This window comes from Methyloceanibacter stevinii (assembly GCF_001723355.1).
In the GTDB taxonomy this organism is placed as follows: domain Bacteria; phylum Pseudomonadota; class Alphaproteobacteria; order Rhizobiales; family Methyloligellaceae; genus Methyloceanibacter; species Methyloceanibacter stevinii.
This window is the reverse complement of sequence record NZ_LPWE01000011.1, coordinates 1-230686: the sequence shown is the minus strand read 5'-3', so window position 1 is coordinate 230686 and position 230686 is coordinate 1. Positions and strand designations below refer to the sequence as shown.

Here is a 230686-nt window from a genome sequence, read left to right as displayed (position 1 = left end):
GGCAGTCATAACAGCGGTGGTGGGGCTGGCATATCTTGCCTACCGCCACCGCGAAGATCAGAAAACGGTCCGAGCACGGAGGGCCGCGTTCTTCACCGACTGCCGAACCGTACTAGACGACCCAAAGCTCGCCCTCGATGTGTTCGGATATCCTACGATCACCGGCACGTATGAGGGCGAGCCCATTCGGGCGGATGTGGTCGTCGACGGCATGGCGCTGCGCAAGCTGCCCTCATTGTGGCTGCGGGTTACACTGCAGGCGCCTGTCGCGACGGGCAGTGCCGTCGACATTATGATGCGGCCGTCGGGGGCCGAGTTCTTCTCGCCTTTCGACACGTTGTCCGAGCGGCTGGATACGCCGGCGAATTGGCCGGAACGTGCCGTGATCCGTTCCGACAACCCTGACAGGATTCCGCCACCGGAGGCGATCCAGCCCCATTTGGACATCCTCGATGAGGCCAAGGGGAAGGAGCTTCTGATCACGCCGAAGGGCGTGCGGATCGTTTGGCAAGCCGACGAGGCACAGCGGGGGGACTACCTCCTACTGCGTCAAGCACGTTTCGAGGTCGTTCGGTTCGACCGTGAGCGCTTTGTCGATCTCGTGCGGCGCTGCATCGCGGTGCGGCATGCGTTGGAGACCGGTGCAACCAAGGAGATCCCTCGTGAAGCCGCCGCCTGAAATTCTCGCGCGAGTCGGTTCTGACCGCCGGCCCGTAAACCCCTATATCGTCCTGGCTCTTGCCATCGTTTTACCCGGTGCGGGCCACGTCGCGGCCGGCATGCCGAGCCGCGGTCTGGTGTTCGTGTTTTTCATGCTTCTGTTCGGCTATATCACGGTGCAGCTCACCTCACCCGATCAGTCTCTCATGGGCCGATTTGCCGGCGGACTGTTTATCTACGCGCTCTCCATCACCGATGCCTACAAATGGGCGCGGCTGCGCCAGGAGGAATTCGCCAGGTCCCGGCAAGACGTATCAACCTTGGCCTGACGTTCGGAATTACTTGTCCGAGTGCAGATCTCACACGGGCGCGATCGGCCGTTCAGCGTTCGATGAGAAAGTTCCCGTGAGGCCCGTGCTGACCTGGGCCAAGCTTTCGGCCTCGTCCTTCAGCATCACCCCCGATAGCCCCCTGCGCCGCGCTTCGGTCATCAGGTAGTTGAGCTTGTGCGCCGCATGGGGATAGCTCAATCCGGCGGGCCGGACGTTGGAGATGCAGTTTCGCGACTCGTCGGTGAGGCCGGTCCGCGGGTTCAGCGTCATATAGATGCCCATGCTGTCGGGCGAGCTGAGTCCCGGCCTTTCGCCGATCAGAACGACAACTGTCTTTGCGCCGAGAAGCTCCGCGACCTCGTCGCCGATCGCCACCCGCGCCTCCTTCACGATGCAGAGTGGCGCGATGTGCCAGTCTTCCTTGGGGAGCGAGGGCAGCATGGCGTCGAGGAACTTCGCGGCGTTCTCCTCGATCGCGAGCGCAGATAGGCCGTCGCCGATCACGAACACCACGTCATAGGGCTCCTCCGGCCGGGGTAGGTTCTCGAGCACCATGACCGAGGCCTCGTCGAGGCGCCGCCCCATATCGGGTCGTTGCAGATAGGTGGCCCTGCTGTCGGCGCGGCTGCTCAAGAGGATCGAGGCAAGCCCTCGCGTCCGAAGGCTCTCCTCCAAGGCCGGAATGTCGAGCGCGTGATGGACCGCGTCGCGCGCCCGCGCATGAGCAAGCTGGAACTCCAGATGCGGCTTGGTCGGAAGGCTGGTACCGGAGTGCCCGAGCGCGATGCGCGCCGGCGTGTATTGACGCAGCTTGTTCCAGGGATCGTTGACGACGGCCGGGCGCTTGTCGTTGGACACGGGAGACCTCACTGCAAATGTTCGATGGCGTGCTGGAACGGCTTCGGCAGAGTCGTGGACAGACGAATATCGTCCTCGGCCGCGAAGATGCCCGTCTCTTTCAGCCAACTTTCGAATTCGGGCGCCGGGCGCAAACCGAGCACCTTGCGCACGTAGAGCGCGTCATGGAACGACGTAGTCTGATAGTTGAGCATGATGTCGTCGGAGCCGGGGATGCCCATGATGAAGCTTACGCCCGCGGCGCCCAGCAGCGTCAGCAGCACGTCCATGTCGTTCTGGTCCGCCTCGGCATGGTTCGTGTAGCAGATGTCGCAACCCATCGGCACGCCGAGCAACTTGCCGCAGAAATGGTCCTCCAGTCCGGCCCGCACGATCTGGCGTCCGTCGAAGAGGTATTCGGGACCGATGAAGCCGACCACCGTGTTCACGAGCAGCGGCTTGAACTTCCGCGCGACCGCATAGGCGCGCGCCTCGAGGGTCTGCTGGTCGACGCCATGGTGCGCGTTGGCCGAGAGCGCGCTTCCCTGCCCGGTCTCGAAATACATCACGTTGTCGCCGACCGTTCCGCGCTGAAGGCCAAGCGCCGCCTCGCGCCCTTCCCGCAGCACGGCCAGGTCCACGCCAAAGCTCTTGTTGGCCGCCTCCGTACCGGCGATCGATTGGAACACGAGGTCGAGCGGCGCGCCGCGGTTGATGGCCTCGATGCTGGTCGTCACATGCGTCAGGACGCAAGACTGGGTCGGGATGTCATACCGGCGGATGATTTCGTCGAGCATCTCCACCAGCGTAGTCACTGCGGCGATGCTGTCCGTGGCCGGATTGATTCCGATGACCGCGTCGCCGCAATTCCGCGCTTCTTCGGCGCTGTTTGGTGAGTGTCTGGAGAGAGCCGAAGAGCCCGCGACTAGGTGGCTGTGCTGGTAGTCAGCAGCGAACGTGTCTCCCGAATTCCCTGTTATTCCCTTTGTCGGACGCACCCACATTGGCTCGGCAAACACGCGCAAGTGCCCGGATCTCCGGCTGTTTCTGTCGTCGCCAGATGCCGTCCGCTCAGGGACTGCTCTTATTATCAGGGACTTTCGCAGAAACTCGTTGCCGTTATCCGGTTGTCAATTGCGCTTATCCGGGATCGCGTTGCCCATAAGCGGAGGCCGACTGCCGCTATGAGATTATCGAACATTCCTCATGCGGCTCGACAGTTGAACAATGCGGCCAGCGGATGATGAGAAGCGGTCGAGCATTGCCGGCACGCAGTCCCCTACTGCCCAAGCCGCAGGGTGAACCGCGAGACGGCACGAGACGCTCATCCTCATGTCGCTTCGGTCGCCTAGAAGTACAAGCTCACGAAATCGTGAACCGGCATTTTTGAAGGGTCTTTGAAGGCTTTTGAAGGCCCCTCCTCCGCGAGCCTCAAAAGGGCAGTTTTCGGTCTTTGAGAGCCATTAAAAAAGATCGCATTCAACACGATAGCCGGCATTCCCTTTCTCAACTGCTCAGAGCCCCACGTGGCCAAATACAACTTGCACAACAATTGCGATCGTCACTCACTTTAGGGGTAACCGTGCTGATTCGTGCATGTATTTGGAGTTGCGTAAGTGAGTGTTCCAACTGTTCAGATTGAGCGTAAACCTGTGTCGTCTCTCGCGCCCTATCCGGGCAACGCACGGCGACACTCAAGAAAACAAGTCCGCCAGATTGCCGAAAGCATCAAGCGCTTCGGCTTTACCAACCCGGTTCTGATCGGCGACGACGGGCAGATCATTGCTGGCCATGGACGTGTGGCCGCCGCCAAGGAACTTGGTCTCAAGGACGTTCCCACGTTGAGACTATCCCATCTGTCACCGGCAGAGAGACGAGCATACGTGCTCGCTGACAACAAGCTCGCGCTGAACGCAGGCTGGGACAAAGAGACGTTGGCAATTGAGCTTCAGGCTCTCGTCGATATGGAATTCGATGTCACGCTGACAGGCTTCTCGCTCGCTGAGATCGACCTCTCATTGGACCAAGCGCACGAAGCATCGGCGGCAATATCAGGGTCGGCTCTTGATGAGATACCCGAAGCTCCAACACGACCAACCACTCAAGCAGGCGATCTATGGCTTCTTGGGCGGCATCGCCTCTTGTGCGGTGACGCGCGTTCGAAGGACGACGTCACGCGCCTCATGGATGGGGAGCGTGCGGATCTTATCTTCACCGACCCACCCTACAACGTCGCCATTGACGGGCATGTCTGTGGCCTAGGGTCCGTCCGGCATCGCGAGTTTGCCTTCGCATCCGGCGAAATGACCGAAACCGAGTTCACGTCATTCCTCTGTACAACACTCGGCAATGCTGCCGCGGCCGCAAAGGACGGAGCAATTGCTTTCGTCTGCATGGACTGGCGCCATATGCGCGAAGTTCTCGATGCCGGAAGAGAGGCGTTTTCGGAGCTGAAGAACCTATGCGTTTGGAACAAGACGAACGGTGGCATGGGGACATTCTACCGCTCCAAGCATGAGCTGGTGTTCGTGTTCAAAGTCGGAACGGCGGAGCACACGAACAGCTTTGGTTTGGGAGACACAGGACGATACCGAACCAATGTCTGGGACTATGCGGGTATCAGCAGTCCGACGAAAGGTCGCCTGGATGACCTCGCCATGCATCCAACCGTCAAACCGGTTGCTCTGGTTGCTGATGCGATCCGCGACTGCTCTCGGCGTGGCGAAGTGGTCCTCGATGTCTTCGGAGGCTCTGGGAGCACTCTCATCGCTGCTGAAGCCTGCGGACGGTGTGCCCGGCTCATCGAATACGATCCGGCCTATTGCGATACCATTGTCACACGGTTCGAGGCTTTCACCGGGAAACCAGCAAGGCACGCCCCGATGCGACTAACGTTCGAAGAGGTAAGAGAACACAGGACGCTGGCCAACACTCTCGCAAGCGATGTGAGCGAGGCCAGCCAATGACTGGAAACGCTGCCAAGCCGCAAGCGCAAAGCACTTCAAAGTCGCTTTCTCAAGAGGTCGTCGATCAGGCCAAGAGGACTGCCCTCAACCCTTGTGGATACAAGAACCCCCCGATAGAGCACAGATTCCCAAAGGGCCGATCCGGCAACCCAAAAGGGCGTCCCAAGAAAGTGCCCAAGACCTCCGAATCTACGTCGACCAGTTCGATATTCCTCAAGCAGGTCGAACGGATCGTGACCGTACGGGAAGGAGAGACCATTCGGGAGGCTCCTGCTATTGAGGCTGTCATCCAGTCGCAAGTCGCCTCTGCCTGCAAAGGCAATGCGCTCGCCCAGAAAGACATCATCAACCGACACGAACGCGCTACAGACGAGAAGCGTCAGAGACTCCAAGCTGAGGTCGAAAGATGTGAACACTATATCTCAGGGGCACGCTCCGAGATGGCCGCTGCGGAGAGACTTGGGCAACAGGCGCCTCGCTTGTTCCCGCATCCTGATGACATCTACATCGATCGAGAAACTGGCGTCCGCTTCGTTGGTCCGTTCGATGAGGAGAGTCTCACCCAAGTCGAAGAGACATGTCGGGTTAGGGACATTCTCCTGATGCAGGATGCGCTGGATCAGCGCTCTTGGAACGACCTTGATAGTGATGATCCGCTCGACGGTCCAGGAACGGCATTGCTCTTTGCGCAGATTCTCAACGATGGCCTCCCTGATCGTTTCAAACTCGATGACCCGTCGTTCGTAGGGCGAATGATGCGGCTCGAGTGCATTCCGAAGCGCCAACTCCTCAAAGACGTCTATCGAGGATGGCAATCAATCGGCTTAAGCACTCGACGCGGGCGCCTATTCCCGCCACTGCGGTACGGTAAGACGCTAGTCGCGTTACTGCTTGAGCTGGTGCGGAGAGTCCGGAACGGCTACTTGGACGGCAGCGCCGCGCCCGAAGATATTGAAGCCGATCTTGCCGACCTCATCCTGGAGGGGCTGCACGGCGCACCATGAAGAACCGCAAAGCGCGTTCAGAGGCACTAACAACTCGGCCTCAATCGGGTGGATACACAACCGATTACCGTTGTGGCCAAGACTCAAATCGAAAAAGAAATCGTCCTTGCATTGAGAATTGACGGCTTCGGCGTCTAAACCGGACGCCGTCAACGCGCCCGCCACCGACAGCGTTGCCCTCGCTTTGGTCATAGCGAGCACAACGGTTTGAAACTCACCGACGCGAAGGCACGCAGCTTGTTGTGCAGGTGGAGGCGGAAGGCTGCCTTGGCCGTGCGAAATCTGAGTAGCCCCACCATACGCCGGAGCACCTGCTGCGCCTCGACTCAGCCGTGGGTCTTCAGAGCACAGTCGGGGCAACCCCAATCTGATCAGGCGAGAGCCGTTGGCCAGCTTTTGTCAAAAGCTCCAACATCTGGCCGTCGCTTGGTACACGTGACGGACAGAATGTAACCTTCTACTGCTCTGCCTGGACTTAATTTGGGGGTATGGAGACGGACCGAACAACGTCGCCAATAAGTATTTGGCACTTGATTTCCGCGATTCTTCAACCCGTCCCGTAGCACACAAACGGGCGGGATTGATCGCACTACGAAGTCAGTGCCGCGGCGTCCATGCGACCCTTTTCCTTTTGATTGAGCGGTATCCGAGCGGTTTGGTCTGTGGGGCCATCCAAGGGCTTTGGATCAGGCTTTCCGCGCTCATGGGCTTGGCAAATAGAAACCCCTGGATCAAGTCGAATCCCATCTCCCTCACGGCGTGGAAATCGCCCCACGTTTCGACACCCTCGGCAACCGTGCGCGCACCGTAGCAGTTGGCAAGTTTTACAATGTCGGCGCAAATCGATCTCTTCAAACCATCGTTGGCGCAGCCATCGACAAACTTCCGATCGACCTTGATCTCAACGAAAGGGAACTCCCGCAGGCCACAAAATGAGCCCCACTCTGCGCCGATATCGTCGATCGAGATTCCGATCTTGTGGGCACGAAACTGCTTGGCAAGGCCCCTGATGAAATCCAGGTTGCGTAGGATATCGACGCCATTGGATTCGACCAGAATTCCCTCGAAGGCCGTATGGCCAGGCAGTTTCCTGCAAAGATAGTCCAGTGAGCACGGCGCCTGGAAGAAGGGAACTGGAAGATTGATGGCGAGTTCGATGGCATAGCGCTCGCGAAAGAAGAAGTACCAATCATCGACCGCGCGACTGATGACTGTCTTGGAAACCAATTCCAAGCGGGGATCGCCGTCATCTGCGATGAAATAGGCTGGAGGAACGATCCCCCATTTAGGATGGCGTATGCGGAGAAGCGCCTCAGCACCATGCATTGCGAGAGTACGCACATCTATTTTTGGCTGGTACCACAACTCAAGCCAACCGAAGCGCAGAGCCTCCCGAATGTCCATTGTAGGACCGTCCGAAACCTCGGGCAGGAGCGCAGCAATTCTGCTCCGCAGACGCTCATCATTGAAAGGCATCACAAGTGGTGGCAGGAGACTCAAACCGAGTCCCTCCGCGATCGCCTGTACCTCGTCAATAACGGTGGAAGCGTGCCGAACCAGAGGCAGAACCTTGCCTGAAAAACCCCTGGCGGCGAGCGTCTCGAGCACATCGCCAAACGCCCCTCCGTCTTCCGCCAGTCCGAGCACGATTAGATCCGGAGCGTCTTTGTCCAAGACGGCTTGGAGTTCCAGCGTGTTAACGCACTCGAGAATGTTCAGTCCGAAGCCACTCAAAGCCTCTCTTAGGAACTTTCGGAGATTCGGCTGCCACTCAGCAATGCACACCCGTGGTCTAATGTTAAAAGCGGCTCTGTCATTCATGTCCCCCACTGTTGGAGGCGTTGACCTATTTTCGGTTTCATCAGTAGACATTGCAGGGCCCTAACGCCAAGTGACGAATTCTACCTGTCCAACGACCGGCTCGGAACGCCGTTAGTTGCAAATGATAAGACCTTGGTTCGGAGTCCGCCGTTGTTCGGAATTGAGTGCTATTTTGACAGCTATTATGCGGGCACTGAGCGTCTGCGAACATCACCCGAACAGGTGTCCGAGGCGTTATTGGTTAACTTTGTCTATCGTTCAGAGTGTCGTGCGCCGAACCCTATCCCCGACCACGCGGTAGCACCATCGAGAGTGCGAGACATAGCAGCAAAACACCATCTCGACACAGGAGACGATCGCTACTGTTGCAGACGTTCGCATTAGGGTCATACTGCGCCCACCGGCACGCCAGACGCGCCCGCCAATCCGACATCAAGAATTGCGCAGTTACTTCAGCATGGACGGCACGACGCCCGCACCCAGCCTTACCAGCGCACGCGGATGCCGGCGTCGCCTGTTAGGGCGTAGCTATCTCCGAAGTGATCCAGGCCCGTCTTGACTCCACCCTCGGCGTAAATGCTGAACCGCTCGCCGTCCCAGTTATAGGATCCGCCGAGGCCCAGGCCGCCCCACAGCCGGTCCTGCTCTTGGGACAGCGCCGCAACGCTTAGGCCTTGGACATCCGATACGAGCACTGTGGTGCCGCCCAGGAACTCGTATTCAAGATTCATCAGCCCATAGACATGGGTCCGCCGCAGGCTCCCATCGTCCGATTCCCAGGTCTTCTCCTGATCCAAGGCAACGCCAAGCCGGCCGATCAGACTATCCCCATCCTCCAAGCCAAACCGCGCCGTAAAGTCGTCGCGGTAATCACCGATGGAGAGGGTCGAATATACAAGCTGCGCCTGGGGTGTGAGCGAGACACCGGGCTTTGCCAGCGCGACCCGTTGTCCGCCTTCAAGCGACAACGCATAGCCCGCGTCGTGCTTGTCGGACGCAAGCCGCCCCAGCGCACCCGAGACAAGGTCGCTCTCGTACCAACTGTATTGAAACTGGCCGTCGAGATAGAAACCAGTCTGATCGTACCAGGTCAGCGTGGTGCCGACGCCATAGCCCTCCGTATCGATACTGTCTTCGCGCGGCTGCACGCTCTTCGACTTCGCATTGCCATTGGCATAGTGGCCCGTCACTCCCGCGATGAGCCTCGACCCGTTTTCCTGCGTGTAGACGGGTACATCGATGCCGCCCTGCATGCCCAGAATATCAATATCGCTTTCGATCACACCAGCCGTGCTGTAGCGCGGCTTCAGCTTTGAATCGCTGCCGACAATTCGGGCCCAGACGCCCTGCCCTTGCGCAAAGGAGGGCGACCCGGCAGGCCCGGGCTCATCCCCCACCGCGAACGGCATTTGCGACCCCGGCTGCGGCTGCGACACGCCACCGGCGCCCAGCCCTGACCAGTAACGGTTGCCCACGCGCTGTTGCAGCGTCGGCAAGCCGTTCATCGCCAGAAGCACTTGCGGGTAGTTCTCGTACACACTCGTCACCGGCGAGAAGCCCCCTTGCGCGCCATCCGGAACTTCCGGCATGACGCTTTGCGGTATCTCCACGTTCCGCAGGTACCAGTCGCCGCCAACTTGGTACAACCCATAGGCAAAGGCGCCCGCCACGACGGCCTCCTTACCGTCCCGCAGATGGTAGTCGCCATCGATCAGAACGAAGTCTCCATTCGAAGCTCCATCGACATCCACGATCTTGATGCCTTGCTTCGTCCGTATACCAGGGCCGTTTGTGTTGAAGACCCGCACAAAAGACGTGCCCGCGGCGGTGGAGCCCACGATCAACCGGTCTGTGGCCGAACTGTCGCCACCGAGAAACGTGTCGAAATTGACCTGACCGTCTTGACCGGCATATTCGCCCGAGATTGTGATGCGGTCGCCCGCCATAGGCCCGCCGCCGCCCGTCTGCCCATCGGCCATAGTTAGCAGGCCCGCATTCTCGAAGCGCTCGAGATTGTCGAACACCGCCTCTTCGACTCCGCCGCTGCCCGGCACCGTGGCAAGTGCGACCGTACCGGTATTGGTGAAGAGATCCGTGCCCCCGCCGAAATCCGACGTGGCCACGCCTATCGTGTCGCGCATGCCGTCGCCCGTCGTGTCGGCCCAGTTGCGGACGTTCCAGCGCCCCGAGTTGGCGAAGCTATCGTCACCACCGGCAAGATCGACAAAACCCGTCAAGATGCCAGCGGACGTAATGTCCGTCGGACTGTTGAAGCTTCCCAATATGGCCCGGTCGGAAAGAGCGCCAACGCTGCTGCTGCTGGCAATATTGACGGTTGATCCGGCAAAGCCGCGCGCTTCAATACCAGCCGCCGTGTCCCAGCCGCCAGAAACGAGCCCGGCAACACTGATCGCGGCAGTGCCGAGAGCCTCGGCACGAACGCCCGCGGAATTTTGGCCGCTCGCCTCAGCGGTGCCCGACGCCGCTTGCGTAATGCTGGCGTTCGCTGCCGATGCAGCCGCGTATAGGGCATGGGAATCCGCACCCGTCGTGCTGGTACTGCCTCCGGACTGGTTTGTTGTCGCGTTACCCAGTCCCGAAAAGGCGAGCAACCCATGGGAGGCCGCGTCACCCGCGGTCTGGATCGTGCCGTCCGATTGCTCAGCCCGTGCATCTCCACCGAGATTTGCTTGAGCAAGAACACCAGTTGACCCATCCCCGGTCGTCGTAACCTGACCGCCAGATAGAGTCGCTGTTGCATCACCCCCACCAAACGGCTGAACCAGCGCGACGAGGCCCTCGGAATCCTCACCGCCGGTCGTGACACTGCCCCCACTCATGGTGATGGTCGCAGCACCCGTTCCCCCGTTGATGAGCGCATACGCCCCTTCTGCACTATCTCCAGTCGTCTCGATCGAACCTTGAAGAAACTCGATATCGGCGTTGCCCGCATTGGCGCGCGACTGGATGCCATGAGCGTCGTCGCCTTGGGTCGAAATGCTCGCACCGGCCGTGTTCAACCGAACGAATGAGTCAAATGACAGCGAACCTGTCCCGCCAGCGGGGTCGATGAAGATCTTTGCGCCTCTGTCGGCAAGAAGGCCCTTTGCATCGGCGCCTGTAGTGACGATGCTAACTTGGCTGCCGTCGATGACAACGGTGGCACGCCGATCTGCGGCTATTCCATCGTCGACTGTGTTCGCCGTGAAATCATGTAAGGTGATAAGTGAGTTGGTAAAGACGCTCCGTATGCCGCGTCCGAGGGATGTAATGTCGATGAGACCGGTGCTGACCACTTGGCCGCCAACAGATCCGATACCGGCTTCCCCTGCCGGCGCTGTAAGGGTGACGCTCGGCTGCGTGAAGGTCAGTAGGGACCCCGGGTCATTGGAGAACGTAGCGTCGTCAGTGGCTGACGAGTAGTTCGAGAAACTTGCAGTACAATTCGACCCCCCCGTCGCAGAGGCCGTGCCGCCATTTACATCCGTGCAAGCAGCAAGTGCCGATTTGGGCACGATCAAAATGGAGAGCACCGCGTATCCCACTGCAAGACAGAACAGCGAGCATCTGCACCAACGGGCCGAAGGCACTCTAGATGTCCTGAGCGTTTTCCCCGAGTACCAGTCCACCGCCAGCTTTCTTAGACGACCAACAAAGCGTGATGTAGACGCAGCCCCGCAAGTCTCGTGGTGTCCCAAGGCCCCAATCATTCTCCCCCCCCTTCGCTGAGCAGGCCCTGCGTAAAGCTTCATGCCATCGCCTTTACGGACACTAGTCTTTATACTGACTAGTTAGGCATTTGCCCCGGGCAAACTCGAGTGACATCGCTTCTCAAACGCGACTCAAACGGCACGGCGTTCCTGAGAACGAATAGCTGCAACGTATGGTGGTTACCGAGGACGGTACATCACCAGAACAGGGGAAGTGCCGCTCCAACAACAGGTGGCAACAGAGGGCGGTGGAACGGGAGTCGCCGCACGCGACGGGCATGCGATCCTCAGACGCTCATATCGAAAAAGATGAAAAACTTATCGCTTGGAGGAAGCGGCAATCAGCCGTGTGTCATTCATCGTCGGGGCCGTCGATCTGACACGCCAAGCAAACAGGTGGAATTGTCGCAAGAACCTGCCTCACAAGAGCGGCACGGGAACCAACGCCAACCTTTTGATAGACAGCTCGAACCTGTGACTTGACTGTCTCAACAGAGACGTACCGAGCCCTAGCAATCCCAGAGAGCGTGAGGCCATCAATCAGCAGATTGCAGACCTCGGCCTCCGAAGCGGTCAATCCATACAACAGAGCTGTTGCACGACGGGATACGGGAGGGACACTTTCAGGATCCACGATCCAGATCATGGCACGAGTAAGCTCGTCGCCTGAGGTGGCCCTTGGCGTCGCTAATGGCAACGCCTCGATCAAGAATGGCGCCCCTCGTGAAGGACGTGCAACGCGAAAACATCTCAAGGAGGTCTGGCCCCTTGCTGATGGGCCGTGATCGTCAAAAATCGCCCAGAAAGCGTCGGGGGCGGAGCTGGAAGGCCCAATAACCAATCGTTCGTTTGTTCGCGTTAAGCCGTCATCGAGGGCGAAAATCCGACGTGCTTCTTCATTCTCGATGATGACGCGTCCGCTCGGATCAACGACGCAGATCCCAATAGCCATGTGATCCAAGGCAGCAAGGGAAACTCTGTACATTTCCTCTTGCAGGGGAGACAAGCGGCTATACTCAACGATACGGGCGAGCACGGGCAAGAGCACCGAACGGCAATGCATGCTCTTCGTTGGGGCCTCAAGAGTTTCATTTGAAAAATGGACAACGGCGATGTCCAACGAGGTTGGGTGGTCGTTCAAAATTGCGGCTGCTGACCGGACGTGCGCTGTCGCCGGACGCTGAGCCAAATAGCAGCTCCGACTTCCGACCGCTTCGAGACAGGGCCACACATCAACATCCGAAACGAACGTGAAACGTGGTTCCGTTGTCAGATCAAATCTGTGAGCGCTACGCTCCCTTTGGCTAGAGCCCGACTTATCCCAGGCGTCCCGTCGAGCCCGGGATTCCGCCACGACGCGAAGCACATCTCCTTGCTTGTTTGTGCTCAGAATGTATCCGGATACCCCACCAATAGACGTGATGGCCGCCGTTAATGCGTCGGAGATGGTTCCGCCATTTAGAATAATCCCATAGAGATCCGGAAGCGCGCTTTCGCTGCCACGGTCATTAGATCTGCCTCCCTGTGCCAATGAGCCGCCGTCCTTTGCCATCCCGCTAAACATCCAACAATGACAAATCGAACACCTGCTGAAATCAACTTTTAGTTTCAGGCTGCGGAGCCAGCGGATATTTGGCAATCCCCCATAGAGGCTACAAATCGACGAAGGCCGACAGCCCCGCTTGTTCAAGGCCAAATTCGGCGCGACTGCTCGACACTGCTCCCAAACGACTCGCCGAGCTGTTGCGAGTTTTAGCCTGTAGTTGGCGCCTCATGGGTCGAAAACTAGAAAGGCAACGGACTCGGGGCGATCGCCTCCAGCTACAGGGCCGTGGCGTACGTGAGGGGATATCCCGGGAGCGCGTGACCTGTAGTTGGCGCCTTATGGGTCAAAACCAGAAAGCCAATGGACGCGGGACGATAGCCTCCGGCTACAGGTCTGTGGCGTACCCGGGATGTCGTGTGGGGATGTCCCAGGAGCGCTTGAAAACGGAACTGTGTTATGTCCATGCGCGCCAGCTGTTCGAAGCAGTCCCTCTCCCGACGGCAATAAACGATTTCCAACAGACTCCGCTTTTCGAAGCTTTCGTTGATTGGCCCTAAACGCGTAGGTCTGGACCGTAAGCCTCGGCGACCAGGGCACTACTTTCTCTTCATCCCTGCAGAAACAATTGGCTCAAATGCTCATTGCCAACGCCGCCTGTCACCCTGAGGTTTGGCGTGTAATGGATCTATGGATTCTGTCGGCACGCCGCTAACCTTCCAAAAATAGTCAAATCAAGGGAGACGGGAGCCGTTTGGAAATTCGCGCCGAAGCACAAACCTAATCGGCGCATCCGCCAGACTGATCATCATGTTCCCAAAACGCCAAGACGTCCCGGTGAATGCGAAAGTGACCAATCCCCGGTCTAACGGAGTTCCGCCTACGCGGAAGCGGCACGAAGTCTTTCCGCATTGGGTCTCATAGCTCACCACCGTGCAGCAGTTTCGTTTGATAGTGGACCTACACCGTGAACCCGCATGACCGACTAGGACAAAGCATCCAAAACACTGACGACCAAGTGCGTACGGTCCTTTCGGCGATGGCTATGGAACTGAAGGAAGGGCGCGTCAGCATCCACGGCACAGCCGCTCGCCTTGGCGTTAGTCCCCGGACCTTACAGCGCCGTCTACAGAGCAATGGCCTGAACTATCGCAATCTTGTGGAATTGGTTCGCAGAAAGTACGCTTTTCTGCTGCTCCGCAGAACTAGCCTGACAATTACTGAGATCGCGATGGAGCTCGGCTACTCGGAACACGCAAACTTCGCACGCGCATTCCGACGTTGGACCGGGCATTCACCCAAGCTGTATCGGCAGCAGATCCAAGCTGTTGCACGAGGTGCGTCTCGCCCGATCACCAATGGCGTTGCTAGCGCTTCTCAAGCTACGGCTTGATGCCAGTGGCCGCGTTGGCGGACAAGGCGGACGACATCGGATCACGCGTCATCCTCCTCGTCGTGCTCGATTGCTACCTTGAGCGCAGCGATGAACCCGGGCCGGCATCGTGAGACTCAGAATTTTACCGCCGCTCGGAACTCGGTAGGCGATAGGCCCGTGATTTTGCGAAAGGCACGCGCGAAATGCGCTGGCGAGGAATAGCCTAGATCGGCCGCAATTTCAGTGACCGACAGCGTTGTCTCGGCAAGCAGATTGCGAGCACGTCGGAGCCGGACTGCTCCCGTAAGGTCGCGGAAGCTCGTCCCATCCCGGTTCAAATCGCGTTGCAGGCTCCTGACGCTCGTGTCCAATGTGAGAGCCACCCTTTCGATCGACACGCTCCCTGAGAACAACTGAAGACGAACCTGTTCCATAACGACGCCGAGCAAATCAGCAGAACTCAGCATTCCGCGCGATTGCGCGAGGTCGCAAACCGTAAGACGCCTCCCGCTGCTACTGTCCGTCTTGCGCGCGGACAGATGGTAGGTCTCTAGCCAGACCGCAGGCGAGGCGGCGTCGAATACGACCGGACATCCCAGAGTCTCCTCGTAGTGCCATGATCGGGCGGGCCGCGGAATGTCCAGTTCGATGCGTACTGGCGCCCATTGCCTCGTAAGGTAGGCGCGGCAGAAGCTCAAGAGGACGCCAAGTATCCCACAGGCCACATGCGAATATCCCGGCTTCCCTTTTGCGGCGCTTCGATAGGCGATCCTGGCCATCTCTCCCTCGACGCAAAACTCGAAACGATCGCCAATGCTGTGAAAGCGGAGACTCCGGACCACACGCTTCGCCGCAGCCTGCAGTGTGGTGGCGCCTAGGACATACTCGCCCCAACATCCGTAGTTCTCGATTGAGAGATGCGGTGCCAACAGAAGGCCATAGTCTGAATGACCGGTCTGCCGCTCGATCGACTCAGCAAACCGGCACATAACCGCATGGGGGATGAAGCTGTTGTGATCAGTTACTACATTCAGGTCGAGGAGCGCGTCGCGATTCGCCCTGTTCAGCACCCTGACTCCGAAGCTCTCGCGCACGAATTCGGGAATTCCTGCCACGGCCGTTGCTGAGACGACCGGATAGTGCCGGGACAAATCGACTCCCGGAGCGGGCTTCGGCACAAAACGGTTCTCGAGCACCATCAGTATCCAAATCCCTTTCGGAGCGTCATGTTCGTCTGAGGCGTCGCACTGTGCCTGTTTGGACTCAAATGGGCAACGTCAACGTGTATTGGGCGCCGATCTCTGGAACGAAACAGTCGGCGCGAATGCACGCTTCGAGCGCCTGCCACCACTCGGAGGATTGGCGTGAAATGGCTCTATGGATTCGTTGAGCCGACCGCTAACCTTTCGAAAACAATCAGTTTAAGCACGTCGGATTCCGTTGGGGAACCACGGCCGTGGCAGTGAGAGAACCTGCCCACCCGTTTGACCGGTAAAGCGCGAAGACGGCCCGTTGAATGCGAAGGCGACCTGTCAGATGAGGTTCTCCCGATGCGTATCGGCTCGCGAGCTTTCCCCGCTATGCGGCATGGTTCGCCGCAATCTCGTTTGATGAAGGAGGATTCGAAAGTGCCGAGAATGAAGAGAAACCGAGCCTTGGTAGGTCTCGGTTTGGCTGCATTGCTTCTGTCTACATCGGTGGCCGCACAAGAGTCTTTGCCATTTCCTCCGAGACCTTCGGGCAGCACGGCGGGTCCAACGATTGCGGAATCGACCTATAGTCCCCTGCCTCCGGAATCGCATCTGCCGGAGGACGCCCCCAACATCATCATCATCATGCTCGATGACGTCGGCCCGGCGCTGCCCGAAACGTTCGGTGGAGTGATCCATACGCCGACGTTGGACGCGCTTGTCGACAAGGGGATCGCCTACTCTCGCTTCCACAACGCCGCAATGTGCTCGCCGACTCGGGCGTCGCTTCTGACAGGACGCAACCATCACCGTGTCGGATACGGGCAGATCTCCGAGCTCGCGAATGATTGGGACGGCTATTCGGGGATGATCCCCCGGACCTCCGCCACGGTTGCCCGAGTGTTGGGAGACTATGGTTATGCGACAGCGGCTTTCGGCAAATGGCATAACACGCCAGCCAACGAAACGACGGCCGTCGGTCCTTATACCAACTGGCCAGTCGGCGAGGGCATTGGCTTTGATTACTTCTACGGGTTCCTGGCGGGCGAAACCTCTCAATGGGAACCGGCGGTGGTCGAAAACACCGTCCGTCTCGATCCCTCCCACGGGAAGGCCGACTATCACTTCACGGAAGACATGACGGACAAGGCCGTGACCTGGATGCGGCAGGTGCATGCGCTGCAGCCGGACAAGCCCTTCCTGCTGTATTGGGCACCGGGAGCGTCCCACGGCCCGCACCACATCTTCAAAGAGTGGGCGGACAAGTATGCCGGCAAATTCGACGCTGGATGGGACCAGATGCGAGATGAGATCTTCGCCAGGCAGAAGAAGCTCGGTTGGATTCCCGAGAACACCGACCTGACTCCGCGCCCCGATACGCTGGCCGCGTGGTCGGACGTGCCGGAGGACCAGCGCGCGTTCCAGCTACGTCTGATGGAGGTCTTCGCCGGCTACACCGAGCACGCAGACACACAGGCAGGCCGCCTTCTGGAAACGCTTGAGGACCTTGGCATACGCGAAAACACACTGATCTTCTACGTCTGGGGCGACAATGGTTCCAGCGCGGAAGGGCAAAACGGCACGATCAGCGAGCTCTTGGCACAGAATGGCATCGAGACCGAAATCAAGGACCACATTGAGACCATGAACGAGCTTGGCGGGCTGGACGTACTTGGCTCTCCGAAAGTCGACAACATGTACCACGCCGGTTGGGCTTGGGCAGGATCCACGCCTTACCGTTCAACCAAGCTAATCGCTGCGCACTTCGGGGGCACGCGCACACCGATGGTCGTATCGTGGCCAAACCACATCACGGCGGACAAGACGCCGCGCGCCCAGTTCCATCACGTCAACGATATCGTACCCACGATCTACGATGTCCTAGATATCACGCCTCCTACGACGGTTGATGGCATCAGCCAGGATCCCATGGACGGAATCAGTATGACGTATACGTTCGATTCGCCAACCGCCGAGGGTCGGAAACCGGGCCAGTATTTCGAGGTGATGGGTAGCCGCGCGTATTACAAAGAGGATTGGATCGCGTCGGTTTTCGGTCCCCGCGTTCCGTGGGTCCCGGGTGTCGATCCCGCGATATTCAACTGGTCTCCGGACGAGGACGTGTGGGAGCTCCACAACCTACGTGAGGACCATTCACAGGCCCACAACATCGCGGCAGACAACCCCGAAAAGGTCCATGAACTAAAGGAGGCGTTTGGAGTCGACGCGAAGGACAACAACGTCTGGCCGGTTGGCGGAGGGTTGTGGTCTGTCGTGTTCCACCCAGAGGACGCGCCCTCGAATCCAGCGACCGAGTTCGACTACACGCAGGACGTGGTCGCTGTCCCCGAGTTCACGGCTCCGAAGGTTGGCACACGCAATAACGTCGTCACCATAGAGGTGGACCTGCAAGAGGATTCCTCAGGCGTCCTCTACGCTCTAGGCGGCTTTTCCGCCGGGCTTGCGCTATGGGTCGATCAAGGCAAGCTGACCTACGAGTACAACCTGTTCGAAATTGAGCGCACGCGGATCACCACCACCGAGCCGTTTCCGACTGGCAAGGTCACGATCGAGATCGAAACCAAAAAGGCCGGCGACGGACGCGCTGCTCCGCTCAACGTCAGCATTCGCATTAACGGCACAAAGGTGGCCGAAGGCACCGTTCCTCGTTCCGCGACGCTCGGGTTTACTGCGAATGATGCATTTGATGTCGGACGGGACAGCTACTCGCCGGTCTCGGAGGCGTATTTCGACAGGAAGCCGTTTGCCTTCAATGGCGTGATTGACCGTTTGAACGTGAAGTACCTGCAGTAGGGAAACACTCGTCTTCGTACGGTTCAGCATGGCGGTGAGCGCCTGGCTGCCAGAGTTCTCCTGGTTGACAAACGACGGGGCCGGACTACCCGGCCGGCCCCAACCTATCTGGTGGATCCCTGCTGCCGTTCCCAAAGTCAGTAACGATTTGGTCGATCTCGACCGACTCGAAGGCAGTGATTGAGATGTCCAGATTCTCCTCGATCAGGAGATCGGTGAGTTCAGGGAACTCTGCGGCTAGCCGTTCGCGATCCCACCCCGCATTTTGTGCAATCTTGTTGTCGGCGATGAGAAGCGCGCGTTTCTTCGCGTCACTCAAACCGTCCAGAATGATTGCCGGCGCCTCCTGAGGCCGAGTATCTTGGCCGCCTCCAAGCGCCCATGGCCGGCAATGATCATCCCATTGTCATCGGTGAGAATAGGCATAACGAAGCCGAATGCCGCGATGCTGTCAGCAATTTCCCGGATTTGCTTCTTGGAATGGGTTCGCGCGTTGCGCGGATTGGGCTTGAACGTGCTCAGGGGCACAGATTGGATTGTCGGCATGATGTCCTCCATCACGCTTGGGCGAAGACGCACCAGTGACGTCGCCCCAAGCAGGGTTCAAAAATTCAGTTCTGAAGGATTCAGGCCTTAACTCTTGGCCGCTGAGCGCTCTGCGATCTCAGTGACCTTGCCGATCGCCTCTGACGATCAGGAATTCGCGGACGCTGGCTCTGCCTTGTCCGTGGCAGGCTCTGCCCACCCAGCCAAAGGCCGGTTCGGAGTGCAGCGGAACGTTGCTCTAGCTGCAGCCTGGGCTCCGCCCATTCGTACCGATTCGGCCTGCCAACTAGAATGATGTTCCCCTCGTTCAAGTCAAGAGGCCTCACTCTTCGGACGTCAGTGCCGGATTTCGCTGGACTTCTCTGCCAAAGAGAGCGTGCATGCAGGCAGCGAGTACCTCGCCTCCGTCGTCGTCGTCGTCCCCCGGCCTGCGGGCTGGGCTGTGGGCAGTGGAAGCACCGGCATCGGGCCGGTGCGCCATGATGGAGGCAACCCATGCCCAAACCCAAAACACAAAGTCCAAAGCTCAACGACACGCAGCTCGTGGTCTTGAGTGCCGCCGCACAACGCGAGGATCACGCGCTCTTGCCCTTCCCGCAAAGCCTACGTGTGAAAGGCTCCGCCCTCGACAAAGTCATCATGCCCCTACTCAAACGAAGTCTGATCGAAGAGCGCCGTGTTTCCGACGGCGCCCTTGAGTGGCGACGCGACGAGGACAGTCGCGCCTACGGCCTTTTCCTCGCGACAGCTGGGCTTGTTGCACTCGGAATTGATGAGACCGAGAAGAACCAACGCGCGACGGCGGGCGCCCCTGACAAAGGCAAAGCAGAGGCCGCATGCCCGCGTCGCAACGTGAAGAAGGCGTCATCGGCAGCGCTCAAGAAGCGCTCTGCGTCTCCACAAAGCAAACAGGCTCTCGTGATCACGATGCTACGCAGGAAGTCGGGCGCCACCATCGATGACATCGTCGCCGAGACTGGCTGGCAGCCGCATTCAGTGCGCGGTTTCCTTTCAGGCGTCGTGAAGAAAAAGCTCGGGCTGCCGCTCGTCTCCGAGGTCGGCAAGAATGGCGTGCGACGCTATCGCATCGCCGCGGCGAAATCCCATAAGGCTTAGAGCCATGTCGGGAACTACATCCGCTCGCCCGCGCCGAAAGCGGCGCGAGCCGGTATCCGTTGAAGTCGAGACGGATCTTGCCACTCGGGTTCGCGCCCTGCCGAACTCCCCGAGGACTGAACTCGAAGCGGAATGGCGTCGACTGTGGAGTCCCACGGTACCACGCCACGCCAACCGCGCCTTCCTCGTCCGCGCGGTGGCCTTCGGGCTCCAGGCGGAAGTCTATGGAGGACTCGATGCCGAGACGCTGAGACTGCTCAGGAACGTCGCACAAGCGAATGGCAAGCCGTCACGACCGCGAACTCGCCGCCAGCTCACAAAATGGTTTGGTAGGCTTGTCGAGAAGCAGAATCTTCGGCTCCATGGCCATCACGGTGGGAGGCAACACAGCTCAAAAAACCGACCATCCCGTCATGTCAGCCAGCATCGCCGCTGCCCGGGTTCCAGCCTCAGAATTTCCGTAGCCGTTCAGTCCCGGGGACCAAATTCCAATGGAGGCCTTACGGGGCGCTATCAAAAGGATGCCACCGCCGACACCACTTTTTCCGGGAAGCCCCACTTTGAAGGCAAATTCTCCCGAGGCGTCGTAGTGTCCGCAGGTCAACATCAGCGCGTTGGTGCGTCTTGCATGGGCCCGCGAAATGGTGGGCGGCGCGCATTTGAGATCTGCAAGCACGCGGCCCGACATCGCCAGTTGCTCCGTCGTCATCTCAATCGCGCATTGATGGAAATACGTCCCCAGCGTCAGGTCCGGGTCGTTCACCAGGTTTCCGTGAGATGCGAGATAGTGCGCCAGCGCCTTGTTGCGCTCCGCGGTTCGCTTTTCCGACTGCGCCACGCGGTCATTGATATAGATGTCGTCCGTTCCCGCCATCGTGCGGACCAGGCCGAGAATTTCGGCAAGCGCCTGCCGGGGTTCACGCCCGGCAAGAAGCGCGTCCGTCGTCACGATGGCGCCGGCATTGACAAATGGGTTCGAGGGCCGGCCGTGGTCGGTTTCCAACAGCATTATGGAGTCGAATGCGACTTTGGTCGGCTCGCGTCCCACGCGTGTCCAGAGCGCATCTCCAATGCGGCCCAATGTGGCCGTCAGGGCGAAAACCTTGGATATGCTTTGAATCGAGAACGGGCGTTGCGCCAATCCCGCTGAGTGGCATTGACCATCCGGGGTTACGGCGCTGATCGCGAACTGCTCTCGATCGACGCTCGCGAGTTCCGGGATGTATTGCGCCGGCAGGCCCCAGTCTGCCTCTTCATGAATTCGGTCGTGGATTTGATCCAAGATCTGGCCAAGTCGGCGCATTTCAACTCCCCATAAGGCTCCGCATCGGAAGACATAGGTACTGCGGGCCAAGAAGCGGCCCCTTGAGATTTGTGACTTTCCCAAGGGGCCCGAGGTTGGAGGAGGAAGAGCGGCTTTTTATGTCAGTAGACCGCTATTGCGTGGAAGATGAAGACCACGAAGAAGGCGGCGCCTAATGTGAGATAGGGCAGTATCCCGCAGCGTTTCTCGATGACGTCCCCTGCTTCACCGTGAGCAAGCATCATGTCCCGATACATCTGCTCCGGAAATTCGCCCTTATCCTGAATGTAATGGCGGTAACAGAAGACGGGGATGATGGCGGCGGCCACCAGTAGCCCGACCGTCAACGTGCCCGCGCCCCAGATGTTCGCTCCCATGCCCAGAAAGGCGAGGTTGACGAACCCGAGAACCGCGCCCGTCGCGAGCAGCCAATTCGGACAGCGGAAGGGGCGGTTCGCATTCGGGCTATCGAGACGATGCATCCAGCCCGACTGGAGATTGAGGAAGATGAAGACCATGTAGTTCACGTTGGCCAGCGCCAGCAGGAACACGTAGTCCGACATCATCAGCAGCAGCATGTTGAAGCAAAGGTCGGTCCACATCGCCGCGACTGGCGCGCCGTTGTGGTTGACCCGCGAGAGGTAGCGGGGCAGCCAACCATCGACCGAGCCTTGGTAGAGCGTGCGCGACGATCCGGCCATGGCCGACATGACGACAAGCAACAACGCCAGGATCAGCATGACTACGATGACGTTGCCGATCACCGCACCGCCGCCGACCATGCGGGCCATCACCGCCCCCACGCCGTCGCCGTTGTAGATGCCCGGCTCAAGCATACCGTCGAGCCCGAGGAAGCCCTGAAAGGCAATAGGAACAAGTGAAAACACGACCAGGCACAGAACACCCGCGTAGCCGATCGCACGCACGGTATCGTGCGCCGGGTTCTTGAACTCGCGCGTGTAGCAGACTGCCGTCTCGAAGGCGTATGTCGACCAGCCCGCGATGAACAACCCGCCGGCGAAAATAGTCCACCCCGCCATATTCCAAGAGCCGGGAATCGCATTTCCATCCGCGTCATACGCGAGGGGCACGAACGGCGTGAAGTGGTCCTTGGGCAGATCGCCGGAGATCAGCGGGGTCAATCCGATCAGCAGCAACGGGAAAAGCGCCACTATCGCGACGATCATCTGCGCGCGAGCGGCCCTGAGAATCCCGCGATGCTGAATCGAGAACACCGTCAGCACCAGGATGAAACCCAAGATGAAGGTCGAGTTGATGCGAAGGGAAAGGTCCTCCTTGATGAAATCGAGGTTCACCAAGGTGATCTGCCAAGTGTTGATGGCGGCATCCGCATCAAACAACAGATTGAGGATATAGCCGGCCGCCAGGCCCGTGCCGATGGCCAGCACTGGCGTCCAGGAGAACCAGTTCGACCAGACGGAAATGGGCCCGAGCAACTTGCCGTAGCGCACCCAGGCAATCGCGCCGTAGACCGAGGCGCGCCCGACTTGTGCGGAAAGAGCCCTGCGATTTCGGCATAAGTGAAGCATTGCAGGAAGCCGATGAAGGTCGAAATGATCCAGACCAACGGCGAAATGTTTCCCACCGTCGCTGCGATGGCCCCCACTGTGAACAGTACCAAGGCCGGCGTGCCGGCCGCGAACCAGAATGCGTGTTTCCAGTCAATGTCGCGCCTTAGGCTCTCCCCCGCAGCGCCTTCTTTCTCGACTGCTTGTTCCATTGATAGCGTCTCTCCCGGATTGGCTTTCTTGTCGTTTGGTCGCTTTTCGCCACCTTTCTTTGTCGTGTGATCACAGGGGACTAGAAATTTATTAATCTGTCAATTAATTAATGCCTGGAACGGGCTTGATGCGCGGTGTCTCGACAGGTTTCAGCCCGCGCAACCCTGAAGCCACGAGAGATTGGTGTGCTCCTTTGCCGTCTGCTGGGTCTGATCACCGGTCTGCACGGACGCCGCGGCATCCGGTTGCCATCACGGATGAAGCGACCGGCCGGAGGCATTGATCTGGACGTCAGGAGGACATTGGCGGTGCCGGAGGGCGGTGCGTGCCACCCCCGCACCTATTCTGACATGAGGTCGAAAATTGCATCATCGAGAAACGGCAGAAAGCCAGGGTCCGGCGCAGAAGGCGTCGCCGCACAATGCCCCCAATGCGAAAAGAACGGCCGGAATTCGGCGTTCGGTATCAAGCTCGCTTCCCGGCTGGCCTGGGTCTCCGCAAAGTACATGTCGGTTGTTGCCGGCATGACGATCATGCGCGCCTTTATGGCGTTGAGCGCGGTGGGCAAATCGCCGTGATACCGACCGTTGACGCTGATATCCGCGTGCTGCCACGTCCATACCTTGCACAGAAGATCGTTGGCATCCCAGCTCAGGTGATCGCGCTCCCAGTCCTGAAGCAAATCTTCGGAGGTCTCGAAACCCAATGGGCGGTAGAGCCGCCGGTTGAAGAATTCTCTGGAATAGGCCCAGCCGGCATAGGCTCGACCGAATGCGCGCAGCCCCCGGGCCGGCGGGGCCGAGTAGTTGCCGCCTGCCCAATCGCCATCGGCCGTCAGAGCGGCTTTCACCCCTTCAAGAAAGACATGGTTGTGAGTACTACACATGGCCGTGGCGCAGAACGGGAGTGCGCGGGCTACGAAATCGGGAAATTGTGCGGCCCATTCGAAGGCCTGACAGCCTCCCATCGACCAACCGATCACGAGCGCGACTCGTTCCACCTGGAAGAGCTTATCGACCAGGGCACGCTGCAGCCGCACGTTGTCGTGGATCGTGAAGTTCGGGAACGCGGCGCCCGCGTCCGGGCCGGTCGTGTTGCTCGGAGAGGACGAGTCCGAATTCCCAATCAGCGAAGGAACGAGGATGCAGTGAATGTTGGGATCCAGCGCGCGTCCCTGACCGAAGTATGGCTCATTGCACGATTGCCGCCCCGTAAAATAAGTCGGAAAGATCACAAGGTTGTCGCGCGCCGCGTTGAGCTCTCCATAGATGGCATAGGAAAGCCGGACCTCGTCGACGGTTCGTCCCGACTGGAGTCTTACATCGCGCTCTATATGAATTGGCATGCTATACCTCTCCATCCCCAGGGGGATCGGGAACAATCGATCGAAAAGCCCGAACCTCCAGCACCGCATCGCGCGGTTGCCATTCGTCTCGCTGGACTCGCACGGAACCAATCATCGAAAGATGCCTGGTTCTTGGTTCCTTTCCGTTGGCCGGCGGGATATGCCGTAGAAGCTCTCTGAACCTGGCGGACCAGTCGTTGGGCCTGGCTCGCGGGACCGGCCGTCTTTTCAGGAACTGACTTGGAATGGAAATTGGATCATGAGGAAAGTTGGCCGACCCCGGCAGCTTGGCGCGGCTCGCGACACGGCGGAAGCGTTGAAGAAAAGCGCACTCGATCTTCTGTCGCGCAACAGCTACCGATCCGTCACGATCAAGGATATCGGCCGTGAGGCCGGCCTGACGACGGCGATGATCTACTATCATTTCGAGGACAAGAACGACCTTCTGCGGGCAACGATCGAGTACGCGATCGAGACCGCCCTTACACGGTTCCAACGCGTCAGCGAAAATGTCGAGCATCCTGTAGCGCTTATTCATGAGTGGCTCTACATGCATGTCGGACTGCACTCGGAAATTGGGAAGGTCCTCAAACTGATCATCGACTACAACCACTCCGACGTGCAGACCGAGCGGATCGACGAGACCGTTCAGCGCTTCTACGGAACCGAGCGCGACGTGCTGATGGATTGCGTCCAACGGGGCCGCGACATGGGAATCTTCTCAGACGGAAAGCCTGAAGAGATCAGCGTTCTCGTTTCGACTTTTCTCGATGGTGCCGTCCTGCGAAGCCAGATCCTTGGCGAATACGATATCCAGGCATCTGTCGCAGTCTTTGAGCGGGTCCTATGGTCCGCTCTCGGATTTAGCGGCACCATCGAGTAGGTCGTGTTCGTAGCGGAGAGCTTACCGGGCTCTCTCCTGGAACAGGATCAATAGAACTCCATGTACCGCCGGATCTCCCAGTCCGACACGTGGTTCAGATAGCTCAGCCACTCCTCCCGTTTGAAGTCGAGCCAAGCATCGAACATCTTTTCTCCGAACACGTTGCGGCCCAATGGATCCGTTTCGAAAGCGTCCAAGGCTTCTTCCAGCGTGCGGGGAAGCGTCTTTACGCCCAGTTGCTCCAGTTCCTCGGGCGCCTTTTCGTACATGTTTTCCATGTGCGGCGCTCCGGGATCGAGTCCTTCGCGAATTCCTTCCAGGCCCGCGGCGATCGTCAACGCGGCTCCCAGATAGGGGTTACACATGGGATCCACCAGCCTGAGCTCCACGCGTCCGCCGCCGCCGGGAATTCTGACCGTGTTGGTGCGGTTGTTGTCGCCGTAGCACTGGAAAACCGGCGCCCAGGTGAAGCCCGAATTGCTACCCTTCAGGATGAGGCGCTTGTAGCTGTTGACGGTCGGCGCGGTCACCGCGCTGATCGCAGGAAGATGGCGCAACAGGCCGGCGACGTAGTGGTAGCCGATTTCCGACAGGTCGCACCCACGCGGATCGGCGCCATCGGGAACGCAAAGATTCTTCCCCGTCGCAGCGTCTGCGATCGACATGTTGAAATGCGCCCCGCTGCCCGCGTAGCTACCGAACGGCTTTGGCATGAAGGTCGCGAAACCACCATGCTTCCGCGCGATCGCATCGGCCATGCGCCGGAAGAATACGAAGCGGTCGGCCATGGTGAGTACATCGGCATAGGCGAAATCGATCTCGAACTGGCCGATGCCATCCTCATGGTCGAAGGAGTAAACGTCCCAACCGAGCGCGTTCATCGAGTCGACGAGTTCAGACAACCAGCCCATGTTCTCGAGAAGGCGCGGAACATCGTAGGCTGGCTTTTGCAGATTGTGGCGCTGGCTAACCGGGAGCACGTCACCTTCGTCGTTCTTACGGAACACGAAGAACTCCGCCTCCATTCCGAGGTTGATCGTGTAGCCCATGGATTTCGCTTCGGCGATCACGCGCTTGAGAATGTTGCGGCTGCAGGGCTCAAAGGGCTGCCCCTCGCACCAAAGGTCGCTGGCGAACCACGCCACATCGGGCTGCCACGGTTGCACAATGCAGGAGTTCGGATCCGGATACGCGGCGACCTCCTCGTCACTGATGATTTGCGGTACGCCGTCGAGCGCCGCGCCGGTGCAAAGCTCGGAACCCGACATCATCCGCTCCAGATGAGAAATGGGGACCGCCTTGGTCTTCGACGCGCCATGCATATCCACATAGCTGGGAAGCAGGTACTTCACGCCTTTTTCCTGAAGCTCTCTTTTGAGCGCCTGGTGATCACTCTGTGACGTCATCTCGTTCACCCTGGGTTCTCCCGTTGTGTTGTGTGTTATGATCCTCCATTAATTAATCAGTTGATTAATTTCTGTTGTCAACTACTTTGTCGCGTTGGGGGGCAGCCCCTTGGACGTGCCGCACCGGGTCTGAGACGCGGCGCGTCCGAGCTATTTTGAGAAAGTGTTGTGCCGCTTTGCAGCCGTGAAATCCGTGTCCCGCGTCGCCCTAGGAGCACCTCTTGCCACCCCGACGAATTGCCGGGCTCTTCCTTCAGTGTTAGGGCTTGGCAAAGGCAGATGTTATTGCTGAACGTTCCGTTGCCACGTGTCCAAGCGTTTGCCGACGGTCCTGTCGGCACTACGGCGTCGTTAGACTCTTGTCCTGGAGGCTGATCACCCGTCGCTCGGTCCGGTCGACCTGCGGCAAGGCTGACGCTTTGAACTCCCATGACAACTGTCTATGAGATTGAGCACCTCTACCAAGCGGACGGCTGGCTTTCGCCTGGCTACGTCGAAGTCGGCGGCGACGGAATTATCGTTCGCGTTTCAAGCGAATACACCGGTGACCACAACGCCGTCCGGCTGGCCGGCTTCGGCGTCCCCGGTTTGCAGAACCTCCACTCTCACGCTTTCCAGCGTGCACTCGTCGGTCGAACGGAGTTCGTCGGGCATGGTAGGGCCGAAGACAACCTATGGAACTGGCGCGAGGAGATGTACCGCTTGGTGGATCGCCTCACGCCCGACGACGTCGAAGCGATCGCGGCGCTCGTCTATCTGGAAATGCTGCAGTTCGGCACGACCACCCTCTGCGAGTTTCAATATCTCCACCATCAGCCCGGCGGAGGCTTCTATGAAAACCCCGCCGAAATGTCAGAACGTCTGATCGCGACCGCCGAGCGCATAGGTCTGCGGCTGACGCTGCTGCCCGTGCTCTACGGGCATGGAGGGATCGGCGTTCCGCCGCAAGGCGCGCAGTTACGATTTGTCCATTCGGTGGATGACTATCTAACGCTCGTCCAAACGCTACGCCTCAGGTGCAGCAGTCGTCCGTGGCTCCGCATCGGCCTCGCCCTACATTCGTTGCGAGCGGTCACACCGGACGAAGCGCTGACGGCCGTGGAGAGCATGAACACCATGGACGCGGACGCGAACATCCACATTCACGTCTCTGAGACAGTCAAGGAGGTCGCCGACGTCGAAAATGCCTTGGGCGCGCGCCCTGTGGAATGGCTGCTCGACAATGTCGATCTCAATCACAAATGGTGTCTGGTACACGCGACCCACCTCGATGCGTCCGAACTTGCAAAAGCCGCAAAAAGTGGCGCCGTCGTAGGCCTTTGCCCACTTACCGAAGCCATGCTCGGCGATGGCCTCTTCCAACTTGTGGAGTACCACGACGCGCATGGCAGCTGGGGCATCGGCACAGACAGCCAGTGCTCCACTTCCATCGCCGAGGAACTAAGGGTTCTCGAATGCGGCAAAAGGCTGGAACTCCGCCGCCGAAACGTGATCGCCCGGTCGGTTGATGGGCAGAAGGCGCACTCTGGACGCATCTTGTTCGACAGCGCTCTTGCCGGCGGCGCACGCGCTTCGGGTCAGGGCGCCGTCGCGTTGGCGCCGGGAGAGTTCGCCGACCTCGTTCTGCTCGACCCTCATTGCAACACCCTTCTGGGACACGGTCCGGAGACGGTGCTCGACGCGTGGATTTTAGGTGGCACGCACAATCCCGTACGGGACGTCATGGTCGCAGGCAGGTGGATCATCCACGATGGGCGGCATGCAGAAGAGGCCGCCATTCGTGCCAACTACCGGACAGTCATTGAACGCGTTGCGTGATCAGCCCGATTGCGGCCCCTCACCCACACAGTCTCTTTCCCGGCAGTGGGTCAGGACCAAGACATCGCGGCATGCCTTGCCCGCTTGGTCGAGCGGCGCTATCGGAGCCACGCTGTAAAAGACTCGGCGATCGTTAAGAAACACGGTGTCGAGCGGATCGGTGACCGTGAACTCTCCAAGCGGCCGGCCCTCGGGATCGAAGATTTGCATGATTCTACTCGTCACGTTGGTTCGATCGATCAGCATCACACAGACCCAATCGACGCCGTCGCGGTGTGCGCCTTCGGGCGTCCGCGCGCCCAACTCTTTCGACGTCGCCTCGATCCGGAACTGGTGCATCTCGATATGCCAGAACGATGCGGCGGCGTCCGCAGGCGACGCCCTATCGAATACCGCCGTGCAACAGCGAAGCAGGCCTTGCGCGACTACATTAGCGGTCACCGCATCGTCGACCGGCATGAGCCAACGCTCGATGCCACCGTTCAGCTGGTTGTAGTCGCGGCTCTGAACATGCGGCTGGTGCGCTTTGCGGGTGACGACATCGCCAGCGGCGAGGACGCCGAACCGCCTGCGGCGATAGCGGCCGCCACCCGCCATGTACAGATTGATCCCAAGATCGGCTCCCGCCACCGGCATCTAGGTGCCAAATTGCGGTGTTTGTTGAGGAACCGCCAAGAGGGAGCCGCCCATGAGCGAAATTACCACGATCGGAGTTGATCTCGCGAAGAACGTCTTTCAGGTCCATGGCATTGATGCATCGGGCCAGGTTGTCGTGCGCCGGCAGCTGAGACGAAGCCAAGTTGTGCCGTTCTTCGAGAAGCAAGCAGCATGCGTTGTAGGTTGGAGGCTTGCGCCACCGCGCATCACTGGGCGCGAGAGATTGCGAAGCTCGGGCACGCGCCCGGCTGATGCCAGCCAGATATGTGAAGCCCTACGTCAAGCGGAACAAGAACGATGCGGTGCACGCGGAGGCGATCTGCGAGGCGGTGACGCGGCCGACGATGCGCCTTGTTGCCGTCAAGACGGAAGAGCAGCAGGCGGTGCTGATGCTGCATCGCACCCGGCAGCTGTTCGTGCGTCAGCATACGACCCTGATCAATGCGATCCGAGCTCACATGGCCGAGTTTGGCATTGTCGCCGGTGTCGGCCGCAACGGCGTGGAGAGGCTCCTTCGGCTCATCGATGACGGGTCCGACGAGCGGGTGCCTCCTGTGGCGCGGGAATGCCTTCAAGCGTTGCGGGCCCAGCTCTTGCTGGTCAAACGGCAGATCCTGGAGGCTGACAGGCGCATCCTCGCCTGGCACCGCTCGAATGAACTGAGCCGTCGCCTGGAGACCATCCCCGGCGTTGGGCCGCTGATCGCGACGGCCCTGGTTGCCAGCATCCCCGATCCCCATGCCTTCGGCTCGGCACGCGATGTCCCGGCATGGATTGGGCTTGTGCCCAGACAAAACTCCACGGGCGGCAAGGAGCGGCTGGGAAGCATCTCCAAGGCAGGCAACCGCTATCTGCGCTCGTTGCTCGTGGTCGGGGCTTTATCGGTGATCCGACGGGCCAAGCAGATCGGCTACACGCGGCGGGTCTGGCTCGCCGAACTGATGGCGCGCCGGCCAGTCAAGGTTGCCGCGATTGCCTTGGCCAACAAGATCGCCCGCATTGCCTGGGCGCTGATGCTCAGCGGCACGCGCTACAGGGAGCCGTCCACACATGGCACCAAGCCGACGTGGCCAGAATTTTGCTGAGTTCTGGTTGCGTCGGAACAAGACGTCACGGGACGCGTAGAGCAGGCTGGTCCTCTCAAATCGAGAGGAGATTGGTCACTGCAAACCATCAAAAATCGTGTTCGTCTGCCGTTTCGTGGGCTAACTGTTCAACTCCGCTAGCCGCCAATATCCGCGTCAAGTGGGATAGCCAGCATCGCTCGGAGCGCCGATGCTGGTTTCACAAGGTCGCTCAGGGTGTACTCATCCAAAACATCTAGGAACGCCCTCCGCGCGCGTTCCAAAGCCCGCCGCAGGACGCAGCCTGGCGAAATCGCACAACCCGCGTCGACAGGCTCGAGGCACATGACGATCGCAAAGTCGGGCTCGGTGTAGCGAACGACGTCGCCAAGTCCGATTTCTGTGCTGGCCTTTGCGAGCCGCAAACCCCCATGACGCCCGCGGACCGTTTCGATGTAACCGCCGACGCCCAGCTGATGGGTGACTTTCATAAGGTGGTTCTTCGACACGCCATAGCTGTCGGCAACCTCTTCGATGGTCGTCAAGCCATCGCCCTTGAGCGCCAAGTACATCAAGAGCCGTAACGCATAGTCCGTGTAGACGGTCAGGCGCATGTGGTCTCCTTATCCAGTCCATAAAGATGCATTTAACGTATTGCTTTTCAGCATCGCTCGAGTAACATGCATACAAAATACATCTTTGAACGGATCTGGGTCAAATGGATAAGGCCGGAGGCATTGGCGGCGACGCTCGGAAACCCCGCGTAACAGCGGAGGAGGTTGCCCGCCTCGTGGACGGGTTCTACGCGAAGGTGCGCAGAGACCCTCAACTCGAATACGTCATCGACAGTGCGATCGTCGGCGATTGGGCCGGCCACCTGGCCAGAATGCGCGCCTTCTGGGCTGCCGCGATTTCGCCCCAAGGCGACAAGTACGAGACGCTCGTCGGGGCGCATCTGCGCTTCGACGGCATGGATCGGAGGTTGCTAACGCGTTGGATCGCGCTCTTCGATGAGACCTGCAGTGAGCTGTTCGACGAGCCGTTGGCCGCAGCGTTCAGCATGAAGGCGACGCGTATCGCCGAGAGGCTGAGAGGAGCGCTCGCTCAGGAGCGTGGCGGATCTCTGCCGCGGAGTATGCCATGACCTATGTCGTCACGGACAACTGCATCAGGTGTAAATACATGGACTGCGTGGAGGTGTGCCCGGTCGATTGCTTCTACGAAGGCGAAAACATGCTCGTCATTCATCCTGACGAATGCATCGATTGTGGAGTCTGCGAGCCAGAGTGTCCTGCCGAAGCCATCTTCCCCGACACGGGCGCGAATCTCGAAAGCTGGCTCGATCTGAACGCGAAGTACGCGGAACTGTGGCCGAACATCGCCGTGAAGCGCGAGCCGCCCGTCGACGCCGCCGCCTTCGACGGCGTTCCCAATAAGCTCGAGCCGTTTTTTTCGCCTAACCCGGGTCTGGGCGACCATGCTGACCACGAGGCGATAGAACAGGAACTACGAACGAATCCTAATGAACGTCGAGGGCATCCGTAAACAGCGCTCTCCCGCAGCGTCTTGTGGGAGCGTTGGAAGGGGAGGTTGCGGGCCAATGCGTCCACCCGCAATCTCCCTCCGAACGATAGATAGTATGAAGTGTGAAGAAGGAAGTGGTCGATGGCACAAACCGAAGCTCAACGTACCGCACATGACGATCGGCCGCATGGCTGGAGACGTTGGGCCTTCTCGACGAACCACAAAGACATCGGCACGATGTATCTAATCCTCGCGGTCGTCGGCGGTACGATTGGTGGCCTCATGTCGATGGCGATGCGCGCAGAGCTCATGTATCCAGGTCTGCAGATCTTCGTCAATCCGGACGCATTCAACGTCATTGTGACGGGCCATGGACTGATCATGATCTTCTTCGCCATCATGCCAGCGATGATCGGTGGCTTCGGCAACTGGATGGTTCCGTTGATGCTGGGCGCACCCGACATGGCGTTCCCGCGCATGAACAATATTTCGTTCTGGCTTCTCCCGGCCGCGTTCACGCTCCTGTTGGCATCGCTCTTCGTGCCCGGCGCACCCGGAACTGAAGGGGCGGGAACGGGGTGGACTGCGTACGCGCCACTATCCACGAAGGGAAGTCCAGGAATTGCGATGGACTTCGTAATCCTCTCGATTCACCTGGCGGGAATCTCCTCCATCCTCGGGGCGATCAACTTCATTACGACCATCTTCAACATGCGCGCACCAGGCATGACTTTCCACAAGATGCCGCTCTATGTCTGGTCAATCCTGGTGACGTCGTTCCTGCTATTGTTGTCGGTTCCGGTCTTGGCTGGCGGAATCACGATGCTTCTGACCGATCGCAATTTCGGCTCCGCCTTCTTCGACTCGTCCCATGGCGGCGATCCTCTGCTGTACCAACACCTGTTCTGGTTCTTCGGTCACCCGGAGGTCTACATCATGATCCTCGGTGGCTTCGGGATCGTCAGCCACGTCGTTTCGACGTTCTCACGGAAACCCATCTTCGGCTATCTCGGCATGGTCTATGCGTTGGTCGCCATTGGGACTGTCGGATTTGTCGTCTGGGCGCACCATATGTTCACATCCGGTCTAGGCCCAGACACGCAAGCCTATTTCGCCTTTGCTTCGATGGTCATCGCCGTGCCCACCGGCATCAAGATCTTCTCTTGGGTCGCGACCATGTGGGGTGGATCGATAACCTTGCGTACGCCGTTGCTCTGGGCCCTTGGTTTCATCTTCTTGTTTACGATCGGGGGTGTGACGGGCGTCGTGTTGGCCAATGCGGGCCTCGATCGTTCGCTTCACGACACCTATTATGTGGTCGCGCATTTCCACTACGTCTTGTCGGTCGGCGCTGTCTTCGCGATCTTTGCCGGCTGGTATTACTGGTGTCCCAAGATGACGGGGTACATGTATTCCGAAGCCCTGGGGAAGCTACACTTCTGGCTGATGTTCCTCGGCGCGAACATCGCGTTCTTCCCGATGCATTTCCTCGGCCTTGCCGGCATGCCCCGGCGCATCGCCGATTATCCGGACACGTTCGCCGGATGGAACTTCGTGGCGTCGATTGGCGCCTTCATGGCCTTCGCCGGCTTTCTCGTCTTCTTCGTGAGCGTCGCAAACACGTTCTGGGCACGCCGCCGAGCACCGGCCAATCCGTGGGGCGTCGGTGCCACGACCTTGGAATGGACCGTGCCGTCGCCGCCCCCGTTCCACACCTTCCAAACGTTGCCGCGTATCCGATAACAATGGATCAAAAGGCGAGCGCATTGGGCGCAGCACGGGCCTTCACGATCAAGGTCAAGCGGGCCTACGAACGCCGGCGGACAGCGATGGACAGCGGATCCTCGTTGACTGGGTCTGGCCGCACGGCCTCACTAAGGAGCAACTCCACCTACATCGCTGGGCGAAGGAACTGGCCCCCAGCGCGGCGCTGAGAAAATGGTTTGGCCACGATGCCGCACGCTGGGATGCATTCTGTGCGCGCTATCATCGCGAACTTGATGCGCATCCGGAAGCGGTGAAAGAACTTGTGGCCGAATGCCTCAACGGGCCGGTGACTCTGGTCTTCGGTGCAAGGGATGTCGATCACAATCGGGCTGTGGCGCTCGAACGGTATCTCCGATCCCGCCGTAAGCTGGTTCCGAAGCATCACGCGTTCCCTGCCGGTCTACTGCTTATGCGTACTCGTGCTTTGACGAGAGCTCCGTGATGAACGGTGCCCAACACCGTGGAGTGTTTGACACAATTTTCAGTCAGGGATTCAGGCCGCTTTTCTTCGGTGCAGGTCTCGGGGCAGCGATTGCCGTTGCGATCTGGCTCTCGATCCTTCGCGGAGACGCAACACTGACGACATCGTTCGCGCCGACCCGCTGGCATGCGCATGAGATGTTGTTCGGCGCTGCCGCCGCAGCCCTAGGTGGCTTCGTGTTGACTGCTATACCGAACTGGACAGGGCGCACGCCAGTGAGAGGTACGCCGCTCGTCGTTTTGGTTACAGCATGGTTGGTGGGCCGGATCGCCCTGGCGACATCGGCCATTGTCGGCAACCTGCAGGCTGCCGTCCTAGATCTCTCGTTTTTGGCGATCCTTTTTGCGCTGGTCGTACGCGAGATCGTCGCAGCCAGAATTTGGCGGCACGCGCCGGCCATCCGCCCAGCCCTCGCGACGTCATGACGGAGCGCATTTGCTTCGTCGTGCGAAATGAAAATCCGTCGCGCGCAATGTCCCGCGCGATCGCTAAGAGTGACTCCGCTGACGATGGGCACTTAGCCACCGCGTCCTGTCTAGCCGCACCGGCGTGCGAACCCTTATTGCCCATGTCGCGCACTTCTACCTGACCCCGACCTGAGGCGCACTCTCATACATCGGCCTGCTCCATATCACCAAGCCAAAGCCTATTCACCCTCTTGCGGAGACCGTGAGCGTCCGTGGCTCAGAATGGGCACGCGCGGCCTGGAGGATCCGGTGCCGACCGACACTCGATGAAACCGGATTCGGCCTGCCGTGTTCCGCCCCTCTTCCCAATCCCGGTCCGTCCAATAGGTGCCTTCGAGCACCGCAGGCCGGTGCCCTGGTGGGATGGTCAGGCATGCCGTACCGAGATGTCTCCGGCAAACAGCCGTGGTGTCCAAAACAAGGCTGTCAAACACGTAGAATAGGACGGGCCGGTTCGATGTCTTGTCCTGCCGAAGTGCGCAGACGACCGCCTCGGAGCATTTGCGCCCCTTTCGCGACATCAGCTGCATGCGCACACCCGAGACGCGTGTGTCGATTCGAGCTGTTCCGATCTTACTGTAGAGGCGGGCTTCCGCGTCGGCGGATGATCGCCGCGCCCGGACCGCATTGGAGCGCACCTCGACGAGGTAGTCTCCGTCGATGTCCAGAGCGAGCTGCCACAGCCCGAGAAGGCGACCAAGGATCGGAAGCCGCACCCTTCCGGCGACGAGTGACAGTGCCGCGCAAACAGCAAGAGCCTTGAGCGTCGTGCCGAGTTCGGGCTGCAGTTCCGCAAAGAGCAGCACGATGGCCAGCGCGACGACAAGAGACGTGGTGACTGCGCGCGCCGCACTGGAGAGGCGCTGGCGCCAGGTCAGTTCAAATCGCGCGCGGAATTGCCGAGGCCGTACCACGCTGCTCCTCCCGGGCCGGTGTTAGAGAGCCGCCACCCTCTCCCGCGCCACGTCAAACGCCTGTTCCAGATCCGCAAGAAGATCATCTGCCGCTTCGAGACCGATCGAAAGCCGGAGAAGTCTGTCAGTGATTCCCGCCGCGGCCCTTGCAGTTTCGCCCATCCCTACATGCGTCATGGTCGCCGGATGGGCGACGAGACTCTCTATCCCACCGAGAGATTCGGCCAATGTGAAAACGCTCAGAGATTCCACGAAGCGGCGCACGGCTCCCACGCCACCATCGAGTTCGAAACTCAGCATGGCGCCGAACCCGGCTTGTTGGCGGCCAGCAATGGCATGGCCCGGATGCGACGGAAGACCGGGATAGTGCACCGCTGCAACTTGAGGATGGGCGTCCAAGAACCGCGCGATACGTTCCGCATTCTCCTGCTGCCGCTCCATCCGTGGAAAAAGCGTCCGCAATCCGCGAAGGGTCAGATAGGAATCGAAAGGTGCGCCCGTGATGCCGGTAATGTTGGCCCAAGTCGCGAATGTCTCCACATCCGCGGCATCCGCGGCAACGATGGCGCCGCCCACGACATCGGAATGACCGTTGAGGTATTTTGTCGTGGAATGAATCACGAAGTCCGCGCCGAGCGAGATGGGCCGCTGAAGCGCAGGCGACAGGAATGTGTTGTCGACAGCGGTCTTCGCTCCGAACGACTTGGCACGTTCTGCGATCTGCGCGATGTCGACGACACGCATCAGCGGATTGCTAGGCGTTTCGATCAAGACCAGCGCGGGATACTGCTCGAAGGCCGCTTCCAACGCGGCGTCGTCTCCTTGGTCGACAAACACGACCGAGAAATGGCCCCGGTCCCGCCGCGCGGCCAGAAGCCGATAGGTTCCGCCGTAGCAATCATGCGGGGCAACGATGAGCGTGTCGGGCTCCAGTGTGGACAGGAGCAAGTCGACGGCCGACATGCCCGACGACGTTACGACTGCTCCCGCGCCGCCCTCGTCGCGCGATCGTATCCGCAAGAAGTGCGCGGCTAGGATTGGCGGTACGCGAGTAGTCGTAGGGCCGCTCTGCGCAAACCCCGGAAACACGAACGTGCTCGACAGATAGATCGGGGGCGTGACTGCCCCAAAGGATTCGTCCAACGCGATTCCGTTACCGGCAGCAATCGTTTCAGGATTCAGACTCTTCGACATGTGTCACCGTCCATATTGTCAGTCGGGCAAATCCACCATGCGCAAATAGGGCTTTAGTTCGCGCCAGCCTTGCGGGAAGTGTTCCTTGGCCTGCTGGTTCGTAAGTGCCGGCGAGATGATGACGGGTTCGCCCGGTTGCCAGTTGACGGGCGTCGCGACTTTGGCCCTGTCGCCGGTCTGCACGCTGTCGATAGCGCGCACGATCTCAGCGAAGTTTCGGCCCGCAGCCGGGGGATAGATCAGGATCAGACGGATGCGCTTCGTGGGATCGATCAGGAAGACGGCTCTGACCGTGACCGTCGGATCAGAATCCGGATGGATCATGTCGTAGAGGGTCGCCACGCGCTTGTCGGCGTCCGCGAGCAACGGAAAATTGAGGCCATGCCCCTGGGTCTCGGCGATATCTTTCGCCCATTCGGCGTGGCTCTCCAGCGGATCGACTGAGAGCCCGAGCGTCTTGACGTTGCGCTTCTCCCATTCCGGCTTCAGCCGTGCGACTTCGGCCAACTCCGTGGTGCAGACCGGCGTGAAGTTTTTGGGATGGCTGAAAAGCAGGCCCCACGACTTGCCCAACCACGCGTGGAAGTGGATCGGACCTTCAGTGCTTTCCTGCTCGAAGTCCGGCGCAATCTGGCCGAGTTGCAGAGACATCAACGTGCTCCTTTAGACTTTTTCTTGGACCGCGCTTGCGGACTGTTGTCTTGGGTGGGGCCGAGGTATCCGGCGCGGAGGACAAAATCGCCGAGATGCTCGCCCCGCTTCCGGTCGCGCGCGAAGTCCGCGAGGACACCGCCGAGCTTGTCGAGGATCGCCGCCTCACCGACATTCTCGAGGACCAGCTGGTTCAGCCTCTGACCGTGAAAGCCACCGCCGAGATAGAGATTGTATTTCCCGGGCGCACGCCCCGTGAGACCGATGTCGCAGATATACGGCCGGGCGCATCCGTTCGGGCATCCGGTCATGCGCATTGTGATCGGCTCGTCGTAGAGGCTATGGCGTTTCAGCATCTCCTCGATCTTGGTGATGAGGCTGGGCAGGTAGCGCTCGGACTCCGCCATGGCGAGGCCGCAAGTGGGCAACGCCACACAGGCTATCGCGTTCAGCCTCAGGCCGCTTCCTCGATTGAGTTCGGACAGACCGTGGACGCCGAGCAGGCCTTCGATTTGGCTTCGCTCCTGCTCGGTGAGGTTGGAGATCATGAGGTTCTGGTTGGGCGTGACGCGAAACTCGCCCGCGTTCATGTGCGCGATAGCCTGTATCCCATCGAGCAACCGGCGTTCGGGACCATTCCGTATCCGACCATTGTCGATGAATAGGGTGAAATGCTGGAGGCCGTCCTCGCCCTGTTGCCAGCCGAGCGTGTCGCCGTTCGAGGCGAAGTCGAACGCTTTCGCGGGCGCCAATTCGAATCCGAGCCGCACTTCGATCTCGGCCTTGACCCATTCAAGGCCCTTGTCGTCGATCGTATATTTGAACCGGGCGCGGGCGCGGTCCGATCGATCTCCGTAATCGCGCTGGACTTCCATGACGGCGTCGATCGTGGCCAGCAGATCGTCTACCGATACGAATCCGATTACGTCCGCCAGGCGCGGGTATGAGTTCGGGTTGCGGTCGATGCGCCCCATGCCGCCGCCGATCGCGATGTTGAATCCGATGAGCCTCTTCCGCTCGATGATGGCGATGAAGCCGAGGTCCTGCGCGTAGACGTCGATGTCGTTGATGGGCGGGACCACAAATCCGATCTTGAATTTGCGGGGCATGTAGGTGCGGCCGTAGAGGGGCTCTTCTGGTCCCGCGACAGCCACGCGCTCCTCCTCGTACCAGATCTCCTTGTACGCGCCGGTCTTCGGCACCGCATGATCGCTCGCGCGCTTCGCGAGCGCATAGACCTCAGCGTGCAGCGAGGACAGATGCGGATTGACCGAGCACATGACGCCGCGGCAATCGTCTCCGCATGCGGCCTTGGTATCGAGGAGGACGTCGCGCAAGCCTTGAAGAGTTGCGCGAAGGTTGTGCTTCAGCACACCGTGAAACTGAAAGGTCTGCCGTGTCGTAAGGCGGAGACTCCCGCCTCCGTAGTCGCGGGCCAGCGTATCGAGCTTGAGCCATTGTGATGGGCTGCACACGCCACCCGGCAATCGCACACGGGCCATGAAGCCATAGGCGGGCTCCAACTTCTGCCTGCGTCTTTCATCTCTCACGTCCCGATCGTCCTGGAGATAGAGCCCATGAAACTTCATGAGCTTCTGATCGTCCGGAGAGACGGCGCGGGTGATGGGGTCAGCCAGGCCGTCGACGATGCCGCCGCGCAGCTGATCGCTGTTCGCCTTCAGCGTCTCGTCGGGATGGAGCCTGTCCAAGGACTGCGAGACATCGCGACTCCGGTCGGCCGCCGGCGCGGCAGGACTTTCAATAGACATCGACTTGATACCGGCCTGTGGACTGCATCGTGCCGAGATATTCGGCCGCGGATACGTCGCTGAGCTTACCTTCCTGCTTCAAGGCATCGATCAGCGTCGCGTGGATGGCTGGTGCGAGTTCGCGCCCGCCGCAAACGTATAGCGAGGCGCCCTCCTCCAGCCATGCGTAGATGTCCTTTGCGTTTTCCTTCAGGCGATGCTGGACATAGGACTTCGTGCGCCCGTCGCGCGAAAAGGCCACCTGCATCCGCGTGAGCATTCCGTCCTTCAGCCATCGCTGCCATTCGGTCTGATAGAGGAAGTCCGTGTGGAAGTTGCGGTCGCCGAACACCAGCCACGACCGGCCGGACGCGCCGCGCGCCTCGCGTTCCTGCAGGAATGCGCGATAGGGAGCCACGCCCGTCCCCGCTCCGATCATGAGGATTGGAACGTCGTCGGCCGGCAGACGAAACCGTGGATTTGGCTGGATGTAGACTGGTACCGTGCCTGTCGGAGCAACCCGGTCTGCAAGGTAGCCCGTAGCAACGCCGGAACGCGGCTCTCCATTGAGCTCGAATCGAACGGCTCCAACGGTGAGGTGAACCTCATCAGGTACAAGAGATAAAGAAGACGCAACTGAGTAAAGCCGGGGCCGCATATTGCGCAGCCCCGCAATAAAAGCACTCGGACGAACGCCAGGCATCGGATAACGACGAACAACATCGATGATATGGTTGTGGAACAGAAACTCGCTTCTAGCGTCCACCTGTTCCTTGCCGCGTAGCGCGACAAGATCGTCGGCCCCGGTCAACTCTGCCCATTGGTTGACGAAGCGCGTGGATCCAACAGTGATTTCATACTCATCGGTCAGCGCCTGGCCCAGACCGACCGTTCTATCCCCAATAGACACTTCCTCATCCGAGGACAGACCGAGCGCATCCAGAAGTGCGCTCACCAGACTTGGGTCGTTCGACGGAATGACCCCCAGGGCGTCGCCGGGTTCAAACTTGAGACCGGATCCTTCTATCGACACTTCGATGTGACGGGTCTCTTTGGTCGACCCGCGGCCGCTCAGAACGATGTTGTCGATGACGCTTGCTCGGAAGGGGTGACGTTGGTCAACGATGCGCTTCGTGATCCTGGGTTGCAGAGCAATGTCCGGCGCGTGGTGACCTGTTGACGTTCTGTCACGTGACCTTTTGAGTTCCTGTGTAACAGCCCCTATCCATTCGGAAGCTGAGTCTTCGTAGTCGACGTCGCAGTCGACGCGCTCGACCAGGCGTATCGCACCGAGCTCGGTCAACCTTCTGTCGAGCCGTTTGCCGGCCTCGCAGTATTGATCGTACGTGGAGTCACCTAGCGCCAGCACGGCGTATCGCAGGTCATCCAAATGCGGTGCTCTTGCGCTCTCAAGGAACTCGAAGAAGTCCATGGCTGTCGCAGGAGGCTCCCCCTCCCCGTGCGTGCTTGTGATTATTAACAGATCACTCTCGCTTCTCAGCTGTCGGGGCTTGTAATCCGCCATATCCGCCACGACTGCTTCGAGACCTTCCCTGCCGACCGACTCTTGTAACGCCGATGCCACGTCTGCGCTGTTGCCAGTCTCGCTCCCGAACAGGATTGTGATAGTTCGCGTCTCAAGACTTCCGGTGGCCAGTTCGTGGACACGCCCATCGTGCGGACGCACATCGGTCGATGGCGAAAGCTCTCTCTTTCGATGATCAAGACCGGCGAAATACCCACTAAGCCACAGTGCCTGCTCGGTACTCAGTGTCCCGGCAAGTTCACTTATGTGCCGCCATTGCTCCTCTGTGAGGCCTGGGCCATGAAAATCGAAAACGGTCATCTCGTCTGTCTAAAGTCAGTGTGCAAGCGAATGCGACTGCGGCCCACCACTCTCGTGCCGCGCCGGGAATGTCTGGCGCAGCTTGGCGCCAGCAATTTGCGTCCGGCAAGTGAATTTAATTCGTACTTCAAAGCAAAAATATTGCTTTTTGTGCAGTGGTCATCGCCACTCCAATTACCGATTGAATTCGCGGACCCGACATTCCGTAACGATGAAGTCCATTGGAATGTCGTGTGACTGAGGGTGGATGGTCTCAAGGCGGGATTGCTCGTACCCCACGCCGACAATGCGCGGCCTGTTTGGGGCCGCAGCGAGGGTGCGATCGAAATAGCCGCCACCGTAGCCAAGCCGGTAGCCTGCGTTATCGAACCCGACAAGCGGCACGACGACGATATCGGGGTTAACCTCGATACATTTTTCTGGATGAGGAATGTTCCAAATGCCGCGTTCCATCGGAGCGCCAGGCCACCAAAGTCGAAACTGTAAAGGCGCGTGCTTTTTGGCGATCACCGGAAGAGCGACGTGACCGCATCTCAGCCTAACGGAACTCAGCCATGGTCGGAGGTCCGGCTCGCCGTTGCAAGGCCAATAGCCGCTCACGAGCAGTTTTGCGAGATCGGGGAGAAACTGATTGAGCTTCTCGGCTATCTGCCGCGCATAGAGGTCCCGAACAGCTAGGCTGACATCCAGCCGTTCGCCAATCAGCCGGTCGCGGTGGATCCTCCGCCAACGCTGTAGGTCCTCCGGCGCATGAGCCGGAACAACATTGTCTCCGATCACATCTGAGTAGCACGGGGACAAGGACAGTCTGCTGTGGAACATCATTTTGAACCGGTCGGCACCGGCCTCCCATTGTCGAACCACTTAATGACAATACTTTTTTCCGCAAGACAAACGAATATAATCGGTGCTTCGCTGCAGAAATATTGCTCAATTGGAGTTCCCTTCGACAATGGACATCGAACTGGCGAGAACGTTCCTTACGATTGTGAGGACTCAAAGCTTCATCCGCGCCGCCGAGCAGCTTAACGTCAGCCAGACAACAGTCAGCGCTCGCATCCGCTCACTCGAAGAGAAGCTCGGAAGGACACTCTTCGTCCGCAATAAGAGCGGAGCCTCACTCACGCCCGCCGGCGAGCAGTTTCTGCGTTATGCGCCCACTTTCGTTCAACTGTGGGAGCGTGCTCGTCATCAGGTCGCGGTTCCACCGGGACACCGCGCCGTACTCGCCGTTGGCGGAGAGTTGATCTTGTGGCACCCATGGATGCTGGAGTGGCTGCACTGGATGCGCAAAACGGCACCGGAAATTGCGCTTCGCGTACAGGTGGGTTTGCCGGAGTCGCTAATGGAACAGGTCACCAATGGCGTACTCGATCTCGCCATCTTGTACGCACCGCAAAACCGACCAGGTGTTCGTGTCGAACTCCTCCTGGAAGAAAAACTCGTTCTCGTAACGACAGATCCAGACATGACGGCTTTTCCGCCCGAGAACTATGTCTATGTCGACTGGGGCGCAGAGTTCGCGAGCCACCATGCCATGGCCTTCCCTGAAATCGGCAATCCCGGGCTGGTCATCGGTGGCGTCGGTCTTCTTGGGTTGAACTACATTCTCGAGGGAGGAGGCTGCGGGTATTTCCGCCAGCGGCTTGTGACGCCGCATCTCGAATCCGGAAAGCTCCACCTTGTTCCCGGAGCGCCCAGCATCTCCTATCCAGTCTACGCTGTCTGTTCGGCGCAAACCGAGGACGAACTGCTGCAGATCGCCCTTGAAGGACTGAGGAGTGTCGTCGCGGGGTAGCGGCTCTCGGCGGGCCGGGCCCAGTTGTGGCGCCAAGCCAACACTTCACTTACTTCAACTGGCGATTCGGTGCCCGTAGCATCGAAAGTGAAGTTCGATGACTAGGCCCGGGCGGCCTAAGACGTAGCGCTGCAGAGCGAGACCTTCGATCGGACCTAGAAGACTAACCACCACATCTTGGTGACAATCCGTTCCAGCACATGAGTGCCTACCAACCAGTGTCCCTCTCCATTCAAACTAGGGACCACACTGCGACCGAGGCGACTCCGGGCACTATCGGGCTCGACCTACGGCCCGTCCGCTGGCACCAAGATATTCCAGAACCCGCGCTCCATGCGTTTTGCGCCCTTCGTTCAATCAGGTGTTGTTGAGTCGACAAGCTGCCTTTTGAGTCTCTTGATCTCGGCAAACCGCTCAGAAACGTCACGGATGATAGCTGCCATACCAACAATCTTTCCCTCAGCACTCCGAAATGGGGTAATAGAGAACTCAATCGAAATACGCGCTCCGTCCTTCCTTATGGCAGGCACGGACAGCAATGCTCCCGCAGCGTAGCGCGTGACGCCGGTCCGCACTGTGTTTGAGTAGCCTTGCCGATGACGTGCCCGCAGGTTGGTGGGGATTATGATGTCGAGCGGCCGACCAACAGCTTCCCGCGCTGCGAAGCCAAACATGCGCTCGCAGCCACCGTTCCACAGCCGGATAACGCCATCTTGATCTGCATACAGAATGGCCTCGGATGTCTCCGACAATATCCTCTCTGCGATGTCCACTAGGTGCAAAATGACTAGTTCCCTTCAGTATTTGACTGCTCGCCCGTTCCCTTGTACGGCGCCGAGACGGAACGCACTCAGCAGGCGTTGTCGGCCAATGCCGCAGCCATCAGGCTGCTGCGCAGAACATGCATTGGGATCAAGCTGGACTGACGGCAAGGTGCTGCCGGAGAGAATCTGCAAAACCGCTCGAACTGATCGTCAGCTCGTCCAGCGTCCACTCATCGAGGACTCCCAGATACGCTCCCAGCGCATCACGCAGCGCAGTTTGTAGACGGCAAACCGGCGTGATGCAGCACGCGGTCGTCGTTCGGAAGCACTCCACAAGGTCGAAATCTTCCTCCGTCGCTCGAACAACTGCACCGATGGTGATTTTCTCGGGCGGCTGAGCCAGCCGAATGCCGCCGTTACGTCCCCGTAGCGTCTCGATAAGACCCAGCCGCGCGAGCCGTTGAACGACCTTCATGATGTGATGGTGCGAGATATTGTACGCAGCTGCGATCTGCTCGGCCGTCGCCAGTCGGTCGGGAAACGCTGCCAGGTACATCAGCACACGCAGTGAATAGTCGGAATGTCGGGTAAGTCTCATTGGCCGCTCCATTCATAGGAAAAGTTCCTCGTCAGAATGCGAAGTCAGACCCTCCAGAACGTCCTTGAATGCTTAGCACTAAAATAAGTATGATGGATACCTATTATTATCGCAGAGCAACTGCGGGGCGATCGAGAAGGGGAGGTATTCATGACACGCAAGGGCTACACGTTCGCGCTTGGACTTGTACTGGCAGCAAGCATGGCAAGCGCCGATGAAGAGCGAATTTCGTTTCCTAGGGACTACAAGACTCAGTTCGAGAACTATCTGAGTCTCGATCGGGTGCAGAACCCCGATCAAATCATTCGCCTGTTTGCGAACAATGTGGCGATTGAGGCCGCGAAGCAAGGGCGCGAGCTCCCCGCTGGGTCGGTCATTGTGGGCGAGGTATTTAAGGCCAAGAAGGACGATGACGGTAATGTCGTGACCAGCTCTCTCGGACGGCGTGTGCGTGACAAGTTGGCCGCCGTTGCAGTGATGGAGAAAGGCGAGGGATGGGGCGCCAAGTTTCCTGACGAGCTAAAGAACGGCGATTGGGACTTTGCGATATTTGCTCCCGATGGCGAACGCCTGAACAAAGATCTCAACACATGCCGGTCCTGTCATGCACCGCTGGCGAAGACCCAACACCTCTTTTCGCTAGAGCATTTGGCTCAGTAGCGACTGACGTGAATACGCAATGAGCGGTGTCGGTGGTGTTAGACAAGAGGCGGAACGGGCGGCCAAGACCAAAATCGACGCCTTGGTCGGCTTGCTGGGGGACTAGTTACAAACCCGGCGGTACGTCAGCACCAAGACATCGCGGAAGGTCTTCATTGTCGGATCGAGCGGCTCGATCGGGGTAACACCATGAAAGACACGACGGTCGTCCAGGAACACCGTGTCAAGCGGATTGGTCAACGTGAACTCTCCCAATGGTTTGCCAGACGGATCGTAGATCTGCGTTACGCCGCTGGCGACGTTGATCCGATCGATCAGCATAACGCTTACGAAATCCACACCGTCACGATGGGCCCCCTCCGGCGTTGGCGATCCCGTTTCGGTTGCAGTCGCCTCAATCCGAAACTGATGCATTTCGATATGCCAGCGGGGGCTCACGTCTTCCTGCCCGGCGCATACGTCAAACAGCATGGTGCAGCAGCCAAGCAGTCTCTGTGCAAAGTGGTTCTCAACAGTGGCAGTTTCGATCGGCAGGAACCAGCGTTCTACGCCGCCATTCACGGGGTTGTAGTCGCGACTCTGGTAGTGCGGCTGGTGGGTGGCGCGTTGGATAGACCCATCTTTGGCAGTGAATACGGCGAACCGCCTACGCCTATAGCGACCACCGTCAGCCATGTATGAATCCACACCGAGGTCATCCCAGCATGAGGTAAATGCCAACCACGCATTCAGGCTCCCGGGGCCCAATATCGAGCGCATCTCATTGCCGGTCCGGAATGAAACTCCGTCTCGCGCAAGTTCCTTCGCGATTGTCTCGCTCTTTCCATTCGCGGCCGATGAGTGTTCTTCAGATATCGCTCCGTCGGATATCGCACTGCGTTCTGAACAATTGCGGTCAATCACGTTTCCAACCTCGACGGCTCCCGCTTCAAGTCTCTATCCACATCTCCGCTCTCGGGCTTTGCACGACAAGCCCGCTTAGTGATTGGCGGTGAACCCGTTGCGGCTGCTGACACTACTTACATTGGGGCAGCTCAAAGTCTTCTCAAGCGCTTCAACCAGCTCTTCAGTACTCTCCGGAGAGAGATACAGACCCGCATTTTGTTCAGCCAAACACCGCGTCTGGACGATGCTTGCCTCTCCCGTCCAAGACAATCCCCTCACGCGCAAACTAATGACATGAACCGTCAGCTGCTCAGCATCAGCGTGGAGTGCCTTGCCCACGTCGCAGGGGGACCCGCCGCACGTATCTTCCCCATCCGTTAGCAGGAGGACGACGCCGGGATTGTTGCGATAATCGAGCAGGTCAGCGGCTTCCTCGACGGCTCGCGTCAATGGTGTGCCACCAGCGGGCACCAGGCCCCTGACAATTGTCAAAATTTGTTCGTCGGCATCTGCGGTCGGCGCCAAGCTCGCCTCTATGTTGTTGCACTGGTTTGGCAGCCCCGGAGTCCGTGTTGGCCCGTAGATCACCAGGCCCACGCGGCGGAAACGGGTGACATTCGGCAAGACTTTCTCGAGCGCAGACCTCACCCGATCTATGCGGCTAACCGTGTGAGCACTTTCGCTGCCGTATCCCCAGCCATTACCCGACATGGAACCAGAGGCATCGAACACAAGGACCGCGTCCTCGGTACACGGAACATGACGCTCGTCCCGTGCACACACTGTAGTCGTTTGGGACAGGATCGAAATCAGTATGACCAAGGCAAAGGCTGACATCTGTCGAAAGAATGCGACAGCCCCGTTCCTCTGCAGGCCGGCTGCTTCATGATGCATACTGCTGGTTCTCACCGAGTGGCACCTCTCAGTCGTACGACCTGCTGGCTAGCTCGTTGGCATTGGTACCAATCCTATCATTGCCGACGGTCCGGGCACCAACTAGCGCCCGGATGCCTTGCGGCACCGGGCGAGGGAGCCAGTTGTGCTCGACGCCTCGTGAACATCGAGCACGACTGGTGGAGACTCTACTCGTAGAGACGGAAGACGTTCAGCGTACCGCCCTGCGGGATATGCTGCAGGCCAGCGGCCTTGGTCATGGCCGTCGCACCGATGGCGCCGAACTTGTCGCTCAGGTCCAGACCAGCGGTGACCGGAAGACCGATCCAGCCGCCAATGCCGGAGTAGACGCCGACGTACTGCTTGCCACCAACCTTGTAGGTGATCGGGTTGGCGATGATGCCCGAACCCAGCTTGCGGCTCCAAAGAACCTTGCCGGAATTCCGGTCGACAGCGCGGAAGTCACCGCCCAGCGAACCGTAGAACATCAGACCACCGTCGGTGACCATCGTACCGGCCCAGTTCGGATACGGATCCGGGATCTCCCAGAGCGTCTTACCCGTCAGGACGTCGTACTTCTTGATCTTGCCGGTCACACCTTCCTTCTCAGGATACATGTACACGTTCGCGAACACGTAGACCGTGCCCTGGTTCGTGTGCGTGCGCTCCTGAGGCTCGAGCTCCATGCACCAGTTGTTGGTGGGCATGTAGAAGATGTTCGGCTCCTTTGGATCAACGGCACCCGGCTGGCGATCCTTGCCACCCATAGCAGACGGGCAAGTCGAGACGTTGCGGCCAACTTCGAGCGGCGAGTGGTCACGCACCTTGATCGGACGGCCTGTCTTCATATCGATCTTCTCGGCCCAGTCCGTCGTCACGTATTTCGTGGCGCGCAGAAGGGTACCGTCGGTACGATCCAAGACATAGGCAAAGCCGTTACGGTCGAAGTGGGTGAGAGCCTTCACCTTCTTACCGTCGATGTCCATGTCGGTAAGAATGTTCTCGTTGATGCCGTCATAGTCCCACTGGTCAAACGGAGTCATCTGGTAGGCCCAGACAGCGTCGCCGTTGTCGACCTTGCGAGCGAAGATCGTCATCGACCACTTGTTGTCGAACGCACCAGTGTTGCACTCCTCATGGGTCTTATCGGGGCAACGATAGGATGGGCTCCACAGGCCGGGGTTGCCGGTCGCGTAGTAGACCAGCTTCAGCTCGGGATCGTAGGAATACCAACCCCAAGCAGCACCACCACCAATCTTGTAGTCCTCACCGGGGAAGGTCTTGATACCAAGATCCTCACCAGCCTGACCGAATTGGGGGTTGGCCTTGTTGGTTTCAGGCGTCAGGCACACGCCCTTTTCGGAACCCGTGCTGTGGCACACCCAAGCCTCGGAACCGTCCGCAAGATTGAAGGCGGCAACGCGGCCACGAGCGGCGAACTCATCGCCACCAAAGCCCATAATAACCTTGTTATCGGCTATCAACGGAGGCGGCGTGATGGTCTCACCCTTCTCGGGATAGGCGTACTTGACGACCCAAACTTCCTTACCGGTCTGGCCGTCCAGGGCAATCACGAAACCATCGAGAGTGCCATAAACGAACTTGCCATCGGCATAGGAGCCGCCACGGTTGACGGTGTCGCAGCAAGCGCGCGGCACAGCCGACTCGTCACGGTCGGTCTTCTTGACATACGACCAAACCTGCTTCGGGTTGTCGGCATCCGTCAAATCGAGAGCCTGAACAACGTTACAGTTGGCCATGGACGGGCAACCAGAAACCATGAACAGCATGGTCTTGCCACCAACGTCCTTGATCACAAGCGGCTGACCCTCGTGACCACGAAGGGCGTTCGTGCCCTGGGCCCAAGACATCTGCAGCTTGTTGACGTTATCGGTCGTAATGTCTGAGAGCGTGCTGTGACGCGTCAGCTCAAAGTCGCGACCAGGGGCGGGCCACTGGTCGGGATCAGCCATGCGCTTTAGCTGCTCCTCGTCGGAGTTCATTGAAAAGGCCTGACCAGACATGCCCATCGTCACTGCGACGACGGTGCCGGCAAGCACACCGAAACTCATTCTCATAGATTTTCCTCCCTAGCGATTCGGTCCACGGAACCGAAAGCCACTCCAGTTGAATTGCCTGAGTGCCCCGGCTTGGCCGGGAACTTTTGGCATCAGGCTCTTCTTGATATCTCCAAACCGGCCTATCCTGCAGGTCCGGATTCGATATACTGTCTAGGCCGGTTCTTCATCTGATTCTCGGGCTTGGACTTCGCCTGCCACAAGAGATGCCTCAGCCGGCAACTCGTGCGGCAGCGGTCAGGTGGAACGGACGGCACCAATGGGCAAAGGCGCGACACTAGCGATCGAGGTGAAGCAAGAGGGACGCGAACCCATTTTTCTTGCACTCTCTCGTGCAATTATTGCCGAAATCGAGAGGGGGCGGCTCAAGCCCGGTGATCCCCTCCCCGGAACCCGCGCGCTGTCGAAGAGCCTGCTGCTCAACCGCAACACGGTCGATGCCGCTTATCACGAGCTCACCATGCAGGGCTGGCTTGTAACGGAGCCATCTCGCGGCACGTTCGTTGCGCACGACTTGCCGGACTTCGGTCGCGAGCGTTGTCTGGCAGACACCACTGCCACAGGTCGTCCCAACGCCACCAAGCAATGCAGCCGAGCCCTGAGCCTTTCCGATGGTTTGCCCGATCCCCGGATTGCCCCCACTACTGCACTAGGCAGAGCATTTCGCAGAACCTTGAAGTCACCGGTGTTCCTTGACGGCGCGTATGGCGACCCGCGCGGTAACGAGGCGCTCCGGACATCGCTTGCCCACTACTTGACAAACGAACGCGGTCTAACACTCCACTACGATGACGTACTGATCGCGCGGGGGAGCCAGATGGCCTTGTACCTCGCTGCTGCAGCTGTCGCTGAGCCCGGATCGAAGATTGCCGTCGAATCGCCAGGCTATCCGCTCGCCTGGGCCGCAATTCGTGCGGCAGGTGCACGCGTAGCGGCGGTTCCGGTGGACGATGGCGGCATCAACGTTGATCGACTAGAGCAGCTTGCTGCCCGAGAGCCTAGCCTCAAGGCCGTGTACGTAACTCCGCACCACCAATACCCCACGACAACTACCCTCGGCGCGGCGCGGCGACTGCGTCTCTTGCAACTAGCCCGACGGTATCGCTTGACCATAATCGAAGACGACTACGATCATGAATACCGCTTTGACGGACACCCTGTGTTGCCTCTGGCGGCTCACGCTGAACGTGATGCATCTGTGGTCTATGTAGGCTCGCTTTCGAAGATTCTCGCGCCCGGCATTCGGATCGGTTACGCGGTGGCACCGCCCAAAATTCTCAAACGTATGAGCGATAGGCGTGAGGCCATCGACAGGCAAGGAGATGTGTTTCTAGAACTCGCGCTCAGCGAGTTAATTTCGGATGGTACGCTCCGACGGCATGCTCGAAAGGCGCGCCGCGTCTATCACGCGCGCCGAGATTACTTGTATGGGTTGCTGAAGAGACACTTCTCAAAATGTGCCGAGTTTGTCCTTCCGGCGGGCGGGCTTGCGATTTGGTTGAGGCTTAACCCAGGCTTCCACGCTGAAACCTGGGCTCGGACGCCGCCGACCTTGGTCTCTCTGTTCTTCCGGGAGCTCATTTCACCCTGAAGCCGGCCGAGGCGCCCGAGGCCTTCCGACTCGGGTTTGCAACCCTCAGCGAAGATGAGATTTCAGAAGCGATTAAGCTGCTCGTGAAGGCAAATCCAGGTCGCTCCAAGCGAGTCTGAAGCCGTGCCGTCGACTTTTTAATCGACCTCGATGCACTAAAATGTCCGTCGCAGCCTTTCGCCTTACGCTGTCGGTCGCAGCAAGCCTGGCCACACGCCCCATGTCGCAACTCTGCTGGCAAGCGCAGCGATCCAGGATGCTAGAAATCCATAGGTCCCTTATCGGCGATTGCGGGACCGCACTGCCCGGCCTTCCCTGCCGCATCACCGACACGAGCATTGTCCAACCCGATCGTCGGCCAGCTTGCGCTGCGTCAACGTTCCGCCGGGCCGGGCTGGCGATAAAGGCGAGAACATGGCGTGTCCTTGCGGTTTGCGGCCTTCCCCCCAGCCGCCCGTCGGGACGGCCGACCAGCCTTGGACGCCAATGTAGGGTGAGTTAGGGCGCACCACGCCGTTATGGGGCGCCGCGAGCCAGACAGGGGATCCGAGAAAACGACACGCATCGGGACAGCCGACTGCGGCACAGGGGCGTTCGCGTCCATCGTGTGTCAAAACCGGGTACTCCCGAGCAGTTCGCAGGGAGTGCCGAGATGACCACGACGCGTTCGACGCCTGGGGCAAACCGGGCTCTTTGGCTTTCGACGGTTGCCTTCACGGTGTGCTTCGCCGTGTGGACGATTTTTGCCATCATCGGTGTACGTATCCAAGAAAATCTCGGTCTGAACGAGACCGAATTCGGCTTGCTTGTCGGGACGCCTATCCTGACCGGCTCGCTCAGCCGCATATTGCTCGGCATCTGGACGGACCAGTATGGCGGCCGTGTCGTCTATGTCCTGACCATGTTGTCGGCCGCTGCTGCCACCTTCCTCCTCTCCTTCGCCACCACCTATCCGTGGATGCTCGTCGCGGCTCTCGGCGTCGGGCTTGCAGGCGGCTCGTTCGCCGTCGGCATCGCCTATGTGTCCAAGTGGTTCCCGCCGGAGAAACAAGGAACGGCGCTCGGCATCTTCGGCGCCGGCAATGTCGGCGCGGCGGTCACGAAGTTCGTAGCCCCGTTCGTGCTCGTGGCCTTCGGCTGGCAGATGGTCGCCGTGGCTTGGGCGTCCGTCTTGGCCATCACCGCGATCGTCTTCTGGCTCGCCACCGACGACGACCCAGAGATCAAGGCCAGACGCGCCCGCAATGAGAAGCCGCGCTCGCTGCTGGCCCAATTGGAGCCGCTGCGGCATCAGCAGGTCTGGCGGTTCTCGCTGTACTACTTCTTCGTGTTCGGCGGGTTCGTGGCACTCGCATTGTGGCTGCCCCGCTACATGATCGGCGTTTACAAGCTCGACATCGAAACCGCGGGCATGCTCGCGGCATTATACTCGATCCCTGCAAGCCTCTTCCGTGCCTATGGCGGGCATCTATCCGACCGCTACGGGGCGCGGACGGTCATGTACTGGACCTTTGGGGTCTCGCTGGTTTGCCTGTTGATGCTGTCCTACCCGCAAACGGACTATGTAATCCACGGCATTAAGGGACCGATCTCCTTCTCGACGCAGATGAATCTGATTCCGTTTGTGGTCACGATTTTCGTTCTGGGCTTCTTCATGTCGCTCGGCAAGGCCGCGGTCTACAAATACATCCCCGTCTATTACGGCAATAATGTCGGTTCGGTCGGCGGATTGGTCGGCATGATCGGCGGCCTCGGAGGTTTCGTGCTGCCGCTGGCCTTCGGTGTCATGGCCGATCTGACCAGTATTTGGACGAGCTGCTTCATGCTGCTGTTCCTGATCGTCGCCGTCTCGCTCGCCTGGATGCACTTCTCCATTCGCCACATGGAGCAGCGCGCCGCCGGCGACGTGCTGGCCAAGTTGCCGCCCCTCGCCGAGCTCGAGCACGCGCACAGCCACGAGGAACATGGCCCGCACCATGGGCTGATCGAAGACTGGCGCCCTGAAGACGAGACGTTCTGGGAGACCACGGGGCGCCGTATCGCGCGGCGCAATCTATGGATCTCCGTGCCGGCGCTCCTGCTGGCTTTCGCGGTCTGGATGGTGTGGAGCGTGGTCGTGGCTAAACTCCCGGCGATCGGCTTCACCTATTCCACCGATCAGCTGTTCTGGCTGGCGGCATTGCCAGGCCTCTCCGGCGCGACGTTCCGCATTTTCTATTCGTTCATGGTGCCCATTTTCGGCGGCCGATTGTGGACGGCGTTGACAACCGCCTCACTGCTCATACCTGCCTTCGGCATCGGCTACGCCGTGCAGAATCCCGATACGCCCTATTTGCTGTTCCTTGTCCTCGCACTGTTGTGCGGCTTCGGCGGCGGTAACTTTGCTTCGTCCATGGCCAATATCAGTTTCTTCTTCCCCAAAAAGGAGAAGGGCAACGCGCTGGCGCTCAACGCCGGTCTCGGCAATCTCGGCGTGAGCGTCGTTCAGTTCGTCGTGCCCCTGGTGATTACCGCCGGCGTCTTCGGCGTGGTGGGGGGCGAGCCGCAGACCACGTCGGAAGGCACACGGCTGTGGTTGCAGAATGCCGGATTCATCTGGGTACCGTTCCTGCTCGTCACCACGGTCGCTGCCTGGATCGGCATGAACGATATCGCTTCGGCGAAAGCGTCGTTCAGCGAGCAGGCGGTGATCTTCCAGCGGAAGCACAACTGGATCATGTGCTGGCTGTATACGGGCACGTTCGGCTCATTCATCGGCTACTCGGCGGGCTTTCCCCTTCTCGCCAAGACCCAGTTCCCAGAAGTGAACTCGCTGCCCTTGGTCTTCCTGGGACCTCTGGTCGGCGCTCTGTCGCGCGCCGCGACGGGATGGATCGCCGACCGCTGGGGCGGCGGGCGCGTCACCATCTGGGTGTTCACGGTCATGATCGCCGCGGTCGCTGGTGTCCTCTTCTTCCTAGGTATCAAGGATCAGCCTGGTGCCTTCTGGGGCTTCTTCGCGATGTTCTTGATCTTGTTCTTCGCAACAGGCGTCGGCAACGCTTCGACCTTCCAAATGATCCCGGCGATCATGCGCAAGGAAGTCGGCCGCTTGATGCCCGGCTTGACCGCGGCCGAACAGACACGCCACGCCGACAAGGAATCCGCGGCGATCATCGGCTTTACCTCGGCCGTTGCGGCCTACGGCGCCTTCTTCATCCCCAAAGCCTACGGTAGCTCGATTGCGGCGACCGGCGGACCCGAACTCGCGCTGTGGGGCTTCTTGGGTTTCTACGCGACGTGTATCGCGGTCACGTGGTGGTTCTACACCCGCCGCGCCGGCCTGCTCCACGACATCGAACGCGGCGGCCCGTCGGACTCGGGCACGAGGCGCAAGACGGCAGAAGCCGGGAAGCCGCCGAGGTCGTTCCCGTGCCGGCGGGCGTCAGCAGGTGAAGGCGCCCTCGGATCATCGGCCGAGAGTACGGTATTTCGTGGCCGGACCATGCGTACTGCTTGCATCCGTCGTCGCGTTCGGCGCTACGGCGTTTGCCCAGGAGGCAACATACAATCCGCAACAAGGGGCGCCGACGCGCTACCAGCCGCCGCACGAGGGCTTTTTGAACGCTAGGTTCTGGACCGACACCCGGTATCGTTACGAGTATGTGGACCAGGGCAACAAGCCAAAGAACGCGCGCGCCTCGACAATCCGCAACAAGACCGGCATCGAGTCCGGCTTCTTCCATGGTTTCCGGGCGGGCGTCGAGGGAGAGTTCGTACTCGAGCTTGGACCCGACGATTTCAACAACACGATCAACGGCCGCACCCAGTATCCGGTCGTGGCGGACGTCGAGTCCGCGGAAGTCGATCAGGCTTATCTAGAGTCGTACAACATTCCGGGCGTGGTGCTGCTCGGCGGCCGCTATTTGGAGAACCTCGACAATCTCCGCTATGTCGGCTCGGTGGCTTGGCGTCAGAACGACCAGACCTTCGATGGTGCCAAGGCGACCATCACGGCGCTCCCCGGGGTGGAGCTGCTCTACGCCTATATCGGCAATGTCAACCGCATCTTCAGCGACCGTTCGCCGGCCGGAAACATCAATTCGAACGTGCATCTGATCCATGCCGAGAGCGAAGAGCTCTCAATCGGCAAGCTCACGGCCTACACGTATTTGATGGATCTCTACGACCTCGACCCGCTTTCCAACGCAAGCTTCGGCGGTTTTCTCAAGGGTAAGCAGGGGCTGACCGGAGGCATCGACTACCACTATCGCTTCGAGTATGCGCACCAGATCAGCTACGGGGATGCCCCGGTCGACTACAATGCGGACTATGTGCGCGTCGAGCAGGGTCTAAGCAAAGCCGGGTTCACCGGCACGCTCGTCTATGAGCTGCTGGGCAGCGACAATGGCGTCGCTGCGTTTCAGACGCCCCTTGCCACGGGACATATCTTCAACGGCTTCGCCGACGTCTTCCTGGTCATCCCGCCCACGGGCCTGCAGGACTTCTACGCGCAGGCGAAGTACAAGGTGCCGACGAACACCGGCGGCCCGTTCAGCTATTTTGGCGGGCTGCTGCTCCTGGCCCAATACCACGAGTTCCGCTCCGCGGTGCAGAACCTGGACTACGGCTCGGAGTTCGACTTCTACTCCTACCTGCCCTTGCGCGACGGTTTCTATGCGCAAGCCAAATATGCCAACTACCAAGCGGACGACTACTTCGTCGACACTCAGAAGGTCATCTTCGGACTTGGATATCAGTACTAGTGTCGAGCACGCGCGCCCTCAGCTGTCGAGTCTAGGGCAAGACCGGAAGAACGCGACATTGGGACAGAAATCCGCGGCCCTTCTTCCCCCGTCACCGAGCAGCCAGCGGCGGCATACCCCAGCATGCTGACAGTAGCGGCACTTGGCGCGTGCCTCGATAAAGGCAAGCCCGCCATCCACGCGTATCGCCGCAAGGACATCGACTCCTTGCGCCTCCATCATCTGATCCATCAAGGCGTACCGTTGACTTAGCTCCTCCTTGGTGGCCCACAACAACCTCGAGTTTGGCATCACGCACCTCCTTGTTCCGCATACGCGGCTATTGAGCGCGGTCCCTTAAAAGCAGCTCCGCCGCTCCGGGTCGTTGCTCCGCGACAAACTCGCGGCCGAAAGTTGTTGGCTCCCCGCCTAGCCGGCATGCTCCACACGCCGTCCGAGCAGCATTGGCCCATATTCGAGAACAAAGAGCATGAAGGCGGCGATCCAGGCTATACCCGCAGCCGTCACCAACGGCCCGTGGCTTCCGGAACGAGCCCGGCGCCGATGCGCAGCAGCGCCGCCGCCACGACGGCGCTATACATGAGGATCGTGAGGGCCGAAGCGCTAAGAGGCCGTCCAGTGTGACCACGCGATGCACGAGTCATGATGGCAAGGGTCATCAGTCCGATGGCGCCCACGGTCCATGCGTGAAGCGGTTCAGTGCCGGCAAAGCTGTTCGGGACGAGCACCGCGATCGCCCCTAGAAAAAAACCGAGCGGAACGAACGCGTAGCCGAGGTGGAGAACAAAGACGAGCGGCTCGCGCCAAGTCTGCAGGCCGGTCCAACGCCATAGGCGTACACAATGCAGGAGCGCGGCCCCCAGGAACAAGACGCCGGTCCCGGCGGCTCGCGGAACGACAATCCACGAGATGAGGGCGGCAGCCGAAGCGAGCAGTGTCACCACATCGAAACGGTCGAACGAGACCGGGAGGCGCTTGGCCTTGTTTCGCATCAACCAGGTGTGCGTAAAGCTGGGAACGACGCGCCCGCCGATCAGCATGATCAGTCCGATGAGGGCCGCAATCCCGACCCGGCTCCCATAGTTGGCGCTTCCTGCGGTCAAGACCTCTGCGTGAAACGCTATATCTGCCGCCGCGAGAAACGTGACAAGGATGAGCGGCTTGAGATTACGCCAATTGCGCCCGACAACAACCTCACGCGCCATCAACACCAAGAGACACGGCAAGAACAAGCTATCGAGCACGACGGCCGGGAGCGGGCCGATGGTCCCAGTTACAAGGAACGCTAGGCGCGCCACGCCCCACAGCGTGAATATCAGAGCCAACCGCCAGCCCGCGACCGGGAGACGGCCTGTCCAATTGGGGACAGCTGTCAGGAGAAATCCCGCAACGACCGCACCCGTATAGCCAAAGATCATCTCATGGGCGTGCCATGCCAGAGCACCGTAGCCCTGGCCCAAGGTCCACAGTCCGGCAAGCGCGCCGATCCACAGAGCCACGGCGACGACCGCCCAAAACGCCGACCCCAGGAAGAATGGCCGGAAACCATAGGTAAAAAGCGCGAAAGCGCTATCCCGCTCGAGTCTCCGCTGCATCGTCCGTGGGACTCCATCCTCCCGGTTCAAACGGACGGATAGTAGCGGCGGAGCGGGTCGCCAAACTTGCTTCAACGCAAGCTCGGTTTCAGGTGTAAGGATTCGCCACCTACTCTTTGCCGCTAGGGGCCTGCTCGGCCAAGTGCGACAGGCCTTCGACATCGCTGACAACGACCTTTCGGCGCCCGATCGTGACAAGGCCCTCGCTTTCCCACCCGCTGAGAATCCGGCTGACGCTGTGGAACGTCGTTCCGGACGCCTGGGCAAGATCTTGTTGGGTGATGGGGAAATCAATCATGACGCCCTCCTCCGTGCTACGGCCGGACTGGGCGATGAGCCGCAACAATGTGTGGGCCACACGCCGTTCCACCTCCTCGGTCGACAGTTCCTTGACCCTGGTATGGGCTTCCTGGAGCCGGTCCCCCATCATCCGCATGACGTTCAACGACATGGACGGATGAGACGTCATGAACTCGTCCCAAATATCGCTCGGCCAGACGAGGGTGACGCTGTCGATGACAGCCGTCGCCGTCGCCGGGTAATCCTCCCGGCTCAGCGCCTTGGCGATGCCGTAGATGTCGCCGGGATTGACGAAGCGGATGAGGACTTGTTGTCCGCTGGGGGTGACCTTCACCACTTTGAGCCGGCCGTGCAGCAACACGAAGAAGGACTTGGTCGGCTCGCCCTGCCGGAACACCGCCGTTCCTTTCGGGATGCGCTGCGCCTTGGCACGGGCGATAACATCGTCCAGCTCGCCCGCATCCATTTCGGCAAAACCGGCAACGCCTGGATCAGGCTTCGGTCCAATTTCGTCATCCCGCCGGGGCCTTTCTGCTAGGTGGCCCCATAGGGTAGCGACCGCCGTGCCGAAAGGTCAAACGTCTACCGTCCCAGAACCAGCGGCAAACCGGCCCAGGCAGCGGCTCCGGCAGACTATTACCCGCTCGTGCTAACTTGATGGGCCTCGGCACCGGCGAGGACGACGCCTGCGATCTCCGCTTGCGAAACGAGGCGGGCGATGTATTGGGCAGCCGCGCGACGGACGACGCTGTCCCGGAGATAGTCCGCGATTTTGTCGGAGACCAGTTCGAACGGCAATTCCTGTCCTTCGATCCGGCGATCCAGGCGGATAATGTGGACCCCGTAATGGGTCTTCACAGGCTTCTCGCTGATCGTGCCGGGCGCCAGTCCAACGAGCGCTTCCTCGAATTCCGTTGTGGTCTGACCGGCTGTTATCTGACCGAGATTCCCGCCTTGGGCCGCCGACGGGCAGGCCGAGTGAGCCCGCGCCAAGTCGCTGAACCGGGACGGCTGGGCCTGCAACTCCCCAATGACGAGGTTGGCCGCGCGTTCGGCCGCCGCGAAGTCTTCCGCACTGTCCTCTCGTGCTGGAAACAGAATATGCGCGGCCTCATAGATCGGCTCCGAGCGGAAGCGGCGCCTATTGTGCTCGTAGTAGCGCCTGCAGCTTGTTTCGTCCGGTTCTGGTGTCGTGACCTTCCGCTCGATCAGCTCTCGGATAAGGGCCTCATCTTCCGCCTCGCGGCGCCCGCTTGCGTCCCGGCGGGGGACCGGCGCCATGCCGAGGCGGCGCGCCTCCTGGAGCAACAGTTCGCGGACGACGAGCGCGTGCGCCGCCGCCTGCCACGCCTCGATCGGTTTGAACGCCGGATGGTGCTGCGCTTCGCGCGCGATGGCATCGTGCGGAATCTCCACGCCATTGACACTGACGGGACTGCGCTCCGGGAGCGTATGGGCGGCGCACGTCACTGCACTCACTCCGCCGGCATGGGTCGATCGCCAGGGCGATGCGGTGCCATCCCGTGCCGCCTGCCATAGCGACCGCCCTGCTCCCGGGTGCGAACCACCTGATAGCCCCGCCGCCCAAGGTACCAGACCGGCGCGCTCCAGATATGGACGAGGCGGGTGAATGGAAAGACCAGGAAGATCGTCATGCCGAGGAACAGATGCAGCTTGAAGATGGGATTGACGTCGGCGACCAGCGCCGCCACGCCAGGCTGCAGCGTCATGATCCCTTGTGCCCAGGTCATGAACTTCAGCATCTCCCCGCCATCCAAATGCTCCAGTGAGATCAAAATGGTGGCCAAACCCAAGATGAGCTGAACGTAAAGCAACAAGAGAACCGCGATATCGCCAAAGGACGAGGTGTTGCGGATGCGGGCGTCAAACAGGCGCCGGTGCACAAGCAACGTCAGCCCAACAAAGCAGGCGATGCCCGCAATGCCGCCCACCACGATGGCCATCATCTGCTTGAAGCCATGAGAGATGCCGAGAAAATCGAACACGGCTATGGGCGTCAGCAGGCCAACGAAGTGGCCGAGGAAGATGACGAGGATACCGACATGAAAAAGGTTCGAGCCCCAGGTGAGCTGCCTGCGCCGCAGGAGCTGGCTCGACCCCGACCGCCATGTGTATTGCTCACGATCGAAGCGCAGGAGGCTGCCGATCAGAAAGATCGTGATGCAAAGATACGGGTACCATCCAAACAGAAGCTGATTGATGGTGGCATTCACGGCGCTTCTCCCTTCATCGGCATGTCGGCAACCGGACGCCGGCCCGCGCGGATTTGTGCCACGAGACGGTCCTTGCAACTCGGTCCGGCGTCGGGCCCAAAGGTCACCGCCTCCTCCTCCCACTGAGCATCGAGCGCGGCGAAATCGTTCGGATCGGCGTCGGGACCTTCGGGCACCAATTCTATATCCGCCGTTTCGGGGGCCGGCGTGGCGAGCGCCGCCAGCGCCCGGAACACGGCCTCGTACGGCGCGTCCCGTTTATGCAGACGCTCGGCGAGCGCGTTCAGAATATGCGTGGTCTGCCCCAGCATCTGCAGGGCGTCAGGCAATGGCAGCGTCGACAGAAATTCGAGAAATGCCGGCAGGTAGTCCGGAAGCTCACTCGCGCTGAGCGTCAGCCCACTCTGTTCGTACTGGGCCTTGAGGTCGATCATCGCTTGGCCGCGGTCGCGACTTTCACCATGGACATGCTCGAAAAGGTGTAACGACAAGGACCGCGTACGATCGAACAGTTCGACGTAGCGCTCCTGCAGGTCGTAGAGGTCGCCTGTCGCCATCTCCTCGATCAGTGCGTCAAGCAAAGGCCGGCTCTCGGGCGGCAGAAGGTTCTCTTCGTCGAGAGCCATTCTCAGTTCGGGCGCCGCATCGACAAGGGCCGCTTCGGGATAGCCAAGCAGGGCCGACAAGACCTTGAGGGTTTTCGTCATTAGCCAACCTCCAGGGGAGTCTTGTGCTTCTTCGGCGTGCCGAACAGGTTGGGCTCCGACGTTCCGCCCGAGCAACCATTGCCGAAGGAAAACCCGCAACCGCCGCGAATATCGTAGGCGTCCTCGGTAAGCTCGCGATGAGCCGTGGGAATGACGAAGCGATCCTCGTAGTTCGCGATCGCCATCGTCTGGTACATGTCGTCCATCGCGTCCGTCTCGAGACCGACCCGGCGGGGAATGCTCTCGTCGATCACGCCATCCACGGTCTTCGCCCGCATATAGGCGCGCATGGCGAGCATGCGCTCAAGCGCCGTCGCCACTGGCTCCTCTTTTCCGGCCGTCAGCAGATTGGCGAGATATTTGAGCGGAATCCGTAGACTGCGGACATCGGGCATCTCGCCGTCATGTCCGATCTTGCCCGCCTCCACCGCCGCGTTGATCGGCGACAGCGGTGGCACGTACCAAACCATCGGCAGCGTGCGGTATTCCGGATGGAGCGGGAAAGCCACTTTCCAATCCATCGCCATCTTCCACACCGGTGAGTGGACTGCGGCTTCGAGCCAATTATGCGGCACGCCGTCGGCCTGCGCTTGCGCGATGACCTCGGGATCGTTGGGATCCAGAAAGATCGAGAGCTGCGCTTCGTACAGATCCTGCTCGTCGGCGGCGCTGGCGGCTTCTTCGATGCGATCCGCGTCGTAGAGCACGACGCCGAGATAGCGGATGCGGCCGACGCAGGTCTCGGAACAGACGGTGGTGAGCCCGGCCTCGATGCGCGGGTAGCAGAAGATGCATTTCTCCGACTTACCGCTCGACCAGTTGTAGTAGATCTTCTTGTACGGACAGCCCGACACGCACATGCGCCAGCCGCGGCACTTGTCCTGATCGATGAGGACGATGCCGTCCTCCTCGCGCTTATAGATTGCGCCGGACGGGCACGCGGCGACGCAGGCCGGGTTGAGGCAATGCTCGCACAGCCTGGGCAGGTACATCATGAAGGTGTTCTCGAACTGCCCGTAGATCTCCTTCTGCACGCCCTCGAAATTGACATCCGGCGAGCGCTGCTCGAACTCGCCGCCGAGGATCTCCTCCCAGTTCGGGCCCCACTTGATCTTCTCCATCCGCTCGCCGCTAACGAGAGACCGGGGGCGCGCGGTCGGCATGGCCTGCATTTCAGGCGCCTTTTGCAGGTGCTCGTAGTCGAAGGTAAACGGCTCGTAATAGTCGTCGATCTCCGGCAGGTCTGGATTGGCGAAGATGTTCGCGAGCACGCGCCACTTCGAGCCGATGCGGGGCTCGATCTGGCCGTTGCGTTTGCGCCGCCAGCCTCCGTTCCAGCGGTCCTGGTTCTCCCACTCCTTGGGGTAGCCAATGCCCGGCTTGGTCTCGACGTTGTTGAACCAGGCGTATTCCATGCCTTCGCGGCTGGTCCACACGTTCTTGCACGTGACCGAACACGTGTGACACCCGATGCACTTGTCGAGATTCAGCACCATCGCGATTTGAGCACGGATCTTCATTCTGCGGCCTCCAGGTTAGCGCTGTCGGAAGCCTGGTCCGCGGCCGGACGCTCCAGCCAGTCGACATCAGCCATCTTGCGTATAATGACGAACTCGTCGCGGTTAGACCCGACGGTGCCGTAGTAATTGAAACCGTAGGATTGCTGGGCATAACCGCCGATCATGTGTGTCGGCTTCACCACGGTGCGCGTCACCGAGTTGTGGATGCCGCCGCGCTGACCGGTCTGCTCGGAACCCGGAACGTTCACGATCTTCTCCTGCGCGTGATACATCATGCACATGCCTTCCTTGACGCGCTGGGAAACGACGGCGCGGGCGACGAGCGCGCCGTTCGTGTTGAAGGCCTCGATCCAATCGTTGTCGACAATGCCCGCTTTGGCGGCATCGACCTCGCTGATCCATACGATTGGACCGCCGCGCGAAAGCGTCAGCATCAGGAGATTGTCTGTATACGTGGAGTGGATGCCCCATTTCTGGTGGGGCGTAATGAAGTTCAGCACGACGGTTTTGTTGCCGTTCGGTTTGCGATCGACAACCGGTTTCACCGTCTTCGTGTCGATTGGCGGACGGTAGACGCAGAAGCCCTCGCCGAAGGCCCTCATCCAAAGGTGGTCCTGATAGAGCTGCTGGCGGCCGGTGAGTGTCCGCCACGGGATCAGCTCATGGACATTGGTGTAGCCCGCGTTGTAGCAAACGGTCTCCGACTCAAGACCCGACCACGTCGGCGAAGATATGATCTTGCGCGGCTGCGCCACGCAGTCCCGGAAGCGAATTTTTTCGTCTTCCTTGTGCGTGGCGAGGTGAGCGTGTTCGCGGCCTGTTGCCTTGCTCAAAGGCTCCCAGGCCTTGACCGCCACCTCTCCGTTTGTCTCCGGAGCCAAGGTCAAAATCACCTCGGCGGCATCGATATCTGTGTCGATCCGCGGCAGCCCCTCCGTCGGTCCGTTCTCAACGGAACCGTTGAGTCTTTTAAGGAAGTCGACCTCGTGCTCCGTGTTCCAAGCGATGCCCTTGCCGCCATTGCCGAGTTTGGTCATCAGGGGCCCGAGCGACGTGAACTGCCGATAGAGGTTGGGATAGTCGCGCTCGATCACGGCGACTTGCGGCATGGTCTTGCCGGGGATCGGTTCGACCTCTCCGCGCTTCCAATCCTTGACGTCGACCGCCTGGGCGATCTCGGAGGGCGTGTCGTGCAGGATGGGCGTCAGCACGACATCGGTCTCTTTGCCGAGAACCTCGGGGGCAACCTCGGAAAAGGCCTTGGCGATGCCCTTGTAGATTTCCCAGTCGCTGCGCGCGCCCCAGACCGGATCCACGGCCGAGGTCAGCGGATGGATAAAGGGATGCATGTCGGAGGTATTGAGGTCGTTCTTCTCGTACCAAGTCGCGGTCGGCAGCACGATGTCCGAGTACATACACGTCGTCGACATGCGGAAGTCGAGAGTTACGAGGAGATCGAGCTTTCCTTCCGGCGCCGTGTCGTGCCAGACGACGTCCTCCGGTTTCTGCTTGCCGTCTTGGCCAAGATCCTTGCCCATGACGCCGTGCGACGTGCCGAGCAAGTGCTTTAGAAAGTACTCGTGGCCTTTGCCGGACGAGCCGAGCAGGTTCGAGCGCCAGACGAAAAGATTGCGTGGCCAGTTCTTCGGGTTGTCCGGATCATGGCAGGACAGCGCCAGGTCGCCGGACTTCAGAGCCGACGCGACATACTCTTTCGGCTCCATGCCGGAGGCCTTGGCCTTCGCGGCGATCCCCAGAGGGTTTTCCTCAAGCTGCGGCGCGGACGGCAGCCACCCCATGCGTTCGGCCCGGACATTGTAGTCTATCAGCGCGCCGTCCCAGGGCCCGGCCGGCGCCGTGGGAGACAAAATCTCTTTCACGTCCAGCGTCTCGTAGCGCCATTGATCAGTGTGGGCGTACCAGAACGATGTCGAGTTCTGCTGCCGCGGCGGGCGCGCCCAATCTAGCGCGAAGGCAAGCGGCAGCCAGCCCGTCTGGGGGCGGAGCTTCTCCTGACCCACATAGTGCGACCAGCCTCCGCCGGACTGACCGACACAACCGCACATCACCAGCATGTTGATGACGCCGCGGTAGTTCATGTCCATGTGATACCAATGGTTCATCGCCGCGCCGATGATGATCATGGAGCGGCCATGCGTCTTCTCGGCGTTCAGTGCGAATTCGCGCGCCACCGCGACGATCTTGTCACGCGATATGCCGGTGATTTTTTCGGCCCAGGCCGGAGTGTACGGCATATCGTCGTCGAAACTCTTGGCGACGTTCCCGCCGCCGAAGCCACGGTCGACACCGTAGTTAGCAAGGAACAGATCGTAGACCGTCGCGACCAGCGCCTCGCCGTCGGCGAGCGCGACGCGCGTCACCGGAACCTTCCGCTCCAACACGCTATCGTGGTCGCTCGAGGTGAAATGTTCGTGCTCGATATTGCCGAAATACGGGAAGGCGACGTCCGCCATCTCGTCCGTGTGATCCGAGAGTGTCAGGCGAAGCTTGACGTTCGACTCGTCCGACTTCTTCTCCTCGAGGTTCCACTTGCCTTGTTCGCCCCAACGGAAGCCGACCGAGCCGAGCGGGACCACGACGTCCCCTGATGCCTCATCGATCGCGACGGTTTTCCACTCCGGATTGTTGGTTTCGCCGAGCGCTTTGTCGAAATCGCTCGCCCGCAGGAACCGCTCCGGCACAAGCCTGCCATCCTGTTTCACCAGCCGGACAAGCATGGGCATGTCGGTATATTTGCGGACGTAGTCGCTGAAATATTCCGCCTGCCGATCGACGTGGAACTCCTTGAGAATGACGTGGCCCATGGCCATGGCCAGCGCCGCGTCCGTTCCCTGCTTCACGGACAGCCAGAGATCGGCGAACTTCGAGGCCTCGGAATAGTCCGGCGATACGACGACGCTCTTGGCACCGCGATAGCGGGCCTCGGTGTAGAAGTGAGCGTCCGGTGTCCTCGTCTGCGGTACGTTGGAGCCCCACAAGATGAGAAAGCCGGAATTGTACCAGTCGGCGCTTTCGGGCACGTCGGTCTGCTCGCCCCAGGTCTGCGGCGATGCCGGCGGCAAGTCGCAATACCAGTCGTAGAACGACATGCACACGCCGCCCAGCAGCGACAGGTAGCGCGAGCCCGCCGCATAGCTCACCATGGACATGGCCGGGATGGGAGAGAAGCCGACCACGCGGTCGGGCCCATAGGTTTTCGCCGTATACGCGTTAGCGGCGGCGATGATTTCGTTGACCTCATCCCAATCGGCGCGGACAAAGCCGCCAAGACCGCGTTTCCTGACGTATGAATCCCGCTTCGCGGGGGTCTCAACGATCGAGGCCCAGGCGGCGACGGGTGGACGCGCGCGACGCGCCTCGCGCCACGCCTTGAGCAAACGCGAGCGCACGAGCGGATATTTCACGCGGTTGCCGGAGTACAGGTACCAGGAGTAGCTCGCGCCCCGGGAGCATCCGCGCGGCTCGTGATTTGGGAACTCGGGCCGCGTGCGTGGATAGTCGGTCTGTTGCGTCTCCCACGTAACAATGCCGCCTTTGACGTAGATCTTCCAGGAACAGGAACCGGTGCAGTTGGCCCCGTGTGTAGAGCGAATGATCTTGTCGTGCTGCCAGCGTTTGCGATAGCCATCCTCCCAACGTCTGTCTTCGCGCGTGACGACGCCGTAGCCGTCGGAGAAGTCGTCGACGACCCGATCGAAGAAGGTGAGACGATCGAGAAAATAGCTCATGCGTTTCCTCCCCGTTCAGCGGCCGCCGAACCGGTTGTTGCACGTATGTCGACTACGCAAGTCAATCGTGGCCACGCCTTGCCCAGACGCCACCAGGAGGTGCTCCGCAGGGCTGAATTCCCCGTCGAGCGATCTAAGTCTGACTGTTTGGGCCGCGTGGAACGTTGATGGCCATCAAGTTGGAAACCGATGAACTGACTCCGGCGATTCCAGTACGAGACGTGACAAGAGCCACCACAAGAACCCACGCGAAATGTCCGCTTCAGGTCAGGAGCAGACATCGGGATCCGAATTTGCGGCGTCTGGTTAGTACCACTGAGCCGACATTGCCGACCTAGGGCTCGATGCTGGCCCAATCCCACAGGGAGACACCTGTGGATGGGACTCACGAATCGCCTGCTCATGGCAGGACTGGTTTCCGAAGCCGTCGAAGCCCGATCTCTGTTAGCACCTCACCGTGGTGCACCGAATTCTGCCTTTGGCGGTGAATGCTCGGTCCAATGCTTGCGTGAGGGCATCGACCTGATCCTTATGTTTGCTCGCAGGAAATGCCATGAGCTCGTGTCGGAAGTCGTCAAGCCACCCCGCTTGCCGCGGCAGGTATACGGAGCCGGCCTCGATCCGCGCCGTGTGCGCTGACATGCGTAGCACCTTGTCCTGAGTCGGCTTGACGCCGATGGCGTGAATGCCCTCCCTTTTCAGGTCTTGGATTAGGCTCATCCCCGATCCCTTCTCCTCAATGACCAGGGAATACGAACGCGGCAGCTGCCAACGGCGATGCATCTCGATAACTCGACGCCGCAGATCAGGATAGTCGAGCCGCTCTCGCAAGACATCGAGGATCCACACCGTCTCGCCTCGTGTCTGCAGCACGATGCAGGCAGAGTAGTCCGCCAACTCCCCCGCACTCATCGCCGTGTCCCAACTGACAATCAGCTTATCGCCTGATTGCCAAGCAGGAGGACTGTCATAGAGTGGAAACCACGACCACTTGATGAGGTTTCCACTTGGGGCCACGGGTTGCTGCTGGTACTGCGCGGCAAAGTCCAAGGAACCCATCGTGTGCTTTAGGTCGGCCAAGACCTTCTCGGAGTCGCGAGTAGGGTGCAGTAACTCGCCCACCCTGCGTCGGTAGACTCTGTCCTCCCCGATCCGCACTTCATCGTCCGTCTCTGCAATGGCAGGAAGCCTCAGCTCGGTCCAGCCGTCTTGTTCGAGGAGATGGCCAACGAGGTCGTCCACATGCAGGCGCTGCATCACCACGATAATGGCATCATCGGCTTTGCTGTCGAGGCGCGGGACGAGGGTGTTGGCGTACCACTGCTTGAGGTTCTCCCTCGCGTTCTCGGAGTGGGCATCCTGTGGCTTCATAGGGTCGTCGATGATGAGCAGATTGCCTCCGCGGCCGGTTAGCGTTCCTCCCACCGATGTGGCGTAGCGGAAGCCTCTCGCGGTCGTCATGACCTCGAGCTCGGTATCCTTGGCCGCACTGACGCGCGTTGATCTGAAGAGGTTCAGGTAGAAGGGCGAGCGGACCAAAGCTCGAAAGTCATTCGCATGCTTTCGGGCAAGGCCCTCGGAATAGCTGACGCAGATGATGCGGCGCGTTGGATCGTGACCGAGAACGAACGCCGGAAAGGCTACAGATGCGCAGATCGACTTCAGGCTGCGGGGCGGGACGGTGATGATCAAGCGACTGATCTCCCCGTCTAGCACGCGCGTCAACGCATCGGCGATTGCCTCAATATGCCAGTTCGGCTGAAACCTATCGCCCGCCGAGACAATGGGGAAAGCCCTCTGAACGAATGAATAGAGATCTTTGCGAAAAATGGCGTCCAGGTCACATGGACGAAGGCCTTTCAGAAGGCTGGTTCGTGCTTCACTCATTCTCTGACTCCAGATGGACTGTGGCTTGGCTGGAACCGGAATCGTCTTCTTGCTGGCTGTTCTGCATCGCCAGCGCGCCGTGACGTCTTAGGAACTCCTCGACGATCAGGGCGTCGTCCTGCCCGACATTCTCCGTTTCTGTCGGCTCCGCTACGTCATCCATGAAACCAGCCAACCTCAAGAGCTGAAGGACTGACGCAAAGGCCTTGTTGTCATTCATGAGCGCGTTGGTGAGCGTCATGCGGATGAGAGCCTCCTGTTTCGATAAACGCCGCGTGCGATCTCCCTCACGAACGTGTATTTTCTCTGCGAGCACCTCCTTGAGGATGGTCTTGAAGTTTCTGTGCCCTTTTGGTCGTCCCTTCGGATTGCCCGACTGACCCGGCTTGAACTGCGCGTGCTTCGGCGGCTTTTGGTATCCGACTTCGTAAGAGGCGGAATCCCGGGTTCCACGACTTCCGTTCTTACGCTTCCCCATCATTCGCCCCCTCGCTGGCCGCTTCGTGCAGCCTCTGACGCACGCTGGCGACTTCCTCGAAGGTCTGGCCCGAGCCGCGGAGAGTCGCATCGCGCCGTGTGAATGCCTGCCATCGACGAACGGCGACATCGACATATTTGGGTGCGAGTTCGATGGCAAAGGCGCGCCGCCCCACGCGTTCCGCAGCCATGATCGTCGTACCAGCACCACAGAAGGTATCCAGCACCGCATCCCCACGACGCGTACAGTCCTTCAGCGCATCGACCACCATTGCGATCGGCTTGACTGTCGGGTGTGCTGCGAGATCATCCAGACGACCGGAGCGAAAGCTGTTCACCCCGGCGTAGTGCCAGACGTTCGAGCGCGAACGCCCATGCCGGCCGAGTTGAATATTGTTGCGGTGTGGTTCAGCACCGACCCGGAACACGCCGATGAGTTCGTGCTGGCTGCGATAGAAGCTTCCCTGCCCTGCATTGGACTTTGCCCAGACAACAAGGTTCAGCATGGCGCCGTACACGCCCCGGCCAGCGCAGACCAATTCTTCTACATGTCGCCAATCCATGCACACGAAGTGGACGGCCCCGTCCCGCGAAGCAGTGGAAGCAACGCTGAGGGTTTCTTGGAGAAACTCGATAAACTCGGGACGTGACATTTCTCCGGAGGCCATTGCAAACTCGTCATGCTTTGTCCGCCCTCGCCCGACGATGTCTTTGACCCTGACGTTGTAGGGCGGATCGAGAAACGCCATTGCAGCGCGCTCCTTACCCATGAGACGGTCGATAGAGCCGCTGTCCCGTGCGTCTCCACACAGAAGGCGATGAGCGCCCAGCTGCCACAGGTCTCCTGGTTTGCTGACGATGGGTCCGGCCTCCCAGGCGGGCTCCAACCTGTCTGCTGGATCCCTGCTGTCCTTCTCAAAGTCAGCGACGATTTGGTCGATCTCGATCGCCTCAAAGGCGGTAATAGAGATATCCAGGTTCTCCTCGATCAGGAGATCGGTTAGCTCAGGGATCTCGGCAGCCAGTCGTTCGCGGTCCCATCCCGCGTTGTCTGCAATCTTGTTGTCGGCAAGAAGAAGCGCGCGTTTCTTCGCCTCACTCAAACCGTCCAGAACGACTGCCGGCGCCTCCTGAAGACCGAGCATTTTGGCCGCCTCCAGGCGGCCATGGCCGGCGATGATCAGCCCGTCTTCGTCAATAAGGAGCGGCACGACGAAGCCGAATGCCGTGATGCTGTTCGCAATCTGTCGGATTTGCTTCTTCGAGTGGGTTCGCGCATTGCGCGGATTAAGCTTGAACGTGCTCAGGGGCACAGATTGGATTGTTGGCATGACGTCCTCCATCATGCTTGGGCGAAGACGCACGAGTGACGTCACCCCAAGCAGGGTTCAAAAAATCAGTTCTGAAGGATTCAGGCCTTAACTCTTGGCGACTGAGCGCTCTGCGATCTCAGTGACCTTACCAATCGCCTCTGGCGATCAGGAATTCGCGGACGCTGGCTCTGCCTTGTCCGTGGCAGGCTCTGCCCACCCAGCCAAAGACCGGCTCAGAGTGCAGTGAAACATTGCTTCCAGCTGCAGCCTGGGCTCCGCCCATTCGTACCGATTCGGTCTGCCTACTAGAATGATGTTGCCCTCGTTCAAGTCAAGAGGCCTCACTCTTCGGATGTGGTGCGGATACCGCTGGACTTCCCTGCCAAAGAGAGCGTGCATGCAGGCAGCGAGCACCTCGCCTCCGTCATCGTCCTCCCCCGGCCTGCGGGCCGGGCTGTGGGCAGTGGAAGCACCGGCATCGGGCCGGCGCGCCATGATGGAGGGAACCCATGCCCAAACCCAAACCCAGACTCAAAAGCTCAACGACACGCAGCTCGTGATCTTGAGCGCCGCGGCCCAACGGAGCGATCATGCGCTGTTGCCCTTTCCGCAAAACCTAAGCGTGAGAGGCGCCGCCCTCGACAAAATCATTACGTCCCTACTCAAACGGAGTCTGATCGAAGAGCGCCCTGTTGCCGATGGCGCACGGGAATGGCGACGCGATGAGGACAGTCGCGCCTACAGCCTCTTCCTCACGACAGCTGGGCTTGCGGCACTCGGAATTGATGACACCGAAAAGGACCAACCCGCGACGGCGGCCGCCCCTGGCAAAGGCAGAGCGGAGACCGCATGCCCGCGTCGCAACGTGAAGAAGGCGTCATCAGCAACACCCAAGAAGCGCTCTGCGTCTCCACAAAGCAAGCAGGCTCTCGTGATCAAGATGCTACGCCGGAAGCCGGGCGCCACCATCGACGACATTGTCGCCGAGACTGATTGGCAGCCGCACTCCGTACGCGGTTTCTTCTCAGGCATCGTCAAGAAGAAGCTCAAGCTGCCGCTCGTCTCCGAGGTCGGCAAGAACGGCGTGCGACGCTATCGCATCGCAGCGGCGACATCCCATAAGGCTTAGAGCCATGTCAGGAACTACAACCGCTCGACCGCGCCAAGTGCAGGGGCGTACTATTGACCTTGCAAGCGCTAGCCTCGACGAACTCCGCGGTGAGTGGCGACGGCTTTGCCGCACCGTATCGCCAAGGATCAGCCGAGATCTTCTAATCCGCGGAATCGCGTATCGGCGCCAGGAGCTTGAGCACGGCGGGCTCGGCAAGACGACGCGCCGCAAGCTCAGGACACTGGCAAGGATGTTCCGGACCACAGGCCGGGTGGCTCCAGATCCTGGCCTCACCCTGAAGCCGGGAGCCCGGCTGGTGCGCGAATGGCATGGCCGCACGCACACCGTCACGGTGACTGAGGACGGCTTCGAATATGCCGGGGCGAGCTATCCCTCACTCACAAAGGTCGCAAAGAAGATCACAGGTGCCCATTGGTCCGGACCTCGCTTTTTCGGTCTCGTGCGAGCCGGCACAAGTTCTAAGACGGGAGCAAACAATGGCTAGGTCGCGAGAGGCGACGCCTCGCCCCTCAAGACTGCGTTGCGCCATCTACACCCGCAAGTCCTCGGACGAAGGTCTGGAGCAGGCGTTCAATTCACTCGATGCGCAGCGCGAAGCCTGCGCGGCCTTCATCCTGTCCCAGAAGCACGAGGGATGGTCGGTCTTGCCAAATCTATATGACGACGGCGGTTACTCAGGCGGGACATTGGACCGCCCTGCCCTACAGCGGCTTCTCGCCGACATCGCCGAAGGCACGGTGGATGTGGTCGTCGTCTACAAGATCGATCGGCTGACGCGCTCCCTGTTCGACTTCGCCAAGATCGTGGAAGTCTTCGAAGCGCGTAGCGTCTCCTTCGTCTCCATTACGCAGCAGTTCAACACTACCACGAGCATGGGCCGCCTAACCCTCAATGTCCTCTTATCCTTCGCTCAGTTCGAGCGGGAGGTCGCGGGAGAGCGCATCCGTGACAAGATCGCCGCCTCGAAGAAAAAGGGTATGTGGATGGGCGGCCTGCCACCGCTCGGCTATGACGTCCGGGATCGGAAGCTCGTCGTCAATGAGGAAGAAGCAAAGACTGTGCTCAACGTATTCCGGCGTTATGTCGAGCTTCGATCAGTGCGCGCCCTTAAAATTGAACTCGATGCTGCGGGAATTCGCAGCAAGTGTCGTACCTTTGCCGACGGGGCTAACTATGGTGGTCACAAGCTTTCTCGCGGTGTCCTTTATCTCATGTTGCAGAACCGCATCTATCGCGGCGACATCACGCACAAGGGAAGTGCCTACCCCGGAGAGCATAAAGCCATCGTGGACCAGGCCCTGTGGGACGAGGTCCAAGCTGTCCTCGCCGAGAACCGGGTGGATCGGAGCACAGGCGCAGATGCGAAGTATCCCAGCCTCTTAGCGGGACTGGCCTTCGACGACAGCGGCGAACGATTGACTCCTACGCATGCCGTGAAGAAGGGCACGCGTTATCGGTACTATGTATCGAAATCACTCATCACTGGAGCAGCCAAGGACCATTCACAGGGGCGGCGGATTCCCGCCGGCAACTTAGAGAACCTAGTGATCGGCAGGCTCCGCGACTTCCTCGGCGATGAGGGAGCGGTCCTGAGTGCTATCAGAGATGAGGAGCAGAACGGAGCCCAGCAAAAGAGGCTTATCACACGTGGCCGGCAGATTTCCGACGAACTCCCCACGCTTGCCCCAGACTTAGTGCGATCCATTCTCATGGCGCTGGTCAACCGGGTCGACATAAAAGCCGAGCACGTGGAAATCAGAGTGTATCGACAGCGGCTTCACAGCCTACTCCGGGCGCAGACGTTAGAGCAGCCTTCGTTCGCGCCGGCTGCTACGGGCACCGACGACATCCTGAAACTCAAGGTCAAGGCGCGACTCCAGCGCGTTGGCCGAGAGATCAAGCTCATCGTGCAAAACGCCGAGGATCGCGCGATCGCCGATCCAGGATTGCTGCGGATCATCGCTCGTGCGCATGACTTTCAAGAGCGTTTGCTACAGGATCCCGACCTAACGGTGCCGGCCATAGCCGGCCAAGAGCGACTTACCATCGGGTACCTGTCACGCCTGCTGAGGCTTCCGTCGCTGGCACCCGATATCGTTACTGCCATCATCAACGGAAAACACCCACCCGAACTCAGCGCGAAGCGGCTGATGCGGCTGGCGCTCAAACTCCCTACCGACTGGAACGAACAGCGCAAGCTGCTCGGGTTTCAGCGACAATAGGGCGGGTTTTGCGCCCTGTTGCTGCGCGATGCTTCCGTTGCACTCGACATAAAATGTTGACCACCGAATGCCCGCCGAGAGACTTGCGCCTCGGCAGCGGCCTTCGTTCCGCACAAAGACGTCTCTGCCGCAAGGCTGGCGTGACGCGAGTGCGCAAACGCGCCGGAAACCGCCCGGAAACGGGAGGTCGTGTGAAACGCGCGTGAAACACGATTTATCGTTCTGCATCAATGATTTAGCGTGGCTGGGGCGCCAGGATTCGAACCTGGGATCACGAGACCAAAACCCGTTGCCTTACCGCTTGGCCACGCCCCATCACGCTTGTTCGGAAGCCGCTCCATCGCCCGGCGAGCCAAGCGACTCAACCGGCGGCCCGGCATCTGGCTGAGCGGGCTGCCGTCGTATCAGTATCGGGCCCGTTCGGCAATGGATCGGCCTATTCGGCACCAAAAAACTTTGCACCGAACCGCCCACCTCGTTGTTGCGGGCGGGCCCGCCGCCGTCTATATACGGTCCTCTTCCAGCCAAATCTCTGGTCGTGGCGGAGTGTAGCGCAGCTGGTAGCGCACCTCGTTCGGGACGAGGGGGTCGCAGGTTCAAATCCTGCCACTCCGACCAGCATTTCTCCTGAAAATTAGTGACTTCGAGCAGCCCCAGGGGCGGCTCCGGGCCTTGGGCCGCGAACGGGCGGCCGCATCCCCCGCCGAATTCCGCTTGGCGAGAGATGCGTGACGCGTCAGCGCTGCTTGAGGGGCTCCAAGGCCGCGGCGGTCTTCGCGAGCCGGGCGAGGTTCAGGAACTCAGCACGGTAGCCGAACGGGTCCTGGCCGCGCGCGCCTTGCGCGAGCGTGATCGCGTCGTCGATGGACCAGTCGCCGGTATAGCGGCCGCCCTTGAGCACCTGCCCGAAGCCCGCAACCGCCGCAGCAAAGCGCGCATCCGTATCGGCGCCCCCGATGGACGAGACTGCGTCGGCACCGGTCACGGGCGTGCTGATCAGCTCGCTCTTGGCGCCATCGGGCTGCTTGTAGCGAATCTTCACGAACGCCATCTCGTCCGTGCTCTCGGGATCCGCAGGCGCCGCTGCATCGTCCGACTGGTACCGCAGATCCTCGACCAGACGCCCAGAAGAACCAGCCGGCACGATCTCGTAGAGCGCCGTCACGGTGTGTCCGGCGCCGATCTCGCCCGCGTCGACCTTGTCGTTGTTGAAGTCCTCGCGGTTCAGCTTCCGGGTCTCGTAGCCGATCAGCCTGTATTCGGAAACGGCCGCGGGATTGAACTCGACCTGGATCTTGACGTCCTTGGCGATTGTCTGAAGGGTGCCGGCCGCATCGTCGACCAGCACTTTGCGCGCTTCGTTCAGAGTATCGATGTAGCTGGCATTGCCGTTGCCGTTCTGCGCGAGCGCCTGCATCAGCGCGTCGTTGTAGTTGCCCGCGCCGAAGCCGAGCACGGACAGAGACACGCCCTTCTCGCGCTCGCGCGCCACGAAGTCCTTCAGCGTCTCCTTGTCCGAAATGCCGACATTGAAGTCGCCGTCGGTCGCGAGGATCACGCGGTTGATCCCGTCGACCTTGTTCGCTTCGGCGAGCGCATAAGCCTGGCGGATCCCCTCGCCGCCCGCGGTGGAGCCGCCCGCCGACAGCTTCTCGAGCGCGGCCAGGATCGTCGGCGTGTCCGATACCTTGGTCGGCTCCAGCGCCGTTCCGGCCGACCCCGCATAGGTGACGATGGACACCGTGTCGTCCGGATCGAGCGAGGTGAGCAGCAGCTTGAAGGCGTTGCGCAGGAGCGGCAGCTTGTTCGGCGCCTGCATCGATCCCGACGTGTCGATCAGGAAGACGAGGTTCGCGCGCGGCCGCTGAGCCGCCGCCGGCTCATAGCCCTTGATGCCGATCCGCATCAGCTTGGTGTCGGCGTTCCAGGGGGTCGGCATCACGGACACATTGGTCTTGAACGGCACGGTCGTGCTCTCCGGCCCCGCATAGTCGTACGGGAAGTAGTTGACGAGCTCCTCCACGCGGATCGAGTCCGGTGCCGGCAGCACACCCTGGTTCAGGCGCGCACGCATGAACGCATAGGACGCCGTGTCCACGTCGATCGAGAAGGTCGAGACGGGGTCTTCTTTGACGACCTTGACCGGGTTCGGGTCGAACGCCTCGAAGCGGTCGCGCCCCTGCTCGCGATAGTCGGGTGCCGGAATGTCCGTCTGGCGAAGGCGAGCCGCCGGTACTGCATAGCCCGACCCGGGACTCGCCATTTGGGAACGTCCGGCAAAGAAGCCGGACCGATCGCCCGCTACCGGCGCACCCTGCATGCTTGGTGCCGGCAACGCCCGCATTTCGGGCGCGGGCGGCATCGCCGCTTCGTCATCCTGCTCGACGGGGGCCGCGGGCGTGGGCTCAGCTGTCGCCATCTTCATCGGCTCTTCTTGTTCGGTGGACGTATCCTGCGTGGCCAATGCGTCTTGGTCACCCGGTTTCACCGGTGTAGGGACAGCCTCCCCCTTCGCCAGCTTCGACGGCGGTACAGCGGTCTCCCGCCAGTCGAACAATTCGGGTCTCAAAGAATGGGTCGACAACACAGCCAAGGTCAGGACGGCGAGGCTCGCGCCACCAGCCAGGACGGGGGTCCAATTCCAATTCGAGGGCTTCAACGTAGTCATGATCGTGCTCCAGGTTGCCGACGGCCCCTTGCCGCCGCTGGAGGTAGGACGACCCTCAAGCGCTGTTCCTTGGGCGTGGGCCACATTTTTTTCGGCAAAGCGCGCCATGGCGAGGTTGAGCGCTACCTGCCGCGCTTCCGGATTCGGCGCAGGCGGCTCGCTCTGCAACGCGTCTTTCAACTGGTCGAACTTGTCACTCATCTCTCTTCGTCCGCGCGCTGTTTGAGGTTCTTGCGCAGTTCATGCATGCGCCAGGAGATCGTCGATTCCTTCACGCCGAGAATGGACGCGACCTCGCCGTGGCTGAGTTGCTGGGCCAGCACGAGCACTGCTGTCTCGCGGATTTCTTCCGGGAACTGACCGAGCGTCGTCCAAACCCACTCGAGCTGGCTGGCGTGATCGGCATCCGCGGCCCGGCGCAAGTCGTCCACATCTGCGAAACTGGCCATCGCCCGCTGACCGCTCGCTTGGCGCCGCGCCCAATCCCGGCAGGCGTTCAAGACGATCCGGTAGAGCCAGGTGGTGAACTTCGCATCGCCACGGAACGAGCCGAGCCGGTCGGCAAGACCGACGCAGACATCCTGCGCGATATCCTCCGCGTCGGCGCGTGTTCGGACAAAGCGGTAAGTCAGCCGAAAAATGCCGTCATAGTGCCGTTCCAGCAGGACGCGAAAGGCTCGGCATCGCCCGCCGCGGCCTGTCCCGCCAGTTCGTTGTCTCCGGTCGGCATGCGCATGTCACAAGGTTGGACGATGCTCGCGCCCGAATCCTTGGGCGTTTCCGAAAAATATTTTCAGGGCCTGATTGGGGCTACGGCGTCTGGGCGGGCTCCCAGCTGTCGTCCGGGGCGAACGTGTCGATCTTGCCGGCGATCTCCACCGTGTCCTCGCCGAGGTCCTTCTCAAGGACGCGGCTGTCCTGATTGACGATGAATGTCATGATGCCCGAATTGTTGTACTCGGCCGGAAAGGCGATCAAGGCATAGCCGCCCGTCATGCGGCCGTCCTCGACATAGTCGCGCGCGCCGCCTTCGGCGCCCTCGCCTTGGCTCTTGAGGATGCGGAAGTAGTAGCCGTGATAGGGGATCGGATTGACCCCGTCGGGCTTGTAGCCCTCCTCGATGATTTCGGCGAATTTCTTCGACAGCGGGCTGTCGTCGGCGCCCTCCTCCGTCGGCCAGTACAGGCCGTCTTTCTTGCCGGGCGAGCTCATGATGCGCTGCGCATAGGCCGGCGGCGTCTTCCCGTCCGGATTGAGCGCGAGATAGTCCTCTTGGGCCTTGATGTAGCCGCGCGCCGCCTCGATGGCCGAGAGTTCGTTGCGGCCGATGCGCCGGATGAGAATCTCCTCCATGCCGCCCTCGGTATCGAATTCCCATTTTCCGTCCTCGGTTTTCACGACGGGAATCGGAAACGGCCAATCGTCTTCGCCGAGGAGGAGAACGGCGAAATCGTCCCCTTCCGTCTCGAGCTTGTGAGCCTTGTCGTAGGCTTCCATGAAGCCTTCACGCGCATTCTTGTCCGCGACCTCGTCGCCGGAGCTGACGACATCCTGGCCTTCCGGGCCGAGAATCTCGAGCAGCTTCTCCTTGTCTCCACCGCGCGCCGCACTCACGAGCGCTTCGATCGCCGCATCGGCACTGTCGAACTGCTGCGCGGCCTGCGCCTGCGTGCAGAGGACGAGAAGCGAAACGCCGAACACCGCGCGGCACAGTTGTCGAACTAAGGGCATGTCATCCACCACTCTAGAGTCTGATTCATTGCATCTAGCTTCTAGTCTTTTGCCTGCCGGCGTCTAGCGGCGCCGGCCACCGCCGCCGGCACGGCGTCCGCCGCCACCGCCTCTCGAAATATGTCGACCGCCAGCGCTCGCGTGTCCGCGCGACGAGGCCTGGCGCGCACGGGCGCCGTCACCCTTTTGGAAGGCATTGCCGCTCGGCCGGCTTTGCGGCTTCCTCGCCGCCGGTTTGCTTGCGGCGGGCCTCTTGGCAGCCGGCTTGCTTGCGGGACGATCCCTCAAATTGGCCTGGGCGCCACCGCCACCGGGACGATTTGCAGCCCCTGGCTTTGGTCCACCACCGCCTCCGACCTTGGGGCGATCACCACCGCCGGTCCCAGGCCGGTTCGCGCCACCACCCGGCTTCTTGAGCCCAGCCTCGATGTCGCCAACCGATGGACGGCCGCCGCCTGCCCCGCCGGGACGCTTGTCTCCCGCAAGATTGCCGGTCGCCCATTGCCGCCACCGGGCCGCTTGTCGGCCAAGTTGCCGCCTCCTGGGCGGCTGCGCCGCCGCCCGGCTTTTTCAAATCCGATTCGAGATCGCCGACTGTCGGACGACCGCCGGGATTCCCCGGACGATTGCCGGGGCCGGGACGGCCGTCAGCACCACCCGGGCGCCGATTGCCCGCGTTGTCGCCGATGTTGTTCCGGTTGCCGCTGTTCGCGAATTTGTTCCGAACCTCGGTGTTGTTGTACTGGACCCCGCGCCGGTGTTCGGAATTGTGTTCCCACTTCTGAACGTTGACGTTGTTGCGGTTGATCGTGTTGCCGCTGATGTTGCGATTGACGTTCACGTTGATGTCGTTGCGGCCCCAATTGATGTCGTTGCCCCAGATCGCATTGCCGATGGCAAATCCGGCACTCCACGCGAGCCCGGTCGCGAGCGCGCTGCCGAAGGCGTAGCCCGGCGGCGGCGGGAAGTAATAGGGCTGATAGCTCGGATAGGGCCAAGCGCCGTAGGCGACCGACGGCTCGTAATACGGCACATAGATCTTTTCGGGGTTGGTCGGCTGGATGGCGATCACTTCCTGGGGCGGCGCGGCTTGCGTTGACGTCCCTCCACCGCTGGACGACCCAGTGTTGTTCTGTACGACGGTCTGCGTCACGGTCACGGTCTGCTGCGGGTTGGACTCGAGCGTCCCATTCTCCTTCGCGCGCGCCCGCAAAGCCTGGACGGCGTTCATCACGTCAGACTGCTGCGCGAGAACCGCATCGCCGAGCTTCTGGGTCCAGTCGAGATCCTTGTTCAACATCTCAAGGGCGTCGGGCACGGAGACAAGGTCCTTGATGCTGTCGTCCCAATCCTGCCCGGCCACCGCCTTCTGCAAAGCGTCGCCCTTGAGGTCTTTGTTCTTCTGATACCAGCGTTCGGCCTGCACGATTTCCAGCGGATAGGTCGAGGCGATCAGAACATTGGCGAGGAGCGGATCGGGGTAGAGCGCAATCGGGGCCACGAGTTGCTCGAGTTCGGCCTGACTGAGCTGCGTGTCTTGCGCTCCGTCGGACGGCGCGGCGCCGGCAACGTCGGATGCCTCCGTCTGTGGCGGCGGCGAGACGGCCTCTACAACCGAGTCCGAGTCCTGCGCAACGGCTGTTCCAGCATCGGCGGGCGCCTCCGCCTGCGGCGGCGGCGAGACGGCTTCCACAACCGAGTCTGAGTCCTGCGCAAGGGCCGTTCCGTACACCCAAGCGCGGAGGTGAACGCCGCTAAGACTGCCACAAACCGCATCTTCTCACCCATGGTCGTTGTCCTCACGTCTTTCCCGGTTTTGACCAGGCACCGAAGCACCGGGACAAAGCGCGCGGGCCAGTAGCCGCACCGTTTATGACCAAAACACGGCGCGGATCCAACTGGTTGCACACTCTCTACAAGAAGAGTGCGACGCGCTGAACAAACCAGACGGCCGCCAACGAACCAATTCCGTAGCCGACCGCCGTCCGGAGCCATGCGCGATCGAGTGATAGGGCCCGGCGGACAAGGGCGCTGGCGCCGACCACCGTAAACACGAACAGGAGCTGCCCCGCCTCCACGCCGAGATTGAAGGTGAGCAGCGCCAGCGGGACATCGGATTGCGGCAGGCCGATCTCCTTCAGCGCGCCGCCAAAGCCCAAACCGTGCAGGAGCCCGAATGCAAAAGCGACCAGCCACGGCATTCGCCTGGTGAGATCGCTCTCCGGGCCGGTCTGGCGTACGACTTCCGCCGCCACGAACATGATGCTGAGCGCGATGACGGCCTCCACAGGCGCCTGCGGAATCTGAGCCCAGCCTAAGGCCGCAAGGGCGAGCGTGATGCTGTGCGCCACGGTGAAGGCTGTGATGACCTTGACCAGCATCCATACGTCGCGAACGAGCAGAAGGAGTGCGAGAACGAACAGCAGATGGTCGACCCCCAGTAGAATGTGCTCCACGCCCAGCAGGAAATAGGTTCGGGCCGTCTCGACCCAGGTGGGCGCCGCCTCCACGGTGAAGGATGGGCTGTCCGGTGTCAGGCGCGCAGATTGGACGGCGCCGTCCTCGGACTCCACGCGCACGACCACGTCCGTAAACGTGCCGGAAAGCCCGTCGATGGACACCTCGCGGTCCGCGAGTCCGCCGGGGCATCGCACCGCCGAATGTTCCACCAGCGCCGCGCCGGACCGTTCACTGTGTGTCGGCGCTGTTTCCGCGCACTCGGCGGGCAACCGCACGTGAAGGCCGAGGCGCATGTCGCCGCGCGCCGGCACCTTGAATCTGATGTCGTAAGCCTCCGCGCCGGTCTCCCTGATCTCCAGGAAGCCTGGGCGCAGTTCATGGGCGTCCGCGGCGCTGTGAAGCGTGACCAGGAAAAATACCGCTGCGAGGAGCCGGATCACTCCGCTTCACCCTTCTCCAGCCGTGAGGATTTCCCGGGCTGCGATGACGTCTCAGGCTCCATCGGCGTCTCCGGCTTCGGAGACTTCAGTTCCGGCAAGACGACGTCATACTGCGCGCGCAGCTTGTTGTAGGCGTCCGCCTGGTGCTCCTGGCGTTTCAGATTGCGCCAATCGCGGCGCACGGCATCCCGCACCTCGTCGAGTTTTGGATCGTAGGCTTCCACGCGCTTGGCGACGCGTACGAGATGCAGACCGAAGGGAGACTCGACCGGTCCTATCCATTCGCCGGCCGGGGCGCGCAACACGTCATCTGCAAAGTCATCGCCAAAGTCGCGTTGGACCAAACGTAATGGCGAAAGGGGCACGGACCTCGGCAGCAGAGTGGGGTCACCTATCTTCGCCGGATCATCGCCTGCCTTCAGAGCCTGAAGCATCTCCGTGGCGCGCGCGTTCGCATCGCCGCCGGACAGCTTCGGATTGATGAAGACCTGTTCGAACGCCAGCTTCGGCTCCACGCGATAGGCGTCTTTGTGGTCATCGAGATAGGCTTGCAGCGCTGTATCGTCCGCGGCCAGCGCGTCTTCGCCGGGCTCCGACAGGAACTCCATCTTCTGCTGCATGCGGCGGCGAATGAGGGTGTCGTCCCTATCGAGACCGCGTTTGACGGCTTCGCGGTAATAGACCTCCTCCTTGATGTAGGCGTCCAAGAGCCCGCGCAGTTCCTGCGGCGTTGGCGGCCGTTGCCAGGTCTTCGCGAAAACTTGCGCAAGCTGCAGGACACGCCCCTCGGTCACGACGATGCGGTCGCGGGTCTCGGTCTCGTCGCCATCTGCAAAGAAGGCGTAGGCTGCGAACACGACCGCGCGACCAGTACGAAATGGAAGAGCGGCTCGCGTGCAAGCCGGCCAAGAACACTCATGCAGGATCCCTAGAGTTCAAGGCCGGATGCGTCACGCGAAATTCCGCTAACTCTTCGGCGTGTACCAAATGGGCGACGTGTAGGCGCGCTCGGTGACCGTCATCGGCGTGTCGGCATCGAACTTCGCGTCCTCGAAATAGGCCGCGTCGAAGGCGGTCCAACGCGGCGTCGGGATCTCGATCACACGGGCGTAGTAGAACGCCTTGAGCGATGGATCGAAGTCCGGGTCCTGCCACACCGTGATCAGCTCCGGTGCGCCGATCGTATTGGTCCAGGTCGCCTTCTCAACATCGACCGTGCTGCCGATCAGCGGCACCTTGCCGTCTTCACCGGGTTTGCGGTCGCCCGACCAGACGACGTCATAGATCTTCTCATGCATCTCGCCATTCGCATCGACCCAGCCCTTGACGATCTGGATACGATCGAGATTGCCGGAAATCGGGTCCTTCAATGCAGCGACAAGGAATGTCGGCGCACCGCTGGCGTCAGGCGCCGGAGGAAGATCGCCGCCCATGGGGACGCCCTTGCCGTAACCGACCGTGCCCGGATCGCGGCGCTCCGCATCGTCCTTGTCGAAGGCCCAGCCGCCGAAGAAGCGCACGAAGATCCGCGAGCCGGTCGTGCCGTAGACCTCCTTGCGCTTCATGGCATCCCAGATGGAGGCGCGCGTGTTTTCCGGCGCCCAAACGGCGGTGAGGCCCGAAGCGCCGAGCTGCCAGTCCTTCACCGTGTTGCCGTCGAAATCGAAGGCGTTGCCGGTGGACCGCTCAGGCGACGGTTCGCTCGCCGGGAACTTGCCGAAGAAGTTGTTCTCTTCGGCCGAGGACACGCCGGTATGGTCGTCGGTCGACCCGAGGAGACCGAACTTGAACGGGTTGGTGCCGAACTCGTCCTCCAGCGCAAGGCCACGCTTCAGCGCTTGGCGCGCATATTCGTATTCGATCTCGCCGGGCTTCTTGGGCACGCCGGCAAGGTTGTACTTGTCCCAGATCTCGAAGTTGGCGAATTCGTCGGACGGTGCGAGCTTCGGGTGCTGCTCCGAGGTGCCCTTGCTTTGCGTGACCTCGTAGAGCGGTTCCCAGCGTGCGCGCTCTTCGGCCCACTTCGCGTCGATCGGTTTGCCGTCGGGTGTTTCCGTGGCGAACATCAGCCCGTTCGAGAGATTTCCGTTGTGCGGGACCGCCAGCACCCGGCCGCCGGTCTTGTCCTCGTAAGCCGCCATCCAGTCCCAGAGCTCGTTCGGGATTTCGGTGTCGAAGGTGGTCAGCGGCCTGACCTGGTCAGCCTTGTCCTTGCCGTCGCGGTAAACGATGTTGCGATGCAGATTGTTGCCGCCGCCGTAGTTCGAGGTCCACTCATAGCCGATCAACGCCGTGAACCTGCCGGGCTCGTTGTGGCCCTCCACGATCTCGGTCATGTTGTGCCACATGTCGAACTGGACGTTGGGATCCGTCACGGCCTTCGGCAGCTTGCCCTGGCTTTGAAGCGTGATCATCTCCATCACCACGGCGCTCGCCTTCTCGCCGCCCGCGTTCATGCCGTCATGCCATTCTTTCAGCTTCGGATCGGACAACAACGATGGGTCGCCTTCGAGGACGCCGCTCATCACGCCCAGCGCATCCGAATGATCCGCGACCATCATGAAGTCGTAAGGGCGTGACAGCCTCACTTTCTGACCGGTGCTGGAGGTGATCTCCGCACCCTTGGCGTATTGCAGCGCCTCATCAGGCCCAACGCGCGTACCGGCGGCGATCGCATCCGGCGACCATGACGTATGCAGATGGATTTCGCCCCAGAGCGGCCGGCTCGGAAAACTCCGCCCCGCGTAGGGGGAGTAGCCCGGCTGGTTGAAGAAGCGCTCGACTTCGGCGCGGTCGATGGTTCCGCCGTCCGTGGTCACGCTTTGCTGGGCAACGGAGGGAAAGGCAAGAAGTGCCGATCCCGCGACGGTCGCAACCAGAAGCACTGCGTAGCGAACAGCCATCACTCTCTCCTTCCATTAGGACGACGGCGTGTACCAGATGGGCGAGGTGTAGGCGCGCTCCTGGGTTGTCATCGGCACGTCGTCGGTCATGTCGACGTTGAAGCGCTTGGCCTCGTAAGCCGTCCAGCGCGGTGTCGGGATCTCGATCACGCGTGCGTAGTAGAAGGCGCTTCTGTCCGGATCGAAGTCAGGGTCCGTCCACACCGTGATCATTTCCGGCTCGCCGATGGAGTTGCTCCAGGTGGCGTTCTCGACATCGACCGTATTGCCCACGGGCGGCAGCTTTCCGTCTGCGCCGGGCTTGCGATCGCCGCTCCACACCACGTCGTAGACCTTTTCCTCGGTCTCGCCGTCGGCGTTCAGCCAGCCCTTGACGATCTGAATGCGGTCGAGATTGCCGCTATAGGGGTCCTTCGCTGCCGCGACCAAGAATGTAGGAGCTTGCCTTGCGGCGCGGCGCTGAGATTGCCGCCCATGGGCACGCCCTTGGAATAGCCCGCGGCCGCGGGAAGCCGCGTCTTGGCGTCGGCTTCGTCGAAATCCCAGCCGCCGAAGAAGCGCACCGTCATGCGCGGCCCCGTGGTCGCGTAGGTCTCTTTCCGCTTCATCGCGTCGAAGATCGCCTCGCGGGTGTTCTCGGTCGCCCAGACGCCGGCATAGCCGCCGGCGGCCTGCTGCCAGCCCTTGATGGTGAATTCAGGATCGGGCGCTTCGATCACGACGTGCTCCCAACGATGCGGCTCGGGCTCGACGCCGGAATGCTTGCCGAAGAAGTTCTCCTCCTCGACCGCCGCCATCGATGTGTGCGAGTCCGTCGAGCCGATCATGCCAAACTTGTATGGGTTGACGCCGAGCTTGTCCCCGAGCTTCAGCCCGGTCTTCAAAGCTTCACGGGCGTACTCCCATTGCAGCATGTCCTTGGTCTTCGCCTCGGTACCGTTGAGGTTGGACTTGTCCCAGGTTTCGTAGTCCGCGAATTCGTCGTTCGGCGACAGAAACGGATGCGTTTCCCCGTCGCCCTTGATTTGCGTGACCTCGACGATCGGTTCGAGATCGGCCCGCATCGCCGCCATCTCTTTCGTCAGCGGCTTACCGTCGAAGGTCTCCACGGTGAACATGCGGCCGTTGGACAGATTGCCGTTATGGGGAATGGCGAGCACTTGGGTGTGGGAATCGGACTTGAGGGCTTGCAGGTACTTCCAAAGATCCTCCGGATTCTTGCTGTCGTACTGCGAGAAGGGAACGATCCTGTTGGCAACACTCGAGTCGCCGCGGAAGATCACATTGCGGTGCAGGTTGTCGCCGCCGATGGCCGTCCACTCATAGCCGATGAGCGCCGTGAACCTGCCGGGCTCGTTATATTTATCGGCCAGCGCCGTGTAGTATTGCCAGGCATTCTGTATCGCTTCATCGCTCTTGATCGGCGGCTCGTCGCCCGACAGTGACCCGACGATTTCCATCGCCGTATCAAACTTCTTCTGATTGTCACCCGCCGTGAGAGCCTCGTACCACCGCTTTCCGATCTCGGTGGAAAGGATCTCCTGATCGCCGCTCAGCAATTGCGGCATCAGCCCATACATCTCGGCGTGATCTGAAATCACGAGGAAGTCGAGCGGACGGGAAAGCTTCGCGCGAAGACCGTGCGTGGTCGTGATCTCCTCGCCGCGCGCAAAGCGAAAGGCGTCCTCCTGGCCGATGCGGTTCATGGTTCCGGCGTCGACCGAGACCGCCGTGTGCAGATGGGTATCGCCCCAATAGACCTTGGTGGGAAAGTTGCGGCCCGCGTAGGGAGAGAATTCAGGCGGTACAATCTCTGCCACGCCCTCCTTCGTCGGGAGTTGTATGACCTCCCGCGTGACCGATTCCGGCTCGGCGAAAGCCGCCCCGGCAAAGAAGCATCCTGCAAACAGTGCGAGCCCGGATGTGATCAATGATGCATTTGACTTCATGATCTCCTCCTCAGATATGCGGTCGATTGTTTTTTTGGGGGTCCGTTTATCCTCCCGTGGGAAACAGCAGTTGGATCTGGAAACGCGCCTGCCAGTCCGGCCCGCCTTCGGGCGTGATGACATTGTCGTAGGCCTGGAGCGACATGTTCACGGGCTGCGAACCGACATGGAACACGCGGCCCACGCCGCCGCCGAGCGGCAACGTCCACTGGTCGTCCGCAGGTGCCTCCCAATTGGCGGTCATGATCGGCGCGGAGGTGAGATACCAGCCGTCCTTCAGGTTGTAGTTGATGAAGTACTGGAACAGGAACGCGTTCACGTCGGGATCGCTCGAGTCTCCGGCGAATGACCAGATGTTGTTGACGAGCGCGCCGACCACCCATTTGCCAGGCGTCCATACGATGGCCGCCGTCGGCCCCGCGCCCCATTTCTCGGGCCCGAGGCTGCTGTCGGTTGCCGTCGGCAGCAGGAAGGTTGGACCGGCACCGATCATGAGCGTCGGGCTGACCTGATTGACGAAGAAGAAGCTCGGATTGAAGTTGCCGAGACCGAAATCGCTTTCGTCGCCCTGATAGACCGCCGGCTGATACACGACCGGCAAGATCCAGCGCGTTACCAGATTCCAGTCCTCGTTCAGCTCGAACGGGATGACTGGCTGGATGTTGAGGATGTTCTGGTCGTGGTCGTAGGGCCCGACATTGAAGTTCGTATTGTTCTGGAACGGGACGGAAATCAGATTAGCGATTGGGTTTTGGGCTTCCTGCGCGAGGTTGCCGCTATCTTGAGCGGCTGCCGGCAAGGACAGCATGACGACGCTTGCGGCGGTCGCCGCATAGCTCCGGAACCCAACCATCGACGCCTCCACGTTCTTTGACTTGGCTCCCGTGGGAACCCGTTAACTCTACCATACTCCGGCGTAGGTGCACGCGAACAGGCTGATGAAATTCAGCATGTTGGTCGCAAGACCGGGCGGGCACTGGCGGGACGTGGTGGTTACCGACCCCCAGCCAGGCCTACCTCTAGCGGCTGCGGGGGAGCGCAGGCAGCTTGGCACGAGTCCCGGGCTGACTATGCAACGGCATGAGGAATAGGTGGCACGTAGACTGCCAAGCACCGACTTAGGTCAGAAAATACAGCGCGCTGTGTCACATCGCCTCATTGTCGCAGCCGAAACCAACGCAGCAATCTTAACGGACTATGGGGGGATTTAGAAAAGGGAACTGGCGCCGCGTCGCCGGAGCTTTAGGGCTTCTAGGCGTACTTGTTTATGCCAGCCTCATCCCTGGCCACCTCGTTTCGCAGACTCTCACCGTCCTGGTCCAAGCGGAACTCGGCGTGGTCCCGATCTGCCATCGCGGCGGCGGGGAACCCACGGACCAAACCAGCAAAGACAAGAACTGTCCGTTCTGTCACGGCTACGCCAGCTTCATGGCCGCTGCGCCCAGCGTCGCTGTCTCTTTCATCGTGCCCCGCCGTGTGGCCGAACGTGTCGCACCGGTTCAAGACGCCTTCGGTCTGCGCCGCGCCGCGCTGACGCCGCAAAGCCGCGGCCCTCCTCAACTCTCCATCTGACATCGCGTGTTTCTTCGTGCCGGTGCGCCGGCGCGACCCACCTTGTTCGAATGGAGACATCATCATGTCGGCTAATCGCCGTGCCGCGCTCCTATGCGCGTACCTAATCGGCTGCACCGCAGCACCTGCTCTTGCGCAGGAAACGACCGCATCTGAAACTTCGGGCACCGGGGAACCGGAATCTCTCCCCACTGTGGAAGTGATCCAAGCGCCCGAGGCGCCGGCCACGCGGGCACGCCAGACCTCGACGGCAAACCGGCCCTCGCCGGCGTCCAACAGGGGGACCGCGACGGCGCGCAAGCCTGCGTCGACGCCAACGCGCACTCCGGCGCGCGCACCGGCCGTGCCCGCGATGGCCGCGCCGTCACGCCCAAGCTTTGAGGAGGCGACGGCGATCAGCCGTCCTGCCGCCATCTCGTCCAGCGTGCCGAGCGTCTCGACCGCTTGGCCGGTGACCAGCGATACCGCCTCGATGATGAGCCGCCTGCCGGGCGGTGACATCTACAGCGCAGGCGGCGTCTCGGGCCTTCCCGTGCTGAACGGGCTGGCCGCCGACCGGCTGAACTCACAGATCGACGGCATGAGCCTGATCGCGGCGTGCGCAAATCAGATGAACCCGCCGCTCTCCTACATCTCGCCGTCCCAGATCGGCAGCATCGACGTGTACTCCAACGTGGTGCCCGTCAGCGTCGGCGGCGACAGCATCGGCGGCGCATTCTGGTGGAGCGGGCCCCGCCCGTCTTCGCCGCGCCTGGACAAGGGGTGATCACGAGTGCCGAGGTCGGCGCCTATTACCGCAGCAATGGCGACGCCTTCGGCGGTAATGCGGCGGCCAGCGCAGCCGTACAGAATTTGGCGATCAGCTATACCGGATCCTACGAGAAGTCCGGCAACTACTCGGCCGGCGGGAACTTTAAAGACGCCGGTCCGGCCTTCATGTCGGTACCGAACCGTCCGGTCAAAGCGCCGTGGCTCGCGGCCGATGAAGTCGGTTCGACCGCTTACGAAGCGCAGAACCACAACATCGCCGTCGCCGCGCGCAATGAGAACCACCTGCTGCAATTCGATCTCGGCATCCAGAACATCCCGTACCAGAACTATCCGAACCAGCGGATGGACATGACCGAGAACGAAAGCATCATCGGCAACCTTCGCTATACCGGCGACTATGACTGGGGTGTTTTCGAGGCGCAGGTCTATCACCAGGACGTTCGCCACGAGATGAACTTCGGCGACGACAAACAGTTCTACTATCAGAACATGATGACGGGGATCGTTGCGCCGGGCATGCCGATGAACACCGAAGCGCAGGACACCGGCGTCAAGCTCAAAGCCAGCATCGAGATGAACGAGCGGGACACGCTGCGTATCGGCGCCGAGTATCAGAACTTCGACTACAGCGATAAGTGGCCGCCGTCGCCGCGCAACCTTCCGCCCATGACGATGGCCATGATGGCGCCGGACACGTTCTACAGCATCAACGACGGACGACGTGACCGCTACGACGTCTTTGCCGAGTGGGAAGCGCAGTGGAACCCGCAATGGACCACCGAGCTCGGCGTGCGCAGCGACACGGTTCAGACGGATACCGGCCGGGTGCAAGGCTACAACGCCATGTACAACGCCCCGCCCCTGTTCCCTGCGACCACGTTCAACGACGCCGACCGCGAGCGCACCGACCAGAACTGGGACGTGACGGCGGAGGCCATCTATACGCCGGACGAAACCAAGACCTATTCGTTCGGCTATTCGAAGAAGAGCCGCTCGCCCAATCTCTACGAGCGTTACTCTTGGTCGAACGTCACGATGGCCATGGAAATGATCGGGTGGTTCGGTGACGGCAACTACTATATCGGCAATCTCGACCTCGACCCGGAGGATGCGCATACGTTCAGCGCTACTGCCGACTGGCACGATGCCAACGGCAAGAACCGACTGGCCGTTACGCCGTACTACACGTACATTTCGAACTACATCGACGTGCGCCGCTGTCCGACGTCTGTCTGCGGCGCTTCGCAGGCGGTTATCGACAGCCTGACGGCGACAGAGGGCTTCGTCTACCTTCAGTTCGTCAACCAGGATGCGCACATGTACGGCGTCAACGTCTCTGGACACATGCTCCTGGCGGAGAACACGCCGTTCGGTTCGTTCACGGTGCGTGGACTTGCGGCCTATGTCGATGGGGTGAACACCGTGACCGACGACGACCTCTACCACATCATGCCGATCAACGGGACCGTGGCGCTCGAGCAGACACTCGGCCGCTGGACCAACACGATCGAAGCGGAAATGGTCGGGGCAAAAACAAAAGTCTCGCAGGTCCACAACGAGGTGGAGACCGGAGCCTATACGCTCTGGAACATCCGTAGCTCCTACGCGTGGAACAACTTCCGTGTCGATGTCGGCGTCGAGAACCTGTTCGACGAGTTCTACGACCTGCCGCTCGGCGGGCTCTATCTCGGACAGGGGGCAACCATGGCGGCCGACGGCGTTCCGTGGGGCATCGCGCTTCCGGGCCAGGGCCGGTCGTTCTACGTCGCGGCCAACATGAAGTTCTAGGCAAGAGTCCGAGGCAAGACTCCTAGGCAAGACTCGAAAGCGCCCGCGTCGGACACCCGCCGCGGGCGCCTCTCATCACGGCCAGACTGCGGCAAAGCGCCGGAATTCAGTCATATTTTGCGCAAGAACCGGTGTGAGCTTGGCCGGCCTATAAGGGGGCGCGGCCCGTGGGCCGTTCTGCTATCGTCCGGCTCCCCTGCGGTTGCCCCCGCTGGTTCGCACCGAAACATCAATCAGTACCCAATTCATGTCAGCCGAGCTCGCATTCAATCGAAACGCCGACGTCGACTATGGCGTGGCCGAAGACATCGCCCCCGGCGTTCGGCGCATTGTGGCCAACAATCCGGGCCCGTACACGTTTCTCGGCACAAACACCTATCTTGTCGGCACCGACGAGGTTGCGGTCATCGATCCGGGCCCCACGGACGAGGCCCATCTCGACGCCATCGCGCGCGCCACGCGCGGCCAGCGCATCAGCCATATCCTCATCACGCACAGTCACCGGGACCACTGCGACGGCGCCCTGCCCTTGCAGCAGCGGCTCGGTGGCGAGATCGTCGCTTACGGTCCCACCGGGACCACGCGCGGCGCGGTCGCGCCGGGACTTGGCGACGGCTTCGTCGACGCAGCATTCAAACCGGACACGCCCGTCGCGGATGGCGACACGATCAAGGGCCGCGGCTTCGCCCTGGACGTGCTGCATATGCCCGGACACGCGCCCGACCATTTGTGCTTCGCCCTGATCGGGGAGCGCACCGTCTTCACCGGCGATCATGTGATGGGGTGGAATACGACAGTCATCGCGCCCCCCGAAGGCAGCATGGCGGACTTCCTCGGCTCGCTTCAGCGCCTGGCGCAACGGCACGACAAGGTCTTTTTCCCGGGCCACGGCGGCCGCATCGAAACCCCGCGCCGCGTCGTGCGGGCGTACATGACTCACCGTTTGTGGCGCGAACAGACGATCCTCGCCTGCGTCGATGAGGGCGTGAACACGATCCCCCGCATCGTGGCGCGGCTGTATGGCGGACTCGATGCGAACCTGAAGGTCGCCGCCGCGCTGTCGGTGCTGGCGCATCTGGAATTCTTGAAAGAACGCGGCATCGTCACGGCCGAGGGTGCGACCGAAGGGCTTAGCGCCTTCTATATACGCGCCGCTTCCGGCTCCGACGCTTCTTCTTCTTGACCTGTTTCGCCGGCGCCGCGACGGGCTCTTCCTCGGGCTCTGCGGCGGTCTGTTCGAGAACCGTCGTCTCACCCTTCTCAAGGGCGGTGTTGACCTCGTCCTCGAAGGCCCTGATGCGCTCCGCGTTGGCGCCGAGGTCGCTGCGGCCGTAGCGCGAGGCGGACCGGATGTCGACGACCGCGGACGTGTCGTCGCCCTTTACGCGCACCACCAGATCGTCGGTGAAGCCCATGATCAGCGACGTGTCGGTCGCTTCGATGCGGCCGACGCCGCTCTCCCCTGGCGCCTCGTTGACGACCACGGTCCAGCCGAGCTGCTTTACCGCCTCGTTGACGACGGTGAAAACGGCGCCCGCGGGCCGGTCCACGGTGATCGGACCGATATCCTCGTACGCCTCCGCCTGGAGCTGCACCTGCTCGGCCGATGGGTTTCCGAGGGGATTGGCGTCGCGCGGCCGCTGTTCCAGAAGCACCGTGTACTGCAGCGGATCCTCCGGCGATGTCTGGATGTCGGTGAGTTCCGGCAGGAGAAACGCCTGCGACAGGAAATAGGCCGGCAGTGCGAGTCCGATCAGGCCGACGATGATCGCCGCGAAGTCGTTGGTCGCACCGGTCTGGCCGCCGAACCAGATGCGGATCAAAGAAACGACCGCGATCAAAACCGCCAACCCGAGGCCAACGATGCACACGGCGATAAGATTGATGGCCGCCGGCGTGCTCAGTTCGAAAAAGCGGTGCAGGATGGCCGTGAGGATCAGAAGCTGCAGGAAGAACACGGCGATCCGGCGGGCCCAGCGGGCTTCGTGCGCTTCCTTCACCACGTAGCGCGCGGTGGCAAAGCGTTCGATTGTGTCTTCCGCGGTCACGTTATGTCGTCCTCATGCGCATCCGGCTTGCTGCGATAGCACAATTCGGCTCACGGATTGAGGCGCGTTTTTGTCCAGGCGCCGTCAAGCGCAGCCCGGCGGAATACGACCCGGTCGTGCAGCCGGTACTCCCCGTTCTGCCAGAACTCGATCTCGACCGGCCGGACGCGATAGCCACGCCAATAGTCTGGCCGCGTAACCTCGCGTCCGTCAAATTCGTCCGTATAACGCGCCACCGCCTCTTCCAAGACCGCGCGGCTCTCCAAGGGCCGTGATTGTTGGGATGCCCAGGCGCCGATGCGGCTTTGCGGATGACGGGTCGCGAAATAGGCGTCCGCTTCAGCCTCTGTCGTAGGCTCGACCGCCGCCACGCGGATCTGCCGGCCGAGGCTCTTCCAATAGAAAAGAAGCGCCGCCTTGGGGTTGGCGGCGAGTTCGCCGCCCTTCGCGCTGCCGCGGTTCGTGTAAAAGACGAAGCCGCGCTCGTCGGCGCCCTTCAAGAGAATCATGCGGACATTCGGCAGCCCGTCCGCGTCCGCCGTGGCCAAGGCCATCGCCTCAGGATCGGCCGGTTCGGTTTTTTCTGCCTCCGTGAGCCAAGTCTGGAACAGGGCGAAAGGGTCGTTTGCGGCCGTGAAGTCTTGATTGTCCATCATATTTTGCCAGTCACTCCGCCCAGCCGCGCCGTCGAAAAAACTTCCCAGCACGATACGGGCATTTACGTTTTCCTCACCCTGATAGGCCAGGATCGGTCGTGTTGATAGTGGGCGCGGGGGGATTTCAGTATCCGCGTCAGTATTTGGGGACGGTTTGTTATGCGTACGTTCCATTGGAACGCCCCTATCAAGGGGGCGGGGGCTCTCGTGTTGTGTGTATTGCTCCCCGCCCTCATTCCTCTCAAGGCAGAGGATCGCGGGGCACATGTCGTGGTGCCGGTCTTCAAGACCGTGACGCCGGAAACCGTAGTGGAGCCGAATAGCCCGCTCACGGAACTTAAAACCACTCTTGATCGTTCAGATAGGGAAGTCGCGCTTCGGGCCCTGCAAATGGCCCTCACGGAGCTTGGCGACGGGGCGACCCTCGTATGGCGGCGGCAAGCCACCAAACTTGCGGGCCGGATCAAACCCCTCTCCGTGTTCCGGGACGAGCACGGCCGCTTGTGCCGCACGGTTCTCTATTCGTTGAGCCGCAGCGGCAAGGAAAACGAGATCGAAGGCGTTGCCTGCCGGTCGCCAGACGGCCACTGGGCCATCGCCGGATAGAGGGTTTTATGTCCGAGAGTTACGCCGTTACCGAAGCCACCACGCCGCTTCGCGCCGAAGCGATCAAGGAAACGCCAAAAGCGGGCGCTCGCTTCACCCCGCTGCGGTCCGCAATCGTCGTGCGGGACCGTGACGTTCCCGCGGATGCCGGAGAGACGCTCTCCCCGCTCGTGCCGGTAAAGCGCGACCACACCTAAGACTTCGCCCCCCGCCCGTTAGCACCGGGCTGGTCCTGCCGAATCGGCGAAAGCCCTTTCGGCGAGGCCAGCCCGGTGTATAAGAGGCCCCCAGATTAGTCTGAAGGAGGGCTTATGGCGGAAGGCGGAAATCTCATGGCGGGCAAGCGTGGCATCGTTTTCGGTGTCGCCAACAATCGCTCGATCGCTTGGGGCATCACCAAGGCAGTCGCCGGCCAAGGTGCCGAAGTCGCGCTGACCTACCAGGGCGATGCCTTGAAGAAGCGCGTCGAGCCGCTCGCCGCCGAGGTTGGCGCGAAGCTCGTCCTCCCCTGCGACGTCACCGACACCGCATCGATGGACGCCGTCTTCGCGGCCGTCGAGAAGGAATGGGGCAGCCTCGACTTCATCGTCCACGCTGTCGCCTTTTCGGACAAGGATCAGCTCGACGGCCGCTACGTCGACACGACCGAAGAGAACTTCGCCAAGACAATGAATGTCTCCTGCTTCTCGCTGACAGCCATGGCTAAGCGGGCCGAGCCGCTGATGACGAATGGCGGCTCGATCGTGACCCTCACCTATTACGGCGCCGAGAAGGTCATGCCCCATTACAACGTGATGGGCGTCGCCAAGGCTGCGCTGGAAACGAGCGTGCAATATCTCGCCGCCGATCTCGGCAAGAACAATATCCGCGTGAACGCGATCTCGGCCGGTCCGATCAAGACGCTGGCCGCCTCGGGCATTTCGGACTTCCGCTACATTCTGAAGTGGAACGAGTACAACTCGCCGCTGCGCCGGACCGTCACCATCGAGGACGTGGGCGGCGGCGGACTCTACCTTCTGTCCGATCTTTCCGCCGGTGTCACAGGTGAAGTCCTGCACATCGATGCGGGCTACCACGTGGTCGGCATGAAGAACGAGGACGCCCCGGACATCTCCGTGGCGAGGGATTAGGGCGGGACGACGCCCGCCCTACCCCGACTAGACCTTGCGGAAAACGGCGCCGGCGACCGAGCGCGGACGTTCGCGCACGCGGCCCCCGTCATTGCCGGACCGGACGATCCATTGGCCATCCTTGGTGCGGCCTGTGATCAGGCCGACGTGATGCGACCAGACGACCACGGCGCCGACGCGCGGACCGTTCAGCGGCCGGCCGCGTTTGGCCCAATTGCGCGCGAGATTGTATTCCGGGCCGCCCCCGAGCTGGGTGCGCATGTACCAGCCGCACCAGCGCGCGGGGCGCGGTCCCACGCCGTGCCGGGCCGCTGTGGCCGCATTGGCCCGCTTCACGATTGATTTGGATGGGGCGCTGCCGGACGCGGTCATCGAGAAGTTCAACGGCATCGAAGAGGCAGGCGAGAGCGTCATCGCGCTCGACAGAAAGACGACAGTCAACGTCAACAGACGTGCATGCACCGCACGCATCGGCGACTCCTTTTACTATTGTGTCTTGGGAGGGTGCGGCCAGCGAAGGATCGAGCTGGCCGGCGCGAGAAACCGCACGAGGCGCAAGCTAAGGAAAATTAAGACGAAAGCGGGCTCACCGCGTGGCCCGTGCGCGTCAATTTCATGACCTGAACGACGTTGCCCGATGGACGCTTCGGCGAGAAGCGAGTACAGAAAGGCCATGTCGCATAACAGTTTCGGCCATCTTTTCCGCATCACGACCTGGGGCGAGAGCCACGGGCCCGCGATCGGCTGCGTCGTCGACGGCTGCCCCCCCGGCATCCCGATCACGGAGGCCGAGATCCAGAGCTACCTGGACAAGCGCCGGCCGGGCCAATCGAAATACACGACCCAGCGGAAAGAGCCGGACACGGTCGAGATCCTGTCCGGCGTATTCGCGAACGACGAGGGCGAACAGGTCACGACGGGGACGCCCATCGCGCTCCAGATCAAGAACGTCGATGCGCGCTCGAAGGATTACGGGGACATCAAGGACAAGTTCCGCCCCGGCCACGCCGACTATACCTATGCCGAAAAATACGGGGTGCGGGACTACCGCGGTTCGGGCCGTGCGTCGGCGCGCGAGACCGCGACCCGTGTGGCAGCCGGCGCGGTGGCGCGGAAGGTCGTGCCGGGATTACGCGTGCGCGGCGCCTTGGTTCAGGTGGGTCCTCACAAGATCGATCGCGCCAATTGGAACTGGGACGCAGTGAACGAGAACCCGTTCTTCTGTCCCGATCCCAAGGCCGCGGAGATTTGGGCCGATTTCCTCGACGAGGTGCGCAAGTCCGGGTCGTCCACCGGCGCCGTCATCGAGATCGTGGCGGACGGCGTGCCGGTCGGCCTCGGCGCGCCGCTCTACGCCAAGCTCGACCAGGACATCTGCTCCGGGCTCATGAGCATCAATGCCGTGAAGGGCGTGGAGATCGGGTCCGGCTTTGAGGCGGCGGCCTTGTCCGGCGAGGAGAACGCCGACGAGATACGCAACGGACCGCCGGGCTGGCCGACCTTCCTGTCCAATCATGCGGGCGGAATCCTCGGCGGCATCTCAACGGGCCAGCCCGTGGTCGCGCGTTTCGCAGTCAAGCCCACCTCGTCGATCCTCCAGCCACGGAACACCATCGACAAAGACGGCAACAACACCGAGGTCGTCACCAAAGGGCGCCACGATCCGTGCGTCGGCATTCGCGCCGTGCCGATCGGCGAGGCCATGGTCGCCATCGTGTTGGCGGACCACTATCTGCGTCATCGCGGCCAGACCGGCCAGGACGCCGCGCAGGACATCGACGCGAATTTGGATTGGCTTCCGACCGACTCGTCGTCGTGACCGGCACGGGGCGCTTGGCAGGGCTCGATGCCTACGCGCCCTATTCCTACCGCGACGATCCTGCGGTTCCCGGCTTTCCCGACGACTTGCAGCTCATCGTGTTCGACGGCGTCTGCGTCTTATGCAACGACTTCGCGCGGTTCGTCGCGAAGCGCGACTCCGATAAGCGCTTCCGCTTCGCCGAGGCGCAGTCTGCCCTGGGTGGTGCCCTGTTCCGCCACTATGGCCTCGACGACGTGAACTACGAGACCAACCTGCTCATACAGGATGGCCGTGCCTATGGGCGCATGGAGGCCTTCGTTCAGATCGTGAGCCAACTCGGCGGCGCCTGGCCTTGCGTGCGCGCCATCCTTCTCCTGCCGCGTCCGTTGCGCAACTGGCTCTACGAGCGCATCGCCCGAAACCGGTACGCACTCTTCGGGCGCTATGAGACCTGTCCGGCGCAGCGCGATGCCGGCATCACCCAGAGGTTGATCGGCTGATGCAGCCGCCCCTGTTTCACCGGGTGCTGGGCAAGGATGTGGAGCGGGTCCCAGCGGCTGTTCTTGCGGTGCATGACGTCGGCGACGGCGCGATCTGGCACGGCGAAGCCACCGTCGAAATGGGCCGCTCCCTGCTCGCACATATTGTTCGCACGAGCTTGCGATTTCCGCCGCCGGCCGACCGTGTGCGCCTGACGATCGAAATGACACCGGCGGGCGACGGGGAGATTTGGCGGCGGCGGTTTGGCGCGCATGCGATGACGTCCCGCCTCGTGGCGGGCTCGGCCCCGGTACGATCGAAGAGACTCTTGGCGGCGTCACAGTCCGCCTGCGGCTGCTCCCCGACGCGCAGGGCGTGCAGCAGATCACTGAAGACGTGCGGCTTGCCGGCATCCCATTGCCGAAACTCTTCTGGCCAAGACTGGATATTCGCGAGAGCGCCGACGGCGATCTGTATCTGTTCGATGTCGCGATGCACCTTTGGGGCCGCTTGCTGCTACGCTACGACGGACGTCTCGAAACGCGGGTAGATCATGAGCTTTGAGAGAATTGTCGTCCTGACCGGCGCGGGCCTCTCCGCCGAGAGCGGGCTGGGCACGTTCCGGGGCAAGGACGGCCTGTGGGACACGTACAATGTCGAAGAGTTGGCGACGCCCGAAGCTTCGCGCGCAATCCCACCAAGGTCCACGACTCTACAACATGCGCCGGAGGTGGCTCGCGGATGTCCGCCCCAACGCGGCGCATTTCGCCCTCGCCAAACTCGAGCGCGAACATGGCGGCAAGGTTCTGACCGTGACACAGAATATTGACCCGCTGCATGAGGATGCCGGCTGCTCATCACTAATCCATATGCATGGCGAACTTGTTCGCGCCCTGTGCGCGGCTTGCGGTGCGAGTCGCCCTGGACCGAAGACCTCTCGCTCGCGACGGACTGCCCCGCCTGCAGCGAGTCCGGCTATATGCGGCCGGACGTGGTGTGGTTCGGCGAGATGCCCCGCGATATGGAGCGCATCTATGCGGCGCTCGGCGCGTGCGATCTGTTCGTCTCCATCGGGACCAGCGGCACGGTCTATCCCGCGGCGGGATTCGTCGCCGAGGCCCATCGCGCGGGTGCCCATACCGTCGAACTCAATCTCGAGCCGTCCGATGGCGCGAGCCTGTTCGCCGAGACCCGTTACGGCCCGGCGACGGAGATCGTCCCGGCCTACGTCGACACTCTTCTGCAAGACGACACGTAACCCGCCGGGCGCGAACCCTCACCGTTCGAGATGCGCGACCACCTCCACGTGGCTCGAATAGAGAAATTGGTCGATTGGCACCACGCGGGTGATCCTGTAACCGCCGTCCACAAGGAACCGTAGGTCTCGGGCCAAGGTACCGGGATTGCACGACACGGCGACGAGACGCTTCACCTTCGCCTTCGCCAGCTGCTCGGCCTGGGCGGACGCACCCGCGCGCGGCGGATCGAAGACGACCGCATCGTACGGCTTCAGCTCCTGCCAACCCAACGGATCGCGAAACAGATCTCGCCGGATACCACGCATCGGCTTGAGCTTGGGCGTGTGCCGGACGGCGTCGCCCAGTGCGGCGAGCGCCTCGGCGTTCGACTCGTAGCCGTCGACCGTGGCGCGCTCGGCGAGTGCGAACGAGAACGTCCCCAGTCCGCAAAACAGATCCGCCACCCGTTTCGCCTTGCCGACACCGTCGCGGACCAGCGCCACCATCTCCGCTTCCGCCGCAGGCGAGGCTTGTAGAAAGCTGCCTGACGGCAGGCGCACCTGCGCGCGGCCGAGCTGCAGCATGGGCGGGGTAAGCATGACGATCTCCGAACCCGCGGTGAGGCGCGCAATGCCTTGCGCCTCTGCGGCGGCCGCCAGCTTTCCAAGTGCCGTCTCCGGGGGCTGCACGCCCTCAATCGCCACATCGAGCCCCGTCTCGGTTTCGGTGACGGCGATGCGCGCCTCCCGCGCGCGGCCCAGCAAAGGCGCCAACAGCGCCTTGAGAGCCGGGAGGACCGAGACGATCCTGGGGGAGAGGATCGGGCAGGTGTCAATCTCGATCGTGTCGTGAGACCGTGCGGGGCGATAGCCGAGCACGACATCCTTGCCCCGCCGTTCCAAGCTCAACGTGGCCCGCCGCCGGCTACCGAGCGGGACGGCACGCGTCGGCTCGACCGGCACGTCGAGCCCGCGCGACTGCAAGGCGGTGACGACAAGTTCTCTCTTCCAGGCCAGATAGCTTGGCGTATCGAGGTGCTGCAGGGCGCAGCCGCCACACAGGCCGAAATGCGGGCAGACCGGCTCGACACGGTCCGGGCTGGGATCAAGAATGGCGACACAGTCCGCATGCTTTCCGTCCGGCGCATCTCGGCGCGGATGCGCTCGCCGGGGAGCGTGAAAGGCACGAAGACGGGTCCGTCCGCCGTTTCGGCAATGCCGTCGCCCTGGGCACCCAGCCGGTCGATGGTCAGGTCAACGGTCATTCCGTGCCCCGATCAAATACTCCACATTGCCGCTGCCGCCGGCGATGGGCGATGGGATCACGCCGAGCACGGGCCAGCCCTCCACCGCCAGAAACTCCTGCACGCGCGCGATGGCGCGCTGCCGGTCGGCATCGTCGCGCACAAGACCGCCCTTGCCGACCGCGTCGCGTCCCGCCTCGAATTGCGGCTTCACCAGCGCGGCCAGCCAGGCGCCGGGAGCGGCGCGGCGAAGCGCGGCAGGCAGCGCCTGGGTGAGACTGATGAAGCTGACATCGGCGGTGATGGCCGTGACCGCCTCGGGGACAAGGGTCGCGTCGATCGTGCGCGCATCGGTGGCCTCGAGAGAGACCACGCGCGGGTCGGCTCGCAGGCTTGCATGCAGTTGATCGCGGCCCACATCGACGGCGTAGACCTTCGCCGCGCCACGGGCGAGCAGGACTTCGGTGAAGCCACCCGTGGACGCCCCGACATCTAGCGCGATACGCCCCTCGGGGGAGAGGTCGAAGGCCTCCAGCGCCGCCGCGAGCTTCAGCGCTCCACGGGACACGTGGGCGTCCGTACCGGGAACCAGCGCCAGCGCCGCGTCGTCCGCGACGGTCGCTCCCGGCTTGGCCGCGATCGCGCCGTCGACCAGGACACAGCCCCGCCGGATGAGGTCAGCGGCCTGCGCGCGCGAGGGCGCCATCCCCTCGTCCACCAAGCGCTGGTCGATGCGTTTTTTTCTGTAGCTGCCCAATTTGCATTCTCATATGCTCTGCGTCGCGACGAGAGTCCTCGCGCGCGGCTCGGCCCGTAAAACGGCAGCCGCATCGCATTTCGCCCGCGCCACATTAGGTTTGAGACGCGGATGCTTCGTGAGGCAAGACCTGATTGAGCCAAGATTCTCTCAGCCGAGAAAAGACGGCCTACCTAACTGAAAAATGCGAAGTTCGAAATCGGGACGTAACCGGCGGGTTTGGCGTCTATGCCAGATCCGTGATCGAGCCAGGTGAACTGATCGGTATCTGGAGCGGCCGCATTGTCGGCACTGAGGAGCTCGACGGCCTGCCGGCCGAGGTCCGAAGCCATACGGTCCAGGTCGAGGACGATCTTTACCTGGTCTCGCTCGCCCCGGACGATCCGCCCGACTTCATCAATCATTCCTGCGACCCAAACGCGGGACTGAGCGGCCAGATCAGCCTGGTGGCGTTGCGGTGCATCCTTCCCGGCGAAGAGGTGACGATCGACTATGCCATGTGCGACGGCTCGCCCTACGACGAGTTTCCGTGCTCTTGCGGCGCGGCGACGTGCCGTGGCCGCGTGACCGGAAACGACTGGCGCAACCCCGCGCTGTGGGAGCGCTATTCGGGACACTTCTCTCCATATCTCCAGCGGCGGATCGATGCGCTGAAATGCGCAAAGGCCGAACTGGTCTAGGACACACGCCATGCTGCTCATCAGCACCTTTGTGGCTCCGAGTTCAATCGAGGGGCTTGGGGTCTTCGCGGATGAATTCGTGCCGCGCGGCACGATCATCTGGCAGTACAATCCGAAATTCGACGTTCTGGTCGACGACACGGAGCTCGGTGCGCTGCCGCCGCCGATGCAAAGCCACATCGCCCGGTATGGCTATCCCCACCTCGACAGGCCCGGCTTCCGCGTGATCGACGTCGACAACGGCAAGTACATGAACCACAGCCCCACGCCGAACACGGACTTCCGCCTGTTCGACCGGGGCATCGCGTTGACGGACATCGCACGGGGCGACGAAATCACCTGCAACTATCGGGAGTTCGACCCCGCCTTTGTGGATTTCGGAACGGTGGCGTTCACGGACCCCACGGAATTGCCGGCGCTCGGGCCGCCCGTGATCTAGGATCGCAGTGCGCCCGAGGGCGATAGGCGATCTGCGCGCCGGGAGGACGACATTGCCAAATCTTCCCGGCTCGACTAAGCCAGAGCCACCCAATCTCGCGCTGGAGCCTTCCATGCCGTTCAGATCCCTGCCGATTTTTCTGTCCCTCGTGCTTCTCGCAGGCGCAATCGCTCTTCCGGTGACGTCTGCCCATGCCGCCAACATTTGGCGCGCGAAGACGAACGGCAGCTTCATCACGCTGCGTTACGGACCCCTCGATGAGCGGGAGAATGCGCCCTTTCTTCTGTCCTGCCTGAACGGCGTCGGGATCGCGGTCCTGTCCGTTCACATGGATTTTCCGCAGGAGGAGACGGGCGAAGCGCTCACCATCGAATTCAGCGCCGGCGACAAGACGGCGCCGGTGGCCGGCGAGACGGCCGCCGAGGACGGCACGGGCATCATCTACGGAGAGGCCGGCGACATTGCCGTGAAGCCCATTCTCAAGGTTCTCGAAGAGAAGGGGCCGGTCACCATGAAGTCAGGCGCGAACGCTGTCGAGCTGTCGGATGCGGGCCGGGCCGAGACCGTCGCGGAGTTCGCCAAGAACTGTTCGCTAGACTAGGACTGCTCGCTGGATTAGGCGCGCTGCGCCGAGCCCGCCTTCGCATCCTTGCCGATATCGTTCTTGCCGAGGGCCGTGAAGACCGCCTTCACGATCCCGTCCGCATCGAGGCCGGCAGCCGCGTACATCGCGGCGGGTTTGCCTTGATCGATATAGCGATCGGGCAAAACCAGCGTCCGAACCTTGAGCGTGCCGTCGAGCAATCCGTCCGACGCAAGCTGGTGGAGCACATGGCCGCCGAAACCGCCGGTCGAGCCTTCCTCGACGGTGAGAAGGACTTCGTGGTTCCTGGCGAGGTCGCGAATGAGATCCACGTCCAGCGGCTTCGCGAAGCGGGCATCGGCCACGGTCGTCGACAGGCCGAACCCGGACAATTCCTCGGCGGCAGCGAGGCATTCGCCGAGCCGCCCCCCAAAGGATAGGAGTGCGACGGCCGAGCCCTCGCGGACGATGCGGCCCTTGCCGATCTCGAGCGGCTTGCCGCGCTCGGGCAGGTCGACGCCGAGCCCTTCGCCCCGCGGATAGCGGAACGCCGTCGGCCTGTCGTCGATTGCGGCAGCGGTCGCCGTCATATGCATGAGTTCGGCTTCGTCACCGGCCGCCATCACGATCATGTTCGGCAGGCAGGTCAGAAACGCCGTATCGAACGAACCCGCATGGGTGGGGCCGTCCGCACCGACGAGACCGGCGCGGTCGATCGCGAAGCGCACGGGCAGTTTCTGTACCGACACGTCGTGCACGACTTGGTCGTAGGCGCGCTGCAGGAAGGTCGAGTAGATCGCGGCGAACGGCTTGTAGCCTTCGGACGCGAGGCCAGCCGCAAAGGTCACCGCGTGCTGCTCGGCAATGCCGACGTCGAAGCAGCGGTCGGGAAAGGCCGCGCCGAACTTGTCGAGTCCGGTTCCGGACGGCATCGCGGCCGTGATGGCGACAACCTTGTCGTCGGCCTTAGCCTCTTCGATGAGGGCGTTGGCGAAGACTTTGGTGTAGCTGGGCGGGCCACCCGGCGCCGCCTTCTCCTGGGTGCCGGTGACGACCGTGAAGCGGCTGACACCGTGATATTTGTCGGCGGACTCCTCCGCCGGCGCATAGCCCTTGCCCTTCTGGGTCACCACGTGCACCAGGATCGGCCCGTTCTGCATCTTCTTCACGTTGCGCAGCACGGGCAGGAGATGATCGAGATTGTGACCGTCGATCGGCCCCACATAGTAGAAGCCGAGCTCCTCGAACAGCGTGCCGCCGGTCCAGAAACCGCGGCCGAACTCCTCCACACGGGCCGCCTGGCGCTGCCAGCGCCCCGGCAGCAGCTTGTGCGCCGCTTCCTTCATCCAGCGGCGGAAACGGCGATAGGTGCCGCCTGAAATAATCCGCGCCAGATGCGCGCTCATGGCGCCTACGGGCGGCGCGATCGACATGTCGTTGTCGTTGAGAACCACGATCAGCCGCGAATCCATCGCACCGGCGTTGTTCATGGCCTCGTAGGCCATGCCCGCGCTCATGGCCCCGTCGCCGATCACGGCGACCACGTTGTTGGCGCCGCCGGACAGATCCCGGGCCACGGCCATGCCGAGGCCCGCAGAGATCGAGGTCGACGAATGGCCGGCGCCGAACGGATCGTATTCACTCTCCGCGCGCTTGCAGAAGCCGGATAGGCCGCCAGGCGCACGCAAGGTGCGGATGCGGTCGCGGCGCCCGGTGAGAATCTTATGGGGATAGCACTGGTGGCCGACATCCCAGATCAGCCGGTCGTCCGGCGTATCGAAGACGTGATGGAGCGCCACCGTCAGTTCGACCACGCCGAGCCCCGCGCCCAGGTGACCGCCGGTCACCGAGACGGCGCTGATCGTCTCTTGGCGAAGTTCGTCCGCGAGGCGCTTGAGCTCGTCATCGGTGAGCTGACGCAAATCCTTCGGCGTGTGAATTCGGTCTAGTAGTGGCGTGGCGTTCTCGGCGCTCATTCGCTTTCCTGTAGGAGGACTTTCTCCGCGACGGTTTTAGTTTTGAAATTTCTCGTCGTATCAATGCGTTACAGCAAGCTTACCGGGCCGACCTCACGCTGGCAACGTCTACAACCATACCCCAAACCGGCCTTGCCCAAGTTTGCCGGTTAGTCCTCCACATCAAGCGGCTCGACGCCGTTCGGCGTGCCGTCCTGATTGAGGGTGATTTTTTCCACGCGCGCCTCGGCGCTGCGGAGCAATTTATCGCAATGAGCGCGCAGGGCCTCGCCCCGCTCGTAGATCGAAATCGATGCTTCGAGTTCGACATCGCCCTTTTCGAGGCGGTCGACGATGGTCTCGAGCTCTTTCAGCGCGTCTTCGAAGCTCAATGTGGAGATATCAGCAGTGCCGGACGATTTAGCCATGGTTTTGAATTAGCGGTTTCCCTTCTCTGCCTCAAGCGCCCATCAGCGTCTTGACGTGGACAGCGGCGGACGAGGCCAGGGCATCGAGATCGTAACCGCCCTCCAGAGTAGAAACGAGTTTGCCGCCCGAATGTTTCGCCGCGACTTCCAGCAACTGCTCCGTGATCCAAGCAAAATCGTCCTCCTGCAGGCGGAGTTGGGCCAACGGGTCCCTCAAATGGGCATCGAAACCGGCCGAGACAAGCACGAAGTCAGGGGCAAATGCGTCGAGCGCCGGGGCAATTTGCGTCGAGTACGCCGCCCGGAAGTCCTCGCCGCCGTCTCCGGGGGCGAGCGGCGCGTTCCAGATATTGCCGACGCCCGTCTCGTCCTTGGCCCCTGTCCCCGGAAACAAGGGCATTTGATGGGTCGAGCCGTAGAAAAGGTCCTCGTCGGTCCAGAACGCGGCCTGGGTGCCGTTGCCATGGTGGACATCGAAGTCGATCACGGCCACGCGCTCGGCACCATGGGCCTCGCGTGCATGCAACGCTGCGACGGCGACGGAATTGAAGAGGCAGAAGCCCATGGCGCGGGACGGTTCGGCATGATGGCCCGGCGGGCGTACGGCACAGAAGGCATTGTCCGCCTTGCCGGCCACCACCTGGTCCACCCCATGGAGCACGGCTCCCGTCGCCCGCAAGGCCGCCTCCCAGCTCCCCGGCGACACCACCGTGTCCGGGTCCAGCCAGCTGTGGAGTTGTTTGGGAATCGCGGCCCGAACGTCGGCGACATAGGCCTTGGGGTGCAGGCGTTCGATCGCAGACAGCTCGGCCAGCGGGGCCTCCTGCCGCTTCAAATCCGCAAAGTCCTCGGCGCTAAGGGTCCGCTCGATGGCGCGCAAGCGGTCGGCTTGCTCCGGATGGCCGTAACCCGTGTCGTGCGCGAGGCAGGCCGGGTGCGTGAGAAGCAACGTCGTCATGCGGTCCTTGGGGTCTCCCGCTCCCATGATACCCCGTTTGGAGCGCCGGGCCAGTGCGACCGCACACGCTCGCTTGACCTGCCTGATCGGACACGCGACATGGAACCAGAGAAATCGGACGCACCATGCCTGTTCTTCCCGCCACAGACGAAACCATCGCCCGCGCGGCTCAAGCGCTCGCCGCCGGCCGCCTCGTCGCATTTCCGACCGAGACCGTCTATGGCCTTGGCGCCGCGCCCGGGAGGCGAACGGCCGTCGCCAAGATCTTCGCCGCGAAGGACCGGCCTCAATTCAACCCGCTGATCGTGCATGTGCCGGATCTGGAAACGGCCGAGAGCTTGGCCGAGTTCGGCACCGAGGCACGGGCGCTTGCCGCCGCCTTCTGGCCCGGGCCCTTGACGATCGTGGCGCTGAAACGGCCCGAAGGTGGGATTGCCGATCTGGTCACGGCCGGGCTCGGCACGGTCGCGTTGCGGGTTCCCGCCCACCCTGTCGCGCGCGCCCTTCTCACAGGCGCGCTGCCGATAGCCGCGCCCAGCGCCAACCGCTCGGGCCGCATCAGCCCGACGGAAGCCGGCCATGTGGCGGCGGAGCTCGGCGACATTCCAGACGTTATTCTGGACGGCGGTCCTTGCGCGCGCGGCCTTGAGTCCACCGTCGTGAGCGTTGTGGGCGAGCACCCAATCCTGCTGCGCCTCGGCGCGGTGCCGCGGTCCGAGATCGAGGCTGTCCTGGGTCACCCCATCGACCTTGCGGCGCAAGACGCGCCGATCGCCTCACCCGGTCAGCTCGAACGCCACTACGCGCCGCAAACGCCCGTACGGCTCAACGCGACCACCATCGAGCCCGGCGAGGCGCTGCTAGCATTTGGTCCTAATGTTCCCGACGGCGCGGATACAACGATCAATCTCAGCCCCGCGGGCGACCTCAATGAGGCCGCCGCGCGCCTCTTCGCGGCGCTGCGCAGCCTCGACGAAAGCGGTGCGCGCGCCATCGCCGTCATGCCCATTCCCGACGACGGACTTGGGGAAGCGATCAACGACCGCTTGCGGCGTGCCGCCAAGGCGCGGTAGCCCTGTGCCATGAGCCCTGACGCCCGTCCCACGACAAAGCTGCAACCGCCCTCGGCAGAGACGCTCACCACGCTTGAGACCATTGTCGGGGAGCAATATGCGCTGCGCGATCCCAAGGACATGGCGCCTTACCTCACCGAGTGGCGCGACCGCTATCGCGGAAAGGCGGCAATTGTCGTTAAGCCCGGCTCGACGGACGAGGTCGCGGCGGTGCTGAAATGCGCCAACGACGCGCGGGCCGCCGTCGTGCCGCAAGGCGGCAACACGGGCCTGTGGGCGCCCAGATCCCCGATGGAGAGCGGCAGCCAGATCGTCCTCTCGCTGGAGCGTCTCGCGCATATTCGCGACGTGGACCTAGCCAGCAACACGATGACGGTCGAAGCCGGACTGACGCTAGCCGATGCCCAGCAACGTGCCGAGACCGTCGGGCGCCTGTTTCCTTTGAGCCTCTCCTCCGAGGGAAGCTGCCAAATCGGCGGCGTCCTTTCGACGAACGCGGGCGGCCTGGCCGTGCTTGCGTACGGGAACGCGCGGGATCTCGCGCTCGGGCTCGAAGTCGTTCTCGCGGACGGGCGCGTGTGGCACGGCCTCAAAGGCTTACGCAAAGACAACACGGGCTACGACCTGAAGAATCTTTTCATCGGTGCGGAAGGAACGCTCGGCGTGATCACGGCAGCGGTCTTGCGCCTGTTTCCCCGTCCCGCCGAGAGGGTCACCTGTATGGCGGGCTTGGGCGACCTCGAAAGCGCGACCGAGCTTCTGGCCCGGATGCGCGACGCGGCCGGGCCAATGCTCACCGCCTTCGAGATCCTGCCGCGCATCGGTCTCGACTTCGCGATCAAACACGGTACGGGACTTCATGATCCGCTCAGAGCCCCCCACGCCTGGTACGTCCTTCTCGAGGTTTCCAGCCCCCTCGCCGGCGCAACGGTCCATGACCTTGTGCAGACGCAACTCGCCGGCGCTATCGAATCCGGGGTGATCGAAGACGCCGTCCTGACGACGTCCGACCGGCAGACGGGTGAGCTGTGGAAGCTGCGCGAGGTCATGAGCGAAGTTCAGAAATACGAAGGCGGCAGCATCAAGCACGACGTGTCCGTTCCCATCGCACATGTGCCTGAGTTTATTGTTCGGGCCAACGATCTCGTGGAGCTGATGATCCCCGGCGCCCGGCCCGTTCCCTTCGGACATCTCGGCGACGGCAACATCCACTACAACGTCAGTCAGCCCGTCGGCATGGACAAGGATGTGTATCTCGCGAATTGGGAGGCGCTCAATGCCGCGGTCCACGAGATCGTCCTCGATCTCGGCGGTTCGATCAGTGCCGAACACGGGATAGGGCGCATGAAGCGCGATCTCCTGCCCCACGCGAAAGGCGCGGTCGCGATCGACCTCATGAAATCGATCAAGGCCAGCTTCGATCCAAACGGCATCCTCAATCCAGGAAAACTTCTATGACCCAATCCGCGCCGCCCGAGAAGCCGCCTCATATGACTCAGGACGACAAGTGGCTCGCGATCGACGACTATATCGTCGAGAACTTCCTAGAGGCCGATCCGGTCCTCGAGGCCGCGCAAGCCGCCTGCGACGCGGCGGGCCTTCCGGCGATTCAGGTCGCGCCCCTGCAGGGCAAGCTGCTGATGATGCTCGCCCGGGCCTTGCAGGCGCGCAAGATTTTGGAAGTGGGCACGCTCGGCGGCTACAGCACGATCTGGCTCGCGCGCGGCCTTGCAGAGGGCGGCCATGTGACGACGCTCGAACTCGACCCTCGCCATGCCGAAATCGCCCAAGCCAATTTCGAAAACGCCGGCCTCGGCGACAAAATCACCGTCCGTGTGGGCCCTGCGCTCGACTCCATGGCCGCGTTGCACACGGAAGGTGCCGGGCCGTTCGACCTTATCTTCATCGACGCCGACAAGCCGAGCACGCCCGACTATTTCGACTGGGCGGTGAAGCTCGCCCGGCCCGGGTCGTTCATCGTGGTGGACAACGTGGTGCGCGAAGGTGCGATCCTCGCCGCGCAAAGCGACAACAAACACGTCAAAGGACTGCGTGCGTTCTATGCCCGCGCGGCCGCCGATCCGCGCGTGACCGCAACCGCGTTTCAGACCGTTGGACACAAGGGCCACGACGGCCTCGCGATCGTGCAGGTGACGCAAGCTCCATCGGACTAGAGGCTATTTCCCCTCGTCCAGGAGCTCCTTGTGCGCGGCATCAATCTCCGCCGCGTCCTCGCTGGACATTTTCGGGAAGCTGGGATCGAGCGATTTGATGTGTTCGGACAGCACGCCGGCGACGACAAGCCGGGCGAACCACTTCTTGTTACAGGGCACCACGTACCAGGGAGAGTGCTCCGTCGCCGTACTGCGGATCATTTCCTCATAGACGTTCTGGTACTTGTCCCACAGCCTGCGCTCGGCGACGTCGGCGGCCGAAAACTTCCAGATCTTGTCGGGATCCTCCAAGCGCGCGAGCAGGCGCTCCCGCTGCTCCTTCCTTGAGATGTTCAGGAAGAACTTGATCGGCAGCGTTCCGTTTCGCGACAAATGCCGCTCGAAATCGTTGATGTCCTGATAGCGCTCTTTCCAAATGTCCTTCGTGACGAGTTCGGGCGGCAGGTTCTGGTTCTGAAGCAGATCCGGGTGCACGCGCACCACGAGCACATCTTCGTAGTAGGACCGGTTGAAGATGCCGAGGTGGCCGCGCTGGGGTAATGCGCGATAGGCGCGCCACAGATAATCATGCGCCAACTCCAAATGACTCGGCTGCTTGAAGGAATGCACCGTGACCCCTTGCGGATTCACGCCCGTGAGCACGTGTTTGATGATGCCGTCCTTGCCGGCCGTATCGATCCCTCGCAGCACCATAAGCACCGCCCAGCGGCCTTCCGCGTAAAGGCGCTGCTGGAGTCGAGACAAACGCTTGACGCCGAGCTCGAGCAGTTCCTCGCCGTCCTTCTTGCTGAAGTCGACATTGCCCGAATCGTCGGGGTCGTAGTCCTTGAGCTTGAAACTGTCGCCCTTGGTGACGCGGTACCGATCGAGAATCTTGTCTGGCAGCATTTTCCTCCCCCTTATCGCGTAACCGCCTAAAGCAACGGCGGCTGTGACGACTTCTTCTTGTCGTCTTTTGTCGTTCCCTTCGTTCCAGACTTCGGCTTTGCGCCGACTTTTCCATGCAAGGGAATCGCCTCCAGCAGATCGTCGGGTGCCGGGCCCGTCATGGCAAGGGCTTCCTCGGCGCTGACATCCTTCGTATCGAGCCACGCATCGTAGCAGTCGGGCGCGAGAATGACGGGCATCCGGTTGTGCAGCGGGGCAACCGTCGCATTCGGTTCGCAGGTGAGAATCGTCGCCGTATCGATCACGCCGCCTTCCGGCTCGCTCCAACTTTCGTAAAGCCCGGCGAAGGCGAACAGCTGCGGCGGCTCCGGCCGCAGATAGTACGGACGGCGCTGTCCCTTGGGTCCGGTCCATTCGTAAAAGCCGTCGGCGGGAATCAAGCAGCGGCGGCGGCGCGCGGCATTGCGAAACGACGGCTTGGAGAGAAGTTCCTCGGACCTGGCATTGAACAGGGTCGGGAACGTCTTCGGGTCCTTCACGAAGTGCGGCAGCAATCCCCAACGCATCAGACGGAAGCGCCGCTCGCCTTCAGCATCCAGAAGCACGACGGCGATCGGTTCGGTCGGCCGGATGTTGTCGCGCGGCGGAAAGTTCGGCTTGTCGCGATAGCCGAAAAAGGCGCGGACGGCCTCCGGTGGCGTGGTCAGATCGTAACGAGAGCACATGGTGGCGCGCCGATGAGTCCCAACCGTTGTTAACCAGATGGAAACCATAATGCCGCAACCCTGAAACGAGGAGCGACACATGATTTTGCCAAAGAAGAGAGAGCCTAACGTGACCCGCCCGGAAATCCAGGAAGACGTGAGCCGCGACGCCATCGCCGCCGCATTTCAGAACGCCATGGCCAGCCATCTGCGCTCCCATGTCCCCGGCACGAACATCAACGAACAGACCTTTCTGGCCTCGGACTATCTCAATCAGTTCCACGAGTTGGTGATGCTGTTGGAAGCGCTCCCGGTCGACCCGTCCGCATTCGGACCGGACCTGCACCGCTGGCAGGCGGTGGACTACGAGGAGCATTTCAACCGCTCCGCGCTCGACAACAAGGACCTTGCGATCGCGGCCTATCGCCGGGCGCCGGAAAAGGTGCGCGAACAGTTCGATTCCGCGGTCGCACGTCTCCAGGCCGAGGCCCTGAGGGTCGTGGCCGCGGTCGGTCAGACGCTCGACAACCAGAACGACCTCACAATGACCTGCTCGGGAGCGGCATCGCGCCTGCGGGTTCTCATCGACGACGCCAATGCCATCGCCAACGGCTATGTCTCGGAGGACGATGGCGGCCAGGGCGCGAAACGCGGCCAGATCACGATCGATACGCTGTTCCGGCTGCGCAAGCGCTAGCGTCCGCCGTCTTCAGGGCGGGCCACGCCGCACGGCGCGGCTAGATTTCACCATGAATTGGCGTTAGTCAGACCTTATGGGACGGCTTGCGAAACCTTTGGCACTGCTTCTGTGCGGGCTCTTTTGGGCCGGTACGGGCACCGTGGCCTATGTTCCGCCTGCAAATGCTCAGTTTTTCTGGTTCTTCGACAAGCAAAAGCCGAAGAAGCAGCGCCGTGCCGCGCCGCGCCGGGGTTACGACCTCCCGAAAGTGACGCCGCCGGCGGAAGAAGTGCTGGCCCCGCCGCCGCCCGACGATCGGCCTTATGACGAGAATCTGATGCGTTTGGCCGAAATTCTGGGTGCGGTTCACTATCTGCGCGAACTCTGCGGCGCCGGCGAGGGGCAGCTCTGGCGCGATCAGATGAACGAGATCCTGCGAAACGAAGGGACGACAGCCGTCCGCCGCGCCAAGCTGGTCAACAAGTTCAACGACGGGTACCGGGGCTACCGCCGGACCTACCGGACCTGCACCGAGTCGGCCACGCGGGCCGCCAGCCGCTTCTCGACGGAAGGCGCCGAACTCGCGACCGCGCTGTCGCAAACGTCCGTGTTTGCGAGCGCTTCTCAGCCGCGGGTTCAGGCCACGCAGTCTGACGACGGCCCGAACGCGGCCAGAAATTAACCGTTAGTTTACTCTCCTCGAACGGACGGGCGGCACGCGTTGTAAGTGTGTCGGGCGAAATGGTTTCGCCTTTCGAGGGAGTCCCCCGCTTGAGCACCGAATTCAGCATCGAACAGCATGGAGAAGACGGAGAGGTCCACAAGCAAGCGGCTCTGCGCTACATCCTCGATGCTTGGGAGGACGCACTCCATGACGGCATCGAGCCCGAGATGCTGGCCAACGCGGCCCTGTTCGCTGCTCTAACGGATCTGATCGACGTCTACGGCGAGAACGCCGTCGCCGAGATGACGTCCCGGCTCCCGCGCCGCATCCACCACGGCGAGTTCACCTTGCGGCGCACGGCGCAATAGCCCGCCACGCTCTAGCGGAAATACCGCACTCCGATCTCGACGATCAGAGCGACCCCGAAACCGAGCAGAACAAGACCGGCGATCCGATTGATCAGTTTCAGCCGGTTGTCCGTCAGCTTGTGGCGGATCGTGGCGATCAGTTCGGACAGGCCGAGCCACCACAACAGGCTGCCACCCATCACTGCGGCGACGAGAATCAGCGCCTCCAGATTGGTGTTGAGGCCGCCGATGAGCGATCCCAGACCGCCGATCATGGCCGCCATGCCCAACACCGCGCCGGGATTCGTGACGGTCAGGATGAAGGTCTGGGGGATGATGCCCATGTGCTCGAGAATGTGGGAGCGCTCGTGGGGCGGGGTTGTCATCACTGGCCGCGTCACAAGGAGCGCGACGCCGAACGCCACGAGAAGCACGCCACCGATCAATTGAATCGTATCGCCGTAGGCGAGGATCACATCCGAAATCGCCGCGATACTGAACGCGCCCGCAGCCGCGAGGAGGCCATCGCCAAGAACGGCGCCGATGCCTGCTGCGAGACCGCCCCAAAAGCCGTTGGCCACGGCCCGCTGGATCACAAGGACATTCACGGGCCCGATCGGCGCCGCCATCAACAAGCCTATTCCCAGCCCGGCAAGCACGAGCTGGATGGCGGACAGCACAATTTGCGCGCCTGCTTCCAAAGTCCAAGGACCTATTCGCTGACTATCGATCGGGCTCGATCGCCACGACCCCGCACCTGATTACTCGCGGCATGAACTTGCAACTGACCGCGGTTCTGCGAGATTGACTCAAATCGCATGGAGTCTCGCATGAAGCTGCGGAAAAACGTCGTCATGGCCGCCCTCGCGGCATTGGTAACGGGCGCTGCGTTGCTTGTCTACGGCTCGGGGAACACGGCTGGCGCAAGCGACAAACTGCCCGACCCCGAGGCCGAAGCAGTCCTCGCCAGGACCGGCCCCACGGTCCTGAACGACGCCACCGCCACGCCCAAACTGGTCCAGCGAATCCTGAGAATGATCGTGCTCGCAGCGGAGACGGGCGACATCGAAAAGATGCGGGCCGTGCTCGAATCGAACGAATTGAAGCCGATGGTCGCGGCCAAGCATGTCGACGACCCTATTGCCTATTGGAAGGCGCAGTCCGTGGACGGGACCGGGCGCGACGTTCTCGCAAATATGTTGGACATGCTGAGCACCGGCTTCGTCCTGACGGGCAAGGGCGATACCGGAATGTATGTCTGGCCGTATTTCGCGGAGATCGATCTCACCACGCTCACGCCGAAGGAACAGGTGGAGCTTTACCGGCTGGTCCCACCCGAGGAGGCCAAAGCCATGATGGCGTCAGGCAAATACACCGGCTACCGCCTCGGGGTCGCGCCGAACGGCATTTGGCACTACTTCATGAAATAGGCGCGCGCCGGCGGACATTAGTCCGTGCCGCTCTGCGGCAACCCCTCGTCGAAGCGCACGGCCTGACCGCGTGCCGCGCCGAGTTCGCCTTCCCACATGGCCAGATGCCCCCGGATCACGGTGCCGATCGGCCAGCCTTGCACCTTCCGGCCTGCGAAGGGCGTCCAGCCGGCCTTGCTGCCGATCCACGCGTCCTCGATGACGCGTTCGGCCTTGAGATCGACGACCGTGAAATCGGCGTCGTACCCGACGGCGATGCGGCCCTTGCATGTGGTTCCGAAGAGGCGCTGCGCGCCCGCACTGGTGAGGTCGACGAAACGGGCGAGGCTGAGCCGGCCAGCGTTGACGTGGTCGAGCATGATCGGCACCAGCGTCTGCACGCCGGGCATGCCGGACGGCGTTGCGGGATAGGTGGCCGCCTTCTCTTCGAGCGTATGCGGGGCGTGGTCCGATCCCAGGATATCGACAACGCCCTGTTGCAGTCCCCACCACAACAGGTCCTGATGCGCCCGATCCCGGATGGGCGGGTTCTGCTGAACCTTGGTCCCGAGGCGCTCATAGTCCTCCGGACCGGCAAGCGTCAGGTGTTGCGGCGTGACCTCAACCGTCGCCACGTCCTTGTGGTGCGACAGCAGCTCCATCTCGGCGCCCGTCGAGACATGCAGGATGTGGATTCGCGCGCCCGTCGCCTGGGCCAGCCTCAGGAGACGCTGCGTAGACTCGAGGGCAGCCACTTCATCCCGCCACTCGTAATGGCTGGTCGGGTCGCCCACGCGCCGGATCGGAAGCCGTTCCCGCAAGCGGGACTCGAGCTCCGAGTGGATCGAGCAGCGGCGGCGAATGGTGGAGAACACTTGCGTGAGGGTTTCGTCATCCTCGACCAGAAGATCGCCCGTGGAGGAGCCCGCGAAGATCTTGATGCCCGCGGCGCCCGGAAGCCGTTCGAGCTCGGCCGAGATCGGCGGCGTTCTCGCGGTCGCGCCGACGAAAAACGCAAAGTCGCAATGCATGCGATCGGTGCCCGCGGCGACCTTGGCGGCCAGCGCCTCGGCGCTCGTGGTGGGCGGGCTCGTGTTCGGCATCTCGAAAACGGCCGTGACGCCGCCCAAAACCGCGGCGCGGCTGCCCGTTTCCAGGTCCTCCTTGTGCTCCATACCGGGCTCGCGGAAATGGACCTGGGTGTCGATGACGCCCGGCAGAATATGGAGGCCGCGCGCGTCGACCGTCTGGTCCGCGCGACTTGCGTCGATCTCGCCGATCGCGCGAATTCGCCCATCGCGCACGCCGATATCGACAGGGGCTTCGCCAGTGTGGTTTACTACTGTTCCGCCCTTGAAAAGGATGTCGAACGTTTCAGCCATCGCGCTTCGGCTTCTCCTTGTGGGGCAAACGCCCGGCACCTAGATAGTCATCGCTTTGGTAGCAGAAGGGCACCCCATGAGTCATCGCGAACAAGAAATCTGCCACACAACCTCCCTGACCGACCGCGGGGTGTTGCGCGTTTCCGGCGCCGACGCCAAGACGTTCCTGCAGGGCTTGGTCACCAACGACTTGAACAAGACCGATGACGGCGGCGCCATCTTCGCGGGGTTCTTGTCGCCGCAAGGAAAAATCCTGTTCGATTTCTTCGTGCTGCCGGACGGGGACGGCTTTCTGATCGAGGCGCCTGTGGAAAGTCTCGACGCCCTCGCAAAACGGCTGTCGTTCTACAAGTTACGTTCGGCCGTCACCGTCGAAGCAGAACCCGCATGGACCGTCGCGGCGGCCTGGGGCGGCACGCCCGCTCTGCCCGATGGCTCCATAGCCTTCGCCGACCCCCGGCTGCCGGAGCTTGGCCTGCGTATCCTCTTGCGGGACGGCAGTGTCTTGGACGAAGCGGTCGGCGCTCCGGCGAGCGAGGCCGACTACCTCGCTCACCGCATTGCCCTCGGCGTTCCGGAAGGCGGACCTGATTACGCCTATGGCGATACCTTTCCGCACGAGGCACTCTACGATCAGCTGGACGGCGTGGACTTCAAGAAGGGCTGCTATGTAGGCCAGGAGGTCGTTTCCCGCATGCAGCATCGCGGCACGGCGCGAAAACGCGTGGTCCCCGTCGACGGCGATGCTCCCTTGGAGCCGGGCGCCGAGGTGGTGGCCGGCGCCGTGCCATTGGGCGCTATCGGCTCTGCGCACGGATCCCATGGGCTGGCCTTGCTCCGGCTCGACCGGCTGGGTTCGGCCAAGGCGAAGGGCACGACCCCGCAGGCCGGAAGCACGACGATCACCGTCCGCCTTCCCGCGTTCGCGACATTCGAGTTGCCGGTGGCCGAGAGCGTATGAGTACCGGCGCTCCCTCCCGCTGTCCTTGGCCCGGGACCGATCCGCTCTACGTGGCCTATCACGACGAGGAATGGGGCGTGCCCGAGTACGACGACCGCGCGCTCTACGAGAAACTCATCCTCGACGGCTTCCAGGCGGGCCTCGCCTGGATCACGATCTTGCGCAAGCGGGATGCTTTCCGTGACGCCTTCGATGGCTTCGCACCGGAAAAGATCGCCCGCTACAACACCAAGAAGGTGGAAGCGCTGATGGGCGATGCGGGCATTGTCCGCAACCGCCTCAAGATCGAAGGGGCCATCAAGTCCGCGCAAGTCTGGCTTGACATGATGGAGAGCGGCCCCGGCTTCTCGGCGTTCCTCTGGGACTTCGTGGACGGAAAGCCGGTAATCAACCGCTTCAAGTCAATGCGCGACGTCCCCGCCGAAACACCCTTGTCGCGCGCGATGTCGAAGGAACTGAAAGCGCGGGGCTTCAAGTTCTGCGGCCCCACCATCGTCTATGCCTTCATGCAAGCGACAGGGCTCGTCAACGATCACCTGACGAGTTGCCAGCGGCACAAGGAATGCGCCGCCCTTTAAATTGCCCTGAGGACTAGCCGCGTCCGCGCGGGTCCATGCTGCGCGGATAGGTACGCTCTTCTTGAATCTTGCCGTCGCGCTTTCTGATCCGCACCGAGCCCATCTTCTTGACGGCCCGCTCCAAGACGCCGCCCTTGGTCGCGTTGGCCTTGGTCTTGAATCGTTTTACGACTTCTCCAGAACCCTCACGCTTCAGCTCCCACTTCTTGTTCTTGTCGTTGTAGCTGAGCGAGAATCTCGGCAACTTCGCCATGTCGCGTTCTCCCAATCGTGCTTGGTCGTTCCTCTAAATATTCGCGAGACCGTTATGATTGGCATCCATGCGTTGCATCGTCCATGTCTTTTTTGGTCGTCTCTCTTCCAATAGCGGCGATCGTTCGGCAGGACCTGTTTGACTTGTCCGCCGCGTTGCGATCAGTTCGCGCCGAACAACGAAGAGAGAGCATTGAACGCCGCATCCAACACTCCACTGCCCCGCGCTTGGCAGCGCATGCTCAGCGGACGGCGGCTGGATCTTCTCGATCCCTCCCCGCTCGACATCGAGATCGAGGACATCGCGCATGGGCTCGCGCGCGTCGCGCGCTGGAACGGCCAGACCCGGGGCGACCACACCTTCTCGGTGGCCGAGCACAGCCTGCTCGTGGAGGCGATCGTGCGGGACCTCTCACCGTCCGAGCCCGCCGCGCATCAACTCGCCGCGCTGCTTCACGATGCGCCCGAATACGTCATCGGCGACCTGATCAGCCCCTTCAAGGCGGCCTTATCGCTCGACTACCGCGTCTTCGAATCGCGGCTCCTCACGGCGATCCATGTCCGTTTCGGGCTTCCGACCGAGCTTCCCGATGAGGTCGGCCAGCTCATCAAGCGCGCCGATAAGATCGCCGCCTACTATGAGGCTGTGGGACTTGCAGGCTTCTCGCAGGCCGAAGCCCGGAAATTTTTTGGCCAACCAAAGGGCCTAAGCCCCCGTCTCGTCACGACTCTGACCGGCTTGCGCCCAGTTCCGGCGTCAGAAGGTGAGGAGAGGTTCTTGAAACGGTTTCACGAGCTTGCCAGATGAATAGCGTACAGACGGTAGGCGAATCGCTACATTAGAGAGGCTCATGGATACTCTGACGTTCGACAGTGATCACCAAGTGGAGCCGGAGACGATGTCCCCGGATACCGTCCTTGTGTGCCCCTTGAGCCATGTTCAGGCGACCGTCGCGACAGCGCGCGTGAGCCATTTGGTGACGCTGATCAATGGGGAGACCCTGATCGACACGCCCGAAACCATCGTCCACGAGCGGCATTTGCGCCTGGCCATGAACGATATCGCCGAACCGCGCGATGGCCTCGTGGTCCCGAGCGAGGACCATGTCGCCAAGCTCATCGAGTTTGCCGTCGACTGGGATCAGAAGGCGCCGCTGCTGATTCATTGCTGGGCCGGCATCAGCCGCTCCACCGCCGGCGCGTTCGTCGTTCTCTGCGCTCTCAATCCGCATGCGGATGAGCATTCCCTGGCGCGCGCCTGCGCCGCGCCTCCCCTACCGCCTATCCGAACCGGCGGATCGTCGCGATCGCGGACGAGGTCCTTAGCCGCGGCGGCCGCATGAACGCCGCGGTGGAACATATCGGGGCGCGGCCTGCTGGCCGAAGAGGGCAAGGTGTTTTCACTACCCGCAAGACACGCGGTCTAGCCCATGGCTAGCGGGCGGCGCCATAACGCGGCTGCCGAGACCTACTCGGACGGTGATCCGTCCGCGAACAATCCGCAGATCGAACTCGGCCTCAACGCGGCGATCGTCATGGTCCAGGACCAGCAGCCGCACATTCTGGTGGTGCGGCCGGGCCTCGCCGGTGAGGACTGCCGGGACGCCCTTCCCTTCGGTCCTTTTGCGCCGCGCGCCCATCGCACGCTCGAAATCGGGCTGCGCGAATGGGTGGAGCGGCAGACGGGCATCGAACTCGGATACGTCGAACAGCTCTACACCTTTGGAGACCGGGGCCGGCATGCGGAGCCGGGCGGCGCCCATACGCTCTCGGTCGGCTATCTCGCCCTGACCCGCGGCACGCCCGCGGACATGCGCGGCGCCTACTGGTCTCCCTGGTACACCTACTTCCCATGGGAGGATTGGCGCGAGGGGAAGCCGCAAATCCTTACCGAGGAGATCGAACCCCGCCTGAAGGCCTGGGCCGAACGGCCCCCTTCCCCCGGCGAGCCGGCCCGGCCCTTGCGTCGCCCCGAACGCCTCAAGATCGGCTTCGGCATCGGCGGCGGCTGGGACGAAGAGAAGGTCCTGGAGCGCTACGAGTTGCTCTACGAAGCGGGTCTCGTGGAGGAAGCCCGGCGTGACGGCCGCTCGGCGGCGAACCGCTGGGCCGATTTGCCCGAACTCGGCCGCCCCATGGCGCTCGACCACCGACGCATTCTCGCAACCGCCATGGGCCGCGTGCGCGGCAAGCTGAAATACCGGCCTGTCGTGTTCGAACTGCTCCCGCCGGAGTTTACGCTCTACGACCTGCAAAAAACGGTGGAGTCGATCTCCGGCAGGCTGCTGCACAAGCAGAACTTCCGGCGGCTCGTTGAAAAAGGCGGGCTCGTCGAGCCGACCGGGAATGTCTCGACCGAGACGGGCGGACGTCCGGCCAAGCTCTACCGCTTTCGCCGCGAGGTCGTCCTGGAGCGTCCCGCTCCCGGGCTGCGCGTGAGCGCGGGCCGGAGCTAGCCCTGAGGCCGCACCCTGGCCCCCTTGAACGGGGGGCCTGGAACAGCGACATTGCAAACGAGACGTTCCGAGCCCCTTTTTCGAGTATTGGCCACCGATGACACCGCCTCGCCTCGCAGACCTCCGCAAGACCGCTGCGCAATATGCCCTTGCCGGACTGATCGCCGTCCTGGCCCTCGACTTGGGACCTGCCGCTGCCCAGCAGCAAACAATCGACACTGAAGCCGGCTCGATCAGGGTCGAGACCGTGGCGGAGGGGCTGAAACACCCCTGGGGCATGGCATTCTTGCCGGACGGCCGCATGCTGGTAACCGAACGGCCGGGAACCCTGCGTTTGGTCGGCGCGGACGGGGCATTGTCCGAGCCCCTGTCCGGCGTGCCCGAGGTCGTGGCCCAGGGCCAGGGCGGCCTGCTCGACGTGGCGCTCGACCCGACGTTCATGACCAACAAGCTGATTTATCTGTCCTATGCGGAAGCTGGAGACGATGGTGTCGGCACGACCGTTGCCCGAGGCCGACTCCAAGACGGCGGGCTGACGGACCTCAAGGTGATCTTTCAGCAGACGCCGAAAGTGAAGGGACCCAATCATTTCGGAGGACGGCTCGCTTTCGCTCCCGACGGCACGCTCTTCATCACGCTCGGCGACCGCTTCAAGTTCGAACCCGCGCAGGATCTTTCCAGCCACCTTGGAAAAGTCGTCCGGATCAACCCGGATGGGTCGGTGCCGCAGGACAATCCCTTCATCGGACAGAAGGACGCGCAGCCGGAGATCTGGTCTCTCGGTCACCGCAATGTGGAGAGCGCCTCGATCGACCCGCAGACGGGCAAGCTTTGGACTCTGGAGTTCGGTCCGAAAGGCGGCGATGAGTTGAACCGTCCGGCGCCGGGTGAGAATTACGGTTGGCCGCTGGTCAGCTGGGGCACGCATTATGACGGGAAGGACATTCCCAATCCGCCGACGCGGCCGGAATTCGCCGATGCCGTCCGTCAGTGGACGCCCGTGATCTCGCCGTCGGGCGCGACGTTCTATACGGCCGAGCCCGTTCCCGGTTGGACGTCGGAGGCCATCCCGGCCTGGGCAGGCGATCTGCTCGTTGGGGGCCTATCCTCAGAGAGCATCGTCCGGCTCAGCATCGATGGCGACAAGGTCACCGGCGAGGAACGGATTCCGCTCAGCGTCCGCATTCGCAACGTGGTGCAAGGGCCCGACGGCGCCGTCTATGCCCTCACTGACGAAGATGACGGGAAGATCCTGCGCCTCACGGCAGAGGATCAATGATCCCGCCTCTTTCGATCGGCTTTATGGGTCTTTTCGGCCGTTCGCCGGCGTTGCGGACATTCGATGCAGATTTGCGCGCGCTCGACCTGCATCCGAAGCTGGTGCCCGAAGCCGTCAAACTCGCCGCCCTGCGCATCCTGATGGCCAAGACGGATGGCATGAGCCTGTCGGACAAGGACAGCCGGGCGGCTGCCGAACTCCTCGCCTACTGCATGGTGGGGGACGCGCCCTTCGCGACCGCCAACGGCGTGCATCTCACCCAGGCGGTCGAGAAGCGGATTGACCTGGCGCTCGACGATGATACGAGTTCCGACGCGAAGCTTATCCTCTTGGCTCTTCATGCAAATGTGATCCAGCCGAGCGTCATCGAGCGCTATAGGTTGGAGGCCGATTCCGGGTGAGTCGGCCCGACGCCCAGCCCTAGACACCACAGCACGCAGTTTCGCTCTGCACGCTCCCACCCTCAACGCACACCTGCCGCCAACAATGTCGCAGATCATCTCTATTCAAGGCCTGTCGAAGACCTACAAGTCGGGCTTTCATGCGCTCAAGAGCATCGATCTCGAGATCGAGAAGGGCGAGATATTCGCGCTGCTTGGTCCGAATGGCGCGGGCAAGACCACGCTTATCAGCATCATCTGCGGCATCGTCACCCCGAGCGCCGGCACGGTCACGGTCGACGGACACGACATCATTACGGACTATCGGGCGACGCGGTCCATGATCGGCCTGGTTCCACAGGAACTCACGGCCGACATGTTCGAAACCGTCTGGGCCACGGTATCCCACAGCCGCGGTCTGTTCGGAAAATGGCCGGATCCGGCCCACATCGAAAAGGTGCTCAAGGATCTCACTCTCTGGGACAAGAAGGATTCAAGGCTAATCACGCTCTCGGGCGGCATGAAGCGCCGTGTCCTGATCGCAAAGGCGCTCTCCCATGAACCGCAGATCCTGTTCCTCGACGAGCCGACGGCCGGCGTGGATGTAGAGTTGCGCAATGAGATGTGGGCGCTCGTCAAGCAACTGCGGGACTCGGGCGTGACCATCATCCTGACGACGCACTACATCCAGGAGGCCGAGGACATGGCCGACAGGATCGGCGTGATCAACAAAGGCGAACTCGTTCTCGTCGAGAACAAGAATGAGCTGATGCACAAGCTCGGCCAGAAGCAGCTGACCCTGCAGCTTCATGAGGCCATCGACACGGTGCCCGCCACGTTGAAGCAGCATCAGCTCGTGCTCGCGAAGGACGGGTACGAACTGATCTACACCTATGACAGCCAGGGCGAGCGCACGGGCATCACTCACCTCCTGACGGACCTCTCCGACGCCGGCATCCGCTTCAAGGATCTCGACACGTCGCAGAGCTCGCTCGAGGAAATTTTCGTCGACCTAGTGAGGCGCGACCAATGAACCTTCCCGCCATCGTCGCGATCTACAAATTCGAAATGGCGCGCTGGATTCGCACGCTTCTTCAGAGCCTGGTCTCGCCCGTTATCGCCACCTCGCTCTACTTCGTGGTGTTCGGCGCGGCGATCGGCAGCCGCATCAGCGAGATCGACGGCGTACCCTATGGCGCGTTCATCGTACCGGGCCTCATCATGCTGAACCTGCTGACCCAGAGCGTGGCGAACGCTTCCTTCGGCATCTACTTTCCCCGCTTCACAGGGACGATCTACGAGCAATTGTCGGCGCCGCTGTCTCCGTTCGAGATCGTCTCCGGCTATGTGGGAGCCGCCGCGACGAAATCGATCATTCTCGGGCTCATCATTCTCGCGACGGCAACCCTGTTCGTCGACATCAGGATCGACCATCCCGCGTGGATGGTGTTCTTCCTCGTGCTGACCGCCCTCACCTTCAGCCTTTTGGGATTCGTCATCGGGCTCTGGGCCGAAGGCTTCGAGCAGCTTCAGCTCGTCCCGCTCCTTGTGATCACGCCACTGACGTTTCTTGGCGGCACCTTTTACTCGCTCAAGGTGCTGCCCCCGGTCTGGCAGAAAATCTCGCTGCTCAACCCGGTCGTCTATCTCGTCAGCGCCTTCCGCTGGAGTTTCTACAGCACTTCGGATGTCCGCGTTGAGGTGAGCCTTGCCATGATCGGCCTGTTCCTAGCCCTGTGCCTCGCTGCGGTGTGGTGGGTGTTCAAGACCGGCTACCGCCTGAAGAGCTAGCCGGACAGCGTGGCACGCGCAGCCGTTTGGCCAAGCAAGCTCGCGACGTGCGGCCCGCGACTGGGGCAGGCACACGCCGTCATAGGCGATGCCGCAAGCCCATGGTACTGAACGGACTATGGGGGATGACCTGACCACACCCGAGCAAGAGAGCGGCCCGACACTGAACCGGTCGATCGGACCGGTTCAGATGGCGCTGTATGGGCTCGGCAGCATGCTGGGCGCTGGGATATACGGCCTGATCGGCAAGGCCGCGGGCGAAGTCGGCAACGCCGTTTGGCTCGCCTTCGTCGTCGCGCTCGTCGCCGCCCTGCTGACGGCCTTGTCCTACGCCTCGCTCGGCTCGCGCTATCCGCGCGCGGCGGGCGCCGTCTACGTGGCGCAACGGGCTTACGGCTTTCCGCTTCTGAGCTTCATGGTCGGACTGGCGCTGGTCTGTTCGGGACTGACGTCGATCGCCACACAATCCCGCGTGTTCGGCGCGAACTTCCTCGAGCTTTTCGGCCTGAACGGCCTGCCCGTCGCCGCCATCGCCCTGTGCTACCTGTTCGGGACGACCGCGATCATCTTCCGCGGCATCCAGGAAGCCATGTGGGTGAACGTGCTGTGCACGGTCGTGTCCGTCGCCGGCCTTCTTCTCGTGGTGGCGGTGGGACTGCCCTATTGGGGCTCGGTCGACTATTTCGAAACGCCCCCCGTCGCGGATGGCGACTTGACGTTCCTGATCGTCATTCAAGGCGCCGTGCTTGCCTTCTTCGCCTTTATCGGCTTCGAGGACATGTACAACGTCGCCGAGGAAGTGCGCGAGCCGGAGACGACGATCCCATTCGGGCTGATATCGGCATGGTGATCGCCGCTGTCGTTTACATTGCCGTGGCGATCACAGCCGTGTCGGTGGTGCCCTGGGACGAACTCGCCGCGGCGCCCGGACCGATCACCGAGGTCATGGCGCGCGCGGCACCGATTGTTCCACCCATCCTGTTTACGGCTATCACCATCTTCGCCGTCGCCAACACAGGGTTGGTGAATTTCGTCACGTCCTCGCGCCTGCTCTATGGCATGGCGCGGCAGAACCTCCTGCCCGATCACCTGGGCAAGGTGCACCGCCAGCGCCGCACACCCCATATCGCGATCCTGGTCTTGTTCTTGATCCTGGTGCCGCTGGCCCTTGTGGGCACGATCGCCGAGCTGGCCGCCGCCACGGTGCTGCTGCTGCTCACCGTGTTCGCGGTCGTGAACGGTTCGCTGTTCATCTTAAAGGGGCGCAAAGGCGAGCCGCCGGGCCGCTTCGAGATCCCGCGCATCATTCCGGCGCTGGGGTTCCTCGTCTGCCTCGGGTTGATCGTCGTGCGCGTGTCGAGCGGCGACTGGGAAGCCCCCGCCATAGCCGGGGGGCTCCTGCTCGCATCTTTCCTGATCTACCTGCTGATGCGGTGGCTCGACCCCGAAGCCATCAGCGAAATTGGCGAGGACGCGGCCGACGCGGAAGCGTCTACGAAAAGCGCTTAGGGGCTCGTGGTCGCAAGGCTGCCGTTGATCGGCTTGCGCGCGGACTCGGGCGCGTCGCTGGACGGCGCACCCGCCGCTGGAGCGGACGAGGCATCTTCGGCCGGCGCCGGGGCTGCCGCCGGAAGATTGTCCAGTTCGTAGACGTCGCCGAACGTCTTCACCGTGCCATCGTCACCGACCACGGCCGTGAAATAGGTCATGTGCACCGGGATCGGCTTCTTGAGGCTAACCCGGCTCGTCCTGCCGCTTGCGATTTGCTGACGGACGGTCGCGCTGCTGGTGTCATTGCTGGCGGCCAGGATACGCGCGGCAAGTTCTTCCGCGTTGTCGACACGTGGGTCCTTGGCGCCATCGGCGCGGTTGTCACGGGCGAACTTGCCGCCGAACGTCGTGGCCCGCATGAAGACCTTCCGGTCATTCGGATAGAGGAACTGCACGTTGCCCATGATGTTCGTCCGGCCGGGCTTCTGCACAAAGGTGAGACCGGACAGGTTGGCTTTCCTCCAGTCGATCGTCTTGGGGTCGACAGTCTTGCCGCCCTTCTTCACCGTGATGCCGTATTGATCCAGAACCGTGTTGGCGGTACCGCCGAAGAACGACCCGCTGCCCCGCAGCTTGGGCAGCACGTCCCGGCGGATCACGGCGGATGGCACGATGCGTTCCGGATTGAACACGATCTCCGTCATGTCCGCCGAAAGCACCGGGGTCGGCGACCCCGTGGCGCCGACGATGGCCTTTTCGGACTCGACCGTCTTGCCGTCTTCGACCGCGTACACCATGAACTCGGGAATGTTCAGCCAAACGTAGGTCGCGCCGAGGTCTTCTGGCATCCAGCGCCAACGATCCATGTTCCGCCGCAGGAGCAGGTCCTCGTTCTCGGACTTGGCATTGGCGAGCGCCTTGCGCAGCCGGACGAACTGTTCGTGTTTTGGATGAAGCTCCAGAAGCACCTCATCCGGCGCGGAGGCGGTGGAAAGTTCCTTGAGCACCTCGGCCGGCGGGCGAACCGCGGGACTGTGGCCGTAGAGCGGGTTGATGCTCTTCGGGTCGGTGAGGCCACCGCGGGCCGCGCGGGCATATTTCAACGCGGCGAGGCTGATCGCCAATTCCGTGGCCGCCTGATCCTCCGCCGTGCCGGGCTTGTAGTCTTTCGGCGGCACGGGAAAAGCGGTTGGGTCGAGTCCCCAGCTATCCGCTTTTCCAATGAGCTCCAGCAGCGCAGCGCCGCGCTCCGAGAACCCAGCGGTCGTGAGCCACAATGCAGGGCCGGTTCGGGTCCGATAAAATTCCGTGAGCGCTGCGATATCGTCCGCATGCTGTCCTTTTTGGAGGCTGGGCTTGTTGAGCTGCACCTTGATCGCATCGGCGATCATCAATTCTTCCGCCGGCGGCTCGGCGTCTTCTTCCTCGACCTGCACGTCAACCGTGCCGGCGCCCGGGTGATCGGGTATTTCGAGAATGACGGTGTCGTCCGCGCGAGAGGGCTGCGGCAATGCAATTATCAGGAGGCCGAGCGGGAGCGCGAGGGCGCATGGCCCCAGCCGTTTAAGGATCGCGAATGAAGCATGCCCACGCATCCTACAGTCCCCGCTTGCCGCCTTCAGGGTAATCCGGGATGCCCCTATCTGCCAACCACAACTGGTCTATCCGCCTATCCCTCGCCCGCGGCGGTTTTTCGGGGCCTCGGAGTAACGTCTTGATAGGCCCCACGAAAATTGTGCAAAGCAGCGACGCCTTGAAGAATAAGGATAAAATGCTATACTCAGTATGAGAATAGCGCTGATGTGCGCGGTCGAGGAAACGCGCCGGCCTTGAGCCGGACCTTTTTACACCCTATATATACTCATATTGAGTATATTATCAGGAGGCCGATAGCGATGGAATCCGTTCAAATTGGGAGTGAGGCTGGGAGGCCAAGGCACAGGCCGTGCTGCCTTCCGAGCTCGTTCCCGATCTTACGTATACGCCCGAAGTGGCCCGCGAGACCGCGCATCTGTATGAGCGTGTCGCGCGCGTGATTCCGCCTGTCGAATGGCCTCAATTCGCGCCTTACGTGAAAGCCATCAACGATCTGAAGCAGGTCCGCGACGCGGTGGTCCTGGCGCATAACTATATGACACCGGAGATCTACAATTGCGTGGCCGACGTGGTCGGCGACTCTTTGCAGCTCGCGCGCGAGGCCGCGAAGGCCGATGCCGAGGTGATCGTTCAGTGCGGCGTGCACTTCATGGCGGAGACGTCGAAGCTGCTCAATCCCGACAAGAAGGTTCTGATCCCCGATAGCCGCGCCGGCTGTTCGCTGGCGGAGTCGATCACGGGCGAGGATGTCCGTGCATTGCGCGAAGCCTATCCCGGCGTTCCGGTGGTCACCTATGTGAACACGTCGGCGGACGTGAAAGCCGAGTCCGATATCTGCTGCACGTCGTCGAACGCCGTGCGCGTGGTCGAGTCCCTCGGCGCGAAACGGGTGATCATGATCCCCGACGAGTTTCTCGCCAAATGGGTTCAGACCCAGACGGATGTGGAGATCATCACCTGGAAGGGTCACTGCGAAGTGCATGAGCGCTTCACCGCCGAGGAGCTTCGCGCCTATCGCGAAAGCGACCCGGGCGTGAAGATCATCGCGCACCCCGAGTGTCCGCCCGAGGTGATCGACGAGTCCGACTTCACGGGTTCGACCTCCGGCATGATCAAATGGGTCGAGGACAACCAGCCTTCCAAGGTGCTGCTCGTGACCGAGTGCTCCATGAGCGACAACGTCGCGGTCGAAGCGCCGAACACCCAGTTCGTGCGGCCCTGTAATCTCTGCCCGCATATGAAGCGCATCACGCTGCCGAAGATCCTCGATAGCCTCATCTTCATGAAGGAAGAGGTGACCGTCGATCCGGCCGTGGTGGAAGCCGCCCGCGCCGCCGTCGAGCGGATGATCAATCTCAACCACTAGCGTGTGCGTCAGTACGACGTCGAAAGGACAGCGATGACGAACGGCAGACCATCCTTTGTGCCGAGAAACGCCGCTGACAGCGTGGTTGTCGTCGGCGCCGGTCTTGCGGGTCTGTTCACGGCCCTCAAGCTTGCGCCGCTGAACGTCACCGTCATCTCGCCCGCACCGATCGGCGAAGGCGCGTCCAGCGTCTGGGCGCAAGCCGGTATCGCGGCCGCGCTGTCCGAAGGCGACACGCCCGAAGACCATGCGGCCGACACGGTGCGCGCCGGGGCTGGGCTCGTCGATGAGGCGGTGGCGCTTCTGATGGCACGAGAGGCCCGGGCCCGGATCGAGGATCTGCTGCGCTACGGCGTGCCCTTCGACAAGGACCTCGAAGGCAAGCTGACCTTCGGCCACGAGGCCGCACACGGCACCAATCGCATCCTGCATGTCAAAGGGGACACTGCCGGCCGTTCCATCATGAGCGCCATCATCGCCGCGGTGCGCAAGACGCCGTCGATCACCGTGCTCGAGGGCGTGGCCGCACGCGATTTGGTCGTCCACAAGGGACGCGTCCGGGGCATCGTCCTTGCGCCTACCATGGAGGAAGCTCAAACGGACACCTTTGTCCTGCCCGCGCGGGCGGTGGTGCTCGCGACTGGCGGCGCCGGTCACCTTTACTCGGTCACCACCAATCCGGTCGAGGCGCGTGGCGAAGGTGTCGCCATCGCGGCGCGCGCCGGCGCAGTGATTGCCGATGCGGAATTCGTGCAATTCCACCCCACCGCGATCGATATCGGCCGCGATCCGGCGCCGCTCGCCACCGAAGCGCTTCGGGGCGCGGGCGCGCTGCTCGTCAACCGCAAGGGCGAGCGTTTCATGCGCGCCGTTCACGAGGATGCCGAACTCGGCCCGCGTGACGTGGTCGCGCGCGCCGTCCATCGCGAGGTCGTGAGCGGGCGCGGCGCGTTTCTCGATTGCCGTCCGATCGGTCCCGGTATCGCAGAGAAGTTTCCCACGGTCGCGTCGACCTGCCGCTCGGCGGGGATCGACCCGGCACAGGAGCCCATCCCGGTGGCGCCGGCGGCGCACTATCACATGGGCGGCATTCTGGTGGACGTACAGGGACGCAGCACCGTCGACGGCTTGTGGGCCTGCGGCGAGGTAACCTCGACGGGCGCGCACGGCGCGAACCGTCTTGCCTCGAACTCGCTTCTCGAGGCCGTCGTGTTCGGCGCCCGTGTCGCGGAGGACATCACCGCTGGCCTGCCACCCCTGCCGCCTCAGGATCTGCACGCGGTCGCGCGCGCCAGCGGCGGCATCTATCGCAACAGCCAGGCCGAGCGGACGCTCCGCGAAACCATGTCGGCCAATGTGGGTGTTGTTCGCGACGCTGACGGACTGTCGGAGGCCCTCGGGACAATCATCGCTCTCGAGCGCGAGAACGAAGGCGATCCGCAGCTTGCGAACATGCTGACGACGGCCAAGTTCGTGGCCACGGCTGCCTTCGCCCGGACCGAAAGCCGCGGGGCGAATTTCCGCAGCGACTATCCTGCGCCCGACGAGGCTCAGGCCCGGCGGAGCTTCCTGACCCTGGAGCAGGCCGACGAGTTTGCCCGCGAGGCCGCCGGCATCGCCAGTCCGCCGCGTCTGCGCGTCGTCAGCCAGGGCTAGACCCAGCTCCCGCGCAAGCGAACATCGCACCTTGAGGGGCGTCTCATGAATACCCCGGAACCCGTTACGCCGCTGCCGCGGCACCTCGTCGAGAAGGCCGTGCGCGACGCGCTCGAAGAGGACCTCGGCCTCGCGGGCGACATCACCACGGATCCCATTATTCCCGCCGATGCGCGCGGCGCTGCCGCGATTGTCGTCCGCGAGCCGGCCTGCATTGCGGGTCTCGATTTCGCGGAAGCGGCGTTCCGTGCGCTCGATGCGGATGTGGTTTTCGAACGGCTCGTGAACGACGGCGATGCGGCCGAGGCAGACGCGGCCATCGCCCGGGTGGAAGGCCGGACGCGGGCGCTGCTTACGGGCGAGCGCACGGCGCTGAACTTCCTCGGGCGCCTGTGCGGAATCGCGACGCTGACGGCCGCCTATGTCGCGGCGGTAGACGGCACCGGCGCGCGGATCGCCGACACCCGCAAGACGACGCCCGGTTTGCGGGGGCTGGAGAAATACGCGGTGCGCTGCGGTGGCGGCGTGAACCACCGTTTCGGCCTCTATGACGCGGTGCTGGTCAAGGACAACCACATCGCCGCGGCCGGCGGGATCGGCGCGGCGCTCTCACACTTGCGCGCGCGCGGCGGTCATATGGTCAAGATCGAAGTGGAAGTGGATACGATCGACCAGCTGCGGGAGGCGCTCGCCTACCCGATCGACGCGGTGTTGCTGGACAATATGGATCTGGCGACCCTCAAAGAGGCCGTGGAAATCGTAGAGGGTAAGGTGGTGACCGAAGCGTCGGGTGGTGTCACGCTGGAGAGTGTCGCGGCAATCGCGCGGACGGGCGTCGACCTGATCTCAGTCGGAGCCCTTACTCACTCGCCCCGTAACCTAGACTCATCACTTGAGTGGGAGCGGTAGCGCTCGTTCCGGTAACTGCATCGACGGACCCGGTCACGGCTTGCACGGCCCAGGCAAGGGACGTCGTCGGCAAGTCGTCGCTACCCTCGGCGTCGCCTCTGTCCCCGATTCATCGGTAAGGGAGGCCTCGACCAGGTAGGGCTGCTCGCCGCGCTTCTTGTAGAAAATGTGCCGGCCGATCTTATCGATCTTGTTCATGCGGTACGACCAGCGCGGCCGCACATAGTCCGCATGGTAGAAGGTCGAGTAGCCGACTTCCGGAAGCCAATGCTCGCCCGCCATGAAGCTCTTGGAGAGCTCTTGCGCGCGCGCCCAAAGGGCCTTGTCACGCGGATTGTCGGAATGGCCGTCACAGGTAAAGGAGAATTGGCACCCTTTGCGGTGCTGCCCTTGGTAGACGACGCCGCAGATCGTCTGCGGGAACTTCGGGCTGCGGACGCGGTTCAAGATCACCTGCGATACGGCAATCTGCCCCTTGAGCGGCTCACCCCGCGCTTCGAAATAAATGGCGGTGGCCAGACAATGGCGCTCGCGTTCTTCGAACTCGGCCTGGGTCTCGCCCTTGTAGCGGAACTTCAGAGCTTCCTCCGAGGGACGATAAGCGATGTCATAGGGATCGGGACGGAAACCGTCGACCTCGTAGCTGGCATCGAAGAGCGCCGCATAACCCGCCGTCGGGAGGACGGCGCTGCCGATGTCTTGATCCTGCTGCGACGGGACGAACGCGACGGGAATGACGGCCCCGCCCTCATCGTCCTTTTTCTCGGTGAAGAACCCGGGCAGCGCAGGCAACTTCGCGATGCTGGCCATGATCGAGGCCCTGGCCGGCTTCGAGGCGGAAACCGCAAAGCGATCCGCGCGAGGACCCTTACCGTCTTCGTAGAACAGACGGGCGGCGGCAGTCGAAACCTCTCTGGGCTCGGCGTCGTCTTCGGTTCGAATTGCGTTGGAAATAGTGCCGGGAGCGGGCAGGTACAGCTCAACCTCGGCGCCAAACAGGCTGCCGTATGCGGCTGCATAACCCACACCGATTGACGGGAGCGATACGAGCGCAGCGGCGGCGTACCACATCCGACGAAACGAGCGTCGGCCCATTATCCCTCCAAGATCCCCGTACGGCCGACTTGCCAGCTGCCCGCCTTGGCGAGCATCCCCCTGGTAAGCCTCCGAAACTTCTTACCCCGTTCAAACGTGCGGACGAACCACGCGTTCCCTAGGGTATCCCCAAAATTTTCCAAGCTGCTGGCTGGAAGATCACCGACGGAAAGTCGGTGCAAAGCCCCCCCTGCCGGATTGAGCCCGGACCCCGTTGTTTGCCTTAACGAGCAGTGATTATTCTAGATCAATCTGTGCATATCGGCAACGCCCAACACTTTCGGCGCAGACTGGCTAACGATCCGTTACTGCAGGGTTTTTCACGGCTGCCTGGGCCGCGGCAAGGCGCGCGACGGGCACCCGATAGGGCGAACAGGACACGTAAGTCAGCCCAATTTTCTCGCAAAAACCAATGGTTTCCGGGTCGCCGCCGTGTTCGCCGCAAATGCCGATCTTGAGGTCCGGGCGGACGGCCCGGCCGCGTTCCACGCCGATTTCCATGAGCTCGCCGACCGCAGCGTCGAGCGTCATAAATGGATCGTGGTTAATGATCCCTTTGTCGGCGTATTCCCCAAGGAAACGGCCCGCATCGTCGCGGCTGAGGCCGAACGTAGTCTGGGTTAGGTCATTGGTTCCAAAGGAGAAAAACTCCGCCGACTCCGCGATCTCGCCGGCGACGAGACAGGCGCGGGGCAGTTCCACCATGGATCCGACCTGAAAGGCGAGCGTCGTCTCGCGTTCCTTCTCCACCGCACGCGCCGTCTCGGCGATGCGCTCCTTGATGAGGTCGAGTTCCCGCTTGGTGGCCACGAGCGGCACCATGATCTCGGGACGGACGCGGTCGTGCAGCTCCTTCCCGGACTCGATGGCGGCCTCGAAGATCGCCCGAGCCTGCATGTCGACAATCTCCGGATAGGAGACGAGCAGACGCGCTCCGCGCTGACCGAGCATGGGGTTGAATTCGCTGAGAACGGCGATGCGGCGGCTGAGACGTGCGATTTCCACCCCCATGGCTTCCGCCACATCGGCAATCGCGTCTTCCTCGTGCGGCAGGAACTCGTGGAGAGGCGGATCGAAGAGCCGGATCGTCACCGGCAGTCCCTTCATGATCTTGAAGAGCGCCATGAAGTCTTGCCGCTGCTCCGGCAGGAGCTCGGCGAGCGCCGCGCGGCGCGCCTCCTTCGTTTCCGCCAGGATCATCTCGCGCATGGCGACGATGCGATTGTCCTGGAAGAACATGTGCTCGGTCCGGCACAGGCCTATCCCCTCGGCGCCGAAGTCCCGGTGCATGCCGGCGTCGGCCGGCGTATCGGCGTTCGCGCGCACTTCCATGCGCCGCAGACCGTCGGCCCATTCCATCAGCGTGGCGAAGTCGGGCGACAGATCGGGCTGCCGCATGGTCACGCGCCCTTTGATGATCTTTCCGGAAGACCCGTCGATGGTGACGATATCGCCCTTACGCAAGACGACGCCCGACGCTTCCAACGTTTCGCGTTCGAGATCGATATGAGCCGCGGCGACACCGGCCACGCAGGGCCGTCCCATGCCGCGCGCCACCACGGCGGCGTGGCTCGTCATACCCCCACGGGTGGTCAGGATGCCCGCGGCCGCATGCATCCCTTGCACGTCCTCGGGCGAGGTCTCGATGCGCGCCAGAATGACCGTGTGCCCCTGGCTCTTCAGATGGACCGCTTCGTCCGCATCGAAGACGATCTCACCGGACGCGGCGCCCGGCGATGCGGGCAGCCCCTTCGCCAGCACCGTCATGTCCGCGTTGGGATCGAGCGTCGGATGCAGCAGCTGGTCGAGATGCGCCGGGTCGATCCGCATCACGGCTTCTTCCTGGGTGATGATGCCTTCGCCCGCCATATCGACGGCGATCTTCAGCGCGGCCTGCGTGGAGCGCTTACCGGCGCGGGTCTGCAACATGAAGAGTTCGCCCGCCTCGATCGTGAACTCGATGTCCTGCAGGTCGCGGAAATGCCGTTCCAGGGCGGCGCAATTGTGCTTCAGCTTGGCAAAGGCCTCCGGCATCGCCTCTTCGAGAGAGACCTTGCCATTGCCGTTGGCGGCGCTGGCTTGCTTGGTCAAGGGCTGGGGCGTGCGGAGGCCCGCAACAACGTCCTCGCCCTGCGCATTCAAGAGAAACTCGCCGAACAGTTCGTTCTCACCGGTCGAGGGATTGCGCGTGAACACGACGCCGGTGGCGCTGTTGTCGCCCTTATTGCCGAACACCATGGTCTGGACAGTGACGGCGGTGCCCCAATCGTCCGGAATGTCGTGAAGCCGCCGGTAGGCGATAGCCCGCGCGTTCTGCCAGGACCCGAACACGGCGGCGATCGCGCCCCAAAGCTGGTCGCGGAGGCTTTGCGGGAACCGCAGGCCCAACTCCTTTTCGACCAGCGACTTGAAGCGGGCGACGATCTCGATCCAATCCTCCGCCTGAAGTTCGGGATCGAGTTCGTAGCCCTTCAGCGCCTTGTAGTTCTCGAGGATATCCTCGAACAAGCCGTGATCCACGCCAAGCACCACATCGGCGTACATCTGGATGAAGCGCCGATAGGTGTCGTAGGCGAAGCGCCGCTCTCCGGTGCGGCGGGCAAGCCCTTCGACGGTTTCGTCGTTGAGGCCGAGATTGAGAACCGTGTCCATCATGCCGGGCATGGACGCGCGTGCGCCGGAGCGCACCGACACGAGCAGCGGATGCTCGACATCGCCGAAATGCGCGCCGGTGTAGGACGCCATCTGGACAAGCGCCTCGTCCACCATGGGTCTCAGCGCGTCGGGGAGCTTGCGGCCGTTCTCGTAATAGGCCGCGCACATATCCGTGGCGATGGTGAAACCAGGGGGAACGGGCAGGCCGATACGCGACATCTCGGCAAGGTGTGCGCCCTTGCCGCCGAGACGATCCTTGTCCGCGGCGGAGCCATCGGCGTGTCCACCGCCGAAGCTGTACACCCATTTGGGCGTCTGTTCCGCCATCTCGGCCTCGCCTCCTGTCATTCGTCGTTGATTGCCCGGTCCGCCCCTTCTTTTAGCCCGCCCAGCGCATCGCACACAAACGGGCAAATCGACGTAGGGTGCGCGCGAGTTTAGGTGCGCGCAGTTAGGGCCGGATGGGACGCCGCGACTTGGCGTTCCAATGGGTCAAAAAATCGCCCCCGGGGATCACGCGCTGTTCGGCGGTTTGGACACGCCGTAGGTCCAAACCAGGACCGTGCCGGTGCCGACCAGCGACACTTCGAGGGGGATGCGCGCGTAGTTCGGATCGCCATGCTCATAGGCGTCGAGTTCCGCGAGAAGGCGCTCGCCCGGCGGCAAGGCGAACACATCGCCGATGATGCGTGTCGGCGCGCTCTCGTCGAACATCGCGGCCGGGTACCAGCCCATGTCGTAGAGCCTGCCGTTTGCACGGGCCTGGCCCACATAACGCGCCTGCGCCGAGAGACGCCGTGCCATCGGATGATTGCTGCCCTGGCGCAACGTCCCGTAGACGAAGATGTGGCCGGGTTCGGTATCGGCCTTGTTACTCACGCGGGTAACTCGACGCGGCCGGTTTCGTCCAGCGGCCAGAACGGATTGTGGGCGACCTCCCAGGCATGGCCGTCCGGGTCGGCGAAATAGCCGCTGTAGCCGCCCCAGAATACCTTCTCGGCGGGCTTGAGGATGTGTGCGCCGGCCGCCTCGGCTTGCGCCATCATGGCGTCGACCTGCGCCTCATCGGCGCAGTTCATGGCGATGGCCGTGCCGCCGTTTCCGGTCCAGATGCCGTCGGCCTTGGCGTCGTCTTTGAGAGCATCGCGGCCGAAAAGCCCTAGCACCACGGCACCGGCCTGCATGAACGTCACTGCTTCCTGACTCTGGCTCGACCGCTTGAAACCCAGCCGCTCGTAGAACGCCGTCGCATCGGCAATGTCTCCAACGCCGAGTGTGATCATGCTGATGTGCGGACGCATGGGTTAACCCGCGATCTTGGAGAAATCGGCGACGGTCTTTGTCGTGCTGCGGATACGATTGAGGAGCCGCAAGCGGTTCTCGCGCAGTTTCGGATCGTCCGCGTTGACCGTGACCGTGTCGAAGAACGCATCGACCGGCGCGCGCAACTTCGCCATGGCGGACATGGCGGCCTCGAAATCCTCGTCTTGCACAGCTTTTGCGGCGGCCTTTTCGACATCGTCCACGGCCTTGGCCAGCGCCTTTTCTTCCGGCGCTTCGAGCAGCGCGGGGTCGGGCGCTTCGTCGTAGCTCTTCTTGTCCTTCTTCTCTTCGATACGCAGGATGTTCGCCGCGCGCTTGGTGCCCGCGAGCAGGTTCGCACCGTCGTCCGTATCGAGGAAACGGCCGAGGGCTTCGACCCGCCGCACGATCATCAGCAAATCGTCGCCGCCGAGCGCGAACACCGCGTCGACAAGATCGTGCCGCGCGCCCTGGTCGCGAAGATAGATTTTCAAGCGATCGGCGAAGAAGTCCAGAAGGCTGCGCGCCGTCTCTTCCTTGCCCGCCGCGTCCGTCGGCAACTGCGCTTCAATTTGCGACAGGAGCGGCAGCCGTACGTCATTCTCTAGAATAATCCGGATGACGCCGAGCGCCGCACGGCGCAGCGCATAGGGATCCTTCGAGCCTGTCGGCTTTTCGTCGATGGCCCAGAAGCCCACCAGCGTGTCGAGCTTGTCGGCGAGCGCGAGCGCGATGGAGACAGGCGCGCGCGGCACGTCGTCCGTTGGTCCCACCGGCTTGTAGTGATCCGCGATAGCATTGGCGACGGAGGGCCGCTCGTTCTGATCGAGCGCGTAGTAGCGGCCCATGGTGCCCTGTAGCTCGGGGAACTCGCCGACCATGTCGCTCACGAGATCGGCCTTGCACAGAATGCCCGCGCGCTCCGCATCTTCAGCGTCTGCGCCGACCAGCGGCGCCAAATCCCGCGCCAGCTTGAAGATGCGCTGTACGCGTTCGTATTGGGTGCCGAGCTTCTCATGGAAGGTGATGTCCTTGAGCTGCGGCACGCGCGTTTCGAGCGAGACCTTAAGATCCTGATCGAAGAAGAACTTCGCATCCGACAGTCTTGCCGCGATCACGCGCTCATTGCCCTGGGTGATGGACGTGCCGCCGTCGTCGGCCTCCAGGTTCGCGACGAGCACGAACCGGTTGGCAAGGTCATCCCCCTTCGAGACGGAGAAGCACTTCTGATGCGCCTTCATGGAGGTGGCGAGCACTTCCGGCGGCACGCTCAAGAATTCTTCGTCGAAGGCGCCCATGAGCGGCACGGGCCATTCGGTGAGACCGGCGTTTTCCGCAAGCAGCCCCGCGTCCTCGACGAGCGCGAAACCATGCTCGCCGACCCGCGCGCGTGCGCCGTCCTGGATCTTGGCGGCGCGCTCATCGCTGTCGAGAATGACGAAGGCCTTGCGCAGCTTCGCCTCGTAATCGGCGAAGCTCTTCACGTCGAACTCTTTCGGCGCCATGAAGCGATGGCCGCACGTGCTCTTGCCGCTCTTGATGCCGTCGACTTCGAAGTCCACGACCTTGCCGCCCAGCACGCAGAGAATGGAATGCAGCGGCCGCACCCAGCGGAGCTTGCCGGCGCCCCAGCGCATGGCTTTCGGCCACGGAAACGTCTTCACGATCTCGGGGACGATCTCTGCAACCACATCCGCGGTGTCGCGCCCCGGCTTCTCGATGACCGCGACGTAGTAGCTGCCCTTCTTGTCTTCGCGGGTCTCCGCTTCGTCGACGGAGCCGAGGCCGGCCGATTTCAGAAACCCTTCGATGGCCTTGTCGGGTGCGCCGACGCGCGGCCCCTTGCGCTCTTCGCTGACGTCAGGCGAGCGCTTGGGAAGACCGTCGACCACCGCGGTGATGCGGCGCGGTGTGGCAAAGGTCTTGATCGCATCGAAGTCGAGACCGGCGGCTTTGAGCTTGTCGTCCAGCAGGCGCGCAAGGTCGTCTTGCGCGCGGGTCTGCATGCGCGCCGGGATCTCCTCGGAGAAGAATTCGAGCAGGAGTTCAGCCATCGCGCGTCAGGCTCCTTTCCGCGCGGGGTCTTGACCCAAACCGAGGTCTTGACCGAAACCGATGTCGTGGTCGTCAAGATCCTGGATTCCGAATTCAAGAACGCCATAGGGCTTCTCGCCCAGATGGTAGTCGATAAGCGCGCCGCGCTCCGTCAGCTCGTCATACATGGCGCGTGCGTCGTCTACCCAGAAATAGGCGTTCCACATCTTGTCCTTGATGTGCCAGTGGGGAACCACCTCCCGCGCTTCGGGAATTTGGGTCAGCATGACGTGGGCCGCGTCGCGGGCGGCGATGGCGAAATCCGCCGGCTCGCCCCAGACGCCGAGCGTGCGGAAGCCGACCTTCTCGGCCCAATAGGCGATCGTCTTGGGGAGATCACGCGCGAACAGCACGGGCGCTTGCTGCAAGATCTTGGCCTTGGCTGTGGTCATGCCGCCGCCCCGCCCGCTTCCGTCTTGAGCCAGGCCGCGCAGCAGGCCTTGGCCAGATCGCGCACGCGCAAAATGTACGCCTGACGCTCGGTGACCGAGATCACGCCGCGTGCGTCCAGAAGGTTGAAGATATGGGAGGCCTTGATGGCCTGGTCGTAGGCCGGGAGCACCATCAAATGCCGCCCCCCGTTTTCGCCGGCCTCCAGCAGCGCCTTGCACTCGGCTTCGGCGTCGCGGAAATGCTCGAACAGCTTCGCGGTATTGGCGTGCTCGAAATTGTGCCGGGAGTATTCCTGTTCGGCCTGCAGGAAGATGTCGCCATAGGTGACCTTGGCGTCCCCTTCCCCGCCGTTGAAGTTCAGGTCGTAGACATTGTCCACGCCCTGCACATACATCGCCAGACGCTCGAGACCGTAGGTCAGTTCGCCAGAGACCGGGTCGCAATCGAACCCGCCCACCTGCTGGAAATAGGTGAACTGCGAAACTTCCATGCCGTCGCACCACACTTCCCAGCCGAGCCCCCAAGCGCCGAGCGTCGGGCTTTCCCAGTCGTCCTCCACGAAGCGGATGTCGTGATTCTTGGGATCGATGCCTAGCCGCACGAGGCTCTCCAGATACAGGTCCTGGATGTCCGGCGGCGACGGCTTTAGAATGACCTGGAACTGATAATAATGCTGGAGCCGGTTGGGGTTCTCGCCGTAACGGCCGTCCTTGGGACGCCGCGAGGGCTGAACATAGGCCGCACTCCAAGGTTTCGGGCCCAGCGACCGCAGCGTGGTGGCCGGATGAAACGTGCCGGCGCCGATCTCCATATCGTAGGGCTGGAGGATGACGCAGCCTTGGTCGGCCCAGAAGCGCTGAAGCCTCAAAATGAGGTCCTGGAACGACGGCGCGGCGCTTCCGCGGATTTGTCTTGCTTGGACATATTCGATTCGGGACGGGGCAGGTTTGCCGCCGCACGCTATTGCGTTGCAGCCGACAATGGAAGCCAAGAAGGAGCCAGCGTTAAGCCGGGGCTCCGGTTTACGGGCCCGCGGGGCTCCCCTCGGCACTCATCTCAGTGTCAGGGGCGCTCCTTGGGGCGGTAGACGCCGGTGACGGGGTCTTCTTCCAGCGGCACGGCGCTCTCGATATCGCGCCGCTCCATCGCCTCCTGCGCCTTGCGCAATTCGGCCCGGACGCGCTCCTGCTCCCTTTTGAAGTAGCGCCGGACCCAGAGCAGGCCCGCGCCGATTGCAGCCAATAGAAGAACTTGGGGCATTGTTCTACAATCCGAACCTCGACCAGAGAGAGCGCGCCTCGATCGCGGAGATCACATCGGCGGCGAAGCCTGCGGCCACCCACCGAGCTCGAAACCACCGGCCCCGGCCGAAACCGACTTCTTATTGCGCCGGAGTAAGCCTCCGCCCGTCGAGACGAGCTTGAAACGCACGTCCTCGCCGAAGACTTCGCGCATCTTGGTGCGCAAATCCGACAGGCCGTCGATGAGACCGAGTTCCGCCGCCACCTTGCCGGACCAGAACGCGCCGGTGAAGAGTTCGTCGTCTGACTTCGTCAGCTTGTCGCCCCGGCGCGACTTCACCATGTCGATAAAGGCCTCGTGCACGTCGACCTGAATGGCCTTGATGCGTTCCACATCGGCCGGCTTCTCGGGCAAGAACGGATCGAGCGTGTCCTTGCTCTTGCCCGCCGTGTAGACGCGGCGCTCCACACCGACCTTCTCCATCAGGCCGGGAAAGCCGAAGCCGGCGGCGATCACGCCGATCGAGCCCACGATCGAGCTTTGATCCGCATAGATCTCGTCGCCCGCGAGCGACAGCATGTAGCCGCCCGACGCCGCGACATCCTCGCAGAACGTATAGACCTTCAGGTCCTTCTCCTCGGCGAGGGCGCGGATGCGCTTGTGGATCAGCGTCGACTGGACGGCAGCGCCGCCCGGCGAATTGATCTGAATGGCGACCGCCTTCGCGCCACGCATGCCGAAGGCCTTGTCGATGGCGGCAGCGACCGTCGGCAGGGAGAGTTCCTGCTTGAACGGGGAGCTCATCCCAATGGGCCCGCTGAAGCGCAGAACCGGGACTAAAGGCCGGGGCTTGGTCCAGCTCTTCGGCAGCAGGGATTTCAAGACTGTCATCAAACCATTTTCGCTCATAAACGCACCGTACCCGCAGGCCTATTCAGATCAAGAGTTGTCCACTAGATCGGGATCAATAAAGGCTAGACCGGGGCAATAGGCCCCGCCACCCGGTTAACCCCACCCGTTAAGCAGATTCTGCAAACAGACATGAGCCGGTGCCAATTGGATGGTATACAACTAGTGTATCGCGGGCGCCCCACTCGAAGCGGCGAGCCGGCTCTACGCAGCGCCGGTCCTTGGAGGACACCTCAGTTGAGAAAATTTGCGATCCTGGCGAGCTTGGCGGCGGCAGTCGCGTTTGTCGGTATCTCGCTTGCGCCGCAGCCGGCCGAGGCGGGCCTGTGCCGCAAGGTCTGGCGCAACGGCTATTACAGCAGCGGTTATTGCGGCCGGCGCTTCGTCGGACCCGACCGCTACGGCTATGTCCGGCCGCGCGCGGCCTATTACCCGCCGCGGCACTGCCGGTCCCGTTACGGCTGTGGCACCTACCCTTACGCTTACTACCCTTATTGGCGAAACCGGACCCAGGGCCGTTGGTACTACCGATAGCTCTCCCAATCCGTATCGCACTCCGGCGAAAGGCCGGCCTCCTAACCGGAGGCCGGCCTTTTGTTTTTCCGGCCTGAATAGCCGATGAACGCGGCTCTCAGCCACGGTTCAGCACCTCACCTCTAAGACCTGTTCTCAAGACCGAGGACTTGAGACCGAGCACTTGGAGCGGCCCGACGGCCGCCGGAATAGAGGTAAGAACCATGTTGAGAACGACTCTTCTTGCAGCAGCCACGCTGGTGGCGTTCGGGGCGACAGCCGCCTATGCGGGCTCCGACGGCGGACACGGCCACAAGGACCACGACCGCCACGGTCGCGGCGGCTATGAGCACAACTACGTTCCCGGGCCCCAAGCCGGCCGCTATCGCCACCATCGGGGCCACCACGGGGCGAAGCGCGATCACCGTTACGGCCGTGGCTGGTTCGATTACCGCGGTCGGTCCTACTGCCACCTCGCCCCGCGCAAGGTCCCGATCAAGGTCTGGGACCGCCGGGGAAACTCCTACCGCAAATGGGTTTGGAAGGACGTGAGGGTCTGCGTCTAGCCAGCCATCTCATGCCCGGGGCTCCTCCCTAGATCCGGGCACTCGCGGGGCTGCCGCCGATCCCCCCATGGCGGCAGCCCTCGCCTTTTTCGGGGAGTATCCGTGGCTGCCGTGGCGGCTCTATACGCCGGTCGCATCCAAATTGAGCGCAGCGCCGCTTCGCAAGACGGCTTCGGCTTCCGCCGTGTAGGCGCCCCCATCTTCATGCAGCACCAGCCCCGGCAGGAGACGCGCGCTCGCACGGCTGTTCTTGCGCCCCTGGACGATGACGCGGGCCGCCGGGACACCGCGCCGGGGAAACAGCGGGTAGATGGCAAGGCCGCCGAAGCGGTCTTTCAGGACCTCGAGAAGCGGACAGAGAGACTCCGCCCTGTGGATCAAGGTCAGTGTCGCGTGCGGGCCCGCCATTGTGGTCAGAAACCGCACCCAGCGCTCCAACTCTCCATCCGGCATGACATGGGCGCTGGCGCGCGAAGCGTCCGCCGCCGCCCGGACCGAGCCTGCGCCGTAGAAGGGTGGATTGGCGATGACCTGGTCATAACCCTCGCGCACGAGTCCCGCCGTGCCGAGAACCTTGCCCGGCGCGGTGACGTCGGCCTCGATCACGCGAAACCGGTCGCTGACGCGATTCCGCTCCGCATTCTGCCGCGCAAGGGCACACTGACTTTTGTCAATTTCGACCCCGGCGACATCGATGCCCGGCACACGGGCCAGGAGGCATAGGCCCGCGGTGCCCGCGCCTGTTCCCGCATCCAGCACCCTTTCGCCGGCCCGCGCCGGCACGGCCGCGGCCAGGAAAACGGCATCGCTGCCGCCCCGGTGTCCCGTCTTGTACTGAAGGATTTCGATCCGTCCGCCGAGAAAGGCATCGGCGGTCGTTCCGGGCTCCACGGAGCCGTTAGGACCGATTGTCGCGCTCGAGATCATTTCCAACGCCCGCCTCGGTCAGCAGCGCACGCGCCTTGTCGACCGAGCCCCCGTCGACCAGCACACGTTGCGGCAATGCCCCGATCGAGCCCTCCATGACGCTCATATTGGTGTCCAGCACCGTGAAGGCGATCCCCGCTTCTTTCAGGAGCGCGCTCACAAATGAAATGAGCACGGGATCGTTCGACCGTATCAGTTCTTTCATCGCCACAACCGCTCCCGAAAAGTCGGCCCAGCCTGGTTCTTCATTTCGGACCGCCGACAGTGCTATAAGCCCTCCGCACTGGAGGAAACGAAACCCTTCACCAGAGGAGACTGGCCTGTGGGCATTGTCGTCAAGCTTTCCGACTCGCGCGACTCGAACGCGAGCCTCGCGCCACTCTTCGCGCTTGTCGAGGAGGACATGGCCCGTGTCAACCAGTTCATCCTGGACAAGGCCCGTTCCAATGTCGACTTGATCCCGGAGCTTGCGCGGCACCTGATCGATTCCGGCGGCAAGCGCCTGCGCCCCATGCTGACGATCGCCGCCTCCAAGCTGTGCGGCTATGAAGGCGACGGCCACCAATGGCTCGCGACCGCCGTGGAGTTCATGCACACGGCGACGCTGCTCCACGACGACGTTGTAGACGAGAGCAGCCTGCGGCGCGGCAAGACCACCGCGCGGTTGTTGTGGGGCAACGAGGCATCCGTCCTCGTCGGCGACTATCTCCTCGGTCAGTCTTTCAAGATGATGGTCGATGTCGGCTCCTTGGGCGCCTTGCGCATCCTCTCCGATGCGGCGGCAATCATCGCCGAGGGCGAGGTGATGCAGCTCATCACCGCCAACAACACCGATACGACGGAAGACGACTATCTGGCGGTCATCGAGGCAAAGACCGCGGCGCTGTTCGCCGCCGCCGCCGAGGTCGGCGCCGTGATCGCCGACCGTCCGAAATCCGAAGCCGCGGCCTTGCGGTCCTTCGGTCGCAATCTCGGCGTCGCCTTCCAGCTTGTGGACGACGCACTCGACTACTCGGGCGAGCAGTCCGAACTCGGCAAGAGCGTGGGCGACGATTTCCGCGACGGCAAGATCACGCTGCCGGTCGTGCTCAGTTACCGGCGCGGCAGCGCCGACGAGCGCGAGTTCTGGGAACGGACTCTCAAGCAGGGCGAGATTGGCGACGACGATTTGCAGACGGCCATCGATCTGATCGCCAAGCACAACGCGCTAGCCGATACGATGGAGCGGGCGCGTCACTACGGAGCAATTGCCCGCGACGCGCTGGCGATCTTCCCGGATGGCGACGTCAAGTCGGCGCTCCTTGGGGCCATCGAGTTCTCGGTCAGCCGGCCTTACTAGCTTGCGGCGCCTGCTAGCTTCCAGCGCCTATTGGCTCAACGGCGCGTGAGGATCCCCGAGGATTCCGGCGGTTATCCACCATTCCGGCTCTTGCTCGGCCAGCAGGATCGCAGCCCGCAGCGCTTCGCGTGGGCTGGCGAACACGGCAAAGCAGGTTGCGCCAGAGCCCGACAAACGAACGAGCCGGACGCCGGCCAGTTCCTGCAGCTTCGACAGCACAGATCCGATTTCGGGCGCGAGCTTCAACGCCGCGGGCTCGAGGTCGTTGGCACGCGCGGATGCGTAGGCGATTAGTGCCTCGAAGTCCCCGCCGAAATCCTGCGGTGGCGCTTCTTGCGGCGGCGCTTTCAATGGCGCGGCACCGAGCGCCCCGTACACGGCGCCGGTGGCGAGTTCCACACCGGGATTGACCAGCACGACACCGCATTGCGGGAAGCCCGTTACCGGCGCGACGATCTCGCCACGACCCGTCATGAATGCGGGCGCGCTCCGCAGACAGACGGCGACGTCGGACCCGAGTTCGGGCGCAAGCGCCGCGACGTCGTCGGCGCCAACCGCGCCGTCACTCGTCTGCATCAGCAGTCGCAGCGCGGCGGCGGCGTCCGCGGAGCCGCCACCCAGACCCGCCGCGACAGGAAGCGTTTTGACGAGGCGGAACGTCCCTGGGCTCAGCGCGGGAAACCGAGCTCGTGCCGTCTGCGCAGCCTCAAGAATGAGGTTCGCGCCCTCCCACGCCTGGGCAAAAGGACCTTCCACGTCGAGCGCGAATGTTTCGGAATTGTCTTGCGAACCGGCCTGCTCGGACACAAGCCTCGGTGCCCCCTGCCGGTGGGAGACGAACTCAAGGGTATCGCCGACGCCGGCGAAGGCGACGAGGCTTCTTAGCTCGTGAAAACCGTCGTCGCGGCGGCCCAACACCTCAAGCGTGAGGTTGAGCTTCGCCCAAGCAATGTCCCGTATGCGCATATCGCGACACGAGGTATCGCGAAACGTCGCCTAATGCGAGGTGTTCCTTTTGGCCTCGACCATTTCGGACGTCGACTTGGTCGCGCTCGCCGCGTCCAAGCCCGATGCGATTTTCTTCGTCAGCATCTCTTTCAGGTCGTCCTCGGGCTCGAGCGTCATGGACTGGTACCACTGATATTTTGCTTCGAGCGTCCGACCCACGCGCCAATACGCATCGCCGAGATGGTCGTTGATGATCGGATCGTCCGGCCGCAATTCCACCGCCCGCTCCAGCTGCTCGACCGCCTGGGGCATGCTCCCGAGCCGGTAGTAGGCCCAGCCGAGGCTATCCACGTAATAGCCGTCGTCAGGCTTCAAGCTCACTGCCTTGCGGATGTAGTCCATGGCCTGTTCGAGATTCATCCCCTGATCGACCCAGGAGTAGCCGAGGTAGTTCAGGATGAGCGACTCGTCCGGGTTCAGTTCGAGGGCCTGTTTGAAATCGGCTTCCGCGGCAGGCCAATCCTTCAGACGTTCGTTGGTTACGCCGCGCGCGTAGTAGAGCGCCCAGTTTCGCTGCGCCGGTTTGTCGATAAGGTCGATCGCCCGGGTGTAGTACTCGCGCGCCTCTTCGTGACGCTCCTTGGAACGGAGGATGCTACCGAGCGCGTCGAGCGGACGGATATCGTCTGGGTTCTCGGCGATGATCTTGTCGAGCACGGCCTTCGCGTCATCGATACGCTCGAGCGAAGCCAGCGCAAACGCCTTCTGAATTTGTACATTCAGCCAGAGTGGCGATGACTCCGGAACATTGTCGAAGGCGGCGATCTCGTCCTCGTACTTCTCCGCCTCCGAATAGGCCTCCGCGAGCGCGACCTGGGCCAATGGGAAGTCCGGCTTGAGGAGCAGCGCAAATTTCAAATACTGCGTGCCGGTTTCCAGATTTCCCTCGCCGACGGCGACACTGCCGATCCCATAAAAGACCTCGGCGAGGCCTTCCGCGGGCGTGCTGACAACCAGCTCCGGCGAATCGCCCTTCTCGATGTCTTTCAGCAGGGACTCCGTAATGGGGTGCGGAAGGGTCTTGGCCATGTGCAGCTTGAGCGCCGCGATCGCGAGGTCCTTCCGGTTCCCGCGCGCGGCGTGGCGCGCGTAGGCGTCGACGACCCGCAAGGTTCTGGGGTTCCGCTTGAAGGCCGCGTCGTATGACTTGCTGGCGAGCTGATGGCGCCCGGCGACATCCGCAATGAGGGCGCGATGGTAGAGGAGGTAGAAATTCGCCCAATTGGCCGTGCTGAGCGCATCCAGCGTGTCGAAGGCCTTGGAGTGTTCGCCTTGTGCTTCCTGGGTCCAGGCGCGCGCCAGCGTCGAGGTCGGATCGACCGTCGGGCCCTGCCGCGCCTCGGAGAAGTGCTCCTCGGCCTCCTTGTAGTCGCCCGCCTTGAAGGCATTGATGGCCAGCAGGAACTGGGCAACGCGGTGCGACGGCTCGACATTAACGAGCTCGCGGGCGAGTTCGGTCGCGCGCTCCCAATGCCCCGCACGGGCTTCCAGCAGGAATGCCTGCTCGAGGATGGCCTCGTTGGTCGGGTCGGCCTCCAAGGCTCTGGTGTAGAACTTGGCGGCGGCTTCGATGTCATGGTTATGGCGTGCGATGCGGCCGGCCAGATAATTGCCGAGAAGGGTTTGGGCGCCCGTCGTCTCCGGCTTTCTCGCCACCACCTCGGAATAGGCGGTCGGGGCCGCGAGAATCGCGACCAGAAGCACCGATCGCAATGCCCATTTGCCCATACGTCCGCTGTCTGGATTCGTCATTTCGTCGGCCCGGCTTCCGCCGCCCCAAGCTATTTGGTTCATCGCATCGAGACAGGCTATGCGCTTTGTCCTGTCATGAAAACTATATTTGGGTTCAAACGCGGCGCGTTTGTGACCCAATCGCTTGAGCTAGATGAGCATTCCGTAATGTTGGCCCGTCCGCGCCCCGCTACATGTTGGCATAGTTCGGCCCGTCGCCGCCCTCCGGCACGACCCAGGTGATGTTCTGGGCCGGATCCTTGATATCGCAGGTCTTACAGTGCACGCAGTTCTGTGCGTTGATCTGGAAACGCACCGAGCCGCCGTCTTCCACGACCTCGTAGACATTCGCCGGGCAGTAGCGCTGCGCGGGCTCGTCGTAGTGCGGCAGGTTCTCCTCGATCGGGATGTCGGGATCCGCGAGCTTCAGATGCACAGGCTCGTCTTCGTCATGGTTGGTGTTGGAGAGGAACACCGACGTGAGGATGTCGAAGGTCAGCTTGTTGTCAGGCTTCGGGTAATCGATCGGCTTGCATTTCGCCGCCGACCGCAAGCTCGCATAGTCGGCTTTCTTGTGTTTCAGCGTGTGGCCGAGGAACGGGAAAATCGTATTGAGCCACATGTCCAGGCCGCCCAGCATCACCCCGAGCCGCGTACCGAAACGCGACCAGAGCGGCTTCACGTTGCGCACCTTCTTCAACTCCTTGGCCAACGAGCTCGCCTCGTAGGCCTGGATGTATTCGAGCAGCGTATCCGCCGACCGTCCGGCACCGAGGGCATCGAACGCCGCTTCCGCGGCCATCATGCCCGAGAGCATGGCGTTGTGAGATCCCTTGATGCGAGGAACGTTCATGAAGCCGGCCGCGCAGCCCACCAGTGCCCCACCGGGGAACGCAAGCTGTGGGACGGCCTGGTAGCCGCCCTCGGTGAGCGCCCGGGCGCCATAGGCGAGGCGCTTGCCGCCCTCCAGGTGCCGCGCGATCACGGGGTTGGTCTTTGAGCGCTGAAATTCCTTGAATGGATTGAGATAGGGATTGGCGTAGTCGAGATGGACGACGAAGCCCACCGAGACCAGGTTGTCGCCGAAATGATAGAGAAAGGAGCCGCCGCCGGTCTTGTCGTCGAGCGGCCAGCCCATCGTGTGCTGCACGAGACCCGGCTGGTGCTTCTCGGCCGGAATTTCCCAGAGCTCCTTCAGTCCGATGCCGAATTTCTGCGGGGCACTGTCTTCATCCAGACCGAACTTCTTGATGAGCTGTTTGGTGACCGAGCCCCGCGCACCTTCGGCAAAGAAGGTGTATTTGCCCATCAGCGCCATGCCCGGCGTGAAGCTGTCCTTCTGGCTGCCGTCGCGCGCGACCCCGAGATCACCGGTGATGACGCCTTCGACGGCGCCTTCGCGCGATGACATCGGCGACCGCGATGCCGGGATAGACCTCGACGCCAGCGCCTCGGCCTGCTCACCGAGCCATTTGGTCAGATTGCTGAGGCTGCCCGCATAGCATCCGTGATTGTTCATTAGCGGCGGCATGAACAGATTCGGCAGCCGGATCTCGCCCGCTTCGCCGAGATAGTAGAACAGGTCCTTGGTCACCGCGTCGGTCAGCGGCGCGCCCTTTTCGCGCCAATCGGGGATGAGCTTGTCGAGCCCGACGGGGTCGATCACCGCGCCGGAGAGGATATGGGCGCCGATCTCCGACCCCTTTTCCAGAACGACGACGGAGACCTCTTTGTCCTTCTCGGCGGCGAGCTGCTTGAGCCGAATCGCAGCGGACAGACCCGCAGGCCCCCCGCCCACGATCACCACATCGAACTCCATCACGTCCCGTTCGACCTGATCGCTCATCTCAGCCCTTTCTGTTCTTGTCGCGCACCCAGCCGCGCCCAGCTGTTTCCACGTCCGTGGCAAATTTGGTGCTAAAGTCTCGTTTATTGCCTTGAACTGACAAATATCGGATCGGCTGTCCCCAAGCAAATGAGTGAAAGCGCCGCAAAACAGTCCTCGAGCCTGCTCGACTGGTACGCCGCCATGGGTGTGGACGAGGCTATCGGGGATGCGCCGGTAGACCGTTTCGCCGCGTCAGCCGCTGCGCCGCAACCCCAAGAGCCGCTCGCCAAGACGCCGAGGCCCGATCCCAGGCCGGCCTCCAAGGCTCCGCCAGCGACCCCGCCCAAGGCCAAGCGGCCGGCCGCGCCGCCGCCGCAGGCAAACACCCCTGCCCCTGCGCTGGATGGGATTAAGACCCTTGCGGCCCTCGAAGAGGCCGCGGCGGCCTTTGACGGCTGCCCCCTGAAACGGACCGCGAAGACGACGTGTTTTGCGCGCGGGAGCGAACAGGCCAAGGTGATGCTGATCGGGGAGGCGCCGGGCCGCGACGAGGATCTGCAAGGAAAGCCCTTCGTGGGCCGGGCCGGCAAGCTCCTGGACAAGATGCTGGCCTCGATCGGCCTCGACGACACGTCCGTCTACATTACCAACACGATCTATTGGCGCCCGCCGGGCAACCGCACACCGACGCCCCAGGAGATCGCATCCTGCGCGCCGTTTCTCACCCGCCAGATCGAATTGCTGGCGCCAGACGTGATCGTGCTGCTCGGCGGCGCGGCGGCCAAGTCCATGCTGCAAACGACCGAAGGCATCATGCGCCTCAGGGGCAAGTGGAAACTATATCACGCGAAAGATCGCGACATTCCGGTGCTTGCGACGTTACATCCTGCCTATCTGCTTCGTACGCCCGACGCGAAGCGCTATGCCTGGCGCGACCTGCTCATGCTCAAAGAGAGACTGAGCACGCTCCAATAGAGCTGATCAGCCCGTTGAGCCAATCAGCCACAAGGCTGGAGGAACATCACCATGTCTGCCCGCATCGACTACACCCGCTCCTTCGTTCCGTTGCGCATCGCCGTGCTCACGGTCTCCGACACGCGAACGCCCAAGACGGACAAGTCAGGTCCCCTCCTCGTGAAGATGATCGAAGAGGCCGGCCACATCGTCGCCGACCGGATGGTGGTCTCTGACGACAAGAAATCCATCCGCAAGGGGGTGAAGGCCTGGGTGAAGGCAGATGACGTGGACGTTGTCATCACTACCGGCGGGACCGGGTTCACCGGGCGCGACGTGACGCCCGAGGCCGTACGTCCGCTGTTCGACAAAGAGATCGACGGCTTCTCCGTGCTGTTCCACATGCTCAGCTATCAAACGGTCGGCACGTCGACGGTGCAGAGCCGCGCCTGCGGCGGCCTCGCCGAGACGACGCTGATCTTCTCCGTCCCCGGATCGCCCGGCGCCTGCGAAGATGCTTGGAACGGCATTCTGAAATTCCAGCTCGACGCGCGCCATCGCCCTTGCTCCTTCGTCGAACTCCTGCCCCGCCTCGCCGAGGGCAAGAAGGAGAAGAAGAGCAAGAGATAGAAGCTACGGGCCTGCGCAATGGGCCAACAACACGCACTTCGGCGCGCAACCTGTGGCTATACAGCAACAATCGGCTGAAATGCGCTCTCCATACGCGACACTCCTCAGGTGAGCGCTTGCCCCCGCATTCCTCAGCCGGGGATAGTGGATAGGGGAATCTTCGCGCTGCCGTTGCGGGTTGCGGCGCCAAACGAGAATAGGCGCTGGGGGGACAAGATTAGATGTCTGCGCGCACGATTCGGCGGCAGATTCTGCTCTCGACCACGATGATTGTGGGCGCGCTGACCGGTTATGCGCGTGGCGCTTACGCGCAGTGCGCCCCCGGTGTTGGCACCCAGTTCGTCTGCTCGGGCGCCAACACCGATACCCAAACGATCAATGCCGACGATGCCGCCGTCTTCACCACGTATGGCTTCAGCGTCGACACCACGGCGGGCGGCGGGTCCGGCGCAACGCGGTCACCATCTCCGGCGACGGCTTCCTCGCCTATACCGATGGCAACGCGTCGCCTCTGACAGCCGCCGACACGGCTCTCGATATCCATGCAATGGGCGACTCTGGCGGGTCCGGGGGTATCAGCGTGTTTTTCGGCGGTGCCTTGCAGGGCAGCAGTGCCGCCGTCTTTCACAACGACAGCAGCGGCGGGCAAACCATCACCGCCAACGGCAGTGTGACCGGCACGGCCGGCGCCGGCATCTATGCCCAGAACGGAAGTCTCGCGAGCAATATCACGATAACCACGGCGGTGGGGACCACTGTGTCCGGCACGGTTGTCGGCATCGGCGCCGACAACAATGGCGTTGGCGCCATCAGCATTACCACCAATGGCGATGTGAGCGGCGGAAGCGTGCAGGGCATCCGGGCGACCAACAACGGCAGTGCGACGACGGTCAAAGCCTATGGCGACGTGAGCTCGACCGACAGCATCGGCATATACATCTACGGCGAGACCCCGTCGGCAGGCGACATCACGCTCATCACCGGCGACAGCACGAACGGCGTCACCGGCGGGACGGCCGGTATCGTCATCAGGGGCGACGGCACCACAGGCGACGTGATCGTCAATGCGCAAGGCGACGTTACCGGAAAAGCTGGGGACGGCATCTTCGCAACAAATTCCAATGGCGACACTCTCTCGATCACCACCGGCGCTAGCACTTCCGTCACAGGCGCGGACGACGGAATCAGAGCCTCCTCGGGCGCGGGCGCCACCTCCATCACCGCCAACGGCGAGGTCAGGGGCACCAACGACGCCGGCATCGAGGCGTACAACGATACCAATGCCAGCGATCTGACGGTGACCGCCGGCGCCAAAGTCGAAGGCGGTACGTTCGGTGTCTATGCCTTCAACAATGGCAAAGGCTTTGTCAGAGTCACGGCCAACGGCGACGTCACCGGCACCGTCGAAGACGGCATCCGCGCGGAAAGCGGCGGAACCGATCTCACCGTGACCGCCGACGCCATGGTCACGGGAGGCAAGTCGGGCATCGCGGCTAACAATTCCGGCGGCGGCGAAACCGAGATCACCGCCAACGGCGCCGTCACCGGCACCGCGGCCTACGGCATCCACGCGGAGAACGGCGGCACCGCCACCCATCTGACGGTGACCGCCGGCGCCACGGTCATGGGTGGTCAGCGCGGTATCCTTACGAGCAACAAGGGCACCGGCGCGACCAAGATCAGAGCCACTAGCGACGTCACCGGCACCTTGCGGGCTGGCATTTAGGCGTACAACAGCGCCACTGCCACCGATCTCACGGTAACCGCTGGCGCCAAGGTCAAAGGTGGTACGTATGGTATTTATGCCTTCAACGATGGCGACGGCGCGACCAAGATCACTGCCAACGGAGCAGCCACTGCCACCGTCCAAGACGCCATCCGCGTCGAACACGGCGGAACCAATCTCGCCGTGACCGCGCGCAGCGTGGTCAAAGGCGGCAATTCCGGCATCGAGGCCAACAATTTCGGCACCGGCGCGACTAAGATCACCGCCAACGGTGCCGTCACCGGCACCGCCGCCGATGGCATCCACGCGGAGAACGCCGGCACTGCCACTGCTCTCACGGTAACCGCCAACAGCACGGTCACAGGCGGTCAGCGCGGCATCCTCGCGCGGAACTACGGCAGCGGCGCTACCGAGATCACCGCCAATGGCGACGTCACCGGCGACTTCCGAGCCGGCATTGAGGTCTACAACAACACAAACGCCACCGATCTCACGGTGACCGCCAGCGCCAAAGTCGCCGGCGGAACGTTCGGCATTTATGCCTTCAACAATGGCAGCGGCCCTGTCGAAATCACGGCCAAAGGCAACGTCACCGGCACCGTTGAAGACGGCATCAACGCGGTCAGCGACGGCACCCCGATCTCGGTCGCTGTTGGGCCCAACAGCGCGGTGAAGAGCGCGGGCACGGACACCGACGATTTCGCCGTCGAGACTGCCGGAGGCGCGACAACCCTGACGGTGTCGGGGATCCTGAAGGGCGGGGCCGGCGGCGCGGTCCAGTTCGATCAGACCAATGCCTTTAACGACCGTCTCGAACTCCGCCCTGGTTTTGGAATTACCACGTCGGGCGCGGCCGGAGCCAGAACCTGGTTCTCGCCGGTCCCGGCACGGACACGCTGGCCTTTGCCGGGTCGGGCGACGGCGGGTTCAGTCTGAACAAGATCGACACGGGCTCTAACACAAAGCAGTTTCGAGACTTCGAGACTTTCCAGATCGAGAGCGGCACCTGGAGCTTTTCGGGTGGGACATCGGCGGCCTTCACGCAAGTAGGCGGCACGCTGAAGGGCAATCCCACATTTGGGGGTCTGAATATCCTTGGCGGCACGGTGGCCCCGGGAAACTCATTCGGCACCATTACCGTCAACGGCGCGTTCTCGATGGCAGCCGCGTCGACCTTCGAGGTCGAAGTGGATGCGGCAGGGAATCATGACAAGGTCGTGGTCAATGGCACGGTGAACCTCACCGGCGCGACGTTGAAAGTGCTGGCCGCAGACGGCGCCTATAGAAACAGTACGGACTATGTGATCATTGCGAATGACGGTACAGACTCCGTCAAAGGCAAGTTCGGCTCGGTGTTCACCAATCTTGCCTTCCTGATCCCGACCGTCGACTACGCGGGCGGCACGGGCAACGACGTGGTGCTTAACCTGGAGCGCAATGCAACGCTGTTCCAGGACGTCGCCCAGACGAAGAACCAAAAGGCCGTTGCCGGCGCGCTGGATGAGTTCCCCACGAACAATCCCTTGTTCTTGGCTGTGCTGAACCAAACTGCGGACGGCGCACGCCAGGCGTCGATGCGCTGTCGGGCGAGATCCACGCGACGGTGGCAGGCACGCTCGTGGACGACAGCCGCTATGCGCGCGAGGCGGTGCTGGGCCGCATGATGCAGGCGAGCCATGCGGGCGGCGCGCTGGGGAATGGCGGGCCGCAAACGGCGGGCTACGACAGCCAGGCCATGATGCTTGGCGGCGCCGGCATGTATGACGGCAAGTCGCTGGCGGACGAGGCTCCCGCCGCGGCGCCTCTGGCCTTCTGGACCCAAGGCTACGGCGCCTGGGGAACCTTCGACGGCGACGGCAACGCCGCCACGGCCGACCGCAATCTTGGCGGCTTCATCTCCGGCATGGATGCGAGTGTTTGGAACGGCTGGCGCGTGGGTATCGCTACCGGCGCTTCCTTCTCCGACGTGAGTGTCGACGAACGCTACAGCGGCGCCAACACCAAGACCTATCATCTCGGCGGCTACGTGAACGGTGCGGTCGAAGGCTTCGCGTTGCGCGGAGGCGGTCTATGGGCCTGGAGCGACATCGAGACGTCCCGCGCGGTCGTGTTCCCAGGCTTCTTCGAACGGCAGAAGGCGGATTACGACGCCGACACGGGACAGCTCTTCGGCGAGGTCGCATATCCCACGCAAGTTGCAGGCGTCGAGGTCGAGCCCTTCGCCGGCCTCGCTTACGTGTCGGTCGAAAGCAGTGGGTTCCGCGAGAAGGGCGGCTCGGAAGCATCCTTGCGCACGTCCGGCATCGACCAGGATGTCGGCTACACCACGGTGGGCTTGCGCGCCGCGCAGACCGTGATGTGGGGCGACATGGCAGTCACACCACACATCGAAGCTGCCTGGCTGCACGCCTTCGACGACGTCACGCCCGGCGCATCGCTGGCCTTCGCCACCACCGGCATCGGCTTTGATATCGACGGCGTGCCGCTCGCCGAAGACTCGGCCCTGCTGGATGCCGGCCTTGACCTCGCCGTGACAGACCGGCTCTCAGCCGGCGTCTCCTACCAAGGCCAATATGCGGACAGTGTCTCCGACAACGCCGTCAAGGGCCGCCTGACCTGGCTGTTCAACTAGGCTGAACGAGGCGCTCGGCGTCGTTTCGCTGACTCTTCAAGTCATCGGCCGTATCCACGTCGCTGAGCGTGGCCGCGAACGCGATTTTTCGCCCCTTGAGATTCTCGCACGTGGCTGCGAGCGCTTTGTCGGCCGACCACGGCACGCCATGGAACGGCGCCAGCGGCCGGGGCTTCGCTTAAACCCGACCAGCCAATAGCCGCCGTCCTGCGCCGGGCCGAACACGGCGTCTGCATTGCCGAGCAGCCGGAAGGCCTCCGCGATATGGGCGCGAGAGATCCGCGGGATATCGCTGCCGACAAGGACGACCGGCCCCGGCGGCATACAATCGAACAGCGCCTGCATGCGCTCCGAGATCGCCCTCGCCTTGGGGTATGCGCGGGACGCGAGGCCATGACGGCCAGCAGCATTCCGCAAGCGCAAGATCAGGCGTGACCGCCAGATAAGTCCGCCAGCGCGGATCGGTGCCAAGTCTCATGAGTGTGTGGCGGAGCGTCGTGCGGTGGAAGTGCGCCGCCGCGACGTTGCCAATGCCCCGCGCCAAGCGCCGCTTCACAGCGCCGGCCTTCGGCCGCTTGGCCATGACGATGAGGCTTGGCACGATGAAACTTGGCGCGATGAGACTTGGCGCGATGAGACTTGGCGCGAAGGCGGAGGCACTTCTCCGGCGTCCGCTGGTCACCGCCCGCTACTCGTAGAGCCGGGCAAGAACCCGAGGTGGAACGCGCAGGAGATAAAGAAGCATGAGTCCCAGATTGCGGCAGCAGCGCATCAGATAACCCTCGTCCTGATAGCGCTGGGCGCTGGTGACGGCGCGCGTCTTCAGCCCATACAGTTCCCGGCGCTTCAGCCTGCGCACGAGATCCACGTCTTCCATCAGCGGGAGCGGACGGAAACCGCCAAGCCGCTGATAGTGAGTCCGCGAGATCAGGAGACCTTGATCGCCATAGGGCAATGAAAGCAGCCCGCAGCGAAGGCCGACCATCATCTCGATCAGCCGCGGCATGAAGCCCTCGTCGTCGAGTGCGAAGCGGAAATAGGCTGCCGCCGGCTTCCTGCGGCCCGTCTCGATGCGCTCGATGAAGTTCATGGCTTCGTTGAACCAGCCGGGATCGAGGACCGTGTCCGCATGCAGGAACAGCAGCCAGTCGCCTTTCGCGGCGGCGGCCCCTGCTTCGAGCTGCGTGCCCCGACCCCTCGGCGCTTGCACCAAATGGACGCCGGCGGCATCCGCAATCACGTACGTATCGTCGGTCGAACCGCCGTCCGCGATGATGGCCTCTTGCACGATGCCATCGACCACAGCGGGAACGAGCGCCGACAGCGTCGGCACGAGAACCCGCTCGGCGTTGAGTGTTGGAATAATGACCGAGATCATAGGGCCGGACTATAACGGTTGCCGTGCCCTCAGCAATCGCGACGTATGGCCCAATCCGGGCCTGCTCTCACTGTTCTTGATTTGTTCTCGTGGCGCGCCTATATTGCGTCCATGAACGTCGCCATTCGCAAGCCAAGCCACGAGGAAAGCCTGCCCCATGAGGCGGGCGGGGTCGCCTATGCGCGCCGCCACGGGCGGGGCGCGCAGACCAACCGTTCCGGCCGTTTCGAGGCCAAGACCTACGAACCCGTGGACGACGGTTGGGAGTCCTTAAGCGATCTCGAGGCGCTGCGGACCGAGGTGCAGGAAGTTCCGGCCCGGCGCATCATCACCAAGAACGACTCGCCGGATATCGGCTTCGACCGCTCGATCAACCCGTATCGGGGCTGCGAGCATGGCTGCGTCTACTGTTTCGCGCGCCCGACGCACGCGTTCCTCGGCATGTCGCCGGGCCTCGACTTCGAGACCAAGCTCTTCGCCAAGACCAACGCCGCGCAGGCGCTGGAGCGCGAACTGGCCGCTCCCGGCTACGAGCCCCGCATGATCGCAATCGGGTCGAACACCGACCCTTATCAGCCCGTCGAGCGGCGCTACCGCATCATGCGGCGCATTCTGGAAGTGCTGAGCGAGGCCAACCACCCGGTGGGCATCGTCACCAAGTCGGCGCTTGTCCTCCGCGACCTCGACATTCTGCAATCCATGGCGGAACGCGGCCTCGTGAAGGTGGCGCTTTCTGTGACCACGCTGGACCGGCAGCTTGCGCGGACGATGGAGCCGCGCGCGAGCACGCCGGACAAGCGGCTGGAGGCCGTGGAGACGCTCTCAAACGCCGGCGTGCCCACTTCCGTGATGGTCGCCCCCGTCGTGCCCGGTCTCACAGACGCCGAGATCGAGCGGATCCTGGAGCGCGCGTCGGCCGCGGGTGCCAGCGAAGCAGGCTATATCCTGCTTCGGCTGCCGCTCGAGATCGGCGATCTCTTCGTGGAATGGCTGCGGGCCAATTGCCCCGACCGTGCCGACCGCGTGCTGTCCCTGATGCGGCAGACCAGGGGTGGGAAGCTGTACGATGCCGAGTGGCACGGCCGCATGGAGGGCGACGGGCCGTATGCCTGGATGATCGGCCGGCGGTTTCAGATGGCCGCTGAACGGCTTGGCCTCGACAAGCGCCACAAATTGCGCACCGACCTGTTCACGCCCCCCACCCTGCCCGGCCAGCAGCTCAGCCTGCTCTAAGGCCTTTTCCACAGCGCACGGCTAGTCTTGCCGCAGGCGGTTGCGCGCCGGGCGGTGTTCGTCGGACAGTTCCGGCATGGAATCGCCATCGCGCCCGCGAACCAGCCTGCCGACCTTCGATCTCGAAACGGAGATGATGGATCTCCACGGCGTGCCGGTGGCGGGCGTCGACGAGGCGGGCCGGGGGCCCTGGGCCGGTCCGGTCGTGGTCGCCGCCGTCGTGCTCAACCCGGATCGCATCCCAGCGGGACTGAACGACTCGAAACTCCTCACTCCGCAGGCCCGCGAGGACGGCTACGAGGAGATCGTGGCGAGCGCCCGCGTCTCGGTCGTCATCGGGCAGGTCGGCCGTATCGATCGCGACAATATTCTGCAAGCCACCTTGTGGGGCATGCGCACGGCATTCCGGAGCCTCGAAGTTGCCGACGCCGCCGCACTGATCGACGGCAATGCCGTTCCCAAGCGCTTCCCCGGCCAAGCCCGGGCCGTGATCGGCGGCGACGGAAAATCGCTCTCGATCGCCGCCGCCTCCATCGTGGCAAAGGTGACCCGCGACCGGATCATGGTGAAGCTCGCCAAGCGCTATCGCGGCTATGGCTGGGAGAACAACAAGGGCTACGGCACGCCGGAACATGCCAGCGGCATCGAACGGCATGGCGTTTGCCCGCACCACCGCCGCTCCTTCGCGCCGATCCAGCGCATCCTGGCGGAGCGCGGCGAGATGGTTGCTGCCTGCGACGACGCCGAAGACAGATAAGCGCGGGGCCGTAGCGACATTGAGGAGAGCCGGTCCTGGGTTATTGCCCGCTTCGGCGTCCGTCTGGTCCCAGCGCCATGGTGGTCAGGCGGTCGCCACCCAACCACGAAAGGAGAAGGCGGCATAGAACAACGCAACATCCGAGAATCCAGCGTCATGCAGCAGTTCCTCTTCCCCAGCCGGGTCGACCAGCGGCAGGCGTTCTGCCATCGTATGGCCCGTGGCTCTTGCCCGCGCCCAATCGCTGTTACCGCGGCCGCCGAAGGCGGCAGAACGCGCCATCCAATGCTCGATGTCAGTCTCGGGCGGTGCGTGATGGACAACAACCAGGCCTGAGTCCGGATTTAGACGGCGCCGAATTTCCCGCAACGTCCTGAGTCTCTCGCTGCGGTCAAGAAAATGCAGCGTCAGGAGGCACGTTGCACCGTCGAACGGACCGGCCGGTGCTTCTTCGACCGTGCCCGCCACGAGATTGACGCGATCGGCAAAGGGTACGACGGCGTGCCGCGCGAGGTCCAACATGGCGCGCGATGGGTCGACGCCGGTAAAGCGCCAATCCGGCCGTAACGTGGCCATCGACTTGAGCTCCAATCCGCCGCCAGAGCCAACGACGAGCACATGGGCTCCGGCCGGCGCCTGCTCCGAAAGAAGGAGAGTCACCATACGATGGAGATCGGCCAGCCCCGGCACCTTGCGCGGAGCATCCTCTGCATAAGACGCTACGGCCTCCGGGTTCGCGAACGGTGAAGGTAGAAGTTTGTGTTGGGTCATGCGTCTGCCTCAAAACGAATGGTCGCTGCTCGGCCACGGTCGGACGAAGTCGGGAATGTACATGCGGCTCCATTCCACGTAGCAGATCGAGCTACGTGGAGGAATGCAAGTCACGTATCTTTCGAAGTTACATATGTCAATGGCGCTTAGCCGCGCATGGCCGACAGAAGGTGGCACGATGAACAAGGACACTCGGCTCTCCGACGTTCTCCATGTCCTCTTGCACATGGAGCAAGTGGGAGAGCCACTCACCTCCAAAGTGCTGGCACGAAGCATGGGCACCAACCCGGCCGTGTTCCGGCGCACCATGGCGGGCCTGCGCAATGCGGGTCTTGTCCGATCGGGCAAGGGGCATGGCGGAGGTTGGCAGCTGGCACGCCCGTTGCGGCAGATCACGCTCTTGGCCGTCTACGAGGCGCTCGGCTGTCCCAGGCTTTTTGCCATCGGCAATCGCAGCCGAGATTCGAACTGCCTGGTGGAAAAGAACGTCAACGCCGTCATGGAGGACACGATGGCGGAGGCTCAAGCGCTGTTTGCCAAACGCTTCGGCACTATCACGCTGGACGAGATCGCACCGCGCCGGCCGGTGCCGATCTCGGTGCATGCCAGGGCATGACGCTCGCCTTCGACCGATCAATCCGATTCATGGGTTTTGCAATGAGGCTCCCCTGCCAGCCAATCGGCGATGCGACCGGCGATCTCGGCCGCGCCGTCTTCCACCACCAGCATGTGTGCGTGGCCTTCGAGCGCCCAAAACGGGCTGCCGGGATAGGCGTCGGCCGTCTCCTTCGCCGTAGCCAGAGGCACGACATTGTCCTCGGTGCCGGACAGCGTCAGCACGGGACAGGTGACGGCTGCCGTATCGACGGCGGTCGCGGCCGCGCGATCGAACATCCAGAAGAACAATTCGAACAGAGCCTGACCCGACTCCGGCCCGAAAGTTTCAAACACCTGCCGCTGCCTGTCCGGCGTCAGCCGGTTGAGACTGATGGCGCAGGCAATCTCGAAATTCGGATCGAAGGCCCGCGTCCAAAACGGCCCGAGAGACATCAGGTCCTGGCCAAGCTGCTTCTCCGGGTCCGAAGAGGGCAGAATTCCCGCCCTCGGCGCCGGGCTCGCCAGGACGAGCTTTTCGGCCAGACCTTCGGCGGCGAGTTGCTGCGCGATGACCGCTCCCATGGAATGACCGAGCAGGATCGGCTTCTTCGGCAGCGCCGCCACGAGATCGCGCATTTGGGCGCGGTAGTCGGCGATGCCGACGCCGGTGAGTTTCTCGATCCCGTCCGTCTTGTCAGCCCCGTGCCCGATGAGATCGGGCGTTAGGCACTCGAACCCACGCGCCTCGAACACGGCCCGAAAAGGCTCAAAGCACCAGCCGCCGCAATTGACGCCATGCACCATGACGATCGTTTCTGCCATGTCGCTCTCCCAGCCAAAACCCTCTGCGCGCCTCCCGTCCGATGCCGTTTGCCGGGTTAAGGCCGCCTTTACCCCGCTCAGCCAGCATGGGCCGGTCTTGCCCTGTACCGGCTCGTGCCGAGTACAGCATGGCAAGCGCGTCAGTGTATTGCGTAACGCGAGTGAATATCATGGGTATGGGGGATACGGGGAAGCAGCCGCTTCCGCGCAATAAGATCATTGTGGGTGATTGCATCGAGGAGCTCGAAAAGCTTCCCGCCGAGAGCGTCGATCTCGTCTTTGCCGATCCACCGTACAATCTTCAGCTCGCGAACGAGCTCTACCGTCCCAACAACAGCCGCGTCGACGGCGTCGACGACGACTGGGACAAGTTCTCAAGCTTCGAAACCTATGACCGCTTCACCCGCGACTGGCTGGCCGCATGCCGCCGCGTGCTGAAGCCGAACGGCAGCCTCTGGGTCATCGGCAGCTATCACAACATCTTTCGCGTCGGCACCGCGCTTCAGGACTTGGGCTACTGGGTCCTGAACGACGTGATCTGGCGCAAGACGAACCCGATGCCGAACTTCCGCGGGCGCCGCTTCACCAACGCGCACGAGACGATGATCTGGGCCTCCACGGGACAGAAAGCGCGCTACACCTTCAACTACGAATCCATGAAGGCGCTGAACGAGGACCTGCAAATGCGGTCCGACTGGCTGCTGCCGATCTGCTCGGGCGCCGAGCGCTTGAGGCAGGACGGGCGCAAGACCCATCCCACGCAAAAGCCGGAAGCGCTTCTGCAACGGGTGATCCTGGCGGCGAGCCATCCGGGCGATGTGATCCTCGACCCGTTCATGGGCTCCGGCACGACGGCCGTCGCCGCTAAGCGCCTCGGCCGCGCCTTTGTCGGCATCGAGCGCGAGAAGGCCTATGCCAAAGCGGCACGCGACCGTCTCAAGTCGGTCGAGACGCTGGATCCCGCTTCTCTTCAGGCCGCCAAGGGCAAACGCGCCGAGACTCGCGTGCCCTTCGGCACGCTCGTGGAACTCGGTCTGTTGTCGCCGGGAACCGCTCTATACGATCCGGCGGCGCGCCACGAAGCCAAGGTGCGAGCGGACGGATCGATTGCCTGCGCAGGCGCGCAAGGGTCCATCCACAAGATCGGGGCTCATGTGCAAGGAGCGATGGCCTGCAACGGCTGGACGTTCTGGCACTACGAGGCCGGCGGCGCGCTCAAGCCGATCGACGATCTGCGCGCCGAGGCGCGCCAGAAGCTGGCTTCCTAGCGTCACGCTTTTTCGAGACGGCGGCACGCTCGTCCAGCGCGTGGGCGAGGACCTTCCGCATGACCGTCGGCAACGCGGCCCCGGGCAGTTCGCGTTGCCCGAGCCATCCGCAGCTTGCCGGTTCCGCCGCATTCAGCAGCTCGGCGTCGCGTCCGACATCGGCCCGATAGACCGTCAGTTCGAGATGAAAATGCGTGAAGGTGTGGGAGACGACACCCGGCAGCTTCTTCCAAGCAGCTCTAAGAGGCGCGTGCGCTTTGGCGGCTTGCCGCCGCGGGCCCTCTTCCCATGGGGTGGACGGCGTCTCCAGCATGCCACCCAAGAGCCCCTTCGGCGGTCGTTCGCGCAAGAGTACCGCACCGTCCTCGCGGATTGCGACGAACGCCGTACCGCGCCGGGTCGGGCGCTCTGCCTTCGCCGCTTTGTAGGGGAGTTGCTCGGCAATCCCTGACGCGAACCCGCGACAGCTCGGCCGCACCGGACATATCCCGCAGGCGGGATTCCGAGGCGTGCAGATCATCGCGCCGAGATCCATCATGGCTTGAGCAAAGTCCCCGGCATGGGTCTTGGGCGTCACCTGTTCGCGAGCGCTGATCTGCGTCTTGCCCGCCGGCAGCGGAGTCTGGATCGCAAAGAGCCTTGCAAGGACCCGCTCGATATTGCCGTCGACGGGTGACGCCCGCCGCCCGAAGGCAATGGCGGCGATCGCGGCGGACGTATAGCCGCCGATCCCAGGCAGCTTCCCCAAGCCCTCCTCCGTGTCCGGAAACCGGCCCCCGTGCTCCTCCGACACCACGCGCGCGCAGGCGTGCAGATTGCGGGCGCGGGCGTAGTAGCCGAGGCCGGCCCAGGCGGCGAGGACCGTGCCGAGCTCGGCCCGGGCGAGCGCGTCCACATCCGGCCAGCGGCGGATGAAGTCGATGAAGCGCGGCGTGACCGTCTTGACGGTGGTCTGCTGCAGCATGACCTCGCTCAGCCAGACCTTGTAGGGATCTTGCAGGGTTCCGGGCGGCGCACGCCATGGCAGAGCCCGGCCCTCGCGCCGGTACCAAGCCAGGAGCGCGGGTGCGATCTCGGTTCCCGCGGCGTCCGTGTGAACGTCTTGCATAAGTCCTCATGCCACGCGCAATCGCATCGCGCCATGGTGTAGAGTCGTCGTGGATTTACGGGAGCCATGATGAGTAGCACCAAACGAAGGCCCTCCGGCGCTGGGCGAAAAGCGGGAGCGCGCCCGATCGGTGCCTTTGTCGAGAAGGCGCTGGATCAGGCAGCGCGGGCCCGCGGCTTCGCCACCACCGCGCTTCTCAGCGATTGGCGCGCCATCGCCGGCGCCGAACTTGCCCGCTACACCCTGCCCGACCGCATCATCTGGCCGCGCCGCCACGACCATTGGGACGACGAGGAAACCGGCAATCCGCGAACCCGCGGGCACCGGCGTGACGGAGCTACCCTCGTCCTGCGGATCGAAGGGCCTCGGGCCATCGAGGTACAGCATCGCACCACGCAGATATTGGAACGGATCAACGCCTATTTCGGCTACCGGGCGGTCACGGAGATGCGCTTCCTGCAAGCGCCGATTTCTCGCGTCGCCCGCCCCAAGCGCACGCCGAAGCCTCCGCTGCCCGCCTACGCCTTGCCCAAATCGGCAGGCATTCAAGACAAACGCTTGGCCAGGGCACTGGACCGGCTGGGCGCTCTTGCTATGCATTGCACCGAATCGGACAAAAGACGGCCGGCGCGGCGGAGTTGAGTCTTTCGAGCACGAGGGCTAAGTGTCGCCCTCACGAGGGGTTGAAGCAAACGCGCTTGCGCCCGCTTGCCGGATCGGCGCCATTCAACGATTGTAGGCGCCGGTTGCCGTGAGGGAGCCGCGCATGAGGAAAGCCGGAGAGTTCGACGTGGCAAAGCCCAAGAAAGATACGACCGAAGCCTCGACCGAGGCCAAGAAGAGCCATAATGGCGTTTACATCATCGGTGCGCTGGTGGCCGCCGCGCTGGCCGTTGGCCTGTACTTCTCAAGCGGAGAGACGGCAGCGGACCTGATGCCCCCAAGGCAAATCCGGAATTGGCCGCTCTGCTGGAAGCGGGGCCGCTGGAAGACATCGTGCTCGGCGATCCCAACGCGGACAACGTGATCGTGGAATACGCTTCGATGACCTGCCCCCACTGCGCGCACTTCTATACGGAGGTGTTCCCGCAGCTGAAGGAGAAGTACATCGACACGGGCAAGGCCCGCTTCATCTTCCGCGAGTTTCCTTTGGATAGCCTTGCGGCCCGCGCTTCGATGGTGGCCCGCTGCGCCGGCAAGGACCGGTTCTACCCCCTCCTCGACGGCTTGTTCGAGACCCAGGAGACCTGGGCTGCGCCTGGGCCCGACGGCCAGGAGAAGCTGAAGCTCATCGCCAAGCAGGCCGGGTTCTCGGAGGACAGCTATAAGCAATGTGTCGAAGACAAGGACCTGTTCAACAAGATCGTCGCGGTCCGTAAGAAGGCGCACGAAGAGTTCGGCGTGGACGGTACGCCAGCGTTCTTCGTCAACGGCACGCGCCTCGAGGGTGTCGGAATCGAGTCCTTTGACGCAGTGATCGAGGGCAAGCCGGAAACGCCGCCGAGCGGCTAGGCGCGACGCTGCGCCTCGGCGGTCCCGCACGTTAGTCTGTGCATAGTTGCTTCGGATCGCAGCCGCTCGAGCGGCTGAGGTTTCGGAAACGTGGATCGATATCCCCGGGGGATTCTTGTTGGGGCTCAGCAGGTTAGCCACGACCGTCTTGACCGGCGCCATCCTCGGCCTTGCTGCGCTGGGGCTCGGGGCCTGTGGCGGGCCCGGCGGGACGACGCCCGAGGCAGTCCCGCTCAAGGACCAGCTTCTGGAACCAGGACCGCTCGGGGATCGCGAGTACGGCAACCGCAACGCCCCCGTGACCATCATCGAGTATGTGTCCCTCACCTGCCCCTATTGCCGCGCCTACCACGCCAAGGTCTTTCCGCGCGTGAAGCGCACCTATGTGGACACCGGCCGGGTGCGCTACATCATCCGGGAATTCGCCATCGGCCAGTCGGCGGGAGCGGCGGCGATCGTCACGAGATGCGCCCCGAAGAGCAAATACCTGCCGCTCATAGAGGCTTATCTCTCCCGTCAGCGCGAATGGGTCAGCCAGGAAGTCCGTCCGGACGCCCTCTACAAAATCGCGAAAACCAGTGGAATGACCCGCGCGCAATTTGACAAATGCCTATCGAATCAAAGCATTATCGATGGGTTGATGGAGGTAAAGCAGCGGGGACGCAAATATGGCGTTGTCGGAACGCCAACGTTCTTTATCAACGGCCAGAAGCTCCAGGGCGAAGTGACCTTCGAGCAGATGAAAGCCTTGATTGAACCACAGGCTTCTTGATCTCCGGCGTTGCGAATCGCGCCGTCCCCCTCCAAGTTCAGGTCTTGTCGCGTTTCCGTCACGGAGCACGCGTTACCCGGTTCCAAACTACGCCCGGTAGCAGATAAGGATCGTCAGCAGGTGCAAATCTCCAGGCTTCGCCTTCTTGGGTTCAAATCGTTCGTCGAGCCCACAGAGCTCGTCATCGAACACGGCTTGACCGGCGTGGTCGGCCCCAATGGCTGCGGCAAGTCCAACCTGCTGGAAGCCCTGCGCTGGGCCATGGGCGAGACGTCCTACAAGAGCATGCGCGGCTCGGCCATGGACGATGTCATCTTCGCGGGCGCGCAGGACCGGCCGGCACGGAACACGGCCGAGGTCACTCTTTTCATCGACAATAGCGAGCGGCTGGCACCTGCCGAATTCAACGACGCCGACGTCCTGGAAGTGACGCGGCGGATCGAGCGCGAAGCCGGCTCCGCCTATCGCGTCAACGGTAAGGATGTGCGGGCGCGCGATGTCCGCCTCCTGTTCGAAGACGCCGCGACCGGCGCCCGCTCGCCGGCCCTCGTGCAACAGGGCCGTATTGGAGAGATCGTCAGCGCCACGCCCTTGGAGCGGCGGCGCGTGCTGGAGGACGCCGCGGGCGTCGCCGGCCTTCACAGCCGGCGCCACGAAGCGGAACTGCGCCTCAAGGCGGCGGAAAGCAATCTCGCCCGCCTCGCCGATCTCATCGGTCAGTTGACCTCGCAGCTTCAGGCGACGCGCCGGCAGGCCCGTCAGGCAAAGCGCTACCGCGATATTTCGACGAAGATTCAGGAGATGGAAGCCCTCTCCTACCACCTGCAATGGGTGGCGGCCTGTGCGCAGGTCGAAGGGGACGAGGCGGCGTTCCAGGAGTCGCTGCGGACAGTGGCCGAGGAGACCAAGGCCGAGGCGGAGGCTTTGCGGGCCCGGTCCGAGGCGGCGGAGAAACTTCAGCCCTTGCGCGACGAAGAGGCTGCGCGCGCGGCGGTCCTGCACCGCCTCACCGTGGATCGCGATGCCCTGGAGCGCGAGGAAGCCCGCGCTAAGGCCCGGCAGGACGAGCTGGAAACGCAGCTTACCCAGACTGCCCGCGATCTGACTCGCGAAGAGGAGCAAATCGCCGAAGCCAACAAGGTTCTGGAAGGCCTAGGCGCGGAAAAGGCCGGGCTCGAGGCCGCCGGCACTGACGACAGCGTGGAGCCGCAATTGCGCGAAGCTGCCGCCACCGCGGCCACCGTACTGGGCGAGGCCGAAACGGCCCTGCGCGCGGCCACGACGGAGCTTGCCGAGGCGCGGGCCGAGCGCGGCCGCCTGGAGAACGATCAAACCCGGCTCGCCAGCCGGATCGCCCAGCTTCAGTCCCAATCCGAGGATCTGGCGCAGCAGCTCGCCGATCTCGAGGCGGAAAGCGGCGGCGAGGCGAAACTTACCGAACTGAATACCGAAGCCGAGCGGGCCTCCGCACTTCTCGAGGAAGCCGCCACGGCCCTGACGCAGGCCGAGGCCGACGAGGAGCAAGCCAGGGCCGAGGAGACGCGGCTTCGGAGCGCGCTTGCCGACGCCAACCTTGCCCGTCAGGAGATCGAGACCGAGCTTGCAACCCTGTTGAAGCTCCTGGCGCCGCCGAACGAGTGGACCCCGATCGTCGAGGATGTCCGGATCGAGGGTGGTTACGAGCACGCGCTCGGCGCGGCGCTGGGTGATGATCTCGACGCTGCCGCCGAAGACAGCGCCCCGGTGCATTGGCGCAACTTCGCCGCCGGCGCCGACGATCCGGCCCTGCCTGACGGCGTTATCCCTCTCAGCCAGTTCGTCACCGGCCCCGAGGCCCTAGCGCGCCGGCTGTCGCAGATCGGCGTGGTCGAGGCCGACCAAGGGGCCGAACTGCAGGCCGTGTTGAGCCCCGGCCAGCGCCTCGTCTCGAAAGACGGCGATCTGTGGCGCTGGGACGGCTACAGCGTCCAAGCGGGGGCGGCGACGGCGCAAGGTGCACGGCTCGAGGAGCGCACACGGCTCGAATCGCTAAAAGCTCTGAAGGTCGATGCCGAGGACGCGCAGACGGCGGCCCAAGCGGCGCTCGAGGCCGCGACCGAGGCGAGTCAGGCTGCAAGCCAGAAGACGAAGGACCTTCGCCTCAAGATCAAGGACGACCGCGCCGAACTCGACCGGACGCGCAGCGCCATCGCCACGGTGGAGCGCGAAGTTCAGGCCAACAGCAAACAATTGGGTGCTTTGTCTGAAGCGTTGAGCCGCACCAAGGCCGCTCGCGACGAGGCCCAGGAACAGGCAGAGGCCGCGGCTGGCGCTCTGCAGGAACTCACGGCGCTGGATGGGCTGACGGCAGCGCTGGAAGCGGCGCAAGGTGACGCCGCCAATGCCCGCTCCGAGGCGGCGCAGGCACAAGCGAATCTCAAGAGCTTCGAAAACGAAGTGCGGCTCCGCACGGAGCGCATCAAGGCCATCACGGCCGAAGAGGATCTCTGGCGTAAGCGGATCGCGAACGCGCAACAGCACATCGAGACGCTGGGCGCGCGCAAATCCGAAACGACGGCCGACCTCGAAGCCCTCGCCAACCTGCCGGCCGAGATCGAAGAGCGCCGCGGCAAGCTGATGAACGCTATCGCGGAGGCGGAACGCGACCGGTCCAAGGCCGCTGACGATCTGGCGGAGGCGGAAACCGCGTTGCGTGAGCAGGACAAGGCTCTGCGCGCCGTCCAGGAACGTCTGTCTTCGGCCCGCGAGGGCAAGGCACGCAGCGAGGCGCGGCTTGAAGGCGCCCGGGAGCGCCGCTCCGGACTGTCCAGGCTCATCCGCGAGCAGGTCGACTGTGCGCCGGAAGAATGTCTGCCGCGCGCCAATCTCGCCGAAGGGGCCGAACTGCCCTCCCTGGAGGAGGTCGAGCCGCGCCTGGCCAAGCTCAAGGCCGACCGCGAACGGCTCGGCGGAGTGAACTTGCGCGCCGAAGAGGAAGAGATCGAGCTTGCCGAACAGCTGGAAGGCATGGAGCGCGAGAAGGGCGACGCGAAGAAGCGATCGCGCAACTGCGCCGGCATTTCCAGCCTCAACCGCGAAGGGCGCAAACGGCTCCTCGAGGCCTTCGACACGGTCAACACGCATTTCTCGCGCCTATTCCAGACGCTGTTCGGCGGCGGCTCGGCCGAGCTGAGGCTCGTCGATTCTGACGATCCGCTCGAATCGGGTCTCGAGATTTTCGCGCAGCCCCCGGGCAAGAAGACCCAGACCCTGACGCTGATGTCGGGTGGCGAAAAGGCGTTGACCGCCTTGGCGTTGATTTTCGCGGTGTTCCTGACCAATCCCTCGCCCATCTGCGTGCTGGACGAGGTGGACGCGCCTTTGGACGACGCCAATGTGGACCGCTTCTGCCGGCTCATGGAGGAAATGTCGAAGGAAACCCAGACGCGCTTCCTCATCATCACCCACCATCCGCTGACCATGGCGCGTATGAGCCGCCTGTTCGGCGTGACCATGCAGGAACGGGGCGTGAGCCAGCTGGTGTCCGTCGATCTGGAGACCGCCGAGCAGCTTCGCGACGCGGGCTAGTCCTCGTAGCACCGGTAGCCGGCCGCGGCCGGTTTTCCAGCCGTTTTCAGGGCATTTCCAGCCTCTCGCTTGGGTCATCTCGCCCAACCGTTGCCCGCGCCTCACATGCGGCGTCACAACGGCGGGGACTTTCTTGACACTCGGGATTCCCTAACTAAAGTGCGCGCGAAGCTTGGGGGCCAGCCGGTCCTCTGGGGCTCTCCCGGAATTGAGCAATAGCCTATGGCCGGAGCCGAAAATCAGTCCGGAGCCGGAAACGGCGATCAGGACACTGAGAGCATTCGGCGGCGGCTAGACACGCTCGATGGGAAGCTGATGGAGGCCAAGGGCCTGCGTCCGCCGACGGTTAATACCGAGGGACGCGGCCAGGCCATGGGCCAAGCTTTCAAGCTGTCGATCGAGCTGGTCGCCAGCGTCGCGGTTGGGGGGTTTATCGGCTGGGCACTGGACCAGCTGTTCGGCACGAAGCCGATCCTGATGTTGGTATTCCTGGTTTTGGGCGCCGCCAGCGGGATCATGAACGTGATACGAACGGCAAAGACAATGCAGGGCGAGCCGATGCCCGGTCATCACTTGCGCACCAAGAAGGAGCGCGATGCGGTGACAAGAGACGATGAGGATTAGGGGCTTTGACCTTGATTGGGGCAGCTTACGCCGCTGAGAGCGCGGGTCACGGGGATGGTCACGGCACCGGCACAGGTATGCCGGATCCGATGCACCAGTTCGAGATTCAGCGCATCGTGCCGCTGGATATTTTCGGCTTCGACGCGTCTTTCACGAATTCCGCACTGTTCATGGTGATCGGCGCCGTGCTCATCACGGTCTTCATCGTATTCGCCATGCGCAAAGCCGAGATGGTTCCGAACCGCACCCAGTCGGTCGCCGAGCTCGCCTATTCCTTCGTCGCCGACATGGTGCGCGACAATGTGGGCACCGACGGGATGAAGTATTTCCCGTTTATCTTCACGCTTTTCATGTTCGTGCTGACCATGAACATGCTCGGCATGATGCCCTACTCCTTCACCGTGACCAGCCACATCATCGTGACCTTCGCTCTCGCGCTGATGGTGTTTATCGGCGTCACGATCATCGGTTTCGTGAAGCACGGCGCGCACTTCTTCAGTTTCTTCGTGCCCAAGGGCGTCCCGTTCATCCTCCTGCCGCTGATCGTGGTGGTCGAGGTGATCTCCTATCTGACGCGGCCCTTGAGTCTTTCGGTTCGTCTGTTCGCCAACATGACCGCCGGTCATACCCTGCTGAAAGTGTTCGGCGCCTTCGTGGTCGCCATGGGCGTTCTCGGCGGCTGGGCGGCATTGGCCTTCATGGTGGCCTTCACCGGCCTCGAAATTCTGGTGGCGTTCCTGCAAGCTATGTGTTCGCCATCCTCACCTGCATCTATCTCAACGATGCGCTCCACCTTCACTAAGCTCACATAGATATTCGATCGTTCAAGGAGACTAAGATCATGGAAGCAGAAGCAGCAAAGTTTATCGGCGCGGGCCTGGCCTCGCTCGCTCTTATCGGTGCCGGTCTCGGTATCGGAACCATCTTCGGTAGCTACCTGCAGGGTGCGCTTCGCAACCCGTCGGCCGCTCCCGGTCAGTTCGCCAACCTGCTTCTCGGCTTTGCTCTTGCCGAAGCGACCGGCCTGTTCGGCCTCGTGGTGGCACTGATCATCCTGTTCGTGTTCTAGTCTGAGCTAAAGCAAGCTCTCTCAAAAGGACACGACCTATGCCGCAACTCAATCCGATCGATTGGGCTCCGCAAGTCATCTGGCTACTCATTACCTTCGGCATTCTTTATCTGCTGATGGTGTGGGTCGCGATCCCGCGCATCAGCACGGTCATCGACAGGCGTGCGGCGAGAATCGCCGGCGACCTCGAGGCGGCTGAGAAGAACAAGCGCGGGACCGAGGAGGCCATTGCCGCTTACGAGCAGGCTTTGGCCGAGGCCAAGCAGAAGGCGCATGCCATCGTCGAAGAAGGCCGCGCCAAGCTGAAGGCGGAGACCGACGCGGAGCGGGCCAAGCTCGACAAGCAGCTGGCCGACAAGGCTGCGGAAGCGGCGGCACGGATCGAGAAGGCTAGGGACTCGGCGATGAAGGACGTCAACACCGTTGCGACGGAAGCGGCGGCCGACATCGTCAAGCAGCTTATCGGCGTCGCGCCCCCGAAGGCGGATCTCGAAAAGGCCGTTACGGCGGCACGGAAGGCGTAAGAGATGGAATTCCTCGCAACGGCAGAGTTCTGGGTCGCGGTCTCCTTCTTCCTGTTCGTCGGCCTCGTCGTGTATTTCGGGGCCCACAAGATGATCGCCTCCGCGCTCGACAATCGGGCCTCGGCGATCGCCAAGGAACTCGCGGACGCGCAGGCGCTCCGCGAGGAGGCCGAGGCCGTTCTCGCCGACTACAAGAAGAAGACCGCCAACGCCGCCCGCGAGGCCGAGGACATCATCGAGCTCGCCGCGAAAGAGGCCGAGGCGCTGGCGCTGGAGACCTCCCGCGCTATGACTGAGCAGTTCGAGCGGCGCATGAAGATGGCCGAGGACAAGATCGCGCAAGCTGAAGCCGATGCGCTCCGCGACGTGCGGGCCGCGGCTGCCGATGCGGCGGTCAGCGCCGCGCAGACCGTCATTTCCAGCTCGCTGACGCCGGAGACGGCCGACAAGCTCATCGGTGCCGGCATCGACGACCTGAAGTCGAAGCTCAACTAGCAGCTCAGTTTCCCTTCGCCTTTTTGGCAATTCTGCGTGTCGGTGCGATAGTGTTCCGGCATGGTTCAGATCGTCGAACCTCGCCATCCGGTGTCGCTCTCTGACTATGAGGGCGTCGCGGATTTGGGCGCCACGGTGCGCAGCCTTCGGCAAGAGGCCGAAAGCCGCTTGGCCGGGTTCGATGGGCGACGCCTCGTCATGGTCAACAGCACTGCGCAAGGCGGCGGCGTGGCCGAGATGCTGCCGGCGCTCCTGAGCATCCTGCGAGAGCTCGGCGTCGACACCCACTGGCTGGTGATCGAGACGCAGGAGCAGGCCTTTTTCCGGCTGACCAAGAACCTGCACAACCTCATCCATGGCGCCGGCGATCCCAATCTGGGGACACCTGACCATGCGGTCTACGACCGGGTCAGTGCCGAGAACGCGGCGGCGATGGAAGAATTCCTGCAGCCCGGCGACGTGCTGGTGGTCCACGACCCGCAGCCCATGGGCGCGGGCGCCCTGCTGCGCGAGAAGATGGATATCGCGGCGATCTGGCGCTGCCACATCGGTCTTGACCATGAGACGGCGGAGACGCGCGCTGCGTGGGGTTTTCTCGATCCCTATCTGAAGCCGTATGACCATGCGGTCTTCACGGCGCCGGAGTACATTCCGAGCGTTCTTGCCGGGCGCGCCACCATTATCCATCCGGCGATCGACCCGCTCAGCCACAAGAATCGGCACCTCCAAGTGCACGACCTGGTCGGAATCCTCGCCAATTCCGCGCTGGTCAAACCGTGGGGACCGGTTATATCGCCGGCCTACGCGGAGCCTGCCAGGCGGCTCCAGGCCGACGGCGATTGGGCGCCTGCGACCGAGCCGGAGGATTTCGGCCTCCTTTTCCGCCCGATCGTCACCCAAATCTCGCGCTGGGACCGGCTCAAAGGATTCTTTCCGCTGATGGAAGGCTTCGTCTCGCTCAAACGCGGCATCGAGGCCCGCACGGATCTCGACAACCACCATTTACGTGCGCTTCAACTTGTCCGCCTCGTCCTGGCCGGGCCGGACCCGGCCTCGGTCGACGACGACCCCGAGGGCAAGGAGGTCCTTTCCGAGCTCTGTGCAGCCTACAGCGCGCTGCCGCCGCACCTGCAGGCCGATGTTGCGATCCTCTCCCTGCCGATGTCCTCGAAGGAGAACAACGCCCTCATCGTCAATGCGCTTCAATGCTGCTCCGACATCGTGGTGCAGAACTCGATCCAGGAAGGCTTCGGACTGACGGTCACCGAACCCATGTGGAAACGCGCGGCGCTGATGGCGTCGAGTGCAGTCGGCATCAAGCAGCAGGTCCGTCCCGACTTGGACGGGCTGCTGATCAAGAACCCGGAAGACCCCGCCGAGATCGCCCATGGGCTCGATGCGCTATTGAGCGACGGGGCCAAGCGAGCCGCCTTCGGGCGTAGCGCCCGGCAACGGGTACACGACAATTTTCTGGTGTTCGCGCAGGTGAAGAGTTGGCTGGAGCTTTTGACCAACACGACCGCGGCGTGCTGGCCCAACTGCGATTAGGCCCGCGCCCTACTCCACCACGGCGATGATCGGCCCGTAGCCGCCGTGGCCCGGGGAATCGTTCCGCCCCAGCTCCGGGGCGTAGATTCCCGGCGCCCAGCCTCCGTCGAGGAACAGCGCGTCCTGCACGCCGAGCCCGTCCCGAAACGCGCGGGCGAACTGGTAGAAGCTGACGCGTCCCTTGGTCATCACGAAATAGACCGTGCCGTCCGGGGCTACACCGACACCGTTGCGCTGCTTGAAGTCGGTCGACTTCTCGATGAAGGCCGGATGGATCTTGCCTTCGACAACCAGCATCGGCCCCGATTGCGTGGCGAACGCGGAGGGCGGCTTTTGCGCGCCGAACCGGCTGCTCTCGAGAACGCCGGCACGCCCCTGCCCCCAATAGAAGACGCCGTTCGGCTTCTTGTAGAAATTCGGGATCTGGCTCGGGCGCCCCGTGACGGTCTTGGTGTTGAGCGGCGAGAGCGTGTTGCCCTGCTCGATATGAAGACCGACGGGGCTGAAGTCGCGCTCATACATGCCGCCATTCATGGCGAAGACGAGGTCCCTGCCTTGGCTCTTCAGCGCGCGGGACAGCGCATTGAAGGTGCGGAACGGGCGTCCGTTCTGCCCGCGCCAATAGAGGTGAAGATCGTCCGTCGCCGGATTGAACGCGCAGACGATATAGGAGGTACTGAGAAGTGTGCGGTCCCGGCAGCCTTCGGCTGCGGCAGGAGCCGCACCAAGGAGCACAAGCGCCATCGCGAGAACGAGCGCCGTCAAACCCCAGATCGCGCGCTGTCGCATGATGGGTCCCGCGTCCCTACTTCAGCGCCACGAAAATTTTATAGTCCTGGAGCCGCGTCCCCGTCCGCACGGGCAAGGACATCTCGCGCACCATGGAGAAATAGCCCACGGTCTGATTGCCGGGCACCGTCACGCGGACCGACATGCGATCCTGTCCGATCTGCGCCTTGTAGGCGTCCGTCGCCTTGACGGATACAGGCAACGAGAAGCTTCCCGGATAGCCTTTCGGCCCGAGCAGGAGACGTCCGGCGAAGCCGTATTTCACGACGACACGCCCGCCATAGACACGGCACTCGCGCGAAAGTTTCGTGATCTCGCCGCGATACAGGATGAAGTTCGCATCGCCATCGTGGCCGTTCTGATAGACGGTCTTGAGCTTCTCGTTCGGCCAGGCCACGACCTGGGGACAACTGGTCGCCCGGCCGTCGGCCGTCGTGATCGGAGGCGCGGTCACCGGATCCGGTTGCGGGTTGGAGCCGGACAACGACGGCATCTTGATGGTCGGCAAGGTGTCAGGCAGGCGCTCGCTGGAGAACCCCGTGGTTCCACCGCCGCCGCCGCAGCCCGATACGAGCGCAACACTCAGAAAGAGTGCCGCGAGCCCGATGCCGCTGCTCCAGATGTGCCCGTCCTTACGCCTCAACTCTCCCCGTCCTTCGCTTGACATGCCAGGCGTCCGAGCCTGATATGCCCGAGCGCGCGAAGACTTGTTCGATTGACGACCAGCGCGCCCCCGGGCCGCCATTTGTGCCGAAACTATCGGCCGATGTCAGTCCCTACAAGACCCGTCTCGGGCCGCCGAAGGGGGACATTCCGGTCCGCCGGAGGCAAGCTCGGCGTTGTTTTGGGCTGAAATGGGGCCGTTGGGACCGAAACAGAGCAGTTCTGGAGCATGGATGACCTGCACGACCCCCGAGACCAAGCAGAATGGCGCGCGGCCCAAACTCACCGTCTACCTTGCGGCGCCGCGCGGCTTTTGCGCGGGCGTCGACCGCGCCATCCAGATCGTCGAGCTGCGCTCGAGAAGTATGGCGCCCCTGTCTATGTGCGCCATGCCATCGTTCATAACCGCTATGTGGTCGAATCCCTTGAGGCAAAGGGCGCAGTCTTTGTCGAGGAACTCGAGGAGATTCCCGAGTCGGACGCTCCGATCGTTTTCTCCGCGCATGGGGTGCCGAAGTCCGTTCCTGCCGACGCACGCAATCGCCGCATGTTCGTGTTGGACGCAACCTGTCCCCTCGTCTCAAAAGTGCATATAGAGGCGGAACGGCTGTTCGACCGCGGCCACGAAATCCTGCTGATCGGGCACGCCGGGCATCCGGAGGTGATCGGCACGATCGGGCAGTTGCCGCCAGGCGCGATCACCCTGATCGAGACGAACGAAGACGCAAATAGTTTCGTGCCGAAGGACCCGTCCAAACTCGCCGTCATTACCCAGACGACCCTGTCGGTGGACGACACGCGCGAGATCCTGGCGATCCTGCAGAACCGGTTCCCGGATATCGCCGTCCCGCGCAAGGACGATATTTGCTACGCGACGACGAACCGGCAGGACGCGGTCAAGCGAATCGCGCCACAGTGTGACAGGATGATTGTCGTCGGATCACCGAATAGCTCGAATTCCATGCGCCTCGTCGAAGTGGCCGAGCGCGCCGGGTGTCCGCGTGCCATGCTTCTGGAACAAGGCAGCGAGATCGACTGGACTGAATTCGAGAATATTCGCAGTCTCGGCGTGACGGCAGGCGCTTCCGCACCGGAGGTCTTAGTCGACAGCATCATCGACGCCTTCAAGGAACGCTTCGACGTGAGCATCGAGACCGTGACGACCGCCGAGGAGACGATCTCCTTCAAGCTGCCCCGTCCCTTGAGAGATTCGACGGCGGCATAGATGGCTGTCTACACGGACGTTAGCGATCAAGAGCTCGAAGCCTTCATCGCAAGCTACGACATCGGCGCGCTGACATCGTTCAAGGGCATCGCCGAAGGCGTTGAGAACACCAACTACCTCGTCCACACGGACGCAGATCCCTTCATCCTGACGCTCTACGAAAAGCGGGTGCGCGCGGAAGACCTGCCGTACTTCCTCTCGCTGATGGAGCATCTCGCCGCGCGGGGCATCACCTGCCCCTTGCCGGTGCGCGACCGCGAGGGCCGCATCCTGCGCGAGCTCGCCGGCCGGCCGGCCGCGCTGATCAGCTTCTTGGAGGGCGTTTGGATCCGGCGTCCCGACATCGTCCATTGCACCGAGCTCGGGACGGCGCTCGCGAAGTTCCATCTGGCAGGGCTCGATTTTCCCATGCGGCGGGACAACGACCTGTCGCTACCAGGCTGGCGTTCGTTGTTCGATGATGTGCGCGGTGCCGCCGACGGCGTCATTCCGGGCCTGCACGACGCGATCGCGGGCGAGCTCGATTTCCTCGGCGCACAGTGGGACACGAACCTGCCTGTGAGCGTGATTCACGCCGACTTGTTTCCCGATAACGTATTTTTTCTGGGCGACAAGCTTTCCGGCCTGATCGACTTCTACTTCGCCTGCAACGACATGATGGCCTACGATGTGGCGGTCTGCCTCAATGCTTGGTGTTTCGAGCCCGATGGCTCGTTCAATGTCACCAAGGCGCGGGCGATGCTGCAGGCCTATGAGCGGGCGCGGCCCCTCACAGAGCCGGAACTGGATGCGCTGCCCCTGCTCGCACGTGGCGCGGCCCTGCGCTTCCTGCTGACCCGCACCTACGATCTCCTGAATACGGACGCCAACGCGCTCGTAAAGACCAAGGACCCGCGCGAATATTTGAGGAAGCTGCGCTTTCACCAGCGCGTGCAATCCTATCGCGACTACGGGCTGGGCTCGGACTGAGGACGGAGACTATGGCTGGCCGCCCCAAAGTCGTGATTCACACAGATGGCGCTTGTTCCGGAAACCCGGGCCCCGGCGGCTGGGGCGCCATTTTGGAGTCGGGCCCTCATCGCAAAGAGCTCAAGGGCGGCGCGGCGCAGACCACCAACAACCGCATGGAGTTGATGGCGGCCATCGAGGCTCTGGAGGCTCTCAAGGGCCCTTCCGACGTCGAACTCTATACGGACTCGAACTATCTGCGCGGCGGTATCACCGGCTGGATCAAAGGCTGGAAGCGGAACGGGTGGCGCACCGCCGACAAGAAGCCCGTCAAGAATGTCGAGTTGTGGCAGCGGCTCGAGGAGGCCGAAGCCCCTCACCAGGTCACATGGCATTGGGTGAAGGGCCACGCCGGGCACGACGAGAACGAACGTGCCGACGAACTTGCGCGCGAAGGCATGGCGCCGTTCCTAGGGTGAGCCAAATAGCCAGGCCGACAACAGGATCGCTCTACAGGGACGCGAGGACCGCCTCGGCCGCCGAGACTTCCGCTACACCCGGATTCTCCTCGGTCATCAGCGCCTTGACGGTGCCATCCTCCACGACCATCGCGTAGCGCTTGGACCGGGTGCCGAGGCCGACCCCGCTTCCGTCGAAATCCATGCCGATCTTCTTCGTGAATTCCGCGTTGCCATCCGACAGGATCTTGACCTTGTCGGCTGCACCCGTCATCTCGGTCCAGGCCGCGAGCACGAACGGGTCGTTGACCGCCACGCAAACTACATCGTCCACGCCTTTTGCCTTGAACGCATCCGCGGCTTCGATGAAGCCGGGCAAATGCTTCAGGTGACAGGTTGGCGTGAAGGCGCCCGGCACAGCGAACAGCACAACCTTCTTCCCGCCGAACACATCCTTTGAGGTCAATGTCTGGATCCCATCTGGACCCATCGCGCGGAATGTGGCTTCCGGAAGCATATCTCCTTCAGCAATTGTCATGCGGATCGTCTCCTCGGTCGTTTTGGCCAGGGCCTTTGGTTGCTGTCTGCCGCCACCATAGCGGCTTGGCCCCAAAGCGCCAGTCGGCAGGCGGAACACCACGCTATCGGCCCGCGTTACCCCTTACGACCGCCATAACACGAAAAGCCCTCAGGGAGACCCGATGACACGTCTTGGTATCGTTCTGATTGTAGCTGCCAGCATTGCCGCCGGCGGGTGTACGACCGGGCAGAAACGCGTGAGCGGCGCGGCCATAGGCGGGGTTTTCGGAGCCGCCCTCGCGGGCCCGATAGGCGCGGGCGCAGGCGCTGCGGCCGGCGCTGCAACGGCCCCCGCGCTGACGCGATGAGCCTGGCCGGCTAAGGCTCGGTGCGGCTGGTCTCGCTTGAGCCCTGATCAGAAACCAGGGTGAATATCAGCGGCTTGCCCTTGATGGCAGCGCCCTCTTCAGCTGTCGGGAAAACCACGGAAAAGCGTTGCCGTCCGTCCGTGAGCGGCCCAAGCGCCTTTGGCACCGGCACCAGGATTTCCGAACTCGTGACGAACAGATCGGTATGCGTGGCGCCGGGCGCAAAGAGCGCCTCGACCTCCAGCGTGGGCTCATCCCCCTCCAGGTTGGCGGTGACGGCCCCAAGGCGCGGGAGCGTATCAGGACCGGCAGGAGCAGGAACGCGCTCTATGGCCTGTTCGATGAGGCGCGCATCGCCCTTGCCGAGATCGGCAGGCAGGACCGCCCTGAGGTCGACGGAATTGGGGATGCAGAGATCCTTGCACAGGCCGTAGTCGAAGGTCAGCGCCAGCTGGACGGGCTTGTCAGCCTGTTCAGGGGTCACCTTGACCGGAAACACGACGTCGTCCTTGTAGCCGATTGCAGTTCCGTTCGCGTCGGCGAAGCGATGCGGGAGAGGATAGAAAACGTCGATGCTTTTGACGTTCTTGGAGCCGGACCAATCGAAGCTCGGCGGCACGCCGGAATCACCCGGATTGCGCCAATAGGTCTTCCAGCCCTGGTCCATCCTGAGTTGCACGCCGGCGTAGCGGGTGGGCTTGCCGTCCTCGTTCACAAGGCCGCTGACCAAGCGAACCTTGGATTTGCCTTGGCCGGACCAGGGAGACTGGCCGGAGGCGGCGGCAAGGCTGACGCCGGCGACACCGGCGCAACACAACAAGGCGCCCAGGACGGCGAGCGTCGGGCGTCGATCGATCCGTGTCTCATCATTAAGTCCAACATCGCTTGCAGAATTTACTCGCACAGGAGTACCCAAGCGAGCTTGACTAAGACCTTAAGGATTCACTGTTTTGTGACCGGTGCGACGAGAGTGCACGGCCCTGCCTTATTTCGCTCCGCCCTCTTCCCTGAAACGGGAACTGCTGTAGCATGATGCTATGGACCCAGACTTTCATTCCGATGAGGAAGGCTATCTCGACGGCCAGCTTTTACTTGCGATGCCGTCGATGGGAGACCCCCGCTTCTCCCGCTCGGTGATCTATATCTGCGCACACTCATCGGAAGGCGCCATGGGCATCGTCATCAATCAGAGGGCGCCCAATATCAGTTTCGCGGAACTGCTGGAGCAGTTGAAGATCGTCCCCTCCGAGGAACGCATCTCCCTGCCGTCCGCATTGAACGCCATGGATGTCCATCTGGGAGGGCCCGTCGAGACCGGGCGGGGGTTCGTCCTCCACAGCGCCGACTATTTCAAGGCCGAAAGCACGCTCCCGATCAACGACAGCGTATGCCTGACTGCCACGATCGATATCCTGCGCGATATCGCCAAGGGCAGCGGCCCCGCAAAGGCCTTGCTCGCCTTGGGTTATGCGGGCTGGGCGCCGGGTCAGCTCGAGGACGAGATTCAATCCAATGGCTGGCTCAACTGTCCGGCGGACCCCGAAGTGGTTTTCGATCCGGCGGTCGACCGAAAATACAATCGGCGCCTCGACAGCCTCGGCGTCGACCCTAGCCACCTCGTGAGCGACTCCGGCCACGCCTAGGCATGGCTGTCCCCTCAACAGTCTTTTCGATTGGACCTTTGGGCTAGGCCTGAGCCGTTGTTGGCCCGGGCAGGCTCGGCAGATCGCCTTGGTTCTGCACCTCCACATCGAGGCTGGAGGGCGCACGTTCGGCTTGCGCCCGTTCGCGCTCTTTGCGGCGCCGGTGATTGGCGAGCGCGTTGAGCAGCGCGCCGACATCACGCGCCGACATCGGTTCGCCGTAGTAGAAGCCCTGCCCGAACTCACAGCCGATCGAGCGCAGATAGTTCGCATCGGCCTGGGTCTCGACCCCTTCGGCAACCACTTCCTTCCCGAGTTCGTGCGCGAGCGTCACGACCGAGCGCAGGATCAGCGGGGTCTGGTCATTGTCCGAGCTGTCGTGCACGAGCGACTTGTCGACCTTGATGATGTCGAACGGGAAGCGGTGCAGATAGCTGAGCGAGCTGTAGCCCGTGCCGAAATCGTCCAAGGCGAGGCTCGCCCCATAGGTCTTGAGCCAGGTGAGAATCTCGACGGCGCGCTCGGGGTTCTCCATGACCAGCGACTCGGTGACTTCGAGCTTGAGCGTTCCGCGCGCCACCTGCTCGCGGGCGAGAAGCAGCCTGATCTCCTGCACCATGTCCTGGCGGAAGAGCTGCCGGCTCGAGACATTGACGCTGACGAACAGCGGATCGCGGTCGCGCGGCAGGACGCGATGCCACGTGGCCGCCTCGTCCAAGGCTTGGCTGAGCACGTAGCTGCCGAGTTCGACGATCAGGCCCGACTCCTCCGCGAGCGGAATGAAGTCCTGCGGAGACAGACGGCCGCGGGTCGGGTGATCCCAGCGCATCAAAGCTTCGAAGCCGGCGAGCTGGTTCGACGCCAAGCGCGTGATCGGCTGATAGAGCACCGATATCTGCTGGCGCTGAAGCGCCATGCGCAGCTCGCTCTCAAGCGGGAGACGGTTCTCCTCCTCGGTGCGCATGGCAGGATTGAAAATCTCGATGCGATCCGCCCCGCGGCGCTTGGCGCGCAGCATCCCCAACTCGCCGTCACGCAGCATCTCTTGTGCATTGGCTTGCGAGCCGTCGTGAACGACGATGCCGATCGAGGCGGTGAGGATGATCTCCTTGGTGCTGATCTTCATCGGCGTGCGGAGCGCTCGGCGTACCCGCTCCGCCAAGGTCGCGACGTGATGCGGATCGCTGTCCGATATCAGCATGATCGCGAACTGATCACCGCCAAGACGCGCAAGCGTGTCTTGCGGATTGAGATGGCGAGAGAGCCGGCGCCCGAGCGTCAAGAGCATCGAGTCCCCGATCACGAGACCGAAGCTCTTGTTGACGTTCTTGAAACGGTCGATGTCGATGAAAAGGATCGTCGGTCGGTTCGACTGTCCTTCGGCCGCACGGGTGATGGCACCGTCCAGCCGATCCATGAGGAGCTGGCGATTGGGAAGGCCCGTCAGGCTGTCATGCACGGCGCATGCATGAGGCGCTCATGGGAGCGCTTCAGATTGGTCACGTCGCGCAACAAGCCGACGCAGCGCAGAAGGCGGACGTTCTCATTCGGGGCCGCCTGAGCGTTGAGTTCGTACCAAAGATAGGTCCCGTCGTGACGGCGGAGACGGAAGTCCGTCTGGAAGTCGCCGCCCTTCTTTTCCTGCAAGGACTGCATGAGCAGCCGGAAGCGCTCGCGGTCCGAGGCGTGCATATGCTTCAGGAACTCGCTGACGGACACGTTGAGCGCCCCGGGCTCCAGCCCAAGTTCCGCTTCGACCTCGTGCCCCACGGTGATGAGATCGCGGCCCGCGTGCCATTGGAACACGTGGGTGCCGGATCCATCGACGGCGAGAGATTTCATCTGCACGAGACTGGGCGGTCCCAGGCTCATCGCCGACCCGCCTGTGTGGAACGCGAACTGGGTGACGGTGAAGCCGAGCAACACCAAGATCAGAACGAGGCCCGCGATGAGGCTCGACCCGACGACCTCGCCGGAGAGCTTGCCCGTGACGATCATCGAGGCGCCCAAGAGCCAGACGATCAGCAGCATCCAACTCGGGATCAACGAGAGCGCCCTGTCCTGGCCGCGAAGCGCGAAATAGGCGATGAGTACGGTTCCGACGCCCGCGATGATGATGGTCGAAGCGCGCGCAAGCCCCGCGGCCGTCTGCGGTCGACGATCGCGACGACGATCAGGATGAACTGCGCCGCGATCCACACCCAGAACACGCTGCGGATCCACACGTGCCAGAGGCCGATGCGCAAGAAGGTGTAGAGAAACAGCGCCAAGCTCGCGGCAAGGCCGGCCTCCGCCGCAGCGCGGTAGGTGGCTGTGCGATCCGGGCCGACCGGGAACAACTTGTTCCAGAAGCCGAAGTCGACGCAGAAATAGACCAGGGCCGCCCAGGCGACGAGCGCGGTGGCCGGGAAGATCGCGCGGTGGTTCGCGGCGAAGATCGCCGTCAGGAAAATCGCCAGCAGACCCGTGATCCCTAAGAGCACGCCCTTGAACAGCATGCTGTCCTGCTGTTTGGCCTGGTAGAATTTCGGGGTCCACAGGGTGAGCTGCGGCACCTTCGAGGACGCCAGCTCCGCCGCGTAGGTCACGGTCTGCCCGGGCTCCAAGGTCAGCCGGAACATGTCGGCGCGGTCGCTTTGCAGCGACTCCGGCCGGAAGCCGAGTGAGGGCGTGACGGCCGTGATGCGGGGCGCGTCAAGTTCCGGGCGGAATACGCCGGAATTCGCGAGCGCATAGCGCGGCGCTACGAGCCAGCGAACGATGCGGCTGTCCGACGGGTTCGAGAGCGCAAAGACCAGCCAGCTGGGATCGGTGCCGGGGGTCGAGGCCTGAACGGCCATACGGCCGATATAGCCATCGGGTCCGGGCGCCGTTTCGATCTGCAGCCGGTCTCCCCGCCCCTCGTAGAGTTCGCCCTTTGTGGTGATCTCCATCTTCGCGGCGTCGGGGTCGACGGCTAGAGCTTCGATCGCGTTGGCGACACCCGCAAGCGGGGGATAGAACTGTGACAGGGCCAGCAGAAGCCCGTAGGCGAGCACAAGCGCTCCGACCCGGCGCTGCCGCCGGGAGTCGGAGTGTCTTGGCACGGCGTGATGGGCGGTCACCGAGCCATGTGGGGCCACACTCACCCTCCGTTCCCCGGTACGCGCTGATCCGTTTCCAGAAGCGCATAAAGCAGATGGTCGCGCCAGTCGCCGTTGATGCGCAGATATCGGCGCGCGAGCCCTTCCTTCTTGAACCCGACGCGCTCCAGAAGCCGCATCGACGCGGTGTTCGTCGGCAGACAGGCTGCTTCGAGCCTGTGCAGTTCGAGCGAGTCAAATACGAATGGCACGACTGCGCGAACTGCGGCGGTTATGTATCCTTGCCGCGCGTATGCCGCGCCGACCCAATAGCCAAGCGTACACGACTGCGTCACGCCGCGCCGGACATTGCACAAGGTGATCCCTCCCACGAGAGCCGTGGAGTGTGTATCGTAGACGAACAAGGCGTAGCCCATGTCCTCACGCATATCGCGCAGATAATGGCGGATGCGGCGGCGGAAGGAGGCTCTGGAGAGCTCGTCCGGCGCCCAGAGAGGCTCCCACGGGACGAGGAAATCCTGGCTTGCGGCACGGAGTTCCGCCCATGCCGGATAGTCCGACATTTGAGGCGCGCGCAGCAACACCCGATCGGTCTCGAGAACCGGACCGAAATCCCCTGGTGTTGCAGCTCGCAGCAAGGCCATACGTCAACACTCTCTTCAGGCGGCTCTGCTCGCCGGCACGATAAACTTGTCGGCCACGGCTTCGAATCGTCCAAGATTAGCAACCGGCCCCACAGTCGCAAGACTGAGAGGCGTGCCCAAAACCTTCTGCAGCAAGGCCTGCAGGTCCGCAGTCCCGACGGCCTCGATCCGCTCGACGAGTTCGGCCGTCGGCAATACGCGTCCGCAGAACAGGACGTGACGCGCCAGTTGTTCGGCCCGCGCGCTCGAACTTTCGAGCGCCGCCAGAAGCCCCATCTTCATCTGGGCTTTCACGCGTCCGAGCTCGGCCTCGATGAAGCCGGCATTCGCCGCACGGTCCAACTCGTCGCGAATGACGGAAAACAGCTCGTGGGATTTCTCGGGGGCGCCGGCCGCGTGAATGACAAACATGCCGCTATCCGTCAGCCCCGTCGAAAAGGCGTAGACTGAATAGCAAAGACCCCGCCGCTCTCGCACTTCCTGGAAAAGCCGCGACGACATTCCCCCGCCGAGCGCGCCGGCAAGGATCTGCGCGGTGAAATAGTCCGGCTGATGATAGGCGGGTGCCTCCAGCCCAATCATCAGATGCGTCTGCTCGAACGGTTTGTCCGACTGGCGGCGACCGCCGCGATAGACCGCCTCCTGAGGAGTCGGGGTACCGTCGGAGGGCAAGCCGGATAGCCGGCGCTCAGCCTCCGCCACAAGTGCGTCGTGATCGACCGCACCCGCAGCCGCCAGCACCATGTTCGGCCCATGATAGTGCGTGGCGAGATACGACCCGAGATGGTCCCTCTCGAAGGCACAAACGCTGTCCGCCGTGCCGAGAATGGGCCGCCCCACGGGCTGATCGGGAAACGCGGCTTCCGACACGAAGTCGTAGACGATGTCGTCGGGCGAATCCGAACTTGCGGCGATCTCCTGGAGAATGACGTCGCGCTCGCGCGTGAGTTCGCCGCCGTCGAAGCTCGGCTCCAAGATGATGTCGCTCAGGATGTCCAATGCGAGCGGCAAATCCTTCGGGAATGCGCGTGCATAGTACCCGGTCGAATCGACCGATGTTGCCGCATTCAGGTCGCCGCCGACGGACTCGATCTCCTCGACGATCTCACGCGCCGTCCGCCGCTTGGTTCCCTTGAAGGCCATGTGCTCCAGGAAATGCGCGACGCCGTGCTCCATCAGTTGTTCTGAGCGGCTGCCCGCACCGACCCAGATGCCGAGCGACACGGTCTCCACTTCGGGCATGGTGTGGCTGACAACGGTCAGACCGTTGCTCAGGGTGGACCGGGTGACGCTCACGCCTCGGCTCCCGTCAGCGGTGCGTCGGCGCGTGCGTGATCGACGACGAAGTTCGCCACCGCCGCGAAGTCGGCGGGCATGTCCGTACAGCGCTCTTCGCTGCCGAGCTTCAAGGTGAGGCGTTCGGGCTGGGCCGGCTCGATACCGATGGCCCGGCGCACGGCATCGGGGAACTTGGCCGCGTGCGCGGTCGACAGGATGACCATGGGCGTCGTGCCGAGCCCCGCTTCCTGCCGGGCAGCCGCGATGCCGACGGCTGTGTGCGGGTCAACCACCATGCCGGTCTCTTCAAATACCCCCCGAATGGTCATTTGCGTCACGTCTTCTCCAGCGGAATGGGCACTGAAAAGATCGCAGAGCTGCCCGAACTCGCCCTGGCTCAGCGTGAACGAGCCCTGAGCACGCAAATCCTCCATCAAGCTCCGAACCCTGGACGAATCCCGCCCTGCAAGCTCGAACAGAAGGCGCTCGAAATTGCTGGCAAGCTGGATGTCCATGCTGGGACTTGAGGTCGCGATCACGCCCTGCGGCTCGTAAGTCCCTGAGGCCAATGCGCGGGGAAGACTGTCATTGAGGTTCGTGGCGATAACGAGGCGTTGGACCGGCAGGCCCATAGCGCGGGCAGCGTAACCTGCGAAAATATCACCAAAATTTCCAGTGGGCACCGAGAAGGCCACCGGCCGGTAGGGCGCTCCAAGCGTCACCGCCGAGGTGAAGTAGTAGCCGATCTGGGCAAGGATGCGGGCGAAGTTGATCGAGTTGATCCCGGTCAGGCCGAGGCGCGCGTTCAACTCCCGATCGCCGAACAGCGCCTTCACGATCGCCTGGCAATCGTCGAACGTTCCTTCGACCGCGATGTTGTGGATGTTGGCCTCGGTCGCCGTGGTCATCTGGCGCCGTTGAACGTCGCTGACCCGGCCCTTCGGATGCAGGATGAAGACGTCGATGGCGTCCAGGCCCCGGAACGCCTCGATCGCGGCCGCCCCCGTGTCGCCGGAGGTCGCACCGACGACCGTGGCACGCTGTCCGCGCCGCTTGAGCGCACGGTTCATGAATCGCGACACGACCTGCATGGCCAGGTCCTTGAATGCCAGCGTGGGGCCGTGAAACAACTCCAGGACGAAGCTGTTGGGCCCAATCTGAGTCAGCGGCGCGACCGCGGGATGGTGGAACCCGTCATAGGCTTCCGACAGCACCTCTTCGAGGTCGTTCAGGCACGGATCGCCCTCGAGGAAGGGGCTCATGACCCGGTAGGCCGCGTCGGAATAATCGAGGCCTGCGAGGGCGGCAATCTCGTCCGGTGACAAATGGGGCCAGCTCTCGGGCAAGAACAGGCCGCCGTCGTCCGCAAGCGCAGCCAAGAGCGCACCCTCGAAAGAGAGCGCCGGGGCAGACCCGCGCGTGAAATGAACTTCAAGATGTGCCTCTCACCGGAATTCCAAGACTTTTTGCCAGACCCTAGCCCCCGGAGCGCGCACCCGCAATATGGCGGGGGAGCACGGTTAAGACCGCCTCCCGGTCATCACGCTCCAGACATAGGCGGCATAGATCACCAGCAGACAGGCAGCCAGGAGGAACCACGTCAGGGCATATTGCAGGTGTTTATTGGGCAGTTCCAGCCGCGTTTGCCCGCCCTTCGGCCAACCGCCCGGAACGTCGCTTGCCTCCGCATCCAGGAAGAAGGGCAATACCTGCACGGTCCCGCCCGGGAACATGGATCGGGCCATACCGCCCAGGTCCCGAGTGAACCACTGGTTGGCCTCCTCGTCATTGTCCGGCGAGAACAGGTTAGGCTTTTCGCTGGTTCGCACGAGCCCCGTCACGGTGACGATGTCCTGGACCTGCCCCTCTTGCCGGGCGCCGGGCTCCCGGCGGTCGTCCGGCACGAACCCGCGGTCGACGAGGACAACGCGTCCCGAGGCCGTCTCCAGGGGGGCGATGACATGCCAGCCCGGCTCGCCGTCCGACGAGATGGAGTATAGATAGCGCTCCAAATTGTGGTGGAACCGGCCCTCGGCCGTCACCCTCAAATAGTTCGGATCGCCCCACTGTTTGGCGCGTTCGACGGCCTGCTCCAGCGAGACAGGATTGCGCTCCGTCCGCGTCTCGATGCGCTGGATGATGCGTTCTTTCCATTCGAGGCGCTGAAGCTGCCACTGGCCGAGCCAAATCAGAAGGGCGAAGCCGATCAAGGTGGCTATCGTGAGCCTGATGAGAGCCGGAGTCGTCATGATCTAGGCTAGCGGTCCGAGACCAGCTTGCCTTCTTCGGCCTTGTTCCGGAATTGAAGTGCGATCAAGACACCCTTGAAACTGCGAAGCAGGAGAAGTGGAAGAACGAGCGCCGCCGTCCCCCAGACCAGGGCGTGTACCCAATAAGGCGGCTGGTAGACGGCTTCGACATAGAGTGCGGCGCCGACGATGATGAAGCCCGTGAACAGCATTACGAAGATGGCGGGCCCATCTCCGGAATCGGCGAAATCGTAGTTGAGACCGCAAACATCGCAGGCCGGAGCCAAGGTCAGATAGCCATTGAACATCTTGCCCTTGTGGCAGGACGGGCACCGCCCGCACATCCCGGCCCAAACCGTGGAGCCCAAGGGTAGATGTACTTTGTGGCTATGTGGCTCGCTCATCTTCAACCCGCAATCATCTCTTGTCCGAAACGGACGGTGGCCAAAACAGAAGGGGGCGGCCGCTGGACCGCCCCCCTCCAATGTCGGTGCCTATCGCCGTTAGTGGCCGGCGCTTGCCCCCGCGCCCCAGATATATATGGAGCAGAACAGGAACAGCCAGACAACGTCGACGAAATGCCAATACCAAGCCGCCGCTTCGAAGCCGAAGTGCTTGTGCGGCGTAAAATGGCCGGCCAGCGCGCGGAAGAGGCAGACCAGCAAGAAGATCGTGCCCACGATCACATGGAAGCCGTGGAAGCCGGTGGCCATGTAGAACGTCGAGCCGTAGATGTGGTTGGAAAAGCCGAACCCGGCATGCATGTACTCGAAAGCCTGCAGGCTGGTGAACAGAAGGCCCAGCACCACGGTGCAGGTCAGACCCCAGATGAGTCCCTTGCGGTCGTCATGCAGCATGGCGTGGTGCGCCCAGGTTGCAGTCGTACCGGATGTCAGCAGGATCAGCGTGTTGACCCAAGGCAGACCCCAGGGATCGAAAGTGTGGCCGAAGAAGCCGAGGCCCGGCACTTCCGTCTCGGCGCTCGGGATCGGGGGCCACTGGCCGCCCGTAACGACCGTTCGCGCATAAGTCACCGCATCATCCGGGAACAGCGCGACGTCGAAATACGCCCAGAACCAAGCGACGAAGAACATCACCTCGGAGGCGATGAACAGGATCATGCCGTAGCGGAAGTGAAGCTGAACCACGGGCGATTGGTGACCCTCGGCTTCCTCCTTGATGACGTCTCGCCACCAGCCGAACATCGTGATCATCACGATTGCGAGGCCCGGCAGCACGTACCAAAGCTGCGGGTCGCCCGCTTTCTTGCCCATGAAATACATGAGGGCGCCAAGCGCCAGCACCAAGCCACCGAGCGACCCGACAAGCGGCCACGGGCTCGGATTGAGTAGATGGTAGTCGTGTTGCGGTTTTGCGTGGGCCTGGGCCATCGTGAGTTCCCCTTCCTCCCCAATCGATCTTTTGGCGTGCCTAAGCCTCGCCGTGTCGCTTACGATCCCGACGCCCTATCCCCCGGCGCGGCAGCGACATCCGACGGGTCGTCGCTCCGGTAGAAGGTATAGGACAGCGTAATCTCCTCAATGTTTTTCGTACTCTCGTCTTCGACGATCTTGGGATCGACGAAGAACGTAACCGGCATGTCGATGCTCTGCCCTGCGGCGAGCGTCTGCTGCTTGAAGCAGAAACATTCGATTTTCTTGAAATAACGGCCCACGGATTCCGGCGCCACATTGAACCCGGCCGTCCCGCTCACGGGCTTATCGGTGTTGTTGTGCGCCTTGAAGAAGACCAACGCCGTGTCACCGATCTTGAGGTCCACGGAACGCTGCTCCGCGCCGAACTGCCAGGGCAGGTCCTTATCGACATTGGTGTCGAAACGCACCTTGATCGTTCGATCGAGGATGTGGTCCGGCGCCACGGTCGCCACCTGGGTCGTCCCGCCATAACCCGTCTGCTGGCAGAACAGGCGGTAGAGCGGAACCGCGGCAAAGGATAGCCCGACCATGCCGGCGACGACGCCGGCAAGAACCAGCGCGACAAGCCCACGCTTGTCGCGGCGCCCTGCCATCTCAGAACCGTTGTCGCCCGTTTGGGTCACATTCAGCGCCTTACCTATCAAATCTGCCGGATGGCGACATTGCCGCCGAGCCGGACAATGGTGACGACAAAGAACAGAATAACGAGAATCGCGAGTGTCCAGGCGATTGCCAGAGACCTTCTGCGTTGTCGGCGTTTGCGTTCGGCTTCGGCATTTTCCATCACAACGTCCAGATGCGTGACAGTACGCCACCGTCCAACCCGAAGCCATGCTCGACGAGGAGCACCGCGAACAGCACAAACAAATACAATATCGAATAAGCGAAGAGGTTCTTGGCCGCCCGCTCGCCGGCGGCGCCCTCGCGCTCCCGGTAGCAGTCGAAGGCAAACACCAGGAAGAACGCTCCGAAGACGGCCGCGACCAGTGTATAGAGCGAACCGCCGAGGCCTATCACGGACGGCACCATGCCAAGCGGCACCAAGATGATGCTGTAGATCAGGATCTGCCGGCGCGTTTCGTCGGCGCCATGGGTCACCGGCAGCATGGGCACACCGGCACGCCGGTAGTCGGAGCTGCGGATCAGCGCCAGCGCCCAGAAATGAGGTGGGGTCCACATGAAGATGATGAGGAACATCACGAAGGATTCGAGGCCCACGGAGCCCGTGGCAGCCGCCCAGCCGATCATGGGCGGCAGGGCCCCCGCCGCGCCCCCGATCACAATGTTCTGGGGCGTCAACCGCTTCAGCCACATCGTATAGACGAACACGTAAAAGCCGATGGTGAAGGCCAGCAACCCTGCGGCGACCCAATTGACCATGAGCCCAAGGCAGAGAACGGAGCCGATCGCCAGGACCGACCCGAAAGCCAGGGCCTCGTTCGGCGTCAGCGCGCCTTGCGGCAACGGCCGCGATGCGGTGCGGGCCATGCGGGCATCGATATCTGCGTCGTACCACATGTTCAGAGCACCCGACGCGCCGGCGCCGACGGCGATGCAGAGAAGGGCCGCGATCGCGAGGACGGGATGCATGTGCACGGGCGCGGCGACGAGACCGACCAGCGCCGTAAACACCACAAGGAACATGACCCGCGGCTTGAGCAGCTCCGCATAGTCGGAGATGTCGCCCCCAAGGTTATTCCCAAGGGCGACATCCAACCTGCCTTGTGTCGTTTCGACAGTCGTGTCTGTCATTGGCCTACTTACTCCAGCGCCCCACTTCGGCGCCCCTGGACCTTATTTGACCCGCGGGAGCGTATCGAAGGTGTGGAACGGAGGCGGCGAGGAGACAGTCCACTCCAGCGTCGTCGCACCCGCACCCCAAGGATTGTCGGCCGACTTCACCTTGCGGGTGAACTGCACGATCACACCGATAAAGAAGATGATGAAACCGAGGAATGCGAGATAGGCACCGAGCGAAGACACGAAGTTCCAGCCCGCGTAGGCATCCGGATAGTCGGCATAGCGGCGTGGCATGCCGGCAAGACCAAGGAAGTGCTGCGGGAAGAAGGCCAGGTTCGCACCGATGAACATGGTCCAGAAGTGCAGCTTGCCCCAGAACTCCGAGTACATGTAGCCGTACATCTTCGGCGACCAGTAGTACCAGCCCGCAAAGAGCGAGAAGACGGCGCCGAGCGACAGCACATAGTGGAAATGCGCCACCACGTAGTAGGTGTCGTGGAAGGACCGGTCGACGCCCGCGTTCGACAGCATCACGCCCGTCACACCGCCGACGGTGAACAGGAAGATGAAGCCGAGCGCCCAGACCATCGGCGTTTTGAATTGGATCGAGCCACCCCACATGGTCGCAATCCACGAGAAGATCTTCACGCCCGTAGGCACGGCGATCACCATCGTGGCGAACACGAAGTAAGCCTGCGTGTTCACGTCCAGACCCGCGGCATACATGTGGTGCGCCCAGACCACGAAGCCGATCACGCCGATCGCCACCATGGCGTAGGCCATGCCGAGATAGCCGAACACGGGCTTACGCGAGAACGTCGCAACGATCTGGCTGATGATGCCGAAGCCCGGCAGGATCATGATGTAAACTTCCGGGTGGCCGAAGAACCAGAACAGGTGCTGCCACAGAAGCGGATCGCCGCCATGCTTCGAGTCGAAGAACGCGGTCCCGAAGTTACGGTCGGTCAGCAGCATGGTGATGGCGCCAGCCAGAACCGGCAGCGACAGCAGCAGCAGGAAGGCCGTAACCAGGATCGACCACACGAACAGCGGCATCTTGTGCAGGGTCATACCCGGCGCGCGCATGTTCAAAATCGTGGTGATGAAGTTGATGGCACCGAGGATCGACGACGCACCGCCAAGGTGAAGGGCCAGAATGGCGAAGTCGACGGAAACGCCAGGCGTGCCGTAGGTCGACAGCGGCGCGTAAATCGTCCAGCCAGCACCGGCGCCTGTCGATCCGGGGGCACCCGGCATGAACAGCGACGAGATCAGGAGGACAAACGCCATGGCCAGCAGCCAGAACGAAATGTTGTTCATGCGCGGGAAGGCCATGTCGGGCGCGCCGATCATCAGCGGCACCATCCAGTTGCCGAAGGCGCCCATGGTGGCCGGCATGACCGCGAAGAACACCATGATGAGGCCGTGCGCCGTGACGAAAACGTTGAACATCTCCGGATTGCCGAAGATCTGCATGCCGGGCTCCATGAGCTCGGCGCGCATGCCCATGGACAAGAGAGCACCGACGATGCCGCCGACGAGCGACAGGATCAGGTAAAGAGTGCCGATGTCCTTGTGGTTGGTCGAGAACAGCCAGCGCTGCAAACCGTGCGGGTGATCGTCGTGATCGTGGTGGGCCGCTTCTGCCTGGGCATTGTTCGCCATGACTGTTTTCCCTTGTCGTCCTTTGGTTCTTGTAACCGGCCGTCAGGCCACGTGTTGATTTGCTGGAGCGCGACTAGTCGCGCGCCGACGCCAGCTTACCCTTCGTATCGATCGAGGCCGACTTTTTGCCCGCGACCCAGGCATCGTACTCGTCCTTCGAGACAACGCGCACGGCGATCGGCATGAACGCGTGATTGCGCCCGCAAAGCTCCGAGCACTGACCGTAGAACCAGCCCTCTTTCTCGGCCCGGAACCAGGTCTGCTGCAGCCGGCCCGGCACGGCGTCCAGCTTCACGCCGAAGGACGGGACCGCCCAGTCGTGGATCACGTCGTTCGACTTGAGGCTCACGACGACGTTCGCGCCGACCGGAACCACAACCTCGTTGTCGACCGTCAGCAGGCGCGGCTGCCCTTCTTTGAGCTGCGCGTCCGGCACCATGATCGAATTGAAGCTGATGTTCTCGTCCGGATATTCGTAGATCCAGTACCACTGGGCACCGGTGGCGGTGATGGACACATCCGCCTTGGGGAAGTCGTACTGGGCGAACAGAAGCCGGAACGACGGGATGGCGATTGCCACCAGAATGAAGATCGGAATGACCGTCCAGGCGACTTCAAGCAGGGTGTTGTGCGAGGTGCGGGACGGTTCCGGGTTGCTCTTCTCGTTGAACCGGATCATCACGATGACCATCAGCGCCAGAACGAACAGCGTGATGGCGATGATGATGGCCGTCACATAGGTATGGAAGTCGGTGATCTGCGCCATGATGGGCGTCATCGCTTCTTGGAAGCCAAGTTGCCAGGGATGCGCGCGCCCCGGCGGAAGTTCTTCAGCAAGCGCCGAGCCGCTAGCGCCGAGCCCCGCAAGCGCGGCTAGAACCATCAATGCACGATGCAACATCCCCATCCCATCACTCCCAAAGCCTGCTCTTGGACCACTCCTGGTTGGGAGGGTCAAAGTGCGATTATCGCCGACGCGGGCCTTTTGGCCCTGCGCCCACTGTCGCAGTGGCGACGCATATCAGCTTGCGCAAATTTTTGGCGTCGCCCCCGCAAAAACGCATTCTTGAGCCGACCGAGCGTAGCCCAGGTGTCAGCAGTTATTGTGTATTTTTAAAATCATAAAGGATATTGATTGGCAACAGTCATGATTCAGTTTTCAGTTTCTCCAAGGGTGACTTTGATCAACAAGTTCGCCCGGAGGTTGATTCCGTAGCAAGCCGCCAAGACGAGACGTGAATTCGCTGACCCACGTCAAACTTGCGGGCGATAGACCTGGTCGAATTTTGGCCCTATTGCCCGGCGAATGGCCTTGTTACTGCGTAGACCTGACCGCGACGGGGCGCAGGTTCACAGTCTTGTCCGAAGGGTTTTAGCCACCCTAGATCAGCTGCAGGAGGCCGGTCCGCCCTATGCTTACGCCATTGCTCTTGGCTCGCCCTCGTCTTGCCGCCTCCGGCAGCCGGATTTGCCGGCTGCACCTGCAGTTGAGGCTGCTGACCCTGGCACTCGCTGCTACGGTTTTCGTCTTATCCGCAATCGAATCGCCGGTCCGCGCACAAGATGACGGCGGGGCGCAAAGTCCGGCGGGTCCCGCCGCCGTGCTGCGCGGAACCTTCGGTGCCTGGCAGCTCTACTGCCGCACGCCTCCCGGAGCCCGGGAAGAGAAATGCGCGATCGTCCAGATGGTGACCGACGAGCAGCGGCCGAATGTCGGCCTAAACGTCCAGCTCTTCAAGTCGATCGGTGACGACACCAACATGATGCGCGTGGTCGCACCGCTCGGGATCTTCCTTCCCCGGGGCCTCGGCGTGAAGATCGACGGCGAAGATGTAGGCAACGTGCCCTACATCAAATGCGGGAAGACGTCGGGCTGCATCGCCGAGTTCGAACTTCAGGACGAAGTCGTGACGAAGTTGAAGTCGGGCCAGAGCGCGTTGCTGATCATCTTCCCGACCGTCGAGGAAGGGATCGGCATTCCGGTTTCGCTGGAAGGGTTCACGCAAGCGTTCGCGACGCTCAAATAGCCAAGAAAAATCGGCGGCAGAAAAGGAGATATCCGCCGCCGATTCGTCCGTCTTTGGGGGACGGAAAACGCCCACATCCCGTGCAGGGTTCGGAAAGGGGCGTGGCTTGCAGAGTATATGGCTGCCCCACCCGACCGTTCAAGTCGCGGCGCAGCATTCGCCCGACGGCGCAGCAATTATCCTAAACGTCGTGGTCGACGCACCAATCGTGCAACGACTCCAAGATGCCGAGCGCCGAATGACCGAACGGCGTGAGTTCGTAAGTCACGGCCACGGGCTTCGTGGCAATGACCTGCCGGCTCACGAGCCCGGTCTCTTCCATCTCCTTGAGACGTTCGGCGATCATCTTCTTGCTCGCGCCACCCAATTCCCGCGACAACGCATTGAAGCGCATCGGCCCCGCCTGCAGGTGCCAAAGGATCGAGGCCTTCCATTTACCGCCGAGGATGCGCATGCCGCGCTCGACCGGACAGGGCTCATTGCACTGTTTCGGCTCTGGGGAGCCAGTCAGCGGCTCATCGCGTGCGGTACGGCTGTCAGTCACGGTCGATTCTCGGCAGTCCTTGGGCACAGTCCAAATCAGCACTCGCGTTCCGGGGGCGCTCACTAGGTTACGATTTGTATACTGGTTGATTATCGAAACCTGCACGCCTACGTCAAGCGGCATTGCCCGCCCGCATTCCGCAGCGGCGGGACCCGACATCACGCTGCGTATCAGGAGGCTGACAGAATCATGGACCCCAAGCTTTTTAGCCCGCTCGAACTTGGCGACCTAACGCTCCCAAACCGGATCGTCATGGCGCCGCTGACACGAAACCGCGCCCTGCCCAACGGCGACGTGCCGCATGCCCTGAACGCCACCTACTACGCCCAGCGGGCGGGTGCGGGCCTGATCATCAGCGAGGGCACGCAGATCTCGCCCGAGGGCAAGGGCTACATCCAGACGCCCGGCATGTACAGCGACGCGCAGGTCGCCGGCTGGAAGGCCGTGACGGCCGCCGTTCACCAGGCCGGGGGGCGCATCTTCGCGCAGCTCTGGCACGTGGGACGCATTTCCCACGTAAGCCTGCTGCCTGACGGTCAAGTACCGGTCGCCCCCTCGCCCATCACTGCAAACAGCCAGACATTTACCGCCTCCGGGTTCGCCGATGTCTCCGAGCCGCGTGCGCTCGAGACGGATGAGATCGCCCGCGTTGTCGCCGAGTACCGCAAGGCTGCTGAGAACGCGAAGGCGGCCGGCTTCGACGGAATCGAGGTCCATGCCGCTAACGGCTATCTGCTCGATCAGTTCCTGCGCGATGGGACGAACAAGCGCGACGACGCCTATGGCGGGACTGCCGATAACCGCACGCGCTTCTTGGCGGAAGTCTTCGAGGCGGTCACGGGCGTCTTTCCGTCCAAGCGTGTCGGCGTGCGTTTCAGCCCGTTCTCCGGTTTCAATGACATCGCCGATAGCGATCCCGTCGCCACGTTCAGCGTGGCCATGGCCCGCGCGAACGATGCCGGGCTCGGCTACGTTCATCTCGTGGAGGGCCAAACGGGCGGTCCTCGTGAGTTTCCGGCGAACGCCATCGAGACGCTGCGCGCGAATTTCTCGGGCGCCTATATGGCGAACAACGGGTACGACCGGCAGATGGCGGTCGACGCCGTCGAGACGGGCAAAGCGGATCTCGTCGCCTTCGGCTCCTTGTTCATCGCCAATCCGGATCTCGTCGAGCGCCTGCGCCTCGACGCGCCTCTCAATGCGCCCGATCCGCAAACCTTCTATGGCGGCGACGCGGCGGGGTACACCGACTATCCCTCGCTGAGCGAGGCGGCCTGATCAGGCCTGAATTGAGCAATAGGGAGGGCGCCGTGCCGAGCGCCCTCCCCTCGCACATCCAGCGCCCGGCCGCCGACGCCCACAATTTCGGCGCGGTCTTGGCTAGACTGCTGTGCACCTTACCAGCCTCAAGGAATCGGCCTTGAGGAGAGGTTTTGGAGCGGCCGGCATGCGGATTGGACCTTTGCGCTTCTGGACGAGCCTGCTCGGCATGGCGTTCCTTTGCCTTGCCGGGGCGAGCACCGCGTTCGCGGAGGCCGCACCTAGTGACAACGCGATCCAGGCCTCGTACCGGGTCGGCGTTGCGTCGATCGATCTCGGCACGTTCGATCTGACAGCGAACGTCGGCCGCAAGGATTACACCCTCAAGGCGAAGGGGGAGTTCTCGATCCTCGCGGGGCTTCTCTACAGAGCCAAGGGCAAGGCACAGAGCAACGGCAAGCTCCTCGATGCGCGCCGCGCCGCAACGGTTCGACTTCTCCTACGCCGACAGCAACAAGAAGCAGGCGCTGCAGATCGACTTCGGCGAGGCGGCTCGCCCCGCGGTGACACGAACGCCGAAGAAGCGGCGCGACAAGAAGGCCGTGCCTCTTTCGGACGAGCAGCTTCGCAACGTGCTCGATCCGCTGACGGCCGCGTTCCTATCCGTTCACGCCAGCGTGCCGCCCGGGGACCTCGCGGTCTGCAATCAGACCCTGCGGGTGTTCGACGGCAAGCAGCTCTTTGAACTCGCTCTCTCACCGAAGCGCACCGAAGAGCTCGGGCCGAAGGCCGCCGGAGGCATCCCGGCCGCGGCGGTGTGCGCGGTCCGCTACCAGCCGATCGGCGGCCACCGTCCCGAGAGTTCGGCTGTGAGCTTCCTGCAGGAAACCGAGGGCATCGAGGCCTGGCTGGTGCCGATCCCGGGAACGGAGATGTTCGTACCCTATAAGGTCGTTGTGCCTACGTCGTGGGGGGACGGCATGGTGAAGCTGACCGGGCTGAAGTCGGAGCCCGCCGCGCGCCGCGCCAGCGCGCGCTAGAGCGCCTCGCTCTCGAACAGCCTGTCGATATTGCCCTTCCAAGGCCCTTCGTAGGCGGCGATGAGGCGGTCCGACTCCGTCCGGCCGGTCTCGACGATCTCCATAAGGGGGCGGAGCATGTGCGTCTCGTCCTGGCCCTTGTCGTTGCGTTGGGCCCGCCGCAGAAGGCCGCCCTCTGCCAGCGCCAGAACCTCGCGGGCAAGCTCGCGCACGGTGCGGCCCCGGAACGGCGTGGCCAGCCCGGTACGCGGCACGGCGAGGCGCATTTCGTCGCGCTCCTCCTGCGTCCAGCTCGCGATCAGCGAGGCCGCGCCGTCGAGCGCGGTCGTGTCGTAGAGCAGCCCCGCCCACAGGGCCGGAAGCCCCAAGAGGAGACCGAACGGTCCGGCATCGGCACCGCGCATCTCGAGAAACTTCTTGAGACGCACCTCCGGGAAGAGCGTCGTGAGGTGGTCGGCCCAATCGTCGATGGTGGGACGCAGGCCCGGCAGCGCGTCCAACTTGCCGCTCATGAAATCGCGGAACGAAGAACCGGCGACATCGATGTAGCGCCCGTCGCGATAGACGAAATACATCGGCACATCGAGCGCGTAGTCCACGTAACGCTCGAAACCCATGCCGTCGTCGAAGGCGAAGGGGAGACCCCCGGTTCTGTCCGGATCGGTGTCTTGCCACATCTGCGCACGATAGGACTGAAAGCCGTTCAGCTTCCCTTCCGTAAAGGGCGAACTCGCAAACAGCGCGGTCGCGATGGGCTGAAGGGCAAGGCCGACCCGCAGCTTGCGCACCATGTCCGCTTCGTCGCTGAAGTCCATATTCACCTGCACGGTCGCCGTGCGGAACATCATGTCGAGGCCATGGCTCCCGCGCTTGGGCATGTACTGCATCATGATGCGGTACCGGTCCTTCGGCATCACGGGTATCTCGTCCAGCTTCCATTTGGGCGAGAAACCGAGCCCGAGAAAGCCGATGCCCAGCTGATGCGCGACGGAACCGACTTGGCTCAGATGTTGGCGCAGTTCGGCTTCCGTCTCGTGGATCGTCTTCAACGGTGCGCCGGACAGCTCGAACTGTCCACCGGGCTCCAGGCTGATCGATCCGCCGATGGGGCAGTCCGAACACGACAGCGCGATGATCTTGCCGTTCTCCCGGACGGCATCCCAGCCGAAACAGTTGTGATGTGCTTCCAGCAGCGCGCCGATTCCGCGAGGGCCTTCATAGGGGACCGGCGAATTGTCCGTGACGTTGAAACCGAACTTCTCGTGCTCGGTGCCGATGCGCCATTCGGACTGCGGCTTACACCCCGACTCCAAATACCCGACGAGTTCATCGCGCGACTCGATGATGAGGCTCTCGGGCCCGTCCACGCGTGTCGACATGTGAGGAGAACTCCGCTTGGGTCGTTTGGAATAAGAAAGCCGATGGGCGATGCGCACCGGCGCGCCCCGGGGGACGCGAACAGGTCACTCTATTGCGGGTCAGTATATCGTACGGAGCGACCGGCGCGGCAAGAGACAGTTGCGTGCCATAACAAAGCGTTGATCGGTGCTTCGCCGGTCGGCCAACCCGCCCAATGCGGGCTCAGACCATCATGCGATGGTACAGATCGAACATGATCCAGAGGCTACCGCCCACCATGATGAAGATCAGGACGAGCGCGAAAGCGAGCGCTACGAGATTCTCGCGCGGGGTCGTCTTCAAATCGATGTGCAGGAAGAACGACAGGTGCACCAGGATCTGCACCACGGCGAGCGCCGCAATGAGGATCAGCGTGGTCTCGCGTGGGAGCACACCCGTCGCCGCAAGACCGAAGGCTATGACCGTCAGGATCACGGCCAACGCGAGCCCGATCAGGTAGGGCTTGATGGTACGCTCGATCTGAAGCCCCGACTTGATCTCCATCACAGCACCCCCGGCAGATAGACCACGGAGAAGATCACGACCCAGATGATGTCGAGGAAGTGCCAGAACAGGCCGAGCCGCATGAAGCGCGAGGCGACCGGCGCCGTCAGGCCTTTGAAGAACACCTGAGCGAACATCACGACGATCCACACCAGACCGACGCTGACGTGGAAGCCGTGGGTGCCGACGAGGGTGAAGAAGGCCGACAGGAAACCGCTGCGGTCCGGTCCCGCCCCTTGCGCGATCATGCCGGTGAACTCGCCGATCTCCAGAAAGATGAAGCCCGCGCCCAAGAGGAACGTGATGGCGAGCCAGAGCAGCACCTTGCCACGGTCGCCGGCCGAGAGCGCGACGGCGGCCACGCCGAACGTCGTACTGCTCAAGAGCAGCAGCGCCGTCTCGGCCGCCGCTCTGTCGAGCTCGAACACATCCTTTGGCGTCGGCCCGCCGGCCGCATTGCCGACCATGACGAGATAGGTGGCGAAGAGGCAGGCGAAGATGACGGCGTCGCTCATCAGATAGAGCCAGAAGCCGAAATCCTTCTCCTCGTAGCGCTCCGCGTCACGCGGGCCGATCGTCATGCTGGCGACACTGCTCATTCGGCGGGCTCCGGCGCGGCATTGCCGGCAAAGCCGGGCTCGTCCGCCATTTCGTTCTTCGGGGCTTTGGCGAGCTGGGCGAAGCGCTCGTCTTCGATGGCCTTCACCTCGCTGGCCGTCATGATGAACTCATCGTCGTCGTCGGAGGCGCGGTAGATGATCGTGCCGGCGATCACGGCGAGCGCCAGAAGCGCCAGCCACCACATCCACCAGATCGCGGCGAAGCCGAACACGCCGCCCGCAACGCCGATCACGACGCCGGCATAGGTGTTCTTCGGCATGACGATGTCTTCGTATTCGGCCGGGCGCTCATAGGCGACGCCGCGCTGTTTCATGTCCCACCAGGCGTCCCGGCTCTCCACCTTGGGTACCACCGCGAAATTATAGGGCGCCGCTGGGGACGACGTGGCCCATTCGAGGGAGCGGCCGTTCCACGGATCGCCAGTGAGGTCGAGCGCCTGGTTGCGCTCGCGAATGCTGACGACGAGTTGCACGCCGAGACAGATCATGCCGAGCATGATGATGAAGGCGCCGATGCCGGCCACGATGAGATGGGGCTGCCACGCGGCGATGTCGTAGTGCTCCATGCGGCGCGGCATGCCGAGCATGCCGAGCACGTAGAGCGGCATGAAGGCGACATAGAAGCCGATGATCCAGCACCAGAAGGCGCGCGTGCCCCATTTCTCGTTGAGCTTGAAGCCGAAGGCCTTGGGGAACCAGTACATGTAGCCGGCGAGATAGCCGAACAGCACGCCCGGGATGATCATGTTGTGGAAGTGCGCGACCAGGAACGTCGTGTTGTGCATCATGTAGTCGATCGGCGGCAGCGCAAGCAGCACGCCCGACAGGCCACCAATAACGAACGTCACCAGAAACCCGATGGTGAACAGCATCGGCGGTTTGAAGATGATGCGGCCGCGATACATGGTCAGCAGCCAGTCGAACACCTTCACGCCAGTGGGCACCGAGATGATCGTGGTCATCGTTCCGAAGAACGAGTTGACCTTGGCGCTCGATCCCATGGTGAAGAAGTGATGCAGCCATACGGTGAAGGACAGGAGGCCGATGGCGCAGGTGGCCAGCACGAGCGAGACGTAGCCGAACAGACGCTTCTGGCTGAACGTCGAGACGACCTCGGAGAATACGCCGAAGGCCGGAAGGATGAGGATGTAGACCTCCGGATGACCCCACAACCAAAACAGGTTGATGTAGTTCATCATGTTCCCGCCCATGGCGTTCGTGAAGAAGTGGAACCCGAAGTTCCGGTCGAGAATCAGCATGGCGCAGGCCACGGTGAGCGCGGGGAACGCGAAGATGATCAGGACCGACGTGATGAGCATGGTCCAGGTAAAGAGCGGCAGGCGGAACATCGTCATACCGGGCGCCCGGTTCTTGATGATCGTCACCAAGAAATTGATGCCCGTCATCGTGGTGCCGAAGCCCGCGACGAACACCATCCAAAGCCAGTAATCGACGCCGACGCCCGGCGTGTATTCAACCCCCGAATACGGCGGATAGCCCGTCCAGCCCGCGGTGGAGAACTTGCCGACGACCAGCGAGACGAGCATGAGCGCCGCCCCGGCCGTGGTGAGCCACAGGCTGACCGAATTCATGAAGGGAAACGCCACGTCCCGCGAGCCGATCTGCTGCGGCACGATGAGATTTGCCAGCCCCGACAGGAAGGGCATGGCCATGAAGAAAATCATGATCGTGCCGTGCGACGAGAAGATCTGATCGAAATGGTCCGGCGGGAGATAGCCGTCACTGTTGTAGGCGATGGCCTGCTGACTTCTCATCATCGCCGCGTCGACGAAGCCGCGCAGGAGCATGACGAGCGCGAGCATGATGTACATGATGCCGATCTTCTTGTGATCGACGCTCGACACCCACTGGGTCATCACCATGCGCCAGGCGCCGAAATAGGTAATGGCTCCGGCGACCGCGAGTCCGCCGAGCACGGTCACCGCGGCACCGGACGCGGCGACGGCGCTGTAGAACGGCAGGGAATCGATTGTCAGTCGTCCGAAGATATCCACTGATCTATTCCGTCGTTTCCGCTTCCGAGTGATGCGGCATGCGGTCCATGTCGCCGTGGGACCATTTGGCGATGATCTTGTCGAACAGCCCCGGCTCCACACCTGAATAGTAGGTCACCGGCACCTTCTCGCTGGGCTTCGCCAGCGCGTCGTACGTGGCCGCGTCGAGGGACTTCCCTTCCTGCTTCGCCTTCTCCACCCAGGCGTCGAAATCCTCTTTCGACTGCGCGTGGGTCTGGAACTGCTGATCGGCGAACCCGGTGCCGCTGTATTGAACATTGCGGCCCCAGAACGTGCCCTTCTCGTCGGCGAGCAGGTTGAGCCGTGTCTGCATGCCGGCCATCGCATAGATTTGCCCGCCGAGCTTCGGGATCACGAGCGAGTTCATGACGGTGTCGGAGGTGATCGTAAGGCTGACGGGCGTACCGACCGGCATGGCCAGCTCGTTCACCACGGCGATGTCCTGCTCGGGATAAACGAACAGCCATTTCCAGTCCTGGGCGATGGCCTGCACCTGAAGCGGTTTCACGCTCGGATCGATCTCCGTGTAGGGATCGAGCTTGTACGTGTACTCCCAGAGATGGAAGGCCAGCCAGACGACGATCGCGGCCGGAATGCTCCAAACAATGATCTCGGCAGGCCAATAGAAATCGAAGTTCGGCGTGTACCGTGCTTTGAGGTTTGTTCCGCGATAGCGCACCGTGAACCACGCCGCCATGATGAAGACCGGAACGATCACGATCATCATGATGGCGGTTGCTTTGAAAAGGAGACCGCGCTCGGTCAGCGCGATGGGCCCTTTGGGATCCAGCGTGGGCCCGTCGGCCACGCCGCAGCCCGCGCACAGCACCGTCACCCCCGCGACGGCGATCGCGGCCGTTACACGGGTGGTCCATCGAAGTGAGCGTGCGTGTCTGACGATCATTCCTTCGCTGCTTCGATTCTCATGCGATACGGCAAGGCTGCGCAAGATCGTAATGACTTGCGGCCACTATTGCGAGGATAGACCACGCTTGGTGCACAACCTGTGACAATCGAGTCACAGAGTTTTATCGAATTGCAAACAGCCTAGCGCCAATCGCCGCACACGGCGTTGACGAGCGTCAGGCAGGCGACAGCAGCCGTGTCCGCGCGCATGACTCGCGGGCCCAGCGAGATCGGCAGCACGAAGTCTTTCTTGAGGAGGAGCTCGCGTTCCTCAGGATCGAATCCGCCCTCGGGCCCGATCAACACCGCGTGCGGACGAGATGCATCCGATGCCAGCGCCTCGAGCGGCGAAGCGATGGTTGCCGCCTCGTCGGCGAAGACTAGGCGCCGCTGCGGGTTCCAGGCGTTCAGGATGTCTTCGAGCTTTTGCGGTGCGTGCACCTCGGGCACGCGCAGGATGCCGCATTGCTCCGCCGCCTCTACCGCATTCGCCTCGAGCCGTTCGACCTTGACGCGCTCGGCGATCGTGCGCCGCGTGATGACCGGCCGCAGAACGCTGGCGCCCATCTCCGTCGCCTTCTGCGCCATATAGTCGATGCGGGCGCGCTTGATGGGCGCGAAGAGATAGTGGAGATCGGGACCCTCTTCCTGAGGCCGGGCTTGGTGCTCGGCGACAAGTATCATGGACTTCTTGCCTGCAGCGCCGGCACGGGCGCACCACTCGCCGTCCGTTCCATTGAACACGAGGACGTAGGAGTCCGGCTTAATCCGGAGCACATTCGCTAAGTAATGCGTCTGGTCCCGATCCAGCGTTATTTCGGCGCTCGCTCGAAGCGGGGACTTGACGAACAGCCGTGGCAGTTTAGAGGGCATGGACAACCCGCGGCAGCAGAAGCGAAACGGCAGGACACATGACACGTCCGGAGAATGAAGGCAAAGCCGGCGCTCCGGCCGATGCCCCCGCGGCCGACGCACCCGTGGCCGACGCCCGAGCCAAGAACTGGGCGGACCGCTACGCCCCGCCCTGGGCGTTGCCGTATCTGCGGCTGGCACGGGCGGACCGTCCGATCGGCTTTTATCTGTTGGCGCTGCCCTGCTTCTGGTCGGTGGGTCTCGCCGGCATCCACACGGGCGTGGCCTATCCCGATCCTGTCCTGCTCTTGCTGTTCGCAATCGGCGCCGTCGTGATGCGTGGCGCGGGCTGTACGTATAATGACATTGTCGACCGTGACATCGACGCAAAGGTCGCCCGAACCCGGTCGCGGCCCCTGCCGAGCGGACAGGTCTCGCTCAAGAGCGCTATCGCTTTCATGCTGGCCCTGTGCCTCGTCGGCCTCGGCGTGCTTCTCAGCCTGAACAGCTTCTCGATCTGGGCTGGCTTCGCCGTCATCCCCATCGTGGCGCTCTACCCGTTCATGAAGCGGATCAGCCATTGGCCGCAGGCCGTGCTCGGGCTCGCGTTCAATTGGGGCGCCATGGGCTGGGCCGCAGTGACGGGGCGTCTCGATTGGGCGCCGGTGGTGCTTTACGTGGGGGCAGTCGCCTGGACCGTCGGCTACGACACCATCTATGCGCATCAGGACCGTGAAGACGACGCGCTGATCGGCATGAAATCCACCGCGCTCCGGTTCGGCGCCGACACCACGTATTGGCTGAGCGGGTTCTACGCGGTGACGATCGCGGCGATGGGGCTCGCCGGCTGGCTAGCGGGTGGCGGCCCGCTGTTCTTCACCGGTCTCGCCCTCGCATACGGGCAACTCTTGTGGCAGATCGCGACTCTCGACATCGACGACGCCGACAACTGCCTTGCCCGTTTCAAGTCCAACCGAGACTTTGGTTTGATTGTTTTTTTCGCAATTCTGGCCGATATGACGGTTGCATCTTCCCTCTAGAGGGACGATGTGACGGGAATGGACGAATGGCCCGGGAAATGCACGGGCGACTCACATAAAGTTCCCGCAACGCAAGCGGGCCCCGGTGCGTGTCGCATCCGAGGCCCGTGTGACGCCTTGCTGTTAGCTTCCTTATTGGCTGCCTTGAGGTAGCCTTGATTGCGTAGATGGTGCCACGGAAGACTTCCCGGACGCTTAATGGACGTCATTAACGACCGGTAGCTTCGAGCATGGTTGAGAGAGTGTTTCTATCCCGCGATGACCGCGATTACGCACAACAAGACCCACGAAAAGGCGCACGGATCGTCGCCTAGCCGCGAGCAGGATTTCGATATCCTCGGTCGCGCCGTGCGGGAAGCCGGGGCCCTGGCGTCGAGCTACTTCAAGGAATCGCCCAAGGCCTTCACGAAGGCGGACGGCTCTCAGGTGAGCGAGGCCGACCTCGCCGTCGACGCCGCGCTGAAGCTCGATCTCACGACACGCCGCAAGGATTACGGCTGGCTTTCCGAGGAGAGCCCCGACGATCGCTCGCGCCTCAAATATTCGCGGGTCTGGATGATCGATCCCATTGACGGGACCGGCGCCTTCCTGCGCGAAATTCCCGAATGGACCGTCTCGGCGGCCCTGGTTGAGGACGGGGTTCCGGTGATTGGCGTCGTTTACAATCCCGAGAAGGACGAGTTCTTCCACGCCATTCGCGGCGCCGGTGCGTTCCTGAACGGCGAACCGATCCACACGACCGACCAAGCCACCTTGGAAGGGGCCCGGATGATCGCGAGCGGCGGTCTGTTCAAGAAGAAGATCTGGGAAGACCCCTGGCCCAACGTGACGGCTCAGTGGGTGAATTCCGTCGCCTACCGTCTGGCGCTGGTAGCCTGCGGGCGCGGAGACGCCACGATCTCCCTCACGCCCAAGGCTGAATGGGACTTGGCGGCGGCGGCCGTGATCGTGGACGAGGCCGGGGGCGTGATCACCGATCACCGGGGCGCGCCGCATGCCTATAACAGCGAGATTCCCAAATTTCCCAGCCTCGTCGCCAGCGGCCTCGCCCTCCACCCTGCGCTGATCGAACGCACCAGCCGCGTAGACCTTTAGATCACAATTCGGCACATTGCCCGGCGAACCAACGAGCTAGGGGGATTTCGCATGGCTGCAGACAAGCGCGCATCGGAAACGGCGGAGAACGGCAAGCAACTGCTGCATCTCGTCTTCGGCGGGACTCTGACCGAGCTGGACAAGGTCAAATTCGACGACCTGACCAAGCTGGATATCGTCGGTATTTATCCCAACTACGCCAGCGCCTACGACGCGTGGAAGGACGCCGCGCAACGGTCCGTGGACGACGCCCATATGCGCTACTTCATCGTTCATCTTCATCGGCTGCTGGACCCGGAGGCGGCTTAGCCTGCCGGCGGCGCGCCCTCCCCGCCTCTGCGCACTTTGAGCGCTGGTGTCGAAGGGCTTTTCGCCGTAAAGGCCCCATGGCTCTCCCGACGGCTCTCGTGCTAGACAGGGGAACCAGGAGGCGGGGCGCACCCGCCGTGCCTCACAGGAACCGGGATAACCCTTGAAAGACAACGTCTTCATAGATGCCCGCGTGGCTGCTCGCGGTGGCGACGAGCTCACGGGCGAGCGCTACACAACCGGGCAGATCGTCAAACGCATCTGGCGGGAGCATCTGCGGCCCCACAAGGCGCTGCTCGCCTGCGGCGCGATCGCGATGCTGCTGACCGCGGCGACGACCGGCGCCATTCCGTTCGTGATCCAGCGCACGGCCGACGACATCTTCGTCAACAAGAACGCAGACGTGGTGATCTACATCACCATCGCCATCGTCGTGATCACCGTGGTCAAGGCCATCTCGGAATATGTGGCCAACGTGACCGTCGGCTATCTGGGCCATCGCTTCATCGCGGACCTGCGCCTGCAGATGTTCAACAAGCTGGCCGAGGCTGACCTCGGCTGGATCCAGACGGTCCATTCGGGCCGCATTCTCTCCGGCTTTCTCAACGACGCGACGCTCATCCGCGCGACGGCCAGCCGCACGATCGTCACGCTGTTCGAGAACGCCTTCAAGGTCGTGATCCTGATCGGCTCGATGTTCTATATGGCCCCGCGCCTGTCGATGCTGGTGATGATCTTCATGCCCTTCGCTTGGTTCATGCTGTCGCGGCAGCGGCGGAAGATGCGCAAGTCGACCACCAAGTCGCTCCAGGAAACGGGCGATCTGTCCGCATTGGTGACCCAGACGCTCCAGGGCATGCGCGTGGTGCGCGCCTACAAACAGGAAGCCCAGGAAGAGGCACGCGCCTCGGTCGCCATCAACCGGGCTTTGGAGTTCACCATGCGCGGCATGCGCGCGCGGGCTCTGTCGAGCCCCGCCATGGAACTCATCGTCGGGCTCGGCTTTGCAGCCGCCGTCTACGTCGCCGGCATCCATGGCATACGGGGCGAGGCGACACTCGGCTACTTCATGGGCTTCACCACGGCGGCTCTGCTCATCTACGGGCCGCTCAAGAGCCTCGCGACCCTTCAAACGCAGCTGCAAGAAGGCGTCGCCGCAGCGAGCCGCGTGTTCGGTATCGTCGACCGCGAGAGCAAGCTGGTAGAGGCAGAAAACGCCAAGCCGCTCGATCTGACCGCCGGCGAGGTCACCTTCCGCGATGTCGGCTTCTACTACGATCCTGAGAACGTGGTGCTGAAGGGCGTGACGCTCACAGTACCGCCAGGGAAGACCGTCGCGCTTGTGGGTCCGTCCGGATCCGGCAAGAGCACGCTCGTCAATCTGTCGCTGCGCTTCTTCGATCCGCAGGAAGGCGCGGTCCTCATCGACGGCCAGGACATCAAGGACGTCACGGTCTCGTCCTTGCGGGACGCAATCGGTCTCGTCACCCAAGACCCGGTTCTGTTCGACGACACGATCCGCGCCAACATTGCCTATGGGGCCAAGCCCCTGGTCGAAGAGGAAGTCATCGCGGCGGCCAAGGCGGCCGCGGCACACGACTTCATCATGGGCTTGCCGCGCGGCTACGATACGCGCGTGGGCGAGGCCGGCGGCCTCCTGTCGGGAGGCGAACGGCAACGTATTGCCATCGCACGCGCCATCTATAAGGACGCGCCGATCCTCATGCTGGACGAGCCGACAAGCTCGCTCGACTCCGAGTCCGAAGCCAAGGTTCAAGCGGCGCTCGAGAAGCTCATGCAGGGGCGCTCCGTGCTGATGATCGCGCATCGCCTGTCCACGGTGAAGAAAGCCGATGTGATCTGCGTGCTCGACAAAGGCCGTATCGTCGAGACCGGGCGCCATGACGAACTCGTCTCGCGCGGGGGGCTCTATACGCGGCTGCACCGCACTCAGTTCGGCATTGCCGGTGCTCTGGAACAGGCATCCGCCGGCGAGGCGACCGTCGTCCCCGTTCCAGGCGAATAGCGGCGCTTCGGGATGGTGAAGCGTTTTCTCGCATCCGAGCAAGGCACGGCCTTCCTAAGCAAGCTCGCCTCCAGCTATATCCGGCTCGTCTATGCCACCAGCACCTTGGTGCGCGAGCCGGAAGACACCGACGCCAAGCTGTTTGCCCAGCACCCGCAAATCCTCTCGATCTGGCATGGCCAGTTCATGATGCTGCCGATCATGAAGCCGAAGCGCGAGGCGGAGGTGAAGGCCATGGTGTCGCGTCATGGCGACGCCGAACTGATCGGCGATGTGCTGCGCCGCTTCGGCATGGAGCTGATCCGCGGCGCCGGCGCCGGAAAACGAAAGCGCAATCGCGGCGGTGCCTCGGCCATGCGGGAGACTCTGAGGTCGCTGGAATCGGGCGCAACCGTCTGCATGACGGCGGACGTACCGCCGGGTCCCGCGCGCCGCGCAGGGGTTGGCATCGCCACGATCGCCGCGAAGTCAGGCCGCCCCGTGGTGCCGCATGCCATCGCCACAAGCCGCTCCATAAAGCTCTCCACTTGGAGCGCCTTCACGATCAACCTGCCTTTTTCCAAGATGGCTTACGTGGTCGGCGAGCCCGTTCTTATCCCTGACACCGAAGATCCGGAGGTGATCGAGGCAGGACGGAAAGCTATCGAGAGCGCTCTCGCCGAAACGATGGCGCGCGCCTATGACTTGGTGGGTGCAACCGACCCGCTGAGCAAGGAAGAAGCCCTGAAACCCGGCGCCGCGCTCAAGGCCTACCGGCTTGCGACACAGCTTGCGGCGCCTGTCGCCCCGTTGCTGTTGGCGTGGCGGACGCGCAAGGGCAAGGAGGAGCGCGACCGGCGTCCCGAACGCTACGGGATCGCGACCCTCCCCCGGCCCTCGGGCTTCCTCGTTTGGTTTCATGCCGCGTCGGTGGGCGAAACCAACGCCGCGCTTCCACTTATCGAGCACATCGCGCAGGCACGGCCGGACCTTCGCATCTTGCTGACCACAGCCACGGTGACGTCGGCGCGTCACGCGCGCGCGCGGCTGCCCGAAGGCGCGATCCATCAATATGTCCCGCTGGACCGAACCACCTACCTCAAGCGCTTTCTGGACCACTGGCGTCCCGATCTCGCCGTTCTGGTGGAATCGGAGGTCTGGCCGAATCTCGTATTGGAGACGAAGGCGGCGGGCGTCCCGCTCCTTCTGATCAACGCCCGGATGTCGGGGCCGTCCTACAAGAGATGGCGGCGGCGCCCAGGCATGAGCCGGCCCATCTTCTCGGCCTTCGACCTCGTCCTGGCTCAGAATGATCGGCTTGCCGAACAGATCGCGCAGCTCGGCGCGCCCAAATCCTATGCCGCCGGCAATCTGAAGGCCGATGCGCCCCCGCCGCCCGTTGACCCTGCCGCGAAGGCGGACCTGTCGGCCGCATTCTGGGGACGGCCGATCTGGCTCGCGGCCAGCACCCATCCCGGAGAGGACGAGATCATCGGGGCAGCCCACGCCAAGATCAAAGAGGTCTTGCCGGATATCGCCACCATCATCGTGCCGCGTCATCCCGAACGCGGGACGGCCATCGCCGAGATGCTGCGTTCCCGCGGACTGAAGGTCTCGATGCGATCCCAAGGCGGCGGCATCGACGCCAGTACGGACGTCTATGTGGCGGACACGATCGGCGAGCTCGGCCTGTTCTACGCGCTCACGCCGGTCGCCTTTATCGGCGGTTCCCTGGTCAAGCATGGGGGACAGAACCCGGTGGAGGCGATCAAGCTCGGCGCCGCCGTCCTGGCCGGCCCACACGTGCATAATTTCCGCGAGATGTACGGCGATCTCCTGAAGGCGGGCGGCGCCCGGGAGGTCGAGGATGCCGGCAGTCTTGCCGATGCTGTACTCGACCTGCTTCAGAACGAAGTGGCCCGCAAGGAAGTCCACGCCAAGGCCGAGGCCTGCGTCGCCGCGATGACGGGCGCTATGCCGAAGACGCTGGAAGCGATCGAGGCCTACTTCCCTGAGAAGGTGCCGCTGCAACATGCCTCTTGAGACGCCGTCCTGGTGGTATGGCAAGCGCGGAAGCTTCGCGAAAGTCGCGCTCGCCAAAGTCATGCCTGCCCTGCTCTCGCCGGTCGCCTCACTCTACGGCCGCAGCGCCGCCTCGCGCCTGGCGCAGGACCCGGAATACCGGTCGGGACTACCCGTGATCTGCATCGGGAACTTCACCTCCGGCGGCGGCGGCAAGACCCCGACGGCCATTGCTCTTGCCGGGCTGCTCAAGGCCATAGGCAAGACCCCCGCCTTCCTCACGCGCGGCTATGGCGGCAGCGCAAAGGATGTGGTCCAGGTCGCCGGACATGATGCGAGCGAGGTCGGTGACGAGGCCCTGTTGCTGGCGGAGATCGCGCCCACGTTCGTATCCGCGGACAGAGTGGCGGGCGCGAAGGCCATCGAGCAAATGGGCGCCGACGTCATCGTCATGGATGACGGGTTTCAGAATCCAGGGCTCGCGAAGGATCTGTCGCTGATCGTCGCGGATGCGGCATCGGGGCTCGGCAACGGCAAGGTCATTCCGTCCGGACCGTTGCGCGCGCCGTTGGCCGCCCAGATGCCCCATGCCGATGCGCTGCTTGTCATTGGCGAGGGCAAGAAAGGCGATGCGCTCATCAAGCGGTTCGAAGCGGCGGGCAAGCCCGCCTTGCGGGCGAAGATCAAACCCAATTGCGACCCACGCTGGCTCACGGTGTTGCCGACAATCGGCTTTGCCGGCATCGCGCGGCCGTCGAAGTTCTTCTCGACGCTGAAGTCGAACGGGGCCCGCCTCGTTTCCAGTCACGGCTTTGGCGATCATCACCGCTTCACGGAGAAAGAAGCCCGGCGCCTGCTGGACGAGGCGGAGTCCAAGAAGGCGATGCTGGTGACGACCGAGAAGGACTGGGCGCGCCTGACCGAGGATGACGACGATGAAGAAGACAGCGCGGTCGCCGAGCTGAAGAAACGATCGCGGCCGTTCCCGATCGTCGTCACGTTCGACGACCAGGATGCCGTGAAGACATTGCTCGAAGGGACGCTCGAAAAGGCGTCTGCAAAAAGTATCGGCTAGGCTTTTTCAGACGTCTCGCGGACCCGCTTGAGTGAGGCAGCGGCATCCACATACGGCTCCTGCAGCGCGACGCTCCAATAACGCAACTCGTCGAGCGGAATGGTCGTGCCGGTCACCGCACAGCGGACGAATTCGCCGGGCGTGACCACCTGCACCTCTCCATCCAGATAGCGGAGCTTGGCCTCACCCTTGAAGCCGAAATTGCGTTCTAGGCGATTCATCACAGTCGTTGTCTTCCTCGTTCCGTGAACCTTAGCGTCAGGCCGTAGGACTTGCCAGCGCTAGAGCAGGCTCCCCTGAGAGCCGTCAGGGTTCGATTTGGCTTTTTTCTTGGCCTCGCCAGACGGTTTTGGTTTCGCCGCGGCAGGCTCACGTGCGGTGTCGCCCAACACCTGGGCACCGATATGGCCATCCGAGAACTGAATGTCGAGCGCTTCGCCTGCATGTACGGCCCCGGCACTGCGCACCATCGCGCCCTCCGCATCCCGGATAAGCGCAAACCCGCGCGCGAGGACGTTGTGATAGCCGAGCGTCCCCAAGAGCTTCGCCTGCGCATCGAGCCGCTGGCGCGCGCGATCCAGGCGGGCTTGGATCGCCCGCGTACGGTCCCGGTCGAGGCGCTTCAGCAGGTCGCGCGCCGTGGCGGCACGGCGGGCGACAAGCCCCGGCCGCAAAGCGGCCGCCGTGCGCGCGAGGACAGCCCGGTGGCTCTGGGTGTTCGCCCGCAAGGACTGAAGGAGACGGCCGCTCGCGGTGTCGAGCCGTTGGCGCGGCAGCCCAAGGATGGCTTCGCGGCGGGGCAGGCCTCGGGCTGAGGCGGTGACACGACTGCGCCAATGCTCCAGCGCCCGGCGCATCGTGCCGGCCATGCGCACGCCATAGGTCTGCACCGCGTTCAGAAGTTCAGAGCGAACCGGCACTGCGCGCTCGGCCGCCGCTGTCGGGGTCGGGGCCCGGTAGTCGGCCACAAGGTCGATCAAGGTCCAGTCCGTCTCCGTGCCTACGGCCGAGATCAGCGGGATTGCGCTCGCGGCCGCGGCCCGCACGACGATCTCCTCGTTGAAGCCCCAAAGATCTTCCAGGCTGCCGCCGCCCCGCGCCACGATGATGAGGTCCGGGATGATGCCTTCCGTGGCGGCGCCGGCGTTGAAGCCGGCGATGGCCGCGGCCACTTCCGCCGCGCAGGTCTCCCCTTGCACCCGCACGGGCCACACGATCACATGCGAGGGAAAGCGGTCGCCGAGACGATGGAGAATGTCGCGGATGACGGCGCCCGTGGGCGAGGTCACCACCCCGATGACGTCCGGCAGGTAGGGCAGATCCTGTTTGCGCGCCTCGTCGAACAGGCCTTCGGCGGCAAGCTGTTTCTTGCGTTGCTCCAGCAGCGCCATAGCGCCCCCGCGCCGCCGGTCGAGATCCTCGATCACGATCTGATATTTCGACCCGCCGGGATAGGTCGTGATCTTGCCCTTGGCGACGATCTCCAGCCCTTCCTCGGGTTTGAATTTCAGCCGCGAGAACACGCCGCGCCAGACCACCGCTTCGATGGCCGCGTTCTCGTCCTTGAGCCGGAAATAGCAATGGCCGGAGGCATGGGGCCCGCGATAGCCAGAGACCTCGCCGCGCAGACGCACGTGGCCGTAGGCATCCTCGACCGTGCGCTTCAGCGCAAAAGCCAGCTCCGACACCGAGTATTCGGTGACGTTGGTCGGCTCAGGCTGTGGATTGCGGGGTGCCATTCGGGGCGTCTCTTTTTCATATTGTGCGCTCTCGTGCTAAGAGCGCCCGAAAAATTCATGAGGGCATACAATCTCGACAAGCATCGGACAAGCAAGGCCGCGACTGAAATAGGAGCGGCAGACGAAGGGAGGAGACCATGGAGACTACCTTAAGAAGGGTTGGTGCGGTCATTCTCATTCTTGGTTTGTCTGCGGCGGGGGCGGGCTGCGATGACGCCGACTGGAAGGTGTTAGAAACAACTACTCAGTGGAATCGAATTGGAAAGTCTCAGGATCAATGGCTTGAGAAGAAGAGTGTGTTTGGTCCCTGGGACAAGGTGGCGCTGATTTTTGGCTATGCGGACGACTATGAGGGTTGCGTCGATGTGATTGAAGCTTTGGTTCAGAAGTATCCCGCGGCTCGCTATCGATGCGTATCGGCAAACTGATTAAGGACTGAGTACCTTGGACAATCGAAGCGTACTTCTCATCGGTGGCGGCGGGCGCGAGCATGCGCTGGCCTGGAAACTGGCGCAGAGCCCTCTCCTCGACTCGCTCTATTGCGCGCCCGGAAATGCGGGCATCGCAGAGACCGCCGAGTGCGTGGATCTCGACGTGAGCGATCATGCTGCGGTTGCGGCCTTTTGCGCGGACAAGCAGATCGGGCTGGTGGTCATCGGCCCCGAGGCGCCGCTGGTGGCCGGACTTGGGGACGATCTGGAAGCACAAGGCATCCCTGTATTCGGCCCGTCCAAGGCGGCATCGGCGCTGGAGGGCTCGAAAGGCTTCACCAAGGATTTGTGCACCGAATATGGCATCCCGACCGCCGCCTACGGGCGCTTCACGGATGCCGCCTCCGCCAAAACCTATCTCGCGGAGCAGAAGCTGCCGATCGTGATCAAGGCGGATGGTCTTGCTGCCGGCAAAGGCGTCGTCATAGCGGAGAGCCGGGACGATGCCGAGGCCGCCATCGACGCCTGCTTCGAGGGCGCTTTCGGCGACGCTGGCGCGGAAGCGGTCGTCGAAGAGTTTCTGAGCGGCGAAGAGGCGAGCTTCTTCGCCCTTGTCGATGGCGACACTGCGCTGCCGCTCGCAACCGCCCAGGACCACAAGCGCGTCCATGACGGCGACCAGGGCCCGAACACGGGCGGCATGGGCGCCTATTCGCCGGCGCCCATCATGACCGAGGCCCTGTGTGCCCGGACCATGGAGAGAATCATTCTGCCGACCGTCGCGGCCATGAAGGCGCGCGGGACGCCGTTCAAGGGCGTGCTCTATGCCGGGCTGATGATCGAGAACGGCGCGCCCAAGCTCATCGAATACAATGTGCGCTTCGGGGACCCGGAGGCACAGCCGCTGATGATGCGGCTCAAGTCGGATCTCCTGCCCGCACTGCTGGCGACCGCGCAAGGGCAGCTCGCAGGTGTGACGCTGGAGTGGGAGAGCGACGCGGCGCTCTGCGTGGTGATGGCGGCGAAAGGCTATCCCGGCGCTACGACAAGGGCACCGAGATCAAAGGCCTCGAGCGGGCCGGCACCGCTCCGCGCACCGCGATCTTTCATGCGGGCACCGCGCGCGACGGGACACCGGCTTCTCGCGACCGGCGGCCGCGTGCTCGGCGTGACGGCGCTGGGCGACGATATCGCGCAGGCGCAAGCCCGCGCCTATGAAGCGGTGGATGCGGTCGACTGGCCCGGCGGGTTCTGCCGCAGCGATATCGGCTGGCGCGCGGTGAAACGCGGCGTCTGAGGCTTCGTCCGTCGGCGGCGCATTAGGGAGAAATTCACCCTAACGGCCTAGGAAAGGCGTCAGGCACCGTTTCGCCCATCTTTTGTCACCGGAAAATGTTGTGTTTTCGCGATGGCGTCACTATCTCCAAGACAAGCTAAGCCGCAGCCAGCACCTGAGATTCGCACGATGACTTTCGACCCGCCCATTTCCAAGAAGACCGTGTCCGGCGTTGTGGGCGTCGTTGCGATCCTTTTCTATCTGTGGCTGCTGACTTGGTCCGCCCCCGCAAATGCGATGGGCGGCGTGATCGCAGGCCCCGAAGCGCCCGGCGTCAACGTCCATCAGGTCAAGAGAATCTTCAAACGCGACCGCACGCCCGTTTACCCGTATTCGGCCAAGGGTCCGGGCCGCAGGGGCTGGTCGTCCTATATCGGCTTCGTGCCCTATAGCTGGGGCAACGTCGAGAACGAGGCGATCCAGCGCAACCAGTATCCCATGCGTTATTGGCCGCACAATCAGAACGCCCCGCTCCCGCGCCCCTATCGCTAGCCGCTAGCGCTCGCCGCACTCCCTCATCGTCAATCGCTTCGCCCGCGTTCTTCCGGAACGCTCAACGGCGCGCGGCGAAGAAATCCCGCAGCAGCGACGACGACGCCGTCTCGCCAATGCCCCCGTAGATTTCGGGAGCATGGTGGCAAGTGGGCTGGCTGAAGAAGCGCGGGCCGTGCTCCACGGCGCCGCCCTTGGGATCGCCGGCTCCGAAATAAAGACGCCGGATGCGGGCGAAGGAGATCGCGCCCGCGCACATGGCGCAGGGCTCGAGCGTCACGTAGAGATCGCAGTCGATCAGCCTCTCGCTGCCAAGCGCCGCGGCCGCGGCCCGGAGAGCGAGAATTTCCGCATGGGCCGTGGGATCGCGCAGCTCCAGCGTGCGATTGCCCGTCCGCGCCAGCACCGACCCGTTCGCATCGGCAACGACCGCTCCGACCGGCACTTCGCCGCGATCGGCTGCGGCGCGGGCCTCGTCCAGCGCCAAATCCATCGGGGTCGATTTGGAGGCCGATTGGGAGCGCTTGCCGGAAGCGCCATCTTCTGCAAGCTTCGCCGTCATGAAAACCAAGGTGAACGAACGGGCGACCCGCGGTCAAGCGTCGCGAAAACGGGCGCGCACGCGCCCCGCCCCACCCAAGCGCGAGCTGGAACCGATGCGCATCGCCAAGGCGATTGCCCATGCCGGGCTTTGCTCCCGGCGCGACGCGGAGAAGTGGATCGAGGCCGGCCGGGTCTGCGTCAACGGCACGGTCCTGACGACACCCGCTCATGTGGTGAGCGGGGAAGACACAATCCTGGTTGACGGGGATCCCCTTCCCTCCCTGCACGCGCCGCGCCTGTGGCGGTACAACAAGCCCAAGGGCCTCGTCACGAGCCACAAGGATCCGGAAGGCCGGCCGACCGTTTTCGCCAACCTGCCCGACACGCTGCCCCGCGTGGTGTCGGTCGGACGCCTCGACATCAACACCGAGGGCCTGCTCCTGCTGACCACCGACGGGAATTTGGCGCGCCATCTGGAGCTTCCGAGCACGGGCTGGGTCCGGCGCTATCGCGTGCGTGCTCACGGCCAAGTCAGCCAGCGCGCGCTCGACGCCTTGAAGGACGGCGTCACCATCGACGGCATCCGCTACGGGCCCATCGACGCCAAGATCGAACGGACCCAAGGCAGCAATGTGTGGCTGCTCATCGGGCTGCGCGAAGGCAAGAACCGCGAAGTCAAACGCATCGCCGCTCACCTGGGCCTCACCGTGACCCGGCTGATCCGCACCTCCTTCGGCCCCTTCTCCTTGGGCGATCTGCCGAGCGGGACGGTGGACGAGGTCAAACGCAAGGTGATCGCCGACCAACTCGGCCCCACGCTCGCCCGAGAACTCGGTGTGAAGAGCTGATGCGCATCGTCGCCGGACGCTTCAAGGGCAAGTCGCTCGATGCGCCCAAAGGCCTGAACACGCGCCCAACCTCGGACCGGGTCCGCGAGGCGCTGTTCAACGTCCTCACCCATGGCGCGCCGGAGATCTCGTTCGAGAGCACGCGCGTCCTCGACCTATTCTCGGGCTCGGGCGCGTTGGGTCTGGAGGCGGTTTCGCGCGGGGCCCGGTACTGCCTGTTCATCGAGGAAGACGCCGGCGCGCGCGGTACGATCCGCCGCAATGTGGAGGCGCTCGGGCTCACCGGCGTGACCAAGATCTGGCGGCGCGATGCGACCCGGCTCGGCCCCGTGGGCACGATGAGCCCGTTTGACTTGGTGTTCTGCGACCCGCCCTATGGCAAAGGATTGGGCGCAACCTCACTGCAGAGCGCCTTGGACGGCGGTTGGCTTGCGCCCAATGCCGTGGTCGTGCTGGAAGAACGGGCTGGAGAGCCGCCGAACTGGCCGGAAGGTCTGGTGGAGATCGACCGGCGCCGCTACGGCGACACCGAGATCGCGATCGCTCGATACGAGCGTTGAAGGAGAAGACGATGCGACTATGGGCATTCACCTGTCTCGGTTTGGTTCTCGCCGCCGCCTCGCCGAGCGGGGACACGTTCCAGACCGGCGATTGGCAGGGGCGCGCCAACTTCAATGGCGAAGGCGTCTTCACCGATTGCACAATTCTCATGCCCGATCCCGAGCAGACCACGGTCGGCTTCGTCATGACCCATAGCAGCGATCTGGGGATGATTGTCGCCGACCCGGTTCTCAAGCTGAAACCGGGCGAGCAGAAACCTACGCTGGTCCACGTGGAAGGGATCGACTCGGTCGCGGCGATGGCCGACGTCGTGGCGGACAACGGCGTCCTCATTCCTATCGAGAGCGGCAGCCCGCTGGCGCGCGCCATCAGCGAGGGCAAGGAGTTTCGCGTCAATCTCCCGGAGAAGGAGTTTGTGCTTCAGCGCCCAAAGACGGGCGAAGCTCTAGAGGCCCTGAAGTCCTGCGTCGAGAGCCATCGCGGCAAGGATCGCGTCGAGCTCTGAGAGACGCCTAGCGGCGCTGGAACAGCTTTTCGATGTCGGTGAGCTTCAGCTCAACATAGGTGGGGCGCCCGTGATTGCACTGGCCGGAGAACGGCGTCTTCTCCATGTCCCGCAGCAGCGCGTTCATCTCCTCCGGCGATAGGCGCCGTCCGGCGCGAACGCTGCCATGGCAGGCCATGGTGGAAAGGACATGATCGAGCCGGTCGCGCAAGACCTCCGCACCGCTCCCGTCTTCGGCTTCCATGAGGAGCCCCGCAAGATCGGTGAGGAGCGTCCGCGTATCGCAGGCGCCGAGCAAAGCCGGCACTTCCCGGACGGCCAGCGCTTGCGGCCCGAAACTCTCGATGACGAGACCGAACCGCTCCAGCTCGTCCACGGCGCCGAGCAGACTGTCCGATGGCTCGGGCGCCAGTTCCACGATGTCGGGGATCAACAGCATCTGCCGTGCCACGCCGCCATTGTCGAGCGCAGTTTTCAGGCGCTCATAGACCAGCCGCTCATGGGCGGCGTGTTGATCGACAATGACGAGCGCATCGCCCGTTTGCGCGATGATGAAGGTGTCCTGGATCTGGGCGCGCGCGGCGCCGAGCGGGTACGCATCCGTGGGTTCCCTCGATCGCCGTGGTCCCGCGCATGTCCGCCGAGGGCGCCGCGACACCTCCGAGCGGCGCCTGAGCCTGGTCATTGAAGCCCGCCCGACCGGGCGCCGGGTAGGAGACTCTTTGCGCACCGGCATAGGCCTGCGGCCCGCTCTGATAGACGCGCGGTCCGGTGTCCTCGATGGGCGAGACGTATTCGGCCGGGCGCATGCGCTGCAAGGCTCATGAGCCAGACTGCCCGTCGCCCGGTGTCCCGCCTCGCCCAGAGCCTCCCGCACGGCCCCGATCAACAGCGACCGCATGCCGTTGGCGTCGCGAAACCGCAGCTCCGTCTTGGCCGGGTGCACGTTCACGTCGACCTCCTCGGGCGGCATGTCCACGAACAGCGCGACCATGGGGTAGCGGCCGCGCGGCACGAGATCCCCGTAGGCCGCCCGGACCGTGCCGGCGATCAGGCGGTCGCGCACGGGGCGCCCGTTGACCACGAGATAGATGCTGAGCCCGTTCGGACGGTGGAGCGTCGGCAGGCCCGCGTACCCCTCGACCCTGACAGTGCCCCGGGTGGCAGACACCGGGAGAGCGTCGTCCACGAACTCGGCGCCCAGGATACGCCCGAGACGGGCCAAGCCATGGTCGAGAAGCCCCGGCGGGCTGGCCTCCAGCCGCAGCGTGGTGCGCTCGCCGTTGGAGAGCGAGAACGCGATCTCCGAATGTGCCATGGCCAGGCGCTTCACCGCATCGGTAATGGCGGTGGTCTCGGCCCGCTCGGTCTTCATGAATTTCAGGCGGGCTGGCGTGGCGTAGAAGAGATCGCGCACCTCGACATCGGTGCCGGTGGAACGCGCTGCGGGCTTGAGCGGCGCCTTGCGGCCGCCGTCGACCTCGATGCTGAACGCCTCACCTGCGTCCCGGGCCCGGCTGGTGATACGGAGCCTGGCCACGGCGCGATGGACGGCAGCGCTTCGCCCCGGAAAACCGAGCGTCATGATGTGGGAGAGATCCTCGCCCTTGAGCTTGGACGTAGCATGGCGCTCGACGGCGAGATCCAGGTCGCCCGCGCTCATACCCGCGCCGTCATCGGCCACCCGGATGAGCTGAAGCCCGCCCCCGCTCACGGTCACGTCGATGCGGGACGCTCCCGCATCGATCGCGTTTTCCACCAATTCCTTGACGACGCTTGCGGGCCGCTCGACCACCTCACCCGCGGCAATGCGATTGATGAGATTCGGCGGCAGCTGACGAATGGCCATGCCTTGTCTCTCGTGCCCTGAACCGATTGCCCCGGCCCGACGCGCTGCGCGTCAGTGCCGGGCGGTCTCACCTTACCCGATTCTGTGGCCGGGAAAGCCCGGCGGGCAGACAGCCCAGCCGGGCAGCAGCCTAGCCTGGCGCGCCTTCGGTGACGGGTTCCTCGACGGGCTGGCCCACGATCGTGGTGATGAGCTGATCCGCGGCGAGCAAGCGGCCTGCGACGCGCTTGATATCGTCAAGCGTCACCGCCTCGATCAGCGCGTTGCGCTTGGTGACATAGTCGATGCCGAGATCCTCGATCTGAATCCACAGGAGCTGATTGGCGATGCTCGACGAGGACTCGAACCGCAAGGCGTAGGCGCCCGTAAGATAGGATTTGGCCGCATCGAGCTGGTCCTCGGTCAGACCGTTCTCCGCAACGTCTTCCAACTCGTCCTGAATCACTTTCAGGGACTGACCGACGGCCTCGTTCTTCGTCGCGACATTGCCGACAAAGACCGACCCATGCTGATAGGGGAAGAGGTTGGACGTCACCGAATAGGCGAGCCCGCGCTTCTCGCGGACCTCCTCCATCAGCCGCGATGAAAAACCGCCGCCGCCGATGATGTAGTTCAGGATGTAAGCCGGGATGAAGTCGTCGTCGTGCCGCGCGATACCGCGGAAACCGAACTGCGCGAAGGACTGCGGAACATTCATCTTGATGACTTCGCGCGCGGGGCCGAGCGGCGGCTCGGCGTCCGCCACGTCACGCAGGTCGGCCTTCTCGGGGAGGCCGCCGAACAGGGTGTCCAAGGCCTTGCCGAGTTCCTCGGGCGTGATGTCGCCGACAGCAGAAACGACGAGCTTGTCCCGCGCGAAGACGCGATGAACATAGTCGTGGAGGTCGTCGTCCGTGATCGCGCTGATCGATTCAGGCGAGCCCTTGACGGGACGGCCATAGGGATGGTCGCGGAAAGCCAGGCGATCCCAGGCAATGGAGGCGACCGTGGCAGGGTCGTTCTCGTCGTATTTGAGCCCAGCCAGGATCTGCGCCTTCACACGTGCCGTCGCGCTTTCGTCGAAGCGCGGCTCCGTCATGGCGAGACGGGCCAGTTCAAACACTTCGTCCTTGTTTTCGGTCAGGGTTTGCAGCGAGCCCAGCATGACGTCGCGGCTGGCATCGAAATCCAACTGCATCGCCAAGGATTCCGAACGCTCCTGGAACGCGGTCGCGTCGAGTTCGCCCGCGCCCTCGTCCATCATTGAGGTTACGAAATAGGCCTGCCCCTCTTTCCCGGGCGCATCTTGGGCCGCTCCGCCGAAAAAGGCGAAGCGGATCGAGATCAGCGGATTGACGTGGCTCTCTACAAGCCAGGCCTTGATTCCGCCCGGGCTCGTGACTTCTTGGATACTCATCGTATGTCCTTGAGCGGTCTCTTTGGCCAATGGCGCCGCGGAGTCGGGCAGCGCCTTCTGGGCCATCGCGGAGGGAGCAAGAAACATCTGTGCCGCGACGGCGAGACACAGGCCAAACACCGCCAGCGAGGTGCGGACCGTAACCGGCATCTTATGACTTGTCCTTGGTAGCCGCAGGTACCGGCTTTTCCTGCACCTTGCTCGTGTGTTCCGGCGCGGGCTTGAGGATGCCCGTCACCGAATTCTCGTCCAAGAGGTGGTCCACCGCCGCCTTGCGGACGTCGTCGGTCGTGACCGCCTTGATCCGGTTCGGCCAGTCCTCCACGTCCTCGACATCGAGCCCCACCGCCAGACGCCAGCCATACTGTCGGGCCATGCGCGAGATGGAGTCCGAGTTGTAGACGTACTCGGCCAGGAGCGCGGCGCGCGCTCGATCGAGTTCTTCCTGGGTCACGCCATTGGCGCGAACGTCTTCGATGACTGCGTCGATCGCGGCTTCCATCTCCTCGGGCGTGTCATTGTCGCCGGCGATCGCGTAGAAGCCGATACGCCCGGAGTCGAGGCCCGATTCCGAGTACCAGCCACCCGCCGAGGCCGCGGCCTCCTTGTCGACGACCAGGCTCTTGTAGATACGGCCCGTGCTGCCATGCGCCATGATCCGGGCAAGAAGCTCGAGGGCTTCAGCCTCGCCGGGCTTCCCGGTGGTGTAGCTCGGCGCGATGTATAGCCGCTGAACGGTCGTACGGCCGGCACGAGGGTCCTCGAGCGTAACGGTGACCGACGCATCATGCTTGGGCTCGGCGGGACGCTCGCGCTTTGTCAGATCACCATGCGCCGGAACCTTGCCGAAGGTCTCTTCGGCGAGGGCCCGCACTTCGTCGGGCTCAACGTCGCCGGCGACGACCAAGACTGCATTGTCAGGCGCATAGAACCGGTCGTAGAACGCGAACGCATCTTCCCGGTTGAGCTTCGCGATCTCGTGCTCCCAGCCGATGACCGGAATGCCATAGGGGTGATTGCGGTAGAGGGCGGCCATCATCTGCTCTTGCAGGAGGCTGCTCGGATCGTTGTCGACCCGGGAGCGCCGCTCCTCGAGAATCACGTTGCGCTCGGTGTTCACATCGTTTTCGGTCAGACGCAGGTTCTTCATGCGGTCGGCCTCCATCTCCATCACGGAGGCAAGTCGATCCTTGGCGACGCGCTGAAAATAGGCCGTTACGTCCTGACTGGTGAAGGCATTGTCGTCCCCACCCTTGCGGGCAATGATCTTCGAGAACTGGCCTGCCGGGATGGTCTCGGTGCCCTTGAACATCAAATGCTCGAGGAAATGAGCGATGCCGGATACGCCGTAGGGTTCGTCGGCGGCGCCGACCTTGTACCAGATCATCTGGGTGACGACCGGGGCACGGTGGTCCGGGATGACGACCACGTCGAGCCCGTTCTCCAACTTGAATTCGAAGGCTTTCTTCCCGGGCTTCTGCGGCGAGGCCGCCGGCACGGGTGCTTGTCGGCCTCAGCGGTAAGGGTAGCAACTGGCATGGATAGGCTCACCAGGGTTATGACCAAACCGGCCCGGAAGAGGGACGCGGCGATCCAGTGTTCGAACATTCATCGCACCTTTAGCGGAGGGCTAGAGGAAGTGACGCCAAGCGAGCGCCACGGCACTCGTGACGCCTTGTGGGCGCTACCCTAACATGTGGGACGCCCGATCCGTCGATTCAAACAAGTCTAGCCGTCACCGCGCGGTGGCCAAACTTACAGATTCGCAAGGTTTCCGGGTAATTGAGCTGCGATCTTGACCCACCCGCGGACCGCTCCGCGGGGCGGCGCCAGCTAGTACAGGCCCCGTTGGGTGCCTGAACCGCTCTTGTAGCTGCTGGGCGTCTTCGGCTCGAAGGCCTGCCTGTTCTGGTCGGGGAGCGGCGCCTCCGCCTGGTGCGGCGTGATCGGCTGACCGCTCGTAGCGACGGTCGACCTCGATCCCGGGATGGCATCCGATGCATCCGGCTCCGGCACGTCGGGAACCGGTTCCTCGATCCTCTTCTTCTTGCCGCCCTGGAAGAGCTTGTCGATAAGGGTCTCTTTGCCCGCGTAGGCGTTCAGCGGCTCGGCGGCAGCCTCCGCCTCGGCAACCACGGCCTTCTGCTGCTCGACCTCACGCACCCGGACCTTTTCCGGATCGTCCGGCCAATCCTGGCGGGCCGCGGCGATAGAGCGGTTCTCGGTCGGGGCGGGAAGACTTCGGGTGTTCGGCGGCACCATGAGAGGGGCCCGCGCGCTCATCGTGGGGTCGACCTTCGGACCGCCGACCTTGCCGGATAGGCCGGCGTAGTCGAAGACTTTGCCTTCGAGCTCGACGCCGCCGCAGCCGCCAAGGAGCGCCGCGCAGGCAAGCATTGCCGCGATCGTTCCAAGCCGGCGTCCGGCATTTATGGCTGTGACGTGCCCCAAGAGTCCCCTCAAATCCCCAAAAATCCGGATTTGTTTACATTTTAGAGGGGTTTCCGGCCTTTTTGTGACCCCCGAAGAGCGAGTCATACAGGAGTCCGACCACCCCGGCAACGATGGCTACATCGGCGATATTAAAGATGTACCACTGAAAGCCGAAGGCGTGGAGCGAGTAGAAGTCCGCCACGGCGCCGTGCACGGCCCGATCGATGGCATTTCCGGCCGCCCCGCCGACGATGAGCCCGATGGCAACGGCCGTCAGGCCCGTCGATATCCGGGCGAGCCAGGCGATCAAGGCCAAGCTCACGACAATAGCGAACGCGACGAGCGCCAGACGCCCGAGCAGCTCATCCTGCTGGAGCAGCCCATAGCTTATGCCCTTGTTCCACACGAGGATCAGATCGAAGAACGGCGTGACCTCGACGGGCTGCTTGGTGCCGATGTCGTAGACATAGAGCATCCACAGCTTGTTCCCCTGGTCCGCCACCAGCGTCGCCAAGGCCACGAGAAGCCCGAGCGGCGAATAGGGTCCCCAGAACCAGTGACGAAGCATGCCGCTACCCCGCCTGCCCGGCGCGCCGGTCGTACTGGCGAACGGCCTCGGCATCGCGGGGCGACAAGGTCGGGAACTCGGGATCGGCCCCGACCTCGGGAAGGACTTTCCACGACCGCGCGCATTTGTTGCCTTCGGCGCGTGCGAAGACCACCGCCACGGCGGGTACATCCTCGAGCCGGAAGGCGTCCGCCGGCCCCTCGCCGGGAACGAGGCGCGCCCCACTGGTGATCGCGATTTCGGCCAGGTCGAGCCCCTCGAGCGCGCCGCGCAAATCCTCGCCGGCGACATAGACGACCGGCGCGGCCTCCAGGCTCGAGCCGATGCGCCGCTCGCGCCGTTCGACCTCGAGCGCGCCCGTCACGGTGCGCCGGATCTGCCGCACCTTCCGCCACTTCTCGCGAAGCCCTGCGTCATCCCACTCGTGCGGCACGTCGGGGAAGTCGCGCAAATGAACCGACCCCTTGTCGTGCGGGTAGCGCGTCAGCCAGGCCTCCTCCATGGTGAAGCACAGCATGGGTGCAAGCCAGGCCGTGAGCGCGGCGAAGAGCCGGTCCATGACCGTAAGCGCCGCGCGCCGCGTGAGGCTGTCGTGCGGATCGCAATAAAGCGCGTCCTTGCGGATGTCCAAATAGAACGCCGACAGATCGTTGACGCAGAAATTCAGCAGCGCGTGGAAGACGCGTTTGAAGTCGTAGACGATGTAGCCTTCACGCACCATCGCATCGAGTTCGGCGATACGGGCAAGCATGTAGCGCTCGAGTTCGGGCATCTCGTCATAGGCGACGGTGAGATCGTCGTGATAATGCGCGAGGTTGCCGAGCAGGAAGCGCAGCGTGTTCCGCAGGCGGCGATACGAATCAACGTTCGCCTTGAGGATGTCCGGCCCGATGCGCAAGTCATCCGCATAATCGGAGCTCATGGCCCACAGCCGAAGGATCTCCGCACCCGATTGCTCGATGACTTTTTGCGGTGAGACCACGTTGCCGAGCGACTTCGACATCTTGCGTCCATCCTCGTCGTTGACGAAGCCATGGGTGAGCACTTCGTCGAACGGCGCGCGGCCGCGCGTACCGCAGCCCTCCAGAAGCGAGGACTGGAACCAGCCGCGGTGCTGGTCCGACCCTTCTAGATAGAGCGACGCCGGCCATTTCAGATCCGGGCGCTGTTCCAGCACGAAGGCATGGGTGGACCCGGAGTCGAACCAGACGTCGAGAATGTCACCGACCTTCTCCCAGGCGTCCGGATCGTCCACGAGACCATCCAGGAAGCGGTCTTTCGCCCCTTCTACAAACCAGGCATCCGCGCCCTCGGCCGCGAAGGCCGCGGCGATGCGGTCGATCAACTCGCCGGACGCGTTGAAGTCCCGGCGCGGGATGACCTCGCCGGTCTCCTTGTGCACGAACACGGTGATGGGGACGCCCCAGGCACGCTGACGCGAGACCACCCAATCGGGACGCGTCTCGACCATGCCCTTGATGCGTTTCTCCCCTTGCGGCGGCACGAAGCGCGTCGCCTCGATCGCGTCCATGGCACGGGCGCGCAGGCTGTCGCCGGCCTCGAAGTCCTTGTCCATGGCGATGAACCATTGTGGCGTCGCGCGGAAGATGATGGGCTTCTTGGACCGCCAGGAATGCGGATAATCGTGCTTGTAACGGGCGCGGGCCAGCAGCGCCTTCGCCTCGATGAGCGCACGGATGACGGTTTCGTTGGCGTCGCCGAACTTGCCCTTGTCGTCGACCACGCGCTTGCCCTCGAAGCGCGGCGCGTCCTTGGTGAAGAAGCCGGCCTCGTCGACCGTGAAGGGGATCGTCTTGTCGATGTTCCGGTCGCGCAGGAGCCCTTCGCTTTCGACCCATATGTTGTAGTCGTCCGCGCCATGACCGGGCGCGGTGTGCACGAAGCCGGTACCCGCATCCTCGGTGACGTGATCGCCCGCGAGCAGCGGCACCTTGAACCGGTAAGCGCCCTCGTCGCGTAATGGATGCGCGCACATGATCTGACTGAGCATCGCGGCCGTCACGTCGCCGGTCCGGTTCCAGCCCTCGATACGGGCTGCGGTCTTGACGGTCTCGGCAAGCGCATCGGCCAGGATCAGCCGCTCGCCGACCTTGGCCCAATTGTCTTCCGGCGCCTGGGTGATCTCGTAGAGGCCGTACGAAATGGCCGGCGAATAGGAGACCGCCCGGTTGCCGGGAATCGTCCACGGCGTCGTCGTCCAGATCACCACCGAGGCATGCTGCAAGTATGTGGGGTTCGGATTGTCGTCGGTCGCGAACATCACCGGGAACTTCACGTAGATCGCCGGGCTCTCGATCTCCTGATACTCGACTTCGGCTTCCGCGAGAGCCGTGCGTTCCACCACGGACCACATCACGGGCTTGGAGCCGCGATACAGGAGTCCATTCATGGCGAACTTCATCAGCTCGCGCGCGATGGTGGACTCGGCCTTGTAGTTCATCGTCGTGTACGGATCGTCCCAGTCACCCTCGATACCGAGGCGCTTGAACTCGTCGCGCTGCACGTCCAGCCAATGCTCCGCATAGGCGCGGCATTCGCGGCGAAAGGCGACGATGGCTTCGGAGTCGGTGAAGTCCGGCTTGGCCTTGCCCTTGGACCGATACTTCTCCTCCTCGACCTTCCATTCGATGGGAAGCCGTGACAGTCCCAGCCAGGCACATAGTTGGCGTCCTTGCCCATCATGGATTGGGAGCGGCAGATCACGTCCTTCAGGATCTTGTTGAGCGCATGCCCGATATGAAGATGGCCGTTCGCGTACGGCGGGCCGTCATGCAGCACGAATTTTTCTTGGGTCTGGCCCTTCTCGCGTAGCCGCCCGTAAAGGCCCATCTCGGCCCAGCGCTGCAGCAGCTCCGGCTCGCGCTTCGGCAGGCCTGCCTTCATCGGAAACTCGGTCTTGGGCAGGAATAGCGTCTCGCTCCAGTCCCGCTCCGTTTGCGGCTGCACCGGTCTCGGTGCCGCTTCGTGTGCGGGGGGCGTTGTGGTGTCCGTCATCTCAGTCTTTTTCGCGATCGTCTTTGGCTTGGCCGCCTTGCGGGGCGCCGTTGTTGTTTTGGCCGTTGTCTTCTTCGGCGCGGCGGCCTTCTTGGGCGCGGCGGCCTTCTTCGGCGCGACCGCCTTCTTGGGAGCCGTGGCCTTCGCGTCCACGCGGGTCTTCGTCACGCGCTTCTTCGCGGTCTTCTTCACCGCTTTTTTCGGCACGGCTTTCTTGGCAGTGGTCTTCTTCGCCGTAGTCTTCTTAGCCGCGACCTTCTTGGCGACGGGTCTCTTCGTGCTCGGCTTCTTCGCAACAGTCTTCTTTGGTGATGCCTTCTTCGCCGACACCTTCTTGGCGACCGTCTTTTTCGCGCTCGTCTTCCGTGCCGCCTTTTTCGCAACAGTCTTTTTCGGCGCTGCCTTCCTCACGGTCTTCTTCGTCGTCTTCTTTGCCGAGACCTTCTTGGCCACAGCCTTCTTCGGCGCGGCTTTTTTCGTGGTGCGCTTCTTGGTGACGGTCTTCTTGGCCACGCTCTTTTTGGCGACGGTCGTTTTCGCGGTCTTCTTCACCACTTTCTTCGGCGCAGCCTTCTTTGCAGGCGCCTTCCTGGCTGCCGGCTTGCGCTTCGGCGCAGCCGCGGTCTTCGCCTTGGACGCCGGCTTCTTCGCCGTGCTGATTGTCCTGCCCGCCGTCTTGGTCTTCTTCTTGCGTGCGGGGCTGGCGGCGCTCTTACGCTTGGGAGCGCTCTTGCCGCTCTTCGACTTGGTGACCATGATTTCTATGTCCGCCCGTGTTGGATCGCGGAAGGCGCGATTCGAGTTGCGAGGCGTTCTAGCAACCGGGCTAGCTACAATCCAGTGCCCGCGTGGCAAGAGCGGCCCCGAGCGGGAATTGCCGCATGGGATCGGCGGCGCGACGCTCGCCAGCACGGCCCGCACGGCTTCGCAGTCCTTGTCCATCTGCGCCGCCAATGCCTCACCGTCGGGGAAGGCCTGGTCGGGGCGAATGAAGTCGATGAATTCCACCTCGATAGTCTGATCGTAGAGGTCGCCGGAGAAGTCGAACAGGAAGGCCTCGAGCGCAGGCTCGCCGGCGCAAACGTGGGACGCGGTCCCACATAGCCCGCCGCGTCGTGCCGCCCGCCTGCATGGTGCACACGCATGGCGTAAATGCCGTGGCAGACGTCCTGGCCGGGCAACAGCTTGAAATTTACGGTCGGGAAGCCAAGCCCTTGCCCGCGCCCGGCGCCATGGGCAACCGAGCCCCGTGCCCGCCACCAATAGCCGAGCTGCTCGGCGGCTTCCCGTATCCGCCCCTTGGATAGATGCTCCCGGATCGCGCTGGAGGCGAAGACCGTCCTACCCTCGAGCTGGACCGGCTCCACCACGTCGACGCCATAGCCGGCGGCTTCGCCCGTGGCGGCAAGATGCGTGACCGTGCCGGTTCGGCCTTTGCCGTAGACGAAGTCGTAGCCCACCACGACGTGGCGGGCGCCGAACGCCTCACCGAGGATATCGGTGGCGAACGCATCGGCTGACAGATCGGCCAGTGGGCGGTCGAAGGGCAGAACGAACGCGACATCGAGGCCCAGGGCCTCGAGCAATTCCAGCTTCACGGGTAAGGGCGTCAGCCTGAAGAACGGCCGGCCCGGCGCGAAGAATTCGCGCGGGTGCGGTTCGAAGATCACCGCTCCGGTCTTTCTGCCCTCGGCCGCCGCTATCGCCTTGGCCACACCGAGAACCGCCTGGTGTCCGCGATGGACACCGTCGAAATTTCCGATGGCCAGGACCGCGCCTTTCTGGTCCGGCGGTGCTTCCCGCCAGGAGCGGACGATGTCCATCGGAAATCCTTCCGGTTCGAACGGAACTAGTCGTCCGTGGGGCGGCGGGAGACCATCAGCAGCGCCTCTCCGGTGAGAACGGGCCGGCCGTTGGCCTCGCAGACACAATCGAAGGAGACACGCCCCTTCTCCATGTCGACCGCGGTCACCTTGCATGTGGCGATGAGTTCATCGCCGATGAAGACGGGACCTTTGAATTTCATGGTCTGGGACATGTATATGCAGCCCGGCCCCGGCAGTTTGGTGCCCAGCACCGTGGAGAATAGCGAACCGGTCAGAAAGCCGTGCGCGATGCGCTTCTTGAACACGGTCCCGGCCGCGAACTCCTCGTTGAGGTGGACGGGATTGATGTCGCCGGAGAGTTCCGCAAACGCCGTGATGTCCTCGTTCGTCACGGTCTTGGAGACGCTGGCCTCCATGCCGGGCGACAGATCTTCCAGATAGTAGCCGTGGTCGAGGCTCATGCGTGTACTCCCTGCGGTTTTGGTGTTCTTAAGAGGGGCGCAAAATAGCGAAGCCCTTGCGGCGCCGCAACAAGTCTCGCCCGGCCGCTTCTCTTCCAGAAAACATCATGCAGAACAATGGATTAAGGTTTTGTTAACCATGTTCCATAGCCTTGGTCGCGGCAGACGGAGGATGGCCATGCCACTCGATTTCAATATGCCCGTGCTCGTCGTCGACGACTACAGCACAATGCTCCGGATCATCCGCAACTTCCTCGCACAACTCGGTTTTGCAGATGTGGACGGCGCCGATGACGGCAGCGCGGCACTGCAAATGATGCACGAAAAGAACTACGGGCTCGTCATCTCGGACTGGAACATGGCCCCGATGACAGGCTACGAACTCTTACGCGAGGTGCGCGCGGATGGCGGCCTCTCCCGCACGCCGTTCATCATGGTTACGGCGGACGGGTCGCGCGAACATGAGGCGCAGGCGAAACAGGCTGGCGTCAGCGACTATATGCTAAAGCCATTCAATGCAGTTACGCTCAGGTCGAAGATCGAAACCGCGTTCAACGGCTGACCGTGGGGCCGGCCAGAGGACGCGCCTACCACCGCAGACCGTGCGTGGCGGCGATCGGCGGGCTCGGTTCCTCCGCAAAGAGCCCTTCCAGGTGCTCGGCATCCAGCAATCCTACACTCTCATCCGGCGCATGCAGCTTGCTCGCGACGAAAACGGACGGCACACCGAACGCGCCCGCCCCGACAATGTCGGTCTTGGCACCGTCGCCGATCGCGAGGACGTCCGACTTCGAGATGGTTTCGCCGCGCGCGCGGCAATCTTCGAAGCGGTCTCGAACGCAGATCGTAGACCGGCCGGTGCGGCTTCCCGGCATAGACGACATCGCCGCCGAGGCTCTCGTAAGCTGCGGCCAGCGCGCCGGCACAGTAGATGAGCCGGTTGCCGCTCTCGACCTTGTGGTCGGGGTTGGCGCAGATCATCGGCACATCGCGGGCCGCAAGGCTCGTCAGCAGATCCACATAATCTTCGGGCGTTTCGACCTGATCGTCGAACAAGCCTGAGCACACGATCAGCTCCGCGTCCGGACGGGTCAGCGTGACATCTGCTTCATGGAAGATCGGTAGATCGCGCTCAGGGCCGAGATGGAACACGCGCGCGCCCTTGTGCTTGGCGAGCTCATGGCGCGTCAGATCGCCCGACGACACGGTAGCGTCATAAGCCTCGTCCGGCACGCCGATCAGGCGAAGCTGGGCCTGGAGGTCCGGGCTCGGCCGTGGAGAATTGGACAGCAAGATGACCACACCGCCCTGCTCGCGAAATGCGCACGTCGCGGCCGAGGCATCGGGAAAGGCATCGCGCCCGTTGTGCATGACGCCCCAGATATCGACGAACCAAACCCGGCGGCTGCCGCCGATCTCGCGGATGGACTCGATGACGGGAATTTTCAAGGAAGCTTCCATGGCGCTCGGTTAGAGGCTCGCGCGCCGCCGGTCAAGGACAGTGGATGCGGCCTGTCGAAGCGCTACGTCCGGCGCGCTGGCGGTGATAGGATCGTGCCGACGATACGACCGGAGTTCTTCACGTGAAGATCGCTAGGAGGAGACTATGTTCCGACTGAATGGGATGGTCCTGATTGGAGGACTTGCCACACTCGCAATCGCTGGCGGACCGGCCTTGGCCCTGCCCACCCACGATCTGAAGGCCCCGTCCTTGGTCCTGCCCGTCCAGGATGAGGAAGACATGGAGGTCCAACGGGACCTGGAGCCCGACGAGGTCCCCACGACGAAATCCGGCGGCGAGATGATGCCCCCGCCAGACCGCGCGGAAACCAAGAGCAGCGGCGGCAATGTGGAAGACGAGGAGCTACAGCGCGACCTCGAGACGGGCGACTAGACCGGTCGTACTCGGTCGGGCGCGCGTTGCCGGCGGTCGGATGTCTGAGACTGGCTTAACCCGCGCCCACGCCTGACAGCTCGCGCGAGAGCGCCGCGTTCATCGGCTCGGCCTCGGCGAAGAGGTGGCCCTGCGCCAGCTCGATGCCATGGTCGAGGAGGCGCGCCACGTCGCCCTCTTTCTCGACCTTTTCGATGATCAGCGTGATGCCGGCCGCGTCGAGGCGCCGCTTGAGGTCTGCCGCATTGCGTCCCGGCCCGCCCAGAAACTCCGCCGCGCTCACTTTGGCGAAGCGGAAATTGCGGTCGCCCAGTCCGTCGAAGCCAGTTTCCAGATCGACCACGTTGTCGAGGCAGAAGCCGAATCCCAACGCGCCGAGCGTATCGAGGCAGCCGAGCTCACTGTCGTTCAGCCCCTGCATCTCGGCGTTGCTGATCTCCAAAATCAAACTGTCGCTGAGGCCGGCGTTCTCCTCCATGAACTCGATGAGTTCCGGGAAATAATCGGGATCGAGCAGGGAGTGCATGGAAATGTTGGCGAACACGCCCTCGATCGGCGCATTGGGGCCAAGGCGCCGCAGCACCTGGACCGCGCGGACGACGAGCACGTTGTCGATCAGCGGCATCAACGCAGACCGTTTGGCCACAGGCATGTAGTCGCGCGGCATCACGATCTCGCCGTCGCTCTTGCGAATGCGGGTCAGCCCTTCGAAATAGCGCACCTTGCGCCCCGGCAGGGTGACGGTGGGTTGGAGGTACAGATCCACCCGCCCCTGCTCGATACCCTCGCGAATGATTTCGAGCATCGCGTTGTCGTCGTCGTCATCGAAGTCATATGCCAAATCGTCGGCCAACTCCTCGAACGACTCTTCGGGTTCGGGCTCTGGCTCCGGCTCGATTATGGGTTCGGGTTGTGCCGCCGCCAGCGCCGCAGCGAGAATGGCCTCTTCCCGGCCCACTTCCCGTTCCTCGTCGCCGCTGTCCTCATCCTCGGCGTCCTCGAGGGCGGGCTGCGCGTCAGCGCTCTCTTCCGGCTCGGGCTGGAGATCCTCCTGCGGCTCAGGCTCGAAGACGAGGTCGATTTCCTCTTCGTCAATCTCTTCGAAATCGGGTTCGGAGTCCTCGATCAGTTCCGGCTCGGGCTCCTCGAAGAATTCCGGCTCGGGCTCGATCACGGGTTCTGGTTCTTCGACGGGTTCCGGCTCGAACACAGCGGCTGACTCGCGTTCGATCTCCGCTTCGGCGTCGGCGGCAGTGAGCGCCGCCATGGCCGGCGCAGAGCTGGCCGGCGCAGGGCTGCTCGCGGGCGCCGCCGCGGAAGCGCGACCGACCAACTGGGCGATCAGCGTTTCCAGAGCACCCAGATCGTTGGCGATCTTCTGGCGTTGGGCGCGGCTCTCGTTCGTGACCTCTGCGCGGACCGCCTCGATCCGGTCGTAGACGTGCTGAAGATCCACCGACAGCCCTTCTGACCCGGCAGCGCCGACCGCGCCGCTCGCCACGTGCTGATCGAGACGTTCAACTTTGTCATGCAAGGCATGAAGACGGTTCATCCCGTCTTCGACGCGGTCGAGCCGCTGCAGATCGATGTCGATCACTTCGAGCGCTTGCTCGAGATCGTCGAGGCGGTCGCCACCACCGCCACCGCCGCCGGCGCGTCCAACCCGGAGGAACGTCGTCGCCATCACCAAGAACAGAGCGATGGCCCCGATGAGAACCGGTAGCAGCGGCAGTCCCGCCTGCATGGTCAAACCGGCGCCGAATGCGGCCGCCGTTATGGCCATGGCCACGAGAACAATCACGTCAAGCATCGCGAGCCCTCCTGAAGCGGCACGTGGTACCGTCAAGACCTGCTCCAATGGACGGCGTTCCCATGAATTCATGGCCTCGCCGTTCCAAATGGTCCTGGCTTGTCGCGCCGCCCCTCGCTTTCGAAATCATGGGCGACAGGCTATTGCAAAGCAACATCAAATTGGCTGTGCACGTCCTGTGATAGCAATCTTGCGGCGCAAGGCCAAGGTGCACGCCCAAGCGCGCGCCGCATCGATCAATGCGACGGTGCGTCACTCGCCCATCAATAAAGTGTGTTGCAACGTGTGATGCGCCGCTGCCGTGCGCGACTAGATTGCCGGCATCTGTCCATTTCGCCCAGGAACCCGCCATGTCTCGCGCTTCTCACATCGCCGCCGCCGCAGTCGCACTTGCGCTGCTGTCCTCACCGAGCGTCGTCATACCGAATGCTTTGGCCGAACCCGGTCCCGCCGATCTCGTCGACGCGTTGAACAAGGCTTTCGGCAAGTACCCGCATAAGCGGGCGGCCCACCCCAAGGGCCTTTGCGTCTCGGGCGACTTCAACCCGACAGAGAATGCCCCAGAGCTCACCAAGGCGCCGCAATTTGCGAAATCCGTCCCGGTGATCGGCCGGTTCTCGCTCGCAGGTGGCAACCCGAAGGCCCCCGACAACGACAAGGGCAATCCCAAGGGCCTCGCGCTGCGCTTCGACCTCGGCGACGGCGCCAACACGGACCTGGTGATGATTTCGGCCCCAGTGTTCGTCGCGAACACGCCGCAGTCCTTCTTCGACCTCCTGACCGCGAAAGCGAGCGGCGATGCGGACAAGGTGGAGGCGTATTTCGCCGCGCACCCGGAATCGAAGAACCAGGGCACCTGGCTCAAGGAACGGCTCGTCCCGGCAAGCTACGCCGGCGTCAACTATTGGGGCGTCCACGCCTTCACCCTGACCAACGCCGATGGCAAAGAGACGCTTGCCAAGTTCAAACTCCTGCCGCTGGCCGGCGAGGACGGCCTCACCGACGAGCAAGCCGAAGCCAAAGGACAGGACTTCCTGGCGGGCGAGCTCAAGGCACGCCTCGAAAAGGCCCCGGCCGAGTTCGCACTCGTGGCCATTATCGGCCAGGATGGCGACGTTACCGACGATGCCACCGCGCTCTGGGACGAGGAGCACCGGGACAAGATCGCGCTGGGGCGGCTGACGATCGACGCTGTCGAACCGGACGGCACCTGCGACGCGTTCTCGTTTCTGCCCTCAAACGTCGCCGACGGAGTGGCGGGGCCGACCGACGATCCGATCTTCGCGATACGCTCGCCGGCCTATATCGTTTCCTTCACGCGCCGGGTCGCGCCCTGACGTCCGTCGCTCACTGGAGGCGCTACGCCCCGTGTTTGCGACGACCGCGTGCCTTGACGCCTCGGGGAGGCCTGCGTACAAGCGGGTTATTGGCACTCGGGAGGCCTGAGTGCCAAGCATCGGAGTTCCAGCAAATAGGAGCGTATATCCATGAAATTCCGTCCCCTGCACGACCGTGTCGTGGTCAAGCGGCTCGAGGAAGAGCAGAAGACCAAAGGCGGGATCATCATTCCGGACACCGCGGCCGAGAAGCCGCAGACTGGCAAAGTCGTCTCCGTGGGCCCCGCGTCCTCGGCGAGGACGGCAAGGTTCAGCCGCTCGGCGTTAGGCCGGCGATAAGGTCCTGTTCGGCAAATGGTCCGGCACCGAGGTCAAGATCGATGGCGACGAACTCCTCATCATGAAGGAGTCCGACATCATGGGCGTCCTCGGCTAGGCACGTCCCCAAACTTATCGAAACCGATTCCCCCCTGCGCCCGCGTGAAGAGCGGCGCCGTGGAGTCTCAATCCACAACGGAGAATAGTTCAATGGCAGCAAAAGACGTTGTATTTGCCGCCGAAGCCCGTGAGCGCATGCTCAAGGGCGTCGACGTGCTTGCCAACGCCGTGAAGGTGACGCTCGGTCCGAAGGGCCGCAACGTCATCATCGACAAGTCGTTCGGTGCCCCGCGCACCACGAAGGACGGCGTCACCGTGGCCAAGGAGATCGAGCTTGAGGACAAGTTCGAGAACATGGGCGCGCAGATGCTCAAAGAGGTCGCGTCCAAGACCAACGAGACCGCGGGCGACGGCACCACGACGGCGACCGTCCTGGCACAGGCGATCGTGCGCGAAGGCCTGAAGGCCGTGGCCGCCGGCATGAACCCGATGGACCTGAAGCGCGGCATCGACAAGGCCGTTACCGAGGTTATCGGGACCATACAGAAGCAGTCGAAGGAAGTTTCAGGCTCCGCCGAAATCGCACAGGTCGGCACGATCTCGGCCAATGGCGAGAAGTCCATCGGCGACATGATCGCTCAGGCCATGAAGAAGGTCGGCAATGAGGGCGTGATCACCGTCGAGGAAGCCAAGAGCCTCGATTCCGAGCTCGAGGTCGTCGAGGGCATGCAGTTCGACCGCGGCTATATTTCGCCCTACTTCGTCACCAATGCCGAGAAGATGACGACGGAACTCGAGAACCCCTACATCCTCATTTACGAAAAGAAGCTGTCGGGCCTGCAGGCCATGCTGCCGCTGCTCGAGTCGGTCGTGCAGTCGGGCCGCCCGCTGCTCATCATCGCCGAGGACGTGGAAGGCGAGGCACTTGCCACGCTCGTGGTCAACAAGCTGCGCGGCGGCCTGAAGGTCGCGGCGGTGAAGGCGCCTGGCTTCGGCGATCGCCGCAAGGCCATGCTGCAGGACATCGCGGTCCTGACCGGCG

At 62.7% G+C, this 230686-nt stretch carries 209 protein-coding genes, 2 tRNA genes and 19 pseudogenes (1 of these 230 cut by a window edge); 110 read left to right on the top strand and 120 right to left on the bottom strand.

The features are described from left to right. Positions 1–679, top strand: the 3' portion of a protein-coding gene (locus tag AUC70_RS07800; RefSeq protein WP_069444323.1) for a hypothetical protein. Its footprint begins 11 nt before the window's first position; the window shows 679 of its 690 coding nt (coding positions 12–690); its start codon lies off the left edge, out of view; its stop codon occupies positions 677–679. Continuing rightward, positions 663–989, top strand: a complete 327-nt coding sequence (locus AUC70_RS07795; RefSeq protein WP_244505550.1) for a hypothetical protein — start codon at positions 663–665, stop codon at positions 987–989. The genes AUC70_RS07800 and AUC70_RS07795 overlap by 17 nt, the downstream gene beginning before the upstream one ends. A 30-nt stretch (positions 990–1019) precedes the next feature. Here the strand turns inward: AUC70_RS07795 and eutC are convergent, their stop codons facing one another. Together eutC and eutB are read right to left on the bottom strand one after the other, a co-directional pair. After that, the gene (eutC, locus tag AUC70_RS07790) at positions 1020–1850 is read right to left on the bottom strand and encodes an ethanolamine ammonia-lyase subunit EutC (protein ID WP_069444322.1); all 831 of its coding nucleotides are present in this window, start codon (positions 1848–1850) and stop codon (positions 1020–1022) included. Positions 1851–1858: 8 nt separating this feature from the next. Continuing rightward, positions 1859–2695: pseudogene (gene eutB / locus AUC70_RS07785) on the bottom strand (ethanolamine ammonia-lyase subunit EutB); the annotation flags it as partial. 750 nt (positions 2696–3445) lie between these two features. Here eutB and AUC70_RS07775 point away from each other — a divergent pair. Both AUC70_RS07775 and AUC70_RS16750 read left to right on the top strand, forming a co-directional pair. Further along, complete coding sequence (locus tag AUC70_RS07775; RefSeq protein WP_193427314.1) at positions 3446–4795, top strand: site-specific DNA-methyltransferase; 1350 nt, start codon at positions 3446–3448, stop codon at positions 4793–4795. Then, positions 4792–5799 carry a DUF5681 domain-containing protein gene (locus tag AUC70_RS16750; protein WP_141702020.1) on the top strand — a complete coding sequence of 336 codons (1008 nt, stop codon included), beginning with the start codon at positions 4792–4794 and terminating at the stop codon, positions 5797–5799. Before AUC70_RS07775 ends, AUC70_RS16750 begins: the two co-directional genes overlap by 4 nt. Here the strand turns inward: AUC70_RS16750 and AUC70_RS18835 are convergent. The 4 genes from AUC70_RS18835 to AUC70_RS17120 form a co-directional block, all read right to left on the bottom strand. Then, positions 5680–5991 (bottom strand): DUF6925 family protein, encoded by a 312-nt coding sequence (locus tag AUC70_RS18835; protein ID WP_069444319.1) that lies wholly within the window; start codon positions 5989–5991, stop codon positions 5680–5682. The two genes, AUC70_RS16750 and AUC70_RS18835, sit on opposite strands and share 120 nt — an antisense overlap. A gap of 405 nt (positions 5992–6396) precedes the next feature. Then, complete coding sequence (locus tag AUC70_RS07760) at positions 6397–7533, bottom strand: EAL domain-containing protein (protein WP_158007403.1); 1137 nt, start codon at positions 7531–7533, stop codon at positions 6397–6399. 572 nt (positions 7534–8105) lie between these two features. Continuing rightward, the gene (locus AUC70_RS07755) at positions 8106–10916 is read right to left on the bottom strand and encodes an autotransporter family protein (RefSeq protein WP_069444317.1); all 2811 of its coding nucleotides are present in this window, start codon (positions 10914–10916) and stop codon (positions 8106–8108) included. Between the two features lie 766 nt (positions 10917–11682). Continuing rightward, entirely contained in the window at positions 11683–12450 is a 768-nt protein-coding gene (locus AUC70_RS17120; protein WP_158007402.1) for a helix-turn-helix transcriptional regulator, read from the bottom strand. Between the two features lie 1462 nt (positions 12451–13912). On the opposite strand from AUC70_RS17120, the gene AUC70_RS18830 reads away from it, so the two are divergent. Next, positions 13913–14266: a helix-turn-helix transcriptional regulator gene (locus AUC70_RS18830; protein ID WP_083241389.1), complete on the top strand. Its 354-nt coding sequence runs from the start codon at positions 13913–13915 to the stop codon at positions 14264–14266. A gap of 116 nt (positions 14267–14382) precedes the next feature. On the opposite strand, the gene AUC70_RS07750 is transcribed toward AUC70_RS18830, so the two are convergent. Further along, entirely contained in the window at positions 14383–15447 is a 1065-nt protein-coding gene (locus tag AUC70_RS07750; protein ID WP_083241388.1) for a helix-turn-helix domain-containing protein, read from the bottom strand. 438 nt (positions 15448–15885) lie between these two features. Between AUC70_RS07750 and AUC70_RS07745 the strand changes: the two genes are divergently transcribed. Continuing rightward, positions 15886–18252, top strand: a complete 2367-nt coding sequence (locus AUC70_RS07745) for an arylsulfatase (protein ID WP_083241450.1) — start codon at positions 15886–15888, stop codon at positions 18250–18252. 85 nt (positions 18253–18337) lie between these two features. Here AUC70_RS07745 and AUC70_RS07740 read toward each other — a convergent pair whose 3' ends face one another. Both AUC70_RS07740 and AUC70_RS07735 read right to left on the bottom strand, forming a co-directional pair. Continuing rightward, positions 18338–18571, bottom strand: a complete 234-nt coding sequence (locus AUC70_RS07740; RefSeq protein WP_069444316.1) for a ParB N-terminal domain-containing protein — start codon at positions 18569–18571, stop codon at positions 18338–18340. After that, positions 18568–18798, bottom strand: coding sequence for a ParB/Srx family N-terminal domain-containing protein (locus tag AUC70_RS07735; protein WP_158007400.1), 231 nt, complete (start codon positions 18796–18798; stop codon positions 18568–18570). Before AUC70_RS07735 ends, AUC70_RS07740 begins: the two co-directional genes overlap by 4 nt. A 549-nt stretch (positions 18799–19347) precedes the next feature. On the opposite strand from AUC70_RS07735, the gene AUC70_RS07730 reads away from it, so the two are divergent. Together AUC70_RS07730 and AUC70_RS18825 are read left to right on the top strand one after the other, a co-directional pair. Continuing rightward, positions 19348–19914, top strand: a complete 567-nt coding sequence (locus AUC70_RS07730; protein ID WP_244505548.1) for a DUF3489 domain-containing protein — start codon at positions 19348–19350, stop codon at positions 19912–19914. Further along, positions 19865–20218: pseudogene (locus tag AUC70_RS18825) on the top strand (DUF2924 domain-containing protein); the annotation flags it as partial. The gene AUC70_RS07730 and the pseudogene AUC70_RS18825, both read left to right, overlap by 50 nt. 87 nt (positions 20219–20305) lie before the next feature. On the opposite strand, the gene AUC70_RS07725 reads toward AUC70_RS18825, so the two are convergent. The 4 genes and pseudogenes from AUC70_RS07725 to AUC70_RS07715 form a co-directional block, all read right to left on the bottom strand. Beyond that, on the bottom strand, positions 20306–21217 hold the full coding sequence (locus AUC70_RS07725) for a glutaminase (RefSeq protein WP_069444313.1): 912 nt from the start codon (positions 21215–21217) through the stop codon (positions 20306–20308). A gap of 122 nt (positions 21218–21339) precedes the next feature. Next, entirely contained in the window at positions 21340–22689 is a 1350-nt protein-coding gene (locus tag AUC70_RS07720; protein ID WP_425283586.1) for a trimethylamine N-oxide permease, read from the bottom strand. A 92-nt stretch (positions 22690–22781) separates the two neighbouring features. After that, positions 22782–22958: pseudogene (locus tag AUC70_RS18980) on the bottom strand (hypothetical protein); the annotation flags it as partial. Between the two features lie 341 nt (positions 22959–23299). After that, positions 23300–24340, bottom strand: a complete 1041-nt coding sequence (locus tag AUC70_RS07715; protein WP_206599330.1) for an alpha/beta fold hydrolase — start codon at positions 24338–24340, stop codon at positions 23300–23302. Positions 24341–24563: 223 nt separating this feature from the next. On the opposite strand from AUC70_RS07715, the gene AUC70_RS07710 reads away from it, so the two are divergent. Further along, positions 24564–25187 (top strand): TetR/AcrR family transcriptional regulator, encoded by a 624-nt coding sequence (locus AUC70_RS07710; RefSeq protein ID WP_069444312.1) that lies wholly within the window; start codon positions 24564–24566, stop codon positions 25185–25187. 47 nt (positions 25188–25234) lie between these two features. Here the strand turns inward: AUC70_RS07710 and glnT are convergent, their stop codons facing one another. Then, positions 25235–26593 carry a type III glutamate--ammonia ligase gene (gene glnT / locus AUC70_RS07705; RefSeq protein ID WP_069444619.1) on the bottom strand — a complete coding sequence of 453 codons (1359 nt, stop codon included), beginning with the start codon at positions 26591–26593 and terminating at the stop codon, positions 25235–25237. 429 nt (positions 26594–27022) lie between these two features. Here glnT and AUC70_RS07700 point away from each other — a divergent pair, with 429 nt between their 5' ends. After that, a complete protein-coding gene (locus AUC70_RS07700) occupies positions 27023–28411 on the top strand; it encodes a formimidoylglutamate deiminase (protein ID WP_069444311.1) in 1389 nt (462 codons plus the stop codon). Here the strand turns inward: AUC70_RS07700 and AUC70_RS07695 are convergent, their stop codons facing one another. Further along, positions 28412–29041 (bottom strand): 2OG-Fe dioxygenase family protein, encoded by a 630-nt coding sequence (locus tag AUC70_RS07695; RefSeq protein ID WP_158007399.1) that lies wholly within the window; start codon positions 29039–29041, stop codon positions 28412–28414. 58 nt (positions 29042–29099) lie between these two features. Here AUC70_RS07695 and AUC70_RS07690 point away from each other — a divergent pair. After that, a pseudogene (locus tag AUC70_RS07690) lies at positions 29100–30153 on the top strand (IS110 family RNA-guided transposase). A 137-nt stretch (positions 30154–30290) separates the two neighbouring features. On the opposite strand, the gene AUC70_RS07685 reads toward AUC70_RS07690, so the two are convergent. Further along, entirely contained in the window at positions 30291–30746 is a 456-nt protein-coding gene (locus tag AUC70_RS07685; RefSeq protein WP_069444309.1) for an Rrf2 family transcriptional regulator, read from the bottom strand. A gap of 104 nt (positions 30747–30850) precedes the next feature. On the opposite strand from AUC70_RS07685, the gene AUC70_RS07680 reads away from it, so the two are divergent. The 5 genes and pseudogenes from AUC70_RS07680 (at position 30851) to AUC70_RS07660 (ending at position 34329) form a co-directional block, all read left to right on the top strand. Next, positions 30851–31276 (top strand): group III truncated hemoglobin, encoded by a 426-nt coding sequence (locus AUC70_RS07680; protein ID WP_069444308.1) that lies wholly within the window; start codon positions 30851–30853, stop codon positions 31274–31276. Next, positions 31273–31608: pseudogene (fdxA, locus tag AUC70_RS07675) on the top strand (ferredoxin FdxA); the annotation flags it as partial. The gene AUC70_RS07680 and the pseudogene fdxA, both read left to right, overlap by 4 nt. Before the next feature lie 189 nt (positions 31609–31797). Further along, positions 31798–33399 (top strand): cytochrome c oxidase subunit I, encoded by a 1602-nt coding sequence (ctaD, locus tag AUC70_RS07670; RefSeq protein ID WP_069444307.1) that lies wholly within the window; start codon positions 31798–31800, stop codon positions 33397–33399. Beyond that, a complete protein-coding gene (locus AUC70_RS16230) occupies positions 33323–33865 on the top strand; it encodes a DUF488 domain-containing protein (protein WP_342022002.1) in 543 nt (180 codons plus the stop codon). Before ctaD (AUC70_RS07670) ends, AUC70_RS16230 begins: the two co-directional genes overlap by 77 nt. Next, positions 33865–34329, top strand: a complete 465-nt coding sequence (locus AUC70_RS07660; protein WP_069444305.1) for an NnrS family protein — start codon at positions 33865–33867, stop codon at positions 34327–34329. The genes AUC70_RS16230 and AUC70_RS07660 overlap by 1 nt, the downstream gene beginning before the upstream one ends. A gap of 221 nt (positions 34330–34550) precedes the next feature. Here AUC70_RS07660 and AUC70_RS07655 read toward each other — a convergent pair whose 3' ends face one another. The 6 genes from AUC70_RS07655 to AUC70_RS07630 form a co-directional block, all read right to left on the bottom strand. Further along, positions 34551–35285, bottom strand: a complete 735-nt coding sequence (locus AUC70_RS07655) for a hypothetical protein (protein WP_069444304.1) — start codon at positions 35283–35285, stop codon at positions 34551–34553. 21 nt (positions 35286–35306) lie between these two features. Continuing rightward, on the bottom strand, positions 35307–36479 hold the full coding sequence (gene metB, locus AUC70_RS07650) for a cystathionine gamma-synthase (protein WP_083241385.1): 1173 nt from the start codon (positions 36477–36479) through the stop codon (positions 35307–35309). An 18-nt stretch (positions 36480–36497) separates the two neighbouring features. Then, positions 36498–37130: a peroxiredoxin gene (locus tag AUC70_RS07645; RefSeq protein ID WP_069444303.1), complete on the bottom strand. Its 633-nt coding sequence runs from the start codon at positions 37128–37130 to the stop codon at positions 36498–36500. Beyond that, a complete protein-coding gene (locus AUC70_RS07640) occupies positions 37130–38899 on the bottom strand; it encodes an NADPH-dependent assimilatory sulfite reductase hemoprotein subunit (protein ID WP_069444302.1) in 1770 nt (589 codons plus the stop codon). Before AUC70_RS07640 ends, AUC70_RS07645 begins: the two co-directional genes overlap by 1 nt. Then, a complete protein-coding gene (locus tag AUC70_RS07635; RefSeq protein WP_069444301.1) occupies positions 38889–40724 on the bottom strand; it encodes an assimilatory sulfite reductase (NADPH) flavoprotein subunit in 1836 nt (611 codons plus the stop codon). The genes AUC70_RS07640 and AUC70_RS07635 overlap by 11 nt, the downstream gene beginning before the upstream one ends. A gap of 174 nt (positions 40725–40898) precedes the next feature. After that, positions 40899–41525: a 5-formyltetrahydrofolate cyclo-ligase gene (locus tag AUC70_RS07630; protein WP_244505547.1), complete on the bottom strand. Its 627-nt coding sequence runs from the start codon at positions 41523–41525 to the stop codon at positions 40899–40901. A 151-nt stretch (positions 41526–41676) separates the two neighbouring features. On the opposite strand from AUC70_RS07630, the gene AUC70_RS07625 reads away from it, so the two are divergent. Further along, positions 41677–42522, top strand: a complete 846-nt coding sequence (locus tag AUC70_RS07625) for a LysR family transcriptional regulator (RefSeq protein WP_069444300.1) — start codon at positions 41677–41679, stop codon at positions 42520–42522. A gap of 353 nt (positions 42523–42875) precedes the next feature. Here the strand turns inward: AUC70_RS07625 and AUC70_RS07620 are convergent, their stop codons facing one another. Together AUC70_RS07620 and AUC70_RS07615 are read right to left on the bottom strand one after the other, a co-directional pair. Further along, the gene (locus tag AUC70_RS07620; protein WP_244505546.1) at positions 42876–43274 is read right to left on the bottom strand and encodes a PAS domain-containing protein; all 399 of its coding nucleotides are present in this window, start codon (positions 43272–43274) and stop codon (positions 42876–42878) included. Between the two features lie 160 nt (positions 43275–43434). Continuing rightward, positions 43435–43884 carry an RrF2 family transcriptional regulator gene (locus AUC70_RS07615; protein WP_069444298.1) on the bottom strand — a complete coding sequence of 150 codons (450 nt, stop codon included), beginning with the start codon at positions 43882–43884 and terminating at the stop codon, positions 43435–43437. Between the two features lie 150 nt (positions 43885–44034). Between AUC70_RS07615 and AUC70_RS07610 the strand changes: the two genes are divergently transcribed. Further along, positions 44035–44544: a cytochrome P460 family protein gene (locus AUC70_RS07610; RefSeq protein WP_069444297.1), complete on the top strand. Its 510-nt coding sequence runs from the start codon at positions 44035–44037 to the stop codon at positions 44542–44544. Positions 44545–44646: 102 nt separating this feature from the next. Here the strand turns inward: AUC70_RS07610 and AUC70_RS07605 are convergent, their stop codons facing one another. The 3 genes from AUC70_RS07605 to AUC70_RS07595 form a co-directional block, all read right to left on the bottom strand. Next, on the bottom strand, positions 44647–45303 hold the full coding sequence (locus AUC70_RS07605; protein WP_083241384.1) for a 2OG-Fe dioxygenase family protein: 657 nt from the start codon (positions 45301–45303) through the stop codon (positions 44647–44649). A 219-nt stretch (positions 45304–45522) separates the two neighbouring features. Further along, positions 45523–46266, bottom strand: a complete 744-nt coding sequence (locus AUC70_RS07600) for a vWA domain-containing protein (RefSeq protein WP_069444296.1) — start codon at positions 46264–46266, stop codon at positions 45523–45525. Between the two features lie 245 nt (positions 46267–46511). Beyond that, the gene (locus tag AUC70_RS07595) at positions 46512–48401 is read right to left on the bottom strand and encodes a PQQ-dependent dehydrogenase, methanol/ethanol family (protein ID WP_069444295.1); all 1890 of its coding nucleotides are present in this window, start codon (positions 48399–48401) and stop codon (positions 46512–46514) included. 259 nt (positions 48402–48660) lie between these two features. On the opposite strand from AUC70_RS07595, the gene pdxR reads away from it, so the two are divergent. The 3 genes and pseudogenes from pdxR (at position 48661) to AUC70_RS07580 (ending at position 54737) form a co-directional block, all read left to right on the top strand. Then, complete coding sequence (gene pdxR, locus AUC70_RS07590; protein WP_244505544.1) at positions 48661–49992, top strand: MocR-like pyridoxine biosynthesis transcription factor PdxR; 1332 nt, start codon at positions 48661–48663, stop codon at positions 49990–49992. A gap of 652 nt (positions 49993–50644) precedes the next feature. Next, positions 50645–53335, top strand: a pseudogene (locus AUC70_RS07585) (nitrate/nitrite transporter); the annotation flags it as partial. Positions 53336–53591: 256 nt separating this feature from the next. Further along, positions 53592–54737: a hypothetical protein gene (locus AUC70_RS07580; RefSeq protein WP_141702017.1), complete on the top strand. Its 1146-nt coding sequence runs from the start codon at positions 53592–53594 to the stop codon at positions 54735–54737. Between the two features lie 18 nt (positions 54738–54755). On the opposite strand, the gene AUC70_RS18820 is transcribed toward AUC70_RS07580, so the two are convergent. From AUC70_RS18820 to AUC70_RS07525, 11 genes and pseudogenes are all read right to left on the bottom strand, one after another. Further along, positions 54756–54956: a DUF6455 family protein gene (locus tag AUC70_RS18820; RefSeq protein ID WP_425283190.1), complete on the bottom strand. Its 201-nt coding sequence runs from the start codon at positions 54954–54956 to the stop codon at positions 54756–54758. Between the two features lie 284 nt (positions 54957–55240). Beyond that, positions 55241–56332 (bottom strand): NnrS family protein, encoded by a 1092-nt coding sequence (locus AUC70_RS07570; protein ID WP_158007397.1) that lies wholly within the window; start codon positions 56330–56332, stop codon positions 55241–55243. 109 nt (positions 56333–56441) lie between these two features. Further along, positions 56442–57148 (bottom strand): annotated as a pseudogene (locus AUC70_RS07565) (Crp/Fnr family transcriptional regulator). Between the two features lie 120 nt (positions 57149–57268). After that, positions 57269–58111 (bottom strand): peptidylprolyl isomerase, encoded by an 843-nt coding sequence (locus AUC70_RS07560; RefSeq protein ID WP_342022001.1) that lies wholly within the window; start codon positions 58109–58111, stop codon positions 57269–57271. Then, positions 58108–58866, bottom strand: a complete 759-nt coding sequence (gene narI / locus AUC70_RS07555; protein WP_083241381.1) for a respiratory nitrate reductase subunit gamma — start codon at positions 58864–58866, stop codon at positions 58108–58110. Before narI ends, AUC70_RS07560 begins: the two co-directional genes overlap by 4 nt. Then, a complete protein-coding gene (gene narJ / locus AUC70_RS07550; RefSeq protein WP_069444291.1) occupies positions 58863–59573 on the bottom strand; it encodes a nitrate reductase molybdenum cofactor assembly chaperone in 711 nt (236 codons plus the stop codon). The genes narI and narJ overlap by 4 nt, the downstream gene beginning before the upstream one ends. Further along, positions 59573–61093, bottom strand: coding sequence for a nitrate reductase subunit beta (gene narH / locus AUC70_RS07545; RefSeq protein ID WP_069444290.1), 1521 nt, complete (start codon positions 61091–61093; stop codon positions 59573–59575). Before narH ends, narJ begins: the two co-directional genes overlap by 1 nt. Further along, the gene (locus AUC70_RS07540; RefSeq protein WP_069444289.1) at positions 61090–64842 is read right to left on the bottom strand and encodes a nitrate reductase subunit alpha; all 3753 of its coding nucleotides are present in this window, start codon (positions 64840–64842) and stop codon (positions 61090–61092) included. Before AUC70_RS07540 ends, narH begins: the two co-directional genes overlap by 4 nt. A gap of 444 nt (positions 64843–65286) precedes the next feature. After that, a complete protein-coding gene (gene terL / locus AUC70_RS07535; RefSeq protein ID WP_069444288.1) occupies positions 65287–66729 on the bottom strand; it encodes a phage terminase large subunit in 1443 nt (480 codons plus the stop codon). Then, positions 66722–67210: a DUF5681 domain-containing protein gene (locus AUC70_RS07530; RefSeq protein ID WP_083241380.1), complete on the bottom strand. Its 489-nt coding sequence runs from the start codon at positions 67208–67210 to the stop codon at positions 66722–66724. The genes terL and AUC70_RS07530 overlap by 8 nt, the downstream gene beginning before the upstream one ends. Beyond that, entirely contained in the window at positions 67194–68537 is a 1344-nt protein-coding gene (locus AUC70_RS07525) for a site-specific DNA-methyltransferase (protein WP_069444615.1), read from the bottom strand. Before AUC70_RS07525 ends, AUC70_RS07530 begins: the two co-directional genes overlap by 17 nt. A gap of 379 nt (positions 68538–68916) precedes the next feature. On the opposite strand from AUC70_RS07525, the gene AUC70_RS07515 reads away from it, so the two are divergent. The 3 genes from AUC70_RS07515 to AUC70_RS07510 are packed head-to-tail and all read left to right on the top strand — an operon-like array spanning position 68917 to position 71873. Beyond that, a complete protein-coding gene (locus AUC70_RS07515; protein ID WP_244505543.1) occupies positions 68917–69648 on the top strand; it encodes a DUF3489 domain-containing protein in 732 nt (243 codons plus the stop codon). Between the two features lie 4 nt (positions 69649–69652). Then, complete coding sequence (locus tag AUC70_RS16225; RefSeq protein WP_083241379.1) at positions 69653–70135, top strand: DUF2924 domain-containing protein; 483 nt, start codon at positions 69653–69655, stop codon at positions 70133–70135. Then, the gene (locus AUC70_RS07510) at positions 70128–71873 is read left to right on the top strand and encodes a recombinase family protein (protein ID WP_069444285.1); all 1746 of its coding nucleotides are present in this window, start codon (positions 70128–70130) and stop codon (positions 71871–71873) included. Before AUC70_RS16225 ends, AUC70_RS07510 begins: the two co-directional genes overlap by 8 nt. A 241-nt stretch (positions 71874–72114) precedes the next feature. Here the strand turns inward: AUC70_RS07510 and AUC70_RS07505 are convergent. Then, positions 72115–72188: transfer RNA gene (locus AUC70_RS07505), tRNA-Gln, on the bottom strand. A 227-nt stretch (positions 72189–72415) separates the two neighbouring features. Between AUC70_RS07505 and AUC70_RS07500 the strand changes: the two genes are divergently transcribed. Continuing rightward, positions 72416–72491, top strand: a tRNA-Pro gene (locus tag AUC70_RS07500). 118 nt (positions 72492–72609) lie between these two features. Here the strand turns inward: AUC70_RS07500 and AUC70_RS07495 are convergent. The 9 genes and pseudogenes from AUC70_RS07495 to AUC70_RS07455 all read right to left on the bottom strand — a co-directional run bounded on the left by AUC70_RS07495 (position 72610) and on the right by AUC70_RS07455 (position 84877). Then, on the bottom strand, positions 72610–74742 hold the full coding sequence (locus AUC70_RS07495; protein WP_069444284.1) for a vWA domain-containing protein: 2133 nt from the start codon (positions 74740–74742) through the stop codon (positions 72610–72612). Further along, the gene (locus AUC70_RS07490; protein ID WP_083241378.1) at positions 74739–75206 is read right to left on the bottom strand and encodes an RNA polymerase sigma factor; all 468 of its coding nucleotides are present in this window, start codon (positions 75204–75206) and stop codon (positions 74739–74741) included. Before AUC70_RS07490 ends, AUC70_RS07495 begins: the two co-directional genes overlap by 4 nt. 145 nt (positions 75207–75351) lie before the next feature. Further along, positions 75352–76272 carry a DUF2950 domain-containing protein gene (locus AUC70_RS07485; RefSeq protein ID WP_069444614.1) on the bottom strand — a complete coding sequence of 307 codons (921 nt, stop codon included), beginning with the start codon at positions 76270–76272 and terminating at the stop codon, positions 75352–75354. Between the two features lie 367 nt (positions 76273–76639). Further along, complete coding sequence (locus AUC70_RS07480) at positions 76640–77965, bottom strand: DUF3300 domain-containing protein (protein WP_158007396.1); 1326 nt, start codon at positions 77963–77965, stop codon at positions 76640–76642. A 220-nt stretch (positions 77966–78185) separates the two neighbouring features. After that, the gene (locus AUC70_RS07475) at positions 78186–79172 is read right to left on the bottom strand and encodes a HupE/UreJ family protein (protein ID WP_069444282.1); all 987 of its coding nucleotides are present in this window, start codon (positions 79170–79172) and stop codon (positions 78186–78188) included. Continuing rightward, entirely contained in the window at positions 79169–80029 is an 861-nt protein-coding gene (locus tag AUC70_RS07470; RefSeq protein ID WP_069444281.1) for a peptidyl-prolyl cis-trans isomerase, read from the bottom strand. The genes AUC70_RS07475 and AUC70_RS07470 overlap by 4 nt, the downstream gene beginning before the upstream one ends. A gap of 108 nt (positions 80030–80137) precedes the next feature. Continuing rightward, positions 80138–82075: a DUF3604 domain-containing protein gene (locus AUC70_RS07465; RefSeq protein ID WP_069444280.1), complete on the bottom strand. Its 1938-nt coding sequence runs from the start codon at positions 82073–82075 to the stop codon at positions 80138–80140. 15 nt (positions 82076–82090) lie between these two features. After that, positions 82091–84024 (bottom strand): annotated as a pseudogene (locus AUC70_RS07460) (DUF3604 domain-containing protein). Positions 84025–84070: 46 nt separating this feature from the next. Next, positions 84071–84877 (bottom strand): hypothetical protein, encoded by an 807-nt coding sequence (locus AUC70_RS07455; RefSeq protein ID WP_069444279.1) that lies wholly within the window; start codon positions 84875–84877, stop codon positions 84071–84073. Positions 84878–85221: 344 nt separating this feature from the next. Here AUC70_RS07455 and AUC70_RS18815 point away from each other — a divergent pair, with 344 nt between their 5' ends. The 4 genes from AUC70_RS18815 to AUC70_RS07435 all read left to right on the top strand — a co-directional run bounded on the left by AUC70_RS18815 (position 85222) and on the right by AUC70_RS07435 (position 89338). After that, positions 85222–85596: a DUF2946 family protein gene (locus AUC70_RS18815; protein ID WP_141702014.1), complete on the top strand. Its 375-nt coding sequence runs from the start codon at positions 85222–85224 to the stop codon at positions 85594–85596. A gap of 472 nt (positions 85597–86068) precedes the next feature. Then, positions 86069–86362 (top strand): TonB-dependent receptor plug domain-containing protein, encoded by a 294-nt coding sequence (locus tag AUC70_RS16740; protein WP_158007394.1) that lies wholly within the window; start codon positions 86069–86071, stop codon positions 86360–86362. Beyond that, a complete protein-coding gene (locus tag AUC70_RS07440; protein ID WP_069444276.1) occupies positions 86359–88155 on the top strand; it encodes a TonB-dependent receptor in 1797 nt (598 codons plus the stop codon). The genes AUC70_RS16740 and AUC70_RS07440 overlap by 4 nt, the downstream gene beginning before the upstream one ends. Before the next feature lie 247 nt (positions 88156–88402). Continuing rightward, positions 88403–89338 (top strand): MBL fold metallo-hydrolase, encoded by a 936-nt coding sequence (locus AUC70_RS07435; protein ID WP_069444275.1) that lies wholly within the window; start codon positions 88403–88405, stop codon positions 89336–89338. Here the strand turns inward: AUC70_RS07435 and AUC70_RS07430 are convergent. Further along, positions 89286–90203 (bottom strand): DUF1499 domain-containing protein, encoded by a 918-nt coding sequence (locus AUC70_RS07430; protein ID WP_069444274.1) that lies wholly within the window; start codon positions 90201–90203, stop codon positions 89286–89288. The genes AUC70_RS07435 and AUC70_RS07430 overlap by 53 nt on opposite strands. Positions 90204–90253: 50 nt before the next feature. Further along, positions 90254–90859: a pyridoxamine 5'-phosphate oxidase gene (pdxH, locus tag AUC70_RS07425; protein WP_069444273.1), complete on the bottom strand. Its 606-nt coding sequence runs from the start codon at positions 90857–90859 to the stop codon at positions 90254–90256. A 210-nt stretch (positions 90860–91069) separates the two neighbouring features. Between pdxH and AUC70_RS07420 the strand changes: the two genes are divergently transcribed. From AUC70_RS07420 to fabI, 3 genes are all read left to right on the top strand, one after another. Continuing rightward, positions 91070–91465: an RT0821/Lpp0805 family surface protein gene (locus tag AUC70_RS07420; protein WP_206599328.1), complete on the top strand. Its 396-nt coding sequence runs from the start codon at positions 91070–91072 to the stop codon at positions 91463–91465. Positions 91466–91473: 8 nt separating this feature from the next. After that, positions 91474–91662 (top strand): hypothetical protein, encoded by a 189-nt coding sequence (locus AUC70_RS07415; protein WP_069444271.1) that lies wholly within the window; start codon positions 91474–91476, stop codon positions 91660–91662. A 114-nt stretch (positions 91663–91776) separates the two neighbouring features. Further along, complete coding sequence (fabI, locus tag AUC70_RS07410; RefSeq protein WP_069444270.1) at positions 91777–92595, top strand: enoyl-ACP reductase FabI; 819 nt, start codon at positions 91777–91779, stop codon at positions 92593–92595. A gap of 27 nt (positions 92596–92622) precedes the next feature. Here fabI and AUC70_RS17930 read toward each other — a convergent pair whose 3' ends face one another. After that, positions 92623–93066 (bottom strand): C40 family peptidase, encoded by a 444-nt coding sequence (locus tag AUC70_RS17930; protein WP_244505542.1) that lies wholly within the window; start codon positions 93064–93066, stop codon positions 92623–92625. Between the two features lie 202 nt (positions 93067–93268). Here AUC70_RS17930 and aroC point away from each other — a divergent pair, with 202 nt between their 5' ends. From aroC to AUC70_RS18575, 6 genes and pseudogenes are all read left to right on the top strand, one after another. Next, entirely contained in the window at positions 93269–94414 is a 1146-nt protein-coding gene (gene aroC / locus AUC70_RS07400) for a chorismate synthase (protein ID WP_069444612.1), read from the top strand. Then, on the top strand, positions 94387–94896 hold the full coding sequence (locus AUC70_RS07395) for a thiol-disulfide oxidoreductase DCC family protein (RefSeq protein WP_244505541.1): 510 nt from the start codon (positions 94387–94389) through the stop codon (positions 94894–94896). Before aroC ends, AUC70_RS07395 begins: the two co-directional genes overlap by 28 nt. After that, positions 94896–95111 (top strand): annotated as a pseudogene (locus tag AUC70_RS18810) (saccharopine dehydrogenase); the annotation flags it as partial. The gene AUC70_RS07395 and the pseudogene AUC70_RS18810, both read left to right, overlap by 1 nt. Before the next feature lie 14 nt (positions 95112–95125). Beyond that, positions 95126–95440 (top strand): DUF4166 domain-containing protein, encoded by a 315-nt coding sequence (locus tag AUC70_RS17105; RefSeq protein ID WP_069444269.1) that lies wholly within the window; start codon positions 95126–95128, stop codon positions 95438–95440. Further along, complete coding sequence (locus AUC70_RS18580) at positions 95430–95705, top strand: Sir2 family NAD-dependent protein deacetylase (RefSeq protein ID WP_342022000.1); 276 nt, start codon at positions 95430–95432, stop codon at positions 95703–95705. The genes AUC70_RS17105 and AUC70_RS18580 overlap by 11 nt, the downstream gene beginning before the upstream one ends. Continuing rightward, positions 95596–96134: pseudogene (locus AUC70_RS18575) on the top strand (Sir2 family NAD-dependent protein deacetylase). The gene AUC70_RS18580 and the pseudogene AUC70_RS18575 overlap by 110 nt, the downstream one beginning before the upstream one ends. Before the next feature lie 18 nt (positions 96135–96152). Here AUC70_RS18575 and AUC70_RS07380 read toward each other — a convergent pair. Continuing rightward, a pseudogene (locus tag AUC70_RS07380) lies at positions 96153–97378 on the bottom strand (class I SAM-dependent RNA methyltransferase). Next, a complete protein-coding gene (locus AUC70_RS07375) occupies positions 97368–98114 on the bottom strand; it encodes a TlyA family RNA methyltransferase (RefSeq protein ID WP_280138233.1) in 747 nt (248 codons plus the stop codon). The pseudogene AUC70_RS07380 and the gene AUC70_RS07375 overlap by 11 nt, the downstream one beginning before the upstream one ends. A gap of 134 nt (positions 98115–98248) precedes the next feature. Between AUC70_RS07375 and AUC70_RS07370 the strand changes: the two genes are divergently transcribed. The 3 genes from AUC70_RS07370 to AUC70_RS07360 all read left to right on the top strand — a co-directional run bounded on the left by AUC70_RS07370 (position 98249) and on the right by AUC70_RS07360 (position 99834). Then, positions 98249–98794, top strand: a complete 546-nt coding sequence (locus AUC70_RS07370) for an SET domain-containing protein (RefSeq protein WP_069444268.1) — start codon at positions 98249–98251, stop codon at positions 98792–98794. A 10-nt stretch (positions 98795–98804) separates the two neighbouring features. After that, positions 98805–99233, top strand: coding sequence for an SET domain-containing protein (locus AUC70_RS07365; protein WP_069444267.1), 429 nt, complete (start codon positions 98805–98807; stop codon positions 99231–99233). A gap of 112 nt (positions 99234–99345) precedes the next feature. Further along, positions 99346–99834 carry a hypothetical protein gene (locus tag AUC70_RS07360; RefSeq protein WP_069444266.1) on the top strand — a complete coding sequence of 163 codons (489 nt, stop codon included), beginning with the start codon at positions 99346–99348 and terminating at the stop codon, positions 99832–99834. A 14-nt stretch (positions 99835–99848) separates the two neighbouring features. Here the strand turns inward: AUC70_RS07360 and dxs are convergent, their stop codons facing one another. The 3 genes from dxs to AUC70_RS07345 form a co-directional block, all read right to left on the bottom strand. Continuing rightward, positions 99849–101792: a 1-deoxy-D-xylulose-5-phosphate synthase gene (gene dxs / locus AUC70_RS07355; RefSeq protein WP_069444265.1), complete on the bottom strand. Its 1944-nt coding sequence runs from the start codon at positions 101790–101792 to the stop codon at positions 99849–99851. 149 nt (positions 101793–101941) lie between these two features. Next, positions 101942–102199 carry an exodeoxyribonuclease VII small subunit gene (locus tag AUC70_RS07350; protein ID WP_069444264.1) on the bottom strand — a complete coding sequence of 86 codons (258 nt, stop codon included), beginning with the start codon at positions 102197–102199 and terminating at the stop codon, positions 101942–101944. Positions 102200–102230: 31 nt separating this feature from the next. Continuing rightward, entirely contained in the window at positions 102231–103157 is a 927-nt protein-coding gene (locus AUC70_RS07345) for a histone deacetylase family protein (protein ID WP_069444263.1), read from the bottom strand. A 125-nt stretch (positions 103158–103282) separates the two neighbouring features. Between AUC70_RS07345 and AUC70_RS07340 the strand changes: the two genes are divergently transcribed. Genes AUC70_RS07340 through AUC70_RS07330 form a run of 3 tightly spaced genes read left to right on the top strand, consistent with a single transcriptional unit; the run spans position 103283 to position 106404 of the window. Next, positions 103283–104230: an L-threonylcarbamoyladenylate synthase gene (locus AUC70_RS07340; protein WP_069444262.1), complete on the top strand. Its 948-nt coding sequence runs from the start codon at positions 103283–103285 to the stop codon at positions 104228–104230. 9 nt (positions 104231–104239) lie between these two features. Next, on the top strand, positions 104240–105688 hold the full coding sequence (locus tag AUC70_RS07335; RefSeq protein WP_069444261.1) for an FAD-binding oxidoreductase: 1449 nt from the start codon (positions 104240–104242) through the stop codon (positions 105686–105688). Further along, complete coding sequence (locus AUC70_RS07330) at positions 105685–106404, top strand: O-methyltransferase (protein ID WP_244505539.1); 720 nt, start codon at positions 105685–105687, stop codon at positions 106402–106404. The genes AUC70_RS07335 and AUC70_RS07330 overlap by 4 nt, the downstream gene beginning before the upstream one ends. A 3-nt stretch (positions 106405–106407) precedes the next feature. Here AUC70_RS07330 and AUC70_RS07325 read toward each other — a convergent pair whose 3' ends face one another. Together AUC70_RS07325 and AUC70_RS07320 are read right to left on the bottom strand one after the other, a co-directional pair. Continuing rightward, complete coding sequence (locus AUC70_RS07325; RefSeq protein WP_069444260.1) at positions 106408–107292, bottom strand: polyphosphate kinase 2 family protein; 885 nt, start codon at positions 107290–107292, stop codon at positions 106408–106410. A 26-nt stretch (positions 107293–107318) separates the two neighbouring features. Next, positions 107319–108017, bottom strand: coding sequence for an SOS response-associated peptidase (locus tag AUC70_RS07320; protein WP_158007392.1), 699 nt, complete (start codon positions 108015–108017; stop codon positions 107319–107321). A gap of 109 nt (positions 108018–108126) precedes the next feature. Between AUC70_RS07320 and AUC70_RS07315 the strand changes: the two genes are divergently transcribed. The 3 genes from AUC70_RS07315 to AUC70_RS07305 all read left to right on the top strand — a co-directional run bounded on the left by AUC70_RS07315 (position 108127) and on the right by AUC70_RS07305 (position 109707). Then, positions 108127–108693, top strand: coding sequence for a hypothetical protein (locus tag AUC70_RS07315; RefSeq protein ID WP_069444259.1), 567 nt, complete (start codon positions 108127–108129; stop codon positions 108691–108693). A gap of 97 nt (positions 108694–108790) precedes the next feature. Further along, positions 108791–109357: a TIGR02301 family protein gene (locus tag AUC70_RS07310; RefSeq protein WP_244505538.1), complete on the top strand. Its 567-nt coding sequence runs from the start codon at positions 108791–108793 to the stop codon at positions 109355–109357. A gap of 89 nt (positions 109358–109446) precedes the next feature. Next, positions 109447–109707 (top strand): hypothetical protein, encoded by a 261-nt coding sequence (locus AUC70_RS07305; protein WP_069444607.1) that lies wholly within the window; start codon positions 109447–109449, stop codon positions 109705–109707. 11 nt (positions 109708–109718) lie between these two features. Here AUC70_RS07305 and AUC70_RS07300 read toward each other — a convergent pair whose 3' ends face one another. Next, positions 109719–110366 carry a LysE family translocator gene (locus AUC70_RS07300; protein ID WP_141702012.1) on the bottom strand — a complete coding sequence of 216 codons (648 nt, stop codon included), beginning with the start codon at positions 110364–110366 and terminating at the stop codon, positions 109719–109721. Between the two features lie 150 nt (positions 110367–110516). Between AUC70_RS07300 and AUC70_RS07295 the strand changes: the two genes are divergently transcribed. After that, positions 110517–111116 (top strand): hypothetical protein, encoded by a 600-nt coding sequence (locus AUC70_RS07295; protein WP_069444257.1) that lies wholly within the window; start codon positions 110517–110519, stop codon positions 111114–111116. 17 nt (positions 111117–111133) lie between these two features. On the opposite strand, the gene AUC70_RS07290 is transcribed toward AUC70_RS07295, so the two are convergent. Continuing rightward, positions 111134–112477 carry a dihydroorotase gene (locus AUC70_RS07290; protein WP_069444256.1) on the bottom strand — a complete coding sequence of 448 codons (1344 nt, stop codon included), beginning with the start codon at positions 112475–112477 and terminating at the stop codon, positions 111134–111136. A gap of 76 nt (positions 112478–112553) precedes the next feature. On the opposite strand from AUC70_RS07290, the gene ygfZ reads away from it, so the two are divergent. Next, complete coding sequence (gene ygfZ / locus AUC70_RS07285; RefSeq protein WP_069444255.1) at positions 112554–113438, top strand: CAF17-like 4Fe-4S cluster assembly/insertion protein YgfZ; 885 nt, start codon at positions 112554–112556, stop codon at positions 113436–113438. Further along, positions 113435–114016 (top strand): DNA-3-methyladenine glycosylase I, encoded by a 582-nt coding sequence (locus AUC70_RS07280; protein WP_069444254.1) that lies wholly within the window; start codon positions 113435–113437, stop codon positions 114014–114016. The genes ygfZ and AUC70_RS07280 overlap by 4 nt, the downstream gene beginning before the upstream one ends. 13 nt (positions 114017–114029) lie before the next feature. Here AUC70_RS07280 and AUC70_RS07275 read toward each other — a convergent pair whose 3' ends face one another. Beyond that, a complete protein-coding gene (locus AUC70_RS07275) occupies positions 114030–114269 on the bottom strand; it encodes a DUF2188 domain-containing protein (protein WP_069444253.1) in 240 nt (79 codons plus the stop codon). A 192-nt stretch (positions 114270–114461) separates the two neighbouring features. On the opposite strand from AUC70_RS07275, the gene AUC70_RS07270 reads away from it, so the two are divergent. The 8 genes and pseudogenes from AUC70_RS07270 to AUC70_RS07235 all read left to right on the top strand — a co-directional run bounded on the left by AUC70_RS07270 (position 114462) and on the right by AUC70_RS07235 (position 121683). Beyond that, complete coding sequence (locus tag AUC70_RS07270; RefSeq protein WP_069444605.1) at positions 114462–115076, top strand: YfbR-like 5'-deoxynucleotidase; 615 nt, start codon at positions 114462–114464, stop codon at positions 115074–115076. 43 nt (positions 115077–115119) lie between these two features. Then, a complete protein-coding gene (locus AUC70_RS07265) occupies positions 115120–115611 on the top strand; it encodes a tyrosine phosphatase family protein (protein WP_342021997.1) in 492 nt (163 codons plus the stop codon). Positions 115612–115698: 87 nt separating this feature from the next. Then, complete coding sequence (locus AUC70_RS07260; protein WP_425283585.1) at positions 115699–116724, top strand: NUDIX hydrolase; 1026 nt, start codon at positions 115699–115701, stop codon at positions 116722–116724. Positions 116725–116821: 97 nt separating this feature from the next. Next, positions 116822–118003, top strand: a complete 1182-nt coding sequence (locus AUC70_RS07255) for a PQQ-dependent sugar dehydrogenase (protein WP_069444252.1) — start codon at positions 116822–116824, stop codon at positions 118001–118003. After that, positions 118000–118404 carry a hypothetical protein gene (locus tag AUC70_RS07250; protein ID WP_069444251.1) on the top strand — a complete coding sequence of 135 codons (405 nt, stop codon included), beginning with the start codon at positions 118000–118002 and terminating at the stop codon, positions 118402–118404. Before AUC70_RS07255 ends, AUC70_RS07250 begins: the two co-directional genes overlap by 4 nt. 85 nt (positions 118405–118489) lie before the next feature. Continuing rightward, on the top strand, positions 118490–119416 hold the full coding sequence (locus AUC70_RS07245) for an ABC transporter ATP-binding protein (RefSeq protein ID WP_069444250.1): 927 nt from the start codon (positions 118490–118492) through the stop codon (positions 119414–119416). Beyond that, a complete protein-coding gene (locus AUC70_RS07240) occupies positions 119413–120174 on the top strand; it encodes an ABC transporter permease (protein WP_069444249.1) in 762 nt (253 codons plus the stop codon). Before AUC70_RS07245 ends, AUC70_RS07240 begins: the two co-directional genes overlap by 4 nt. 88 nt (positions 120175–120262) lie before the next feature. Next, positions 120263–121683: pseudogene (locus tag AUC70_RS07235) on the top strand (APC family permease). Here AUC70_RS07235 and AUC70_RS07230 read toward each other — a convergent pair. Next, on the bottom strand, positions 121680–123176 hold the full coding sequence (locus AUC70_RS07230) for a L,D-transpeptidase scaffold domain-containing protein (protein WP_069444248.1): 1497 nt from the start codon (positions 123174–123176) through the stop codon (positions 121680–121682). The pseudogene AUC70_RS07235 and the gene AUC70_RS07230 overlap by 4 nt on opposite strands. A gap of 434 nt (positions 123177–123610) precedes the next feature. On the opposite strand from AUC70_RS07230, the gene nadA reads away from it, so the two are divergent. Genes nadA through nadC form a run of 3 tightly spaced genes read left to right on the top strand, consistent with a single transcriptional unit; the run spans position 123611 to position 127192 of the window. Next, the gene (nadA, locus tag AUC70_RS07225) at positions 123611–124627 is read left to right on the top strand and encodes a quinolinate synthase NadA (protein WP_083241368.1); all 1017 of its coding nucleotides are present in this window, start codon (positions 123611–123613) and stop codon (positions 124625–124627) included. Between the two features lie 33 nt (positions 124628–124660). After that, positions 124661–126283, top strand: a complete 1623-nt coding sequence (locus AUC70_RS07220; protein WP_069444602.1) for an L-aspartate oxidase — start codon at positions 124661–124663, stop codon at positions 126281–126283. Between the two features lie 45 nt (positions 126284–126328). Then, the gene (gene nadC / locus AUC70_RS07215) at positions 126329–127192 is read left to right on the top strand and encodes a carboxylating nicotinate-nucleotide diphosphorylase (RefSeq protein ID WP_069444247.1); all 864 of its coding nucleotides are present in this window, start codon (positions 126329–126331) and stop codon (positions 127190–127192) included. 33 nt (positions 127193–127225) lie between these two features. On the opposite strand, the gene AUC70_RS07210 is transcribed toward nadC, so the two are convergent. The 9 genes and pseudogenes from AUC70_RS07210 to AUC70_RS18805 form a co-directional block, all read right to left on the bottom strand. Next, entirely contained in the window at positions 127226–128287 is a 1062-nt protein-coding gene (locus tag AUC70_RS07210) for a cell wall hydrolase (RefSeq protein WP_083241367.1), read from the bottom strand. 294 nt (positions 128288–128581) lie between these two features. Beyond that, on the bottom strand, positions 128582–131269 hold the full coding sequence (gene ppdK / locus AUC70_RS07205) for a pyruvate, phosphate dikinase (RefSeq protein ID WP_069444601.1): 2688 nt from the start codon (positions 131267–131269) through the stop codon (positions 128582–128584). Between the two features lie 186 nt (positions 131270–131455). Continuing rightward, positions 131456–131821 carry a gamma-glutamylcyclotransferase family protein gene (locus AUC70_RS07200; protein WP_069444245.1) on the bottom strand — a complete coding sequence of 122 codons (366 nt, stop codon included), beginning with the start codon at positions 131819–131821 and terminating at the stop codon, positions 131456–131458. Then, positions 131818–132243, bottom strand: coding sequence for a VOC family protein (locus AUC70_RS07195; RefSeq protein ID WP_069444244.1), 426 nt, complete (start codon positions 132241–132243; stop codon positions 131818–131820). Before AUC70_RS07195 ends, AUC70_RS07200 begins: the two co-directional genes overlap by 4 nt. Before the next feature lie 3 nt (positions 132244–132246). Then, positions 132247–134298 carry a glycine--tRNA ligase subunit beta gene (gene glyS, locus AUC70_RS07190; RefSeq protein ID WP_069444243.1) on the bottom strand — a complete coding sequence of 684 codons (2052 nt, stop codon included), beginning with the start codon at positions 134296–134298 and terminating at the stop codon, positions 132247–132249. A gap of 6 nt (positions 134299–134304) precedes the next feature. Continuing rightward, complete coding sequence (locus AUC70_RS07185; RefSeq protein WP_069444242.1) at positions 134305–134730, bottom strand: VOC family protein; 426 nt, start codon at positions 134728–134730, stop codon at positions 134305–134307. Then, entirely contained in the window at positions 134727–135638 is a 912-nt protein-coding gene (locus AUC70_RS07180; RefSeq protein WP_069444600.1) for a glycine--tRNA ligase subunit alpha, read from the bottom strand. Before AUC70_RS07180 ends, AUC70_RS07185 begins: the two co-directional genes overlap by 4 nt. Positions 135639–135793: 155 nt before the next feature. Beyond that, positions 135794–135991, bottom strand: coding sequence for a hypothetical protein (locus tag AUC70_RS07175; RefSeq protein ID WP_108681413.1), 198 nt, complete (start codon positions 135989–135991; stop codon positions 135794–135796). 4 nt (positions 135992–135995) lie between these two features. Then, a pseudogene (locus tag AUC70_RS18805) lies at positions 135996–136864 on the bottom strand (S49 family peptidase). Positions 136865–137119: 255 nt separating this feature from the next. On the opposite strand from AUC70_RS18805, the gene AUC70_RS07165 reads away from it, so the two are divergent. Then, on the top strand, positions 137120–137416 hold the full coding sequence (locus AUC70_RS07165) for a hypothetical protein (RefSeq protein WP_069444240.1): 297 nt from the start codon (positions 137120–137122) through the stop codon (positions 137414–137416). A gap of 203 nt (positions 137417–137619) precedes the next feature. Further along, complete coding sequence (locus AUC70_RS07160; protein WP_141702011.1) at positions 137620–137961, top strand: hypothetical protein; 342 nt, start codon at positions 137620–137622, stop codon at positions 137959–137961. A gap of 120 nt (positions 137962–138081) precedes the next feature. Here AUC70_RS07160 and AUC70_RS07155 read toward each other — a convergent pair whose 3' ends face one another. Further along, positions 138082–138888 carry a tRNA1(Val) (adenine(37)-N6)-methyltransferase gene (locus tag AUC70_RS07155; protein ID WP_069444238.1) on the bottom strand — a complete coding sequence of 269 codons (807 nt, stop codon included), beginning with the start codon at positions 138886–138888 and terminating at the stop codon, positions 138082–138084. Beyond that, entirely contained in the window at positions 138860–139093 is a 234-nt protein-coding gene (locus tag AUC70_RS07150) for a putative signal transducing protein (protein ID WP_069444237.1), read from the bottom strand. The genes AUC70_RS07155 and AUC70_RS07150 overlap by 29 nt, the downstream gene beginning before the upstream one ends. Positions 139094–139210: 117 nt before the next feature. Between AUC70_RS07150 and AUC70_RS07145 the strand changes: the two genes are divergently transcribed. Next, positions 139211–140227 carry a polyprenyl synthetase family protein gene (locus AUC70_RS07145; RefSeq protein WP_069444236.1) on the top strand — a complete coding sequence of 339 codons (1017 nt, stop codon included), beginning with the start codon at positions 139211–139213 and terminating at the stop codon, positions 140225–140227. Positions 140228–140254: 27 nt separating this feature from the next. Here the strand turns inward: AUC70_RS07145 and AUC70_RS07140 are convergent, their stop codons facing one another. The 3 genes from AUC70_RS07140 to AUC70_RS07130 form a co-directional block, all read right to left on the bottom strand. Continuing rightward, positions 140255–141193: a 4-(cytidine 5'-diphospho)-2-C-methyl-D-erythritol kinase gene (locus tag AUC70_RS07140; RefSeq protein WP_069444235.1), complete on the bottom strand. Its 939-nt coding sequence runs from the start codon at positions 141191–141193 to the stop codon at positions 140255–140257. Between the two features lie 30 nt (positions 141194–141223). Then, a complete protein-coding gene (locus AUC70_RS07135; protein WP_158007391.1) occupies positions 141224–142987 on the bottom strand; it encodes a tetratricopeptide repeat protein in 1764 nt (587 codons plus the stop codon). A gap of 169 nt (positions 142988–143156) precedes the next feature. Beyond that, positions 143157–144812: an electron transfer flavoprotein-ubiquinone oxidoreductase gene (locus AUC70_RS07130; protein ID WP_069444233.1), complete on the bottom strand. Its 1656-nt coding sequence runs from the start codon at positions 144810–144812 to the stop codon at positions 143157–143159. A gap of 129 nt (positions 144813–144941) precedes the next feature. On the opposite strand from AUC70_RS07130, the gene AUC70_RS07125 reads away from it, so the two are divergent. The 7 genes from AUC70_RS07125 to AUC70_RS07095 all read left to right on the top strand — a co-directional run bounded on the left by AUC70_RS07125 (position 144942) and on the right by AUC70_RS07095 (position 150736). Then, positions 144942–145769, top strand: a complete 828-nt coding sequence (locus tag AUC70_RS07125; protein ID WP_069444232.1) for a uracil-DNA glycosylase — start codon at positions 144942–144944, stop codon at positions 145767–145769. Between the two features lie 51 nt (positions 145770–145820). Further along, positions 145821–146378 (top strand): molybdenum cofactor biosynthesis protein B, encoded by a 558-nt coding sequence (gene moaB, locus AUC70_RS07120; protein ID WP_069444231.1) that lies wholly within the window; start codon positions 145821–145823, stop codon positions 146376–146378. Between the two features lie 221 nt (positions 146379–146599). After that, a complete protein-coding gene (locus AUC70_RS07115) occupies positions 146600–146893 on the top strand; it encodes a hypothetical protein (RefSeq protein ID WP_069444230.1) in 294 nt (97 codons plus the stop codon). Positions 146894–146925: 32 nt separating this feature from the next. After that, positions 146926–148104, top strand: a complete 1179-nt coding sequence (locus AUC70_RS07110) for a beta strand repeat-containing protein (RefSeq protein WP_069444229.1) — start codon at positions 146926–146928, stop codon at positions 148102–148104. Between the two features lie 183 nt (positions 148105–148287). Beyond that, the gene (locus tag AUC70_RS07105; RefSeq protein WP_069444228.1) at positions 148288–149040 is read left to right on the top strand and encodes a hypothetical protein; all 753 of its coding nucleotides are present in this window, start codon (positions 148288–148290) and stop codon (positions 149038–149040) included. Positions 149041–149261: 221 nt separating this feature from the next. Next, complete coding sequence (locus tag AUC70_RS07100) at positions 149262–149768, top strand: hypothetical protein (RefSeq protein ID WP_141702010.1); 507 nt, start codon at positions 149262–149264, stop codon at positions 149766–149768. Continuing rightward, complete coding sequence (locus AUC70_RS07095) at positions 149708–150736, top strand: autotransporter outer membrane beta-barrel domain-containing protein (RefSeq protein WP_158007390.1); 1029 nt, start codon at positions 149708–149710, stop codon at positions 150734–150736. The genes AUC70_RS07100 and AUC70_RS07095 overlap by 61 nt, the downstream gene beginning before the upstream one ends. A gap of 36 nt (positions 150737–150772) precedes the next feature. On the opposite strand, the gene AUC70_RS18800 is transcribed toward AUC70_RS07095, so the two are convergent. After that, positions 150773–151060, bottom strand: a complete 288-nt coding sequence (locus tag AUC70_RS18800) for a DUF2064 domain-containing protein (RefSeq protein ID WP_425283593.1) — start codon at positions 151058–151060, stop codon at positions 150773–150775. A 364-nt stretch (positions 151061–151424) separates the two neighbouring features. Then, positions 151425–152114, bottom strand: coding sequence for a TIGR04283 family arsenosugar biosynthesis glycosyltransferase (locus AUC70_RS07090; protein WP_069444225.1), 690 nt, complete (start codon positions 152112–152114; stop codon positions 151425–151427). A 111-nt stretch (positions 152115–152225) separates the two neighbouring features. Here AUC70_RS07090 and AUC70_RS07085 point away from each other — a divergent pair, with 111 nt between their 5' ends. Both AUC70_RS07085 and AUC70_RS07080 read left to right on the top strand, forming a co-directional pair. After that, a complete protein-coding gene (locus AUC70_RS07085) occupies positions 152226–153347 on the top strand; it encodes a PA0069 family radical SAM protein (RefSeq protein WP_083241448.1) in 1122 nt (373 codons plus the stop codon). Positions 153348–153423: 76 nt separating this feature from the next. Next, positions 153424–154104, top strand: a complete 681-nt coding sequence (locus AUC70_RS07080) for a ribonuclease HII (protein ID WP_083241364.1) — start codon at positions 153424–153426, stop codon at positions 154102–154104. Between the two features lie 84 nt (positions 154105–154188). On the opposite strand, the gene AUC70_RS07075 is transcribed toward AUC70_RS07080, so the two are convergent. Further along, positions 154189–154875 (bottom strand): class I SAM-dependent methyltransferase, encoded by a 687-nt coding sequence (locus tag AUC70_RS07075; protein ID WP_069444224.1) that lies wholly within the window; start codon positions 154873–154875, stop codon positions 154189–154191. 178 nt (positions 154876–155053) lie between these two features. On the opposite strand from AUC70_RS07075, the gene AUC70_RS07070 reads away from it, so the two are divergent. Next, on the top strand, positions 155054–155491 hold the full coding sequence (locus tag AUC70_RS07070; protein ID WP_069444597.1) for an Rrf2 family transcriptional regulator: 438 nt from the start codon (positions 155054–155056) through the stop codon (positions 155489–155491). Between the two features lie 17 nt (positions 155492–155508). Here the strand turns inward: AUC70_RS07070 and AUC70_RS07065 are convergent, their stop codons facing one another. Beyond that, positions 155509–156294 carry an alpha/beta fold hydrolase gene (locus AUC70_RS07065; protein WP_069444223.1) on the bottom strand — a complete coding sequence of 262 codons (786 nt, stop codon included), beginning with the start codon at positions 156292–156294 and terminating at the stop codon, positions 155509–155511. A gap of 170 nt (positions 156295–156464) precedes the next feature. Between AUC70_RS07065 and AUC70_RS07060 the strand changes: the two genes are divergently transcribed. After that, positions 156465–157562 carry a site-specific DNA-methyltransferase gene (locus tag AUC70_RS07060; RefSeq protein WP_162273590.1) on the top strand — a complete coding sequence of 366 codons (1098 nt, stop codon included), beginning with the start codon at positions 156465–156467 and terminating at the stop codon, positions 157560–157562. Here AUC70_RS07060 and mutY read toward each other — a convergent pair. After that, the gene (gene mutY, locus AUC70_RS07055; protein WP_069444221.1) at positions 157510–158670 is read right to left on the bottom strand and encodes an A/G-specific adenine glycosylase; all 1161 of its coding nucleotides are present in this window, start codon (positions 158668–158670) and stop codon (positions 157510–157512) included. The genes AUC70_RS07060 and mutY overlap by 53 nt on opposite strands. Before the next feature lie 66 nt (positions 158671–158736). On the opposite strand from mutY, the gene AUC70_RS07050 reads away from it, so the two are divergent. The 11 genes and pseudogenes from AUC70_RS07050 (at position 158737) to AUC70_RS07000 (ending at position 168781) form a co-directional block, all read left to right on the top strand. Next, positions 158737–159312: a DUF721 domain-containing protein gene (locus AUC70_RS07050; RefSeq protein WP_083241362.1), complete on the top strand. Its 576-nt coding sequence runs from the start codon at positions 158737–158739 to the stop codon at positions 159310–159312. 124 nt (positions 159313–159436) lie between these two features. After that, positions 159437–159697, top strand: coding sequence for a hypothetical protein (locus AUC70_RS17100; protein WP_069444220.1), 261 nt, complete (start codon positions 159437–159439; stop codon positions 159695–159697). Beyond that, positions 159628–160182 (top strand): DsbA family protein, encoded by a 555-nt coding sequence (locus AUC70_RS07040; RefSeq protein WP_083241361.1) that lies wholly within the window; start codon positions 159628–159630, stop codon positions 160180–160182. The genes AUC70_RS17100 and AUC70_RS07040 overlap by 70 nt, the downstream gene beginning before the upstream one ends. 148 nt (positions 160183–160330) lie before the next feature. Continuing rightward, a complete protein-coding gene (locus AUC70_RS07035; RefSeq protein WP_158007389.1) occupies positions 160331–160954 on the top strand; it encodes a DsbA family protein in 624 nt (207 codons plus the stop codon). Positions 160955–161074: 120 nt separating this feature from the next. Further along, a complete protein-coding gene (smc, locus tag AUC70_RS07030) occupies positions 161075–164521 on the top strand; it encodes a chromosome segregation protein SMC (protein ID WP_069444218.1) in 3447 nt (1148 codons plus the stop codon). Positions 164522–164743: 222 nt separating this feature from the next. Continuing rightward, on the top strand, positions 164744–165145 hold the full coding sequence (locus AUC70_RS07025) for an AtpZ/AtpI family protein (protein WP_069444217.1): 402 nt from the start codon (positions 164744–164746) through the stop codon (positions 165143–165145). A 77-nt stretch (positions 165146–165222) separates the two neighbouring features. Beyond that, positions 165223–165947 (top strand): annotated as a pseudogene (locus AUC70_RS07020) (F0F1 ATP synthase subunit A). Positions 165948–165986: 39 nt separating this feature from the next. Beyond that, positions 165987–166214 carry a F0F1 ATP synthase subunit C gene (locus AUC70_RS07015; protein WP_069436339.1) on the top strand — a complete coding sequence of 76 codons (228 nt, stop codon included), beginning with the start codon at positions 165987–165989 and terminating at the stop codon, positions 166212–166214. A 38-nt stretch (positions 166215–166252) separates the two neighbouring features. Continuing rightward, entirely contained in the window at positions 166253–166738 is a 486-nt protein-coding gene (locus tag AUC70_RS07010; protein ID WP_069444216.1) for a F0F1 ATP synthase subunit B family protein, read from the top strand. Between the two features lie 3 nt (positions 166739–166741). Beyond that, complete coding sequence (locus AUC70_RS07005; RefSeq protein WP_069444215.1) at positions 166742–167233, top strand: F0F1 ATP synthase subunit B family protein; 492 nt, start codon at positions 166742–166744, stop codon at positions 167231–167233. Between the two features lie 60 nt (positions 167234–167293). Beyond that, on the top strand, positions 167294–168781 hold the full coding sequence (locus AUC70_RS07000; protein WP_069444214.1) for a glycosyltransferase: 1488 nt from the start codon (positions 167294–167296) through the stop codon (positions 168779–168781). A gap of 9 nt (positions 168782–168790) precedes the next feature. Here AUC70_RS07000 and AUC70_RS06995 read toward each other — a convergent pair whose 3' ends face one another. Together AUC70_RS06995 and AUC70_RS06990 are read right to left on the bottom strand one after the other, a co-directional pair. Then, positions 168791–169570: a phosphodiester glycosidase family protein gene (locus tag AUC70_RS06995; protein WP_069444213.1), complete on the bottom strand. Its 780-nt coding sequence runs from the start codon at positions 169568–169570 to the stop codon at positions 168791–168793. Positions 169571–169586: 16 nt separating this feature from the next. After that, positions 169587–170213 (bottom strand): hypothetical protein, encoded by a 627-nt coding sequence (locus AUC70_RS06990; protein WP_141702009.1) that lies wholly within the window; start codon positions 170211–170213, stop codon positions 169587–169589. A 253-nt stretch (positions 170214–170466) separates the two neighbouring features. Between AUC70_RS06990 and ispH the strand changes: the two are divergent. The 3 genes and pseudogenes from ispH to rnhA all read left to right on the top strand — a co-directional run bounded on the left by ispH (position 170467) and on the right by rnhA (position 172885). Next, positions 170467–171458, top strand: a pseudogene (gene ispH, locus AUC70_RS06985) (4-hydroxy-3-methylbut-2-enyl diphosphate reductase). Continuing rightward, a complete protein-coding gene (gene thrB, locus AUC70_RS06980; protein WP_069444211.1) occupies positions 171459–172427 on the top strand; it encodes a homoserine kinase in 969 nt (322 codons plus the stop codon). Between the two features lie 11 nt (positions 172428–172438). Further along, a complete protein-coding gene (gene rnhA, locus AUC70_RS06975) occupies positions 172439–172885 on the top strand; it encodes a ribonuclease HI (RefSeq protein ID WP_069444210.1) in 447 nt (148 codons plus the stop codon). A gap of 31 nt (positions 172886–172916) precedes the next feature. Here rnhA and AUC70_RS06970 read toward each other — a convergent pair whose 3' ends face one another. Next, complete coding sequence (locus AUC70_RS06970) at positions 172917–173402, bottom strand: peroxiredoxin (protein WP_069444594.1); 486 nt, start codon at positions 173400–173402, stop codon at positions 172917–172919. 359 nt (positions 173403–173761) lie between these two features. After that, entirely contained in the window at positions 173762–174481 is a 720-nt protein-coding gene (locus AUC70_RS06965) for a protein-disulfide reductase DsbD domain-containing protein (RefSeq protein WP_141702008.1), read from the bottom strand. A 307-nt stretch (positions 174482–174788) separates the two neighbouring features. On the opposite strand from AUC70_RS06965, the gene AUC70_RS06960 reads away from it, so the two are divergent. Beyond that, complete coding sequence (locus tag AUC70_RS06960) at positions 174789–175394, top strand: YqgE/AlgH family protein (RefSeq protein WP_069444208.1); 606 nt, start codon at positions 174789–174791, stop codon at positions 175392–175394. Between the two features lie 43 nt (positions 175395–175437). On the opposite strand, the gene AUC70_RS06955 is transcribed toward AUC70_RS06960, so the two are convergent. From AUC70_RS06955 to coxB, 14 genes and pseudogenes are all read right to left on the bottom strand, one after another. Further along, positions 175438–176853 carry a putative bifunctional diguanylate cyclase/phosphodiesterase gene (locus AUC70_RS06955; protein WP_069444207.1) on the bottom strand — a complete coding sequence of 472 codons (1416 nt, stop codon included), beginning with the start codon at positions 176851–176853 and terminating at the stop codon, positions 175438–175440. Next, positions 176838–177440 (bottom strand): PAS domain-containing protein, encoded by a 603-nt coding sequence (locus AUC70_RS06950; protein WP_069444206.1) that lies wholly within the window; start codon positions 177438–177440, stop codon positions 176838–176840. Before AUC70_RS06950 ends, AUC70_RS06955 begins: the two co-directional genes overlap by 16 nt. After that, positions 177437–178522 carry a 7TMR-DISMED2 domain-containing protein gene (locus AUC70_RS06945; RefSeq protein WP_141702007.1) on the bottom strand — a complete coding sequence of 362 codons (1086 nt, stop codon included), beginning with the start codon at positions 178520–178522 and terminating at the stop codon, positions 177437–177439. The genes AUC70_RS06950 and AUC70_RS06945 overlap by 4 nt, the downstream gene beginning before the upstream one ends. After that, positions 178519–179121 carry a GNAT family N-acetyltransferase gene (locus AUC70_RS06940; protein ID WP_069444204.1) on the bottom strand — a complete coding sequence of 201 codons (603 nt, stop codon included), beginning with the start codon at positions 179119–179121 and terminating at the stop codon, positions 178519–178521. Before AUC70_RS06940 ends, AUC70_RS06945 begins: the two co-directional genes overlap by 4 nt. A 15-nt stretch (positions 179122–179136) precedes the next feature. Further along, positions 179137–180417: a M16 family metallopeptidase gene (locus AUC70_RS06935; RefSeq protein WP_069444203.1), complete on the bottom strand. Its 1281-nt coding sequence runs from the start codon at positions 180415–180417 to the stop codon at positions 179137–179139. Continuing rightward, a pseudogene (gene thrC, locus AUC70_RS06930) lies at positions 180414–181808 on the bottom strand (threonine synthase); the annotation flags it as partial. The pseudogene thrC and the gene AUC70_RS06935, both read right to left, overlap by 4 nt. A gap of 111 nt (positions 181809–181919) precedes the next feature. Continuing rightward, positions 181920–182648 (bottom strand): SURF1 family protein, encoded by a 729-nt coding sequence (locus tag AUC70_RS06925; protein WP_069444201.1) that lies wholly within the window; start codon positions 182646–182648, stop codon positions 181920–181922. A gap of 8 nt (positions 182649–182656) precedes the next feature. Beyond that, the gene (locus tag AUC70_RS06920) at positions 182657–182956 is read right to left on the bottom strand and encodes a DUF983 domain-containing protein (RefSeq protein WP_342021995.1); all 300 of its coding nucleotides are present in this window, start codon (positions 182954–182956) and stop codon (positions 182657–182659) included. Between the two features lie 195 nt (positions 182957–183151). Further along, complete coding sequence (locus tag AUC70_RS06915; protein ID WP_069444200.1) at positions 183152–184039, bottom strand: cytochrome c oxidase subunit 3; 888 nt, start codon at positions 184037–184039, stop codon at positions 183152–183154. 59 nt (positions 184040–184098) lie between these two features. After that, positions 184099–184707: a cytochrome c oxidase assembly protein gene (locus tag AUC70_RS06910; RefSeq protein WP_244505537.1), complete on the bottom strand. Its 609-nt coding sequence runs from the start codon at positions 184705–184707 to the stop codon at positions 184099–184101. Positions 184708–184724: 17 nt separating this feature from the next. Further along, positions 184725–184868 (bottom strand): hypothetical protein, encoded by a 144-nt coding sequence (locus AUC70_RS17375; RefSeq protein WP_174202133.1) that lies wholly within the window; start codon positions 184866–184868, stop codon positions 184725–184727. Next, positions 184868–185836, bottom strand: coding sequence for a heme o synthase (locus AUC70_RS06905; RefSeq protein ID WP_069444199.1), 969 nt, complete (start codon positions 185834–185836; stop codon positions 184868–184870). The genes AUC70_RS17375 and AUC70_RS06905 overlap by 1 nt, the downstream gene beginning before the upstream one ends. Positions 185837–185878: 42 nt before the next feature. Further along, the gene (ctaD, locus tag AUC70_RS06900; protein WP_069444198.1) at positions 185879–187489 is read right to left on the bottom strand and encodes a cytochrome c oxidase subunit I; all 1611 of its coding nucleotides are present in this window, start codon (positions 187487–187489) and stop codon (positions 185879–185881) included. A 73-nt stretch (positions 187490–187562) separates the two neighbouring features. After that, positions 187563–188396 (bottom strand): cytochrome c oxidase subunit II, encoded by an 834-nt coding sequence (coxB, locus tag AUC70_RS06895; protein WP_069444197.1) that lies wholly within the window; start codon positions 188394–188396, stop codon positions 187563–187565. A 505-nt stretch (positions 188397–188901) separates the two neighbouring features. Here coxB and AUC70_RS06890 point away from each other — a divergent pair. Beyond that, positions 188902–189516: an invasion associated locus B family protein gene (locus tag AUC70_RS06890; protein WP_083241358.1), complete on the top strand. Its 615-nt coding sequence runs from the start codon at positions 188902–188904 to the stop codon at positions 189514–189516. A gap of 181 nt (positions 189517–189697) precedes the next feature. Here the strand turns inward: AUC70_RS06890 and AUC70_RS06885 are convergent, their stop codons facing one another. Then, positions 189698–190060, bottom strand: coding sequence for a winged helix-turn-helix transcriptional regulator (locus AUC70_RS06885; protein ID WP_206599325.1), 363 nt, complete (start codon positions 190058–190060; stop codon positions 189698–189700). Between the two features lie 189 nt (positions 190061–190249). Here AUC70_RS06885 and AUC70_RS06880 point away from each other — a divergent pair, with 189 nt between their 5' ends. Beyond that, a complete protein-coding gene (locus AUC70_RS06880; protein ID WP_069444196.1) occupies positions 190250–191338 on the top strand; it encodes an alkene reductase in 1089 nt (362 codons plus the stop codon). A gap of 449 nt (positions 191339–191787) precedes the next feature. Next, a complete protein-coding gene (locus AUC70_RS06875; RefSeq protein WP_069444195.1) occupies positions 191788–192360 on the top strand; it encodes a DUF3108 domain-containing protein in 573 nt (190 codons plus the stop codon). Here AUC70_RS06875 and AUC70_RS06870 read toward each other — a convergent pair. The 6 genes from AUC70_RS06870 to AUC70_RS06845 form a co-directional block, all read right to left on the bottom strand. Beyond that, on the bottom strand, positions 192357–193739 hold the full coding sequence (locus tag AUC70_RS06870; RefSeq protein WP_069444194.1) for a glutamate--cysteine ligase: 1383 nt from the start codon (positions 193737–193739) through the stop codon (positions 192357–192359). The two genes, AUC70_RS06875 and AUC70_RS06870, sit on opposite strands and share 4 nt — an antisense overlap. Positions 193740–193941: 202 nt before the next feature. Beyond that, a complete protein-coding gene (gene cyoD / locus AUC70_RS06865; protein WP_069444193.1) occupies positions 193942–194262 on the bottom strand; it encodes a cytochrome o ubiquinol oxidase subunit IV in 321 nt (106 codons plus the stop codon). Beyond that, positions 194262–194861, bottom strand: coding sequence for a cytochrome o ubiquinol oxidase subunit III (cyoC, locus tag AUC70_RS06860; RefSeq protein WP_069444192.1), 600 nt, complete (start codon positions 194859–194861; stop codon positions 194262–194264). Before cyoC ends, cyoD begins: the two co-directional genes overlap by 1 nt. Then, positions 194858–196891: a cbb3-type cytochrome c oxidase subunit I gene (locus AUC70_RS06855; protein WP_069444589.1), complete on the bottom strand. Its 2034-nt coding sequence runs from the start codon at positions 196889–196891 to the stop codon at positions 194858–194860. Before AUC70_RS06855 ends, cyoC begins: the two co-directional genes overlap by 4 nt. 10 nt (positions 196892–196901) lie before the next feature. After that, positions 196902–197822, bottom strand: coding sequence for a ubiquinol oxidase subunit II (gene cyoA, locus AUC70_RS06850; protein WP_083241356.1), 921 nt, complete (start codon positions 197820–197822; stop codon positions 196902–196904). A gap of 143 nt (positions 197823–197965) precedes the next feature. After that, complete coding sequence (locus AUC70_RS06845) at positions 197966–198697, bottom strand: 16S rRNA (uracil(1498)-N(3))-methyltransferase (RefSeq protein WP_069444191.1); 732 nt, start codon at positions 198695–198697, stop codon at positions 197966–197968. A 38-nt stretch (positions 198698–198735) separates the two neighbouring features. Between AUC70_RS06845 and ubiA the strand changes: the two genes are divergently transcribed. From ubiA to lpxK, 6 genes are all read left to right on the top strand, one after another. Beyond that, entirely contained in the window at positions 198736–199716 is a 981-nt protein-coding gene (gene ubiA / locus AUC70_RS06840; RefSeq protein WP_069444190.1) for a 4-hydroxybenzoate octaprenyltransferase, read from the top strand. 258 nt (positions 199717–199974) lie between these two features. Next, positions 199975–200811 (top strand): inositol monophosphatase family protein, encoded by an 837-nt coding sequence (locus AUC70_RS06835; protein WP_083241355.1) that lies wholly within the window; start codon positions 199975–199977, stop codon positions 200809–200811. Positions 200812–200862: 51 nt separating this feature from the next. Beyond that, positions 200863–201120 (top strand): DUF4170 domain-containing protein, encoded by a 258-nt coding sequence (locus AUC70_RS06830; RefSeq protein ID WP_069444189.1) that lies wholly within the window; start codon positions 200863–200865, stop codon positions 201118–201120. A 193-nt stretch (positions 201121–201313) separates the two neighbouring features. Next, positions 201314–203146: an ABC transporter ATP-binding protein gene (locus tag AUC70_RS06825; protein ID WP_158007388.1), complete on the top strand. Its 1833-nt coding sequence runs from the start codon at positions 201314–201316 to the stop codon at positions 203144–203146. Between the two features lie 12 nt (positions 203147–203158). Beyond that, positions 203159–205168 carry a glycosyltransferase N-terminal domain-containing protein gene (locus AUC70_RS16210; RefSeq protein WP_083241353.1) on the top strand — a complete coding sequence of 670 codons (2010 nt, stop codon included), beginning with the start codon at positions 203159–203161 and terminating at the stop codon, positions 205166–205168. Next, complete coding sequence (gene lpxK / locus AUC70_RS06815) at positions 205158–206222, top strand: tetraacyldisaccharide 4'-kinase (protein ID WP_083241352.1); 1065 nt, start codon at positions 205158–205160, stop codon at positions 206220–206222. Before AUC70_RS16210 ends, lpxK begins: the two co-directional genes overlap by 11 nt. On the opposite strand, the gene AUC70_RS06810 is transcribed toward lpxK, so the two are convergent. Together AUC70_RS06810 and xseA are read right to left on the bottom strand one after the other, a co-directional pair. Beyond that, the gene (locus AUC70_RS06810; RefSeq protein WP_069444188.1) at positions 206219–206443 is read right to left on the bottom strand and encodes a DUF2093 domain-containing protein; all 225 of its coding nucleotides are present in this window, start codon (positions 206441–206443) and stop codon (positions 206219–206221) included. The two genes, lpxK and AUC70_RS06810, sit on opposite strands and share 4 nt — an antisense overlap. Positions 206444–206503: 60 nt before the next feature. After that, positions 206504–207961 carry an exodeoxyribonuclease VII large subunit gene (gene xseA, locus AUC70_RS06805; protein ID WP_069444187.1) on the bottom strand — a complete coding sequence of 486 codons (1458 nt, stop codon included), beginning with the start codon at positions 207959–207961 and terminating at the stop codon, positions 206504–206506. A gap of 137 nt (positions 207962–208098) precedes the next feature. On the opposite strand from xseA, the gene AUC70_RS06800 reads away from it, so the two are divergent. The 3 genes from AUC70_RS06800 (at position 208099) to AUC70_RS06790 (ending at position 210220) form a co-directional block, all read left to right on the top strand. Then, the gene (locus tag AUC70_RS06800) at positions 208099–208389 is read left to right on the top strand and encodes a hypothetical protein (RefSeq protein WP_069444186.1); all 291 of its coding nucleotides are present in this window, start codon (positions 208099–208101) and stop codon (positions 208387–208389) included. A 16-nt stretch (positions 208390–208405) separates the two neighbouring features. Next, entirely contained in the window at positions 208406–209689 is a 1284-nt protein-coding gene (gene purD / locus AUC70_RS06795) for a phosphoribosylamine--glycine ligase (RefSeq protein ID WP_244505536.1), read from the top strand. A 168-nt stretch (positions 209690–209857) separates the two neighbouring features. Next, positions 209858–210220, top strand: a complete 363-nt coding sequence (locus AUC70_RS06790) for a hypothetical protein (protein WP_069444185.1) — start codon at positions 209858–209860, stop codon at positions 210218–210220. A gap of 61 nt (positions 210221–210281) precedes the next feature. On the opposite strand, the gene AUC70_RS06785 is transcribed toward AUC70_RS06790, so the two are convergent. Further along, a complete protein-coding gene (locus AUC70_RS06785) occupies positions 210282–210713 on the bottom strand; it encodes a nucleoside deaminase (RefSeq protein ID WP_069444583.1) in 432 nt (143 codons plus the stop codon). 67 nt (positions 210714–210780) lie between these two features. On the opposite strand from AUC70_RS06785, the gene AUC70_RS06780 reads away from it, so the two are divergent. The 3 genes from AUC70_RS06780 to AUC70_RS06770 are packed head-to-tail and all read left to right on the top strand — an operon-like array spanning position 210781 to position 212677. After that, entirely contained in the window at positions 210781–211611 is an 831-nt protein-coding gene (locus AUC70_RS06780; protein WP_069444184.1) for a pseudouridine synthase, read from the top strand. Beyond that, the gene (rsmD, locus tag AUC70_RS06775) at positions 211611–212171 is read left to right on the top strand and encodes a 16S rRNA (guanine(966)-N(2))-methyltransferase RsmD (protein WP_069444183.1); all 561 of its coding nucleotides are present in this window, start codon (positions 211611–211613) and stop codon (positions 212169–212171) included. Before AUC70_RS06780 ends, rsmD begins: the two co-directional genes overlap by 1 nt. Before the next feature lie 11 nt (positions 212172–212182). After that, on the top strand, positions 212183–212677 hold the full coding sequence (locus tag AUC70_RS06770; RefSeq protein ID WP_141702006.1) for a hypothetical protein: 495 nt from the start codon (positions 212183–212185) through the stop codon (positions 212675–212677). A 7-nt stretch (positions 212678–212684) separates the two neighbouring features. Here AUC70_RS06770 and mutL read toward each other — a convergent pair whose 3' ends face one another. The 8 genes and pseudogenes from mutL to AUC70_RS06730 all read right to left on the bottom strand — a co-directional run bounded on the left by mutL (position 212685) and on the right by AUC70_RS06730 (position 224225). Further along, positions 212685–214526, bottom strand: coding sequence for a DNA mismatch repair endonuclease MutL (gene mutL, locus AUC70_RS06765; RefSeq protein ID WP_069444181.1), 1842 nt, complete (start codon positions 214524–214526; stop codon positions 212685–212687). A gap of 130 nt (positions 214527–214656) precedes the next feature. Then, complete coding sequence (locus tag AUC70_RS06760; protein WP_069444180.1) at positions 214657–216072, bottom strand: M16 family metallopeptidase; 1416 nt, start codon at positions 216070–216072, stop codon at positions 214657–214659. 1 nt (position 216073) lies between these two features. Next, positions 216074–217420, bottom strand: a complete 1347-nt coding sequence (locus AUC70_RS06755) for a M16 family metallopeptidase (protein WP_083241351.1) — start codon at positions 217418–217420, stop codon at positions 216074–216076. A gap of 335 nt (positions 217421–217755) precedes the next feature. Continuing rightward, a complete protein-coding gene (locus tag AUC70_RS06750) occupies positions 217756–218373 on the bottom strand; it encodes a hypothetical protein (RefSeq protein WP_141702005.1) in 618 nt (205 codons plus the stop codon). A gap of 34 nt (positions 218374–218407) precedes the next feature. Beyond that, positions 218408–218923, bottom strand: coding sequence for a signal peptidase II (gene lspA, locus AUC70_RS06745; protein WP_069444582.1), 516 nt, complete (start codon positions 218921–218923; stop codon positions 218408–218410). 4 nt (positions 218924–218927) lie between these two features. Continuing rightward, a pseudogene (ileS, locus tag AUC70_RS06740) lies at positions 218928–221938 on the bottom strand (isoleucine--tRNA ligase). A 201-nt stretch (positions 221939–222139) separates the two neighbouring features. Continuing rightward, a pseudogene (ribF, locus tag AUC70_RS18565) lies at positions 222140–223744 on the bottom strand (bifunctional riboflavin kinase/FMN adenylyltransferase); the annotation flags it as partial. 43 nt (positions 223745–223787) lie between these two features. Beyond that, the gene (locus AUC70_RS06730) at positions 223788–224225 is read right to left on the bottom strand and encodes a MaoC family dehydratase (RefSeq protein ID WP_069444177.1); all 438 of its coding nucleotides are present in this window, start codon (positions 224223–224225) and stop codon (positions 223788–223790) included. A 178-nt stretch (positions 224226–224403) separates the two neighbouring features. On the opposite strand from AUC70_RS06730, the gene AUC70_RS06725 reads away from it, so the two are divergent. Continuing rightward, complete coding sequence (locus AUC70_RS06725) at positions 224404–224787, top strand: response regulator (RefSeq protein WP_069444581.1); 384 nt, start codon at positions 224404–224406, stop codon at positions 224785–224787. Between the two features lie 25 nt (positions 224788–224812). On the opposite strand, the gene AUC70_RS17915 is transcribed toward AUC70_RS06725, so the two are convergent. Further along, on the bottom strand, positions 224813–224974 hold the full coding sequence (locus AUC70_RS17915) for a hypothetical protein (RefSeq protein ID WP_244505566.1): 162 nt from the start codon (positions 224972–224974) through the stop codon (positions 224813–224815). Further along, positions 224907–225674 (bottom strand): TIGR01459 family HAD-type hydrolase, encoded by a 768-nt coding sequence (locus AUC70_RS06720; RefSeq protein ID WP_244505535.1) that lies wholly within the window; start codon positions 225672–225674, stop codon positions 224907–224909. The genes AUC70_RS17915 and AUC70_RS06720 overlap by 68 nt, the downstream gene beginning before the upstream one ends. Before the next feature lie 157 nt (positions 225675–225831). Here AUC70_RS06720 and AUC70_RS06715 point away from each other — a divergent pair, with 157 nt between their 5' ends. Beyond that, the gene (locus AUC70_RS06715; protein WP_069444176.1) at positions 225832–226119 is read left to right on the top strand and encodes a hypothetical protein; all 288 of its coding nucleotides are present in this window, start codon (positions 225832–225834) and stop codon (positions 226117–226119) included. Positions 226120–226174: 55 nt separating this feature from the next. On the opposite strand, the gene AUC70_RS06710 is transcribed toward AUC70_RS06715, so the two are convergent. Beyond that, a complete protein-coding gene (locus AUC70_RS06710) occupies positions 226175–227929 on the bottom strand; it encodes an EAL domain-containing protein (protein ID WP_069444175.1) in 1755 nt (584 codons plus the stop codon). Between the two features lie 350 nt (positions 227930–228279). Here AUC70_RS06710 and AUC70_RS06705 point away from each other — a divergent pair, with 350 nt between their 5' ends. The 3 genes and pseudogenes from AUC70_RS06705 to groEL all read left to right on the top strand — a co-directional run. After that, positions 228280–229266, top strand: coding sequence for a catalase family peroxidase (locus AUC70_RS06705; protein ID WP_069444174.1), 987 nt, complete (start codon positions 228280–228282; stop codon positions 229264–229266). Positions 229267–229416: 150 nt separating this feature from the next. Continuing rightward, positions 229417–229702, top strand: a pseudogene (locus tag AUC70_RS06700) (co-chaperone GroES). A 92-nt stretch (positions 229703–229794) separates the two neighbouring features. After that, positions 229795–230686, top strand: an 892-nt coding sequence (gene groEL / locus AUC70_RS06695) for a chaperonin GroEL (RefSeq protein ID WP_141702003.1), incomplete at its 3' end; no start/stop codon positions are given.

What these genes read in the sequence shown, in the direction of transcription:
- AUC70_RS16750 (WP_141702020.1), top strand. Translation starts at nt 4,792, where the DNA reads ATGACTGGAAACGCTGCCAAGCCGCAAGCGCAAAGCACTTCAAAGTCG.
- AUC70_RS18835 (WP_069444319.1), bottom strand. Translation starts at nt 5,991, where the DNA reads ATGACCAAAGCGAGGGCAACGCTGTCGGTGGCGGGCGCGTTGACGGCG.
- AUC70_RS18830 (WP_083241389.1), top strand. Translation starts at nt 13,913, where the DNA reads ATGGCTATGGAACTGAAGGAAGGGCGCGTCAGCATCCACGGCACAGCC.
- AUC70_RS07750 (WP_083241388.1), bottom strand. Translation starts at nt 15,447, where the DNA reads ATGGTGCTCGAGAACCGTTTTGTGCCGAAGCCCGCTCCGGGAGTCGAT.
- AUC70_RS07745 (WP_083241450.1), top strand. Translation starts at nt 15,886, where the DNA reads ATGAAGAGAAACCGAGCCTTGGTAGGTCTCGGTTTGGCTGCATTGCTT.
- AUC70_RS07735 (WP_158007400.1), bottom strand. Translation starts at nt 18,798, where the DNA reads ATGCCGACAATCCAATCTGTGCCCCTGAGCACGTTCAAGCCCAATCCG.
- AUC70_RS07725 (WP_069444313.1), bottom strand. Translation starts at nt 21,217, where the DNA reads ATGCGCCGACTTGGCCAGATCTTGGATCAAATCCACGACCGAATTCAT.
- AUC70_RS07710 (WP_069444312.1), top strand. Translation starts at nt 24,564, where the DNA reads ATGAGGAAAGTTGGCCGACCCCGGCAGCTTGGCGCGGCTCGCGACACG.
- glnT (WP_069444619.1), bottom strand. Translation starts at nt 26,593, where the DNA reads ATGACGTCACAGAGTGATCACCAGGCGCTCAAAAGAGAGCTTCAGGAA.
- AUC70_RS07700 (WP_069444311.1), top strand. Translation starts at nt 27,023, where the DNA reads ATGACAACTGTCTATGAGATTGAGCACCTCTACCAAGCGGACGGCTGG.
- AUC70_RS07685 (WP_069444309.1), bottom strand. Translation starts at nt 30,746, where the DNA reads ATGCGCCTGACCGTCTACACGGACTATGCGTTACGGCTCTTGATGTAC.
- AUC70_RS07680 (WP_069444308.1), top strand. Translation starts at nt 30,851, where the DNA reads ATGGATAAGGCCGGAGGCATTGGCGGCGACGCTCGGAAACCCCGCGTA.
- ctaD (WP_069444307.1), top strand. Translation starts at nt 31,798, where the DNA reads ATGGCACAAACCGAAGCTCAACGTACCGCACATGACGATCGGCCGCAT.
- AUC70_RS07660 (WP_069444305.1), top strand. Translation starts at nt 33,865, where the DNA reads ATGAACGGTGCCCAACACCGTGGAGTGTTTGACACAATTTTCAGTCAG.
- metB (WP_083241385.1), bottom strand. Translation starts at nt 36,479, where the DNA reads ATGTCGAAGAGTCTGAATCCTGAAACGATTGCTGCCGGTAACGGAATC.
- AUC70_RS07645 (WP_069444303.1), bottom strand. Translation starts at nt 37,130, where the DNA reads ATGTCTCTGCAACTCGGCCAGATTGCGCCGGACTTCGAGCAGGAAAGC.
- AUC70_RS07640 (WP_069444302.1), bottom strand. Translation starts at nt 38,899, where the DNA reads ATGTCTATTGAAAGTCCTGCCGCGCCGGCGGCCGACCGGAGTCGCGAT.
- AUC70_RS07635 (WP_069444301.1), bottom strand. Translation starts at nt 40,724, where the DNA reads ATGACCGTTTTCGATTTTCATGGCCCAGGCCTCACAGAGGAGCAATGG.
- AUC70_RS07625 (WP_069444300.1), top strand. Translation starts at nt 41,677, where the DNA reads ATGGACATCGAACTGGCGAGAACGTTCCTTACGATTGTGAGGACTCAA.
- AUC70_RS07615 (WP_069444298.1), bottom strand. Translation starts at nt 43,884, where the DNA reads ATGAGACTTACCCGACATTCCGACTATTCACTGCGTGTGCTGATGTAC.
- AUC70_RS07610 (WP_069444297.1), top strand. Translation starts at nt 44,035, where the DNA reads ATGACACGCAAGGGCTACACGTTCGCGCTTGGACTTGTACTGGCAGCA.
- AUC70_RS07605 (WP_083241384.1), bottom strand. Translation starts at nt 45,303, where the DNA reads ATGCGCTCGATATTGGGCCCCGGGAGCCTGAATGCGTGGTTGGCATTT.
- AUC70_RS07600 (WP_069444296.1), bottom strand. Translation starts at nt 46,266, where the DNA reads ATGTCAGCCTTTGCCTTGGTCATACTGATTTCGATCCTGTCCCAAACG.
- AUC70_RS07595 (WP_069444295.1), bottom strand. Translation starts at nt 48,401, where the DNA reads ATGAGAATGAGTTTCGGTGTGCTTGCCGGCACCGTCGTCGCAGTGACG.
- pdxR (WP_244505544.1), top strand. Translation starts at nt 48,661, where the DNA reads ATGGGCAAAGGCGCGACACTAGCGATCGAGGTGAAGCAAGAGGGACGC.
- AUC70_RS18820 (WP_425283190.1), bottom strand. Translation starts at nt 54,956, where the DNA reads ATGGAGGCGCAAGGAGTCGATGTCCTTGCGGCGATACGCGTGGATGGC.
- AUC70_RS07570 (WP_158007397.1), bottom strand. Translation starts at nt 56,332, where the DNA reads ATGCAGCGGAGACTCGAGCGGGATAGCGCTTTCGCGCTTTTTACCTAT.
- narJ (WP_069444291.1), bottom strand. Translation starts at nt 59,573, where the DNA reads ATGACGAAAACCCTCAAGGTCTTGTCGGCCCTGCTTGGCTATCCCGAA.
- narH (WP_069444290.1), bottom strand. Translation starts at nt 61,093, where the DNA reads ATGAAGATCCGTGCTCAAATCGCGATGGTGCTGAATCTCGACAAGTGC.
- AUC70_RS07540 (WP_069444289.1), bottom strand. Translation starts at nt 64,842, where the DNA reads ATGAGCTATTTTCTCGATCGTCTCACCTTCTTCGATCGGGTCGTCGAC.
- terL (WP_069444288.1), bottom strand. Translation starts at nt 66,729, where the DNA reads ATGAGTGAAGCACGAACCAGCCTTCTGAAAGGCCTTCGTCCATGTGAC.
- AUC70_RS07530 (WP_083241380.1), bottom strand. Translation starts at nt 67,210, where the DNA reads ATGATGGGGAAGCGTAAGAACGGAAGTCGTGGAACCCGGGATTCCGCC.
- AUC70_RS07525 (WP_069444615.1), bottom strand. Translation starts at nt 68,537, where the DNA reads ATGCCAACAATCCAATCTGTGCCCCTGAGCACGTTCAAGCTTAATCCG.
- AUC70_RS07515 (WP_244505543.1), top strand. Translation starts at nt 68,917, where the DNA reads ATGCAGGCAGCGAGCACCTCGCCTCCGTCATCGTCCTCCCCCGGCCTG.
- AUC70_RS16225 (WP_083241379.1), top strand. Translation starts at nt 69,653, where the DNA reads ATGTCAGGAACTACAACCGCTCGACCGCGCCAAGTGCAGGGGCGTACT.
- AUC70_RS07510 (WP_069444285.1), top strand. Translation starts at nt 70,128, where the DNA reads ATGGCTAGGTCGCGAGAGGCGACGCCTCGCCCCTCAAGACTGCGTTGC.
- AUC70_RS07495 (WP_069444284.1), bottom strand. Translation starts at nt 74,742, where the DNA reads ATGAGTGACAAGTTCGACCAGTTGAAAGACGCGTTGCAGAGCGAGCCG.
- AUC70_RS07485 (WP_069444614.1), bottom strand. Translation starts at nt 76,272, where the DNA reads ATGCCCTTAGTTCGACAACTGTGCCGCGCGGTGTTCGGCGTTTCGCTT.
- AUC70_RS07465 (WP_069444280.1), bottom strand. Translation starts at nt 82,075, where the DNA reads ATGGCTGTTCGCTACGCAGTGCTTCTGGTTGCGACCGTCGCGGGATCG.
- AUC70_RS07455 (WP_069444279.1), bottom strand. Translation starts at nt 84,877, where the DNA reads ATGGTTGGGTTCCGGAGCTATGCGGCGACCGCCGCAAGCGTCGTCATG.
- AUC70_RS18815 (WP_141702014.1), top strand. Translation starts at nt 85,222, where the DNA reads ATGGGGGGATTTAGAAAAGGGAACTGGCGCCGCGTCGCCGGAGCTTTA.
- AUC70_RS16740 (WP_158007394.1), top strand. Translation starts at nt 86,069, where the DNA reads ATGATGAGCCGCCTGCCGGGCGGTGACATCTACAGCGCAGGCGGCGTC.
- AUC70_RS07435 (WP_069444275.1), top strand. Translation starts at nt 88,403, where the DNA reads ATGTCAGCCGAGCTCGCATTCAATCGAAACGCCGACGTCGACTATGGC.
- pdxH (WP_069444273.1), bottom strand. Translation starts at nt 90,859, where the DNA reads ATGATGGACAATCAAGACTTCACGGCCGCAAACGACCCTTTCGCCCTG.
- AUC70_RS07415 (WP_069444271.1), top strand. Translation starts at nt 91,474, where the DNA reads ATGTCCGAGAGTTACGCCGTTACCGAAGCCACCACGCCGCTTCGCGCC.
- fabI (WP_069444270.1), top strand. Translation starts at nt 91,777, where the DNA reads ATGGCGGAAGGCGGAAATCTCATGGCGGGCAAGCGTGGCATCGTTTTC.
- AUC70_RS17930 (WP_244505542.1), bottom strand. Translation starts at nt 93,066, where the DNA reads ATGCGTGCGGTGCATGCACGTCTGTTGACGTTGACTGTCGTCTTTCTG.
- aroC (WP_069444612.1), top strand. Translation starts at nt 93,269, where the DNA reads ATGTCGCATAACAGTTTCGGCCATCTTTTCCGCATCACGACCTGGGGC.
- AUC70_RS18580 (WP_342022000.1), top strand. Translation starts at nt 95,430, where the DNA reads ATGAGCTTTGAGAGAATTGTCGTCCTGACCGGCGCGGGCCTCTCCGCC.
- AUC70_RS07365 (WP_069444267.1), top strand. Translation starts at nt 98,805, where the DNA reads ATGCTGCTCATCAGCACCTTTGTGGCTCCGAGTTCAATCGAGGGGCTT.
- AUC70_RS07360 (WP_069444266.1), top strand. Translation starts at nt 99,346, where the DNA reads ATGCCGTTCAGATCCCTGCCGATTTTTCTGTCCCTCGTGCTTCTCGCA.
- dxs (WP_069444265.1), bottom strand. Translation starts at nt 101,792, where the DNA reads ATGAGCGCCGAGAACGCCACGCCACTACTAGACCGAATTCACACGCCG.
- AUC70_RS07350 (WP_069444264.1), bottom strand. Translation starts at nt 102,199, where the DNA reads ATGGCTAAATCGTCCGGCACTGCTGATATCTCCACATTGAGCTTCGAA.
- AUC70_RS07345 (WP_069444263.1), bottom strand. Translation starts at nt 103,157, where the DNA reads ATGACGACGTTGCTTCTCACGCACCCGGCCTGCCTCGCGCACGACACG.
- AUC70_RS07340 (WP_069444262.1), top strand. Translation starts at nt 103,283, where the DNA reads ATGCCTGTTCTTCCCGCCACAGACGAAACCATCGCCCGCGCGGCTCAA.
- AUC70_RS07335 (WP_069444261.1), top strand. Translation starts at nt 104,240, where the DNA reads ATGAGCCCTGACGCCCGTCCCACGACAAAGCTGCAACCGCCCTCGGCA.
- AUC70_RS07330 (WP_244505539.1), top strand. Translation starts at nt 105,685, where the DNA reads ATGACCCAATCCGCGCCGCCCGAGAAGCCGCCTCATATGACTCAGGAC.
- AUC70_RS07325 (WP_069444260.1), bottom strand. Translation starts at nt 107,292, where the DNA reads ATGCTGCCAGACAAGATTCTCGATCGGTACCGCGTCACCAAGGGCGAC.
- AUC70_RS07320 (WP_158007392.1), bottom strand. Translation starts at nt 108,017, where the DNA reads ATGTGCTCTCGTTACGATCTGACCACGCCACCGGAGGCCGTCCGCGCC.
- AUC70_RS07295 (WP_069444257.1), top strand. Translation starts at nt 110,517, where the DNA reads ATGAAGCTGCGGAAAAACGTCGTCATGGCCGCCCTCGCGGCATTGGTA.
- AUC70_RS07290 (WP_069444256.1), bottom strand. Translation starts at nt 112,477, where the DNA reads ATGGCTGAAACGTTCGACATCCTTTTCAAGGGCGGAACAGTAGTAAAC.
- ygfZ (WP_069444255.1), top strand. Translation starts at nt 112,554, where the DNA reads ATGAGTCATCGCGAACAAGAAATCTGCCACACAACCTCCCTGACCGAC.
- AUC70_RS07280 (WP_069444254.1), top strand. Translation starts at nt 113,435, where the DNA reads ATGAGTACCGGCGCTCCCTCCCGCTGTCCTTGGCCCGGGACCGATCCG.
- AUC70_RS07275 (WP_069444253.1), bottom strand. Translation starts at nt 114,269, where the DNA reads ATGGCGAAGTTGCCGAGATTCTCGCTCAGCTACAACGACAAGAACAAG.
- AUC70_RS07265 (WP_342021997.1), top strand. Translation starts at nt 115,120, where the DNA reads ATGGATACTCTGACGTTCGACAGTGATCACCAAGTGGAGCCGGAGACG.
- AUC70_RS07260 (WP_425283585.1), top strand. Translation starts at nt 115,699, where the DNA reads ATGGCTAGCGGGCGGCGCCATAACGCGGCTGCCGAGACCTACTCGGAC.
- AUC70_RS07255 (WP_069444252.1), top strand. Translation starts at nt 116,822, where the DNA reads ATGACACCGCCTCGCCTCGCAGACCTCCGCAAGACCGCTGCGCAATAT.
- AUC70_RS07250 (WP_069444251.1), top strand. Translation starts at nt 118,000, where the DNA reads ATGATCCCGCCTCTTTCGATCGGCTTTATGGGTCTTTTCGGCCGTTCG.
- AUC70_RS07245 (WP_069444250.1), top strand. Translation starts at nt 118,490, where the DNA reads ATGTCGCAGATCATCTCTATTCAAGGCCTGTCGAAGACCTACAAGTCG.
- AUC70_RS07240 (WP_069444249.1), top strand. Translation starts at nt 119,413, where the DNA reads ATGAACCTTCCCGCCATCGTCGCGATCTACAAATTCGAAATGGCGCGC.
- AUC70_RS07220 (WP_069444602.1), top strand. Translation starts at nt 124,661, where the DNA reads ATGACGAACGGCAGACCATCCTTTGTGCCGAGAAACGCCGCTGACAGC.
- nadC (WP_069444247.1), top strand. Translation starts at nt 126,329, where the DNA reads ATGAATACCCCGGAACCCGTTACGCCGCTGCCGCGGCACCTCGTCGAG.
- AUC70_RS07210 (WP_083241367.1), bottom strand. Translation starts at nt 128,287, where the DNA reads ATGGGCCGACGCTCGTTTCGTCGGATGTGGTACGCCGCCGCTGCGCTC.
- ppdK (WP_069444601.1), bottom strand. Translation starts at nt 131,269, where the DNA reads ATGGCGGAACAGACGCCCAAATGGGTGTACAGCTTCGGCGGTGGACAC.
- AUC70_RS07195 (WP_069444244.1), bottom strand. Translation starts at nt 132,243, where the DNA reads ATGCGTCCGCACATCAGCATGATCACACTCGGCGTTGGAGACATTGCC.
- glyS (WP_069444243.1), bottom strand. Translation starts at nt 134,298, where the DNA reads ATGGCTGAACTCCTGCTCGAATTCTTCTCCGAGGAGATCCCGGCGCGC.
- AUC70_RS07185 (WP_069444242.1), bottom strand. Translation starts at nt 134,730, where the DNA reads ATGACCACAGCCAAGGCCAAGATCTTGCAGCAAGCGCCCGTGCTGTTC.
- AUC70_RS07175 (WP_108681413.1), bottom strand. Translation starts at nt 135,991, where the DNA reads ATGCCCCAAGTTCTTCTATTGGCTGCAATCGGCGCGGGCCTGCTCTGG.
- AUC70_RS07160 (WP_141702011.1), top strand. Translation starts at nt 137,620, where the DNA reads ATGTTGAGAACGACTCTTCTTGCAGCAGCCACGCTGGTGGCGTTCGGG.
- AUC70_RS07155 (WP_069444238.1), bottom strand. Translation starts at nt 138,888, where the DNA reads ATGATCTCGAGCGCGACAATCGGTCCTAACGGCTCCGTGGAGCCCGGA.
- AUC70_RS07150 (WP_069444237.1), bottom strand. Translation starts at nt 139,093, where the DNA reads ATGAAAGAACTGATACGGTCGAACGATCCCGTGCTCATTTCATTTGTG.
- AUC70_RS07140 (WP_069444235.1), bottom strand. Translation starts at nt 141,193, where the DNA reads ATGCGCATACGGGACATTGCTTGGGCGAAGCTCAACCTCACGCTTGAG.
- AUC70_RS07135 (WP_158007391.1), bottom strand. Translation starts at nt 142,987, where the DNA reads ATGACGAATCCAGACAGCGGACGTATGGGCAAATGGGCATTGCGATCG.
- AUC70_RS07130 (WP_069444233.1), bottom strand. Translation starts at nt 144,812, where the DNA reads ATGAGCGATCAGGTCGAACGGGACGTGATGGAGTTCGATGTGGTGATC.
- AUC70_RS07125 (WP_069444232.1), top strand. Translation starts at nt 144,942, where the DNA reads ATGAGTGAAAGCGCCGCAAAACAGTCCTCGAGCCTGCTCGACTGGTAC.
- moaB (WP_069444231.1), top strand. Translation starts at nt 145,821, where the DNA reads ATGTCTGCCCGCATCGACTACACCCGCTCCTTCGTTCCGTTGCGCATC.
- AUC70_RS07115 (WP_069444230.1), top strand. Translation starts at nt 146,600, where the DNA reads ATGTCTGCGCGCACGATTCGGCGGCAGATTCTGCTCTCGACCACGATG.
- AUC70_RS07110 (WP_069444229.1), top strand. Translation starts at nt 146,926, where the DNA reads ATGGGCGACTCTGGCGGGTCCGGGGGTATCAGCGTGTTTTTCGGCGGT.
- AUC70_RS07100 (WP_141702010.1), top strand. Translation starts at nt 149,262, where the DNA reads ATGGCAGCCGCGTCGACCTTCGAGGTCGAAGTGGATGCGGCAGGGAAT.
- AUC70_RS18800 (WP_425283593.1), bottom strand. Translation starts at nt 151,060, where the DNA reads ATGCCGCCGGGGCCGGTCGTCCTTGTCGGCAGCGATATCCCGCGGATC.
- AUC70_RS07090 (WP_069444225.1), bottom strand. Translation starts at nt 152,114, where the DNA reads ATGATCTCGGTCATTATTCCAACACTCAACGCCGAGCGGGTTCTCGTG.
- AUC70_RS07085 (WP_083241448.1), top strand. Translation starts at nt 152,226, where the DNA reads ATGAACGTCGCCATTCGCAAGCCAAGCCACGAGGAAAGCCTGCCCCAT.
- AUC70_RS07080 (WP_083241364.1), top strand. Translation starts at nt 153,424, where the DNA reads ATGGAATCGCCATCGCGCCCGCGAACCAGCCTGCCGACCTTCGATCTC.
- AUC70_RS07075 (WP_069444224.1), bottom strand. Translation starts at nt 154,875, where the DNA reads ATGACCCAACACAAACTTCTACCTTCACCGTTCGCGAACCCGGAGGCC.
- AUC70_RS07070 (WP_069444597.1), top strand. Translation starts at nt 155,054, where the DNA reads ATGAACAAGGACACTCGGCTCTCCGACGTTCTCCATGTCCTCTTGCAC.
- AUC70_RS07065 (WP_069444223.1), bottom strand. Translation starts at nt 156,294, where the DNA reads ATGGCAGAAACGATCGTCATGGTGCATGGCGTCAATTGCGGCGGCTGG.
- AUC70_RS07060 (WP_162273590.1), top strand. Translation starts at nt 156,465, where the DNA reads ATGGGTATGGGGGATACGGGGAAGCAGCCGCTTCCGCGCAATAAGATC.
- mutY (WP_069444221.1), bottom strand. Translation starts at nt 158,670, where the DNA reads ATGCAAGACGTTCACACGGACGCCGCGGGAACCGAGATCGCACCCGCG.
- AUC70_RS07050 (WP_083241362.1), top strand. Translation starts at nt 158,737, where the DNA reads ATGATGAGTAGCACCAAACGAAGGCCCTCCGGCGCTGGGCGAAAAGCG.
- AUC70_RS17100 (WP_069444220.1), top strand. Translation starts at nt 159,437, where the DNA reads ATGAGGAAAGCCGGAGAGTTCGACGTGGCAAAGCCCAAGAAAGATACG.
- AUC70_RS07025 (WP_069444217.1), top strand. Translation starts at nt 164,744, where the DNA reads ATGGCCGGAGCCGAAAATCAGTCCGGAGCCGGAAACGGCGATCAGGAC.
- AUC70_RS07015 (WP_069436339.1), top strand. Translation starts at nt 165,987, where the DNA reads ATGGAAGCAGAAGCAGCAAAGTTTATCGGCGCGGGCCTGGCCTCGCTC.
- AUC70_RS07010 (WP_069444216.1), top strand. Translation starts at nt 166,253, where the DNA reads ATGCCGCAACTCAATCCGATCGATTGGGCTCCGCAAGTCATCTGGCTA.
- AUC70_RS07005 (WP_069444215.1), top strand. Translation starts at nt 166,742, where the DNA reads ATGGAATTCCTCGCAACGGCAGAGTTCTGGGTCGCGGTCTCCTTCTTC.
- AUC70_RS07000 (WP_069444214.1), top strand. Translation starts at nt 167,294, where the DNA reads ATGGTTCAGATCGTCGAACCTCGCCATCCGGTGTCGCTCTCTGACTAT.
- AUC70_RS06995 (WP_069444213.1), bottom strand. Translation starts at nt 169,570, where the DNA reads ATGCGACAGCGCGCGATCTGGGGTTTGACGGCGCTCGTTCTCGCGATG.
- thrB (WP_069444211.1), top strand. Translation starts at nt 171,459, where the DNA reads ATGGCTGTCTACACGGACGTTAGCGATCAAGAGCTCGAAGCCTTCATC.
- rnhA (WP_069444210.1), top strand. Translation starts at nt 172,439, where the DNA reads ATGGCTGGCCGCCCCAAAGTCGTGATTCACACAGATGGCGCTTGTTCC.
- AUC70_RS06970 (WP_069444594.1), bottom strand. Translation starts at nt 173,402, where the DNA reads ATGACAATTGCTGAAGGAGATATGCTTCCGGAAGCCACATTCCGCGCG.
- AUC70_RS06960 (WP_069444208.1), top strand. Translation starts at nt 174,789, where the DNA reads ATGGACCCAGACTTTCATTCCGATGAGGAAGGCTATCTCGACGGCCAG.
- AUC70_RS06940 (WP_069444204.1), bottom strand. Translation starts at nt 179,121, where the DNA reads ATGGCCTTGCTGCGAGCTGCAACACCAGGGGATTTCGGTCCGGTTCTC.
- AUC70_RS06925 (WP_069444201.1), bottom strand. Translation starts at nt 182,648, where the DNA reads ATGACGACTCCGGCTCTCATCAGGCTCACGATAGCCACCTTGATCGGC.
- AUC70_RS06920 (WP_342021995.1), bottom strand. Translation starts at nt 182,956, where the DNA reads ATGTTCAATGGCTATCTGACCTTGGCTCCGGCCTGCGATGTTTGCGGT.
- AUC70_RS06915 (WP_069444200.1), bottom strand. Translation starts at nt 184,039, where the DNA reads ATGGCCCAGGCCCACGCAAAACCGCAACACGACTACCATCTACTCAAT.
- AUC70_RS17375 (WP_174202133.1), bottom strand. Translation starts at nt 184,868, where the DNA reads ATGGAAAATGCCGAAGCCGAACGCAAACGCCGACAACGCAGAAGGTCT.
- AUC70_RS06905 (WP_069444199.1), bottom strand. Translation starts at nt 185,836, where the DNA reads ATGACAGACACGACTGTCGAAACGACACAAGGCAGGTTGGATGTCGCC.
- ctaD (WP_069444198.1), bottom strand. Translation starts at nt 187,489, where the DNA reads ATGGCGAACAATGCCCAGGCAGAAGCGGCCCACCACGATCACGACGAT.
- coxB (WP_069444197.1), bottom strand. Translation starts at nt 188,396, where the DNA reads ATGGGGATGTTGCATCGTGCATTGATGGTTCTAGCCGCGCTTGCGGGG.
- AUC70_RS06890 (WP_083241358.1), top strand. Translation starts at nt 188,902, where the DNA reads ATGCTTACGCCATTGCTCTTGGCTCGCCCTCGTCTTGCCGCCTCCGGC.
- AUC70_RS06880 (WP_069444196.1), top strand. Translation starts at nt 190,250, where the DNA reads ATGGACCCCAAGCTTTTTAGCCCGCTCGAACTTGGCGACCTAACGCTC.
- AUC70_RS06875 (WP_069444195.1), top strand. Translation starts at nt 191,788, where the DNA reads ATGCGCGCCGCGCCGCAACGGTTCGACTTCTCCTACGCCGACAGCAAC.
- AUC70_RS06870 (WP_069444194.1), bottom strand. Translation starts at nt 193,739, where the DNA reads ATGTCGACACGCGTGGACGGGCCCGAGAGCCTCATCATCGAGTCGCGC.
- cyoD (WP_069444193.1), bottom strand. Translation starts at nt 194,262, where the DNA reads ATGGAGATCAAGTCGGGGCTTCAGATCGAGCGTACCATCAAGCCCTAC.
- cyoC (WP_069444192.1), bottom strand. Translation starts at nt 194,861, where the DNA reads ATGAGCAGTGTCGCCAGCATGACGATCGGCCCGCGTGACGCGGAGCGC.
- cyoA (WP_083241356.1), bottom strand. Translation starts at nt 197,822, where the DNA reads ATGATCGTCAGACACGCACGCTCACTTCGATGGACCACCCGTGTAACG.
- AUC70_RS06845 (WP_069444191.1), bottom strand. Translation starts at nt 198,697, where the DNA reads ATGCCCTCTAAACTGCCACGGCTGTTCGTCAAGTCCCCGCTTCGAGCG.
- ubiA (WP_069444190.1), top strand. Translation starts at nt 198,736, where the DNA reads ATGACACGTCCGGAGAATGAAGGCAAAGCCGGCGCTCCGGCCGATGCC.
- AUC70_RS06835 (WP_083241355.1), top strand. Translation starts at nt 199,975, where the DNA reads ATGACCGCGATTACGCACAACAAGACCCACGAAAAGGCGCACGGATCG.
- AUC70_RS06830 (WP_069444189.1), top strand. Translation starts at nt 200,863, where the DNA reads ATGGCTGCAGACAAGCGCGCATCGGAAACGGCGGAGAACGGCAAGCAA.
- AUC70_RS16210 (WP_083241353.1), top strand. Translation starts at nt 203,159, where the DNA reads ATGGTGAAGCGTTTTCTCGCATCCGAGCAAGGCACGGCCTTCCTAAGC.
- lpxK (WP_083241352.1), top strand. Translation starts at nt 205,158, where the DNA reads ATGCCTCTTGAGACGCCGTCCTGGTGGTATGGCAAGCGCGGAAGCTTC.
- AUC70_RS06810 (WP_069444188.1), bottom strand. Translation starts at nt 206,443, where the DNA reads ATGAATCGCCTAGAACGCAATTTCGGCTTCAAGGGTGAGGCCAAGCTC.
- xseA (WP_069444187.1), bottom strand. Translation starts at nt 207,961, where the DNA reads ATGGCACCCCGCAATCCACAGCCTGAGCCGACCAACGTCACCGAATAC.
- AUC70_RS06800 (WP_069444186.1), top strand. Translation starts at nt 208,099, where the DNA reads ATGGAGACTACCTTAAGAAGGGTTGGTGCGGTCATTCTCATTCTTGGT.
- AUC70_RS06790 (WP_069444185.1), top strand. Translation starts at nt 209,858, where the DNA reads ATGACTTTCGACCCGCCCATTTCCAAGAAGACCGTGTCCGGCGTTGTG.
- AUC70_RS06785 (WP_069444583.1), bottom strand. Translation starts at nt 210,713, where the DNA reads ATGGATTTGGCGCTGGACGAGGCCCGCGCCGCAGCCGATCGCGGCGAA.
- AUC70_RS06780 (WP_069444184.1), top strand. Translation starts at nt 210,781, where the DNA reads ATGAAAACCAAGGTGAACGAACGGGCGACCCGCGGTCAAGCGTCGCGA.
- rsmD (WP_069444183.1), top strand. Translation starts at nt 211,611, where the DNA reads ATGCGCATCGTCGCCGGACGCTTCAAGGGCAAGTCGCTCGATGCGCCC.
- AUC70_RS06770 (WP_141702006.1), top strand. Translation starts at nt 212,183, where the DNA reads ATGCGACTATGGGCATTCACCTGTCTCGGTTTGGTTCTCGCCGCCGCC.
- mutL (WP_069444181.1), bottom strand. Translation starts at nt 214,526, where the DNA reads ATGGCCATTCGTCAGCTGCCGCCGAATCTCATCAATCGCATTGCCGCG.
- AUC70_RS06760 (WP_069444180.1), bottom strand. Translation starts at nt 216,072, where the DNA reads ATGCCGGTTACGGTCCGCACCTCGCTGGCGGTGTTTGGCCTGTGTCTC.
- lspA (WP_069444582.1), bottom strand. Translation starts at nt 218,923, where the DNA reads ATGCTTCGTCACTGGTTCTGGGGACCCTATTCGCCGCTCGGGCTTCTC.
- AUC70_RS06730 (WP_069444177.1), bottom strand. Translation starts at nt 224,225, where the DNA reads ATGAGCCTCGACCACGGCTACTATCTGGAAGATCTGTCGCCCGGCATG.
- AUC70_RS06725 (WP_069444581.1), top strand. Translation starts at nt 224,404, where the DNA reads ATGCCACTCGATTTCAATATGCCCGTGCTCGTCGTCGACGACTACAGC.
- AUC70_RS06715 (WP_069444176.1), top strand. Translation starts at nt 225,832, where the DNA reads ATGTTCCGACTGAATGGGATGGTCCTGATTGGAGGACTTGCCACACTC.
- AUC70_RS06710 (WP_069444175.1), bottom strand. Translation starts at nt 227,929, where the DNA reads ATGCTTGACGTGATTGTTCTCGTGGCCATGGCCATAACGGCGGCCGCA.
- AUC70_RS06705 (WP_069444174.1), top strand. Translation starts at nt 228,280, where the DNA reads ATGTCTCGCGCTTCTCACATCGCCGCCGCCGCAGTCGCACTTGCGCTG.